The organism is Streptococcus troglodytae (genome assembly GCF_002355215.1).
GTDB classification, from domain to species: Bacteria; Bacillota; Bacilli; order Lactobacillales; family Streptococcaceae; genus Streptococcus; species Streptococcus troglodytae.
Genome location: NZ_AP014612.1, coordinates 403,699 through 634,384, shown reverse-complemented (window position 1 = coordinate 634,384; position 230,686 = coordinate 403,699). Strand labels below are relative to the sequence as shown.

General features: G+C 37.4%; 183 protein-coding genes, 44 pseudogenes, 1 CRISPR repeat array and 2 riboswitches (2 of these 230 running past the window's edge). Of the genes and pseudogenes, 34 read left to right on the top strand and 193 right to left on the bottom strand.

Features of this window, described 5'->3' with window-relative positions; all coding sequences use genetic code 11:
• The 29 genes and pseudogenes from lacD to vicR form a co-directional block, all read right to left on the bottom strand.
• Positions 1-771, bottom strand: partial view of a tagatose-bisphosphate aldolase gene (gene lacD, locus SRT_RS03275; protein WP_128833022.1) — the 5' portion only. The gene continues 207 nt to the left of window position 1, outside the view; 771 of the gene's 978 nt are visible here — the first part of the coding sequence; the start codon lies at positions 769-771; the stop codon falls past the left edge of the window.
• Positions 772-775: 4 nt separating this feature from the next.
• Positions 776-1,708 carry a tagatose-6-phosphate kinase gene (lacC, locus tag SRT_RS03270; protein ID WP_128833021.1) on the bottom strand — a complete coding sequence of 311 codons (933 nt, stop codon included), beginning with the start codon at positions 1,706-1,708 and terminating at the stop codon, positions 776-778.
• A gap of 14 nt (positions 1,709-1,722) precedes the next feature.
• On the bottom strand, positions 1,723-2,238 hold the full coding sequence (gene lacB, locus SRT_RS03265; RefSeq protein ID WP_002262464.1) for a galactose-6-phosphate isomerase subunit LacB: 516 nt from the start codon (positions 2,236-2,238) through the stop codon (positions 1,723-1,725).
• A 25-nt stretch (positions 2,239-2,263) separates the two neighbouring features.
• On the bottom strand, positions 2,264-2,692 hold the full coding sequence (gene lacA / locus SRT_RS03260; protein ID WP_128833020.1) for a galactose-6-phosphate isomerase subunit LacA: 429 nt from the start codon (positions 2,690-2,692) through the stop codon (positions 2,264-2,266).
• Positions 2,693-2,995: 303 nt separating this feature from the next.
• Positions 2,996-3,751 (bottom strand): transcriptional regulator LacR, encoded by a 756-nt coding sequence (lacR, locus tag SRT_RS03255; RefSeq protein WP_128833019.1) that lies wholly within the window; start codon positions 3,749-3,751, stop codon positions 2,996-2,998.
• A gap of 210 nt (positions 3,752-3,961) precedes the next feature.
• The gene (gene addA, locus SRT_RS03250; protein WP_128833018.1) at positions 3,962-7,600 is read right to left on the bottom strand and encodes a helicase-exonuclease AddAB subunit AddA; all 3,639 of its coding nucleotides are present in this window, start codon (positions 7,598-7,600) and stop codon (positions 3,962-3,964) included.
• Positions 7,590-10,832 carry an ATP-dependent nuclease subunit B gene (rexB, locus tag SRT_RS03245; RefSeq protein ID WP_128833017.1) on the bottom strand — a complete coding sequence of 1,081 codons (3,243 nt, stop codon included), beginning with the start codon at positions 10,830-10,832 and terminating at the stop codon, positions 7,590-7,592. Before rexB ends, addA begins: the two co-directional genes overlap by 11 nt.
• Before the next feature lie 297 nt (positions 10,833-11,129).
• A CRISPR array of direct repeats spans positions 11,130-12,317; the repeat unit is 28 nt; unit sequence GGATCACCCCCGCTCGTGCGGGAAAAAT.
• Between the two features lie 23 nt (positions 12,318-12,340).
• Positions 12,341-13,242: pseudogene (gene cas2e / locus SRT_RS03240) on the bottom strand (type I-E CRISPR-associated endoribonuclease Cas2e).
• A gap of 1 nt (position 13,243) precedes the next feature.
• On the bottom strand, positions 13,244-14,185 hold the full coding sequence (gene cas1e, locus SRT_RS03235; RefSeq protein WP_128833016.1) for a type I-E CRISPR-associated endonuclease Cas1e: 942 nt from the start codon (positions 14,183-14,185) through the stop codon (positions 13,244-13,246).
• Positions 14,163-14,825 (bottom strand): type I-E CRISPR-associated protein Cas6/Cse3/CasE, encoded by a 663-nt coding sequence (gene cas6e / locus SRT_RS03230; RefSeq protein WP_128833015.1) that lies wholly within the window; start codon positions 14,823-14,825, stop codon positions 14,163-14,165. Before cas6e ends, cas1e begins: the two co-directional genes overlap by 23 nt.
• A 5-nt stretch (positions 14,826-14,830) precedes the next feature.
• Positions 14,831-15,541, bottom strand: a complete 711-nt coding sequence (gene cas5e, locus SRT_RS03225) for a type I-E CRISPR-associated protein Cas5/CasD (protein ID WP_128833014.1) — start codon at positions 15,539-15,541, stop codon at positions 14,831-14,833.
• A gap of 5 nt (positions 15,542-15,546) precedes the next feature.
• Complete coding sequence (gene cas7e / locus SRT_RS03220) at positions 15,547-16,770, bottom strand: type I-E CRISPR-associated protein Cas7/Cse4/CasC (protein ID WP_128833013.1); 1,224 nt, start codon at positions 16,768-16,770, stop codon at positions 15,547-15,549.
• Positions 16,760-17,356: a type I-E CRISPR-associated protein Cse2/CasB gene (gene casB / locus SRT_RS03215; RefSeq protein WP_128833012.1), complete on the bottom strand. Its 597-nt coding sequence runs from the start codon at positions 17,354-17,356 to the stop codon at positions 16,760-16,762. Before casB ends, cas7e begins: the two co-directional genes overlap by 11 nt.
• Positions 17,340-19,021, bottom strand: a pseudogene (locus tag SRT_RS03210) (type I-E CRISPR-associated protein Cse1/CasA). The gene casB and the pseudogene SRT_RS03210 overlap by 17 nt, the downstream one beginning before the upstream one ends.
• Positions 19,008-21,803, bottom strand: coding sequence for a CRISPR-associated helicase Cas3' (cas3, locus tag SRT_RS03205; RefSeq protein WP_128833011.1), 2,796 nt, complete (start codon positions 21,801-21,803; stop codon positions 19,008-19,010). The pseudogene SRT_RS03210 and the gene cas3 overlap by 14 nt, the downstream one beginning before the upstream one ends.
• Before the next feature lie 189 nt (positions 21,804-21,992).
• On the bottom strand, positions 21,993-22,487 hold the full coding sequence (locus tag SRT_RS10585; RefSeq protein ID WP_223213972.1) for a helix-turn-helix transcriptional regulator: 495 nt from the start codon (positions 22,485-22,487) through the stop codon (positions 21,993-21,995).
• A gap of 166 nt (positions 22,488-22,653) precedes the next feature.
• Positions 22,654-22,974: a hypothetical protein gene (locus SRT_RS10580; protein WP_223213971.1), complete on the bottom strand. Its 321-nt coding sequence runs from the start codon at positions 22,972-22,974 to the stop codon at positions 22,654-22,656.
• Positions 22,975-23,633: 659 nt separating this feature from the next.
• Positions 23,634-23,879, bottom strand: coding sequence for a SemiSWEET family transporter (locus SRT_RS03195; RefSeq protein ID WP_128834019.1), 246 nt, complete (start codon positions 23,877-23,879; stop codon positions 23,634-23,636).
• Between the two features lie 146 nt (positions 23,880-24,025).
• Positions 24,026-24,868 carry an alpha/beta hydrolase gene (locus SRT_RS03190; protein ID WP_128833010.1) on the bottom strand — a complete coding sequence of 281 codons (843 nt, stop codon included), beginning with the start codon at positions 24,866-24,868 and terminating at the stop codon, positions 24,026-24,028.
• Positions 24,861-26,131, bottom strand: a pseudogene (locus SRT_RS03185) (PTS sugar transporter subunit IIC). The gene SRT_RS03190 and the pseudogene SRT_RS03185 overlap by 8 nt, the downstream one beginning before the upstream one ends.
• 425 nt (positions 26,132-26,556) lie before the next feature.
• On the bottom strand, positions 26,557-26,889 hold the full coding sequence (locus SRT_RS03180) for a hypothetical protein (RefSeq protein WP_128833009.1): 333 nt from the start codon (positions 26,887-26,889) through the stop codon (positions 26,557-26,559).
• 161 nt (positions 26,890-27,050) lie between these two features.
• A pseudogene (gene pheT / locus SRT_RS03175) lies at positions 27,051-29,455 on the bottom strand (phenylalanine--tRNA ligase subunit beta).
• Positions 29,456-29,468: 13 nt separating this feature from the next.
• On the bottom strand, positions 29,469-29,990 hold the full coding sequence (locus tag SRT_RS03170; RefSeq protein ID WP_128833008.1) for a GNAT family N-acetyltransferase: 522 nt from the start codon (positions 29,988-29,990) through the stop codon (positions 29,469-29,471).
• A gap of 72 nt (positions 29,991-30,062) precedes the next feature.
• Entirely contained in the window at positions 30,063-31,106 is a 1,044-nt protein-coding gene (gene pheS, locus SRT_RS03165) for a phenylalanine--tRNA ligase subunit alpha (protein ID WP_128833007.1), read from the bottom strand.
• 374 nt (positions 31,107-31,480) lie between these two features.
• Entirely contained in the window at positions 31,481-35,017 is a 3,537-nt protein-coding gene (gene smc / locus SRT_RS03160) for a chromosome segregation protein SMC (RefSeq protein ID WP_128833006.1), read from the bottom strand.
• A complete protein-coding gene (gene rnc / locus SRT_RS03155) occupies positions 35,017-35,745 on the bottom strand; it encodes a ribonuclease III (protein WP_373276260.1) in 729 nt (242 codons plus the stop codon). The genes smc and rnc overlap by 1 nt, the downstream gene beginning before the upstream one ends.
• 72 nt (positions 35,746-35,817) lie before the next feature.
• A pseudogene (gene walJ / locus SRT_RS03150) lies at positions 35,818-36,619 on the bottom strand (exodeoxyribonuclease WalJ).
• Positions 36,616-37,968 carry a cell wall metabolism sensor histidine kinase VicK gene (vicK, locus tag SRT_RS03145; RefSeq protein ID WP_128833005.1) on the bottom strand — a complete coding sequence of 451 codons (1,353 nt, stop codon included), beginning with the start codon at positions 37,966-37,968 and terminating at the stop codon, positions 36,616-36,618. The pseudogene walJ and the gene vicK overlap by 4 nt, the downstream one beginning before the upstream one ends.
• A complete protein-coding gene (gene vicR / locus SRT_RS03140) occupies positions 37,961-38,668 on the bottom strand; it encodes a cell wall metabolism response regulator VicR (RefSeq protein ID WP_002262930.1) in 708 nt (235 codons plus the stop codon). The genes vicK and vicR overlap by 8 nt, the downstream gene beginning before the upstream one ends.
• Before the next feature lie 350 nt (positions 38,669-39,018).
• On the opposite strand from vicR, the gene SRT_RS03135 reads away from it, so the two are divergent.
• From SRT_RS03135 to SRT_RS03120, 4 genes and pseudogenes are all read left to right on the top strand, one after another.
• Entirely contained in the window at positions 39,019-39,801 is a 783-nt protein-coding gene (locus SRT_RS03135) for an amino acid ABC transporter ATP-binding protein (RefSeq protein ID WP_128833004.1), read from the top strand.
• Positions 39,798-40,609 (top strand): annotated as a pseudogene (locus SRT_RS03130) (transporter substrate-binding domain-containing protein). The gene SRT_RS03135 and the pseudogene SRT_RS03130 overlap by 4 nt, the downstream one beginning before the upstream one ends.
• A gap of 17 nt (positions 40,610-40,626) precedes the next feature.
• Positions 40,627-41,330: pseudogene (locus SRT_RS03125) on the top strand (amino acid ABC transporter permease).
• Between the two features lie 14 nt (positions 41,331-41,344).
• Entirely contained in the window at positions 41,345-41,995 is a 651-nt protein-coding gene (locus SRT_RS03120; protein ID WP_128833003.1) for an amino acid ABC transporter permease, read from the top strand.
• 63 nt (positions 41,996-42,058) lie between these two features.
• Here SRT_RS03120 and SRT_RS03115 read toward each other — a convergent pair whose 3' ends face one another.
• The 21 genes and pseudogenes from SRT_RS03115 to SRT_RS03015 all read right to left on the bottom strand — a co-directional run bounded on the left by SRT_RS03115 (position 42,059) and on the right by SRT_RS03015 (position 65,834).
• On the bottom strand, positions 42,059-42,940 hold the full coding sequence (locus tag SRT_RS03115; protein ID WP_128833002.1) for a DNA/RNA non-specific endonuclease: 882 nt from the start codon (positions 42,938-42,940) through the stop codon (positions 42,059-42,061).
• Positions 42,941-42,981: 41 nt separating this feature from the next.
• Entirely contained in the window at positions 42,982-43,170 is a 189-nt protein-coding gene (locus SRT_RS03110; RefSeq protein ID WP_128833001.1) for a DNA-directed RNA polymerase subunit beta, read from the bottom strand.
• A gap of 1 nt (position 43,171) precedes the next feature.
• Positions 43,172-44,443 carry a UDP-N-acetylglucosamine 1-carboxyvinyltransferase gene (gene murA, locus SRT_RS03105; RefSeq protein WP_128833000.1) on the bottom strand — a complete coding sequence of 424 codons (1,272 nt, stop codon included), beginning with the start codon at positions 44,441-44,443 and terminating at the stop codon, positions 43,172-43,174.
• 65 nt (positions 44,444-44,508) lie between these two features.
• A complete protein-coding gene (locus tag SRT_RS03100; protein WP_373276253.1) occupies positions 44,509-44,694 on the bottom strand; it encodes a DUF1146 family protein in 186 nt (61 codons plus the stop codon).
• A 310-nt stretch (positions 44,695-45,004) separates the two neighbouring features.
• The gene (locus tag SRT_RS03095; protein WP_002262939.1) at positions 45,005-45,421 is read right to left on the bottom strand and encodes a F0F1 ATP synthase subunit epsilon; all 417 of its coding nucleotides are present in this window, start codon (positions 45,419-45,421) and stop codon (positions 45,005-45,007) included.
• 13 nt (positions 45,422-45,434) lie between these two features.
• Complete coding sequence (gene atpD, locus SRT_RS03090) at positions 45,435-46,841, bottom strand: F0F1 ATP synthase subunit beta (RefSeq protein WP_128832999.1); 1,407 nt, start codon at positions 46,839-46,841, stop codon at positions 45,435-45,437.
• A 25-nt stretch (positions 46,842-46,866) separates the two neighbouring features.
• Positions 46,867-47,745, bottom strand: coding sequence for a F0F1 ATP synthase subunit gamma (locus tag SRT_RS03085; protein WP_128832998.1), 879 nt, complete (start codon positions 47,743-47,745; stop codon positions 46,867-46,869).
• Between the two features lie 18 nt (positions 47,746-47,763).
• Positions 47,764-49,269 carry a F0F1 ATP synthase subunit alpha gene (atpA, locus tag SRT_RS03080; protein ID WP_128832997.1) on the bottom strand — a complete coding sequence of 502 codons (1,506 nt, stop codon included), beginning with the start codon at positions 49,267-49,269 and terminating at the stop codon, positions 47,764-47,766.
• A gap of 15 nt (positions 49,270-49,284) precedes the next feature.
• On the bottom strand, positions 49,285-49,821 hold the full coding sequence (locus tag SRT_RS03075) for a F0F1 ATP synthase subunit delta (RefSeq protein WP_128832996.1): 537 nt from the start codon (positions 49,819-49,821) through the stop codon (positions 49,285-49,287).
• Positions 49,821-50,318: a F0F1 ATP synthase subunit B gene (atpF, locus tag SRT_RS03070; protein WP_128832995.1), complete on the bottom strand. Its 498-nt coding sequence runs from the start codon at positions 50,316-50,318 to the stop codon at positions 49,821-49,823. The genes SRT_RS03075 and atpF overlap by 1 nt, the downstream gene beginning before the upstream one ends.
• Positions 50,319-50,335: 17 nt before the next feature.
• Positions 50,336-51,055: a F0F1 ATP synthase subunit A gene (gene atpB, locus SRT_RS03065; RefSeq protein WP_128832994.1), complete on the bottom strand. Its 720-nt coding sequence runs from the start codon at positions 51,053-51,055 to the stop codon at positions 50,336-50,338.
• A 29-nt stretch (positions 51,056-51,084) separates the two neighbouring features.
• Positions 51,085-51,288, bottom strand: a complete 204-nt coding sequence (locus SRT_RS03060) for a F0F1 ATP synthase subunit C (RefSeq protein ID WP_002262946.1) — start codon at positions 51,286-51,288, stop codon at positions 51,085-51,087.
• Positions 51,289-51,526: 238 nt separating this feature from the next.
• Positions 51,527-53,923 (bottom strand): glycogen/starch/alpha-glucan phosphorylase, encoded by a 2,397-nt coding sequence (locus tag SRT_RS03055; RefSeq protein ID WP_128832993.1) that lies wholly within the window; start codon positions 53,921-53,923, stop codon positions 51,527-51,529.
• Between the two features lie 28 nt (positions 53,924-53,951).
• Positions 53,952-55,382, bottom strand: a complete 1,431-nt coding sequence (gene glgA, locus SRT_RS03050; protein WP_128832992.1) for a glycogen synthase GlgA — start codon at positions 55,380-55,382, stop codon at positions 53,952-53,954.
• Entirely contained in the window at positions 55,379-56,512 is a 1,134-nt protein-coding gene (gene glgD, locus SRT_RS03045; protein ID WP_128832991.1) for a glucose-1-phosphate adenylyltransferase subunit GlgD, read from the bottom strand. The genes glgA and glgD overlap by 4 nt, the downstream gene beginning before the upstream one ends.
• Entirely contained in the window at positions 56,502-57,641 is a 1,140-nt protein-coding gene (locus SRT_RS03040) for a glucose-1-phosphate adenylyltransferase (RefSeq protein ID WP_128832990.1), read from the bottom strand. The genes glgD and SRT_RS03040 overlap by 11 nt, the downstream gene beginning before the upstream one ends.
• 25 nt (positions 57,642-57,666) lie before the next feature.
• A complete protein-coding gene (glgB, locus tag SRT_RS03035) occupies positions 57,667-59,553 on the bottom strand; it encodes a 1,4-alpha-glucan branching protein GlgB (protein WP_128832989.1) in 1,887 nt (628 codons plus the stop codon).
• Positions 59,554-59,774: 221 nt separating this feature from the next.
• Positions 59,775-62,084 (bottom strand): annotated as a pseudogene (gene pulA / locus SRT_RS03030) (type I pullulanase); the annotation flags it as partial.
• A 14-nt stretch (positions 62,085-62,098) separates the two neighbouring features.
• Entirely contained in the window at positions 62,099-63,142 is a 1,044-nt protein-coding gene (locus tag SRT_RS03025; RefSeq protein ID WP_128832987.1) for a diacylglycerol kinase, read from the bottom strand.
• A 12-nt stretch (positions 63,143-63,154) separates the two neighbouring features.
• Positions 63,155-65,113 (bottom strand): NAD-dependent DNA ligase LigA, encoded by a 1,959-nt coding sequence (gene ligA / locus SRT_RS03020; protein ID WP_128832986.1) that lies wholly within the window; start codon positions 65,111-65,113, stop codon positions 63,155-63,157.
• A 208-nt stretch (positions 65,114-65,321) separates the two neighbouring features.
• Positions 65,322-65,834: a QueT transporter family protein gene (locus SRT_RS03015; RefSeq protein ID WP_128832985.1), complete on the bottom strand. Its 513-nt coding sequence runs from the start codon at positions 65,832-65,834 to the stop codon at positions 65,322-65,324.
• Positions 65,832-65,928, bottom strand: a riboswitch (PreQ1 riboswitch). It overlaps the preceding gene by 3 nt.
• Before the next feature lie 28 nt (positions 65,929-65,956).
• Here SRT_RS03015 and SRT_RS03010 point away from each other — a divergent pair.
• A pseudogene (locus SRT_RS03010) lies at positions 65,957-66,414 on the top strand (GtrA family protein).
• Positions 66,415-66,556: 142 nt separating this feature from the next.
• Here SRT_RS03010 and SRT_RS03005 read toward each other — a convergent pair.
• The 11 genes and pseudogenes from SRT_RS03005 to SRT_RS02955 all read right to left on the bottom strand — a co-directional run bounded on the left by SRT_RS03005 (position 66,557) and on the right by SRT_RS02955 (position 76,417).
• Positions 66,557-67,153 carry a response regulator transcription factor gene (locus tag SRT_RS03005; RefSeq protein WP_128832984.1) on the bottom strand — a complete coding sequence of 199 codons (597 nt, stop codon included), beginning with the start codon at positions 67,151-67,153 and terminating at the stop codon, positions 66,557-66,559.
• Complete coding sequence (locus tag SRT_RS03000) at positions 67,150-68,256, bottom strand: sensor histidine kinase (RefSeq protein ID WP_161940018.1); 1,107 nt, start codon at positions 68,254-68,256, stop codon at positions 67,150-67,152. The genes SRT_RS03005 and SRT_RS03000 overlap by 4 nt, the downstream gene beginning before the upstream one ends.
• Entirely contained in the window at positions 68,249-68,986 is a 738-nt protein-coding gene (locus SRT_RS02995; RefSeq protein ID WP_128832983.1) for an ABC transporter permease, read from the bottom strand. Before SRT_RS02995 ends, SRT_RS03000 begins: the two co-directional genes overlap by 8 nt.
• Positions 68,983-69,864 carry an ABC transporter ATP-binding protein gene (locus SRT_RS02990; protein ID WP_128832982.1) on the bottom strand — a complete coding sequence of 294 codons (882 nt, stop codon included), beginning with the start codon at positions 69,862-69,864 and terminating at the stop codon, positions 68,983-68,985. Before SRT_RS02990 ends, SRT_RS02995 begins: the two co-directional genes overlap by 4 nt.
• A gap of 50 nt (positions 69,865-69,914) precedes the next feature.
• A complete protein-coding gene (locus SRT_RS02985) occupies positions 69,915-70,121 on the bottom strand; it encodes a hypothetical protein (RefSeq protein ID WP_128832981.1) in 207 nt (68 codons plus the stop codon).
• A 146-nt stretch (positions 70,122-70,267) separates the two neighbouring features.
• Positions 70,268-71,197, bottom strand: coding sequence for a YihY/virulence factor BrkB family protein (locus SRT_RS02980; protein ID WP_128832980.1), 930 nt, complete (start codon positions 71,195-71,197; stop codon positions 70,268-70,270).
• 11 nt (positions 71,198-71,208) lie between these two features.
• Positions 71,209-72,069, bottom strand: a complete 861-nt coding sequence (locus SRT_RS02975; RefSeq protein WP_128832979.1) for a methionyl aminopeptidase — start codon at positions 72,067-72,069, stop codon at positions 71,209-71,211.
• Positions 72,070-72,086: 17 nt separating this feature from the next.
• Positions 72,087-73,370 carry a CBS-HotDog domain-containing transcription factor SpxR gene (spxR, locus tag SRT_RS02970; protein WP_128832978.1) on the bottom strand — a complete coding sequence of 428 codons (1,284 nt, stop codon included), beginning with the start codon at positions 73,368-73,370 and terminating at the stop codon, positions 72,087-72,089.
• Positions 73,363-73,919: pseudogene (locus SRT_RS02965) on the bottom strand (GNAT family N-acetyltransferase). Before SRT_RS02965 ends, spxR begins: the two are co-directional and overlap by 8 nt.
• A gap of 233 nt (positions 73,920-74,152) precedes the next feature.
• Positions 74,153-75,910: a 1-deoxy-D-xylulose-5-phosphate synthase gene (locus tag SRT_RS02960; RefSeq protein WP_128832977.1), complete on the bottom strand. Its 1,758-nt coding sequence runs from the start codon at positions 75,908-75,910 to the stop codon at positions 74,153-74,155.
• Between the two features lie 33 nt (positions 75,911-75,943).
• Positions 75,944-76,417, bottom strand: a complete 474-nt coding sequence (locus tag SRT_RS02955) for a flavodoxin (protein ID WP_128832976.1) — start codon at positions 76,415-76,417, stop codon at positions 75,944-75,946.
• 205 nt (positions 76,418-76,622) lie between these two features.
• Between SRT_RS02955 and SRT_RS02950 the strand changes: the two genes are divergently transcribed.
• Positions 76,623-77,036 carry an EamA family transporter gene (locus tag SRT_RS02950; RefSeq protein ID WP_128832975.1) on the top strand — a complete coding sequence of 138 codons (414 nt, stop codon included), beginning with the start codon at positions 76,623-76,625 and terminating at the stop codon, positions 77,034-77,036.
• 88 nt (positions 77,037-77,124) lie between these two features.
• Here SRT_RS02950 and SRT_RS02945 read toward each other — a convergent pair whose 3' ends face one another.
• The 6 genes from SRT_RS02945 to SRT_RS02920 form a co-directional block, all read right to left on the bottom strand.
• Positions 77,125-77,784: a potassium channel family protein gene (locus tag SRT_RS02945; protein ID WP_128832974.1), complete on the bottom strand. Its 660-nt coding sequence runs from the start codon at positions 77,782-77,784 to the stop codon at positions 77,125-77,127.
• Positions 77,785-77,797: 13 nt separating this feature from the next.
• The gene (locus SRT_RS02940; RefSeq protein ID WP_128832973.1) at positions 77,798-78,451 is read right to left on the bottom strand and encodes a potassium channel family protein; all 654 of its coding nucleotides are present in this window, start codon (positions 78,449-78,451) and stop codon (positions 77,798-77,800) included.
• Positions 78,452-78,487: 36 nt separating this feature from the next.
• Positions 78,488-81,280: a cation-translocating P-type ATPase gene (locus tag SRT_RS02935; RefSeq protein WP_128832972.1), complete on the bottom strand. Its 2,793-nt coding sequence runs from the start codon at positions 81,278-81,280 to the stop codon at positions 78,488-78,490.
• Positions 81,281-81,558: 278 nt separating this feature from the next.
• Positions 81,559-83,835: a glycogen/starch/alpha-glucan family phosphorylase gene (gene glgP, locus SRT_RS02930; RefSeq protein WP_128832971.1), complete on the bottom strand. Its 2,277-nt coding sequence runs from the start codon at positions 83,833-83,835 to the stop codon at positions 81,559-81,561.
• Entirely contained in the window at positions 83,807-85,336 is a 1,530-nt protein-coding gene (gene malQ / locus SRT_RS02925; RefSeq protein WP_230401486.1) for a 4-alpha-glucanotransferase, read from the bottom strand. Before malQ ends, glgP begins: the two co-directional genes overlap by 29 nt.
• A 107-nt stretch (positions 85,337-85,443) precedes the next feature.
• Positions 85,444-86,469, bottom strand: a complete 1,026-nt coding sequence (locus SRT_RS02920) for a LacI family DNA-binding transcriptional regulator (RefSeq protein WP_128832969.1) — start codon at positions 86,467-86,469, stop codon at positions 85,444-85,446.
• Positions 86,470-87,257: 788 nt separating this feature from the next.
• Between SRT_RS02920 and SRT_RS02910 the strand changes: the two genes are divergently transcribed.
• From SRT_RS02910 to SRT_RS02895, 4 genes are all read left to right on the top strand, one after another.
• A complete protein-coding gene (locus SRT_RS02910) occupies positions 87,258-88,505 on the top strand; it encodes an extracellular solute-binding protein (RefSeq protein WP_128832968.1) in 1,248 nt (415 codons plus the stop codon).
• A 76-nt stretch (positions 88,506-88,581) separates the two neighbouring features.
• Complete coding sequence (locus tag SRT_RS02905) at positions 88,582-89,943, top strand: carbohydrate ABC transporter permease (protein WP_128832967.1); 1,362 nt, start codon at positions 88,582-88,584, stop codon at positions 89,941-89,943.
• Between the two features lie 22 nt (positions 89,944-89,965).
• Positions 89,966-90,778: a sugar ABC transporter permease gene (locus tag SRT_RS02900; protein ID WP_373276259.1), complete on the top strand. Its 813-nt coding sequence runs from the start codon at positions 89,966-89,968 to the stop codon at positions 90,776-90,778.
• A 23-nt stretch (positions 90,779-90,801) separates the two neighbouring features.
• Complete coding sequence (locus SRT_RS02895) at positions 90,802-91,935, top strand: ABC transporter ATP-binding protein (protein WP_128832965.1); 1,134 nt, start codon at positions 90,802-90,804, stop codon at positions 91,933-91,935.
• A 129-nt stretch (positions 91,936-92,064) separates the two neighbouring features.
• On the opposite strand, the gene murA (SRT_RS02890) is transcribed toward SRT_RS02895, so the two are convergent.
• The 8 genes from murA (SRT_RS02890) to SRT_RS02860 all read right to left on the bottom strand — a co-directional run bounded on the left by murA (SRT_RS02890) (position 92,065) and on the right by SRT_RS02860 (position 99,233).
• Positions 92,065-93,324 (bottom strand): UDP-N-acetylglucosamine 1-carboxyvinyltransferase, encoded by a 1,260-nt coding sequence (gene murA / locus SRT_RS02890; RefSeq protein WP_128832964.1) that lies wholly within the window; start codon positions 93,322-93,324, stop codon positions 92,065-92,067.
• 143 nt (positions 93,325-93,467) lie between these two features.
• Positions 93,468-94,661 carry a methionine adenosyltransferase gene (metK, locus tag SRT_RS02885; protein WP_128832963.1) on the bottom strand — a complete coding sequence of 398 codons (1,194 nt, stop codon included), beginning with the start codon at positions 94,659-94,661 and terminating at the stop codon, positions 93,468-93,470.
• A 687-nt stretch (positions 94,662-95,348) separates the two neighbouring features.
• The gene (locus SRT_RS02880) at positions 95,349-96,329 is read right to left on the bottom strand and encodes a PIN-like domain-containing protein (protein ID WP_373276258.1); all 981 of its coding nucleotides are present in this window, start codon (positions 96,327-96,329) and stop codon (positions 95,349-95,351) included.
• Positions 96,330-96,358: 29 nt separating this feature from the next.
• A complete protein-coding gene (locus tag SRT_RS02875; protein WP_128832961.1) occupies positions 96,359-96,676 on the bottom strand; it encodes a PIN domain-containing protein in 318 nt (105 codons plus the stop codon).
• A 139-nt stretch (positions 96,677-96,815) separates the two neighbouring features.
• Positions 96,816-97,922 carry an AAA family ATPase gene (locus SRT_RS02870; protein ID WP_128832960.1) on the bottom strand — a complete coding sequence of 369 codons (1,107 nt, stop codon included), beginning with the start codon at positions 97,920-97,922 and terminating at the stop codon, positions 96,816-96,818.
• Positions 97,915-98,535: a DUF6414 family protein gene (locus tag SRT_RS02865; protein WP_230401491.1), complete on the bottom strand. Its 621-nt coding sequence runs from the start codon at positions 98,533-98,535 to the stop codon at positions 97,915-97,917. The genes SRT_RS02870 and SRT_RS02865 overlap by 8 nt, the downstream gene beginning before the upstream one ends.
• A 1-nt stretch (position 98,536) precedes the next feature.
• Positions 98,537-98,686 carry a hypothetical protein gene (locus tag SRT_RS10575; RefSeq protein WP_223213970.1) on the bottom strand — a complete coding sequence of 50 codons (150 nt, stop codon included), beginning with the start codon at positions 98,684-98,686 and terminating at the stop codon, positions 98,537-98,539.
• Positions 98,687-98,936: 250 nt separating this feature from the next.
• Complete coding sequence (locus tag SRT_RS02860; protein WP_223213969.1) at positions 98,937-99,233, bottom strand: hypothetical protein; 297 nt, start codon at positions 99,231-99,233, stop codon at positions 98,937-98,939.
• Between the two features lie 287 nt (positions 99,234-99,520).
• On the opposite strand from SRT_RS02860, the gene birA reads away from it, so the two are divergent.
• Complete coding sequence (gene birA / locus SRT_RS02855) at positions 99,521-100,456, top strand: bifunctional biotin--[acetyl-CoA-carboxylase] ligase/biotin operon repressor BirA (protein WP_128832959.1); 936 nt, start codon at positions 99,521-99,523, stop codon at positions 100,454-100,456.
• Here the strand turns inward: birA and SRT_RS02850 are convergent.
• The 11 genes and pseudogenes from SRT_RS02850 to ccpA all read right to left on the bottom strand — a co-directional run bounded on the left by SRT_RS02850 (position 100,437) and on the right by ccpA (position 113,813).
• Positions 100,437-100,631, bottom strand: coding sequence for a DUF3272 family protein (locus SRT_RS02850; protein WP_128832958.1), 195 nt, complete (start codon positions 100,629-100,631; stop codon positions 100,437-100,439). The genes birA and SRT_RS02850 overlap by 20 nt on opposite strands.
• A gap of 149 nt (positions 100,632-100,780) precedes the next feature.
• Complete coding sequence (gene dnaX, locus SRT_RS02845) at positions 100,781-102,454, bottom strand: DNA polymerase III subunit gamma/tau (protein WP_128832957.1); 1,674 nt, start codon at positions 102,452-102,454, stop codon at positions 100,781-100,783.
• Positions 102,454-102,951, bottom strand: coding sequence for a free L-methionine (R)-S-oxide reductase MsrC (gene msrC, locus SRT_RS02840; protein WP_128834016.1), 498 nt, complete (start codon positions 102,949-102,951; stop codon positions 102,454-102,456). Before msrC ends, dnaX begins: the two co-directional genes overlap by 1 nt.
• A 327-nt stretch (positions 102,952-103,278) precedes the next feature.
• A pseudogene (locus tag SRT_RS02835) lies at positions 103,279-105,047 on the bottom strand (oleate hydratase).
• 119 nt (positions 105,048-105,166) lie between these two features.
• Entirely contained in the window at positions 105,167-105,691 is a 525-nt protein-coding gene (locus SRT_RS02830; RefSeq protein ID WP_002274246.1) for a TetR/AcrR family transcriptional regulator, read from the bottom strand.
• A 302-nt stretch (positions 105,692-105,993) separates the two neighbouring features.
• Positions 105,994-107,943 (bottom strand): threonine--tRNA ligase, encoded by a 1,950-nt coding sequence (gene thrS / locus SRT_RS02825; protein ID WP_128832956.1) that lies wholly within the window; start codon positions 107,941-107,943, stop codon positions 105,994-105,996.
• 544 nt (positions 107,944-108,487) lie between these two features.
• A pseudogene (locus SRT_RS10400) lies at positions 108,488-108,680 on the bottom strand (hypothetical protein).
• Positions 108,681-108,758: 78 nt separating this feature from the next.
• A pseudogene (locus tag SRT_RS02815) lies at positions 108,759-110,092 on the bottom strand (glycosyltransferase family 4 protein).
• Position 110,093: 1 nt separating this feature from the next.
• Positions 110,094-111,092, bottom strand: coding sequence for an LTA glycolipid anchor biosynthesis glycosyltransferase, IagA/BgsA family (locus tag SRT_RS02810; protein ID WP_128832955.1), 999 nt, complete (start codon positions 111,090-111,092; stop codon positions 110,094-110,096).
• A gap of 110 nt (positions 111,093-111,202) precedes the next feature.
• Complete coding sequence (locus SRT_RS02805) at positions 111,203-112,663, bottom strand: alpha-amylase (RefSeq protein WP_128832954.1); 1,461 nt, start codon at positions 112,661-112,663, stop codon at positions 111,203-111,205.
• A 148-nt stretch (positions 112,664-112,811) separates the two neighbouring features.
• Positions 112,812-113,813 (bottom strand): catabolite control protein A, encoded by a 1,002-nt coding sequence (ccpA, locus tag SRT_RS02800; protein WP_128832953.1) that lies wholly within the window; start codon positions 113,811-113,813, stop codon positions 112,812-112,814.
• A 162-nt stretch (positions 113,814-113,975) separates the two neighbouring features.
• On the opposite strand from ccpA, the gene SRT_RS02795 reads away from it, so the two are divergent.
• Positions 113,976-115,055: a M24 family metallopeptidase gene (locus tag SRT_RS02795; protein WP_128832952.1), complete on the top strand. Its 1,080-nt coding sequence runs from the start codon at positions 113,976-113,978 to the stop codon at positions 115,053-115,055.
• A 90-nt stretch (positions 115,056-115,145) separates the two neighbouring features.
• Here the strand turns inward: SRT_RS02795 and SRT_RS02790 are convergent, their stop codons facing one another.
• Together SRT_RS02790 and SRT_RS02785 are read right to left on the bottom strand one after the other, a co-directional pair.
• Positions 115,146-115,727, bottom strand: a complete 582-nt coding sequence (locus SRT_RS02790) for a CDP-archaeol synthase (protein WP_161940017.1) — start codon at positions 115,725-115,727, stop codon at positions 115,146-115,148.
• A gap of 735 nt (positions 115,728-116,462) precedes the next feature.
• Complete coding sequence (locus tag SRT_RS02785; RefSeq protein WP_128834014.1) at positions 116,463-117,356, bottom strand: ROK family protein; 894 nt, start codon at positions 117,354-117,356, stop codon at positions 116,463-116,465.
• 63 nt (positions 117,357-117,419) lie between these two features.
• On the opposite strand from SRT_RS02785, the pseudogene SRT_RS02780 reads away from it, so the two are divergent.
• Both SRT_RS02780 and gloA read left to right on the top strand, forming a co-directional pair.
• Positions 117,420-118,083 (top strand): annotated as a pseudogene (locus tag SRT_RS02780) (NAD(P)H-dependent oxidoreductase).
• A gap of 34 nt (positions 118,084-118,117) precedes the next feature.
• Positions 118,118-118,510, top strand: coding sequence for a lactoylglutathione lyase (gene gloA / locus SRT_RS02775; protein ID WP_128832951.1), 393 nt, complete (start codon positions 118,118-118,120; stop codon positions 118,508-118,510).
• A gap of 322 nt (positions 118,511-118,832) precedes the next feature.
• Here the strand turns inward: gloA and SRT_RS02770 are convergent.
• Positions 118,833-119,344 (bottom strand): annotated as a pseudogene (locus SRT_RS02770) (PadR family transcriptional regulator).
• A 122-nt stretch (positions 119,345-119,466) separates the two neighbouring features.
• Between SRT_RS02770 and SRT_RS02765 the strand changes: the two are divergent.
• Positions 119,467-121,151: pseudogene (locus SRT_RS02765) on the top strand (MFS transporter).
• 30 nt (positions 121,152-121,181) lie between these two features.
• Here SRT_RS02765 and smpB read toward each other — a convergent pair.
• From smpB to rplK, 20 genes and pseudogenes are all read right to left on the bottom strand, one after another.
• Complete coding sequence (smpB, locus tag SRT_RS02760; RefSeq protein WP_128832950.1) at positions 121,182-121,649, bottom strand: SsrA-binding protein SmpB; 468 nt, start codon at positions 121,647-121,649, stop codon at positions 121,182-121,184.
• Positions 121,612-123,948, bottom strand: a complete 2,337-nt coding sequence (gene rnr / locus SRT_RS02755; RefSeq protein ID WP_128832949.1) for a ribonuclease R — start codon at positions 123,946-123,948, stop codon at positions 121,612-121,614. Before rnr ends, smpB begins: the two co-directional genes overlap by 38 nt.
• 346 nt (positions 123,949-124,294) lie before the next feature.
• Positions 124,295-124,531, bottom strand: a complete 237-nt coding sequence (gene secG, locus SRT_RS02750; protein ID WP_002264960.1) for a preprotein translocase subunit SecG — start codon at positions 124,529-124,531, stop codon at positions 124,295-124,297.
• Positions 124,532-124,579: 48 nt separating this feature from the next.
• A pseudogene (gene rpmG, locus SRT_RS02745) lies at positions 124,580-124,725 on the bottom strand (50S ribosomal protein L33).
• Positions 124,725-125,923 (bottom strand): annotated as a pseudogene (locus SRT_RS02740) (multidrug efflux MFS transporter). The pseudogenes rpmG and SRT_RS02740 overlap by 1 nt, the downstream one beginning before the upstream one ends.
• A gap of 198 nt (positions 125,924-126,121) precedes the next feature.
• Positions 126,122-126,718: a dephospho-CoA kinase gene (coaE, locus tag SRT_RS02735; RefSeq protein WP_128834013.1), complete on the bottom strand. Its 597-nt coding sequence runs from the start codon at positions 126,716-126,718 to the stop codon at positions 126,122-126,124.
• The gene (mutM, locus tag SRT_RS02730) at positions 126,718-127,536 is read right to left on the bottom strand and encodes a DNA-formamidopyrimidine glycosylase (RefSeq protein ID WP_128832948.1); all 819 of its coding nucleotides are present in this window, start codon (positions 127,534-127,536) and stop codon (positions 126,718-126,720) included. The genes coaE and mutM overlap by 1 nt, the downstream gene beginning before the upstream one ends.
• 50 nt (positions 127,537-127,586) lie before the next feature.
• A complete protein-coding gene (locus SRT_RS02725) occupies positions 127,587-128,111 on the bottom strand; it encodes a mycothiol transferase (RefSeq protein ID WP_128832947.1) in 525 nt (174 codons plus the stop codon).
• A gap of 205 nt (positions 128,112-128,316) precedes the next feature.
• Positions 128,317-129,096 carry an alpha/beta hydrolase gene (locus SRT_RS02715; protein ID WP_128832946.1) on the bottom strand — a complete coding sequence of 260 codons (780 nt, stop codon included), beginning with the start codon at positions 129,094-129,096 and terminating at the stop codon, positions 128,317-128,319.
• 114 nt (positions 129,097-129,210) lie between these two features.
• The gene (era, locus tag SRT_RS02710) at positions 129,211-130,110 is read right to left on the bottom strand and encodes a GTPase Era (RefSeq protein ID WP_128832945.1); all 900 of its coding nucleotides are present in this window, start codon (positions 130,108-130,110) and stop codon (positions 129,211-129,213) included.
• Between the two features lie 21 nt (positions 130,111-130,131).
• On the bottom strand, positions 130,132-130,539 hold the full coding sequence (dagK, locus tag SRT_RS02705) for a diacylglycerol kinase (RefSeq protein ID WP_161940016.1): 408 nt from the start codon (positions 130,537-130,539) through the stop codon (positions 130,132-130,134).
• Positions 130,520-131,016 (bottom strand): annotated as a pseudogene (gene ybeY / locus SRT_RS02700) (rRNA maturation RNase YbeY). The gene dagK and the pseudogene ybeY overlap by 20 nt, the downstream one beginning before the upstream one ends.
• Positions 131,017-131,421: 405 nt before the next feature.
• Positions 131,422-132,387 (bottom strand): PhoH family protein, encoded by a 966-nt coding sequence (locus SRT_RS02695; RefSeq protein WP_128832943.1) that lies wholly within the window; start codon positions 132,385-132,387, stop codon positions 131,422-131,424.
• A gap of 66 nt (positions 132,388-132,453) precedes the next feature.
• Positions 132,454-132,669 (bottom strand): YozE family protein, encoded by a 216-nt coding sequence (locus SRT_RS02690; protein WP_128832942.1) that lies wholly within the window; start codon positions 132,667-132,669, stop codon positions 132,454-132,456.
• Positions 132,666-133,175, bottom strand: a complete 510-nt coding sequence (msrA, locus tag SRT_RS02685; protein ID WP_128832941.1) for a peptide-methionine (S)-S-oxide reductase MsrA — start codon at positions 133,173-133,175, stop codon at positions 132,666-132,668. Before msrA ends, SRT_RS02690 begins: the two co-directional genes overlap by 4 nt.
• Positions 133,176-133,243: 68 nt before the next feature.
• Positions 133,244-134,103, bottom strand: a pseudogene (locus tag SRT_RS02680) (CvfB family protein).
• 240 nt (positions 134,104-134,343) lie between these two features.
• On the bottom strand, positions 134,344-134,901 hold the full coding sequence (frr, locus tag SRT_RS02675) for a ribosome recycling factor (RefSeq protein WP_002262766.1): 558 nt from the start codon (positions 134,899-134,901) through the stop codon (positions 134,344-134,346).
• A gap of 363 nt (positions 134,902-135,264) precedes the next feature.
• Positions 135,265-136,002, bottom strand: a complete 738-nt coding sequence (gene pyrH, locus SRT_RS02670) for a UMP kinase (RefSeq protein WP_128832940.1) — start codon at positions 136,000-136,002, stop codon at positions 135,265-135,267.
• A 169-nt stretch (positions 136,003-136,171) separates the two neighbouring features.
• On the bottom strand, positions 136,172-136,861 hold the full coding sequence (rplA, locus tag SRT_RS02665) for a 50S ribosomal protein L1 (protein WP_128834012.1): 690 nt from the start codon (positions 136,859-136,861) through the stop codon (positions 136,172-136,174).
• Between the two features lie 92 nt (positions 136,862-136,953).
• Positions 136,954-137,379: a 50S ribosomal protein L11 gene (gene rplK / locus SRT_RS02660; RefSeq protein ID WP_002263607.1), complete on the bottom strand. Its 426-nt coding sequence runs from the start codon at positions 137,377-137,379 to the stop codon at positions 136,954-136,956.
• 187 nt (positions 137,380-137,566) lie between these two features.
• Between rplK and SRT_RS02655 the strand changes: the two genes are divergently transcribed.
• The gene (locus SRT_RS02655; protein WP_128832939.1) at positions 137,567-137,920 is read left to right on the top strand and encodes a DUF3397 family protein; all 354 of its coding nucleotides are present in this window, start codon (positions 137,567-137,569) and stop codon (positions 137,918-137,920) included.
• An 87-nt stretch (positions 137,921-138,007) separates the two neighbouring features.
• Here the strand turns inward: SRT_RS02655 and SRT_RS02650 are convergent, their stop codons facing one another.
• On the bottom strand, positions 138,008-140,371 hold the full coding sequence (locus SRT_RS02650; protein ID WP_161940015.1) for a DNA translocase FtsK: 2,364 nt from the start codon (positions 140,369-140,371) through the stop codon (positions 138,008-138,010).
• Between the two features lie 96 nt (positions 140,372-140,467).
• Between SRT_RS02650 and SRT_RS02645 the strand changes: the two are divergent.
• Positions 140,468-141,237, top strand: a pseudogene (locus SRT_RS02645) (peptidylprolyl isomerase); the annotation flags it as partial.
• Positions 141,238-141,504: 267 nt separating this feature from the next.
• On the opposite strand, the pseudogene SRT_RS02640 reads toward SRT_RS02645, so the two are convergent.
• The 7 genes and pseudogenes from SRT_RS02640 to SRT_RS02610 form a co-directional block, all read right to left on the bottom strand.
• Positions 141,505-142,196, bottom strand: a pseudogene (locus SRT_RS02640) (5'-methylthioadenosine/adenosylhomocysteine nucleosidase).
• A gap of 10 nt (positions 142,197-142,206) precedes the next feature.
• Entirely contained in the window at positions 142,207-142,530 is a 324-nt protein-coding gene (macP, locus tag SRT_RS02635) for a cell wall synthase accessory phosphoprotein MacP (protein ID WP_128832938.1), read from the bottom strand.
• Positions 142,531-142,541: 11 nt separating this feature from the next.
• Positions 142,542-143,092: pseudogene (locus SRT_RS02630) on the bottom strand (NUDIX hydrolase).
• Between the two features lie 9 nt (positions 143,093-143,101).
• Positions 143,102-144,481 carry a bifunctional UDP-N-acetylglucosamine diphosphorylase/glucosamine-1-phosphate N-acetyltransferase GlmU gene (gene glmU / locus SRT_RS02625; protein WP_128832937.1) on the bottom strand — a complete coding sequence of 460 codons (1,380 nt, stop codon included), beginning with the start codon at positions 144,479-144,481 and terminating at the stop codon, positions 143,102-143,104.
• Positions 144,482-144,519: 38 nt separating this feature from the next.
• Positions 144,520-144,699, bottom strand: a pseudogene (locus SRT_RS02620) (ASCH domain-containing protein); the annotation flags it as partial.
• A gap of 1 nt (position 144,700) precedes the next feature.
• Positions 144,701-146,709: pseudogene (metG, locus tag SRT_RS02615) on the bottom strand (methionine--tRNA ligase).
• 499 nt (positions 146,710-147,208) lie between these two features.
• A pseudogene (locus tag SRT_RS02610) lies at positions 147,209-148,009 on the bottom strand (hypothetical protein).
• A gap of 142 nt (positions 148,010-148,151) precedes the next feature.
• Here SRT_RS02610 and tehB point away from each other — a divergent pair.
• Positions 148,152-149,032: pseudogene (gene tehB / locus SRT_RS02605) on the top strand (SAM-dependent methyltransferase TehB).
• Between the two features lie 95 nt (positions 149,033-149,127).
• Here the strand turns inward: tehB and SRT_RS02600 are convergent.
• The 3 genes from SRT_RS02600 to SRT_RS02590 all read right to left on the bottom strand — a co-directional run bounded on the left by SRT_RS02600 (position 149,128) and on the right by SRT_RS02590 (position 150,424).
• Positions 149,128-149,793 (bottom strand): SdpI family protein, encoded by a 666-nt coding sequence (locus SRT_RS02600; RefSeq protein WP_128834010.1) that lies wholly within the window; start codon positions 149,791-149,793, stop codon positions 149,128-149,130.
• Positions 149,783-150,061: an autorepressor SdpR family transcription factor gene (locus tag SRT_RS02595; protein ID WP_002262697.1), complete on the bottom strand. Its 279-nt coding sequence runs from the start codon at positions 150,059-150,061 to the stop codon at positions 149,783-149,785. The genes SRT_RS02600 and SRT_RS02595 overlap by 11 nt, the downstream gene beginning before the upstream one ends.
• Positions 150,062-150,190: 129 nt before the next feature.
• On the bottom strand, positions 150,191-150,424 hold the full coding sequence (locus SRT_RS02590) for a hypothetical protein (RefSeq protein ID WP_128832936.1): 234 nt from the start codon (positions 150,422-150,424) through the stop codon (positions 150,191-150,193).
• A gap of 232 nt (positions 150,425-150,656) precedes the next feature.
• Here SRT_RS02590 and SRT_RS02585 point away from each other — a divergent pair, with 232 nt between their 5' ends.
• A complete protein-coding gene (locus SRT_RS02585; protein ID WP_128832935.1) occupies positions 150,657-151,484 on the top strand; it encodes an exodeoxyribonuclease III in 828 nt (275 codons plus the stop codon).
• A gap of 60 nt (positions 151,485-151,544) precedes the next feature.
• On the opposite strand, the gene nth is transcribed toward SRT_RS02585, so the two are convergent.
• The 26 genes and pseudogenes from nth to SRT_RS02455 all read right to left on the bottom strand — a co-directional run bounded on the left by nth (position 151,545) and on the right by SRT_RS02455 (position 174,327).
• A complete protein-coding gene (nth, locus tag SRT_RS02580) occupies positions 151,545-152,168 on the bottom strand; it encodes an endonuclease III (RefSeq protein WP_128832934.1) in 624 nt (207 codons plus the stop codon).
• Positions 152,169-152,232: 64 nt separating this feature from the next.
• Complete coding sequence (locus tag SRT_RS02575) at positions 152,233-152,586, bottom strand: arsenate reductase family protein (RefSeq protein ID WP_128832933.1); 354 nt, start codon at positions 152,584-152,586, stop codon at positions 152,233-152,235.
• Positions 152,587-152,623: 37 nt separating this feature from the next.
• Positions 152,624-153,118: a methylated-DNA--[protein]-cysteine S-methyltransferase gene (locus SRT_RS02570; RefSeq protein WP_128834009.1), complete on the bottom strand. Its 495-nt coding sequence runs from the start codon at positions 153,116-153,118 to the stop codon at positions 152,624-152,626.
• Between the two features lie 40 nt (positions 153,119-153,158).
• Positions 153,159-154,385 (bottom strand): 3-phosphoglycerate dehydrogenase family protein, encoded by a 1,227-nt coding sequence (locus tag SRT_RS02565; RefSeq protein ID WP_128832932.1) that lies wholly within the window; start codon positions 154,383-154,385, stop codon positions 153,159-153,161.
• Between the two features lie 95 nt (positions 154,386-154,480).
• Positions 154,481-155,033 (bottom strand): annotated as a pseudogene (locus tag SRT_RS02560) (GNAT family N-acetyltransferase).
• Between the two features lie 172 nt (positions 155,034-155,205).
• Positions 155,206-156,297: a 3-phosphoserine/phosphohydroxythreonine transaminase gene (serC, locus tag SRT_RS02555; protein ID WP_128832931.1), complete on the bottom strand. Its 1,092-nt coding sequence runs from the start codon at positions 156,295-156,297 to the stop codon at positions 155,206-155,208.
• 217 nt (positions 156,298-156,514) lie between these two features.
• Positions 156,515-156,856: a P-II family nitrogen regulator gene (locus SRT_RS02550; RefSeq protein ID WP_128832930.1), complete on the bottom strand. Its 342-nt coding sequence runs from the start codon at positions 156,854-156,856 to the stop codon at positions 156,515-156,517.
• A gap of 15 nt (positions 156,857-156,871) precedes the next feature.
• Positions 156,872-158,107 (bottom strand): ammonium transporter, encoded by a 1,236-nt coding sequence (locus SRT_RS02545; protein WP_128832929.1) that lies wholly within the window; start codon positions 158,105-158,107, stop codon positions 156,872-156,874.
• A gap of 577 nt (positions 158,108-158,684) precedes the next feature.
• Complete coding sequence (rsmI, locus tag SRT_RS02540; protein ID WP_128832928.1) at positions 158,685-159,551, bottom strand: 16S rRNA (cytidine(1402)-2'-O)-methyltransferase; 867 nt, start codon at positions 159,549-159,551, stop codon at positions 158,685-158,687.
• A gap of 5 nt (positions 159,552-159,556) precedes the next feature.
• Positions 159,557-159,889, bottom strand: coding sequence for a DNA replication initiation control protein YabA (gene yabA / locus SRT_RS02535; RefSeq protein ID WP_002288723.1), 333 nt, complete (start codon positions 159,887-159,889; stop codon positions 159,557-159,559).
• Positions 159,882-160,688 carry a PSP1 domain-containing protein gene (locus SRT_RS02530; RefSeq protein ID WP_128832927.1) on the bottom strand — a complete coding sequence of 269 codons (807 nt, stop codon included), beginning with the start codon at positions 160,686-160,688 and terminating at the stop codon, positions 159,882-159,884. Before SRT_RS02530 ends, yabA begins: the two co-directional genes overlap by 8 nt.
• Positions 160,685-161,559, bottom strand: a pseudogene (locus SRT_RS02525) (DNA polymerase III subunit delta'). The gene SRT_RS02530 and the pseudogene SRT_RS02525 overlap by 4 nt, the downstream one beginning before the upstream one ends.
• A 12-nt stretch (positions 161,560-161,571) precedes the next feature.
• Positions 161,572-162,209: pseudogene (gene tmk / locus SRT_RS02520) on the bottom strand (dTMP kinase).
• Positions 162,210-162,285: 76 nt separating this feature from the next.
• Positions 162,286-162,945: a CBS domain-containing protein gene (locus SRT_RS02515; protein ID WP_002265961.1), complete on the bottom strand. Its 660-nt coding sequence runs from the start codon at positions 162,943-162,945 to the stop codon at positions 162,286-162,288.
• Positions 162,946-163,058: 113 nt separating this feature from the next.
• Positions 163,059-163,769, bottom strand: a complete 711-nt coding sequence (locus SRT_RS02510) for an ABC transporter ATP-binding protein (protein ID WP_128832926.1) — start codon at positions 163,767-163,769, stop codon at positions 163,059-163,061.
• Positions 163,769-164,533 carry an ABC transporter ATP-binding protein gene (locus tag SRT_RS02505; RefSeq protein ID WP_128832925.1) on the bottom strand — a complete coding sequence of 255 codons (765 nt, stop codon included), beginning with the start codon at positions 164,531-164,533 and terminating at the stop codon, positions 163,769-163,771. Before SRT_RS02505 ends, SRT_RS02510 begins: the two co-directional genes overlap by 1 nt.
• On the bottom strand, positions 164,533-165,489 hold the full coding sequence (locus SRT_RS02500; protein ID WP_128832924.1) for a branched-chain amino acid ABC transporter permease: 957 nt from the start codon (positions 165,487-165,489) through the stop codon (positions 164,533-164,535). Before SRT_RS02500 ends, SRT_RS02505 begins: the two co-directional genes overlap by 1 nt.
• A 3-nt stretch (positions 165,490-165,492) precedes the next feature.
• The gene (locus tag SRT_RS02495) at positions 165,493-166,362 is read right to left on the bottom strand and encodes a branched-chain amino acid ABC transporter permease (RefSeq protein ID WP_002262676.1); all 870 of its coding nucleotides are present in this window, start codon (positions 166,360-166,362) and stop codon (positions 165,493-165,495) included.
• 83 nt (positions 166,363-166,445) lie between these two features.
• Complete coding sequence (locus SRT_RS02490) at positions 166,446-167,606, bottom strand: ABC transporter substrate-binding protein (RefSeq protein WP_128832923.1); 1,161 nt, start codon at positions 167,604-167,606, stop codon at positions 166,446-166,448.
• A 112-nt stretch (positions 167,607-167,718) separates the two neighbouring features.
• Positions 167,719-167,940, bottom strand: a complete 222-nt coding sequence (locus SRT_RS02485) for a DUF2129 domain-containing protein (protein WP_128832922.1) — start codon at positions 167,938-167,940, stop codon at positions 167,719-167,721.
• Between the two features lie 32 nt (positions 167,941-167,972).
• A pseudogene (locus tag SRT_RS02480) lies at positions 167,973-168,411 on the bottom strand (YlbF/YmcA family competence regulator).
• Positions 168,412-168,526: 115 nt separating this feature from the next.
• Positions 168,527-169,141 (bottom strand): ATP-dependent Clp protease proteolytic subunit ClpP, encoded by a 615-nt coding sequence (gene clpP, locus SRT_RS02475; protein ID WP_255262943.1) that lies wholly within the window; start codon positions 169,139-169,141, stop codon positions 168,527-168,529.
• Between the two features lie 210 nt (positions 169,142-169,351).
• Positions 169,352-169,980: pseudogene (gene upp, locus SRT_RS02470) on the bottom strand (uracil phosphoribosyltransferase).
• A gap of 211 nt (positions 169,981-170,191) precedes the next feature.
• A complete protein-coding gene (locus tag SRT_RS02465) occupies positions 170,192-171,355 on the bottom strand; it encodes a MalY/PatB family protein (RefSeq protein WP_128832921.1) in 1,164 nt (387 codons plus the stop codon).
• A 17-nt stretch (positions 171,356-171,372) separates the two neighbouring features.
• The gene (locus SRT_RS02460) at positions 171,373-172,467 is read right to left on the bottom strand and encodes a cystathionine gamma-synthase (RefSeq protein WP_128832920.1); all 1,095 of its coding nucleotides are present in this window, start codon (positions 172,465-172,467) and stop codon (positions 171,373-171,375) included.
• Between the two features lie 225 nt (positions 172,468-172,692).
• Positions 172,693-174,327: a putative polysaccharide biosynthesis protein gene (locus SRT_RS02455; protein ID WP_161940014.1), complete on the bottom strand. Its 1,635-nt coding sequence runs from the start codon at positions 174,325-174,327 to the stop codon at positions 172,693-172,695.
• A gap of 88 nt (positions 174,328-174,415) precedes the next feature.
• Here SRT_RS02455 and SRT_RS02450 point away from each other — a divergent pair, with 88 nt between their 5' ends.
• The 6 genes and pseudogenes from SRT_RS02450 to SRT_RS02425 all read left to right on the top strand — a co-directional run bounded on the left by SRT_RS02450 (position 174,416) and on the right by SRT_RS02425 (position 181,037).
• Entirely contained in the window at positions 174,416-175,864 is a 1,449-nt protein-coding gene (locus tag SRT_RS02450; protein ID WP_128832919.1) for a UDP-N-acetylmuramoyl-L-alanyl-D-glutamate--L-lysine ligase, read from the top strand.
• Positions 175,865-176,097: 233 nt separating this feature from the next.
• On the top strand, positions 176,098-177,123 hold the full coding sequence (locus SRT_RS02445) for an acyl-CoA thioester hydrolase/BAAT C-terminal domain-containing protein (protein WP_128832918.1): 1,026 nt from the start codon (positions 176,098-176,100) through the stop codon (positions 177,121-177,123).
• A gap of 154 nt (positions 177,124-177,277) precedes the next feature.
• Positions 177,278-178,060 (top strand): ABC transporter ATP-binding protein, encoded by a 783-nt coding sequence (locus SRT_RS02440; RefSeq protein ID WP_128832917.1) that lies wholly within the window; start codon positions 177,278-177,280, stop codon positions 178,058-178,060.
• A 16-nt stretch (positions 178,061-178,076) separates the two neighbouring features.
• Positions 178,077-179,014 (top strand): annotated as a pseudogene (locus tag SRT_RS02435) (ABC transporter substrate-binding protein).
• Positions 179,015-179,023: 9 nt separating this feature from the next.
• Positions 179,024-180,036: pseudogene (locus SRT_RS02430) on the top strand (FecCD family ABC transporter permease).
• A complete protein-coding gene (locus SRT_RS02425) occupies positions 180,033-181,037 on the top strand; it encodes a FecCD family ABC transporter permease (RefSeq protein ID WP_128832915.1) in 1,005 nt (334 codons plus the stop codon). Before SRT_RS02430 ends, SRT_RS02425 begins: the two are co-directional and overlap by 4 nt.
• A gap of 315 nt (positions 181,038-181,352) precedes the next feature.
• Here the strand turns inward: SRT_RS02425 and SRT_RS02420 are convergent, their stop codons facing one another.
• From SRT_RS02420 to SRT_RS02365, 12 genes and pseudogenes are all read right to left on the bottom strand, one after another.
• Positions 181,353-181,862: a YbhB/YbcL family Raf kinase inhibitor-like protein gene (locus SRT_RS02420; protein WP_128832914.1), complete on the bottom strand. Its 510-nt coding sequence runs from the start codon at positions 181,860-181,862 to the stop codon at positions 181,353-181,355.
• A gap of 25 nt (positions 181,863-181,887) precedes the next feature.
• A complete protein-coding gene (locus SRT_RS02415; protein ID WP_161940013.1) occupies positions 181,888-182,505 on the bottom strand; it encodes an SAP domain-containing protein in 618 nt (205 codons plus the stop codon).
• Between the two features lie 3 nt (positions 182,506-182,508).
• Positions 182,509-182,883, bottom strand: coding sequence for a VOC family protein (locus SRT_RS02410; RefSeq protein ID WP_128832912.1), 375 nt, complete (start codon positions 182,881-182,883; stop codon positions 182,509-182,511).
• Positions 182,884-182,943: 60 nt separating this feature from the next.
• On the bottom strand, positions 182,944-183,519 hold the full coding sequence (locus SRT_RS02405; protein WP_128832911.1) for a type 1 glutamine amidotransferase family protein: 576 nt from the start codon (positions 183,517-183,519) through the stop codon (positions 182,944-182,946).
• A gap of 30 nt (positions 183,520-183,549) precedes the next feature.
• Positions 183,550-184,506 carry a helix-turn-helix transcriptional regulator gene (locus SRT_RS02400; protein ID WP_128832910.1) on the bottom strand — a complete coding sequence of 319 codons (957 nt, stop codon included), beginning with the start codon at positions 184,504-184,506 and terminating at the stop codon, positions 183,550-183,552.
• 38 nt (positions 184,507-184,544) lie between these two features.
• Positions 184,545-185,195 carry a DUF1803 domain-containing protein gene (locus tag SRT_RS02395; RefSeq protein ID WP_128832909.1) on the bottom strand — a complete coding sequence of 217 codons (651 nt, stop codon included), beginning with the start codon at positions 185,193-185,195 and terminating at the stop codon, positions 184,545-184,547.
• A 205-nt stretch (positions 185,196-185,400) separates the two neighbouring features.
• Positions 185,401-186,332, bottom strand: a pseudogene (locus SRT_RS02390) (manganese-dependent inorganic pyrophosphatase).
• 61 nt (positions 186,333-186,393) lie between these two features.
• A pseudogene (gene dltD, locus SRT_RS02385) lies at positions 186,394-187,657 on the bottom strand (D-alanyl-lipoteichoic acid biosynthesis protein DltD).
• Positions 187,650-187,889: a D-alanine--poly(phosphoribitol) ligase subunit DltC gene (gene dltC, locus SRT_RS02380; RefSeq protein ID WP_128832908.1), complete on the bottom strand. Its 240-nt coding sequence runs from the start codon at positions 187,887-187,889 to the stop codon at positions 187,650-187,652. The pseudogene dltD and the gene dltC overlap by 8 nt, the downstream one beginning before the upstream one ends.
• A 14-nt stretch (positions 187,890-187,903) precedes the next feature.
• Positions 187,904-189,155, bottom strand: a pseudogene (gene dltB / locus SRT_RS02375) (D-alanyl-lipoteichoic acid biosynthesis protein DltB); the annotation flags it as partial.
• Between the two features lie 4 nt (positions 189,156-189,159).
• On the bottom strand, positions 189,160-190,686 hold the full coding sequence (gene dltA, locus SRT_RS02370) for a D-alanine--poly(phosphoribitol) ligase subunit DltA (protein WP_128832907.1): 1,527 nt from the start codon (positions 190,684-190,686) through the stop codon (positions 189,160-189,162).
• Between the two features lie 32 nt (positions 190,687-190,718).
• Positions 190,719-190,849, bottom strand: a pseudogene (locus SRT_RS02365) (teichoic acid D-Ala incorporation-associated protein DltX).
• A gap of 115 nt (positions 190,850-190,964) precedes the next feature.
• Between SRT_RS02365 and SRT_RS10320 the strand changes: the two are divergent.
• Entirely contained in the window at positions 190,965-191,144 is a 180-nt protein-coding gene (locus SRT_RS10320) for a hypothetical protein (RefSeq protein WP_161940012.1), read from the top strand.
• A gap of 499 nt (positions 191,145-191,643) precedes the next feature.
• Here the strand turns inward: SRT_RS10320 and pflA are convergent, their stop codons facing one another.
• The 3 genes and pseudogenes from pflA to SRT_RS02350 form a co-directional block, all read right to left on the bottom strand.
• The gene (pflA, locus tag SRT_RS02360; RefSeq protein ID WP_128832906.1) at positions 191,644-192,435 is read right to left on the bottom strand and encodes a pyruvate formate-lyase-activating protein; all 792 of its coding nucleotides are present in this window, start codon (positions 192,433-192,435) and stop codon (positions 191,644-191,646) included.
• Between the two features lie 72 nt (positions 192,436-192,507).
• Positions 192,508-193,845 carry a hemolysin family protein gene (locus tag SRT_RS02355; RefSeq protein ID WP_128832905.1) on the bottom strand — a complete coding sequence of 446 codons (1,338 nt, stop codon included), beginning with the start codon at positions 193,843-193,845 and terminating at the stop codon, positions 192,508-192,510.
• Positions 193,818-194,974, bottom strand: a pseudogene (locus SRT_RS02350) (AI-2E family transporter). Before SRT_RS02350 ends, SRT_RS02355 begins: the two are co-directional and overlap by 28 nt.
• A gap of 76 nt (positions 194,975-195,050) precedes the next feature.
• Here SRT_RS02350 and SRT_RS02345 point away from each other — a divergent pair.
• The gene (locus SRT_RS02345; RefSeq protein WP_128832903.1) at positions 195,051-195,833 is read left to right on the top strand and encodes an ABC transporter ATP-binding protein; all 783 of its coding nucleotides are present in this window, start codon (positions 195,051-195,053) and stop codon (positions 195,831-195,833) included.
• Positions 195,834-195,919: 86 nt separating this feature from the next.
• Here the strand turns inward: SRT_RS02345 and SRT_RS02340 are convergent, their stop codons facing one another.
• The 8 genes and pseudogenes from SRT_RS02340 to SRT_RS02305 all read right to left on the bottom strand — a co-directional run bounded on the left by SRT_RS02340 (position 195,920) and on the right by SRT_RS02305 (position 202,215).
• Positions 195,920-197,986, bottom strand: a complete 2,067-nt coding sequence (locus SRT_RS02340; protein WP_128832902.1) for a cation:proton antiporter — start codon at positions 197,984-197,986, stop codon at positions 195,920-195,922.
• Positions 197,987-198,113: 127 nt separating this feature from the next.
• Positions 198,114-198,236 carry a hypothetical protein gene (locus SRT_RS11150; protein WP_256376017.1) on the bottom strand — a complete coding sequence of 41 codons (123 nt, stop codon included), beginning with the start codon at positions 198,234-198,236 and terminating at the stop codon, positions 198,114-198,116.
• Complete coding sequence (gene mnmM, locus SRT_RS02330) at positions 198,233-198,781, bottom strand: tRNA 5-(aminomethyl)-2-thiouridylate-methyltransferase MnmM (RefSeq protein WP_128832901.1); 549 nt, start codon at positions 198,779-198,781, stop codon at positions 198,233-198,235. Before mnmM ends, SRT_RS11150 begins: the two co-directional genes overlap by 4 nt.
• Positions 198,778-199,710, bottom strand: a complete 933-nt coding sequence (mnmL, locus tag SRT_RS02325; protein ID WP_128832900.1) for a tRNA modification radical SAM protein MnmL/YtqA — start codon at positions 199,708-199,710, stop codon at positions 198,778-198,780. Before mnmL ends, mnmM begins: the two co-directional genes overlap by 4 nt.
• 104 nt (positions 199,711-199,814) lie before the next feature.
• A pseudogene (gene cidB, locus SRT_RS02320) lies at positions 199,815-200,509 on the bottom strand (antiholin-like protein).
• Positions 200,506-200,868, bottom strand: a complete 363-nt coding sequence (gene cidA / locus SRT_RS02315; protein WP_002262573.1) for a holin-like protein CidA — start codon at positions 200,866-200,868, stop codon at positions 200,506-200,508. Before cidA ends, cidB begins: the two are co-directional and overlap by 4 nt.
• A 152-nt stretch (positions 200,869-201,020) precedes the next feature.
• Positions 201,021-201,671 carry a phosphatase PAP2 family protein gene (locus SRT_RS02310; protein WP_128832899.1) on the bottom strand — a complete coding sequence of 217 codons (651 nt, stop codon included), beginning with the start codon at positions 201,669-201,671 and terminating at the stop codon, positions 201,021-201,023.
• Positions 201,661-202,215, bottom strand: coding sequence for an ECF transporter S component (locus SRT_RS02305; RefSeq protein ID WP_128832898.1), 555 nt, complete (start codon positions 202,213-202,215; stop codon positions 201,661-201,663). Before SRT_RS02305 ends, SRT_RS02310 begins: the two co-directional genes overlap by 11 nt.
• Positions 202,216-202,397: 182 nt before the next feature.
• Positions 202,398-202,611: riboswitch (FMN riboswitch) on the bottom strand.
• 130 nt (positions 202,612-202,741) lie between these two features.
• Between SRT_RS02305 and SRT_RS02300 the strand changes: the two are divergent.
• From SRT_RS02300 to SRT_RS02290, 3 genes and pseudogenes are all read left to right on the top strand, one after another.
• Positions 202,742-203,067, top strand: a pseudogene (locus SRT_RS02300) (PadR family transcriptional regulator).
• Positions 203,054-203,650, top strand: coding sequence for a DUF1700 domain-containing protein (locus tag SRT_RS02295; protein WP_128832897.1), 597 nt, complete (start codon positions 203,054-203,056; stop codon positions 203,648-203,650). The pseudogene SRT_RS02300 and the gene SRT_RS02295 overlap by 14 nt, the downstream one beginning before the upstream one ends.
• Positions 203,647-204,473: pseudogene (locus SRT_RS02290) on the top strand (DUF4097 family beta strand repeat-containing protein). The gene SRT_RS02295 and the pseudogene SRT_RS02290 overlap by 4 nt, the downstream one beginning before the upstream one ends.
• A 181-nt stretch (positions 204,474-204,654) precedes the next feature.
• Here the strand turns inward: SRT_RS02290 and SRT_RS02285 are convergent.
• Positions 204,655-205,203, bottom strand: coding sequence for a tRNA (cytidine(34)-2'-O)-methyltransferase (locus SRT_RS02285; protein WP_128832896.1), 549 nt, complete (start codon positions 205,201-205,203; stop codon positions 204,655-204,657).
• 467 nt (positions 205,204-205,670) lie between these two features.
• Here SRT_RS02285 and trkA point away from each other — a divergent pair, with 467 nt between their 5' ends.
• Positions 205,671-207,026, top strand: coding sequence for a Trk system potassium transporter TrkA (gene trkA, locus SRT_RS02280; RefSeq protein ID WP_128832895.1), 1,356 nt, complete (start codon positions 205,671-205,673; stop codon positions 207,024-207,026).
• Between the two features lie 6 nt (positions 207,027-207,032).
• Positions 207,033-208,472 (top strand): TrkH family potassium uptake protein, encoded by a 1,440-nt coding sequence (locus SRT_RS02275; RefSeq protein WP_128832894.1) that lies wholly within the window; start codon positions 207,033-207,035, stop codon positions 208,470-208,472.
• 47 nt (positions 208,473-208,519) lie between these two features.
• Here SRT_RS02275 and yidD read toward each other — a convergent pair whose 3' ends face one another.
• The 14 genes and pseudogenes from yidD to SRT_RS02205 all read right to left on the bottom strand — a co-directional run bounded on the left by yidD (position 208,520) and on the right by SRT_RS02205 (position 218,361).
• Entirely contained in the window at positions 208,520-208,792 is a 273-nt protein-coding gene (yidD, locus tag SRT_RS02270; protein WP_128832893.1) for a membrane protein insertion efficiency factor YidD, read from the bottom strand.
• 5 nt (positions 208,793-208,797) lie between these two features.
• Positions 208,798-209,514 (bottom strand): pseudouridine synthase, encoded by a 717-nt coding sequence (locus tag SRT_RS02265; RefSeq protein ID WP_128832892.1) that lies wholly within the window; start codon positions 209,512-209,514, stop codon positions 208,798-208,800.
• Entirely contained in the window at positions 209,504-210,100 is a 597-nt protein-coding gene (gene scpB, locus SRT_RS02260; protein ID WP_128832891.1) for an SMC-Scp complex subunit ScpB, read from the bottom strand. Before scpB ends, SRT_RS02265 begins: the two co-directional genes overlap by 11 nt.
• A complete protein-coding gene (locus tag SRT_RS02255) occupies positions 210,097-210,804 on the bottom strand; it encodes a segregation/condensation protein A (RefSeq protein ID WP_128832890.1) in 708 nt (235 codons plus the stop codon). Before SRT_RS02255 ends, scpB begins: the two co-directional genes overlap by 4 nt.
• On the bottom strand, positions 210,804-211,541 hold the full coding sequence (gene xerD / locus SRT_RS02250; RefSeq protein ID WP_128832889.1) for a site-specific tyrosine recombinase XerD: 738 nt from the start codon (positions 211,539-211,541) through the stop codon (positions 210,804-210,806). The genes SRT_RS02255 and xerD overlap by 1 nt, the downstream gene beginning before the upstream one ends.
• Positions 211,538-211,999 (bottom strand): cyclic-di-AMP-binding protein CbpB, encoded by a 462-nt coding sequence (cbpB, locus tag SRT_RS02245; RefSeq protein WP_128832888.1) that lies wholly within the window; start codon positions 211,997-211,999, stop codon positions 211,538-211,540. The genes xerD and cbpB overlap by 4 nt, the downstream gene beginning before the upstream one ends.
• Complete coding sequence (locus tag SRT_RS02240; protein ID WP_128832887.1) at positions 211,996-212,514, bottom strand: metallophosphoesterase; 519 nt, start codon at positions 212,512-212,514, stop codon at positions 211,996-211,998. Before SRT_RS02240 ends, cbpB begins: the two co-directional genes overlap by 4 nt.
• Positions 212,496-213,473 (bottom strand): nucleoside-triphosphate diphosphatase, encoded by a 978-nt coding sequence (locus tag SRT_RS02235; protein WP_128832886.1) that lies wholly within the window; start codon positions 213,471-213,473, stop codon positions 212,496-212,498. Before SRT_RS02235 ends, SRT_RS02240 begins: the two co-directional genes overlap by 19 nt.
• Positions 213,470-214,264, bottom strand: coding sequence for a glutamate racemase (racE, locus tag SRT_RS02230; protein WP_128832885.1), 795 nt, complete (start codon positions 214,262-214,264; stop codon positions 213,470-213,472). Before racE ends, SRT_RS02235 begins: the two co-directional genes overlap by 4 nt.
• 52 nt (positions 214,265-214,316) lie before the next feature.
• Positions 214,317-214,565 carry a YneF family protein gene (locus SRT_RS02225; RefSeq protein WP_002262555.1) on the bottom strand — a complete coding sequence of 83 codons (249 nt, stop codon included), beginning with the start codon at positions 214,563-214,565 and terminating at the stop codon, positions 214,317-214,319.
• Positions 214,566-214,936: 371 nt separating this feature from the next.
• Positions 214,937-216,186 (bottom strand): annotated as a pseudogene (locus tag SRT_RS02220) (diaminopimelate decarboxylase).
• Positions 216,187-216,376: 190 nt separating this feature from the next.
• Complete coding sequence (locus tag SRT_RS02215; RefSeq protein WP_128832884.1) at positions 216,377-217,066, bottom strand: Bax inhibitor-1/YccA family protein; 690 nt, start codon at positions 217,064-217,066, stop codon at positions 216,377-216,379.
• Between the two features lie 19 nt (positions 217,067-217,085).
• On the bottom strand, positions 217,086-217,589 hold the full coding sequence (locus tag SRT_RS02210; RefSeq protein ID WP_128832883.1) for an HD domain-containing protein: 504 nt from the start codon (positions 217,587-217,589) through the stop codon (positions 217,086-217,088).
• A gap of 34 nt (positions 217,590-217,623) precedes the next feature.
• Positions 217,624-218,361: a TrmH family RNA methyltransferase gene (locus tag SRT_RS02205; RefSeq protein ID WP_128832882.1), complete on the bottom strand. Its 738-nt coding sequence runs from the start codon at positions 218,359-218,361 to the stop codon at positions 217,624-217,626.
• Between the two features lie 30 nt (positions 218,362-218,391).
• On the opposite strand from SRT_RS02205, the gene SRT_RS02200 reads away from it, so the two are divergent.
• Together SRT_RS02200 and yidC2 are read left to right on the top strand one after the other, a co-directional pair.
• Complete coding sequence (locus SRT_RS02200; protein WP_128832881.1) at positions 218,392-218,670, top strand: acylphosphatase; 279 nt, start codon at positions 218,392-218,394, stop codon at positions 218,668-218,670.
• Positions 218,671-218,761: 91 nt separating this feature from the next.
• Complete coding sequence (gene yidC2, locus SRT_RS02195) at positions 218,762-219,694, top strand: membrane protein insertase YidC2 (protein ID WP_128832880.1); 933 nt, start codon at positions 218,762-218,764, stop codon at positions 219,692-219,694.
• Between the two features lie 392 nt (positions 219,695-220,086).
• On the opposite strand, the gene greA is transcribed toward yidC2, so the two are convergent.
• From greA to accC, 9 genes and pseudogenes are all read right to left on the bottom strand, one after another.
• A complete protein-coding gene (gene greA, locus SRT_RS02190; RefSeq protein WP_128832879.1) occupies positions 220,087-220,569 on the bottom strand; it encodes a transcription elongation factor GreA in 483 nt (160 codons plus the stop codon).
• A gap of 146 nt (positions 220,570-220,715) precedes the next feature.
• A pseudogene (gene mltG, locus SRT_RS11225) lies at positions 220,716-222,633 on the bottom strand (endolytic transglycosylase MltG).
• Positions 222,634-222,728: 95 nt separating this feature from the next.
• Positions 222,729-223,220, bottom strand: a complete 492-nt coding sequence (locus tag SRT_RS02180; RefSeq protein WP_128832878.1) for a GNAT family N-acetyltransferase — start codon at positions 223,218-223,220, stop codon at positions 222,729-222,731.
• A gap of 52 nt (positions 223,221-223,272) precedes the next feature.
• Entirely contained in the window at positions 223,273-224,604 is a 1,332-nt protein-coding gene (gene murC, locus SRT_RS02175; protein WP_161940011.1) for a UDP-N-acetylmuramate--L-alanine ligase, read from the bottom strand.
• 16 nt (positions 224,605-224,620) lie between these two features.
• Positions 224,621-225,211 carry a divisome accessory protein ZapJ gene (zapJ, locus tag SRT_RS02170; RefSeq protein ID WP_128832876.1) on the bottom strand — a complete coding sequence of 197 codons (591 nt, stop codon included), beginning with the start codon at positions 225,209-225,211 and terminating at the stop codon, positions 224,621-224,623.
• A 61-nt stretch (positions 225,212-225,272) separates the two neighbouring features.
• Positions 225,273-228,365, bottom strand: coding sequence for a pilus expression-regulating Snf2 family helicase (locus tag SRT_RS02165; protein WP_128832875.1), 3,093 nt, complete (start codon positions 228,363-228,365; stop codon positions 225,273-225,275).
• A 114-nt stretch (positions 228,366-228,479) separates the two neighbouring features.
• Positions 228,480-229,250 carry an acetyl-CoA carboxylase carboxyl transferase subunit alpha gene (locus SRT_RS02160; RefSeq protein ID WP_128832874.1) on the bottom strand — a complete coding sequence of 257 codons (771 nt, stop codon included), beginning with the start codon at positions 229,248-229,250 and terminating at the stop codon, positions 228,480-228,482.
• A complete protein-coding gene (gene accD, locus SRT_RS02155; protein WP_128832873.1) occupies positions 229,247-230,113 on the bottom strand; it encodes an acetyl-CoA carboxylase, carboxyltransferase subunit beta in 867 nt (288 codons plus the stop codon). Before accD ends, SRT_RS02160 begins: the two co-directional genes overlap by 4 nt.
• An 8-nt stretch (positions 230,114-230,121) precedes the next feature.
• Positions 230,122-230,686 carry the end of an acetyl-CoA carboxylase biotin carboxylase subunit gene (gene accC, locus SRT_RS02150; protein WP_128832872.1) on the bottom strand. It continues 806 nt past the right edge of the window, so only the last 565 of its 1,371 coding nucleotides appear in the window; the start codon falls outside the window, past its right edge; the stop codon is at positions 230,122-230,124.

Genomic DNA, 230,686 nt, shown 5'->3' with positions numbered 1-230,686 from the left:
GAATAATTTAGCCGAAACACCTGCACTCAAATAAATGTAGGGAAGCGGCGTTGCTTGATCTTGTTGTTTAAAGAAGTTTGCTGCTTGATCTTGAGTGTGAACAATTGGGCCGTCACCAAAACCTTCGACATACTTCATATTAACAGGAACCTCAACCTTCAGAACATCAATGCTAAAACGCTCATCTGAGAAGACTTTCATAGCACCAAGCACTTTATGAGGTTTTACTTTAGCATACTCAACGCTTGCAGCATCAGCAATAGTTTCATCATAAGCTAGAATTTCAAGGAAAAAGGGAATATCTTCTGTCTTACATTCAGAGCCAATACGTTCGATATAAGCTTGTTTTTGCTGATTAACTTCTTCATCACCATCAACATCATAGTAGAGCAAAAATTTAACTGCATCTGCACCTTGTTTTTTCAAACGTTTGGCTGACCATTCAGCCAGACAATCTGGCAAGCGCTTAGTGCTTGTTGTATCATAACCAGTCTTTTCATAAGCAAGGAGCAAACCCGCATTTTTATCTAAATGTTTTGCTGCTGGAAGACCGTATTCTGGATCAAGCAGCATGGATGATGCATAAGGTGTTAATTCTTCTGCTACTAAGACCTTCAGTTCTTCCATTTGAGCAACTGTTGGTTCTTGCGTTTGATACTGCGCCATTAAGCGCTTTAAAGCACCGCGCTGGTCAAAGGCTAAAGCTGAAATAATCCCGTTTTCATCACTAAGTTTTTCCATATAACTGCGCTTTTCTTGTGTTAATGTCATCTTTTCAAACCTCCGCTACCTCAATTTGTTGGTATAAATTAGCATAATTTTCTAAGTTAACGTGTCCAGTTAATTTTTCCTGAGCATTGAGCATACCAAGTGTATTTGCTTTTTTAAGCAGTTTCTCATCACTTGCTCCTGCAGCAAAAGCAGATGCAATCCCAGCTACTGTTGAATCCCCTGAACCAACTGGATTAAGGACTGCTATTTTAGGAATAGTGACCTTGTAGAATGTTTGACCATGCTTGGCAAAAGCACCTTGAGAACCAAGTGAGACAATAATCCAATCAATTCCTGAAAAGATAGAGCTAGCCAAAGCATGCTTTAAAACAGCAACATCATTTGTGATCTCCCGATTCAGAATTTGAGATAATTCTTCTGTATTGGGCTTGATAATTGTTGGTTTAGAAGTAGCATTTAACACTTCCAACAAAGCTTGACCTGAACAATCCAAAACAACGGGAACCTGATGCTGCTTGCAAATCGCAATCATTTGAGAATAATAGTCTGCAGGAACCCCTTTTGGAAGACTTCCTGAAATTGTGACAACTTCTAATTTTGGAAGTAATTTTTCAAAAAATTCAAGAAACCCTTTAGATTCTTTAGCGGAAACACGAGGTCCTTGTTCTAATATTTCTGTTTGATAGCCACCATGTAAAATAGCAATACAATTTCTTGTCTCTGCAGAAATCTTATAAAAAGAATGCTTTATGGCAGACTTATCAAGTTTCGCTTCTAAAAATTCACCAAGTTTCCCACCAATAAGGCCGCTAGCAAGGACATCGTCTCCTAACTGAGACAGAACACGTGTCACATTCAGTCCTTTTCCTCCGGGTGTTTTATGCGTTTCAATGACACGATTGACAGTATCAACCTTTAAGTCATCCAGCTGGTAAGCAATATCAATGGAAGGATTCATCGTAACTGTTAGCATCATAATGATAGCTCTCCTTAATCGTGATAGTCACCGCGATTCCACTTTTCTAGAAATTCATCAAAGAAATGCGGATCGGCTTGTTTATCATTATGTGCTTCTAAATGTTTGATCTTAGCAATTAATTTCTTATTTTCTTCTGTCGGTTTATACTGGGCTTTAATAAAAGCATCTACAATATCAAATAATAGCAGCTTACCTATAATAGCGCCGCCAAAGCTCACGACATTTGCATTAAGTTCTTCTTTTGAATACAGTGCAGAAGTCATATCTCTTACTAATGCCGTTCTAACACCCGGTACTTTATTGGCAGCATTACTTATACCTACGCCAGTACCGCACATACATACACCTAAGTCCGCTTCACCACTGCTAACTGCTTCGCCCACTTTTTTACCAAATATGGGATAGTGCGTACGTGTAAAGTCATAGGTCCCTACATCTAGAACTTCATAACCTTCTTCTTTTAGATGTTTAGATAGTTCCATTTTCACATCAGTAACAATATGGTCACAACCAATAGCAATTTTCATTTCTATTTCCTCACTCTATTTGTCTTTAGCACATTTTATTTAGCATATCTACACGGATTTGATGACGGCCGCCGTCATATTTAGCCTCTACAAAGTCCTTAACAATATTTTTAGCCAGTTCATCTCCAACAATTTCAGCACCAAGAGTAATGATACGCGCATTATTATGACCGCGTGTCATATAGGCTGAACGTTCATCAGACACTTCTGCTGCAATCATACCTTTGACTTTAGTAGCTACCATAAAGCTGCCCGCACCATAGGCATCAATTGCAATCCCCAAATTTTTATCATTTTTTTGCACTTCATGGACAACTGCTAAAGTTGAATCCACAAAATCCAAATCTTTCCTTTCAGCAACATCTAAAACTTCATGATTGTTGTCTTTTAAAAATGTTTTAATAACATCTTTAAGTCTTTTACCAGCTGCATCTGAACCAATAATAATTGCCATAGTCATTCTCCTTGAAATGATTTTTTAGTCAGAAAAGCGTTTTCGTTTTCTTTAGTTATAATATACTATAATTTGTTTAAAAAATCAACATATTTTTGTTTATTTTTTAAACATTTTTCCTATTATTTAAAAATATCTCCTTTCATTGTTGAGAAATCATGGCTTTTGTTTGAAGTTTGAGTGTTTTTACGCAAAAAAATAAGAGCCCGAGTCAGACCGCTATGATTGCTAAACAATCTTGAGGGTCTTCTCTCGCTCTCTTTGCTTATTTTACTTTCTGATCACTTTTTGTTATCTAACCTATTAGTTAATAATCTCAGTGTATTTGCTCAGTTTTTGAAGCTTATCGTCATCTTGACAATCTGTAATCAGAGCTGTTAATTGTGATAGCTGATAAAATGAGGTGAAATCTTCTTTTCCAATCTTTGAAGAGTCGATCAGCAAATATTTTTCAATTGCCCTTCCTAAAGCCATTTTCTGAGTATAGGCTTCTTGGAAACTTGATGTCATCACTTCATTTCCCTTGACACCATTGCCGCTGAAAAACATTTTTGAGAAATGCATTTTTTCTAAAACGATATTTGTTATTTCTCCAATAAAAGACTGAGTGATACTTCTCATTTCGCCGCCCAGTAAATGAACTCTAAACGTCTCTGATTGTTTTTGCGATAAGATCTGAAAAACAGGCAGACAATTGGTGATAACTTGCAAAGTCGTCTTATTGATCTCTTCAGCCAGCAGTTCTACAGTTGTTCCCGGTCCTAAAAAGATTGTATCTCCTTCTTCTATTAACTCAGCAGCCTTTTGTGCAATATAGTGCTTTTCTTCTATTTGCCGAGAATGTTTTTCTTCATGGGACATTTCTTTATATTGAAAGAAATTATTGCCTCTAGCCCCACCGTGAATACGTGTTAATACTCCCAAGCTTTCCAATTCAGTTAAATCGCGGCGGACAGTCATATCTGATACCTTTAATCGTTCCACAATTTCAGTAACCCGAATGGTTCCTCGCTTATTAATGAGTTTTGTGATTTCTTCTAATCGTTTTTCCTTCTTCATAAATACCTCTTTTCCTTCTTCTCTTTTATTATATAATATTTTTAACTTTTTTCGATATTCAAACATAAAACAAACATTACGTTTAAATAACAGTTATTTTCATCAATAAAAAAGAGTAGCTTAGTATACTGACCCCAAAAAGTTAGACAGAAAAAATCTAACTTTTGGAGTGCAGTTCATAGACTACTCTTTTTTGGAATGTGTTTGCTATTAAATTTCCACAACTTCTAATTTTTCACCACCTAATAGAATTAAATAGCTATCTACTTGTTGAATATTATAGGATTGACTCAAAGCTTGGGCATAAAGTGTCATCTGACCTCGGTAACGCTCTTTAATAGCTTGACTATTGGTGAATTTATCTGTTTTATAATCAAAGAGGACAATCCGATTATCAAATAGAATGTAACCGTCAATAATTCCTCGTACGACATAGTCTTCTCCGCTTTCAGGATCCTCTTGCAGCATAGCAAAGGGTGCTTCGCGATAGACCTTGTCAACATTTGCTTGAATGAGTTTTCCCAGTTGGCTGGTCTGGAAAAAATGCAAAATCTTATCAACCTGAATAGCTTTTTTGACACTTTCTTCTGCAGATAGTTCTGTCAGAGCAGTTAAAATATCTTCAAGACTAATCCGTTCACTCAAATGAAGCCGCTGCATCAGTTCATGAACACTTGAACCAAGAGCTGTTGGATCTTGCTTCGCCTTTTTTGAAAATTGAGGCAGCTCAAACTTTGGTTTAGTCTGATAGGAAGTTTGCATCACCTCTACACCTTCAGTTTCCATAATAGGTTCATAAAATTTTTTGATCTGACTTGGCGTACGAACAGTTGGCAAATGAATAGCAGCCTTATAGTGCTGATTTAATTTTTCAACTGCTTCTAACATATCTAAAGCACGCGCAATATCCTCTGATTGCCGATTATCCTTGAGATTATCCGCATCATAAGCCTGCTCTGATTCCAAACTTCCCATTTTATCTTCTGTTAAGTCTTCATCCGTTATAAAACTTGTTTTAAAATGAAGTTCATCGGCAGCATAAGCAGTTTCAATCGCCAAAAGCCAATCCTGAAAAGTTAAGTAGTGTTCACGATCAGCTACTGGCAAATGATTGTTTTCGGATTTGCCATCGTACTTGTCCCCTAATTTTTCCTGACTGCCTTTTCCGACCAAGTAAAGTTTCTTTTCGGCCCGTGTCATGGCGACATAAAGCAATCGCATTTGTTCAGACAGAGTTGCCAGACGAAGCTCACGTTTATTCAGTTGATAAGGAAGAGTATCCATGCTGACTTTAACTGTCGGTAATAATTTTTCCCCTAATTCTTCTTTCATATCAGCAACATACTTGATACCAACACCGTTTTGCCGCGATAAGATTAAGGGTGATGTCATATCTTGAATGCTAAATTTTTTATCACTATTAAGAATAAAGACATATTTAAATTCCAATCCTTTACTCTTATGAATCGTCATCAGCGTCACTGCATTTTTAGGTAAAGCGACTTCAACATCAGCCAAGTCATTTTGGTTTTCTAAAATTCTATCAATCATGCGAATGAAGCGCGACAAGCCCTTAAAACCTGTTTTCTCAAAGTTATCGGCACGCAGAGCTAGAGCATAAAGATTGGCTTGGCGCTGTTTCGCTTTTGGTAAACTTCCCACATAATCATAGTAAAACTTATCATTATAAATTTTCCAAATCAAATCATAGAGCGAATTTAAGAGACTAAACTCACGCCAACTAAGGAAAGTTTCAAAGAAAGCATCCAATTTAGCAGACAATGCTTCTGTGACCAATTGAACTTGCTGGCCTTGACCCTTTCTGGCATTCTCCATCTTTTCATAAAGATTTTGTTTGTGTCGATCTGGTAGATTTTGCAGAGCTAGACGAGCCAAGTCATCTTCGTCAAAAGCAAACATAGGTGAGCGCAAAAGAGCTACTAGGGCATAATCATTGAGAGGGTTATCAATAGAACGAAGGGTGTCCAACATGACCATGACCTCCACTGATTTCAGATAGTTTTGTTCACCACCATCAGTAACCAAAGGAATGCCATAAGCATCAAAGGTCTGCAAGATACCATCATTGCGTGTCCGCGATGAGACGAGCAAAGTAATGTCTTCAAACTGAACCTCTTCTTCATTATGAAGACGAATAATCTCCTTAGTAACCAATTTAACCTCACCTAGACTGATTTGATTACTATCATCTTTTGCAGCAAGGTCTTGATTTTGCTGTTCCTTTGTATCATAAATAAGGACTTGCGTTTCATTTTGCGGATAAGGAATTTTTTGAGCTGGATTGCCAGCCACAAGCTGATGGGTATCATCGTAGAGAATCTCGCCCACCGTTTCATCCATAAGGTGCGTAAAAACACTATTGGTAGCATCTAAAACTTCTGACTGACTACGAAAGTTCTCTTTTAGAAGAATAAGCTTCCCATGCTCTGGATGTTCTTGAAAATCCTTAAATTTTTGATTAAAAATCTGTGGATCTGCCTGACGGAACCGATAAATAGACTGCTTAATATCCCCTACCATGAAGCGATTGCGGCCATTAGATAAAAGCTCCAACATACGTTCTTGGGTATGATTATTATCCTGATACTCATCCACCATGACTTCGTGATACTTATCTATATAAAGCTGACGAATAGCATCATTTTCTTCTAAAATCTGGATAGCAAAATGTGCAATATCTGAAAACTCAAAGGCATTTTCCTGCATCTTTGCTTGCAGGTATTGTTTTGAAAAATCAAGAGCAAAAGATTGCAGCACTTGCAACAAAGGCAGACTTTGACCCTGATACTTGAAAATTGTTTCCAAGTGTTTTAGGTCTTTTAAGCGACTGTGCAGACTGCGAAAGACAGGATATTTAACACCTGCTACCGTCACATCATTACCAGATGGAAGGAGTGCTGCAATGTCATTTGCTAATTTTCCCAGACCATCTCGCCCATAAAGACTGTCAAAATGCAGGGCCCAGTCCTGCAGCTGCTCAATCGTTTTAAGGTGCTTCTGATAAGCTGCCGTTGGCGTTCCCTTAGCAGTTGTTTGCTTGTAATCTTCTAAATCTGTCACATCACGAAGAGCGAGAGCAGTTTCCTGCAAAGTCTTCAAAAAATCTTTCACTTCTTGCTCAGGAATAGCTGAAAAATCTTTATAAGTCTTGGCCCCTTTTAAGAAATTTTCCAAAAGCCATCTTTGAGGATTATCGGTTGCCTGACTAAAATCGTAAATCTTGTAAATGATTTGTCTAAAATTGCTCGAATCTTTTCGATTTCCGGCAAAATTCCTAACAAGCTTAGTGAAAAGCTCTGCTTGATCGCCAGTTCTGTAATCGGTAAAAAGATCGTCAAAGACATCATTTTTAAGAAGATCCTGCTCGCTTTTATCTTGTAAAATTCGAAAATTCGGTGAAATTCCCAAGGTATAGCCGTACTGTGTCACTAATTTTTGGGTAAAGGCATCCATGGTTCCAATAGCTGCAGTCTGCAATCCCAAGAGTTGTTCGCTGAGAAATTGTTTGAGGGCAGTGTCATTTGTCAAACGCAATTGCTCGGTGATTTTCTTTTCTAAACGCTCCTTAAGCTCACCAGCAGCCTTAACGGTAAAGGTGGAAATAAAAAGCTGATCAATCGTTACACCACGCAGAATTTTATCCATAATCCGCTCAATCATCACAAAGGTTTTTCCTGAACCAGCAGAGGCAGAAACCAAAATATTGGTTCCTGAAGTGTAAATAGCCTCAATTTGCTCAGGTGTTCGTTTTTGTTTCTTATCAGACTGTGCTTCTTGAATTTGTAAGGAAGCTATTTCTTGATCTGTTAAAAATGGTTTAAAGGTCATTGCCTTCCTCCTCTTTCCGCGACTGCATTAATGTTAAGAAGCCCTGACGTTTTTCCTTGCGTGGCAACTGATAAAGTTTACGAGCATAAGACATGTGGCGATCTGCTTCAAAATGTGTAATAGCCTTCAGCTGCTCTCCCTGAACGGATTTACCATCTTGACTGTAAGGATTGATGAGAAAGTGCCCTTTTCTGATTTGCTTTGCGGCACTGCGATAGAGTCTTTTATTATGATTAAGTAGCAGATCAATTTCTCCCTGACTATAGACGGCATCATGCAAATGGTATTTCCCATTAGCCAGATGTGCTTTTTCATCTTCTAAAAAGAGTCCCCTATAACTTAAATCCTTATGAACCGTTTCCGGAATTTTTTCGATGGATTTCATATTGGCTAAATCAGTTTTAGGTTCCTGCATATGCAGATACATGGCTCCAAAAATCTTATCTGTCTTATTCAAATCTTTACGAGATCGAAGGGCTTCTATATAAGTCACTAGCTGCGGACTGAGTCCATTGTAAAATGTTTGCAGATCAAAGGTATTTTTACTTGATTTATAATCAACAATTCCTAAACTGCCATCTGACAAGCGATCAATGCGATCAATAACCCCTCTGATTTTAACAGCCTGATCCAGCATTAACTCAAAAGCTTCTTCTTCACTTTCTGCCTGAACAGGATTATCCCCTTTTAAAATAGCAGCTGTGCTACGAGCAATATCTTCTAAAATACCCAAAGCATAGCGGCTTTCCTCATCTTCATTATAAACCAAGCGAAAGCTATTCTCATGGTTGGTTGTATCAATGGCACGATTTAATTTACTGTCAAAATCATCAGCAGACTGATCTTGCATGACCAATTCAAACACACGGTGTAAATAAGTCCCATGATTTCTAGCGTCAGGATGAATTGTTTCAAGTTCTTGCAAACCCAGAACATATCGCAGGAAATAGAGATACTGATTATTGTAAAAAGTTGTCAGAGCAGATGATGATAGATTTAAAGGTTGATCTGTTGGAAAACGTGCTGCCATAACCTCTGCAGCAACCTGCTTGGTCTGCATCTTGTCATTCACTTCAGGAATCGTAAGCCCTTCTTTTGTCAATTTTTGGCGTAAATAGCGAACCGCAACTGACCAAAAGGTCTGCTCTTCTTTAGATAATTCTCGATCAATAGCAGAGCGATTCAGCTCGACCACGCGCGACAAAAGCGCCTTGTAATTGCCAATATCTTCTGGATCTGCAGCCAAACGATTGCGGCCCTTTTCGACAACTGGCACTCCCATCTCTTGCAATTCAAGCAAATAGGAGGAGGTATTATCCTCTGCCTCGTTTAAAATCTGCGGCAGGGTTAAGACTAATTCCTGAGTGGCCGCATTGAAGAGTGACAGGGCGGTGAAGTGATTTTTCTTGAGATTTTCTTTAGTGACAATATCAAAACGACGATTATCCGGGGTTGCTTCATTGATTCTTGCACGTTCCTCATCCGAAATAAGACTCTTATTTTGGGCAATTTTAGGAAAATGAGACTGGGTCATTCCTAAGGCAAAAACAAATTTATTGCTATGAGGCTCCACCAAATCATAAGACTTAACCGTCACAACATCAACACTGGCAGGAACCGTTCGATAATCAGCCGCCAGCATGCCGCTGCGTAAGAGTGACAGAAAATCAGCCAACTTCATTTTTTCCTGTCCAAAAATCGCATGAAATTGCTCTAAAATAGCTGTAAACGTTTTCCAAACCTGCTCGTGCTTTTCCTGCTCAATGTCACTGACACCTTGGATTAATTTTGAAAAATTATGCGCTAAAGAAATAGCTTCTAAAAAGTTGGTCAATTTTTGTAGGATACTGTCTCCCTTTTGAGCCTGTATTTTAACCAGTTCTTGTAAAGGTGACATGACTTCTGTTCGCAGTTTATTTAAGGCTTTTAGATCAAATTGCCCATGATTATCTAGAGTAAAGTCCTTGAAAAATTTCGCCTGCCCCTTAATATCAGCATAAATGACATACTGCTCCAATTTATCTAACTGATTTTGCCTAATTTTGCCATATAGGCCTGATTTGAGCAGATTCATGACATCCTCAGCACGAAAATTATAACGTTTAACCCGCTCCAAGGAATCCACAAAATGAACCAGCGGATGCGAACTCATGGACTCCGCCTTACCAAAATAATAGGGAATTTCATACTTATCAAAAATCTTGCCAATCTGCAGTTTGTAGGCATCCACATCTCCAAGAAGAACTAAAATATCCTTATAACGATGCCCCTCATAGAGTTTCCGGCGAATACTCTTGGCAACATGCTCTACTTCTTCTTTTTGATTAATGACATCCCAAATAGTTACATGTTCCTTGTCCTCATCCGTCAAGACCAGCTGACTGTCCGAAAAATCATGACGACTTTCAAATAGCTGAGAAAGTTTGGTAAAGGCAGGCAAAGCTTCTTGCCTTGATGTGACATATTCAGGTTTGGCTTGAAATTTACCAGCCAAACCACGAATGAAATCAAGGCTAGCCTGATAGACATTCCCATTTGAAAAAGTTGAACGATAAGCTTTTTGACTAATATAAGTCCCAATGATAATGTCAACACCTTTTTCATGTAACAGTCCTATCAGATTTTCTTCTTCAGCAGAAAAACGGGTGAAGCCATCAATAACAATTGTCAAATCCTGTAAAGCCATATCTAGATGACCGGATTTGATCTGTTGTGCAAAGAAGGCAATCTTACTTTGATTATCAAAATGGCCAGCACTTAAAATGGTTTCGACCTCAGTAAAAATCTTAAGCAAATCTTCCTGCTTTTCAGCCGAATTTAGCTGATTTAATTCTAAGACAGTCAGATTAGAAGCCTTGAGTTCTTTATACAAATCTACTAATTGATTGATAAAATGAGCATCTTGCTTAAGACGCCCAAAAACACGCAAATCTTGGTCTGAAAAGCTGGATAAAGCACGATAAAAAACCATGGCAAGTCCATTATCATCAATGGTTTCGCCCTGGTAAATATCATTTAAAACAAAATAGCGTGCCATTTGCGCAAAACGCGTAATGGTAATAGCAAAGGAAGCACGCTCAGGCAGGGTCTCCAAAACAGCTCGCTCCTTCTCAAAAGACAAGGAATTGGGAGCAATATAAAAGACCCGCTTGCCAGCCTTAGCAGCCATTTGTGCTTCCTCGGCCAAAATCTCTGTCATGTTGTATGGAATGTCGGTATATAAAAGTTTCATTATTACCTCTATCAGATTGAAATAATTGGTAAGCCTGTCGCTTCTTTATATTATCACAAAATTGATCAAAAAATATTCGTCTCATTATAATGATTTTAGAGTTTACGACTAAACATTTTCCAATTCTTTATAATTCTTAATCTCTATTATCTAATATTTTACTTTTATTGTCATCCACTTAATATATATTTTTTGATTTTCTTCTATCCAAAAGAATCAATTTCAATCGGTCTAACATCACAAGTCTGTATGTGCAGGTAAAACATGATTTCTGTATCTGATTCGTTGTTGTCACTGGGAACACCCCCGCTCGTGCGGGAAAAATTCCCCAAAACTATTTTCATACTTTACCACTTCGGGATCACCCCCGCTCGTGCGGGAAAAATTCCCCAAAACTATTTTCATACTTTACCACTTCGGGATCACCCCCGCTCGTGCGGGAAAAATTTGAGTCAGAAACTGGCATGTCTAGAGCAACTAGGATCACCCCCGCTCGTGCGGGAAAAATAACCAGTCCCTGACCAAAAGATTGATGACCTAAGGATCACCCCCGCTCGTGCGGGAAAAATTCTGATTGCTTATGTTTAAGTGCTTCAATCTTAGGATCACCCCCGCTCGTGCGGGAAAAATTCTTCAGGCACACCTGCTTCCTCAGCAAGAGCAGGATCACCCCCGCTCGTGCGGGAAAAATTTTTGCAATTTTAGCCTTTCTCACTCGCTCTTGGGATCACCCCCGCTCGTGCGGGAAAAATTAATTGGATAACTTTTCTTGAAATCTAATACTGGGATCACCCCCGCTCGTGCGGGAAAAATTACTTTAATGATAAATATTTTGAGAAAAATTCAGGATCACCCCCGCTCGTGCGGGAAAAATAGACTACCAAGAGTTTACAGACTATCAAATCAGGGATCACCCCCGCTCGTGCGGGAAAAATCCATGAGCTACATTTTGAAAATGATATTCCCAGGGATCACCCCCGCTCGTGCGGGAAAAATTAATATTCTTCTGTATCTTCCGCTTGAATAATAGGATCACCCCCGCTCGTGCGGGAAAAATCAAATCAGTGTATTTAAGCTGTTTGAAAAGTTTGGATCACCCCCGCTCGTGCGGGAAAAATCAGCTTTTACAGTTGCTTCCAAGTCAAAGTATCGGATCACCCCCGCTCGTGCGGGAAAAATGTAAGTGCTACCGAGTTCAAAAAGGATATTACAGGATCACCCCCGCTCGTGCGGGAAAAATACTAGTTTTATAACTTTTTGGAACATCAAGTAAGGATCACCCCCGCTCGTGCGGGAAAAATTTGTATAACGTATTGCATACCTATCTCCTTTTAGGATCACCCCCGCTCGTGCGGGAAAAATAAGCCCAGATTATGGTGCCGCAAGAGTATGTGGGGATCACCCCCGCTCGTGCGGGAAAAATTTTCACATAGAGGTGTTAGTAATGAAAATGGTGTGGATCACCCCCGCTCGTGCGGGAAAAATACTAAAAGATCTCAATAAAACCGCTACTTCTGATTGATCCTTTTCAAAAATTTATTCATTTTAGTTGACAAGTCATAAATCAGTTTAGAATCTTGAAGAGCTCTGTGAGGCACCTCATCCTCTATTTCATATGCTTTTAACACCGTCTGCAATTTATAATTATCTAAAAATAATTTTTCTTTTTAGCATATTGCATTAAATCATAGACTCTATTTTTCAATAAAGGCTGATCTAATTCTTTCAACTTTTTATTGATAAATTTTATATCAAAATCTATCCCATATCCGACAAGATCGTGATTTCCGATAAATTTCAAAAATTCATGAAGTATAACTTGAATGTCTTTACCATCACGATCCAAAAGTTCCTGACTAATTCCTGTTAATTTCGATATCTGTTTTGGTAGAATTTTATCATATTTCACGAGATAATTAAACTCTTCCAGTTGAGAAGGGCCGATCTTAACAGCACCAATTTCTATGATGCTATTTTCATTTTCATCTAGCCCGTCTGTTTCAATATCTATGACCACATAAGGTGCTGAAGAGAAATTGCTATTTTTAGAAATACCTGAATACTTCCGTATTTTTCTAAACTTAGCAGCATGACTAAAACCTAAATTCATTTCTTCTTTGATGTTATTGTTGGAATTAGGCAGTTGCACTAAAGGGATTCCTTCAAAATCAATGACCTTCCTTTGGGCATTCATCGTGTCAAAACAATACCCAATCTCATTTCGATAGGAAAAGCTCAGCGTTGCCTCACCATTGCCTACGCTATCTTTTACCCTGCTCCATAATTGCTCTCTGACCTTTGTATTAAAATTACCTACATAGACACCTGTGGCAATCTCTTGCATCCATTTTGTCAAATCGCCTCTTAGAGATAGCGGTGCATTTTTTACAGTTATGACAGTAAGTGGCATTTTAGGAGTTCTCCTTATAGCTTACACCATGTTTTACGAGTTTTTCTTTATCATCCCAGAGAGCAAGTATATCTATCAGCAGTTCATCTTCGGCTTCTACATCCAGTAAATATTGTATATCCTTAACGATTCTAGCCATTAGTTTCCCATCCACAAAAGAATCTCTGATTTTCAATCGTGTAATCCTGCCAATATCATCCCCTATTTCATGATTGGCAGCTACTTCAAAAGCAAGGGGAATGGTAAACTCCGCTTTATATAAATCTGCAACATCATAAACAAAGGACAAATCATGACCTGTATGAACAAAACCAAGGCCTGGAGAGGCACCTAATGCTACTACTATACTGTGTACTAGACCATATAAGGCAACATTGGCAGCGGATAAAGACTGATTGACAGCTGTCCCATCTTCAAAATTATCAGGACTATATTCGCGCTTTGTCCAAGGAACTTTATACTTTTTCGATTGTAGTCGGTATACTTTTCTAATTCTAGCTCCTTCTCGGCCTCGCAGCTGCTGCATTGTCAGGGATGATACAACCTCATTAGGAAATCTCATTTGATACATCTTGCGGGCCACCTTTAACCGTGAACGTGAATTAGAAACTAGCCGCGCCTGCTTCTCTAAAAATTTAGTCGAATGCGCCAAGGCTCGGCCGTGAGCATATTGACGGACACCTCTCTCTCCTACCCAGACTATACTAGTCCCAGTATCACCAATTAGCTCTACTGCACGGTGGCTAATATCTGTACCTGGTCCCAGTAAAAGCACCCCAAGCATTGCCGCTGGTATTCTGACTGTACCATGACTATCCGTAACAGTAACAGCACTGTCACCCCTGTTAATTTTGACATGTTCAACATAAATAAAGCTGACTCTGTCACTTATTTTAGGAAGTTCCCTTAAAGAGGTTTTCTTAGCTCCGCTTTTCTCTTTCATTTTCAATCCCCCTAGGTATAACAGTCAGCAATCCGAAACCATAAGCTTTCTTTTTCCCGATTCCCTCTGTTAATACTTCTCGAAATCTAGCAGCATCGCTTATGGTTAAAGTACCTTCGTAGACCGCTTTAACCAATCGAATTGGCTTCATACCAGATTTTCTCAATATTTCATATCCCTTTTCAACTACAAAAAAGTCATCTTCTTTTAACAAGAAGCCATTTTTTTCAGACCTGTCCATTAAATATTTCATCTGTTCCTGAATAGAAACAAGAGGTTTTAGAAAGCCTCGCTTCGCTCCCTTATTAGGCATTGAAATGACTGGATTCAAAGTAACTCGAAATTTCATTAGACTTCCCTGTTTTAAAGAATTCAAAAAGCCGTCGTAAGATTTTGTCTGAGCACTCCCCTTCACTCCATATTTCTCAAGCAAGGGTAAGTCAGGTTTTTCTGAACTGATAATAATCAGATAGTTTTTCCCTCCCAAAGTATCCACGCGCCAAAGTTTTCTGGTGCGAATATTTTGCTCAACTTCTTCTGAAAAACTCTGCTCTACCCAGCCATGAAATGCTCCCACATGTGTCAGATCTTTGATTTTTCTCCTATTATTTCTATCAATTTCCACTCTCGAAATGTACATGGGCCTCAGTCTCCTATACTATTGAAAATGTCATGCTCGGTGCGGTTTTTTTGAAATGGATTTAGAACATCTACCGAAAGCCGCGCTTCATATCTAAAACCAAATTTTCGTCCCTTTTGTGAAAATGAGAGAACTTTATCCTGCCTTAATTGGTAAGATTCTTTTTCAGTTAAATAACTATCCGTATAAATTTCTAACGAAATCCGATCATCTGATGATCGCCTTTTCATATACCAAGCAGCAGCCTGCCAATTTAGTTGTCTCAAACTATCAAGAGCAGAGTCATTTGTTACTTGAATGATAAAATCTACAGGCAGAGGACAAGCCCTCCTCCCCATAAAAGGCTGAAAATACGGAGACCGCAGACCATCTTCAATCATTTGCATAAAGGCATGATCTTGATGTGAAATTGCCACAACAAAAACAGCATCCTCCAAATAGTAACGATTGGTTGTGTATGGACCTTTTCTTTTATCGCTTTTTGCGATATGCCAATCTCTTAATAAATTTCCCTGTTGATCAAGCCGGACAGCAAAATCCAATTCATTTAGTTTCTTGATTTTTTCGTCCTCGTTCCTTCTATATCCAAGACTGGCCGCAATCACCCCAATCACTGCACTTTTGGATGGATAAAAGTCTGTATGTCTCGTTTCAAAGTGGGAGCTGGTCCCCCATGATTGCAGGGGACCAGCAAATTTCAACAAAATCGTTTTCATTTTATTCACCTATTTTGAATTAAATCAGACAGTTCTTGTGAAAAATCTTCAACCAATTCTGTAATGGAATTCTTTTCAGTACCAATCTTAGTCAGTTCTTCTACTTCTTCCAAGCTCACATAGAAAGTTAGGATTGGTTTCTTCACCATTTTTTCAACTTTGACAAACTCTTTTGAAAGCTTCTCAATAGACTTTTTCACATAGCCGTTAGTTGTTTTTACAGGCTCCTCAAAGGCACTGACAAGATTAACAGGGCGGTCATTTCGCACGGTCACCACGAGAGCTTGCGGCAATGTCTGGTTAGCAAACGCATTCGCTTTCCCAGTTGGCAATGATTTTGCAAATGCTTCAACAAAAAGTTTTAAGGCATTGACAGCACTTTCCTCATCATCCAATTGTGACACCAATTCATGAATTGCGATATTCGCATAACGGTAAAGCGTGGATGAATTAAACTCAACAGTTCCAAGCATACCTGCTCCTGCATTATCCTCAGGAGCCAAATCATCAATGGCCGTAAAGAAATCAAATTCAGTCTGTATAGCATGTGTTGAAATCGCATGAGCAACTTGTGAAGAGGCATCTTCATTTAATGATGGATCTGAAGCTAGCATTCTGCCAAAGAAAGCGATATCTATTGAAAGAAGCTCATTAAGAATTTCTTTTATTTTTTTCACTTGAATCTTATATGCAGCATCAATTTCCTTATATTCTTTGCTCTTCTTATACTCTTTATCCTCTTTTACTTTACCAGATAAAGCATCAAATTTATTACAAATTTCAACAAATTCTGAATTTAATGCTAATTCTGCTAATTTAATAGATTGAAATTTCGAGATAAAAAATAGCGCAGACAATTTATATTCATCATCAATAACAAAGATTTTCTCATCTTTTCCACTTTTCTTCTTCTTCACGACCCGCTCTAACATTTCTTTAACAAGTTTTTTGGCTGCATCAATTTTAATTGATTGATCAATGAGCTGAATTTGTTTAGCGATGTATTCTACAATCTTCACGGTTCTTGCACTTGTATTTCCTAATTTAAGAGAGTCCACTAAATATTCCCGCATTGCTCTCTTCCAAGCTTGAGAGCTAACGCGAGCTCGTCTAACCCCACCGTATTGAGCTGTTTTGGGGCTACCTGTATCATCACGGTTAATATTTGATGGTGGTAGAGTTTGGATAACGTGAATATCTAAAAATAGTTTTTCTTGATTAGTTGTCATTTTTTGCTTCCTCCTCAGATGAATGTTTGTAGTATTGCCGTGCCCAGTTCAGGCGTACTGTTTCCTGATAATCTCTCAAGAACCAATACAAATCTGTCGCAAGACGAGCAAAGTCTATTTTTGTTTCAGGCGCCTTTGATTTTAACAAAGTAATCAACTGCCTAAGATGATGAACAAGTTCTTCAAACGTTGTAGCAGTAATCATGGTATTAAACCTTCGATCCACTGCAGCTGTATCAACTCCTGTGCGAATACTCTTCAATGAATAACCAATATTTTGAAACTTCTTAGCCTTATCATCAAAAACATTGTGTGACATTCCTTGCTGATATAAAGCATATAGCTGTATGGCCGTTAGAATAGCTATTTCTTCGTAGCTAGGATCTTCATACTGACTTAAAAAATTTTCAGGTACATTCTCAAATAGAATTGGCCAAGCTTCTTTTGCTTCGCTAATTGGCTTTCCCACAGAATATCTCAATCTTGCCAACATAGCCTTGCCAGCTGGAGTACTCTGTTGCTTGCTCAACCTTATCAGTATTCGCTTTGTCACAGAATACATCTTTACATTAGATTCTCCTGACATTGTTTCCTCTCTCCTTCAAATTTTTACTCAATCTATGGTTAAAGTGTTCATAAGCAGTGGCTATATTTTTTACAGTCCCATTGTCCTTATCGACAATGCCAATATAATCCCTAGGACCACCGTCTTGTAAAAGTATTTCTGCTTCTTGATGAACAAGTTTTTTTAGAACGTCTCGCCATTCAAAAACTTTCTCATCCTTTTCATCTTCATAATGAATGCTGGAAAGCCACTGTCTGAAAGGATGATCTATTTTGAAGTATAATTCTTCAAGTTTTTGTTTGGTAAATGTATCTAATTCAATATTGCGAATTTTACGAATATCGTCCAAGTATTCCCTATAAATCATCGAAATCACTGTTTTAGTTTCCTCAACAATATCATTAATTCTGATGACCCAACCATTTTTTTGGATATCCGTCAATACAAATTCGTTAATGGAAAGAGTATCAAAAACTTCAATTATTGGAGTATTGTTAGCTGTTTTATCAGGCACCATCCCTACCGAACATATATTGATGCTAGCATTCTCAATATTATCTTTTATTGTTCTTTGCCAATCTATTATACCAGGTATGTGATTTAATTTCTCCATACCACCCATTGTTATTAAACCGAATGACCTCCATAAAGATTGATTAGCATAATGAGATTGTGGTTGAAAGGAATTCTCTTCATACTTCCATAATGTCATTGGTTCCAAAAATAGATCGTTTGGAGAAATAGCAGGAATTTTAGCTACTCTGCACTCAAATTCAGGTTGAACAACATGTGGATCAATATAAACTTCTTTACTCCACGATGTATATAGAGAAGCTAAATTATCAATTCTTTTTCCGCTGACATAGTTGTCAATAATAACTGCACTATCAAATTCCCAACAAGGTTTTTGAATATGCAAATGGTTGTCATACTCAAAATAAAATAAAGTCAGATTCATCAATAAAGTTTCATAGAGATTTTTCCTTTTAAAAATAAACCGCCCAAATTGTAAAGCCAACCTTTTGAATACTCCCTTTTTCCTATCTTTTTCATACGGCCTCCAGTTTCACTGTAGCCATGATAGGTCAGTAACCATCTTACAATTTCTGAATTAGAGAGACGTTCCTTATTGTTATCATAATTATGCTTTGGTGAAAACAAAGCTATCTTATTTGAACTTTCCGACACTAAACGATTAATATTTTTTCCAAAAATTTTCCCAGCATCCTCATTCAAATCCATAACCATTTCAATATCTTCTTTTCTCACTTGAAAAAACGGATATTCTTCATCAAAAAGGTAAAATCTGTCTCGCCATTTTTCCAAATATTCTTCAATAATATCTGGAAATTGCCCACTTTGCCAAAGAGTCAGCCAGGTTTCGTAAAGGTCATCTTCATACTCCTCAAGATCATCTTCGTCGATTTCTTCTATCTGTCTATATTTTTCATCAATTTCAAGATATTCATAAACATTGCCATTTGCATCAAATCTTGAAAATACTGTATATAAGACAGCTAAAAGCACTCTTAAAACGGCAAAATCTTGAGTTTTTGTATCTCCAGCTAAATCCTTGTAATGATGGGCATTTTGAAAGAAATCAAGCAAGGACACTTCCTTAGTTGAACCTTTTTCATCAAAAACGACTGAAATCCAAGGTTCATCCAATAAATTAAATCTGCTCATGATTTTCGATTTCCTCCATTCTTACACCATATTTCTCATCATATACAAGTTTAGTTCCTCCGATGAGAAATTCATTATTTTCGTCAAATATAATTCCCAAAGCTCCCTTAAGCCAGGAGGAATCTTGCCAATTATTTAAGTTCATCCTATTGTACATTTCCAACTCCTTAATCGTGTTATCAATATTATAGGATTTAGTTAGGACCATAGGCAGTCTCAAAGTGTTTTGAGCAACTTTTTTAGCGATATTAAAATCGGTAATGGATTCAGAAAGGTCTTCTCCTTCACCAAACAAAGCATACCCATCGCCAACCTTTTTCAATGCAAGGACTTCAACCGTGTCTTCAATATCGCGCACCTGAGCATAAGCCCTTTCATCACTGTCATCAGGATGATTATTTTCTAGCCAGCCTATGAGATTTTCCTTGCGGCTTCTCGTTTCACTTAAAACTGGATCTGCAATTCTATAGTCTCTAGCTTTAATTTCTTTATTCCCGATTTTAGTCTCATGTTCACTTTTCGCATTATGATATTTTTCATCCAAAAGTTTCGTTGGATAATCAATCTCTAATTTCTCATTATAAACTTTTTGAACTAAAATGGAGATATCTTCTGGCAGATTAATCGAATCCGGCAAATAATATTGGGTTCTTGCCAATAAATAATCGCCATAGACAAAGGAAGAGCCTTCCTCAAATTCCAAATCATCATTAGTGCCTAAGACATAAAATTTGGGAAAAATATGCTTCTGTGGACGTTCTGTATCATCATGACGATGCAGTCTCCCCATACGCTGAATCAAGAGATCCATAGGAGCCAAATCGCTGACCATGACATCAAAGTCAATATCCAACGACTGCTCAATTACTTGCGTTCCAATAATGATTTTACGATAAGGCCTGTCAGCATCTTTTCCAATCATCTGCAAAAGTTCTTGTTCCTTCCGAACCCTTTCTGTTGCTATAAATCCTGAATGAAGGATTTCAACCATGTCTTCACCCAGACTATCCGCAAATACTTTTGCTATTTTTTGAGCTCGATTGACTGTATTGACAATAATACCTGCCACACCCCCATCAGACACCAGCTCTTTTACGGTGTCTAATAGATCCTCTTCCTCTAGCCGGGAGAGAAGTATTTTTTTATTTTCACCCTTTTTAAACTCTGTTACCTGACAAATGTCTAAACCATTATTATAGGTTATCAATGGATAAGCTTCTGTATTTAACTGTTTGGATAGCTGTTCCTTTTCTTTCTCATTAAAACGTTTCCCCATTCCCAACATATAATTTTTTAACAGTTTTTCCCTTCTCTCAGCCGGTAAGGTAGCTGAAAGGATGATAACAGGAACGCCATAGGCACCCATCCATCTCAGGGCCTCTAGTAAATACTGATTCATATAAGCATCATAGGCATGCACTTCATCAATCACCACAACCTTCTTACTGAATCCTAAATGCCTCAAGGCCAAATGTTTTTGTTTGAGGGCAAGCATTAGAAATTGATCCACAGTTCCCACAACAAAATCATCCAGCACTGCAGTCTTCCTTCCAGAAAACCATTCATTAACAATCACACTGCCATTTTCAAAATCATCAATATTGATGCTGCTTCCTTTAGGCAGCTCAGAAAAATCAGCGTTCAAGGCCGCTTTCCCATGGACTAGCTGAATGGAAATATTGTCATCCAAATCCTCTTTTATACTTTCCAGCCAGCTTTCTATTCTCGGAAAAATGCCATTAGAAGTCGCCTGAGTTGGCAGTCCGAAAAAGATACCATTTCGACCTGTTTTTTCAGCCAGTTGCTCTGCTGCTACCAGCGCTGCCTCCGTTTTTCCTATCCCCATTGGAGCTTCTAAAATAAAGATACCTGGCTGTTCTGCATCAGCAATCGTTTTTGACAGTACAGCTTGAACATCCCTAGGTTCAAAATCGAAACGTGCTTGATAAAGGCCTTCAAAATTCCAGGTATTTCTTGATACCCACAAACTGCTGCGTTTCCATTTTTCAAAGCCCGACAGCCGGTCGGCTTTATTTTCCACCTCATGCTCATCTATGGAAATCAAAGGGAAGTAGTTTTCATTGCTGGCAATCCAGTCAGCCATAATGAGCAGGCCAGATAAAATCACTTGGGCAGACTGTTTAATTGTCGGAAGCTCGTCCACAGATTTAAATCCGCTAACTGCTAGTGCCCAATTTAAAATCTCTTTTTGTGCTTGCTTCCATTTTTGATAAATGGCACTTCCAGATTTTCCTGACTGATAATAATTTGACTCCTGTGACCGCTGATCTTTATATGTATCCTTATTATCAACGGGCTTACCATGATGCCCTCCGACGATTGTGGCAATATCTTCTTTGACATCATGGTGATGAAGAATGTATTGTCCAGCTAGGGCATGAGGTGATTTCTCAGGATTAGCAAATACCATCGAAGAAATCCCTTCAAAACCAGCCCGTTCCAATTTTTCCAACAATTCCAGATCCAAATCCTTAGAATTTGCATACCCTTTCTTACTTTGGAAAACTGGAGTAGCCTTACCAATATCATGGACGGCAGCCAAAAACTGGGCTAATTGTTTGGCTGTTTTCTCATCTTTCTTACCCGTCTTTAAGGAGGAGATAATTAGAGCCTTTTGCCCTTCTCCCAGCCAATGTTCCCACAGTAGACTAGCTACATTTTTTGTATCCTCCAAATGCTGCATGAGCGGAAGCCAAAGAAATTGTCCTTTTTCTTCCCGCTTTTTCGCCCAAAAATTATATCTTAGTACTTTCTTATCCATAAACAACTTTCCTTTCACAAACATTAACTCGGATTCTTACTCTGTGATTACAATATAGAATAAAATATGAAATATAACAATATATTTGGAAAAATTTACACTTTATTGACTAACTTACCAATTTTTATAGTCCTATATTGTAAAATTCTTACATTTTAATCTAAAAGGGCTAAGAACTTAAAACAGTTCTTAGCCCTCATTATCGCCTGTATTAAGTTCTGTCATACTTACAAATTCTACTTGACTTCCATAACGTCTTAAAAAAAGCTGAATACCTTCTACACCTGAGGTTCTTATTTCATAGATAGCTTCTTCCTCATCAACAACTTGTAAAGTAGGTAAAGCATCTTTTAGATATTCCGTAATAGTCTTATCTACTATTTTTAGCCGAATCAAATAAGGTTCCCCAGAGAACATCATAATAACCTGATCGCGAATAAGAGAAGGAGATGGATACTTATGAAAAAATGCCTGTGCTTTAACAATTTCTTTCCCATCAGCATTGCTTATTGACTCAATGCGATCTAATCGGTAAGTACGACTAACCCATTCCTCATTTTCAAATTTATAAGACGTGATATAAAAATAATACTCATGAAAAAGAATAGCAAAAGGCAGAATTAAAGCACTTTTAGTTCCTCCTTTACCAGAATACTCGATTTTTATAGGAATTTTCGTCTTCAAAGTATCCTCAACAGCTTGAGAAAGTTTGCCTAGATTACTTAAATAATTTTGATCATGATTTTCATCATTAAAATAATTTAGTTGCTTATAAAATGATAATTCATTTTCAGTTTGTTTGTCTAAGATTGTACGATAGTCTTCATTTACTGTACGATTAATAAGTTTCTTAATAATATTTTTGTTTTTTCTTACTTAATGCCCTACTTTCTAAAAGAATTTTAGACAATGTATAAGCCTCTATATCACTTAAATTTCCACCAGTTTCTGATGTATAATCCAAATAATAATATGATTCTTTTTTGTTTATTTTGATATCAAAGTCTAAATTTAGATGTCTGGCAGCATCTTTTAATTTTCGAATATCTTTATTAAAACTAGCATCGGATACACCAAACTTATCTAGATAGACTTGCTTATTAATTGTATTTCCTTTATATAATTCTGTATAGAGATAAAGAAATCGTTCTACTTGATTAAACTCGTCCATTACTTAACCTACTTACTTTTTTATTTTCTTCTTATTATACCAAATTGAAGAATAAACCTATCTTCTAACTTCATTTCGCCGACGAACTAGTAAGATCTTTAGAAAGTAAGACAGACTCCCATGATTGCTGCGCAATTATTCACAAAATAGTGTAAATATATAAGATTACGTATAAAAAGAGCGGTAAATTGTAATGAAAGAGCGATTTCAATTTTGTCGTCTTGCTTTCCCTAAAGTAGATTAGATAAGCTCCAGCAGATCATCGAACTTTAAAGGATTGAGCCTAAAAAACAAGACGCGAAAATTCCAATTTATCACTGCGTTAAACTAAAACCACTACACAATAAAAAGTTGGAACACTTTTATCCAAAACTCGTAGAAAATCCAGCGTCAGTGGATTTTCTGGAAACCTTGCGATACACGTTCGAACAGTCAATAACACTGAAAAAAAGCTAGCGAGGTGGCTAGACAGACCTTCGCTAACGCCTTCCCTTGCTTAGCCCTCATTAACTTTGACCCCTTTCCTCGTCTATTTAATTGTGATTAAGTAGGTATCATCTCAGGAGAAGGTTGATAAATGACAGAAAAAAAGATCCGTTCCACAGAAATCTCTATTTCACAGACTCAATTCACAAGCTTTATGAAATGCTTTTATAAAGCTAAACTAATGCTGTAATCGCTGCAATCAAGCCAAAAACAATACCTGGCATATTAGCAGCAGCTAAAGGAAGGTCTCGCTTTTCTTTACAAAGACCATAAATTACCCACAGTGTGCAGTTAAGTGCAGCTACTGACGGTTGGATAAAATCCCCCTTATTTCCTGCTAAGTTATTCATAATCTGAGGGATATAAGAAACATACATCATCACAGACATAAAAGTCGCCACCCAACCTAATATCAACATATTTTTTTCTTTTTGCAAATTTTTTTATGACCTCATTTCTTCAGACTTGTTTTCTATTTTAGACGCCTTTTTTGAAAATATCAAGCTATTTTCAAAAAATTATGACACCAGCAGCTAACGGTTATTGACGAAAACCTAACCTAGCCCTAACCCCTTCTTCTGTTTTGATTTTGCCTATTAAGGACATGCTCATTAACTAAAGCCACCACCTCATCATTTGTCGGCAAATCGGAATGTTGGGCATCCTCGCCTGTTACTGTCGTTTCTGTATAATGCCGAGCTTGATTTTGATAAATATATTTTCCAGCGGACACACTTGCATCTGGAACAAGTTCATCTGAATCATAAGTCAGCGTTCCTGCTACAGAATACATGGCAAGACTTTTTGGAATCTTGCTGCGATTGGCAATAAAATCAGCCAGCATCTCCGTTTTATTTTTGCTGCTGGTTTCTGTGAAATTATAGGGTGTTCCAATAGTCATCAACCGTTTTAAATCAACGTCATAGTTATTTAGATATTTTTCAATAAAGGCAGTATAAACAAGTCCCCCGTTAGAATGGCCTAAACCTTTAAAATTATTAAAGTTATACTTTCTTTGCAGCTCTTCAAATGCTGCATTAACCATTTTTGCCTGCTTTTTGATATTGCTGTAGCCATCGTGATTATTTTCAAATCCAATCACAATCACAGGTTCATTATCATTGGTATTAATGGTGCCATTATAAGTAATTCTCCCATCATTCCAAACCTTCACCTTTAAAAGGCTGTGCTTCACGCCGCGCTTACTTTGGTTTAGCTTGCGGACTAAACCATCAAAACGGTTTTCTGTCGCAGAACTGCCCGGTATCATGATAACAGGGGACAGGCGCGAATTGTAAAAACGATCAATCCGTTTGATATTGCTTTTTGTCCAGCTATAAGACGGTATCGCTAAACCAATGACAAACAAAAGAACTACTGTTAAAGTTATTTTCACACGTTTAGTCATTCTTACCTCCTTTTTCATCTTCTTCAATGAGTTCTTTATGAATGCGATCGTTAAATTTCACAAAAGGCAAATAAATCATAACATCAACAGCAAAAATCACTAGACCTGCAGCCAGTGCTCTTAAACTGCCTCCTGTTCCGATAAAAGCATAAAGAACACTTGGCGTACCGCTTGGAACGGGATAAACAGCCGGCGGTATGACTTTAAAATACAGCATGATGGCTGCTAGTAAAACATTAACCAAAGGTACTAAGAGAAAGGGAATGAGAAAGAGAAAGTTAAAAAACACTGGAATTCCCACCATAAAAGCAACACCATGATTAAACAGGCTTGGAAAGATACTCAGTAAACCGACACTGCGGTTCCTTTGACTCTTAGAAACCCATAAAATCGTAACAAGAAGCGCTAAACTCCCTCCAATACCCGAAAAGACACCATAAGCATCATAGAGATTGGTCTCAGTGAAGATGTGAGGAACAGTTACAGTTGAATGATACTTCAAGGCATGGTTAAGATTATCCAGGGCAAAAGGATCATTAACAAAAGGAATATCATTAAAAGGGTTGCTGTTGCCTATCCAAGCAGATAAGCTGCGCATAAGAGTATTAGCAAAGACCGTTAGAAGATTGCTTTTGCTTACGATCAAATTGGAAAAGAAGTTGCCAATAGCTGTAAAAACATTAAACAAAGTCCCTACATAAAAAATAAAATTAAGAATAAGGGCTAAGCCCATGGAAATAGCTATCGGCTTTAAACTTTTAGGGTGATAAATATAATGCTCATCAACAATGTAGTCATCACTAGCAACTGAAAATCGGAAAATCTGTCCCACCAAGTAGCCAATAAAAATGGCAATGGCCAAATTGATAGTCACTGGCAGATTGATACGAGTCAGAAGCCCATCATTCAAAGAGGCGGCAAACAGCTCACGTGAATTAATTATCAGGCTGAATATAAAAGCTGTAATGCCAGCAGTCCCAGTGCTTCTTTTATAATAACCAGCAGTGTATTTAGCACTAAAATACGTTGCCAAAGGTCCCGCCATACCACCGATAATAGCTGTAAAGTTAGTCAAAACAAGACCAATTGTCTTAAAAAAGGAAACCAATGATTGACCGAAAAGAGGTTGTTGATATAGCCATCTTTTGAAAAGATAGACTGTGAGACAATCAAAGTACAAGTGGCTAAGAGAAAAAAGGGAAACAGGGAAACGAGCGTTCGCTGTGAAATTTGAATAAAGCTCTTTTTTCGCCACCAAATCATTTTATTAATAAGATATTTATCCACTATGATAGTTCCTTTACAAATAAAAATAATAATAAGCATCAAATACAAGTTTCATTCAAAGACCTTCCTGAACAGGACAGACGCATAAAGAAAATCATCTATTAAAAAAGTTATGAAAATGCCAAAACGACTTCTTTTATGTGTTTTTAAAAGGCATTTAGATAACTTCTATCTGTTATTTTTCTGTTTTAAGTCCCAAATTAGTCTATGAAACGTTTGCTGTCTGTCAATAAAAACCTTCATTTTCGCTATTGCAGACTATCATCATGTATGTCTGAAATATTTTGAAAAAGTTGCTTCATGCATTTGTCGTGATTTCCTGAACGCTTTGATAACTAAATAACTTAGGTGTTGCAGCTATTGGTTCATCGCTCTAAACAGGAAAACGACTGCCTTACTTATCAAATGGATAAGCTTTCATTCCATTTTTCCAATCGTTTTTTCAGAAGCGGTATAGCTGATTTAAGCCAAAAATCATCGCTAAGCCATCCTGATGACATGCCGCCGGATTTACTCATAAAGTCGTTAACAAGAGCCATCTCACCCATTCTAAGTTCTTTTCCAGTTAAGTCTTGATAGATAGTTCTTATATCCTCCTCTAATTTTCTTTCTGAATATGGCATAGCTACCTTTTGAAAATGCTTTTCTAAATAGTCCCAAAAAACAGGATCCCCTCGTAAACCAAACCTGTCTACCGGGCCATTTTTAAAAATTTCAGATACAAAATACACCATGATCCTTTTCCTTTAGAGAGATTTGTGAAAAGACGCATAAGCCAATTTACATAAGATGTCTGCCTAATCATACAAATGATTAGGCAGCTCTAATGATTCCAGATGCCAAGCAAGATAATGTTTTGTTCAATCGAATCGGTCATGACCTTAAAAAAGCTATCTCATCTCACTTCTGCACCGACTTTTTCGGTTAGGGCTTTGGTGATTTTTTCCATATATCTGGCAACTTCTTCGTCTGTGAGATTGTCATTTGGATTTTGGAAAGTCAGGCTGTAGGCCATTGATTTCTTGCCTGCTCCTAGTTTTTCACCGGCATAAACATCAAAGAGTTTTACTTTGGTCAGGCGTTTCACACCGCTGGCTGCAATAGCATCTAAAACATCTTGATGGCTCACTTCTTCTGAGAGAAGCAGGGCAATATCGCGCGAAACAGCTGGGAATTTAGTGATATCTTCAAAGACTAAATCCGATTTAAGAGCTGCTTCCAGTGCATTAAGATTCACTTCTGCTATATAAGTTTCTGGAATATCGTACTGTTTAGCCGTTTGCGGATGAACTTGACCAAGATAACCGATAACTTGACCATCACGTTCAATCAAGGCTGTACGGCCGGGATGCATATTAGCCATTTCTTTGGTCGCAACAAATTGAACAGTGACGCCAAGTTTAGCAAGAATGGCTTCCAGAATACCTTTAGCATAGAAGAAATCAACTGGGGTTGCTGCTGTTTGAAAGTCCTTTTCAGCTACTAAACCTGTCAGAGCAAAGGCAAAAGTATCGATTTCCTTGGGCAAATCTTTTTTAGGATCCGCTGTCTGCTCAAAGACTTTACCAATTTCGTACAAGGCTAGATTGTTACTCTTACGTGCCACATTATAGGCAATGGTATCCAGCATTCCAGAGACAACATTTTGACGCAGTGCCGAACGCTCAACTGTCATTGACCACATCAGTTCTGTCACCTTGCTAGGATTTGGTGTAAAAGCAACTGCCTTTTCAGGCGTGGTCAAAGCATAAGAAATAATTTCTGAAAGGCCACTACCTTCGGCCAGACTTCTTATCTTACGACGCAATTTTTGTGACTTGGTCAATTCACCAACTGTTCCTGCTGCTTCAGGCAGTGTTGTCGGTAATTTATCATAACCATAAATACGAGCGATTTCTTCGACCAAATCCGCCTGAATGCTAATATCCCAACGGCGACGCGGTACAGAAACTGTGAATTTTTCGTCATTGCCAGAAAGACCAAAACCAAGGCGAGCAAAGACATTTTCAATATCTGAGAAAACTAAGTCTGTACCCAAGCGAACATTGACATAATCCAGACTAGTAGATACCCGAACATCATCTGTCGGAACTGCTCCTGCACTGACCTGACCCGCAAGAACTGTGCCATCTGCTAATTCTGTCAGCATTGCTGCAGCAAAATCAAGTGCCTTAGCAACATCAGCATAATTAACACCCTTTTCAAAACGTGAAGAACTTTCAGAACGCAGATTAAGACGACTGCTTGTTTTACGAATTGACTTTCCATCAAAGACGGCTGCTTCAAGGACAACATTTTTAGAAGAGACATCAATTTCAGTTGTCGCACCACCCATAACACCTGCAAGTGCCACTGGTTTATCTGCCACAGTAATGACAAGATCTTCTTCAGTCAAATCACGCTCTTCACCATCAAGTGTCACTAATGTTTCACCAGTTTTTGCCTGACGTACGAGAATGTCCTTGCCTTCAAACTTATCTAAATCAAAGGCATGCATAGGTTGTCCAAAATAAAGAAGAACATAATTGGTCACATCAACCACATTATTAATCGGACGAATGCCAGCATTCATAAGCAGATTTTGCAGCCACTGTGGACTTGGTTTAATGGTTACATTTTCAACCACACGCGCTTTATAAGTCAGTACATTATCAGAAGCAATAGCTACTTTGATAAGATCAGCTGCTTTCTGATCACTTTCAGCCAAGAATTTTTCTTCAAAATGAACAGATTTATCATAAATCGCTGCCACTTCATAAGCGACACCGCGCATGGATAAAGCATCTGCACGGTTAGGAGTGATAGACAGCTCAATGATGTCATCATCTAAGTCCAAATAAGGGAAGACACTTTCACCCGGCACAGCATCTTCAGGCAAAATTTGAATGCCATCTGAATACTCCTTAGGAATAATGCTGTCTGGCAAACCAAGCTCCTGCAGAGAGCAAATCATACCCAGAGATTCCATACCGCGGATTTTCCCTTTTTAATCTTATAATTATCTGCAATACGAGCTCCCGGAAGAGCAACAATCACTTTAATACCAGCTGTAATATTTGGTGCTCCGCAAACGATTTGACGAGTTTCTTCCTCGCCAGTATCCACCTGACAAAGATGAAGATGCGTTTCAGGAACATCTTCACAAGAAAGGACATGACCGACGACTAATTTTGATAATCCTTTTGCTGGAACGTCTACCCCTTCAACTTCAATACCTGTTGTTGACATTTTTTCAGCCAATTCGTGACTAGGTACATCAATATCAACTAATTCCTTCAACCATTTATAACTTACTAACATGTATTTCCTTTCTCTACCTTAAAGACTTTTTAAGTAACCAATCCGTATCCACTTTGTTACCAACAGCAAAAGTGTGTTCTGCAAATTTTTTAAAGCCGTATTTCGCATATAAGGACTGTGCTTTAAAGTTCTTTTCCCAAACTCCCAGCCAAACCCATGATAAGCCTGATATTTGCGCACGTTCTAAAGCAAATTCAAAAAGCTGTTTTCCCAAGCCTTGACCTTGATAGGCTTTTAAAATATAAACTCGCTGAATTTCAAATGCATCTTCTAGTACCTGCTCGGTTTGAGAGCTGCCCCAGTTAACTTTCAAAAATCCCGCTGCTTTACCGGACATCAAAATAAAATAGGTTTCTGATTCTTTATCAGCTAATTCTGATTTTAAAGCGGACAAAGTATAAGCTTCGTCAAAAAAATCTTGCAGTTGCTTTGCTGTATTATCAAAAGCAAAAGTTTCACGAAAAGTCTGAATAGCAATTTTCTGAAGCAAAGAAAGCTCATCTTGATTGACTTTTCTAATTTCAACCTGTGACATTTTCACTCCTTTAACTTGTGGATGGCTGAGCCAGAACAATTAGCTTGCAAAAAGCTCTACAACCTTATAGATTTAATTGAATTGTTCTGTAAAACGGCTGTCACCTTGGTAGAAACCACGAATATCGTTGATTCCATAGCGCAGCATAGCCATACGTTCTTGGCCTAAACCAAAGGCAAAACCAGAATATTCTTCAGAATCAACGCCAGACATTTCAAGAACACTTGGATGAACCATACCGGCACCAAGAATTTCAATCCAACCTGTTTTCTTACAAACATTACAGCCTTTGCCGCCGCATTTGAAGCACGAAACATCGACTTCAACAGAAGGCTCCGTAAATGGGAAATAAGAAGGACGCAGACGAATCTTACGGTCTTCACCAAACATTTTCTTGCTAATAATTTCCAGTGTTCCTTTGAGATCACCCATAGAAATGTTTTTACCAACGACCAAGCCTTCAATTTGATGGAATTGATGGGAATGCGTCGCATCATCTGTATCGCGGCGAAAAACGCGCCCGGGTGAAATCATCTTAAGCGGTCCTTTAGAAAAATCATGTTTATCTAGAGTACGTGCCTGCACAGGACTGGTATGTGTCCGAAGCAAAATGTCTTCAGAAATATAAAACGTATCCTGCATATCACGTGCTGGGTGATCTTTGGGCAAATTCATGCGTTCGAAATTGTAATAGTCTTGTTCAACTTCATAGCCATCAACAACTTGAAAGCCCATTCCTAAGAATATATCTTCAATTTCTTCACTTATCTGACTGAGAACATGACGATTGCCGAGATGTATTTGGCGGCCCGGAAGAGTAACATCTAATGTTTCTGATTCTAATTGTGCTTGAATTTTGGCAGCTTCAACAATTTTAGCCTGTTCTTCAAAGGCCTTTGTTAAGACATCACGGACTTCATTGACTTGTTTCCCAACAACAGGACGCAACTCATTTGGTAAGTCCTTTAGACCTTTTAAAAGTTCTGTCAAGGAACCTTTCTTCCCTAAGACCTTAACACGCAAATCTTGTAATTCTTTGCTGTGATTGCCGCTCATTTCCTTTAATGTTGCTTGAGTTGATTTTCTCAGCTCTTCTAATTGTGCTTGTAAATCCATGCGATTTCCTTTCCTATTTTAAGGGTCTTTTTAAAAACAAAAAACGTATCAGCGCTCCATTCCTTAAGCGGAGCGTTGACACGCGGTACCATCCGTTTTTATCTAGTATGACTAGACCTTAATTATTTAAGCCTTTCTTTCTGAGTGAATTCACTAAACTTTCATTCAGCGGGTTTCCAGTCACGCCCCGCATTCCCTGTCAAACTTCCATAAAGCTACTAATCTCATAGACTTTTATTCAATTGCTACCATTTTAACAGATTTCACAAAATTTCTCAATAGGCTGAATAAAAGATTCTATGACGGCCTAACAAAGTCAGCAGAGTCTAAGATTCTCGAAGCTGTAGCCTATCAGGCATTTCCTAGACAGTCTTCTAAGATATGTTTTCGACTTCTTTTAGCTTAACAGAGACAATCTTAGAGACACCTGATTCCTGCATGGTAACCCCATATATACTATCTGCAGCAGACATAGTGCCTTTGCGGTGCGTGACCACAATAAATTGGCTGGACTTATCAAAACGATTCAGATAATCACCAAAACGCTTGACATTGGCCTCATCAAGAGCAGCCTCAACCTCATCCAAAATAACAAAAGGAATGGTTTTAACACGAATGATGGCAAATAGCAATGCTAAAGCAGACAGTGCCTTTTCACCACCAGACATAAGATTGAGAGATTGAATCTTCTTGCCGGGCGGCTGCACTGAAATGTCAATACCGGTCGTCAAAAGGTCTCCTTCTGTCAAAAGCAAGTCAGCACTTCCTCCGCCAAACATCTGCGTAAAGGTCGTCTTAAAACTGTCACGAATAGCTTCAAAAGTTGTCTTAAAGCGTGCCTTGACCTCATCATCCATATCATGAATGGTATTCAGGAGCAATTCCTTAGCGTGAACAAGGTCATTTTTTTGGCTATTTAAAAAATGCAAACGCTCAGACACTTCGTCGTACTGACTGATTGCGTCAAGATTAACCGGTCCCAATCCCTTAATTTGCTTTTCTAATTGGCTTAAATGGGCTTGAGCAGCTTCTAGATTTTCAATTGGTCCCGCCTCTTGTTTAGCATCATCTAAGCTTAATTGATAATCTTCAGCCAAGTTATTTGCAAAACGACGCAATTGATTGGATAACTGATCCCTTTTTGCTTCTAATTGCGTTTGCTGACGAATGAATTCTTCATTCTTTTGATTAGTTTTTAGGAGATTGATCTCAATCTCTTCTAACTGTGCTTCACAGTCTTCCAGTTCAAAACGGCAACGAACAAGCTCTTGGTCACTGTCTGATTTTTTAGTCTGAGCATTTACTAATTGCTGTTTGAGCGATGGTAAACGTTTTTCAGCCAAGTCCTCTTCTTGGCTATTCAAAAGTTGCATCATACCAGCCTCATTTTGTTCCAATTCAGCTAATTCTTCTGTCAAACGTTTTAAATTCGTTCTTTCAAATTTCTGTGTATTAGCCAAATCGCGCTCAGAAAGTCGCAAAACAGATAGTTCTTGGTTTAAAGTAGCTGTTTTTTGCTGGATACTGTCCTTATCTTCCTTAATTTGAACAATCTCTTGATTAAGTTTTTCCTTGTCATCGGCAATTTTGTACAGATTTTTTTCTAAAAGTACTTTTTCTTTTTCTAAGTCTTGATTAAGATCCGCCTGTTCTGTTTGCTTTAACTGGTTATAAAGCAAGGCTAGCTCTTGTAAATGAGACTCTGATTGTTGATACTCCATCTCAGCCTTTTGTTCAGCCAATCGGGCTTGATTTCCCTTTTCCCTTAATTCTAAAAGGTCTGCTTTTTTCGCTTCCAAGTTCTGCTTGGTCTTTTCAACCGTTCTTTCCTGCTCAACTTGTTTTTCTTCTAAAAGCGCTAACTCTTGTGTCAAATGATCCAGTTCTGGCTTGATAAAAGTTGTATTATTTTGACGACTAGTACCTCCTGAAAAGGATCCTCCGGGACGGATCTCTGTTCCATCTAATGTTACAAGACGCACTTGATAATGTAACTGGCGAGCCGCCTGATTGGCATGATCAACCGTATCAAAAATCGCTGTGACACCCAGTAAATTGCCAAAAATTGTTTGTAAACGAGGCTCAAAACTTACCAAATCACGTGCTAAACCGAGAAAGCCCTGACTGGAAGTTAATAGGCTTTGATTTGACTCAGATAAACGACGGGGTTTAATGGTTGTTAAAGGAAGAAAAGTTGCTCGGCCTTGACGGTTCTTCTTTAAAAAGTCGATAGATCGCTTAGCTGCCGCTTCATCTTCAACAATAATATTTTGACTGCTGGCGCCTAAGGCAATCTCAAGTGCAGTTTGATATTTTTTATCAAAAGTTAAATGTTCACTAACCGCGCCAACAATACCTTTAATCTTATCAGCCTGCTGAAGAACAGACCTAACACCTGCATAGAAATTACTATGGCTTTTTAAGATGGACTTCAGACTGCTTTGGCGTGCTTTCTTGTCTTTGACATCATCCAACAATTGAAACATAGTATCTTGCTGCTCAGCATAAGCAGCTTCTAAATTCTGAACAAGCTGTGCTGTTTTTTGATAGTCCTTTAGCAATTCTTGAACCTTGGTTTTAGCAGTTTCAAAGTTTGCAGATCCCCTTTGTTCTCGCTCTTTTGCTTTTTCTAAGTCTGCTTGTACTTGTTTGATTTCTGCTGTTTTGCTTTCGGATTCTTGTTTTCGACTATCCATTTCTGCTTTTAAAACAGCCAATTGGTTAGAAGTATCAGCCTCTTTTTGCATGAGTCTAACAAAATCTTCTCGTAAACTTTCAATAATATGATCAGGATCTGTTGAAAAACGTGACAATTCTGTTTCGACATTTTTAATCTCTTGATTTTTTTGTTTGAGATCCTCTTCTAATTGTTCTAAGATAACTTCTTTTTGAGCTAATTCTGTTTTAAGAGAATCCTTTTGCTCTGTCAATTGTTCTAGATTTTCTTGAGTAGATTGCTTCTTTTCTGCTTTTTGGCTGTTCTCTAAGTGAATGCGTTCAATCTGACGCTCGTAATCACTAATAAGTCGTGTCATTTCAAGAAGGTCAGCCTGCTTTTGATCCATTTGGCGAGAAAGCTGATGCCGTTTTTCTTTTAGAGTCTGATTCTTAGTTTCTAATAAATCACGCTCTTGATAATAGGCTGCTAAATTTTGTTTAACTTTTTCAAGCCCAGCTTGATTTTTCTCTAGGGCTTCCTTATGATGGAGAATTTGGTAGACCAGCAAGTCTAACTGTTTCTCCTTGCGTTCTGTTTCCAAAACCAGAAATTCTTTGGCTGTTTTTGCCTGACGTTCTAAAGGCTTTATCTGTGTCTCCAGTTCATAGATAATATCATCCAGCCGATCCAAATTATCCTGAGTCTGTGTTAGCTTAGACTGCGTCTCTTTTTTACGTGTCTTGTATTTTAAGACGCCAGCTGCTTCTTCAAAAATTGAACGACGCTCCTTTGGTTTACTATTAAAAATCTCTTCCACACGTCCTTGAGAAATAATGGAAAAGGAATCACGCCCCAAACCAGTATCCATAAATAAATCGTGAATATCACGCAGACGTACTTTTTTACCATCAATAAGATAATCGCTGTCACCATTACGATAAATATGGCGTTCAACGCGAATCTCTTCTTGAGCGTCTTTGATAAAGGCATCACTATTATCTAAAATAACCGTCACTTGAGCGTAATTGAGTGGTTTTCGGTTTTCAGTTCCTGCAAAAATCACATCTGGCATCTTGCCGCCACGCAGGCTCTTAGCGCTTGACTCACCCAAAGCCCAGCGTAAGCTCTCCGTAATATTACTCTTTCCTGAACCATTTGGTCCGACAACGGCTGTCACACCTCTGTCAAACTCAACCTTAGTCTTATCAGCAAAAGATTTAAATCCCTGCATTTCAATTTCTTTTAAAAACATTAAGAACCTCGTTGAAGTTTTTCAAGTGCATTTTTAGCAGCCTCTTGCTCTGCTGATTTTTTTGATTTGCCTGTCCCGCTACTAAGTTTTTCATGGTTCATAGAAACAGCAACTTCAAAGTATTTTGCATGGGCGGGTCCTGATTCTTTTAAGACCTCGTAATCGATCAAAACATCCCCGTCAACTTGCAATAATTCTTGGAGCGCCGTTTTATAATCGGTCACACGTTCATAATTATCATTTTCAACCTTAGGAATCACAACTTGATTGAGAAAGGCCTCAACAGCTTTAAGACCTGCATCCAATAAAAGAGCACCTAAAAAAGCTTCAAATAAATCTCCCAAAATAGTGTCTCTTTGACGGCCGCCAGATTTTTCTTCACCCTTACCTAATTTAATATAGCGGTCAAATTGACAGTTTCTAGAAAAACCCGCCAAACTTTCTTCACGAACAATCATCGAACGCATTTTTGATAAATCACCTTCGGCTTTTTTAGGGTATTTGTCAAAAAGATAACGTGAAATCGTTAACTGCAGAACGGCGTCTCCTAAAAATTCCAAGCGCTCGTTATGTGAAATGTTTAGGAGGCGATGCTCATTAGCATAACTAGTATGAGTAAAGGCAGTTTCCAATAACTCCTTGTCAGAAAAGACGATATTAAAGTCTCCTGCTAGTTTTTTTCTAATGTTTTCATATAAATCCTTTCTTTTGTCCTTAGACCTTTCTATTATAGCAAAAATCACCCAGAACAACCATTTCCGAGTAATCTTTGTTTTTCATTCTTCCTTCTAAGCTGTCCACTAGATTTTTGCTAATGGTAAAGCAGTATCTGGCGAGGTATCATAAATTTTAAAATCATGGTCTACAGCCAAATCTGCCTGCATGAGAGCATTCTTCATCGTCATATGGGCTAATTCTTTGACATTGTTTTCTTTACTGAGATGTCCCAAATAAATCTTTTTGTTTTATTCCCCAAAGTTCGAACCATTGTTTCTGCACCATCATCATTTGATAGGTGTCCTTTATCGGATAAAATACGCTGTTTTAAACTCCAAGGGTAGATACCTGAGCGTAAAATTTCAATATCATGATTGGACTCAATCAGATAACCATCAGCATTTTCAATCAGATCTGCCATACGATCACTGACATAACCTGTATCTGTCAATATGACAAAACTCTTGCCGTCTTTCATCAGGCGGTAAAACTGTGGCTGAGCAGCATCATGGCTAACACCAAAGCTTTCAATATCAATATCCCCAAAAGTTATGGTTTTCCCCAGATCAAAGATATGTTTTTGGCTGACATCAATTTTGCCAATCATGCCATCCATAGCTTGCCATGTTGCTGCATTCGCATAGACATCCAAGCCATATTTCCGAGCTAGTACACCTACACCGTGAATATGATCTTTATGCTCATGTGTTACTAAAATCGCATCAACATCGTCTACTTTTCGGTCTATCTCTGCCATTAATTGACTAATTTTCTTGCCTGAGAGACCTGCATCAACTAAAATTTCTTTTGAGGAGTTTCCAAATAAAAACTATTGCCACTTGAACCAGATGCCAGAATGCTGTATCTAAAACCTGTTTCTGTCATGATTCGTCTTCATCTTCTTCCCATTCATCAATTGCATCATTATCGTTTTCATAAGGTAAAACGATGGTAAAGGTCGACCCTTCGCCTTCCTCACTATTGGCCCAAATAAAGCCTTTATGCTGTTTGACAATTTCTTTGGCGATTGCTAATCCTAAACCAGTCCCACCTTGAGCACGGCTTCTCGCCTTATCAACACGATAAAAACGGTCAAAAATAAGAGGGAGATCCTTCTTAGGAATGCCCAAGCCTTGGTCGGATATGGAAAGGATGAGTTGTGTATCTGTTGTCTGCATCGTTACAGTCACCTTACCGCCATCAGGTGAATATTTGATTGCATTATTTAAAATATTATCAATTACTTGAGTCATTTTATCTGTATCAATTTCAATCCAAACTGATTTATCAGGATAATCTCTAATAATTTCGTAAACCTTATTAGTTGATTGCTGACTTTGAATTTGATCAAAGCGATCCAGAATATAATTCATAAAAGCTGTAAAATTCGTCAATTCAACATCTAAATGACTGGTCTGGTTATCAATACGTGATAAGCTAAGCAGATCCGTAATCATACGCATCATGCGATTAGTCTCATCAAGTGATACCTTGATAAAACTAGGAGCCACTGATTCTGTCAGGGCACCATCGTCCAAAGCTTCTAAATAGGACTTTACAGAGGTTAATGGTGTCCTAAGTTCATGACTGACATTAGAAACAAAGAGACGGCGTTCACGTTCTTCTTTTTCCTGTTCAGTCGCGTCATGCAAAACAGCAATTAATCCTGAAATAAAACCACTTTCACGGCGGTTTAAGGCAAAACGAATGCGCAAAGTGATAAATTCATCATATTCATCACGCCGCGTCAGAACAATTTCTGGCGTTTTTGTAATCAAATCATTGTAAGTATAACTATCATCATCCAAAATATCCAGAATATTGCACTCCAATGCCTGCTCACGCGTTACATTCAATTGCCTTTGCGCCATATCATTAATGACGGTAATCTTTCCGCGGCGATCTGTTGCCAAAACACCATCTGTCATATACGATAAAATGCTAGTCAGACGATTTTTCTCCTGCGCCAAATTTTCATGCGTTAAACGGAAAACTTCTGATAAGTCATTAACATTATTCACTAGTTCTGACAAGTCAGAGTTATCCTTAACCTTTAATTTATCAGTATAATGGCCAGTAATCAAAGAACGTACTTTAGCATTTAACTGCTTAACTTGATTATTATTTTTATACTCTCTGTAATTGAGAAAAATAAAATAAAAAAAGAGTAAAATGATTAAAACCGCTAGTAAAATTCGTAAAAATAAGGGACTTGATTCAAACACATTAGTCATATGATTTCATATAGTAACCAACACCGCGTCGCGTCAAAATGTACTCTGGACGACTAGGTGTATCTTCAATTTTTTCACGCAGACGACGAACAGTAACATCAACAGTACGGACATCTCCAAAATAATCATAGCCCCAAACCGTTTCAAGTAAATGTTCACGCGTCATCACCTGACCTGTGTGTGTCGCTAAATGATGCAACAGCTCAAACTCACGGTGAGTTAATTCTACCTCTGTTCCACGTTTTTTAGCAACAAAAGCATCTGGTAAAATTTGCAAGTCCCCAATAATAATTTCAGGTATACCTGAAGCATTTTCCTCAGCCACTGCAGATTCAATATTTTCAGTACGGCGAAGATGCGCTTTTACACGCGCCAGCAATTCGCGATTAGAAAAAGGTTTGGTCACATAGTCATCAGCACCAATTTCAAGACCAATAACTTTATCAAACTCACTGTCTTTAGCCGATAACATAATAATTGGAACGTGGCTGTTTTTTCTGACTTCCTTAGCCACTTCAAGACCGTCTAGTTCTGGTAACATTAAGTCTAATATAATCAAATCAGGATTTTCTTCTTCATATTTACTTAATGCTTCACGCCCATCAAAGGCTGTAATCGTGTCATAACCTTCCTTAGCCAAGTTAAACTTGATGATATCAGAAATTGGTTTTTCATCGTCAACGATTAGAATTTTCTTCATTATGAATACCTCGCTTATGGTCTTAAAATAAAAGTTTATGAAATAAGTAAGAAAGATTAAAAATCGTGCTGTTTATTCATTTTTCCTGATTTTTATATCAAATCTACTTAGAGTAAACTTTATGTTAGAACCATTTTTATTTACTTAAAACTTTACTGCTTAAAGTAACCCTTTACGATTATATCAAAATCAATGGCAAATGAAAACCAACAAGTTTATTTCAAACTATTATAAAAAGTTATCTTACTGAATTTTCTGATAATATTTGACATCCTAAAAAAGGTATGATAGTATAGCAATATAATGTTAGAAAAGCTAACAATAAATTTATGTCAAATAAGGAGAAGACTATGGCACTCATTACCTTTAAAAATGTGGAAAAATACTATGGGGACTACCATGCACTTCGTAATATAAATCTAGAAATTGAAAAAGGACAAGTTGTTGTTTTGCTTGGGCCTTCAGGATCCGGGAAATCCACACTTATTCGTACAATGAATGCTCTGGAATCCATTGACTCTGGCCAACTCATTGTTAACGGTCATGAAGTTACCAACGCTTCAACTAAGGACCTCGTCACACTTCGCAAAGAAGTTGGTATGGTTTTCCAACATTTTAATCTCTATCCTCACAAAACAGTGCTAGAAAACGTGACATTAGCCCCAATTAAAGTTTTAGGAATGGATAAGAAAAAGGCTGATGCTATTGCTGAAAAATATCTCACTTATGTTAACATGTGGGATCGCAAAGATTCCTATCCGGGTATGCTGTCTGGCGGACAAAAACAGCGTATCGCTATTGCACGCGGACTGGCTATGAATCCTAAGTTACTGCTTTTTGATGAACCAACTTCTGCACTGGATCCTGAAACCATCGGGGATGTTTTAGCCGTTATGAAAAACTTAGCTTTAGAAGGCATGAACATGGTCGTCGTCACTCATGAAATGGGTTTTGCACGTGAAGTTGCTGATCGTATCATTTTTATGGCTGATGGGGAAATCCTAGAAGATACAACTGATGTTGATGGTTTCTTTAAACATCCAAAAGATCCACGAGCTCAACAGTTCTTAAGTAAAATTATCAATCATACCAGTGAAAAAGTGAATATCAACCAAAAAGGAGAAAGCGAATGAACATCAAAAAATTTCTCATCAGTTTGGCTGCTCTGATAATGATTGCAACAAGCCTTTCAGGGTTATCCAAGGTAAACGCTGATAATGTAACCTCTCCACAAGTTAAAAAATTAAAAAGGCTGGAGTGCTTAAGGTCGGTGTCAAGCAGGATGTTCCCAATTTTGGTTATTACAATGCTGAGACAGGTAAATACGAGGGAATGGAAATTGATATTGCTCGTAAAATCGCTAAATCTATTGGGGTAAAACTAGAGCTTGTTCCTGTTACGACTCAAACTCGTGAGCCTCTTATGGATAATGGCCAAGTTGACCTAGTTATTGCTACCTATACCATTACTCCAGAGCGTCAAGCTTCTTACAGTATTTCTAAACCTTATTATTATGACCAAATTGGTTTTTTGGTTCGTCAATCAAGCAAGATTTCAAAAATTTCTGATCTAGACGGACTTACTATTGGTGTTTCTCAAGGGGCTACAACCAAGGTTAACCTTGAAGCTTATGCTAAAAAACATCACTTAAAATTTAACTATGTTCAATTAGGAAGTTTTCCTGAACTTGCTATTTCTCTCTATTCTAAACGCATTGACGCTTTTTCTGTTGATAAGTCCATCCTCACTGGTTATGTCAGCAAGCAATCTAAATTGCTAAAAGCTGGCTTTAATACGCAAGAATATGGTATTGCCACTAAAAAATCAAATACTGGCTTAACAAAATATATTAATTATTTATTAAAAAAATGGACTGCTGATAAAAGTCTTGAAAGCATTTATAATAAACATCATCTTGAATCAGCCAAACCAGATAAATAATGAGTAAAGGAAATATTATGCTACTATTTACTGCTACTTCCGGCCCTTTTGCTCTGAGCCGCTGGTCTGCATTTTTTGCCAACTTCGATCAATTTTTAAAGGGTTTCCTTTATACACTTGAAATGTCCTTCTTCGCTTTACTGCTTTCTTTAATTCTTGGTGTCATTTTTGGCGCCATGAGTTCCTCTAAAACTAAGCTTCTTAAAGGGATAGCCCGTGTTTACGTTGAGATTTTTCAAAACACACCATTATTGGTACAATTCGTCTTTGTTTATTATGGGTTAGCCATTATAACAAACGGTGCTGTTATGATTTCAGCTTTCTTTACTGCAGTACTTTGTGTTGGTATTTATCACGGTGCTTACATTGCAGAAGTTATTCGCTCTGGTATTGAAGCTGTGCCTAAAGGACAAACCGAAGCAGCTCTTTCTCAAGGATTTACCTATCAGGAGACCATGAGTCTAATTATCTTGCCGCAGGCCATCAGAACTATCTTGCCACCAATGACTAACCAAGTGGTTAACTTGATAAAAACACATCAACAGTTGCTATTATTTCAGGCGCGGATATCATGTTTACAGCCAAGGCTTGGGCCTACGAAACAACAAATTACATCCCTGCTTTTGCTGGTGCCGCTTTCCTTTATTTCATCATGTGTTTCCCTCTTGCGACTTGGGCTCGACGTAAAGAAGAAGCCAACAAAAAAGCTTATCATTTATAAAGGGAGGCTGACTAATGAAAGAATTATTAACACCTACAAATCTCAATTTTTTACTTCAGGGTTTGTGGCTAACACTTTATATCTCCTTTATTTCCATTGTACTATCTACCATTTTGGGAACGATTCTAGCTGTTATGCGCAATGGTAAAAATAAACCACTAAGATGGATTGCTAGTATTTATATTGAGTTCGTCAGAAATGTTCCTAATCTTTTATGGATTTTCATCGTTTTTCTTGTCTTTCAAATGAAATCCACTCCTGCTGGAATTACTGCCTTCACCGTTTTTACCTCTGCAGCTCTAGCGGAAATTATCCGAGGCGGATTAAATGCTATTGATAATGGACAAACTGAGGCAGGACTTGCTCAAGGATTAACCAATTCTCAGATTTTTATTTATATTATTTTCCCTCAGGCTATCAGAAAAATGCTGCCAGCTATCATTTCCCAATTTGTAACTGTTATTAAAGATACTTCTTTTCTTTATTCTGTTATTGCCCTTCAAGAATTATTCGGAAAAAGTCAAATTTTGATGGGAAAATATTTTGAAGCTGATCAAGTCTTTGCTCTTTATGGGATTGTTGCAGTAACTTATTTTATCATTAACTTTATCATTTCAAGTTTTTCTCGCCGTCTTGCTAAAAAGTGGGAACAAGCAACTGACTAAAAATCAGTCTGGAATTTTGATATCCAGACTGATTTTTACTTTGTTTTTAAAAATGCAGCAGCATTAATTTGCCTTAACTTGTCCTGTCGCATAATCAAAGGTCAAACCGCTCTGAACATTAGGAATAAAGACATTGAACTCTAGACTACCATCTGATGATTTGGCTTCTAGATGACTGCCACTGGCTAAAATATTATTGTTGCTATCATAAATAAGAGTCACACGGTAACGGACACGCTTATGACGATCCAAAGCTTTTCTAATCAGTGTTTCATAATAATTTTGTCCCCTTGAGTTTGAACTATTGGCTTCATTAGCCCAAGCTGCTTGTGTTGCTACATTTTGAGGATTACTCGTTGAAGCATCAAATCGTTTCAAACCACCAACCAAAGCATAAGCCAATAAGTGTCCACGATCAACTGCGTGATCATAGTCACCCGGCAAATCATAAAGCTGATGCCAGCCTGCTGGCTGCCAATTTGTCCTGCCATTTCCTGTCTCTTGGCGGTTTCGGTACTGACAAGTCATTTTACTCAGCAAAGCATTCGCCACTGTTGGTACCATCTGACCTTGTACTACCTTAGTTTGATTATTGGCATAGGGCTGACTAGCGATATCAGCATTGAGATCAGTCTTATTATGATTAATAATGAAAGAACCTGCGCCACTCCATTCAATTCGTCGTCCCAAGGCATTTTTTACTGTATCTGTCATAACAGTATTGGCTAATTCTTGACTGGGAGTCGCTTGATGGCTCTTTGATCCATTTGAAGATATGACCTTATTTTTGCCTATCAATAATTGGGCAGCTTGTTTTATAGGGTTACTATCAGCAATATGATTACTGGTTGCAATATAAGTACAAACAAATATGCTCAAAGCAGCCAGAAGAGATAAGTATAATTTTTGCGGTTTTCGCTGAGACTTGTTCGTTTTTCTAGTCATAGAAACTCCTCTAAAAATACCATTAAAAAAGTAGGCTAATCCTACTTTCCAGTGAATTTATCAATGATTGACTGCCATTTATCCCAGGATAAGATAGATAAAGGGTTTCTACCCTCACCAATAAAACTATAACCAATCATTAGACCGATTGCCAGAAAAACGAGACATAAGAGAGCAATGAGAACAACAAAAGCTAATTGATTTCGAACATATTTCCAACCACTATTCATCCTATTCTCCATTAACACGACTAATCGTTGCACCAAGCTTAGCCAGCTTTTCGTGAAATTGATAATAACCGCGATCCAAATGATTTAACTTGCCGACAGTTGTTTTACCATCAGCCACCATACCTGTTAAGATAAGAGCAGCACTAGCTCGCAAATCAGTTGACATAACTTGAGCACCTTGCAGTTGTTCACCACCATGAATCATGGCTGTATCACGTAAAATTTCTGAAGTGAGCCCCATTCGTCGCATTTCCTCTAAATGTTGAAAACGATTCTCAAAAACTGTCTCGATCATTGTTGATTCCCCCTTAACGACTGCCATTAGCGCTGTAAACTGCGCCTGCATATCCGTTGGAAAACCGGGGTGGGGCATGGTTTTAACCGTTACAGGTCTGAGTTTGGTCACATCAGATATCACTCGAATACCTCTTTCTTCTTCAGTGACTTGGACACCCATTTCTCTTAATTTAGAAATGAGAGGACGATTGTGTTCCCACACAGCATTCTTAACTAAAACATTTCCATTGGTCATAGCCGCTGCAACCATGAAGGTTCCTGCTTCAATACGATCTTGCACAACACTGTGATCAGTACCGTGCATCTCATCAACACCTACAATAGTTAAAGTCTCAGTCCCTGCACCAATGACTCTGGCACCCATCTTATTTAGAAGATTAGCTAAGTCAACGATTTCAGGTTCACGTGCTGCATTTTCGATAATCGTTGTTCCATCAGCTAAAGTAGCAGCCATCATAAGATTCTGAGTTGCACCAACACTTGGAAAATCCATGTAAATGTTAGCACCCTTTAAGCGATCGGCAGTGGCCGTAATATCACCACCTGTCTGTTGAATCTTAGCTCCCATAGCTTCTAAGCCTTTTAAATGCAAATCAATGGGGCGGCTGCCAATTGTACAGCCTCCAGGCATAGAAACCTTAGCATGACCATTTCGTGCTAAAATAGGTCCCAAAACAACGATAGATGCTCGCATTTGACTGACATATTCATAAGGAGCCACATCTAAAATATCACCTGTTGCGTCTATCAATAGTTGATTCTTTTCTTCATCGAAATCAACGGCAACATTTAAGCCGCGTACAACATTGTTCATGGTAAAAACATCAGACAAATTAGGTACATTCTTTAGAAGCGTTTGCCCCTTTGTCGGTAAAATGGCCGCTGCCAATAGCGGAAGGACGGCATTTTTCGCCCCTTCAATAATGACTTCCCCTTTAAGTTGTGTTTTTCCGCCTTCAATAATTATTCTATCCACGAATTTCTCCAATCATTATAATTTATTCTTGCATTATACCATAATAAAGACACTATTCGAATAAATTAAATCGCAAAAAAGATATCTTGACTTAACGAAATGACAGACCAGATAAAAGTACTGACCATATAACCAATGACAATGCTAATAAACAGCAAAAACAATTTGAGACGTCCTATATTTTCAGAAGCTTGTTTAACAATTTTTCCCCAATCAAATAAATTAATCAGAAGGTTGTAAAAAAATAGCAATAAATATAAAATGACTCATCAACATGATACTATTTCGTAAAATTTCCATAACTCTATTATACCAAAAAAGAGAGCGGATAAAAATCAGTAAAGCGTCATGAAATGGCGATGTCAATTTTGTTGTTTAGCTTTCCGCAAAGTGATAGGTATTGTATTGATGATCTGGTATTCATGGGATTAGATAAGCTTTGATGGTTCCGTAAGCCTAAAAATTAAGATGCGAAAATTCCATCAACTACTATGTTAAATAAAAACCTCTGCACAACAAAAAAAGCTGGAGCACTTTTTGTTCCAGCCTCTTTTTTGTTTCTTATTTAGATCCTACATTTATACGGTTAAGCGCACGCCGCAAAGCAACCTGAGCACGTTGAACTTCATCAATACGATGTTGCTCTTTAGCTTCTTCAATTGCTTTTTCAGCACGTTTTTTAGCACGTTCTGCCCGAGAAAGATCAATATCACGTTCACGCTCAGCTGAATCCGCAACAATGGTCACAAGATTGTCTTTAATTTCAATAATGCCACCATTAACTGCAACCCAATCAACATGACTGTCATCATCAATACGTTTAATTTTCATCTCGTGAACCTCAAGGGGGGCAATTAAATTTTCGTGATTTGCCAAAACTCCCAATTCACCATTTGGCGTTTTAACCAAAATGAACTTGGCATGATGATCATATTTTAAACCATCTGGCGTTACAATTTGTACAGTCATTTCTGCCATTTGATCACCTCATTCAAACACCCATCTTCTTGGCTTTTTCCACAACATCCTCAATAGCTCCAACACTTCGGAAAGCATCTTCTGGAAGATCGTCATATTTTCCTTCGAGAATTTCCTTAAATCCACGAACAGTTTCAGCAACAGGAACATAAGAACCCGGCTGTCCTGTAAATTGTTCTGCAACATTGAAGTTTTGTGAAAGGAAGAACTGAATCCGACGCGCACGGCCAACCAGAGTCTTTTCTTCATCGGATAACTCATCCATACCAAGAATAGCAATAATATCTTGTAACTCACGATAGCGCTGCAGAACATGCTGCACTTCTGTAGCAACATCATAGTGCTCTTGACCAACAATTTCAGGTGAGAGAGCACGTGAACTTGAGGCTAAAGGATCCACGGCTGGATAAATCCCCATTTGCGTCAGACGGCGTTCAAGGTTGGTGGTTGAATCTAAGTGAGCAAAGGCTGTAGCTGGCGCAGGGTCAGTGTAGTCATCGGCTGGCACATAGATAGCTTGAATGGATGTAACAGAACCTTTCTTAGTTGATGTAATCCGCTCTTGTAATTGCCCCATTTCAGTTGCTAAAGTTGGCTGGTAACCAACAGCTGACGGCATACGGCCAAGAAGGGCTGACACTTCAGAACCTGCTTGTGTGAAGCGGAAAATATTATCAATGAAAAGAAGCACATCCTGACCTTCTACATCACGGAAATATTCAGCAATGGTGAGACCAGTAAGAGCAACACGCATCCGTGCTCCAGGCGGTTCATTCATCTGACCAAAGACCATAGCTGTTTTTTCAATAACACCAGATTCCTTCATTTCCCAATAAAGGTCATTTCCTTCACGTGTCCGTTCACCAACACCAGTAAATACCGAAATCCCGCCATGCTCTTGAGCAATATTATGAATTAACTCCTGAATCAAAACGGTCTTTCCGACACCAGCACCACCGAAAAGGCCGACTTTACCACCTTTAAGATAAGGGGCAAGAAGGTCAATAACTTTAATTCCTGTTTCTAAAATCTCAGTTGAAGTTGATAGATCATCAAATGATGGTGCCTTTTTATGAATTGGCTGACGTTCAACATCTTCTGCAAAAGGTTTATCAAGGTCAATCGTATCTCCAAGAACATTAAAGACACGACCTAGTGTTTCTTTTCCAACCGGAACACTGATAGCACGACCCGTATCAAAGACTTCAAGCCCACGCGTTAAACCATCAGTTGACTCCATAGCAATGGTACGAACTAGTCCATCACCAAGTTCAAGGGCAACTTCAAGAACAATTCTTTGAGACTTGTCACCATCTTTATAAACGACCAATGCATTATTAATCTCAGGAAGTTTATCATCTGTCGCAAATGCAACATCAACAACAGGACCAACTACCTGAGCAATTTTGCCTGTGCTCATTTTTTTCTCCTTTTAAAGTATTAGATTAGTCTAGGGCATTGGCACCCGCAACAATCTCTGTAATTTCTTGTGTAATCGCAGCTTGACGCACACGATTATATAGTTTTGTTAAATCTTCAATGACCTTGTCTGCATTATCTGTTGCAGTCTGCATAGCTGTCATACCTGCAGCATGCTCTGCTGTTTTAGCATCAATAATTGCTCCATAAATCAAACTTTCTGCATATTGAGGTAAGAGTTGTTCCAAAATAGCTTCTCGACTAGGTTCTAATTCGAAGTTAGCGATATTGTCTTCACTAGCTTCATCTGCATCCAAATCAGAGATAGGAAGCATTTTTTCAACACGAACCTGACTGGTTAAACTATTAATATGATGACTGTAACAGACATAAAGTTCATCAAAAAGCTCATTTTTGTACATTTCAACAGACTTGGAAATGATACGGTTAACTTCTTCAAAACTGGGATTATCTTCCAACCCACGTAATTCAAAAGCTACTGGAATATGACGAGCTCTGAAAAAGTCCGATCCCATTCCACCAATAGAAATGATGGTATAATCATCACCCTTTGGATGATAATCCTTAATGGTATCCATAACAGCTTTTAGGATGGTTGAATTGTAGGCACCAACCAAACCTTTATCAGAAGTAATGACAATATAAGCCGTCTTCTTAATTGGACGTGAAATAAGCATCGGATTGCTGGAACCCTTCCTCAAATCAGAATGTAAAAGATCCGTTGTAATTTGACGAATTTTTGAAGCATAGATTTGAAAATCTTTAGCAGCTTGTTCAGATTTTACCAATTTAGCAGAAGACACCATTTTCATGGCACTGGTAATTTTCCCCGTCTTTTGTGTTGAAGTAATTCTTGCCTTGATTTCACTAAGAGAGCCTGTCATACTAGATCCCTCCCATTATTAACTAAATTGTGACTGATCTTTGAAAGTCTGAATGGCTTTATCCAGCACCGCTTCTTCTGGAAGATCCTTCGTTGTGCGAATCGTTTCAAAGATACCAGCGTCGTGTGAGTCAATGTAATCAAACATATCATCTTGGAAAGTCAAAATATCATCAACAGGAACACTGTCTAAAAAGCCATGTGTCAAAGCATAAAGAATCAAGACTTGTTTTTCAACTGCCAAAGGTTTGTGAAGTCCTTGTTTAAGAACTTCTACTGTGCGGCGTCCGCGATTAAGCTTAGCCTGTGTTGCTGAATCAAGATCAGAACCAAACTGTGTAAAGGCTTCAAGTTCACGATAAGAAGCCAAGTCAAGACGAAGGGTTCCTGCAACTTTTTTCATGGCCTTAATTTGGGCAGAACCACCAACACGTGATACAGAAGATCCGGCATCAATAGCTGGACGGATTCCTGAGTTAAACAAATTTTCTTGAAGGAAAATTTGACCATCAGTGATGGAAATAACGTTGGTTGCAATATAAGCTGAGATATCACCTGCTTGCGTTTCAATAAATGGCAAGGCTGTAATAGAGCCGCCACCCAGCTCGTCAGAAAGCTTAGCAGAACGTTCCAAAAGACGGCTATGAAGATAGAAGACATCCCCAGGATAAGCTTCACGTCCCGGCGGACGGCGCAAAAGCAGAGAAAGTTCACGATAAGCTACTGCTTGTTTTGATAAGTCATCATAAACAATCAAAGCATGTTTACCGTTGTACATAAATTCTTCTGCCATTGCAACACCTGCATAAGGAGCAATATAAAGCAAAGGTGAAGGTTGCGAAGCCGAAGCTGTCACTACAATAGTATAATCAAGAGCGCCATATTTACGAAGAACCTCTACTTGACTGCGAACAGTGGATTCCTTTTGACCTATAGCAACATAGATACAAATCATATCCTGTCCTTTTTGGTTAATAATAGCATCAACGGCAATTGAAGTCTTACCAGTTTGACGGTCTCCGATAACCAATTCACGCTGTCCGCGGCCAATTGGTACCAAAGCATCAATAGCCTTGATTCCTGTTTGCAAAGGTTCAGAAACAGATTGACGCTGCATGACACCAGGAGCTGCTGCTTCAACAGGACGTGTCGCAGTCGTTTCAATTTCACCCAAACCATCAACAGGCTGACCAAGCGGATTAACGACTCGACCAATAAGAGCCTGGCCGACTGGTACTTCCATAATTTTACCAGTACGTTTAACCGTGTCACCTTCACGAATACTATTAAAATCACCAAGAATAATAATACCGATATCACTAGACTCAAGGTTTTGCGCCATTCCAAAAGTTCCATTGTCAAACTCAAGCAATTCACCGCTCATAGCATTATCAAGTCCGCAAGCACGAGCAATACCATCACCGATATAAGTAACAACACCAGTCTCTGTGACATCAAAATTTGGCTGGAAGTTTTCAATTTGCTTTTTAATTAAAGCGCTAATTTCTTGTGCGTTAATTGCCAAAAATCACACCACTTTCTATTTCAAATTCATTTTTAATTCTTGTAATTGGCTACGAATACTAGTGTCAATTACCTTATTATTTGCTTTAATAATAAAACCACCAATGATTTTATCATCAATTTTTTCAATAAGATTTCGTTTGGTTAGGGCAAATTTCTTTTCAACAAGTGCTGTCAACCGTTCTTTTTGATCATCTGAAAGAGCGATAGCTGTTGTCACCTCAATATCAAAGATATGTGTTTTAAGACTAAGCTCTTTCAAAACCTCTTTCATTATAAGATAAAGAAATTGCTGACGTTCATTTTGTAAGATAATCTCAAGAAACCGTTTCATATAGTCCGAACTAGACTCTTGAAACAGTTTTACGACTTTAGCTTTAGCAGACAGATCAATCGCCTTGCTTGCTAAAAAATCTTGTACTTGCTGATCATCAAGAACACTCAAAATTGCTCTAACTTCATCATAGATAATAGGGACTGAATCTCTTTCAAGAGCGACTTCAACAAGACTCTTGGCATAGATCTCAGTCACAGCCTGTGTTTTTTTATCCATTAGGCATCTCCTAATTTGTCTAAGTAACTATCAATTAAGTCACCCTGAGCTGTCTTATCAAGATTTTTTGCCATAATTTTTTCGGCTAAAAGAACACTAAGATCTGCCACATCTGCCTTAACGCTTGATAGGGCTTCTGCCTTGCTTGTAGCAATATCTTGATTGGCCTTATCTTTTAGACGACCGGCTTCCTCATGAGCCTCTGTTACAATCTTAGACTCTTGAGCTTTACCAGTTTCCTTAGCGTTATCAATAATTTGGGCAGCCTCATCCTTAGCTTGGTTAAGCTCAACTTGACGTTTATTCTCTAAAACCTGAGCATTTTGACGTGAATTTTCAGCATCATCAATATCCTTTGCAATTTTTTCTTCTCGTGCTTTGAAAATAGCTGCCAGCTGAGACCAAGCAAATTTCTTAACCAGAAGTAATAAAAGGATAAAAGAGCCTGTCACGATAAGCAAATTGCCTAGACTTGTTCCATTAATAAGTGTTGACATAAATCACTGCTCCTTTCTTAATTGTCTTTAGTATCAATATTGACCTTTTTGCCAATATAAGTTGTCGTTAAAAGAACAAAGACATAAGCTTGTATTCCTGAGATAAAAATAGAAAATCCAATCCAAGCCATATTAAGCAGAAAGGCTATTGGTGTCGCATACGGGCTAAAATCAGCAAACTGTACCAAAAGCGTCATAACAACTTCACCAGCATAGATATTACCATATAAACGAAGAGACAGTGAAATAATATTCGTTAGTTCTTCTAAGAGATTCATAGGCAACATGGCTGCTGTCGGTTCTAAATAATCCTTTAAGTATGTTTTCAAGCCATGCTTACGAATCCCTTCAAAATGACAGATTACCGCCACCATTAAAGAAAGACCAAAATCAACTGCAAAATTTGCTGTTGGAGAAGTCCATAAATTATAATCTTTGACTTGAATCTTTGTTAATAAACCAATATTATTAGCAACAAAAACAAAAAGAAAGAGACAAAAAGCAAATAGGCTGTAATTCTTAGTATAAGAACCTAAATTAGGCTTGATAATTCCAAGGACAAAATCATAGATCCATTCTAAAACATTTTGTCTGCCTGTAGGCTTTATTTTTAGATGGCGGCTTGTCCAAAAGACAAATAAGAATGCAATAAGAACAACTAAGAGAGACATCATCAAGATGGTTAAGTCAAACTCAATACCTAAGAATTTAACCGTTGGATTTATTGTTTTTTCCAACTTTCATTCCCCCTTCTCTTATTATGAAATCAGCCAACAAAGAATGTTGAAGCAAGAAGCACGAAAAAGGTACCTTCAATAAAGGCAACACCCATAATCATGAGCGTTTGTAACTTACCATACATTTCAGGCTGACGAGCTGCAGATTTTGCAATATTAGCAACTAAAATTCCTTCACCAAGGCTAACGCCTAAAACAGCAATCCCAAGTGCTAAAATCTTTAAATTCAACATAATGAATTCTCCTTCAAAATTTTTTACTTGTTTAGTTTAGTCCTATTTTGCAGGTTTGTCAATGAAAACAAGAAATTTGGTTGCGCTTTCTTAGACTTTTCTTAACCTATTCTTTTAAATTATCAATAGCTTTTCTCAGTACTAGAGAAGACGCTTTTAAATTTGATTGCCTATCTTATAAATATTAGATCAAAAAAGAGGCTTAGACGCTTTTGTCTAAGTCTCCTATTGGGAAGGCTTATTTTTCTAACTGCCAAATTTCTTTAGCATATTGCACAATCGTGTCATCTGAAGTAAATTTATCAGAGTTAGCAATATTACGCAAACTCATTTGCGACCAAGTTTCCTTATCCCGATAGAGTTTATCAATCTTTTCCTGAGCTTGTACATAAGCTGTGAAATCTTCAAGCAAGAAATATTCATCGTTATGAGTAATCAGAGCTTCATAAATTTCAGTTCCTTCACTTGGACAGTTAGGAATCGTTCCATTGATAAAGGTATCAACAACACGTTTAATAACTGAATTAGACTCATAAACGCCGCGTGAGTAATAATCGTGGTTTTCATAGTGATGATAGACATCATCCTTGGTCATACCAAAGATAACAACATTATCATCACCAACTTCATCTTTGATCTCAATATTGGCACCGTCAAGTGTTGCTAAAGTAATAGCACCTGTCATCATGAATTTCATGTTAGACGTTCCTGAAGCTTCTTTAGAAGCTAGAGAGATTTGCTCAGAAACATTGGCTGCTGGTATGATGAGTTCTGCTAGACTGACATTGTAGTTTTCAAGAAAGATAACTTTCAGTTTTCCTTGAAGACTTTCATCGTTATTAATAAGATTGGCTAATTCATTAATAATTTTAATCACAGATTTGGCAAAATGATATCCCGGTGCTGCTTTGGCTCCAAAGATAAAGACACGCGGAACCATATCAAGATCTGGATTATCCTTTAGATCCCAATACAATTTCACAATATGAAGAACATTTAGCAGCTGGCGCTTATAGGCATGCAGACGCTTAACTTGTACATCAAAGATAGCATCTGTTGAGACCTCCACGCCTGTTGATTCTTTTATATAAGCAGCTAATTTTGCCTTAGCATCTTGTTTAACCTGATAAAAATGATTAAGTACAGCAGAATCATTGACAAAATCATTCAGCTTTCTTAATTCATGAATATCCTTACGCCAGCCATTACCAATCGTTTGATCAAGCGCTGCAGATAATTCTGGTGCTGCAATCTGTGTCCAACGACGCTGTACGATACCATTAGTCTTATTATTGAATTTTCCAGGATAAAGGGTATAAAAATCATGCAAGGTATCTTCTTTAAGCAGTTCTGTATGAAGTTTCGCAACACCATTAACAGAGTGACCGCCAATGATAGCCAAATTTGCCATATGAATTTGATTATCTTTAACAATGCGAGTATTTTCAATAATTTGAGGATCAATGCCTTTTTGGGCTAAACCAGCAACAAAACGGTTATCAATTTCCAGAATAATTTGATAAACACGAGGCAAGACATTCTTGAAAAGTCCAGCATCCCACTTTTCAAGAGCTTCTGAAAGAATGGTGTGGTTAGTATAACTCATCGTTTGCACAGTCGTTTCCCATGCTTGATCCCACTCAAGATCGTATTCATCAACCAACAACCGTATGAACTCAGCTGGTGCTACTGCTGGATGGGTATCATTGATATGAACAGAAATCTTTTCGTGAATTCTTTCTAGCGGCAAACCTTGTTTAAGGTAAGATTTAATAATGGTTTGTAAACCAGCACTTGTCATAAAGTATTCTTGAATCAAACGCAGCTCTTTACCTTCATAATTAGAATCATCCGGATAGAGAATAGCCGTAATATTTTTAACACGGCGACGCAATTCCAGAGTTGGGTAATTCAATTCATATTCTTCAGGAATCTCAACATCCCAAAGACGCAAATTATTAATGTTATCATTACCAAAACCAATTTGCGGAACATCATAAGGAATAGCACGCAGGATTTGTGCGCCATCATAAACCGGAACAATGCGTCCTCTTTCATTAGCCTGCAAATAAACATTGCCAAAAAGCTTTACTTCAACAGCATCATGATCTTTACGTGTTTCCCAGACATTGCCTACAGAGCCAAACCAAGAATCTGGTAATTCTACCTGATAGCCATCAACGATACGTTGCTTAAAGAGACCATATTTATAACGAAGACCATTACCAAAACCAGGATAACCTGTTGTCGCTAATGAATCCATAAAGGCTGCTGCCAGACGACCGAGACCGCCATTACCAAGTGCCATATCATGTTCAGCATTTTTAACGTCCTCAAAATTAACACCAAGTTCAGCAAACCCTTCCTTAACCGTCTCTAAGATCCCTAGATTAAGTAAATTAGTTTCCAGCATACGTCCGGGAAGAAACTCAATTGAAAAATAATAAGCTACCTTTTGCTGATTCTCAGAAATCTTGCGATTTCTTTCTAACCAAAGCGGTGTATAATATTTACGAACAACCTTAGCCAAAGAAGCAAAAAGTTCCGTTGGCGTTGCTTCAGGTACCTTGATTAATTGTTCTTCATGCAGAGTATCTTTAAAGTCACGAATGAATTTTTCTTTTGTTAGTTGCATTTTTTTCCTTTCATGAGAGAGAACTAGCCTAAGCTAGTTCTTTATATAGACGTTCATAAGCTTGACTGGCTGTATCCCAAGAGAAGTCAGTTGTCATCGCATTTTTTTGAAGAATTTTCCAGTCTTCTTTTCTATTATAATAGACATCTAGCGCAGCTTCAAGCGTTTTGGTCAGCCAATAACCTGAGAAGTCTTGGAAACCAAAACCTGTTCCTGTCTTTTCAAATTCATTGTAAGGAATAACAGTATCCCGAAGTCCGCCTACTTCATGTACAAGCGGTAAGGTACCATAACGCATGGCCATCATTTGTGACAAGCCACAAGGCTCAAAGGCACTCGGCATCAGGAAGATATCGCTGGCAGCATAAATTTGCTGAGCTAATTCTAAATCAAAAGTGATATTGGCTGACATTTTGTCTGGATAAGCATGGCCAAACCAAGAAAAAGCATTTTCAAAATCAGCATAGCCTGTCCCTAATAAAACAATCTGCAAATCCAGTTGCATCATGGCATTAAGTTGATCAACAACTAACTGAAAACCTTTCTGATCTGTTAGACGGGAGACAATACCAACCAAAGGAACGTCCTCACGTACTGGTAAACCGACACGATCCTGCAAAACTGCCTTATTTTTTGCTTTACCTGACAGATCATCTTTTGAAAAATGGACTGGCAGATACGAGTCTGTTTCCGGATCAAACAAGTCCGTGTCAATACCATTGACAACACCGCTCAGCTTACCTGATTCCATGCGCATAATTTGATCCAATCCCTTACCAAATTCAGGTGTCATAATTTCCTGAGCATATGACGGTGAAACAGTCGTAACACGATCTGCATAGAGTACCGCTGCTTTCATCCAATTGAGACAGTCATTCCACCGCAGCGTTCCATCTCGATAACGCTCATCACCAACACCAAAAAGCTCTCCTAACATGGATGGATCAAATTGTCCCTGAAATTCAATATTATGAATAGTAAATACTGTCTTAATATCATGATAAGCATTAATCCAATGATATTTTTCCTTCAGCAAGTAAGGAATCATGGCAGTGTGATAATCATGAACATGAAGAATATCTGGAATAAATTGAATTTTTTCCATAGCTTCTAAAGCAGCTAATTGGAAATAGGCAAACCGTTCACCATCATCAAATTCTCCATAGACTTGGCCGCGATAAAAATAATGTGTATTATCAATAAAGTAAAAATCAACGCCATCTCTGAAGATATGTTTGATACCAACATATTCACGACGCCAGCCGACATTGGTGAAAAAATAGAAAAGGTCTTCTATTTGATCCCCAAATTTAGCATCAATAACATCATAATAAGGAAGGATAACACTGACTTCATTACCATTTTTGACAAGGGATTTGGGCAGGGCACCAATGACATCACCCAAACCACCTATTTTTGCAAAGGGAGATCCTTCCGCTGCTACAAATAAGATTTTCATTGAATAATATCCTCAACAATTTCACTTGCTTTTGCGACTACAACAGGTTTATCTCCTGTACCGCGAATGGTTACTCCGGGAGCAATTTTAACAGTTTTATCAAGAATAGCATTCTCTACTACTGCACCATCTCCAATGCTTACTTTAGGGAAAACAACACTGTTAACAACATGGGAATTATCGGCAATATAGCAATTACGTGAAATAATAGAATGATCCACGGTTCCCTTGACTATACTACCTGAAGCAAACTGGGCATTTTTAACAGTTGACTCAGCAGCAAAGTAAGTTGCTTCTTCATTTTTCACCTTTGTATAAACCTTTTGGTTAGAATAAAGCAAAGAATAGAATTTTTGAGATTCCAGCATGTCCATATTAGCATTGTAGTAAGATTGGACAGAAGAAATGTTAGCAAGATAGCCAGTGTATTCAAAGGCGAGAGCTTTTTCTTCAACTGTTAAATCACGTAATAAGAAACGAAGATTAATTGGTTCTTCTTTTTGATTTTCTCTTTCCAGTTTTTCAATCAGCCATGGCGTATTCACAATATAAATACCAGCAGACATTTTTTCTGATTCATTTCCAGATTGGCTATCCCGGCGTCCCGTAACAGTATCTGATTCATCAATTTCTAAAATGTCATTAGCTGCAGAAATAGCATTGATTGGCAATTTCTTATAAACAACTGTCATATTGCGTTGATTCGCATTGTGCAGATGAATCACTTGCTGCAAATCAATATTACACAGGATATCACAAGACATATAAATGGTTTGATCAGAACCTGAACGTTTTAAATAAGTCAGGATTTGATCATAATAATCTTTATCGGCATAAACACTGTCTTCTGGTGTATTATAAAAACCTAGGAAATAATGACTCAAAAGAGTATTGAGCCCCCATTCACGGCCGCTTCTGATATGGTCAAAAACAGACCGAATATTTTGTCCGCGAAAAATACCATAAACACTTCGAATACCAGCATTTGCTAAATTTGACAGTTGAAAGTCAATCAAACGGTATTTCCCATCAAAAGGCAGATTTGCCAAGGGACGTGTGTCTGTCAGCCCTTCCATTTCCGGAAAACCAATGGCACTCCCTAGAATTGCAGAATATTTATCAATCTTCATTTGGAACCCCCACTACTTCATTGTAACCAATAACTTGGACTTCTTCAGTACCATCAATCTCAACACCTTCACCAATCTTAGCACCTTCACCAACAATGGCACGTGTGATTTTAGCACCTTCACCAATAACGGCACCACTCATAATAAAGGAATCTTTGATTTGGGCGCCTTCTTTGACCTGAACATTGGTTGACAAAATGGAATGTTCAACCTTACCAGAAACAAAGCAGCCATCTACAACCAAAGAGTCTTTTACATGAGCTTCTTCGGTGATAAAGTTTGGTGGTGCGATTAAATTTCTTGAATAGATTTTCCAAGAGCGATCACGGCTGTGAAGGTCATTGTCTTCACCAATATATTCCATATTAGCTTCCCAGAGTGATTCAATGGTTCCAACGTCTTTCCAGTAGCCATTGAAATTATAAGTATAAACACGTTCACCCGACTCAAGATAGGCAGGAATGACATTTTTACCAAAGTCAGACATGTCAATATTGTTCTTTTCAGCATCAACAAGCATGGTTCTCAAGCGATCCCAATTAAAGATATAAATTCCCATTGAAGCCTTAGTTGATTTTGGCTGCTCTGGTTTTTCTTCAAACTCAACAATACGATCATTAGAATCCGTATTCATAATACCAAAACGACTGGCTTCTTTGAGAGGAACATCAATAACTGCGACTGTTAGGCTGGCCATATTATCCTTGTGGGTTTGAAGCATATCATCATAATCCATCTTATAAATATGATCACCCGACAAAATAAGAACGTACTCCGGATTAATACTATCGATATAATCAATATTTTGATAGATAGCATGGCTGGTACCTTGGAACCAACGATTTCCTTCCGTTGCAGAATAAGGCTGAAGAATTGTTGCCCCAGAATTAATACCATCCAAACCCCAGCTTGAACCATTTCCTATATGACTGTTAAGTGCCAGTGGTTGGTACTGTGTAATAATACCAACATTATTAATGCCTGAATTGGCACGATTTGAAAGTGCAAAATCAATAATACGATAACGTCCGCCAAACTGGACAGCAGGTTTTGCAATGCTTTGCGTCAATTTTCCAAGTCGTGTCCCTTGTCCTCCAGCAAGAATAAGAGCTAACATTTCATTCTTCATATGCATTTCCTTCCCAAATAAGTTTTCACTTTCTCAAACGACGTTTTATTTTCCAAATACTAGCACCTAAGGCTGGCAAAGTGAAGCTGAGTGTATTTTCATATTCCTTCCACAATTTTTTTTGTGTTTTGACTGTCATATTGTGCTCTTTCCAAACCCCGCCAAATTCCTCAAGTTCAGTATTCCATACTTCTTCATATATGCCCTCAACTGGCACGCCTATTGTAAAACCTTTGCGTTCCACAGGAACCATATTGAAGACACAAACTAATAGATCTCCCTTCTCATTTTTTCTGATAAAAGACAAGACACTTTCATCAACATTATCAGCATCAATAATTTCTAAACCATCGTAACTGGTATCCAATTGCCAGAGTACCTTATGATCTTTATAGAATTGATTGAGCTTGCTGGTAAAATCTTGCATCTTAAGATTGAGACCATCTTCCTCTTCAAGATTAGTCCACTCAAGAGCATGGTCATATTTCCATTCCAAGAATTGGCCAAATTCACTCCCCATAAAGAGCAGTTTTTTACCAGGATGGCAGATTTGATAAGTATATAAATTTCTCAGACCAGCAAATTGATTATAACGATCGCCCCACATTTTATGCATCAGACTCTTTTTCCCATGCACAACTTCATCATGTGAAAATGGTAAGATAAAATTCTCGGAAAAGAGATACATAAAACTAAACGTCACAAGGTTAAAATCATATTTACGATAAATTGGATCTTCTTCATAGAATTTTAGGATATCATTCATCCAACCCATATTCCATTTATAGTCAAATCCCAGACCGCCTTCTTCACGCCTGCCTGTAATCTTGGTTGTAGCTGTTGACTCTTCTGCAATCATCATTACATCTGGATGGGCTAATTTGAGTACTGTATTTAAGCGCTGCAAAAAATAATAACCTTCTAGATTGCGATTGTCACCTTCGATGTTAGGCTGCCAAGGTCCTTCATCATAATCTAAATAGAGCATATTGCTGACAGCATCAACACGAATACCATCAATATGATAGAAATCTATCCAAAATTTAGCACTAGAAATCAAGAAAGACTGCACTTGATTTTTACCCAAGTCGAAATTAAGAGCTCCCCAACGATAATTATGGGCACGGTCATGATCCTGATACTCAAAGGTCGGTGTCCCATCAAAATAAGCCAGAGCATCATCATTTTGTGTAAAATGACCAGGCACCCAGTCAACAATGACACCAATGTTATTAAGATGGCAGGCTTCCACAAAATCCTGAAATTGTTCTGGAGTACCATAGGTGTGCTCAAAGGCAAAGAAGCCCATCAATTGGTAACCCCAGCTCATTCCCAAAGGATGAGCCATCAAAGGCATGAATTCGACATGCGTATAATTCATCTTTACTAAGTAAGGAACCAATTCATCCTTTAATTGTTCAAAGCTATAGGGACTTCCATCTTCATTTTGCTTCCAAGAACCTGCATGAACTTCATAAATATTGACTGGTCTTTTAAAGAACCCCCAGCGTTTTCGGCGGCCCAACCAAAGACCATCTTTCCATTTCCTTTCAGGAATGGTTCTGATGAGAGAGCCCGTTCCCGGACGCTCCTCCAAATAAATAGCAAATGGATCCATCTTTTCAACAATTTGCCCGCCTTGTCGCTTCACAAGGTATTTATATATATGGCCTTCTTTAGGTAAATCCGTAAAGACTTCCCAAACACCTGCCTCATTTTTATCCATTTGTAAGGGATTATCAAACCAGCCAGTAAAGTCACCAATAAGATGAAGATCCTCAGCATTTGGCGCCCAAACCCTGAAAATATAACCCTTTACGCCATTTTTTTCAGTTTCATGAAATCCAAAGTAGTGTTGTGCATGAAAGTTCTCCCCAGTTCCAAATGTTCTGAGTGCTTCTCTTTCATCCATTATATCACCTCCTCTTTTGTATCGCTTATCAAATCTTTCTAACAGAAACGCTCAATTAGCAGTTCGTTTTCCTTGATTGCTGCATTCATTCAGTTTGTCTTATACTAATTAGAAGTATTCTCAGACTTTTGGCTGTGCTGTACTCACTGGATTATTCCACCATTTAAAGAAAACGAATTACTATTAAAAAGCAAAAATAACCCAAGTTTTCTTGGATTATTTTTTAATTCAAAGACCGTAGCTGTCAAATTTTCAAGTTGTCCACTCAATTTATGAAAGCGTTTTATATTTGTTAATATTATATCATACTTTTCATCTTGTGTCATATCAATTTTAGTGTTTTTTTCACTGACATTGAAAATTAATTTGAAAATTTTATCGTAGCTACTTATGCTGACAATCACTAAGCCAGATCCATATTCTGCTGACTCAACATAAACATGCTTGCGGATGTCCTCATAGGTCTGATAAGAAAAAGCCTCTTCTTGTGTTTTTAAACGAATTAATTCTTTAACAAAATTAACGGTTGACTTATAAAGTGTTACATTATTCCAGTCAATTTGATTGACCTCATCGGGGGCATTATAACTATTCATCGCGCGTTCTTTATCGGCATGGGTTAATTCACCATCTGGACCTGTTGGAAACAGCTTAGTCCGTAAAAATTCCTGTCCTAATTCAATGAACGCCATTCCCTGCATCAAAATCCCCAGACTATTTGCCAACTCAACGCGTTTAATATGAGTGGTTTTATCATCTTCAGGATGTAGTTCCATAAGAAGATCATTAAGGTTATAGTTGTCGTGTGCCTCTACATAGTTAAGTACCTGATTCGGTGCCAAATAAGAACTTAATTCGTCACTGCCTAACATGCCCTTAGCAATTTTATTCTCAGTAGCTTCTCCCGATACAAAACCGCGTTTGAAATCGCCGTAAACTTCAGCACCTTTAATAGCATTTCTCACATCGTCATTGAAAAAACCAATACGCGGCATTTGGTAAGCATTATCTTTTTTAGCCTTATCTTCTGGCATGAGACCTATTCCCATATCCCAACCTTCACCATAAAGCAAGATATTAGGATCGATAGCATCAACAGCCTGACGAATAGCATTCATGGTATCAACATCATGAAGACCCATCAGATCAAACCGAAAACCATCAATATTATAGGCTTGAATCCAATAAAGAATGGAATCAATCATGTATTTCCTAAACATTTCTTTTTCACTGGCAGTCTCATTTCCACAGCCCGAACCATTTTGCAAGGAACCATCATGATTCATACGATAATAATAATCAGGCACTGCCAGCTGAAAAGCAGAATCTGTAGAGGAATAGGTATGATTGTAAACCACATCCATAATAACACCAATACCTGCATCGTGATAAGCCTGAATAAGCTGTTTTAATTCTAAAATGCGAGTGGTCGGTGCATGAGGATTGCTAGCAAAGCTAGCTTCTGGAACATTGTAGTTTTCAGGATCATAACCCCAATTATAGGCATAAGAGCCATCTTCATTGAAGGTCTGGTGATGATCAAAAACAGGCTGCAGCTGCACGTAATTAATACCTAAGTTCTTGAGATAATCAAAACTTGTTTGATCGCCATATAAATTTTTGGTCCCTGTTTCAAAAGCACCTAAGAATTTGCCGCGATTTTCATGCCTGACACCTGAAGTTTCCGATTTAGAAAAGTCACGGATATGCATCTCTGCTATCACCGCTTGATTAGGATTGCTAAGACGCCAACTAGCCTCTTGCCTGTGTTTGACTTCAAAACCTTCTGGTATTAAATCAGCATCAGCAATAACAACTGAACGTTTCCCGTCAGCCGTCACAGCAATAGAATAGGGATCTCTCGTATCTCGAAAAATACGTCTGCGATAATAAACACGGTAGCGATAAGCATGATAATTCAAGTCTCCTTCGACTGTACGCTCCCAGACACCATGCGTATTTTTAGTATGATCATCAGGCCTTCTGTTTTCCCCGCGCTTCATTTTTAAAACCTTGAGAACACTTGACTTTTCGCCAGTTGAACTGTAAATAATTAATTCAACCCGCCTAGCAGTTGGTGCCCAAAGCCGAAATTCAGTTTTATCTTCTTGGTAAGAAAAACCAAGCCAGCCTTGAAAGCCCCATTCATAGTCAAAGCGTTTACTATTGACAGCCATATCAAAAGCATGCGGCTGACGCCGATTATAAGCATGGCTTGCAACTGCTGCTTGCCATGAATAATAAAGCGTATCATCCCCTTGAACAATCCAAACCTCGCTTTTAGACAGACCAGGATTGCAATTAATACTAAAATCAGGCGTTCTAACGGACCAGTCAGCATTTTTGACAATCAGATAGACTTGACTTTGAAAAGTATCAGACTCATAAACGAGATTTCCAACAATTCCAAAATTATCAAAACGTGAGAAAGAGGCATCTTTTCCCATCTGTCCGCTCTGCCATTGCCATAAACTAAACTCAAAATAATTTTCTGTATTACTATGGTAATGTACGACTACGGTATTTTTCATGTCTTTTTACCTAACTAATCTTGCTCTTCCATCTTATCCATCCCATCCAGACTTTCTGCTTCTCTTGCAAATTTCTGGGCAATTGCTTCTAGCACCAGTTCTTCTGTATCAAGAGTAATCGCATCATCTGAAATTTCATCTGTATTCGCAAAGAATTCAATATGATTTTTTAAATTGCGCAATTCAATCGGTGCATCACCGCCGTACTCTCCATCAAGATTAATCATCATCCGCTTAGAAGGATTCCCTTGAGGAATAATTTTAAGGTAACTGGTTTTAATATACTCAATCTTTTTGTGATTAATATGCCGCCCACCTGTCAAAACAAGACGAATAAGACCCGTTAATTCAAAAAGATTAGCCGTTTTAACTAAGATGAGCGTAAACTTACCATCATCCAACTTAGCATCTGGAGCAATCGTTTCAAAGCCTCCAACAGAATTGGTTAAAGCCACAAAAATCATGGAAGCTTCGCCTTCAAAAACACCATGATCATAAAAGACCTTGACAGGGACATTTCGAACACGTGGCAGGAGCTCAGCCCCCTTGACTAAGTAGGCGAGATAACCAAACATCGTCTTTAGTTGGCTAGGCACACTATAGGTCAATTCTGTCAAACTGCCTGCTGCGGCAATATTAATGAAATATTTGTCATTATAAGCCTTGCCAATATCCATATGAATGGTCTGATTCTTACCAATTAATTTGGTTGCCTCAATAGGATTGCCACGTGGGATCTTAAGAGCGCGGGCAAAATCATTAGTCGTCCCTGTTGGAATAATAGCGACCTTGGGACGTTTCCGTAAAGGTGCGATGCCATTGACAACTTCATTGATGGTGCCGTCACCCCCAGCAGCAATAACCAGATCAAATCCTGCCTGACTGGCACGTGCTGCCTCATTTTTGGCAGAGTCTGCTCTGGGAGTTGTCTGAAAGGCACTCGTTTCGTAACCAAAACCCTCTAAGATATCTAAAACCTCTGCTACATTTTTCTTCATGATTTCTTGACCCGAAGTTGGATTGTAAATTAAACGTGCACGTTTTTGTTTTCTTACCATTTCTCTCTCCTATCACAAACTTTCTAGCCAAGCTTCATCTTTAATTTCAATTCCTAAAGTTTTTGCTTTTTCTAATTTAGAACCTGCATCACTCCCTGCTATGACCAAACTGGTTTTTTTAGAAACACTTCCAGCTACATTGGCACCAAGATTCTGCAGTTTTTCCTTTGCTTGATTACGTGTCAAATTTGTTAATTTACCAGTCAGAACAACTGTTATTCCAGATAAAATGGCATCACTTGCTGTTTTTTTGCCAAGATAAGTCAAGTTCAAACCTGCTGTTTTTAACTCTATCAAAAGTTTCTGTGCACCTGCTGTTGCAAAATAAGTTTTTAAGGACTCTGCAATAACAACTCCCAAACCATCAATAGCAGCAATATCGTCAAAATCAGCAGCAGCTAACTGCTCAAGACTCTCAAAGCGTTCCATAAGAAGTCTGCTCGCCTTACTGCCGACATGACGAATACCCAATCCAAATAAAAGTTTTTCGGCTGAACTAGCTTTGGAAGCCTGAATAGCCTTATAAAGCTTAGTTGCTGATTTTTCCTTGATCCCTTCGAGCTGCATAAGGTTCTCAGGAGTTAACTGATAGATATCAGCTACATCGCAAATGAGTTCTGCTGTAAATAATTTTTCAACAATAGCTGGACCTAATCCTATAATATTCATAGCATCACGACTAGCAAAATGAATCAATTTTTCCTTTAATTGGGCTGGACAGCGTGGATTAACACAGCGAAGAGCCACCTCATCCTCAAAATGGATCAGTTCACTCTGACAGGACGGACAGACTGTTGGAATTGGCAGCGGCATCTGCTGGTCACGCTTGCTTTCAACGACATGTAAAACTGCCGGAATAATATCTCCAGCCTTATAGACAACAACTGTATCACCAATTCGGATATCCTTTTCAGCAATGTAGTCAACATTGTGCAAGGTTGCCCGGCTGACCGTCGTTCCTGCCAACTGAACAGGTGTTAAATTAGCTGTTGGTGTCACAACCCCTGTTCGACCAACTGTCCAGTCAACCGACAAAATTTCTGCTGATTTTTCCTCTGCTGGAAATTTATAAGCAATGGCCCATCTGGGTGCCTTAACTGTAAAACCGAGCGCCTCTTGTAGAGCCAAACTGTTCACTTTGATAACAACGCCATCGATATCATAGGCAAGTTCAGTTCTTTCCTTAGCAACCTCTTCAATAAACTGCCAAATAGCATCCATCGATGAGGAAATAATATGACGAGGATTGACTGTAAAACCGAGCTTGGCAAAACTTTCTAGTACTGCTTCCTGACTGCTGGCAGCTGTCGGACCTGCCTCTTGATAGATAAAAGTCGCCAATTTTCGTTTAGCCACAACCTTAGTATCCAATTGACGCAAGGTGCCTGCCGCTGCATTTCGCGGATTCGCAAATTCAGCCTCACCATTTTCCCTACGCTCAGCATTGATAGTTTTAAAGGAAACTTTAGGCAAATAGCATTCCCCACGTACTGTCAAATCAATATTTTCAGGTAAATGCAGTGGAATATCTCGCACACGCTTAAGGTTCTCTGTAATATTTTCACCAACCGTTCCGTCTCCTCTGGTAGCCCCAACTTGTAAACGGCCATCAACATAGGTTAGAGAAATGGAAAGACCATCAATTTTCAATTCTGCTAAATAATCAGCCTGCGGAAATTCCGCTTTAATACGCCTATCAAAAGCTTCCAATTCTTCACGAGAAAAAGCATCTTGTAAAGAAAATAAAGGATACTCATGTCTATATTTTTCAAAACCATCTAAAACAAGGTCACCCACACGATGCGTCGGACTATTAGGAAGAATGTCCTCTGGAAATTCTTTTTCAAGTTCTACAAGTTCACGATAGAGTTTATCGTACTCAGCATCTGAAACACTGGGATTGTCTTTTGTATAATATTCTCTGGCATATTGATTAAGAAGCTGAACCAGCTCATTCATACGTTCTTTCATATCTCTTATTTTACCATATTTTCACTAGCTTTAACTAATTTTTAATCATAAAAGAAGAGGGAAAGCTTTATTTTAAAGAATTAAAGGCAGTGTAAAGTAATAAAAGCAACTTTCACGTTTATTAGAATGGTTATTAAGAGCTGATTTTTTCAAATCGGTTACAGTCAAAATTTTTATTTTCTTATAAAAAATAATCTTCCGAAGAAGACTATGTTGTAAAATCTATATATTGGGCCAATTTATCAATCACAAGAGCCCCAAAAAGAGAGGAAATCAATTCTCCTACTGCTACAGTTAACCAAGTCAGTAAAAATGGCGTTTGGAGAACAAGAGAAGTTTCCGCTGCTATCGTCACCATAAATATAGCGTAAAACACAGAAAAGTAAAAGAAAGCCTTGTTAAAGAAGCCATTAAAAATGTATTCCTTTTTATACTTAGAAAAAAGAATCAAGCCTAATGTTACAAAAACTAAGGTAGAGCCGCCACCGACAAAGACATCAAGAAGACCAATAGTCCCAAAGGTATTGGCAATCATACAACCTAGAGTAACAGCGATGATGTATTTAGGATTATAGAAAGCTAAAAAGTTAAGCATTTCTGAAAGCCGAAATTGTATACCACCATAAGAGATGGCATTTAACGGCGGAGTCGCAGTCAAGGCAACATATAAAGCCGCCACAATGGCGATATGGGCTAAATCACGAACAGTTAATTGTTTCATTATTTCTCCTTTAACGGTTCTACCGTTTGTAATATGCTTGGTGAAAGGGAAATAAGCACCAAGGGTTGTTAGACAACTTATCCAGTATAGCATATTTTCACTTTTTTTGATATAGTAATCTTATGAAAAAATTAATGCACTATGAAACCCTTAAAAAGATTGTGACCCATGAAGCTTCCAAATATATCTTTTTCGGCGTTCTGACTACCTTTGTCTATTTTCTAACACGGACACCACTTTTCTTCTTTACTAAAGAAGCCACTTTTTCAGCAGTCATTGCTAATATTATTGCTATTATTTTTGCCTTTTTTACCAATGATCATTTTGTTTTAATCAAAAACGTCAAGGCTGGCTGAAACGTTTTGTTCAATTTTTCATTGCCCGTCTGTCAACCTTAGCACTTGATTTGCTGCTGGCTTTTTTACTTGTTGACCAATTTCCGGATATCATCGGACGTTTTGTCGGAAACAATCATGATATGATCAATTTTATTGAAACTATTATTTCACAGTTTTTAATTATGGCAACCAATTATATTATCAGTAAATTCTTCATTTTTAAAAATAAAAAGGAGAGCTGATCAGGGCTCCCTGAACTGCACCCCAAAAGTTAGACAAAAAATTTAAGTAAAGGATTTCGTTCTGTACTGTACAGGACTAAGTCCTTTTATTAAAAGATTCAGTTCTGTAAAGCAGGTACTGAATCTTTTCTTTTCTCTGCAGTTAGAACCAGCCATTCTCACGCGCAATACGGACTGCATCTGTTCGATTGCTGGCGTTGAGCTTGTTAAAAATAGCCGTCATATAGTTGCGGATAGTTCCATTGGACAAAAAGAGCTGCTCTGCTATTGTTTGATTGGAGGCCCCTTTAGCAACCAATTGTAAAACTTCTTGTTCCCGTTCACTAAGCGGATTGCTATCAAAGGTTACCTCTTCAACTAACTCTGGTGAGTACTCCCGCTGACCTGAAAGAACAGTATAAATGGTTGTCATCAATTCACTGGCAGAGCGATCCTTAAGTACATAAGCATCAACATGGGCTGCTAAAGCGCGTTTGAAATAACCAGAACGTTTGAACGTTGTCACAATAATGACCTTAATATCTTGGTGCTGACGAATCCACTCTAACACATCCAAACCTGTTTTGATTGGCATTTCAATATCCAAAATAGCAACATCAACTGTTTGCTTACCAAGCAGCTCAATTGCCTCTTGACCATCAGCTGCCTGATAAATCTCTTCAACATCATCTTCCATAAGCAGTAATTGGTAGAGTGCATCTCGCAGCATGGATTGATCTTCAGCAACTAGTAATTTCATTGACGTCCTCCTTCATTTAGGTAAATAGTGACGACTGTCGGATTATTGGGAGAGGTAACTTCAACATCTCCATTGACCAGACTAAGCCGTTCACGAATAGAGTGCAATTCCTGACCTGTCAGCTCAGCAAATCCAACACCATTATCTTCAACAATTACTTCAATCCCCTCCCCACGTTTGATGGTAATCTGACAGCCATCGGCCTGACTGTGCTTGATAACATTATTGGCTAGCTCCCGCAAAACCATGGTCATAGTAGACTGGGTAACAGGGGATAAGCTGTCCAAGTCCAACCGATTGTCAACAGACAGGCTGATATCAGATAAACCAAAGAGACGCTCCATTTCAGTCAGCTCCTCCGCCACTGTTCGATATTTGAGATGATTGACAAGTTCGCGCACCTCATGCATGGAATCATGACTGATTTGATTGAGCTCTTCTAGTTGTTTTTGCACGGCCTCGTACTGACCCTTTTTCATCTGCTTAAGCGCCAGCTCCGTTTTGAGACTCATCATAGCAAAGGTATGCCCCAGCGTGTCATGTAAATCGCGCCCAATCCGATTGCGCTCATTTTCAGCAGATAGGATATTGATGGTGCGATTTTGCTCAACAATCTCTGCTTCTATTTTTTCTTGCAAACGTAGATGATTTTGGAAATAGTACATGCCAAATACAAAAATTGGAAGTGCGATGGACATCATAAGGGCAGCGCTACCGTCCTTATGAACAATCCCATAAATAATGCCATTAATCCCCAGAAAGAAAGTGACCAGAGAAAAGGATAAAAAACGGTAAGACCAATAGCTGTCTCCAAACCGCCAAACCAATAAATTGACATGGTAAAAAAGAAACCACATCATAGCCCCTTCATAAGCTAGAGTCATAAAAGCAATGTAAGCCAGTGTATAGAACCATAAGACCGCAATTATCCTATGATAGCTGGCCTTCAGCCGCACTAAAAGCAGATAAGCAGCTGTAAACCCAGCGGTTAAAATTAAAGTCCACATAGGATAGTAGTTTGCCACAGTACCCAAAATCGGAAAAACGAGAAAGACCAGCCCTATATAATAAGGCAAGTCATTCTTTTGACGTTGTCTAAACACTTTCAACCTCTTGTTTTTGTTTAATGAATAGGGCAATCCCTGCTACTATTATGGCATAAGCCAGTGTAATAAACAAGGAATTCCATGTCAGCTGACCTTTTTGGGCAAAATTAACCGCTAATTGGTTAACGTGATAAATGGGAGAAACTTTAGAGATAGACTGTACCCAGTCTGGAAACATAGTAATAGGCATCCAAGAGCCTCCTAGAATGGCTAAGCCCAAAAAAGCAATATTCCCTACAATAGACATCATTTGTTCAGATTTAATCCGTTCAATCAAAAGCCCGAAAGCTAGAAAGACTAAGCTAGCCATCAATAACAGTAAACTTGTTCCTATCCAGCGAATCGGTGTCATTTCCACATGTCTAACAAAAGCACCAATCATAAAAGTCACAATAATAGAAACAAGGAAATTAAGCAAAACTCGAAAAATCTTTGACAGATAATATTTATAAATGGAGATCCTAGAATGTACGAGATAGCTTAACCAATGATTAGTTTGGTCTTCCTTAAGCATATAAGGGAAAGAAAAGAGCCCAAAACTTGACATAGAAAAGGCGGTCATGGTAATCATAAATGATCTGATAAAATCTGTCTGCCCTTGCGTTGTGTCATACATCTTCATTCCGGAATAAATAAGAAAGAAGCCAACCGGCATCCCAACTGCCATGATGAACACGGGCCAAGTCCTCCAGGTCTTAATCCACTCAACTTTTAATAATGCTTTCATGCTTCTTCTCCTTTTGTCGAATCAAACAGCGTATTTAATAGAGTCTTATTTTGAATCTCAATCTCTGAAATACTGCAACCTTGTTTCTGCAATATAGACCATATTTGCTCCAAGTCCTTGGTCATAAAGGTTACAGTATCTCGTTTTTCTTCTATGTCGTAGACCTTATCAAGACTATGAACCAATTGAGCATAAGCAATAGATAAGGTTACTTGCTTTTCTCTATCCTCACTGCGCATGGCAAATGGGGTTGTATCTCGAATTAGTTGTCCTTGGTGCAAGACCAAAATGCGATCCGCTGTATGCTCCACTTCTTCAATATAATGAGACGAATAGAGAATGGTCGTTCCATTTTCTTTCAAATCATGAATAATCTCCCAGAAACGTTGCCGTGTGGAAGTGTCCATACCTGCCGTTGGCTCGTCTAAAAAGAGAACCTCAGGTTTTCCAATCAGACAAAGGATAAAAGCCAAGAGACGACGCTGACCGCCAGATAATTTCCCAGCCAGTTGCTCATACTGCTGATCTGAAAACTGCAATAATTGCCTAATTTCTTCTCCAGTCAATGAATCATCTGCAATTTCCCTAAAGAATGCAATCAATTCCTTGACTTTTAAGGCAGAAGGGATTGTATTTTCCTGCAGAAGAACTGCTACCTGAGATTTGGGCTTATTTTTTTGTCCTTTAAAAAACACTTGACCTGAACTAGTCCTTTTGTCTCCTAACATACAGGACATAAGGGTTGTCTTCCCTGCACCATTTGGTCCAATCAGCGCTATACAATCGCCCTCATTAACCTCAAAAGAAATACCCTCCAAAACTTTTTTCGCCTTAAATTGTTTGGATAAATTTGAAACGCTTATAACAGTGTTAGTCATACTCTTCTCCTCCATATGAGCAGTAATTTCAATGATCTCATGATATCCCCCTAGTTCGTCAGTTCTTTAATAAACGATTTCGCTATCCCAATTAAAACAGAAGCTGAAATCAGCAAGCCAATCATCAGTCCCAAGTGTGAAAAGATAACCTCAAAGTGTAAGGTTTCAAAAATAGTTGTAAATAAGCTCAGTCCAGCAAAAATAGCTCCGATAGCAGCGTAGATAAAAAATGAAATTTTATTTTTATGAGATGTCACTCCTTTTCTTTATGTCTTTATTCTACTGGAAAAAGGTTGCACTTTTCAGCCCAGAATGTCATGACATCATATGACTTTTGTCATGTTTTAGACAAAAGAAAAAGACAAACCTCAACAAGAAGGTTATCTTCGGTTTAAAATAGATTTTACTCGTCTTTTCTTTCATCTTTTTTAAGCGTGTGATGTCTGGATTGAATAATCGTAATAATATTCCCTCTTCGAGGTTTGAATGCCTTGACATATTTTTTTTGATAACTGGCATTTAAAACGGCCCCTAAAATCAGAATTCTAGCAAAAACAATAAACCACAACATCAGAGCAAATAGGGTAACCGAACCAAAAACACGTAAATTTTCCATGCTAGCTGTAGCATAGTTGATATAGGTACCAAATAAACTTGTCATGGTAAAGAAGAGAAAACTGGTAAAAATGGTCCCGGGTAAAATATAGCGAATTTTTTTTATTTTAACATTGGGCAAAATATAATACAAAACCCCCAAGGCAACAAAAAAGATAGCTGCTGTCACGGGCTGAGTCAAATTCATGAGAATATCATATAAATCTTGATTAAGAAAAGAATTATGATAAAGAAAGGTTAATACGGTTTTACCGAAGGTGGACAACATAATAGCAAGAGCCAAAAAGAAAATAACCAGCAAACTGGAAAAAATACCCACAATATGCCCTAAAATCAAATCACGATGATTCTGGATACCATAAGATTTATTCATGGATTTCTGTAGAAAGGTCAAACTTTTTGACATGGTCCATAACCCTGTTACAATGGCTAACCACAAGAGACTGGTAGAAGGCTTATTAAAAATCCCTCTTACAATACCAGAAGTGCTTTCATAAAGTTGTTCTGGCAGATTATTTTTCATGAAAGACAAAAGTTCCGAAGTGTCAATATGAAGATAAGGAAACAAATTAGCCAGTAAAATCAAGAAAGGAAAGATGGTCAAAATCAAATAGTAAGCCACCGCTATACTGGACAGGTCCATTTCAGAACTTTTATAATATTCTAAGAAATTCTGGACAAACTGGCTTGCCTGTAATTTTTCGATAATCTTTTTCACTGTCGCTCCTATTAATAAGTCCCTTCTTGACCCTGACTCGTTAGAATACGGGGACCGTCTTTTGTAATGACAAATTGATGCTCATACTGACAGGATAATCCGCCATCAAGTGTTTTATGAGCCCAGCCTGTCTTCCTATCAGTATCAATTTCCCAAGTGCCTGTATTAATCATGGGTTCAATAGTTAAAACCATCCCCTCTTTCAAACGCAGACCGCGCCCTGCTCTGCCATAATGCGGTACATTGGGTTCTTCATGCATAGTTGGGCCAACACCATGACCAACTAAATCACGGACGACACCATAACCGTTGGCCTCAGCATATTCTTGAATAGCCGCTCCAATGTCACCAATACGATTGCCAACTACTGCCTTTTCAATTCCGCGATAGAGACACTCTTTGGTCACTGCCATTAGATTCTTTACTTCTTGAGAAACATCGCCAACGGCATAGGCCCAGCAGGAATCAGCCACACCACCACGAAAACTATCTGTATATTTTTTGACTTGAACCACATTGTCAAAATTCAATTTTGAGACATCTAGGTCTTCTTTAGCAATGGGACCGCCAAGTACCATATCAACCTTAAGAAGATCGCCATCTTTTAAAATATAATGACGTGGAAAGGCATGTGCAACTTCATCATTGAGTCCGCAGCAAGTTGCGTAGGGGTAATCCATAAGCTGCCCATCAACACCAATTTGTAAGGGAAGATAGTTTTCTTCCTTACAGCGTCTGCGGACATATTCTTCAATTTCCCACATATCAAGTCCGGGTTTAATCAAATCACGTAAACCGATATGAATGCTAGCCAGAAAATCACCTGCTTCATCCATCGCTTCAATTTCACGTTTTGATTTTAACGTAATCATTTTTAACTCCTTAACTTTTAATTCAATTTCGCTGTCACAACGGCCTTTGTAATCACTTGACTGCCATGGTAAATTTCAAAGTCAAGAGTGGCGCTCCGCCGATTTTCTGTAATAATTTTAGGCTGGATTTTCAAAAGGTCATCAATTTGAACAGCTTGTAAAAAGTATAACATCATTTGCTCAATAATGATATTCTTTTTGTGTTTCTGTGTCAAAACACGCATGGTAATGTCTTTTAAAAATTCTGTTAAAACGCCGTGAGCTAAATTCCCTGCGGAGTCAATCATAGCAGGCTCAACAACAAATTGAAAACCGGTTCTTTCTTCCTGTAAATTGGCTGTGATTTGTTCACTATAGGTATGAGAACTGGTTCTTTGGAAGTTTTGCAGATTTTCCATCACCTGCCGGCGCGTAATAACCCCCAAAAGGCTATAATCTTCCTTGACAACTGGCAACATGTCAAAACCTTCAAAAATCATTTTCTGACTAATGTTAGCTAAACTAAGATTGGGCTTAGCAACTACAGGATTTCTCGTCATTAATTGATTGAGAACCATATTAGGATCCTTACCTGCCACATCACGCATACTGACAACGCCCACAACCATGTCATGGCTATTGATAATAGGATAGCGGACATGGTTGGTCTTTTTGATTAAACTGTTATAATCCCTAACAGTATCCGTATCATGCAAGAAACCGTGATAAACTTTTTCCTGATAAACTTCATCTACGGTCTTAATATCTGTCTTAATACGAACATTGGACAGGGCTTGATTGATGATGGTTGCAACTGTAAAAGTGTCATAGTTGGTGACCATCACTGGAATACCCAATAGATTAGAAGTATCAAGGACTTTTTCAGAAACTGAGAAACCTCCCGTCACCAAAATAGCATTTTTATTTTCCAAGGCCAGAAGTTGAATATCTTCACGATCGCCAACAATTAAAAGACCATCATTTGTCAGATAACGATGAACATTATCAATGGTCATGGCGCCAATAGAAAACTTGCTGAATTCATGACCCAGACCTGCTTCACCCGAAACGACTTCAGACTCACTGATATTAGCAATTTCCTTATAAGTTAATTTACTGAGACGTACTCTTACCTTTTTCTCTACACGAATAGTACCACTGCGTGGTCTTGTTTCAACAATACCGCGATTCTCAGCTTCTTTAATCGCACGATAGGCCGTTCCATCACTAACCTTTAAATGATTAGAAATACTTCTAACACTGACGCGTTTCCCAACTGTTAGATTTTCTAAATATTCCAGAATATCTTGATGTTTACTCATAGCTTTTATCACCTACTTTTAAATCATATTTCAAATAGTCACGCATTTTATGGGTATATTTATCGCTTCCCTTAAATTGCCTAATCAATCTAAATCCCACCTTTTCTGCCACTCTGGCACTAGCTCTGTTTTCTTTATGGACAATAATTTCTAAGTCTTTCAGACCGAGTTCTTGAAATGCTAGGAAGGCAAGATTTTCAAGTGCTTCGGTTGCCAATCCCTGTTTCCAATAATGACGATGCAAAAAGTAACCTATTTCAGCCCTCTTAGCTGTTATATCTAGTTTGTCAAATCTAATAGCACCAATCATTTTGTGATTTTGCTTATGCTCAAGAGCCCAGAGACCCCCAAGGGATTTTTCATAAAATAATGAACCAACAAAAAGTCACTTTCTGCCAAATTTGCCTGACAAGGAAAAATAAATGCTAAATTCTGCGCATCACCTGCTATTTCATAAAAATCTTTATGATCCTTAAAAGCAAAAGGGCGCATCAAAAGACGTTGCGTTTCAAATTCCGAAAAGCGTCCTAACTGTGTCCATATATCCATATTGTTATAATACAGTTTTTTAGGCTAATAGTCAAAGGAAATGAGAAAAATAGAGCATGAAAAAGAGAATAAGAAGGCTAACATTTTTTACAAAACTCCTCTTCTTATTCTCTTTCACTTAATTGATAACTCAACCTTTTGCTTAGAAACTTACTATAAATTCTGCTGCTAAGCTCCTTACTCAGTTAAACGATACTAAGCTTCATTTAATTAGTAGACTATCAAGAAACTTATCATAAATCTTTAAGAATATTTTTAACAAGGTTATTGACACTGATTCCATTGTCAACAAGAATTTGCTTGCGATCATAACGATCATGATAGGCTTTTTCAATACCATAATTTTGTACTTTGAGCGGACTGTCACCCAAATAACCGGCAATCATTTGACCATAGCCACCTTCAAGAACACCATCTTCCAAGGTCACAACGAGTTGGTGATCTGCTGCCAAACTGTCCAGTAATTCCTTATCCAAACCTGTGATAAATTTTGGATTGACAATAGTTGCTTTAATATTATGCTTAGCTGCTAATTCTTTAGCAACATCTTCAGCAAGACCATAAAAATTGCCTAAACCAAAGAGAGCAACTTGACTTCCCTTTTGAATCACTTGATTTTTATTGAGAATGGAATAATCCGTCTTATCAGCAATACCCGTTTCTTTGAGAGGACCAACTGGGATACGGATAGCAACAGGATGTTCTTCTTGCTCAATAGCCCAATCTAACATAGCCAAATGTTCTTCCTTATTGGTTGGAGCTAAATAAACAAAGTTTGGAATATGAGCTAAAAATGGGATATCAAAGAAGCCAAGGTGGCTCTCATCATTCATGCTGCTAACGGAAGCCCCGTAAACAAGGATGGTTCCTGCTTGATTATTCAAAGCCATATCATGGGAGAGCTGATCATAAGTGCGTTGCATAAAGGTTGAGAAAACTGCCCAAATAGGTTTGGCGCCATTTTTAGCCAGACCAGTTGTCATGGTTGCGGCTTCCTGCTCAGCAATTCCGACATCAACAAACTGATCACCAACTTTCTTACGCTCTTCTTGATTAAATAAAAGCATAGGTGTCCCAGCATTAATAGCAACAACAGTTGGATCTTGCTTCATCTTATCCATAATAAGATCTGCTGTCACACTATTGTATGACGCTCCGCCATTGCCATCTGAAAGATACTCCCCTGTTTCAAGATTAAAGGGACCGCCAGCATGGAAAGCTTCACGATTTTCTTCAGCAGGCTTGTAGCCCTTTCCTTTGACAGTATGAATATGAAGCAAAACGGGATGATCAGCATCTTTAACCTCTTGGAAAAGCTGGATCAAACGATTTAAGTCATTGCCTTCATCAAGATAATGATAGTCATAACCAAGAGCTTTAAAGAGATTATCTGCTGCCTGACCTTTACTTTCACGTAGATTGCGCAGAGCTGTGTAAATACCTCCTCTTGGATTGGCAGCGATAGATTGGTCATTGTCATTAACGATAATAAGTGTATTGCTGCCTGTCGTAGCAATCTGATTGAGACCTTCATATGCCTGACCGCCTGATAAGGAACCATCGCCAATGATGGCAATGACATTGTAGCTTTCTTTCTTCAAATCACGCGCTTTGGCAACCCCTGAAGCTAAGGCTAAGGAGGTAGACGTATGGCCTACAGTAAATAAATCATGCTCACTTTCCTTAGGATTCGTATAGCCAGACACATCATCATAATGAGCTGGATCAAGAAAGGCCTGCACACGGCCTGTCAGCATTTTATGGACATAGGACTGATGCGACACATCAAAAATAAACTTATCAATTGGTGAATTGAAAACATAATGGAGTGCTACCGTCATTTCAACAATGCCAAAATTAGGGCCATTGTGACCACCATGACGACTAGTCTTTTCCAGCAAGGCTTGGCGAGCCTCATCAACAACCTGCTGTAAGCCCTCTTTAGTTAATGATTTTAAGTCTTTAGGGGAATGAATAGTCTCTAATACCATATTTACTCCTTTTTCCATTTATTGTTTTCATTTTTACAGTAATTTCGTATCTTTGAGCCATTGATCAACGCTGGCCGATCTGGAAAGCATACGGCCTTTGAGCAAGTTCGAGCTGCCAATAAGGCGATTCATTTCAGTTTGTGTTTGTGAGTAGGCTGAACCGCCTGATGTCGCAAAAGTTGCTACCGTCTTATCTGCCAAATCCAAATGGTCAATAACCGTATAGATAATCCGCGGCGGAATTCCCCACCAAGTGGGACTGCCAATGATTATCTTATCATAAGCTTTCACATCTGGCAGCTGGCCTTTGTATGCAGGACGGCTGGCTGCATCATTTTGTTCCAAATTAGCCCGGCTATCGGGCAGAGTCCAGTCTAAATCTTTTGTACTGTAGGAATCAGCTTCTTCAATACGATACAAATCTGCCTGCAGTTTTTTAGCTATTTTCTCAGCTATTCTTTTAGTTGTTCCCGTTTGTGAAAAATAAAGAACCAGTGTATTTGCCATAAGCTCCCCTCCTTTTTATATACTTTTAGTATAAACCTTAAAGTTCACTCTAAGTCAAGTAAGAACAGAGATTAAATCTTCCTTAGCCTATCTTTTTATTTGCTATAGAAAGATTTATAATAGACTTATCGTAAACTTTTAATCGTTGACTTTCCTAGATGATATAGGAAGGTTCCTTTTATAGATTCAGTAAGGAGGCTTGCTTATGTGGGCATTATTTGCATTTCTTTCCGCCTTGTTTGCAGCATTAACCTCAATTCTTGCTAAAATTGGGATTGAGGGCGTTAATTCAAACTTGGCAACCGCCATTCGGACTCTTGTAGTTGTCTTCTTGGCTTGGGGCATGGTCTTTTTAACAAAAGGTCAGACGGGTTTAGCTAACATTAGCAAGAAAAGCTGGACTTTTCTAATTCTTTCTGGTTTAGCAACAGGCGCCTCATGGCTGTGCTATTATCGTGCTCTACAACTTGGTAAAGCATCAGAGGTTGTTCCTATTGACAAACTCAGCGTTGTCATGACACTTATTCTTGCTTTTCTTTTTCTGCATGAAGACTTTAGCATAAAAGCTTTGATTGGCTGTATACTGATTGGCGGCGGAACTTTGATGATGATTCGTTAAGTTATACTATTGAAAATTCCATTCAATATCAACTTGAATGGAATTTTTCGTCTTTGTTTCTTTATAATAACATTTATAAAGAGCAAAATTAACGGAACAGCTGCGCTAGCTTTTCCTGATTTTGACTGTTCGTATAAGCTAGAATGTAATCCCCTTCTAATAATACAGTCTCTCCTTTAGGGATAATATTTTGTCCTTGACGATGAATAGATATTAAAACGGCATCATTTGGAAAATTAATTTCTTTAATCGTTTTACCATGAACAGAAGCGCCTTTTGATAGAACGAATTCAACAATCGCATTCTCATCGTCATTTAACTTAAGCAGTGTTGCTGTACTTTCAATATTAACTTCATTGATAATCACACTAGCTAGTAAGCTGGCCTGACTAACACGACTGTCCACCCCCATATCTGCATTAAAAAGCCATTCATTTTTAGGATTATTGACACGGGCAACAACTCGATCTACTGCATAGTTAAATTTAGCAACGGTTGACCCTACAAGATTGATTTCATCTTTTCCCGTCAAATAAGCAACGGCATTCGCCGTTTCAACAGAACACTTTTCAAGTAAAATAGGGCTTGTCCCATCTCCATGCAAGACCTCAGCTTGAGAAAATATTTGAAGGACTTGTTCAAAACGTTTTTGGTCTCGCTCAATAATGGTTACTTGATGATGCGAATCCAGTAGTTGCCTTGCTACATGAGTGCCAACTTTACCACAACCAATAATAATAATTTTCATAGCTTCTTCCTCCTCAAAAAACAAAGCGTTCTTTCAGCTGATTAACAGCATCTGAAAATGCTGCTAAATAGATGACATCCTGAGAATGAAGCACTGTTTCTTTATTGGGAATAAACGTTTCATTGTTTCGGCTCAAAGCTACAAGCCGCACTTCATGAATAGGAAGCACCTCTTCTATTTTTTTCTTGTCCAACAAAGGCGGAACATTAAAACGCACAATCTCTACAGTAGGATGCCCATTGCCTAGACTCAAAACGGAATCAAAATGCTTAAAAGTCAATAGATCCTTGGTTCGTTCAATTCCCCATTGTGTTGTTGCAATGACTTGAATTCCCAATGCATTATATAAATCAACCTTACTAGAATCATACAATCTAGCAATAACTCTAGGGACTTTATAGATTTTTTTAGCAATGCGAGCTACCAGAGCATTGGTATCATCACTTCCAGTACAAGCTATCAAACTATCTGCCTGTTCAACGCCTGTTTTTAACAGAAGCTCTCTATCGAACTCAACCCCTACCAAAGACTGACCCGTAAAACGGTCATCTAGTGCTGCTAAGCGTTCCTTATTAGCCGTTACAACTGTGACATCATTTCCTTCTTGGCTCAGCTGATTGGCTAAACCAGAACCTAATCGACCACATCCAACAATAATAATTTTCATAGCTATCCTCCTTTTGATAACAATGAGACAAATGAATTAGTGCTTTCTTCTCATATAAGCTTTACGAGCTTCTTCAATAAGCAGGACTGGAATAGGACAGAGAATCAAATAGAGCCAATGCCAAATACCAATGGCTGCCGTGTTAAAGAGACCATGTAAAAATGGTAGGTAAGCTAAGAGACAGAATAAGAAAATTTCAAACAACATACCAAAATTAATGACTTTATTTGAAAAGAGTTTCACTTTAAAGATGGAAGCCCTCTCAGTACGCGTGTTCATCACCATTCCCAATTGGCAAAAGATAATAGCACCAAGGGTCATTGTTGTTGCCTGCTGATAAAGTTGACCTGATGACGCCAAATGCCCGCTTAAGCCGCCGCCAATAGCATAAGCAAAGAAGAAAGCTCCCATAGCAAGAGCTGCTTCCAAAAAGCCATACCAAATAAAGGCCTTTATCAACAATCCTTTGTTGAGCAGACGATCTGTTGGACGTCGAGGGGGACGTTCCATGAGCCCATCTTCAGCTTCTTCGACGCCTAAACCAAGTGCAGGAATCATGTCCGTTCCTAGGTCAATTGCTAAAATCTGCATAACGGTTAAAGGTAAGGGAATCCCTCCTTTTGAAAAAAGAAAGGCTGCAGAAGGAACGGCCTCCGAGGTATTACTATTAAAGATATAAGTCAGGAATTTCCGAATGTTGGTATAGACAGCACGTCCCTCTTCAACAGCACGTACAATAGAAGCAAAATTATCATCTGTCAAAATCATATCCGCAGATTCTTTGGCAACATCTGTGCCCGTAATCCCCATTGCCACTCCAATATCAGCTTTTTTCAAGGCTGGGGCATCATTAACACCGTCACCTGTTACTGCAACAACGTGTCCTAAGGCTTGCAGATTAGTAACAACACGATATTTTTGTTCGGGCGCTACACGGGCAAAGACCACTTCATCTGATAAAGCCTGTTTCAAGTCGTCATCTGACATAGCCTTCAATTCTAGACCAGTAACCACACGAGGATTTTCTCCTTGGACAATACCAATCCGCTTAGCAATGCTGACAGCTGTTAAACCATAATCTCCTGTAACCATTACAATACGAATGCTTGCCTTGCGGCATAAATCAACAGCTGCTGCCACTTCTTCACGCGGAGGATCTGCCATAACCACCAAACCTTGGAAAACCATATCCTCTTCAATGACTTCTGGACTATAGTCAGACAAAGCTTTAGGAAGGTCAGCTACTTCTTCTAGATTACGATAGGCAACTGCTAAAACGCGCAAGCCTTGACGCGCATAGTCATCATTAGCAGCCAAAATAGCCTCTCGATCTGCCTGAGTCAAATCTCTCAATTGACCATTCTCATAAACCTTGTTACAAAGCTCAGTGGTCTCTTTTGGAGCCCCCTTGGTAATAGAAATGAAGGATGTCTCATTTATAGGACGTTTAAGTCGATGCACAGTCGTCATTCGTTTGCGGCTAGAATCAAACGGCAATTCTCTCACTCTTTGCGCCCAAGCTTCATTTTCTGTCAAATCAATCCCTGCCTTTTCAGCTACAACATTTAAACAGGCTTCTGTTGGATCTCCTAGAACCGTATAGCGAGGATTATCATCATTAGGTGCTAAGACACGCGCATTGGAACAAAGTGCCGCAGCCCTCAGTAAAAACTCTAAACCATCTTCATCGGTAACCTTTACTTTCTGATTATTTTTTTCCAAATGGCCATCACAAGCATATCCTTGGCCTGTCACTTCATATTCATGTTCCAGAGTCCAAATGTGATTGACTGTCATTTCATTTTGGGTCAAGGTTCCCGTCTTATCAGAACAAATGACTGAGGTCGCACCCAAGGTTTCTACTGAAGATAATTTCTTAACTAAAGCATGCTCCTTAGCCATTCTCTGAACGGCCATAGCAAGGGACAAAGTAACTGTTGGCAAAAGTCCTTCTGGGATAAAAGCAACAATCATTCCCAGAGAAAAGATAAAGGCTTGAGCTAAGGGTTGTTTAACAAAGAAAACAGAAGCCAGCAAGAAAAAGATACCAATAGTTACCGCAATCAAAGAAATTTGCTTGGTTAATAGATCCAATTCCTTTTGCAATGGACTTTTTTCATCTTCCATCGATTGGGTCAAATCAGCAATTTTACCAAATTCAGTTGCCATTGCGATTTTCGTTACCACAACTTTGGCGCTGCCATTTGATACACTAGTTCCGGCAAAAACCATATTTTTAAATGCCAAACTTTCCGTGTCTGAATCAAGAACAGGATAATTATTTTTCCGAACAGGATTGGACTCACCCGTCAAAGCAGACTGATTGACCTGCAAATCAGTAGAAAAGATAATACGACCATCTGCCGAAATGGCATCTCCTTCCTCAATCAGCATGACATCTCCGGGAACCAGTTCTTCTGCTAAAATCTTACTCTCCTTGCCATCACGGATGACTCTGGCATATGAAGGGAGCATTTTTTTCAAGGCTTCAGTAGCCTGACTGGCCCGATACTCTTGGAAAAATGAAAAAAGACCATTAATAACATTAACAAGCCAAATGGCAATCCCCAATTCAATTGTCCCGCTAAAGAAGGCAACTGCACCGCCTGCCCAGAGCAAGAGTGCCATCATACTGGTAAAATTTTTAATAAATTTTAGCCAAACAGGCTCCCCTTTAACTTCATTCAACCGATTGAGACCATATAACTCTTGCCGCCTTTGAACTTGAGAAACATCAAGCCCATTTGAACTGGTTTGTGCAGCTTCGTAAACATCATCAGATACAAGTTTTTCTATTCCCTGCATCGTTTCTTGTTCTGTGCTACTCATAACATATACCTCATTTGACCTCGCATATAAGATCAAGTCTTTCTTGCCTATATTATAAGCTTTTTTATAAAAGTTGTAACACAAAAAGCTAAAAATTTTTCATCCTTTTCATAAAATGGATAACAATGGTTTTATTCTAATTCTTATAAATCTACAGTCTCTCTATAAAAAAACAATTGAATCCTTATTTCAGATTTTTAACTGAAATAGATTCAATCGCTTTTCCTTTTAGATTTAACTGAGATGAGGCTAATATTTAGCTTTTTGTAAATTTCTTTTTACAAACTGTGCCAAATATCCTTATCGTACTGTTGAATTGTTCTGTCTGATGAGAAGAAACCAGCTTTAGCGATGTTTTGAATAACCTTTTTATTCCATACATCTTGATCCTCATAATCAGCTAACATTTCTTCTTTCTTAGCAATGTATTCTTTCAAGTCAATTAGTGTCATGAACCAATCTTTATTGATAAGCTCATGGTAAAGACGTTCTAAACGTTCTTTTTTACCTAAAGCAAGGATATCCTCACTAACGATGAAATCAACGGCTTCTTTAATGACTGCATTATTGGCATAATAATCTTTAGAAACATAAGTTCCCTTGTCATATAAATCAATAATGGTATCTGAATCCTTACCAAAAATGTAGATATTATCTGAACCGACAAGTTCAGCAATTTCCACGTTAGCACCGTCCATCGTACCCAATGTCAAAGCACCATTAAGCATGAATTTCATGTTACCAGTACCAGAAGCTTCTTTTGAAGCCAAAGAAATTTGTTCTGAAATATCAGTAGCAGGGATTAATTTTTCAGCCACCGTAACATTGTAATTTTCAACGAGAAAGACATTGAGATAAGGACTAACAGCCGGATCATTATTGATAAGCTCTGATAAGCAAAGAATCAAATGAATAATGTCTTGGGCAATGGTATAGGCCGGTGCTGCTTTACCACCAAAGATGACAGTAATTTTACGTTTTGGAAGATTGCCCTTTTTGATTTCAAGATACTTATGAATAACATAAAGAGCATTCATTTGCTGACGTTTATATTCATGGAAACGCTTGATTTGCGTATCAATGATAGAATTTTCATCAAGGTCGATTCCTTTATTTTCCTTGAGATAGCGTTTGAGAGCCAATTTGTTGTTAAACTTGATTTTTGCCAGCTGCTCATGAACAGTCTTGTCATCCGCAAAAGCCAATAATTTTTCAAGCTCAGTCGCATCTTCAAGATAACCTTCACCAATTAATTCTTTAATATAGGCTGCCAAGTCTTGATTGGCAAATTCTAACCACCGACGGAAGGTGATTCCATTGGTCTTGTTGTTGAATTTTTCTGGATAGATATCATAAAAAGGTTTCAATTCACTGTTTTTCAAAATATCAGTATGGAGAGCAGCAACTCCATTAACACTGGTTGAAAAATGAATATCCATGTGAGCCATGTGAACCCGATCATCCCTATCAATGATTTGAACAGCATCATCCTTATACTGACTGCGAACGATACGGTCTAGATGTTCAATAATGGTTACCAAATGCGGGACAACTTCATTTAAATATTCCAAAGGCCATTTTTCAAGAGCTTCTGCTAAAATCGTATGGTTGGTATAACCAATCATATTTTTCACAATATCTACAGCTTCATAGAAATCTAAACCATGTTTTTCATTCAAAAGACGGATAAGCTCTGGAATAACCATTGATGGATGGGTATCGTTGATTTGCACATAGGCATAATCAGCTAAATCATGCAGATTTGAACCGCGCTCAAGCGCTTCGTCAATCAAGAGCTGAGCTGCATTTGAAACCATGAAATATTGTTGGTAAATACGCAGCAATTCCCCATTTTTATCAGAATCATCAGGATAAAGGAAAAGAGTCAGATTCTTCTTAATTTCAGTCTTATCAAAAGTAATACCATCCTTAATCAAGCCATAATCAAGTCCATCAATATCAAAGAGATTTAGATAATTCTTGCTATCCTTGTGATAGCCCAAAATATCAATACGGTCTAATTTTGACTTAAGCGTAAAATCGCGGAAAGGCACATCATATGAAATGGTCGTTGGCACTAACCAAGAATTATCTTCAATCCAATAATTGGGTTCAGCTTCCTGCTGATTATCACGAAAGACTTGCTTAAAAAGCCCGCAGTGGTAGTTAAGTCCAACACCTTCGCCATTAATCCCCAGCGTTGCCATTGAGTCAATGAAACAAGAAGCCAAACGGCCCAAACCACCATTACCAAGCGATGGTTCTAATTCTACATCTTCCACTTGACTGATGGATTTACCAGCAGCAGCTAATTCATCCTTAACAATCTTATAAAGACCTAAGTTAATCAAATTATTTGATAATAACTTCCCGATTAAGAACTCAGCAGAGATATAATAAACCTTACGTTTAGACGTATTTTTAGGCATATCTTTGGCAGCCTCTTTAACAAAGTGCAAAAGCTGAACATAAATAGCTTCATTGCTTAATTGTGCTAGATTTTGACCTGTTTTTTCTTGGACATACTTACTGAATTGTTTTGCTTTTTGTGTCATTTTCTTCATTTCCTCTTTGATATAGTTTTGTTAATTTACTTAAAAAGTCTATTTTATCTTGTGTTAAATCTTTTGCTCTCATCCGCCATTGCCAGTTACCTCCGATTGTTGATGGGGTATTCATCCTAGAGCTGGCTGGCTTATTGAGCAAATCCTGCATGGTTAAAATAGCTGTATTGCTGACAGTTGAAAAGAGCAGTCTAAGCATAGCCTGATTGACCGGTTCAATCGGCTTACGATTGGTATAAGCATCCACAAATTCTTCTTGTTCAATACTGAGACTGTCATACCAACCATTAACAACATCATTATCATGCGTCCCAATATAAGCAACACTATTTTGAACATAGTGGTGAGGGATATCAATACTGCGGCCGCTTAAATCATAGAAACCAAACTCTAAAATCTTCATGCCGGGAAAACCAGTTTCCTTTAGAAGCTGTCTGGCTCTATCATCTACATACCCCAAATCCTCTGCAATAATTGGCAAATCTCCCAAAGCATTTTGAACAGCCCTAAAGAGAGCGATACCAGGTCCTGGATGCCAGCTGCCATTTTTTGCAGTTTTGGAATTGCCTTTAATTTCCCAATAATCTGAGAAACCTTTAAAGTGGTCTATCCGTAAGATATCATAAATCTTAAAACTTTCTTGAATACGATAAATCCACCAAGCAAAGCCTGTTTCTCGATGCTTTTTCCAATCATAAATAGGATTTCCCCACAACTGACCCTCATCACTAAATTCATCGGGCGGACAGCCGGCAACCGACAAAGGCTGCAAGTCATCATCCATCTTAAAGAGTTCAGGCATAGTCCAGACTTCAACACTGTCTTTAGCTACATAGATAGGCATATCACCAATAATTTTGATCTTATTTTTATTAGCGTAAGCTTTCAGCGCCAGCCATTGTTCGAAGAAGAAATACTGTGTAACCTTATGGTAGCTAATTTCATCGGCCAACAAATGACGATAACGTACCAAACGCTCCTCATCACGGCGAATAGCCTTTTTATCGCCCCACTCTTGCAAAGACTTATTGCCAAAGTGCTCCTTGATGGCCATAAATTCAGCATAGTCATCAAGCCAGGTTTCATTTTTTTCTTCAAACAGAGCCAATTTTTTCAGATTAGCCTTGTCTGCCAGAAAATTGATAACAGCCTTTTCCAAAATTGGCCGACGTATTTTAAACAATAGAGCATAATCAACAATTTCTTCGTCTTCTCCAAAAGAAACAGAATTATAGTCATCCTCGTCCAATAAGCCAGCTTCTTGTAATTTCTTAAAATCAATAAAATTCACATTACCAGCAACGGCAGAAAAAGATTGGTAAGGAGAATCACCATAACTCGTTGTCGTTAAGGGTAAGAGCTGCCAATATGTTTGACCTGTTTTTTTTAGGAAATCAACAAAATCATAAGCTTCCTGCCCAAAAGTACCAATTCCAAATTTTCCCGGTAGAGAACTGATATGCATCAGGATACCACTTGCGCGTTTTTCCATATAGTCTCCTCGCTTTTTTATTATCATTCTTAGAAAAAGTATAACGCAATCGTTTGCATAAGTCAAGAATTTTTTCAAAAAATAAAAAAAGCTTAGAAATTAAACCTCTAATCTCTAGCTTTTTTAAGATTACGGACACTCTCACGTTTTTTCAAAGTAAAAGGAACGATCACTTTCTGATCTTTTGACTGACGCTTTTGCACTTTTTCCACCAAACAATGCAGACTCGCTCTTCCTAAACGATTAACATTAATATCAAATGTTGTTAAATAAGGATGCAAAATAGTGGCATAACTGGAATTATTAAAAGAAACAATAGACATATCTTCTGGTACAGCTATACCATAATAAGACAAAAATTGAATAATCCGAAGAGAAACAACATCTCCAATGATAAGGAGAGCCGTTATCTTTTCTTTCTGAACAGTTTTAACAAAGGCCTCTAGCGTGCTAGCTTGTTTAGAATCAAAAAGAGCACTGTCATATGATTTTAATCCTAATACTTGCATTCCCTTTTGATAGCCGATAAAACGCTCAATATAAACATCACTTTCTTGATCATTTGTGACAAACAAGATTTGCTTATGTCCTTTTTGATTGAGATAAGTCACAGCAGTCTCAGCCATTAATTGGTTATCATTATCAATATAGGTTGTTTCATCTTTATAATCAACTGGAGCACCGATAATGACAAAAGGAATTTTATTTTTGATCAGGTATTGACGTACAGGATCCTTTCTTTCTGAGTAAAGCACGATAAAACCGTCCACTCGTCTTTGCCGATACATCAGTTGTACCTGATCCTTCAGATCCATCAAAGTATCACTGGTCGCAATTGAAACCGTGAATTTATTACGGCTTGCTTCATTATTAATAGCTGCCAATATTTCCATGAAAAAGGGTTCGCTTAAACGATCTGGACTTGTTAAAGGCGGGAAAACAACACCGACACAATAAGTCAAGCCACTAGCCAGCATTTGAGCAGCTAAATTAGGTACATAACCTAAATCTGTCATGGCCTGTTGAACCCGATCTTTCGTTTTTTGCGAAATGGAGGAACTGTTTTTTAAAACCCGACTGACAGTAGAAGGATTCACACCTGCCTCTTTTGCAACATCCTTAATAGTAACCATATACTTTTCCTTTATTTTAATGAATCTATTTTACAACAGTTCTGCTCTGCTTGCAAGATGGTTAACCTTTTATATTTTTGAAGAATCAAATATTAACCAGATTGAAGAAAAAGTTTTTTTGAGACTTTCCTTAGGGGATACGGACGGTATCAATAAGGAAACTTTCGTTTCCTTATGTCTCAACCTGAAATAGCTTTATGACTATTTCAGCCTTTGAGATTCCATACCTAAACCAAGATACAAAGGGCGTTAAGCGGATAAAGGCAAAATAGGGCGTACGACGCGGAATCATTAAGATTCTAGGAGAGCTCTTCTTTTTGCCACAATCCGCAGCCCATGTTCAGTTAAACCAAGATACAAAGGGCGTTAAGCGGACAAGAGCAAAATAGGAAACTAACCGACGACGCATGCGTCTAGGGTATGTTTATCTTTTTGCAGCCGTCCGTAGCCCGGTGTTCAGTTAGAATTTGATCCCAAGGTCTCAAATCTTCCGAATATCAAAAGCATCACTGTTTCTGCTACTTTTATCACAGCGGAAAGTCTCGTTTGGTGATCGCTTTGCTTACCAATAAAAAGAAATAATCACGAAATCTGCAGAGCTTAAAAATTTTTACGTTGAAAAATAGTACGTTTGTCTACATTTTAAATATTAACTTCACCCAGTTTTCCTCTCTATAAAATAATTTAATATCTTGATGAAATTTTAAAAAAAGCTTGACAATTTTTGCAAACGATTGCATAATATTGTTGTAACAAAAATTACAAAGACATTTCAGGAGGAAATCGCTATGAAAACATGGCAAAAAATCGTCGTTAGCGGTGCAGGCCGTGTGCTTGCAAGCAGCATTCTTGTTGCCTGTGGATCAAAGGATTCAAAATCAAGTGCATCTGATCCCAAAACCATTAAGCTTTGGGTCCCAACAGGAGCTAAGAAATCTTACCAAGGCATTGTTCACAAATTTGAAAAAGATTCTAACTATAAAGTAAAGATGATTGAATCTGAAGATCCAAAAGCTCAGGAAAAGATTAAAAAAGATCCTAGTACTGCTGCAGATGTTTTCTCGCTGCCGCATGATCAGCTGGGTCAGTTAGTTGACTCTGGTGTTATCCAAGAGATTCCTGAAAAATATTCAAAAGAAATCAGTAAAAATGAAACACAGCAGGCTGCAACAGGAGCCATGTACAAAGGTAAGACTTATGCTTTTCCTTTTGGAATCGAGTCTCAAGTGCTTTACTATAATAAATCAAAACTCTCAGCTGATGATATCACATCATATGAGACTATTACCAGCAAGGCAACTTTCGGTGCAAAATTCAAACAAGTTAACGCCTATGCGACTGCACCGCTTTTCTATTCAGTAGGTGATACACTCTTTGGTAAAAATGGCGAAGATCCCAAAGGAACTAACTGGGGAAATGATGCTGGTGTATCAGTTCTGAAATGGATTGCCAGTCAAAAAGATAACGCTGGCTTTGTCAATCTTGATGATAACAATGTCATGTCTAAATTTGGTGATGGTTCTGTAGCTTCTTTTGAATCAGGTCCTTGGGATTATGAAGCCGCACAAAAGGCAGTTGGCAAAAACAACCTCGGTGTTGCGGTTTATCCAAAAATGACTATTAATGGTCAAGAAGTTCAACAGAAAGCTTTCTTAGGTGTTAAACTCTATGCTGTTAATCAGGCTCCTTCTAAAGGAAATACCAAACGTATTGCTGCTAGTTATAAATTAGCTTCTTACTTAACAAGTGCTGAAAGCCAAGAAAATCAATTTAAGACAAAAGGACGCAACATCATCCCATCTAATAAGACCGTCCAAAGCTCTGATACAGTCAAAAATCATGAACTCGCACAGGCTGTTATCCAAATGGGATCTTCTTCAGATTATACTGTTGTTATGCCTAAACTCAACCAAATGTCAACATTCTGGACGGAAAGCGCAGCTATTCTTAGTGATACTTACAATGGTAAAATTAAAGAAAGTGATTACCTTGCTAAATTAAAACAATTTGATAAAGATTTAGCAGCTGCTAAATAAAACATCATAAGTGAGGGGATTAAATCTTCTCACTTATTCTTTTAACTGAATTAATAACAAAGTAAAGGAGATAAATATGATTCAATCATCTTCTCATGATCAGGTATCTGTACTTGAATCCTTTAAAAAGGGCGGAATAGATATCAAATTATCGTTTGTCATCATGGGATTTGCCAATTTGATGAATAAGCAATTCATAAAGGGCTTCCTCTTTCTATTAAGTGAGATAGCTTTTCTAATTGCTTTTGTCACACAGATTATTCCAGCTTTTTCAGGCTTACTCACTCTCGGTACGAAAACACAAGGGATGCAAGAAAAAATTGTGGATGGCGTTAAATTACAGGTGGCAGTTGAAGGCGATAATTCGATGCTGATGCTCATTTTTGGATTGGCCTCACTAATCTTTTGTTTGGTTTTTGCCTACATTTATTGGTGTAATCTTAAAAGTGCCAGAAATCTCTATATGTTAAAAAAAGAGGGACGTCACATTCCATCTTTCAAAGAAGATTTTATGACTTTGGCAAATGGCCGATTCCATATGACATTGATGTTTATTCCGTTGATTGGTGTCCTTCTTTTTACTATTTTGCCACTCGTTTATATGATTTGTCTGGCCTTTACCAATTATGATCACAATCATCTTCCGCCTAAATCCCTTTTTGATTGGGTAGGATTGGCTAACTTTGGTAATGTTTTAAATGGCCGCATGGCTGGAACCTTCTTCCCTGTTCTTTCTTGGACACTTATCTGGGCTGTTTTCGCAACCGTAACGAATTTTCTCTTTGGCGTCATTCTAGCTCTTATCATCAATGCCAAAGGATTAAAATTGAAAAAAATGTGGCGGACTATTTTTGTTATTACTATCGCTGTGCCACAGTTCATTTCACTTTTGCTGATGAGAAATTTCCTTAATGATCAAGGTCCGCTCAATGCTTTCCTAGAAAAAATGGGACTGATTTCCCATTCTCTGCCATTTCTATCAGATCCTACTTGGGCAAAATTTTCAATTATCTTCGTTAATATGTGGGTTGGTATTCCTTTTACCATGTTAGTCGCAACAGGAATTATCATGAATCTTCCAAGTGAGCAAATTGAGGCTGCAGAAATTGACGGCGCCAGTAAGTTCCAAATTTTTAAGTCCATCACTTTCCCGCAGATTCTTTTAATTATGATGCCATCTTTAATCCAGCAATTTATTGGAAATATCAATAATTTCAATGTCATCTACCTTTTAACCGGCGGCGGACCAACTAATTCACAATTCTATCAAGCAGGCAGCACAGACTTATTGGTCACTTGGCTTTATAAACTAACAATGAATGCTGCAGACTATAATTTAGCTTCTGTTATTGGTATCTTTATCTTTGCCATTTCAGCTATCTTCAGTCTTTTAGCTTATACGCATACAGCATCATACAAGGAAGGAGCTGTTAAATAATGAAAAGAAAAAACAACTTCAGATCGGCTCTATCTATGCTTTACTGATTCTCTTATCCTTCATTTGGCTATTTCCGATCATTTGGGTTATCCTGACGAGTTTTCGCGGTGAAGGCACAGCTTATGTTCCTTATATTATTCCAAAAACGTGGACTTTAGATAATTATATCAAATTATTTACCAATTCTTCTTTCCCGTTTGGGCGCTGGTTTTTAAATACCTTGATCGTTTCAACAGCCACTTGTATTCTGTCAACTTCTATCACAGTGGCAATGGCTTATTCGCTTAGCCGTATTAAATTTAAACACCGTAATGGCTTTTTAAAATTAGCTCTTGTTCTGAATATGTTTCCGGGATTTATGAGTATGATTGCAGTTTACTATATTCTAAAAGCACTCAATCTCACCCAAACATTAACTTCTCTTGTTTTGGTCTATTCTTCAGGAGCTGCCTTAACTTTCTATATCGCTAAAGGCTTTTTTGATACGATTCCTTATTCATTGGATGAATCAGCTATGATTGATGGGGCCACACGTAAAGATATTTTCTTAAAAATCACTCTGCCGCTGTCTAAGCCCATCATCGTTTATACGGCCCTGTTAGCATTTATCGGCCCTTGGATTGACTTTATTTTTGCTCAGGTTATTCTTGGAGATGCCACCAGCAAATATACCGTAGCGATTGGACTCTTCTCTATGCTTCAAGCTGATACCATTAATAATTGGTTCATGGCCTTTGCAGCAGGTTCTGTACTGATCGCCATTCCAATTACCATACTTTTCATTTTCATGCAAAAGTATTACGTCGAAGGCATTACTGGCGGATCTGTTAAATAAAAAGAAAGTAAGGAAACGATATTATGACAACTTTAAAACTTGATAACATCTACAAAAGATATCCCAATGCAAAGCATTATTCCGTTGAAGACTTTAATCTTGACATTCATGATAAAGAATTCATTGTCTTTGTCGGTCCTTCAGGATGCGGAAAGTCAACCACTCTTCGCATGATTGCTGGTCTGGAAGATATTACAGAAGGCAACCTTTATATTGATGACAAAATTATGAATGATGCCTCTCCTAAAGATCGCGATATTGCTATGGTTTTTCAAAATTATGCTCTTTATCCTCATATGAGCGTTTATGAAAACATGGCTTTTGGCCTAAAACTTCGTAAATACAAAAAAGACGATATTAATAAACGCGTATACGAAGCTGCCGAAATTCTTGGACTAACAGAATTTCTTGAAAGAAAGCCTGCGGATCTCTCTGGCGGACAGCGGCAGCGGGTTGCTATGGGACGTGCTATTGTCCGAGATGCTAAGGTCTTCTTAATGGACGAACCTTTGTCAAATTTAGATGCCAAACTTCGAGTTGCCATGCGAGCCGAAATCGCTAAAATTCACCGCCGTATTGGGGCAACGACTATCTATGTTACCCATGACCAAACAGAAGCCATGACCTTAGCAGATCGTATTGTTATCATGAGTGCTACTCCAAACCCAGATAAAACCGGCTCTATCGGTCGTATCGAGCAGATTGGAACACCACAGGAACTCTACAATGAACCTGCTAATAAATTTGTTGCTGGCTTCATCGGAAGTCCCGCTATGAACTTCTTTGAAGTGACCGTTGAAAAAGAGCGTTTGGTTAACCAAGATGGTCTAAGCTTTGCGCTTCCTCAAGGACAGGAAAAAATTCTTGAGGAGAAAGGTTATCTTGGCAAAAAAGTCACTTTAGGTATTCGACCAGAAGACATCTCAAGTGATCAAATTGTCCACGAGACTTTTCCAAATGCTAGTGTTACAGCTGACATACTAGTATCAGAACTTTTAGGCAGCGAAAGCATGCTATATGTCAAATTTGGCAGTACTGAATTTACAGCTCGCGTCAATGCCCGTGACTCTCACAGTCCCGGAGAAAAAGTACAATTAACCTTTAATATTGCTAAGGGACACTTCTTTGATTTAGAGACTGAAAAACGAATCAATTAATCAAACAATTATATCTGTCTATTCCAAATGCTGTCTCGTTTTGAGACGGACTAAAAAACAGCCTATCAAGCTGAATATTTTTAATCAGTTTGATAGGCTGTTTTATCGTTTTAATCGACTCCGTTGATCTTATTCTTCAACAATTTCGATATCCGCACCTAGACGATTCAATTTTTGAATAATATCAGAATAACCGCGCAAGATAAATTCAATATTCGTAATAACCGTTTGACCTTTTGCCATCAATCCTGCCGTGACAAGTGCTGCTCCCGCACGTAAATCGGTTGCTTTAACAGGAGCTCCGCTTAATTCATTGGGTCCTTCATAGATAATTTGGCCGCCTAAGACAGAAATCTTAGCTCCCATACGTGCCAATTCAGCCACATGATTAACCCGTTTTTCATAGATAGTATCACGAATCTTTCCGCGACCTACAGCTGTTAATAATAGAGGTGTTATGGGCTGCTGCAGATCAGTCGCAAAACCGGGATAAGGCGAAGTCTTAATGGAAACCGCCTTTAATTGATCCTGCTTTTCAACAAAAACACTGTCTTCTTCAATAGTCATACGCACGCCCATTTCCTCCAGCTTTGAAATGAAACTCTCCAAATGTTCATAAAGCACATTGGTAACCTTGATTCCTTCACCAACAGCAGCTGCCAAAGCAATGTAAGAACCTGCTTCGATGCGGTCAGGAATAACTTGATGACGCGTTCCATGAAGTTTTTCAACACCTTCTATGATAATCATATCTGTTCCTGCCCCGCGGATATGGGCTCCCATATTATTTAAAAGCGTTGCAATATCAATAATTTCCGGCTCACGCGCAGCATTCTCAATAACAGTGCGGCCTTGTGCCTTACTAGCAGCTATCATCGTATTAATCGTTGCTCCAACACTGACAGTATCCATATAAATATGAGCTCCCTTAAGCGGCTTGCCTTCGGTTGAAAGACGCATAGCCTCTCCCTCATAGGAAACCGTTGCTCCCATTGCCTTAAAGGCCTTGAGATGCAAATCAATCGGGCGAGGACCCAAATCGCAGCCGCCTGGCAAACCAACGACCGCCTGACCAAAACGCCCCAGCAAACTACTGTAAAAATAATATGAAGCTCTTAAACTATTAATCTTGCCATAAGGCATGGGAATATCTTTTACACCGCGCGGATCAATTTTAAGACTGTCACCATCACGCTCAACACTTGCTCCCATTAAAGTCATAATGTCAATTAAACTATCAACATCACTGATAGCCGGCACACCATCAAGTGTGACCATATCATCTGCTAAAATAATAGCTGGAATCAGAGCAACAACACTGTTTTTAGCTCCTGAGACCGCAACCTCCCCTTTTAAGGGCTTACCACCATTAATGACAATTTTTCTCATGCAAACAAAACTTTCTTAACTTTTCTTAAACGATAGAATCTTAACCAAGTTATTTTATCATATATTACACAACATTTCAAACTAACTGAATTATTATAAAATAATGAAATTTATAAACACAAAAAAAGCGGAAAATCCGCCTTTTATGCTTGGACAGCCTTTTTCAAGTCCTCAGTTTTATCTAATTTTTCCCAAGGTAAGTCAATATCCGTACGTCCAACATGGCCGTAAGCCGCTGTTTGACGATAGATAGGACGTTTCAGATCAAGCATCTTAATAATACCGGCCGGACGCAAATCAAAAATCTGACGCACTGCTTGTTCCAGTTTACTTTCTGCAACAAGCGCTGTTCCAAAGGTATCCACACGAACAGAAACAGGCTGAGCAACCCCAATGGCATAGGCCAGCTGCACTTCTGCTTTCTTAGCCAAACCTGCAGCTACAATGTTTTTAGCAATATAACGCGCCGCATAAGAAGCTGAACGGTCAACCTTAGTCGCATCCTTACCAGAAAAAGCACCGCCGCCATGACGAGCATAGCCACCATAAGTATCAACAATAATCTTACGCCCTGTTAAGCCAGAATCTCCCTGAGGACCGCCGATAACAAAACGGCCTGTCGGATTGATGAGATACTTGGTCTTAGCATCAAGATATTCAGCTGGAATAACAGCTTTAATGACTTTTTCAATCACATCCCGATGAATTTGCTCATTCGTTGCTTCGGGATCATGCTGTGTTGAAATAACAACCGTATCCACACGAACGGGCTTGTCATTTTCATCATACTCAACCGTTACCTGACTCTTAGCATCAGGGCGAAGATAGGCAATTTCTCCCGACTTTCTCAGCTCTGCCAATTTTCTAACCAAACGATGAGCTAAAGAAATTGGCAAAGGCATGAGTTCAGGCGTCTCATCAACGGCAAAGCCAAACATGAGGCCTTGGTCTCCTGCACCGATCACATCCAGATCATCTTGCTCATGATGGCCACGAACCTCAAGAGCTTCATTAACACCTTGAGCGATATCAGGCGATTGCTCTACCAATGACGGATGCACTCCAACTGTTTCTGCCGAAAAACCATAAGCAGTATCTGTATAGCCAATCTCAGCAATGGTATTACGAACGATACGGTTAATATCTACATAGGCCGTCGTAGAGATTTCCCCAAAAACATGAACTGAACCTGTATAAACAGCTGTTTCAGCAGCTACATGGGCTTTGGGATCCTGTGCTAAAACAGCATCTAAAATAGCATCTGAAATCTGATCGGCAATCTTATCAGGATGGCCTTCTGATACCGATTCAGATGTGAAAAGTTTACGTTCTGACATAAAATGTCCCCCCTTAAAAATAGATGTTTCTCTAAAAAAGAGAAATTTGCGACCTACTAACCTGTCAAACACAAATTTCGCGTGTTAAGTTAGTAAGGCGCTGAGGCAGACCGCCAATAGCGGCTACCGTCAAATGACTAGCAACTTTAGATGCAGTCATTTGAAGCGAGTTACAAAGAACCGGCTGAAAGTTGAAAACTTTCCGAGCAATCCACAGTTAAGAAAATGCCCCTTGTGTTGAGCAAATGTTTTTAGTCTAGGAAACCATGTTGCAGCTAGCACTTAAGGTTATCACAACAAGTTACCAAAGAATAAAAGTATTTCAAACACAAAAGCCGCCTTTTCGGGACTCATTAATATTACCATTGTACCACGTTTTTACTAAATAGAGTCATTAAATTTGTCTTTTATAAGTGGTTTAACTTAATTTTTCAGAGCTAATATAGCTTATATCTTGCTATTTTATAGCTTAATTACCATCAACTATAAATCACTATATTTTTTCCAACCAGCTGGTTATAACTATTTTTAATAGAAGTTTTAGCAGCGAATTTAACCACAAAAAAATCCCAGTCCGAATGGACTGAGATTCTTAGGAGATTTATGAAAAGAAAAGTTTTAGGATTCCTATTGCTAGGATGACTATAGTATAAGATAGGATTCTTAAAAGAAACTTAAGAAGGGAAATTATTGACGATAATAATACATTTCCGCTGGATAATCCCCTTCATTTTGAGTTAGAATAAGTCTAGCTTTACTTATATCAGATTGATCACCATATGGATTCTTAAACCCTATTTTAAATAGAACTAGTGCAGCACCAGTATAACCATTACCAATACCAATACATGGAACTTTGTTTGTACTATTTAAATTTTTGATCTTAACCAGTTTCATATCATCATTTACTTGACCATCAAACTTTATATCTAAAATATCACCACGACTATTTTTCCAAATCCCAACTAATGATTCATAGTTTCCATTATTAATCGCTTCAATATCTAGATCCTTTTGCTTTGTTAGTTCCTGATCAAGAGCTTGAACGGTTTTTCTAGCAACGTTTGCAAGTTCTCTATTATTTGATACTTTTTCTATGAATTCTGCAGAAGATAACATTGAAATTGGTAGACCTGTTTCAAAATAAAATTCTTGTTTTAGTTCAGAACGCATACTTTGTTTATTACTGCGCCAATCTTCTTTTTTATCATCTGATACTATAACCACATTAGTAAACTTATCATTAATAGAGATTTTGTTTTTACAGTATTCAATAATATCTTTCCAAATCGCATAGTCTCCAAATTTATTTTGAAAAATTTCACCATCAATTACGATATTTTTAAATTTTTCATCATCTTGAAAACCAGGTGGAATATTATTTTTAAATCTTTTTTCACCTTCTATTCCGATATTTTTAATCTTTTGGGCAGAATATTTTTCTCCTAAACATTTTTCAAATAAAACTTCGCTATAATATTTAATATTCATTTCAGATTTCTTAATATAATCTCTTGAAATTAAGGGTTCTATTATTTCTTTATTAAGTTGCTTAATATATTTACTAACAACATTATTAATAGAAGTTATGTTATTTTCGACTTCTCTTTGGATTTCTGGTAATTTATTCGAAATAGTTTCCTCAATTTCCTTTTTCAACTGTTCAATATTTGACCTATCACCTTTAAATATATTTTTTATAATTTTATTTTTAAATCATTAGTAAAATCATCAACATTTAGTTCATAAGCCTTCCCATCTAACTTTTTTATGCCTTGTAATGAATTTGATACTTTTTCAATAACATAATCAATATTACGATGAAATTCAAGTAATATTATATAAGGAATAAATATTTGTTCAGTACTAATATTATCTTTTATTAAATTTATAATTTCATCACCTTTTGACCATAATCTAAAAGGTAACAACAAAAAATTTGTGTCAAATATAAACAAAGTTTGTGAACGATTTTCTTTTTGATATTCATATCTAAGTAATTCTAATTTATTCATATTATTTTCCTATATTTTAAATTCTCTAAAATTTTCTGTTTCGACTGTTTTATTTTTACATAAAAGGAAAACTATTAATTATTGAACCTTGCCAAATCTATTCTTTAAATAAAAGAATATAAACATTGTACACTAATATTCAATTATTCATTTCGTTATCTATAATACACAAAGAAAAAGTATTTTCTATTGTATGATGAATTTGTCTTACATTATCACACTTTAAATAAGCTTCTTCAAGTCTAATTTTTATATCTTCAGGTAAATCATAATTGAATTCCTGAGAAAGTCTAGAATACTCTTTTGCACCAATTTGTTTTTTAGCTTCTTTGTTTAAGTCACTGAACTTAATTATTTTATCAAAACGATTGTAAATAGCGCTCCCTAAATTCTCTTCAATGTCCTTTAAATCAGTATAGTTAGAAGTACAAATAATGATTGATTTGTTTAATTTCAAAGAATAGTTTCTATCTTCATAAATACCTTCATCAAATAATTGGTAAAAAGCACTATGAAAGATAGGATTCGCTTTATCAAACTCATCAAGTAATAAAACATTAGACTCTCGATCTAATAAATCTTTAGCAAAACTAGTTTCTTGATAAGTACCTCCAAAAAGATACGTTGCAAATTGAGTATTTTGATACATAGAAAACTGCTTTCTAAAAATAGGTTCCTTAAGTATTTGTGAAATATATTTAGCTGTCTCTGTTTTACCCACTTCTGATTTTCCATAAAATAACAGAACAATTGGTTTCTGACGATTCTTCAAAGTAAGTGGGAATAAAGCCTGTAATAAATGGGATTTGACTGATTCCTGACCAATTATAACATCATTATATTTGGAATTAATATCTTTTAAATGTCTTAATTCTAATTTTTTGTATTCTTGATACTGAATTTTAGGTTTTGAGAACAATCTAATAATTTGATCATACATTTGTTGCGGAGGATTTTGTACATATAAATTTTGAACTTCAAATTTAGATAAAAAATTTATAAAATTAGTAATTACATGTTCATTTACTCCTGCATATTCTGACGAACCAATAACAAAGTTCTTTACGTTTATTTTCTCTTTTGGTTCTTCTTTCGGATATCTTCTTTCATTATTAGGGACTATAAGTTTTAAGTTTTTAGAATCATTGTCAAATTGATAAGCTAAATCACTTAAACTCCTATACTCGCTAGGAATTAAGTCGTTAAATTTACTTTTTGATCCATAAAATATATTTACTTTATTCATTGCTCATTACTCCCGCTAAAACAACATCATAAACATCTAAAAAATCATCATTATTGAGTATTTTTTTCTGACCTGTAACAATTTTTTGAATATCAATTTTAATCTCTGGTTCTTGAATATCAAATTCTTTTTCTAATGATAACTGTCCTAAAGTGGTTTGCCCAACTTTTACTGCATAATAACATAAGTCCATTTTAGTCAAATCAGCAAGTGTATAATTATTCTTAAAAGCATTTATATTAAATCTAAGAACTGACTTATTCGCGGATTCTTCATAAGCTAGCATTTGATAATATCCTCGCTCCCCTAAAATAGCATTATTGAGACCTTCTAAATTAATAGGGATTTCCTCTTTAGGAACAATGTTCAAATATGAACTATACATTCTATATATGGTCACAGAATCTTTTGGAGCATAAACAGAGCAGTTCTCAAACTTTTTAATATTCTTATCTTTATCAGCGTTTAAAATATAATCAGTTAAAATTGTATTAGTTACTGTACTATTAACAAGACTTGAAGTCCCAATATCAACACCAGTACTTACCTTACCTGATACTGCAGCTTTAAGATAAGAAAATAAGTTAAATCCTGCCTTAGCTTGAGCCTCAATTTCACCAATAATTTTTGCTAATTTTCTTTATTTGTTCCAAAGTCCAATCAATTTGTCCTCCACCTTTGATAACATTATAATCACTTGCAGAGGGTTCATCAAAATAAACTATCTTAATCATTTCCTTTTTACTATTCTTTTTCTTAGTCATTTATACCTCCATGTTAATAAAGTTAAGTTTAAATAGACGGCTTTTGTAATAGAGCCTTTATTGATTTTTTTGAGTATATCTTATCAATTTGTTGGTTCCATTGTAAATATCACGATAAGAAAAACTAAATTTACAGCTTGTTTAGGCTAGCATAATAAGATTTATCACTATCTTTTATTTTTATCAATCCAATTACTAAGAATTTTCTTTATAAACCTTTTTAGTAGTGTTAAATCATATTTAGATTCTCTTACAAATAAGAAACCTTCTCTGATACTTTTTTACGTTTAGCTTTATTTCCTTTTTCTGCTAATAAAAGTTTTTCCACAAAACTTTTAATTTGGTAATTATCTTTATTAGTATAATATTCTTTCAAAAGACTTTCATTGTCCTTGATTTCCGCAATAATTGCTTTGTGATTTGTTTTCCCATCCAGAACACCAATGATTGTATCAAAGATATTTGCTATGTTGGCAATTTTTTCTTTATTAAGTTTTACTTCATTAATGGTTTCATTAATTTCATATACGGAAATATGCTTATCCATAAATCCCTCGTAACTCTTTTTCTTTAAATATATTTTTACTAAATATTTATTCACACTTATTATTATACCACTATTTAAAAAGTTACAGAAATATTACGGTTCAGCTATTTTTACATCTTCGCTCAAGGCATTCTTCTTTTAATTTTCACCTCCTTCTTCTTCCATCGTCCTTGATACTTTCTCCACTAAAACTTCTCATTTGTCTTCTGGTGTTTCTCTTTCCATTTTTTCTTGCTTTTTTATGCTACAATAGCAATAAGAAATTCATTTGTGGTTGAGGTTGGGTTATGAAAACGTATGAGAAAATTTATCAGGTGCTTTCGCAGGCGGATAATTTTGTGACAGGTGAGGTTCTGGGAAAAGATTTGGGTATTTCTCGGACGGCTGTTTGGAAGGCGATTCAGACTTTAGAAAGTAAGGGGCTGGTCATTGAATCGGTTAAGAATCGTGGGTATCGCTTGCTTTCGGGGGATCTTTTTTTGCCGGATGAGATTGAGCAAATGACTGGTATCAAGGTCTTTTTCAATGAGAAGAGTTCTTCGACACAGCTGGATGCTAAGGCAGGTATTGAAAAAGGGGACCCTGCTCCTGCTCTTTATCTTGCGCCTAGTCAGACAGCTGCTAAGGGGCGTTTTAGTCGGCAGTTTTTTACTCCTGAAACTGGAGGCATTTATATGTCTATGCATCTGCACCCTGAATTGCCTTTTAAGCAATTACCTTCCTATACACTTATGGCTGCTACCAGTGTGGTTAAGGCCATTTCTCGCTTGACTGAGATTGAAACAGACATCAAGTGGGTCAATGATATTTATTTGCATGGTAAAAAGGTGGCTGGTATTTTGACCGAGGCTGTTTCTTCTATTGAGACAGGCTTGATTACCGATGTTATCATTGGTATGGGCATTAATTTTCATGTGACTGATTTTCCTGAGGAATTGCAGAGCAAGGCAGCCAGTGTTTTTTCTGAAAAGCCTACGATCACGCGCAACCAGCTTATCTCTGAAATCTGGAACATTTTCTTTAATATTCCCAAGGCTGATCTGATAAGGGTCTATAAAGAAAAATCACTCGTCTTAGACAGACAAGTGACTTTCATTGAAAATAACAGGGTTTATAAAGGGATTGCGACAGATATTACAGATACGGGACAGCTCATCGTACAATTAGAAAATGGGCAGAAAAAAATCCTTAACAGCGGTGAAGTCAGTCTTTCTTCTTGGTAGCTGATAAGATGGCCTTGGTAAACTTGCTGATAACATAAGTCTTGCGCAGACTGCGAAGGAGCAGAAGCCCCCAAAAACCAGCCCAAAAGAATTGACCTTCAAAAATCGCATTATTAAAAAAGATGGTTTCAGTCACAGTCGTTATCAGCATGATAATGAAGTCTTGTTTTAACATATTATTATTGTACCAAAAAGAAAATTCATGTCAGAATTTTCTTTCATGTTTGTTAAAAAGGAAATTGAAATTTGCAGAGTTAAAAAATTTTACGTTGAAAATTAGGTTTGTCCTCATTCTAAAAGAAAATTCCTCTCGGAATTTCTTTTTTAGTCTTCTTCAAGAACAATTTTATCCGCTAAGAAATCAAAACCTTCTGGGATAAACGCTTTTGTTGCTTCTGTTTTTTCTTCCTGAGAATCATCTTTGTCTGCCTTTAGGCTATGAGCAAATTCGCTGCGGATAGCATCAAACTCAGCTCTTGGCACAGCCATAATTTTTGGGGAAAAGCCAGAAGCCTGGCTCATGATATTGCCAAACATAGCATTGAGATCTGAGCGTTTCATAGCCTGTTCGGCATTAAAGGCAGCATCAAAGGCCAGAATAGCATTTTCACTATTAGCCAGAACAGGTTCGGATCCCATTAAAAGGGCTCGATCTTGAGGTGAAATACTGTCTAAAATTTCATTCCAAGAACTTTTGAGGGCTTCTAAATACTCACGCGATTTTTGACTATCTGCCACAGTTTCTCGCATAATGGTCATGACCTTGTCCTTATCCACTTTATAGCGAAAAGAAGTCTTTTGAACCTTGGTCACTTTGAAAGGCTTGCCTTTTTCCAGAGATTGCAAGCTTTTTTTGAGTTCTTTAATCTCTGATTTGAGCGTTTCAATTTCTTGAGCAATATTATCCGGTAAATCTTGAACTGAATGCAGTTTCTGGTCATTTTTGGATAGACGAATGGTCATCATTTCCGCATAAATCTTGGGATGTGTTCCGTTTTTGATTTCTGGTAGACTTTTGGTCACAATGTCAATCATTTGAAAAATAGTGTCTTGTGACAAGGCGAGATTTCTGTCAAATGCTTCTCCTTGATGTGTGTTTTCTCCACCCGCTTGGACAACCAGAAGGTCACGCAGATAATTTAAAAGATCTGTCGCAAAACGGCTCATGCTCTTTCCATTGTCAAAAATAGTATCCAAATCACTGAGTGCCTGCTGAGTTTCATGTACCAAAAGGTCAGCCACATACTGATCCAGTGCTCTTAAGCTGATACTGCCAGTGATTTCTTCAGCTATTTCTAGCGAAACATCATTATCATTCGTTAAGCTAAGAGCCTGATCCAAAATAGACAGGGCATCACGCATGCCCCCTTCAGCACGTCTGGCAATCAAACTCAATGCTTCTTCATCAAAGCTGAGGCCTTCTTTTTTAAGAATGTCTGCCAAATGCTCTTTGATGGCCTTGGTTTTGATAGCCTTAAATTCAAAACGCTGGACGCGTGAAAGGATAGTAGCTGGAATCTTATGTAATTCAGTTGTTGCCAAAATAAAGACAACATTTTCTGTCGGTTCTTCCAAAGTTTTCAAAAGGGCATTGAAAGCCCCTGTTGAGAGCATGTGTACTTCGTCAATGATATAAACCTTATAAGTGGCACGGCTAGGAGCATAGGTTGACTTATCACGAATTTCACGGATCTCATCAACACCATTGTTAGAAGCAGCATCAATTTCAATCACATCTTCCAGACTTCCGTTGGTAATGTCATGGCAAATATCACAGTTATTGCAAGGTTCTCCATCTGTTTGATGAGGACAGTTCATGGCTTTGGCGAAAATCTTAGCAGCACTGGTTTTTCCTGTTCCTCTTGGTCCAGAAAAAAGATAGGCATGACTAATCTTCTCTGAAGCGACAGCCTGTTTCAAAGTTTTTGCCGCAACTTCCTGCCCTACCATTTCATCAAAAGTCTGACTTCGATATTTTCGATAAAGCGCTTGGTACATCAGTTTTTCACTCCAAACATGTCAAAATGCCAATTTGTTTTTTCCAGAAGAATTGTCACAAATTGTTCTAAATAGCCTTGATCTATAACATCATAATCACCAACTAAGTGTGAATCTAAATCCAGCACACCAATAAGCTGACCGTCTTTTACCATAGGAATAACAATTTCACTCATAGCGGCTGAATCGCAGGAAATATAATTATCATGCTTGGTGACATCTCCTACGATAAGTGTTTGTTTTTTGGCAGCAGCCTGACCACAGACACCCTTTCCAAGAGCAATACGCACACAAGAGACACCGCCTTGGAAAGGACCTAAGACAAGTTTTTCACCGTCAAAAAGATAAAATCCTGTAAAGATAGCATTAGGAAGGGTCTTATTCAGCATGGCTGTAGCATTGGCTAAATTGGCCAAAGCATTTGTTTCATTGGCAAACATCGATTGTGCCTGAGCCAGTAAAATTTGATAAGCCGAAATTTTTTCTTGATTTTTCATAAGACTATTATAACAAAAAACAGCTTTAGGAGCGACTATTAAAAAGTCTTTAATGACTTCCTTATTGTTTTTAACATCATTGCTTGATAACTTTGATAAAAGATTGAACGTTGCCATTATGACCACTTGTTCATTAATCATTCCTAGATACAATCTTAGTCAAAAAAACGTTATCTTACAAACAAATTCAATTTTGAAAAGCTCTAGCTAGAAAGCCTTCATTAGACTTATCTTCTAATGAGAGCTGCTGCTTGTTTTCTTACCTTTATAAGCGATTGCGCAGCAATCATAGTTACCAGCCTTTAGAATCTTCAGATAGAAAATTTTCTAAATCAGATGATAATCTTTCAATAATTCTTCTATGTATGTTCCTTTAGCCTTTTTGAGAGCTTCTTTAAGGGCTGCTTTTTCCACCCAAGGAAAATCAATATCCATTAAAGATTTTTGACCATTGAGATAGTAGAGCGCATTAAGTAGCATGCGAATATCAAAAGTTGAAGCAAACACTTCAGGGACACCTCGATCAACTTCAAGCAAAGTGTAAACAGCCTCCATAGCAGTTCTGACAGAATATTCTGTTGTAAAAACCGTATCTCGCGGTGTTTCAGCATAATTTCCTATAAAAGCTAAATTCTTACTATGTTTTGGCACAACAAGTGGGCGATCGTTAGTTGTTCGCGGCATGAAATACGTTGTTATATAAGGCATATGACAAGGGATCGTCGAGGCCGAACAGGCTAGTTCATGAATAGTATTTTCAGGAACTCCTATATGATAAAGCCATTCTTCACACATTTCAATCCCTGTACATTCATCAGGCCGTTTAGCAACATAGTCTCCTTTGCGATCAGTATAGAGAGCATAGAGCCAGATAACAAGCTCATTTTTCTTTTGCTCTTTAAAATGTGGTTGTCGGCTGATAGAATAGCCAAGCAGCCAACTAGAATCTTTAATACTGGTAGGTCCGCTGGTTACAATAGATCCACTATAAGGATCCTTTTGGTTAATCTGTTCAATGTATTTAGCAATGCGTTGATCTGTAAAAGTTATTGTAGCAGACATGGTCCAATTAGCATCAGGGATATTTTCACAGAATTTTTCGGGACATCCAAAGTCACTATCTTGTGCAGCTAAGTTCTTCCACAGCTGCCAGCTAGCACCAAGGTCGTGCGTTAATGGAGCCGGATGGTTATTATCACCGTAAGTACTGCTTTCTGTAATGGAGCCATTGGTGACAAAAACAAGATCATCTCTACTTAAAGCAATACTTTTTCTTGACCATCAACAGTCATTTCAATTTTAGTAGCAAGCTTATCACTGCCAGAGCGATTGACTAAAATATTAGTGACAACAGTCTGATAGCTAAAATTGACATTATGGTCTTTGAGAAAAGCTACTAGCGGTAAGATCAATGATTCATATTGATTGTATTGTGTGAATTTTAAGGATGAGAGATTTTTCAAAGTCCCAACATGCTGAATGAACCGCATGAGGTAACGGCGCATTTCCATAGCACTGGCCCATGGTTCAAAAGCAAACATGGTACTCCAATAAAGCCAGAAGTTAGAGTTGAAGAAATCTTCACTAAAGACTTGATCAATCTGAACGTCCTGCAGATGACTTTCCGGTGTTAGAACAAGATCAAAAATTTCCTTAACTGCTTTTTGAGATAAGGTCAACTGACCGTCATCTGGTATTGCCTTTCCACGCTCATATATGGCACGTGTTTTAGCAAAACTTGGATCCTTTTTATTAAGCCAGTAGAATTCATCTAAAATAGAGTGTTTGGGATTTTCCAGAGAAGGGATAGAACGAAATAAATCCCATAGGACTTCAAAGTGAGGCTCCATTTCCCGACCGCCGCGAATGATGTAACCTAAACGTTCATTACGAATACCATCCATACTGCCACCAGGAAGAGATAATTCTTCAAGAATATGAATGCGTTCTCCAGCCATTTGTCCGTCACGAATAAGAAAAACTGCTGTAGAAAGAGCCGCTAAGCCGCTTCCAACAATATAAGCTGATTTCCCATCAACATTTTCAGGTTTTTGTGGATGAGCAAAGGCTTCATAGTTACCATTTGAATAATACATACTTGTTAACTCCTCATCTATTTATTTTATAATCTTATTTAACACTTTTTGCAGATCCAAAAAAATAGACAATAAAAAAGGGCTGCCTAAAAATATGACAGAACTTTTTAATTGTCTAACTATAAACTTTCCAGTAAATGATAAATACGCTGAGTTAAATCTTCTGGCTTTTCCCGCAGTCCTGAATCGATCCAATCTAAGATAAAACCAACCAGACCGTATTTATAAAAATGTGCTCGCAAATCAATATCGGCTTCACTAAGCTGTGTTTGAACTTCATTTTCTTCAATAACTGGTCTAATAAGGCTGTAGGCTCTATCATATAAAAAATGTTCCAAATAATTGCGATTAATGGAATGATAAGTGTTACGGACAAAGGCTTCGTTATCTTGAATATACTGAAATATTGCTAATAGACCCTCCTGCCAAGAAACAGTCGTTCGTTTATCACCAATCATTTTTTCGCCATCTGTGATATAGATCCATTCCAATAAATCATATAAATCTTTAAAGTGATAATAGAAAGTTTGTCGGTTAACATTTAAAAATCGAACGAGCTCGGTTACGGTCACCTTATCAAAAGATTTTTTTGCCATGATTTCTTTCAAAGCTCTAGCAAAAGCTTGTTCTGTCAAATTGTTCATAAGACCTCCAGTTCTTCATTTATTGTATCATAATCACTTGAAACCTGATTGTTATTTTATTGCAGACAAGCGGATTATTCTGGTTTCACCAAAAAGCACCAAAATATCAAATTCCTAGACAAAAAAGACTGAAAGCCCAATAGAACTTCAGTCTCTCTTATTTAGCATCAGCTGATTTTAACTTCCTGACTTCTTTGCAACTCCCTAATCCATATGTGCAGAACACCGAGGTTCTCCCTCTATGGAACTTAGCTAAAGAACTTATTAGAAATTCAGGAAATTCCGTCACAACTTCAGCCATCTTATTTAGCGTCGTCTGGGCGCGATTTACGCTTGATATCAGCTAAAATGTTCTCTCTAAACTCTGCGATACTTTCCGTATGCGTTTGTTTGCTGCCATAACGGCGGACATTGACGGTACCGCTTTCCACTTCCTTATCGCCAACGATGAGCTGATAAGGTACTTTCTTAGTTTGACTTTGCCGAATCTTATACTGCATTTTCTCATTGCGGTCATCTACATCCACACGGATGCCATGATCACGCAGTTCTTTAGCAACTTTCCAGGCATAGTCAATGTGAGCTTCGTTTGAGATTGGAATGACAGTTACTTGATGCGGAGCTAACCAAGTTGGAAAGGCGCCTTTATAAGTTTCAATGAGATAAGCCACAAACCGTTCAAAGGTTGAAATACCGCCGCGGTGAATCATAACAGGACGATGTTCTTCACCATCCGGTCCGATATAATGCAAGTCAAAACGCTCTGGTAAAAGGAAATCCAGCTGAATTGTTGACAAGGTTTCATCATTGCCGAGAGCAGTCTTGACTTGGATATCCAATTTTGGTCCGTAAAAAGCTGCTTCACCTTCTGCTTCATAATAATCCAATCCGAAATCATCCATGGCTGCTTTCAGCATGGTTTGGGCATTCTCCCACATTTCATCATTGTCAAAATATTTTTCCTTATCATTAGGATCACGATAAGACAAGCGGAAACTAAAGTCTGTAATATTGAAATCTTTGTAAATGCTGGTAATCAAGTTTAAAGCTTTTAAAAACTCACTTTGAATTTGATCCGGAGTCACAAAAATATGAGCATCATTCAGAGTCATCTCACGCACACGCTGAAGTCCCGATAAAGCTCCTGATTTTTCATAACGATGCATCATGCCAAGCTCAGCAATACGAATAGGCAGCTCACGATAAGAATGCACATGGTTTTTATAGACTTCAATATGGTGCGGACAATTCATAGGGCGCAGAACCAGCTGTTCACCATCACCCATATCCATAGGCGGAAACATATCATCGCGGTAATGATCCCAATGTCCTGAGGTCTTATAGAAATCAACACTAGCCATGATGGGGGTATAAACATGCTGATAACCATCAGCCACTTCCTTATCTACAATATAACGCTCTAAAATGCGGCGAATAGTCGCTCCATTTGGCAGCCAGAATGGCAGCCCTTGCCCAACTTCTGGCTTTATCATGAAAAGATCTAATTCTTTACCTAATGTACGATGATCGCGTTCTTTGGCTTCTTCAAGGCGTTTGAGGTAAGTTTTGAGATCTTTTTTATCAAACCAAGCGGTACCGTAGATACGCTGCATCATAGCATTATTACTGTCACCGCGCCAGTAAGCACCAGCCACGTTAAGCAGATGAAAGACTTGGATACGGCCGGTTGACGGCACGTGCGGTCCGCGGCAGAGGTCAACGTATTCGCCTTGACGGTAAATTGTTAAACCACCAGCATCTTCTGAATGTTCTTCGATCAATTCGAGTTTGTAAGGGTCATTTTTGAAAATTTCGCGTGCCTCAGCCTTAGTGACTTCTTCACGGATTGATGGAAAGTTTTCTTTGACGATTTTCTTCATTTCCTCTTCAATGCGAGGAAGATCTTCGTTGGAAATTTGCCCTGCTTCATTGTCTGTATCGTAGTAGAAACCATCTTGAATAGCTGGACCGACACCCAAGTGAATATCTGGGAAAAGGCGGCGTGCAGCTTGGGCAAAGAGGTGAGCTGCCGAGTGGCGTAAAATAGCAAGCGCATCCTCGTGATCAGGTGTCACGATTTCAATACTGCCATCTTCGGTAATGGCACGAGTAGTATCAATCAGTTTGCCGTTGAATTTACCAGCCAAAGCTTTCTTTGCTAGAGACTTGCTGATAGACTCAGCAATTTCAAAAGTTGTTGTACCAGCTTCAAATTCGCGCACAGCACCATCTGGGAAAGTGATTTTAATCATAATTAAGATATAAAGGGCGTTAAGCGGACAATAGCAAAATAGAAAACTATCCGACGACGCTTGCGTCTAGGGGATACTTATCTTTTTGCAGCCGTCCGTAGCCCGTATTTAGTTTCATAAATACGAACTAACCCTCAGTTCCTTTCTATAACTATTTTTTGCTTTTTATGTTTTTTGAGGTGTTAAAACTGTTTGTATTTGTTGAACTTTCAGTCACAAATGTTTAATTACTTTTTCTCAGAAAGAAAAGTTCTCGCTCTTTTTTGAACAGCCACATCTAATCGCTGAGAAAGTGTTGTCAGCCACTAGATATTTTCAGTTAATTTTTGTTCTAACTGTTAGAGTGTCTTATCATCCTAACGGCCTTGTTTAGTCATGACTGGTCAATTGAGATTGCCGATATCATTGGACAGTGCCAGCAAGTCTTCTTGAACAGACAATTTTCCTCCCATGATGTTTGAGTCCTATGAATTGCAGCACTTCTCATAATCCATTCATCAGGTATCATTCCTTTCTTTTTCAGATAAAATGTTCGACAGGGGACTCAAAAATAAATACAAAACAAAAACACGACATCCTTAAAAGGACGTCGCAACGTGGTTCCACCTTCATTCGTGTACAACAAAGATAAGTTTGCTGACACCTTGGATTGGCTATATCGTAGCCACCGTTTTATGTTTGCATAAAAAGTTAAGGAGTAGTATTAAATGATAGGCCTGCACTTTCTCAGCTGCCAAGTGCTCTCTTCAAGACCGAACACACCTAACTTGTCTCCAAAAATTATTATAGCAGGATTTGGAAATTTTTCAAGTCTGTTAGTCAAGGAAATCTCTAATCGCATTAACCATACGCACAGGTGCTTTAATCACTTTAACAGAAGTTTTCGCGGTCTTTTTAGAGCAGTTGCAGGCAGTTTTATGGTTGATTTGACAATTCTAATTGAAGTATCTGTTCGATTTCCTTCGACCGCCAAGGACCATTTTTCCTTTTTCTTAGCCTTTTTGGAAATAATCATATCCAGATAGAATGCAAAAACTGATTTGCCAAAGGCTTCTGCTGAAATTTCATATAGTTTTTTCTGCCAGACCTTTTCCTGTTTGGCTGGAGTTGAAACGATAGCATTTAAAACAGCATCGGCTAAATCTGACTCTGTTTGGTAAAGTGTTCCAAACATCTTATCTGTGATAAGATCAACCAAATAAGGATTGGACTGAGCGATAATCGGCTTACCACTGGCTAAGCTTTCTGCATAGGTCAACCCTTGCGTCTCACTGGTTGACGCACTGATAAAGAAGTCAGCTGCCTTGTAATAAAGAGCTGTTTCATTATGGCTCACCATTCCTGTAAAAATGACATTGTCCATGATGGCTAAATCTTGAGCCTGTTCTTTCAACTCTTCAAGATAGGGGCCATCTCCGACAATAAACAACTTCACTTTAGGATTGTTGGATAAGATTTTTGGCATATTAGCAAGCAGAGCTTGAATATTTTTTTCATATGAAACTCTTGACAGACTCAATAAAACAGTTTCATCATTAGCAATAGCCCATTTTTCTCTAAGCTCGGCAATATCTTCTTGACTAATGTCTGGTCGCTCGTATTCTCTCAAATCAATGCCTGTTGGAATAATTCGCTTGGGAATCTTGACAGAATATCCATCTAATAAATTTAAAGCAATACGGCTGGGACAAATAACCCCATCTAAATCATTGAGAAAACCACGAACGATATATTTTACCATACTTGGACGAATAAGCTTGCCATTAGCAATATAGCGAACGTAATCTTCATACTGGGTATGGTAAGTATGAATAACAGGAATCCGTAAGGCCTTGCCAACCATTTTGCCCAATATTCCCAGACTAAATTCTGTCTGCGTATGAATGATATCTAATTTATAAGTTTTAGCAATTTTATAAGATGCAAAGAGTCCCCGATAAACAATTCGACGATCGGTAAAAGAAATAAAAGGAACACTGGGTAAGCGAATAATAGTTGGATCTTCATAACGTTTAACATGCTTATCAGTCGTTGTAAAGATATAAACCTCGTGTCCTTGTTTTTCTAATTCTTCTTTTAGAGTTTTAATACTCGTTGCAACACCTGAAATCTGTGGTAAATAGGTGTCTGTAAAAAGACCTACACGCATCCTACCCCTCCATAACTTTTTGGTAGACTTGAGCCAAATCATGAGCTACCTTATCAATATTACGACTTTGGGCCACTAAATAACCTGCCTCTGTCTTTTGACTGTGACCATCAAGAACCTTTTGAATAGCTTCTTCAAATCCCTCAATCGTTGTTGCAAACTCAACTGCTTCATCTGTTATCCAGCCTTTATAAACAGGAATGTCTCTTAAAATAACATGCTGATGACTAGCTAAGGCTTCTAAAACAACAATGCCTTCAGTTTCTTCAAGACTTGGAAAGAAGAAAGCATCAGCACCGCTCATTGCTCCTTCGAAAACATCGCCTTTTATATAACCTGCAAAAGTAACATTATCAGGATGTTTCTTAGCAACAATAGCTCTGACATCATGGGGAATAACCCATTTATTCGTTTCGCCAAACCAAATAAAACGCACATGAGGCATTCTTTGGGCGACTTTGATAAAATCTTCAATTCCCTTGCGTTTAAAGTAAAGACCCGCACATACAACAACCTGCTCGTCACCAGTTAACTGGAAATGCTGACGAAAAGCAGCTTCCTTAGCCTGATCAGGAATGTAGCGCACTAAGTCAATGCCATTTGAGACAGCATAGATAGGGTTGGTAATCCCATATCCTGCAATGAGCTGTTTTGAATAAGGTGTTGGTGTAATAATAGCATCAGCTTCTTTATAAAAGCGGCAAAGGTATTTTTTAAAAAATGGAGCAATCCAATTAGAACCAACAAAAGAATCCCTAAAATCTTCTTCGGTTGAATGTCCGTGCATAATAACTTTTTTTCCAGCTTTTTTAGCACGTTTCATTAAGCGCCAGCTCTTTAGACCATAAGTATTAATATGAACCAAATCGTACTCATCTTCAGGATTGGTTGTGTAATCAATCCCTGCCAAGGTCAAGGCGCGTTCTTGATGTTTGATGGCACGACCAATACCTGATTTTCTCAAGTAATGCTCCGCCTCCAAATACAATAAAACTTTCATGCTTTTAATTATATCACTAAATCATCTGAGATGCCACCTAGTACTGTCAAGAGCAGAATAGGCTCAAACAATACCATAAATAATCTTAAAGCTCTTTAGCAAGATTCCTATCAATGAGCATCTTTATTAACCCAAGCTGACAAGGAAGTTGCTTGAACTGGGAAATCACCCCAGCCTTGATCATCTAAAATCACTTCTTCTGTACAATTATTAAGATAATCAACAAAAACCTTATTCCGATTAAATTCTCCCATATTCATTCGTTTGCAATTGGCTTCCCCATTAGACATGATAACAGCCACACCATTAGGGTGCTCTTCATCTCCCAGACAAGTCCAGCCAATACAATTGGCATGGTCAAAATAATCTTCTTGCGATCCATAAACATGGTATTGCCTGATATAAAGCAGTTTATCTAAAATAGTCTGGAAAGATTCCTGAGCAAATTCACCCGAAATACCATAATAATCACCGTAAAAGACGCAAGGAATCCCTTCTTGGCGCAGCAAAATCAAACCATAAGCTAAAGGTTTAAACCACTCTGCAATCGTTGACTCCAAAGCCTGACCTCTTTGTGAGTCATGATTATCAACAAAAGTAACAGCAAAATCAGGATGGCTTTTCATCAGACTATCGTCTAAAATCGTTGACAAATCAAAATCAGAACCTTTTTGACCAGCCTCAAAGAAATTCATATGTAGCATAACATCAATCAAGTCAAATTGCAGGTCAACACTATGGAGATAATCGGTAATATCAAAATGACTGTCTTTCCAGTATTCACCAAAAACATAAAGGTCTGCTTTAAGATGCTCGCGAATATAACGAATAAACTGTGCCATAAAGGTTTTATCAATATGTTTGATAGCATCTAAACGAAAACCACCGACACCGCTTGTTTCCAAAAACCAAGCAACCCAGTCTCGCAAGTGCTCCTGTACTTCAGGATGTTTAAAATCAATATCATCATACATCAGGTAATCATAATTACCATTTTCTTGATCAATATTTTCCTGACTGGCCCAACCCTTGTTATCACCTAGGATCATATAGATACCATTTTCATTATGAAGAGCATCATAATCAACGCCAGTGAAATGGTACCAATGCCATTTGAAATCGCTGTAATTATTCTGCCGGCCCGGAAAGTTAAACTGGGTCCATCCTTCAATTTCGTAAGGTTCAGAAATCTTTTCTTGACGGTTACTGGGATTGACCTTAACCACTTGAAATCTTTCTTTGGCATCACCATTGGCCTTGTGATTAAGGACAATATCGGAAATAGGCATGATTTCCTGCTCCTTCAAAGCATTCACAGCATTGAGATAATCTTCCCTGCTGCCATATTTGGTCCTGACAGTTCCATTTTGATTAAATTCACCCAGATCATAAAGATCATAAACGCCATAGCCAACATCATTGGAACCCGTTCCTTTAAAAGCCGGCGGCATCCAGACTTTGCTAATCCCAATATTCTTAAGATGACTGGCATCCTCAGCTAAATGCTGCCAATGCTTACCATCGTTTGGCAAATACCATTCAAAATACTGCATCATTGTTTCATTTGTCATGATTGCTCCCTTTTATGAAAAGAGTCCAGAATATAAACTTCTAGACTCCTTGACTGTGCTGTAAAACAGACTATATCTGATAATTTATAACATGACCATCTCACTTAGATTAGCCCAACAGTAAAATGGTTTTAAAGAAACTTCTGACCTATTCAGTTGTTCCTCTTTCTCTAATACCGTGATTAAGAACAATTTCTTTTTCTTCCAATTCTTCCTTGTTCATAATCTTTGTTAACATACGCATAGCGACTGCTCCTAAATCATAAATCGGCTGGCTGATAGATGTCATATTAGGACGAGTATAAAGCGCAATAGTAGAATCATTACTCGTGATAATTTCAAAGTCCTCTGGGACTTTCTTACCAGCAGCAAACAAACCATTTAACAGCCCAGCAGCCAACTCATCCTCAGCAACATAAGCAGCTGTTGCGCCTGAATTAATGACACGTTGCGCTAACTGATAGCCTTCTTGATACTTATATTGAGCTTCAAAAACAAGTCCTTCTTTGAAAGGCAATCCCTGCTTTTTCAGGCCTTCTTTATAGCCAGCCAGACGTACCTTGCCATTGATATCATCAATAAGAGGGCCCGATACAAAAGCAATCTTATCATGATGCTTGGCCAATAGGGCTACGGCATCTTGTGCCGCCTTACTATGATCAATATTAACACTAGGTAGTTGATGCTCCAGATCTACAGTACCTGCTAAAACAACCGGTGTCCGTGCTCGTGAAAATTCAGCGCGAACTTTTTCAGTTAAATGATGCCCCATAAAAATGATACCATCAACCTGTTTAGCAAATAAAGTATTGATAACATTGATTTCCTTATCGTCATCTTCATCACTTGAAGCCAGTACAATATTATATTTATACATGGTTGCAATGTCATCAATTCCCTTAGCTAAAATGGAAAAATAAGCATTAGCAATATTAGGGATAACGACACCTACCGTAGTCGTTTTCTTACTTGCTAAACCACGCGCCACAGCATTTGGCCGATAATCAAGACGGTCAATGACTTCTAGGACTTTTTTGCGGGTATTCTCTTTGACATTTTTATTTCCATTCACAACACGGCTGACAGTTGCCATGGACACTCCCGCTTCACGGGCAACATCATAAATAGTGATTGTGTCATCTGTGTTCATCTTGTATCATCCTTTCTATTTTGAAAATTACGCTTCCATTGGTATTCTAACACTATTTGAAAACACTTTCAAGTAAAAGAGTGCAAGTTTTATGAAAAACTTAGAATGAGCTTGATTTTTTTGATTTTTTTTGGAAAAATAGAAAGGAAAGAAGGTTTTAATATGTCAAAATTAGCACAGATTGTTCAAAAACTCAAAAAGCAAGGTATTGAAGCTGCTGTCCTTTCAGATCCTGTCTCCATTAATTATTTAACAGGTTTTTATAGTGATCCGCATGAACGGCTTATGTTCCTCTTCCTCTTTGCAGATCAGGAACCTCTGCTTTTTTTACCTGAACTTGATGCGTTAAGAGCAAAAAGTGTATTAAACATTTCGGTGACTGGCTATCTTGATTTTGAAAATCCTTGGGAAAAAATTAAGACCTTATTGCCTAAAACGAATTATTCTAAAATTGCCTTGGAATTTGACAACTTAAATGTAACAAAATTTAAGGGACTTGAAACAATATTTTCAGGTCAATTCAGCAACTTAACTCCTTTGATTAATCATATGCGCCTGATTAAATCAGCTGACGAAATTCAAAAATTATTAATCGCTGGAGAACTTGCGGACAAGGCTGTTCAAATTGGCTTTGATAGTATATCCCTTGATGCTACCGAAACAGACATTATCGCTCAGATTGAATTTGAGATGAAAAGACTGGGCGTTGACAAAATGAGTTTTGAAACAATGGTATTAACAGGCAGTAATGCTGCCAATCCTCACGGCATTCCAGCAAGTCACAAAATCGAAAACAACCATTTGCTGCTTTTTGATTTAGGTGTTGAAAGTACAGGCTATGTCAGTGATATGACACGAACTGTTGCTGTTGGCCAACCTGACCAGTTCAAAAAGGATATTTACAATATTTGCTTAGAAGCCCAATTAACAGCACTTGACTTCATCAAACCGGGAGTGAGCGCTGCTCAAGTGGATGCCGCAGCTCGTTCTGTTATCGAAAAGGCTGGCTATGGTGACTATTTCAACCATCGTCTCGGGCATGGTATTGGTATGGGACTGCATGAATTCCCGTCTATCATGGCAGGAAACGATATGATTCTAGAAGAAGGCATGTGCTTTTCTGTTGAGCCCGGCATTTACATTCCTGAAAAAGTTGGTGTTCGTATTGAAGATTGCGGCCATGTCACCAAAAATGGTTTTGAAGTCTTTACCCAAACGCCAAAAGAACTACTTTATTTCTAAGTTATACTCAAAGAACATGATAAAAAGCATATCTTCTTAGCACTTTATTTGGTACTAAGAAGATATGCTTTTATTATGAACTGAGTGCCATTATTTTCTTTTCATTTCAATAAATAAAATCAGACTGTTAATCGCAAAAAGAGTTATAGCAGCCAAAAGAACGTAGCCAACATAATAAGAAAAAGTCATGGGACTAAAGATTGCGATAATAGCAATACTGCCTAAGAAAGGAACGACCTGATCTGCCAGCAGAAAGGCCCACCTAGCATTTCCACTCGCTAATTGTCCTGACGAAACGTTAAAGCGTCGTTTAATGAAACTATTGGGTAATTCACATAAAACATAAGCACTTCCCATTAGAAATCCTATAAACAGATTGAAAAAAATATCATTGTGATAGCTTTCCACTAATGAAAAACTGAGCAAATGCGGAATGATTCCTAAGATGAATCCCCAAATGACCTGACAAAAAGTCGTCAAGGTAATCATGCCCCAAAAACCCTTCCAAGTTTTATTGGCTCCCAAAATACGCTTCCCATCAGACATTGTAAAACCACCATCAATAGGCTGATAAGTCCAAGCTAAAATATCAGATTTGCAGAAAAAACGATTGGCAACCCCAGCCAAAAAAACAGGCATGACAGTCACATACATCATCACAATAGTCTTCAAAAGGCTTCTCCTCTTTTAATATAAACTTATTATAGCACATTCTTTTAGAAGTAGTATATGATGAAGTGCTGATAAAATAAGAGAAAACAGTGTAAGGACTTCCCATGTCTTTAATGCTCAGGTGAAGTACTACCGTATCCACCAATAAACTTTGTGACGCTGCGAATGTTTTTTACACGTTTATGCACATACAGTCAGAACCAGAAAAAGAAGCTAACAAATCTTTTCTTCTTTTTCTAGTTTCATTTTAACAAACGATTTCAAAATTAAAATAGAAAAACTTTCCTTGAGGAATAAGGAATGTTTAACTTAAAGGCAAAATAAAAAGTAGGACACAGAATCGTTAAGATTTGAGCCTAAGGTCTCAAATTTTATGAGAGAGTGGGATAAAAATCGGTAAATTGTGATAAAATCGCAATTTCGATTTTGTCGTCCCACCTCCGCACAGTTGATTAGGGATTGACATGAACTGATGTTCATGGGATTAGATAGCTTAAACAGTTTGGTAGCTATCACTTGCGTAGCAAGAGATAAGGACCGCCAATCAATCACTGCGTCAATCTGGCAAATCTAGGGTAAAACAAAAGAGGCAGGACTTTTGTTCCGGGCACTTTTATCACAGCGGAAAGTCTCGGTTAGAGTTCGTTTCGCTCGCCAATAAAAGAAATAAAAATGAAAGTTTGCAGCGCTTGAAAAAATTTTCCGCTGAAAAATAGATTTTTCTGCCATCCTAATTTAAATAGATTTTATCAGCAAATAAGCTGCTCCTAAAAGATTGGCATCATTGAGAAATTGACAGGCTAAAATCTGAGGGCGCTCAACAATAAGTTTAATAGGCTCTACTTGCGCATGCAAAAGGTCAAACTGTCTGTTAATTTCTTCAATCAGCACAGGTTGTGCGCTGATACCACCGCCGATAACACAACATTCCACATCAAGAATAGTTTGTAAATTAAGTATAAGATGGGCCACATGACGACAATACTCTTCAAAAAGAGCATAGATACGAACATCCTTTTGTTCAATATAATGAAAAACAGTTCTGCCATCCTGTTTATCGGCAAGCTTTAAAACTTCTGCTATTTTTTTGATTAAGCCAACAGCCGACACCTGAATGCCTTTCATATCCTCTGTTTGATACTCCCTTTTTTCCGGCAGTAAAAAGGTCAATTCCCCAGCCTGAAAATGCGAACCTTGATAAAGCTGACCATTGATGATGACACCGCCGCCTAAACCTGTTCCTAAAATCAACGCCAAACCATTTTGAATGCCCTTAAGTTTACCCCTTACTAATTCTGCCAGAACAGCAGCTTTACCATCATTAATAACAGCAACAGGCCTCTGATATGTTTCTTCCAAAATACTTTTGGCATGAAAGTCATGTAAAAATCTTAGAACTCCGCCGTAATAAATAATCCCTTTTTCAGTGTCAACCGTTCCCGGAGAACTGATAGCAATCCCTTCTATTTTCTCCAAATACGGCTCCACGATACTGTCTATCAAGGTTAAGCAGCTTTTAAGGTCTTGCGGTGACATCTGAGTGGGTAAAGAGGTAATGCTTGCTAAATCATTGCTAATCAAAGCAGACTTAACTTGCGTTCCGCCAAAATCTATAGCTAAAATTGTCATCATATTCCTCTTTTTCAATAAATTGTGTTATGATAAGTGTATCAAAATAAGGAGCATTTTACCATGACTAAAGAAGATATAAAAAACAAATCCGTCAAGCTTTTGATCATCGTGTGGCTGTACGTGTCTATAATGATCAAAAAATTCCCAAAGAAGACATGGATTTTATTCTTGACTGTGCTTGGCTCAGTCCTTCTTCTGTCGGGCTTGAACCTTGGCGTTTTATCGTTTTAGAAAATGAAACGATAAAAAGCAGCTGAAAGAAATTGCTTGGGGAGCTCAATATCAACTGGAAACTGCCAGTCATTTTGTACTCGCCATTGCCAGAAGAGATGTTCGCTACGATTCTGAAAATATCCGCCAGAGTTTAATCCGTCGGGGTTTAAAGGACAAAGAAACCTTGGAAGCCCGCCTCAAGCTCTATCAAGCTTTCCAAGAAAACGATTTGGCCTTAACCAATGAACGCGCCCTTTTTGATTGGGCAGCCAAGCAAACTTACATTGCCATGGGCAATATGATGACTGCTGCCAGTATGATTGGCATTGATTCCTGTCCCATTGAAGGTTTTCACTATGCCAAAGCCAATCAGATTTTAGCTCAGGCAGGGCTCATTAATCCTGAAAAGGAAGGCATCGCCAATATGATTTCTTTTGGTTATCGTTTGCACGATCCCAAACACCCACGCAGCCGTAAACCGCGCCAAGAAGTTATCTCTTGGTCAGATTAAAGCTCCGCTATTGACAAAAAGAAGGGAAATTCCAATGAAATTTTTACATACCTGTATCCGTGTTAAGGACTTGGACGCTTCGCTCAAATTCTACCAAGAGGCACTAGACTTCAAAGAAGCTCGCCGTAACGACTTTCCTGAATACAAATTTACTCTGGTTTATCTGCAACTAGAAGACGACCCCGACTATGAGTTAGAATTAACCTATAATTACGATCACGAAGCTTATGACCTCGGCAATGGTTATGGTCATATCGCTGTCGGTGTTGATGACCTTGAAGCGGCTCATCAAGCGCATCAAAAAGCCGGCTACACTGTGACAGACCTTTCAGGTCTGCCCGGTAAGCCAAAGATGTACTACTTCATCACAGACCCCGATGGCTATAAGATCGAAGTTATCCGTCTCAAACAATTTCAGGAAAAATAAAGTATATAAAGATAAAAGGTCGAAACGAAAGTGTTCCGACCTTTTTAATGTGTCGTGGTTTTTATTTCCCACAGTGTTCAAGTGGCATTTTCACATCTGAATTTCTAGGCTCAAACCTTTAACAGTTTCCCAAATTGTTGGAGCTTATTTAATCCCATAAACGTCAGTTCATCTCAATACCTAATCAACTATACCAATTCTTGTTCTATTTTTTAAAGACAACTGTTTAACATAATGATTAAACAAAATAAACTAGCTCACCAATAGTTATTTATTATTAATGATTATAATATTGTGCCTTTAAAAAGCAAACTTCCCGCTCTCATTTTGCCAATTCTTCTTCTAAGACTTTTTTAGTAGACTTATATTGAGCTAAACCATATTTAATAGTAATTTCCTGAGTTGGAGTTAATTCTCCTTTCTTTTTCCAAATTTCAAGATTCTCACTTAAACGTTTAATTTTTCTTCCTTTCTCTCAATTTCTTCTCTTATCAATTGTTCTAAATCATCATCGTTTAAAGAATTTCCAAAAAATAATCTCATGAGAAAATCAGACTTGAAAATTTCATCATTTACATCTGACTGTAAATAAGAAGCCAATTCCTTCTTGCCGGATTCTGTGATCGCATAGATATTCTTATTTGGCCTACCATTTTGAATGACAACTTCTTTTGTGATTTTCCCATCTTTTTCAAGCTTTCTCAAAGTAGGATAGATCATACCATAGGTGCCATCATAAAAATAAGATAACTGATTTTGCAGTATATCATTGATTTCATAACCCGAACGTTCTTTCTTGCTCAATATCCCTAAAATAATATCTTTACCTTGCATATTACCACCTCAATCTATTATATTATCAATCATAATATAAATATTATTATTATTCAATCATTGACAATTATATTAATTTAGTTTATATTATCATTGTTAATACGAAAAGAAAGGTGTTTTTAATGAAACGTTTATTTGCTATTATTGCTATGTGTATCGGCATCTTCCTATGTATGCTGGATACGACCGTCATGAATATTGCCCTGCCGGCTATCCAGGACAGTCTAAAAGTGAACCTTAATGATCTTCAATGGTCTTTAAATGTCTATACGATTATTTTTGCTTCCTTAACGATTCCTTTAAGTAAGTTGGCTGAAAAGTTTGGAAAACACAAATTTTATCTTCTAGGATTGCTTACTTTTATGGGAGGATCTTTGATTTCTGCAATGAGTTCTAATCTTGACTTTCTCATTTTTGGTCGCGGGATTCAAAGTATCGGAGCAGCTATTGTCTTCCCTTTATCTATGACAATTGGAATCAATACCGTCAGCCTTAATGCGCGTAAAAGCGTCATCGCAGCTTTAGGCGTTACTCAAGGTCTTGCTGCTGCTTTAGGTCCAACCATAGGAGGAGTCTTAACACAGTTCTTTGGCTGGCGTTGGATTTTCCTGATTAATCTGCCTTTAATGATAATTTCTTTTGTAATTTGCCTTGTATGTCTCAATTTACAGGAAAGAAAAGAAAAAGCCAAGATTGATTATCTTGGTGCTCTTATCAGTATGGCAACGCTTTTTTCATTGACACTGGGCCTTGTTCAGGGACGAGATTGGGGCTGGACTAGCTTCAGCATCCTCACCTTGCTCATCAGCTCAGCCCTCTTACTTATTATCTTCATTCTCTGGGAAAAAAGCTGTCAAGCTCCTATGGTTCCCTTAGATCTCTTTAAAAACAAAGAATTTACGGGTTCTGCTATCGCAATTATTCTCAGCAATGTCTTTTTAGTAGCTGTAACAGTTGTATTGCCAACCTACTTTACCCGTGTACAAAGTAAAACGGAATTGGAAGCTGCTTTATTAGTCACTCCAATTACAGCCATGATTTTTATTTTCTCTCCGCTTGCTGCTTTCATTATTGATAAATTGGGCCCCCGTCTGGTCATTGCCAGCGGTTTCACCTTAATGGCAGCTGCCTATATTCTGTTTACAAAAATTGATATGGCTGACAACACCCAAACAACTCTAACCTGTTTAATTCTCGGGACTGGTTACGGTATTATCGCTGGTCCTATTACCGTGTTAGCTGCCTCAGATTTCACCGGGAATCTGTTAACGGCGTCCCAAAGTGTCGCTGGAGTTCTCAGGCAGGTAGGTATTGTCTTGGCTGTTGCCGTCTATGTCACAGGTCTTTATACAAACCTTGGCACTGCTAAAAAAGAAGCGATTAACTATATCAAAACTGAAGTCAAAACCATTGATGTTACCAAAGACAAACAGAAAATTATTCAAAAAACAGCTATTAATTCACTAGGAAAAAGTACACGTCGTAGGACAGTTTCTAATCACTTCTCCAAGACTGATCGTAAAGAAATCATTAATCAAGCTTATCAAAGAACTCTTCAGAAATACCCAAGTAATCTGCCTCAAGAGCAAAAACAGGAGATTTACAAAAAGTAAAAGCCAGTGTGGAGAAAAAACTAGCAACGATTAATAAACAGATTAACAAAGCGATCAGGCATATTAAAGATTATTCTAGGAAAAGATACACCAAAGCCTTCACCAAACTTTACAGTTACTCAATTATATTCATTATTTTAGCTATTTTTTCAAGCCTACTATTTCCCAGAAAAAATACAATTATACCAATGTAAATAGAGCTGGATATTTTTACCCAGCTCTATTTATTTCCTATTAAACTGCTTCATTTGCCGTTTGATGTCTCGCTCCTGCTCGCGGCGTTTGATGGATTCGCGCTTGTCATAATCGTGCTTCCCTTTAGCAAGGCCAAGCAAAACTTTGGCAAAGCCATCTTTGAGATAAACTTTCAGGGGCACTAAGGTCATGCCTGTCCCTTTGAGTTCATTGTCCAATTTTGCAATTTCTCTCTTTTTAAGAAGGAGCTTACGGGTACGATCAGGATCCTGATTCCAGATATTACCCTGTTCATAAGGTGTAATATGGACATTATTTAGCCAAACCTCACCATTTTTAACTTGAGCGAAACCATCTTTGAGAGTAATTCTTGCCGCACGAACACTCTTAATCTCAGTTCCTGTCAGCACGATGCCTGCTTCATAAGTTTCTAGAATCTCATAGTCATGTCTGGCTTTTTTATTTTGAGCGACGACGTTTCCTTGAGCCTTTACCATGCTTGCCTCCTTTCTTTACTGCCTCCTTATAAAAAGGCTTCTTTTTCTTCTTTTGTGAAAGAGTTGATTGTTTGCTACGCTTATCAGCCTTCGTTTTGCTGTCGCCACCGCGACGTGAAGGACGCGGCTTATTCTTTTTGGAATGAGAGAATTTTTCAATGACATCAAAATCACTTGGAAGATAGGCAAAATCAATATCACCTGTTTCCTTATCTGCTTTAAGCACTTTTACTTTGATGGATTGACCAACTCGGAAAACCTTACCAGATTTCTCACCGTGCAAACTTAAAGTGCGTTCATTAAACTGATAAAATTCTGGTAGGGTCGTCATATGAATGAGACCTTCAATGGTATTAGACAGTTCTACAAAAAGACCGAATTTGACAACACTGGAGACGACACCAGTGAATTCTTGCCCTACATATTCTTCCATATATTCTGCTTTTTTCATGGCCTCAACAACACGCTCAGCATCAATGGCACGACGTTCCAAACTGCTGGTTTGACTGGCAATTTCAGGGATAATTTGTGCAAAATGCTCCACTTTCTCAGAATTCGCTTTATCGTATTCACGCACCAAGCGATGCACCAAAAGGTCTGGATAACGGCGAATTGGACTGGTAAAATGCGTATAGTATTGCGCTGCCAAACCATAATGGCCATGATTATGCTCAGCATAACGCGCCTGCTGCATAGAACGCAGTAACATCATGGAAAGAACATCACTGCCCGGTCGCCCCTCGATTTTTTTCATAAAATCTTGCAGAGCTGTCTGGCTGATTTTACTGGCTGTTCCCTGAATACTGACACCAAAAATGCTCGCATAGTCCATAAATTTCTGTAACTTTTCAGCCTTAGGTTCTTCATGGATTCGGTAGATAAAAGGAAGATTTTTCTTAGCAAAATGCTCAGCCACACATTCATTGGCTGCCAGCATGAAAGACTCAATCATTCGCTCAGCTAAACCACGCTGACGCAGCACAATGTCCATAGGAAAGCCTTTATCATTAACCAAAATTTTGGCTTCTGAGGTATCAAAATTAAGGGCTCCGCGTCTCTCACGCATCTTTTCTAAAATCTTATGCAAGGTCACCATATAGTGAATAGATGGCACAATCTTGTCGTATCGCTCTGTCAGTTCTTTGTCCCCTGCAATAATAGCATTGACATCACTGTAAGTCATACGAAAACTAGTATTGATAACAGTTTGAGTAATCTGATAATGGAGCACATGACCGTCCTTATCTATTTCCATAATAGCAGACTGCGTCAGACGGTCAAGATTAGGATTGAGGGAACAAATGCCATTAGACAAACGTTCAGGTAGCATAGGAACCACACGGTCAGTCACATAAACACTGGTTCCTCTAGCTAAGGCTTCACCATCCAAAGCTGAGCCTTCCTTGACATAATAAGAAACATCGGCAATATGAACACCGAGCTCAAAATTGCCATTATCTAATAATTTGACATGAACCGCATCATCCAAATCTTTAGCATCCGCCCCATCAATGGTAAAAGTAACCTCTTTGCGTAAATCTACTCGACCGATCAAATCTTTCTCACTAGGAGCATCCGGAACAGACTGGGCTTCTTTTAAAACAGCGTCAGGAAATTCAGACACGATGTCCATGGATTCCAAAACTTCCAAAACATCTATTCCGACATCGTCCTGATGACCAATCACATCCTCAACACTAGCCACAAAATAATCATAACGCCGCGTTGGATACTTTTCAATTGCTACCTTAATAATCTCAGTCCCATCTAAAACAATGGGTTCTTTTTTGATATAAATCTTTTGTGTAATTTTTTGATTTTTACTCTTAATATAGCCAATATAGGGAGGCTTTTCATCATCCAAAACAAAACGGCCGACAACTGTTTTTAAACTGTGCTCAACAATCTTAACAACACGCGCCTCTGCTGCCGTTCCTTTAAGGCGATCAGCAATTTTTTTAATCGCTACCTCTACCGTATCACCATCAACTGCATGACCAACATCATTACGGCCGATAAAAAGATCTTCTTCTGCTTCGTCGATACTGACAAATCCAAAACCCGCCTTATTAGCACGAAAAATGCCTGTGACAGTAACTTGGTCTTTCTTTTCTTTCGTCTTTCTAAGTGAGATTGTGCCATCTTGCTCAAAGCGCAATTTACCTTTACTTTCGAGCTTGGAAATCTCTTTGATAAGAGAAGGAAATTTTTGAGCACCAGCCATATTTAAACTGCTGGCTAAATCATCAACACTTGATTTCCCCTTCTCTTCTAAATAAGTAATAATTTTTTCTTTCATTTCAATTCTTTCTTTAGTATTTTAAAAAAGAGAGGAAGAAAACCTGAAAATATCATTAAGGTTCCCATCACTCTCTTATTTTAGGTGGTAACCTTGGTATACTCCCACCTTCTGCAAATTTATTCGCTTTAATGTTCAGTGGACTAAAAAACAAGCATAATTGGAACAGCCTACTTCAAATTACTCAAACATCTGTATCCAGTCTTTTTCTATTATAGTTTTTCAATTGCCTTTTAGTACTAGTCAGTATTTAAAATATGGCAAAGCGAGCTAAGAAGGTCATAAAAGATAAGCTAAATGACTCTAACAAAAACTTAGGAGTTGAGACTACTTTCCCAACCCCTTTTTATTTACTTGATAAAACAACAATTGCCAAGGCAATCGCAAGCCAAAAGAAGACTAAAATAGCTGTAAAACGCTGCATAAAAGCTTCAAAACCTCGAGCCTTTGTACGCTCAAATAAAGCTTCTGATCCACTGTTATCAAAAACATTGCTGCTAGGATTCTTTTGAGGCTGCATAAAAATAGCAATTACCAAGATAAAGGATAACACTAGCAATGCTGTTACTAAAAAGTTGTACATGTCCTTACTTCCTCCACTATAATCTTAGTCATTTTAACATATTTCAGCTTAGGATTCAATATGCAAGGTCACCTTTCTTTCCTTAGGACAATATTTAGGAACCTGAATTTTTTCTGGATGATTTTTCTTATTTTTACTCGTCAAATAATTTTACTGCCACAATGTGAACATTGCAGATTAATCTTGATACGCACTAAATTTCCCTAACTTTCAAATAGTTTCTAAAATTAACAAGACTCCATATAAAATTGAAAAGAACAATAGCTCCTGTAGCATAAAAGACCCAGCGATAACCCCAGCCTGCTGCTACAGTTGATCCTACAAAAGGGCCCAATACCTGACCAAAGTTGGTAAACATCTGATTGTAGCTAAAGATTCTGGAGATACCTTCCTTAGGTGTTAGTTTTGTTAATAGAGCATTAACACTTGGCATGAGGGCTCCAGTACCAAAACCAAAAGAAAGCGCCAAATGCCTAATTGCAGAGGTGTTTTTGACTGTGCAAGAATCAAATAAATAATACCACAATAAAAAAGACCTGCTAATAACATACGGTGATTGCCAATTTTATCACCTAATTTCCCAAATCTTGAACTGGAAATAATGCTGGAAAAGCCCATAGCAGACACAATTAAGCCCGCAATTAACATCAGATTGTCCCTTTGCCCTAAATATCTAATATAAAGTGCCAAAATAGGGGCAACAGACTGAGCTGAAATTTGAATAATCATACTGGTAACAAAAAGCCCCAATAGTATTTGCCGATCTTTAATTTGAGCAAAAAGTTCTTTAGTAGATAAGATATCTTTCTTAGGTACAGGTCGGAAATCTTCCTGAATAAAAAAGGTTGTCAGCAGCATTACCAATAAAAGCAAAGTGCCAACCAAGAGAAAGACATTGCGAATGCCTAAAAATTCAGCAAGCATGCCGCCCATAAGAGGACCAATTAGACTGCCGGCAATAACACCAGTAGCTAAAGTTCCAAGAGCAGAACCTGATTCATTTTTAGGAGCCTGAGAAGCAATAAGTGTATTGGCATTTGGCACATAACCCGCAAACATCCCATTAAGCAAACGTAAAAAAAGCAGCCCATAGACATCCGTCACAAAAGCTAGACCGCCCATGGTAAAAGTCATGACAAGACTAGCTCGAATCATCATGGGCTTGCGTCCATAACGGTCTGCCAAACGTCCCCAAACAGGTGCAAAAAGAGCAGAAGCCAAGGCTGAAATTGATACTGCAAGGCCTGCATAGAGTTTGACCAAATCACCTTTTACGCCTAATTCCTCAACAAATAAAGCCATAAAAGGCATGACAAGTGAAAAGCTTGCTCCAGTAAAAAAGCTACCGAACCAAGCTATCAAAAGGTTTTTCTTCCAATTAACTGTTGTTATAATACGATCATCTTCCTTCTAAAATACCACATGTCATTATAACATAATTTATGAAACCTGATGTTTTAATCCTCTGTTTAACGAAACAAAATAAAAAATGGCATAAGTAACTTTTAAATTGTTTTCAATACCATAACCTGCTTCTTCATGCAGGCGGACGCGTCATTCCAGTTATGACAATTGTCATCAAAGTAAATGTCATTCATTTTGCAATCTCCTCAGTTGACTATCCACTTGCATTTTCATATCCTCAACTGTTTTATTATTATCAATCACTTGATTGGCATAAGCCTTTTTGGCCTGCAAGGACATTTGACTGGCAAGGCGCTGCTGCGCTTCTTCTTGCGAATAGCCATTTCGCTGCTTCAGTCGTTTTATTTGTATCTCTGGGCTTACCGCTATTAACCATATCTCATCAAACCAGTCCATATAATCCTGCTCAATCAAAAGCGGAATATCCATAAAGAAAATTTCTTCTGTCTTAGCCAGCTGGTTCCGTCTATTCTCCAATTCTTGTCGAATAATGGTATTTTGTAGCTGAGAAGATTTGGCTAAATTGTCTGAACTGGAAAAAATGAGTTGAGACAATTTTGGACGGTTGAGCTCACCAGTTTCATTGAGGACAGCTGTGCCCAACCAGTTGACCAAGGCCTGATAAAGCTTACCACCCTTGGTCTGTAAATCATGCACGACTTGGTCAGCATCAATAACCTGATAACCCTTTTGCCTGAGATAAGCTGTAATCGTTGACTTGCCAGAAGCAATACCGCCTGTAATTCCAATAATCTTTGTCATCATTTTTGGCAGGATGGGCAAAAATGCGTCCCTCTCCCTCCTACTTTAATTTTCTCAATAGGCGTGGCACAGCGCCCACAAGGCTGATCTGTCTTTCCATAAACTTGTAAGAAATCCTGCATACTGCCATCTTCGCCAAGAGCATTGCGATAAGTGCGAATGGTCGAACCGCCATTTTTAATGGCCAGCTGCATGATACGAATAATTTGCTGACGCAATAGCACGGCTTCTTCCTCAGTTAAACCGGAAGCAGGACGTTCTGGATGAATCTGACTTGCCCACAAGACCTCATCCACATAGATATTGCCAAGTCCAGCCACCAAATGCTGATCCAAAAGTAATGTTTTGATGGCCTTGTGCGATTTGGCCAGTCCTTCTTCAAAAGGCTTGAGCTTAAAGTCTTCGGCCTTGGGTTCAGGACCAATTTTTTTCTGAATAAAATAAGCCTCGACCTGACTCTTAGGCAATAATTCAAAGGTACCAAATTTGCGGACATCCTGATAGACCATGGTTGACCCATCATCCAGACCTAAGAAAAGATGAAAATGCTTATTGTCAGGCACCTCATTTTCAAAAAGCAAATACTTGCCTTCCATGCGCAGATGAGAAATAATGGTCTGCTTATTGAGATTTAAAAGGAGATATTTACCACGGCGATCAATACTTTCAAAAATTTGTCCTAAAATGTCCAGCTGAAAATCTTCTACACCCGTTTTGACCATTTTGGGCACACGAACCTCTACCGATACAATTTTTTTGCCAACAATCAAATGCTCCAAGCCGCGCCTGACCGTTTCAACCTCTGGTAATTCTGGCATGATTGCTCCTTTTTCTAAACGTTCTTACCGCTCTGCTATTTTTCAAAAATCTAATCCTTCAAACCAAGCAAACGACGAGCATAAATAGCTTGTCCTGAGTGCATAGCAGCATCATCAATGATGGAAACCAAGCGTACACCACGCGTCACAGCTGGTGTCCAAGAATCATCTACAATATCATCTAGACACTCTGGATCAAGTGATTTCAAATAAAGAATGGCAAAATCAGTCGCATCATTGAGATAGTCTAAAACATCATCTAAGTGATCGACCTTAATTCTTCGGGCTTGCTCTAAGCTGTGATCCCAACCATCTTCTGATTCTGCTACTTCAAAAGGAAAATACTCCTTAAAACCTTGACTGTCCCAGATGGACTCCTGACCTGCCAAAGCTGAAATCTGCAAATCCAATTCGCGCGCTGTATGCCATGCTAGCCAAGTCAGTGATTTTATCTGCGGTGCAGTATCAGCAACTGGGAAACAATTAGCTTGCTCTACTGTCACTCCTTTAAACATACGCCAAAAACGTTCTCTAGCCCGGTTGAGACTATCAATTAACATATCTAAATAATCCATTTTAAGACCTCCTTATAGCATTTCGTTATTCATTTATATTTGGTACCAGTACACTCAAAATAAGATTCGAAATGGCGTGACCTAGTTTTGCACTTTTACTCTAATGACCCAATGCAAAGCTGTCATCAAAATACTCATCTAACAAAGGTCAAGATAACCTTGTCGTAACCAACTTTTGAGCGGATGTAGGAAATGTAGTCCATAATTAGAATCCTTTCAATTTATCTGGAAATGTACTGTCTTGAAAAAAGTAGCACAATAGCTGAATATGCGTTTTCACATCACTAAAGAGCCAAGCATGACCCTTATTAGGATAATAAGCACAGCCACTCTGGGCATTCTGCTGAGCTAATAATTGGTGCGACTGATGGATGGTCTCAGATTCCTTACTTCCTGAAACAAAGAAAATCGGGTTGTCAAATCTTAGGTCAACCCTTAACAAATTAGCTTGAGACATGGCACGGCAAAAAGACTGACGTGAAGCTCTTTGCAAGTCTGCAACAAATAATTGACTTTCTTCCTTTGGTGTGCCGTTTTCCTGCATCATCTTAGTCATAAGATTTGCAGTGAATTTGGTATTTTTTATTAAGGAAATAAGATGCACCATAGCAATAACTTTGCGATAGCCTTTTATTGGTTGATGGCTGATGCCATCAACAATCGCCCTATCAAATAGATCAGCTTGTTTTTCTAATAGTTTCAAAATAAGACCGGCTCCCAGTGAAAGCCCGACTAGATGAGGCTTCCCGTGCGCCTTTCTTTTGATAATATCAGCAATCATTTCCGTAACATCATCAAAATTTGTCCACTCTATCTCATGACTCTTGCCATGTCCCGGAAGGTCTATTGCGATACAGTGAAAATCATTTTTAAGCGCAGACATATGATGTCGCCACATCTTACTGCTGGAACCTGAGGCGTGCAAAAAGATGATACTTTTAGCATTTTGCTGACCTGCTTCTTCAATAACTAATTGACTTACCATTTTATCACACTTTCTTCCAAGCCATATGTGCGGTATTGTGTGTTAAATTTTCATAGTGTTCTATTTCTTGCCTGTTGAAATTAGCAGGTTATTAAAGCCTCTTGTTTTTAGGCTCTAGTATTCCTTCTTATTATAGCCAAAGTCAGCCAAGTCTAGCTTCTTGTCGCGCCAATTTTTCTTAACCTTGACCCAAGTTTCGAGGTAGACTTTGTCACCCAGCATGAGTTCAATGTCACGGCGGGCCAATTGGCCTATCTTTTTAAGCATGGCACCCTTTTTACCGATGATAATACCCTTTTGACTGTCACGCTCAACCATAATGGTCGCACGAATGTGTATCTTATCCGTTTCCTCATCGCGTTGCATAGACTCAATCACAACAGCTACCGAATGAGGAACTTCTTCACGCGTCAGCAACAAAACTTTTTCCCGAATCATTTCAGATACTAAAAAACGCTCTGGATGGTCGGTAATCATATCATCTGGAAAATATTGATACCCTTCTTCCAAATGTTCTACCAACAAATCTACTAAGTGACTGACATTATTGCCTTGTAAGGCAGAAATAGGAACAATTTCCTGAAAATCCATTTGATTCCTAAAGTCATCAATTTGCTCTAGTAATTGATCCGGATGGACCTTATCAATTTTATTGATAACCAGAATAACTGGTACTTTTGCGGCCTTAAGACGTTCTATAATCATATTATCGCCCTTACCGCGTTTTTCATCAGCAGGAACCATGAAGAGCACTGTGTCCACTTCACGAAGAGTGCTGTAGGCTGACTCAACCATAAAATCTCCCAAAGCTGTCTTGGGTTTGTGAATTCCCGGCGTATCAATAAAAACAATTTGCTCTTTATCTGTGGTATAAATACCCATAATTTTGTTACGAGTAGTTTGCGCCTTATCGCTCATGATGGCAATTTTTTGCCCCATGACATGATTTAAAAAGGTCGATTTCCCAACATTGGGACGGCCCAAAATAGCTACAAAACCTGATTTAAATGACATGATGTCTCCTCTATCTATTTCTTAATGAAAAAGCAGAAACCAAATTTTTGGTACAAAAATAATCAACCCTGTCAAAGCAGCGTATCCTGAAATGACCAGAACAGCTCCTGCAGCCATATCTTTCGCATTTTTAGCCAGCATGGAAAAGTGATAGTCACTGGCCAAATCAACCACATTTTCAATAGCCGAATTAACAATTTCAAAGGTAATAACCAAAAAAATACTCAATAAAAGAAAAAGCCACTCAATGACTGATACCTTAAAAACCAAACCAGCAATAACAGCCAGAAGAGCTGATACAGCATGTTTTTTCATATTACGCTCTTCTTTGAAAGCCGTCAAAACTCCTGTCAAGGCAAATTCAAGGCTGGAAGTTAAAGTTCTATTTTTCCATTTTTTTTGGCTTTGTTTATTGTCTCTTAAGTCCATAGGCATCTAATATCTCTTCCTGTAAGCTAAACATCTCTTTTTCTTCTTGGGGGGTATAGTGGTCATAGCCATTGATATGTAAAAAGCCATGTACGGCTAAAAAGCCCATCTCACGCTCAAACGAGTGACCATATTCTTGCGCCTGCTCACGAGCTTTATCAACAGAAATAAACAATTCACCAATATAAGCATCAAATTCAGTTAACATCTCCGCTAAATCTGGATCGTCTGCTAAATCTTCCTCATCAAAAGAAAGGGAGCTTTCTGGTTTGTATTCTAGACTGATGACATCAGTAGGACGATCAGCAGCACGATACTTGAGATTCAGTTCATGGCTGCGCTCATTAGTCACAAAAGTAACCGCCATTTCTTTGTCTTCTTTTCCTGTTTTTTGTGCTGCGAATGCCAAAATATCCAAAGTTTGTTTTTTATTTCCTCAGAAACCTGATTCGTCTCATCAATCATTTCAATATGCATGGTCATCTTCTTTCAACTATTAGTAACTCAATTATACCATAAAAGCAGTTACTTTCTAAAGAAAAGAGAGGTTACAATCACACTTCTCATATCAGCGATATTATAAAAAGACAAGGAAATGTTCCCTGTCTTTAACATCATTCGAAGTCACTCTACTTTTCTTTCTCAGTTTTGACGTTGATAGTTAGTCGGACATAGCGATTACTGGAACTATCAGAAAATCTTTATCCTCCAGCTCCTCCACTAAAATCATCTCTTTAGCTCCCTCATAAGGAAGGGAAATAGCAAGACTGCTTATTTCGTCCACTACTTCTGATACAAAGTTAATGAGAAAACAACTATCATAGATACCACTGACAATCTTGTCCCGATAGCAAAGAATATATTCGATGTACAGTTTGATTTCTAATGAGCATCAGTTGAATCCTCATAAGCATTGATGATTTCAGCAACCACTGGATGTCGGACAACGTCTTTAGCAGAAAGATAGACGAAATCGATCTGTTTAATATCCTTTAGTTTTTCTGAAGCATCAACCAAGCCTGATTTGACATTTTTAGGCAAATCAATCTGACTAATATCACCATTGACAATCATCTTGGAATTAAAGCCAAGACGAGTCAAAAACATCTTCATCTGCATAATGGTGGTATTCTGCGCTTCATCCAGAATGACAAAAGCATCGTCCAAAGTTCGACCGCGCATATACGCCAAAGGTGCAATTTCAATAGTCTCGCGCTCCATGAGACGACTGGTTTGCTCTTTTCCAAGAATTTGATAGAGAGCATCATAGACAGGGCGCAGATAGGGATCAACTTTTTCCTTGAGATCTCCTGGTAAGAAACCAAGACTTTCACCCGCTTCCACTGCAGGACGTGTTAGAATAATGCGTTTAACTTGTCCACGTTTAAGAGCAGTGATAGCTAGTGTAACTGCTAAAAAGGTTTTCCCCGTTCCTGCAGGACCAATACCAAAAACGATATCATGGCTTTTGACGCTATCAACATAGACCTTTTGTCCCAGAGTTTTAATGCGAATAGGTTTCCCATAAGAATCCTTGATAATTTCTTCTTCGTAAAGTGCCACAAATTTATCAATGTTGCCATTTTGCACCATCGAAAGTGCTGTCACAACATCAGAAGTATTGACAATCATTCCCCGTCCGACCAGAACTAACAGCGCTTTGATAGTCAGACGAGCTAATTCAATGGCTTCCTCAGTCTCACCTAAAATTTGGACACGCTCTGTCCTGGCATGAATGACAACGCCAAGATTCTCTTCAATTAATTTTAAATGCCGCTCATTAGAACCAAATAAATTGACCATATCATCTGGATGAACCAAGGTCACTTCAACAGAATACTCTTGCAAATTTTACTCCTTTTTCACCTTTGTATGCTTTTCATTATACCAAAAAATCACGCTAAACGCGTGACTTTAATGTGCCAAATAATCTTCCCAAATCCTATCAAATTCGCTAAGATTAAAAGAAAAACTAGCTTCATCTTCCAAATAGCGACTGACCCTTTCAAAACTATCAGTGTGTTTCGGAAAAGTTGTATCTTCAAAGACCAAATCCGCCAAAATAGCTACAGGTTCATGACTTTTAGGATTACGCTGCGCCATCAGCCAAGTATAAAATGATTTTCTCATGACCAGTTCTCCTTTAAAAAGTGATGGCGAATAGCAGAGCTTCTCGCATAGTGTTTAGGATTTTTCCGATAGAAAGCCTGATGGTCATTTTCTGCTTCGTAAAATGGCTGCGCTGCTTCAATCGTAGTCACGATCGGTCTGTTAAAACGACCTGAAGCCTGCAAATTAGCCTTGGACTGCTCCGCTATTTTCCGCTGTTGCTCATCAAAATAAAAGATAACAGGACGATAGTTATCCCCACGATCTTCAAATTGTCCAAAAGCATCGGTTGGATCGGTCTGCCGCCAATAGATTTCGACAAGGTCTGCATAAGAAATCTTGCTTTCATCAAAGATAATTTCGACAGCTTCCGTATGTCCAGTCATTTTTGAGCAGACTTGCTCATAAGTCGGATTAACCACATATCCTCCTGTATAGCCTGATCGGACAGACAAAATACCATCTTGTTCTTCAAAAGGCTGTACCATACACCAAAAACAGCCTCCCGCAAAAATCGCACGTTCCATAAGATACCTCACATTAGAAATAATAGTTTTATTGTACCAAAAAATCCCAGAAAATCTGAGATTTTATCTTAGTTATCAATCAATTCTGTTCCGTTAATATCTTGTTTCACTTTCCTAGCTTTCATTAAGCCTCCCAAGGCTTTTTAAATTGACCTTTAGAAATTCCAAAAGTTGCTTTGATATCAGCAGGGGTTGACTTATCATTGAGTGTCATAAACCCACCATTGTTTTCTAAATAGGTCAAAATCATCTGTGCATCATTTTCCAGCATTTCAAAGGAACGCGGTTTTAAGGATAAATTAAGTGTCCGATCTACCTTACGAAAACCAATAACACGCGCATCAACAACTTGTCCCAAACGTGGTTCGGTATAGCGTTCACTTGGATGAATAAAGCCAAGCATATTATTTTCCGGCAAGTAAACAAAGGTTCCTGTCAACTTAAGACGGTAAACAATAGCAGGCCAAGTCTGGTTTTGCATATTATCATAGGCTGGTCCAGCTAATTTTTGGAAAACCTCTGATCCAGCTGGAATCGCCCAAATTCGGTCTTTTTTATCAATTTCTAGATAAACATAAAGTTTGTCCCCTTTTTTAGGCCACAATTCTTTTAATTCTGGTAAAACATCCAAAGAAACAACAAACTGCTTATCTGGCAAGCCAACATCAAGAAAAACACCCAGATCCCGTCGTACCCCAGCTACTGTACCCCAACCATATGTGGTACGTGTTGTCTCTATATTAACAGTTGTCAAGCGTGCTTTTTGATGCATGTCTGTATAGACAAAACCCTTGACCATCTCACCAATCTTGTGCTGACCTTCTGTCTTATCAAGAGCAAAAGTTAGACCATCTTTCTGGATAAAATAAAAGTTATCATTTTCATCTGTCACCATCCCAGTGATGACTGTTGCAAGCAATGGATTCATAATAAGATTCAAGTTTTAAAAAATGAAAAAGAGATGATTTGCATGTCTGCAAAAGGAGATATGACTTTCTTGTTTCAAATCATTTTTCAATTTTTAACCCCTGTTTAATTCCTTTCCTTTATATTTACAAAAGGGAGTGAATCCGCCACCCCCTTCTGCCTTTTATTTTAATGAGACGACAAGATCTATCTATAAAGATCTTATCATAATGCGACCGGTAAAAACTTCTAAACTTAAATCTTAAACTTCAAGAAGTTCCTTTTCTTTATTTGCCGTCATGCTATCAATATGCTTAACAGCTTCATCTGTAACTTTTTGAATATCTTTTTCAAGAGATTTCAATTCATCTTCTGTGATTTCTTTAATCTTTTCCTGCTTTTTAGCTTCATCCATGGCATCACGACGAATGTTACGAATAGCAACCTTCGCATTTTCACCAACTTTTTTAACTTCCTTAGCCAACTCTTTACGTGTTTCTTCAGTCAAGGCTGGAATAACCAAACGAATAACAGAACCGTCATTAGCCGGATTAATCCCAATATCAGAAGCATTAATAGCATGTTCAATATCTTTTAATGATGATTTATCAAATGGTGAAACCAAAAGAACGCGTGCTTCTGGAACAGTGATTGAAGCTAGTTGATTGAGAGGAGTTGGTACGCCATAATATTCTACTTCAATCCGATCTAAAAGGCTTGCATTGGCACGGCCAGCACGAATGCTGCCGAATTCACGCGCGAGGGACTGATGTGATTGTTCAAATCTTTCTTTTGCTTTTTCTACAATAGCATTTGCCATTTTTAATATTCTCCTTATATTAAGATACTAAGAAGCGTTTCGCCTAGCGAAAATCTCTGACTGAAAAATAGGCGACAGACGCCGTGTCCTTGGACACAAGGACGTCGGTCTTTTTTCCGAAGAGATTAGCTTCGTGTTCAATTTTTAAGATACTAAGGCGGAAGCGACACAAAGCAAAATAGGAGGTTTGACGAAGAGTCTCAGGACTCTAGGAGAAACTATCTTTTTGCACAGTGTCGTAGCCGTGTTCAATTTTTAAGATACTAAGGCGGAAGCGACACAAAGCAAAATAGGAGGTTCAACGAAGAGTCTCAGGACTCTAGGAGAAACTATTTTTTTGCACAGTGTCGTAGCCGTGTTCAATTATTCTGAATCAGAAATTCTGCTGGTTACAGTTGTCCCAATTTGTTCGCCTAAGATAACACGTCTAATGTTTCCGCTCTCATTCAAATTGAAAACAACCAAGTCAATATCATTATCCATCGACAGTGAGCTAGCGGTTGAATCCATAATTTTAAGTCCGCGTTTGAGAACTTCCATATGAGTTAGTTCGTTAAATTTAATTGCATCAACATTCTTACGAGGATCATCATTATAGACACCATCAACGCCATTTTTAGCCATAAGGATAGCATCTGCTTCAATTTCTGCGGCCCGAAGAGCAGATGTCGTATCAGTTGAGAAGTAAGGAGAACCGACACCCGCAGCAAAGATAACAATGCGGCCCTTTTGCAAATGACGCAACGCTCGACCACGAATATAAGGCTCTGCAACTTGTTGCATAGCAATTGCTGTCTGAACACGCGTGTCCACCCCCGCATGCTGGAGAGCATCTGCCATAACAAGAGCATTCATAACTGTCCCCAGCATCCCAGTATAATCAGCCTGAACACGATCCATACCTGCCTTAGAAGCAGGCTCACCTCTCCAAAGATTTCCACCACCGATAACAAGAGCAATTTCAATGCCTGAGTCATGAACTTCCTTGATCTCCTGAGCAATAGCTTGAACAGTTGGAATGTCAATACCAACTCCTTTTTCGCCAGCTAAAGCCTCTCCAGAGAGCTTAATCAATACACGACTATATTTAGGTTTTACCATTATCTCTACTCCTTACTTTATCCCTAATATTTTACCATACTTCCATTAAAATTTATAGTCTCTTTTCTTTTTAAAAAAATGTATTAGTTCCTAACAACTCAAGCTAAAAATAATTTTTCTATACCTAAAATAAAAGAACAGCTAAATGCCGTTCTTTTTCACTATTTAATTAGAATGAATTTGCATCAACCTTTATACCAGGACCTTGAGTAGTTGTCAGTGCAAGGTTTGTTATATAAGTACCTTTTGCAGTAGCAGGTTTTGCTTTAGCAATAACGTCATTGAAAGCTTTGAAATTTTCAACCAACTTATCTGCATCAAATGATACTTTGCCAATGATAGCTTGAACGTTACCTGCTTTATCAGCACGGTAAGTAATCTTACCACCTTTAGATTCTTCGACTGCCTTGGCAACATCCATAGTTACTGTTCCCGTTTTAGGATTTGGCATGAGGTTACGCGGACCAAGAACACGTCCAAGGCGACCAACGATTGCCATCATATCAGGTGTCGCAATAACAACATCAAAATCCAGCCAACCGCCGTTAATTTTTTGAACAAGATCATCTTCACCAACGAAGTCTGCACCAGCTTCTTTAGCTTCTTCAGCTTTAGCACCGCGGGCAAAAACAAGAACACGTTGTGTTTTACCAGTACCATTTGGCAATACCATGGCACCACGGATTTGTTGGTCAGCTTTTTTAACATCAATGTTAAGGTTGTAAGCAACTTCTACAGTTGCATCAAATTTTGCGAAATTAGTTTCTTTTGCAAGCGCTACAGCTTCTTCTACACTGTAAGCTTTTGTACTGTCGATTTTTTCAAGAGCAGCACGTAATTGTTTGCTTTTTTTAGCCATTTTATCTTCTCCTTGTAATGTGGTCATATCGATTTTCATCTCCCACGTCACTCGTCACATATGATCAAGTATTGCGGGTAAATAGGACACTCTTAGTCAGTAACAGTGAATCCCATAGAACGAGCAGTACCTTCGATCATACGCATTGCAGACTCAAGGTTTGCAGCGTTCAAATCTGGCATTTTTGTTTCAGCGATTTCTTGTACTTGTGCACGAGTTACTGAAGCAACTTTAGTTTTGTTTGGTTCACCAGAACCCTTGTCAACACCTGCAGCTTTTTTCAAAAGAACAGCAGCTGGCGGTGTTTTTGTGACGAAATCAAATGATTTATCTTCATAAACTGAGATAACAACTGGGATAATCATACCAGCTTGATCAGCTGTACGAGCATTGAATTCTTTTGTGAATCCCATGATATTAATTCCTGCTTGACCAAGTGCTGGTCCAACTGGTGGCGCTGGTGTTGCTTTACCAGCAGGAATTTGAAGTTTTACGATGTTTTCGACTTTTTTAGCCATTATAAAATCCTCCTGTTGTGGTTCTTTCGGTAATTAACAGATTTTTACCTCCCACAAATATACCATTACAGTATACCTATTTATTATACATTATTCTTTATAAAAAACAAGAATTTTCCTTGATTTATTCTATTTTTATTTTTGTTTAGGCGTTTACATTCTTATAAAATCGTTATAAAATAAGATTATGACTATGTATAAATTAATGGCAATAGCCTTCATTTTTTTAACGTTAATCTTTTCTTACATTATCGTTTCAACTTTCCATTTGCGACGCTTTGGTATTAATTTAGCAGACATTGCTCTGCCGCTTTTTGCAGTAGAAATTGTCTTAGTGTCAGCAAAATTTTATACTCACAGCTTTCTGCCGCATTATTTACTGGCCATGTCCATTCTTTCTCTGACCTTGGCTATCCGTCAGCTCAGAAAAAGAAAGTCCTTTTCTTTCAGACGGTTCTTTAAATTCTTTTGGCGGTCAGGCTTCATTTTGACTTTCTTCTTTTATTTGGCGACTGTCATTGCTGCCTTTCTTGCCGGCTGATTATCACTTCATAATTAAAAAGCAGATAAGTTCTAAAAGGCTTATCTGTTTTTCTTTTATTCTATAAGTTGATCGTTCTTGTTTTGCTTAATTGCTTTGCAAAACTTTTCGAGGCTTTGTTCCCTCAGCAGGTCCAATAACACCTGCTTCTTCTAATTCTTCCATTAAACGCGTTGCACGGTTAAAACCAACTGAAAGTCGACGTTGCAACATAGAAGCACTGGCTTTTTGTGTTTCCAGAACCAAGGCTTTGGCATCTTCAAAGAGAGGATCTCCTTCAGAATTACCAGCATTACCATTAGAGTTATCATCTTCAGAAACTTCACCAGGATCAAAACTTTCATCATAATCAGCTTCTGCTTGTTCCTTGATAAAGGACACAATACGTTCAACGTCATCATCTGAAATAAAGGAACCTTGCAAACGAACAGGATGGTTTTCATCAATTGGTTTGAAGAGCATATCCCCTCGTCCTAGAAGCTTTTCAGCTCCATTTTCATCAAGGATGGTGCGACTGTCTATTCCAGAAGAAACCGCAAAGGCGATTCGACTTGGTACATTGGCTTTGATCAAACCAGAAATAACATCAACAGATGGTCTCTGTGTTGCGAGAATCATGTGGATTCCTGCCGCACGAGCCTTTTGTCCTAAACGGATAATGGCATCTTCAACTTCCTTGCTAGCTACCATCATCAAATCAGCCAATTCATCAACAATGACAACCAAAAGCGGCAAAGGTATATTCTTGGTTTCTGAATGGCGATTGAATTCTTCTACCTTAGCATTGTAACCGGCAATGTTTCTAACACCAAAATGGCTAAAGAGTTCATAGCGATTTTCCATCTCATCAACAACTTTTTGCAAAGCTTTGCTGGCCTTGCGTGGATTAGTCACAACAGGAATTAGCAGGTGGGGAATATCATTATAAACAGACAGTTCAACCATCTTGGGATCAATCATCATGAATTTGACCTGATCTGGTCGTGCTTTCATCAGAATGCTGGCAATAATACCATTAACCGCCACAGACTTTCCTGAACCCGTCGACCCCGCCACCAAGATATGAGGCATCTTAGCTAGGTCAAAAGAACGAACCGAACCATTAACAGCTTTACCTAAAGGAACTTCAAGCAATTTATCAGGCGATGTTTTAGCCTGTTCCCAAAGTTCACGGAAAGTCACCGTAGCTACTTCAGAATTTGGAACTTCAATGCCCACAAGAGATTTCCCAGGAATAGGTGCTTCAATACGAACATCCTGAGCAGCCAAAGCTAACGCTAAATCATCCGCTAGATTAGAAATACGATTGACCCGCACACCGACTGCTGGTTTAACCTCATATTTGGTAACAGATGGTCCGATTTCAGCTCGTTCAACATTGGCCTTAATGCCAAAGCTAGTAAAAGTTTCTTCTAAGATCTTGATATTATCACGGACTAATCTCTTCTCTTTACTTTGATTTTTGGGTTTATCCTTAGCAAACAGATCAATACCCGGCAATTTATAATGAAGAGTTGTCTTAGGTGTAAAATCAACCTCCAAGGATTCATCTGATATATCCCTTTCTTCTGGTAACTGACTGGTTTGTTCAACAGCTGGAACTTCTGCTTCTAATGCTTCTTCCTCAGGATCCGGTTGATAACCAATAATTTCTGGTTCTTTATGGACTTGTCCATCAAAATCATCTAAATCAATGGTCTGTGCCTGATCTAAAACCTCGCCTGTTTCTAAATCAATGGCTGCATTGAGGCCATGATCAAACGTTGCCGATTTCTGTGCTTCTTGGGCAGCCTGCTGTGCCAAAAGGCGCGCCTCTTCTTTTTGCGCAAAGCGTCTTTCCCGATTTTCCTGCCGTTTAACCTGCCATTTAGCGTAACTGTCCTTGAAGAAATTCATGACATCATAAACATCCCAAGGACTCATTAGAAAAAGACCTAAAAGAATAAAAAGTCCACCGATTAAAAAAGAACCAATATTGGAAAAGAGAAAAGCAACCGGCATATAGAGGAGAGCTCCTAAAAAACCACCGCCAGCAAAATTAGCAACACGAAATTTACTGAGATCACTAAAAACAATCACTAAAGTGCCTTTGATGACACCTTGTTCTTTCATCGTTGCTAAGGAGAAAAGATAGGCTTGCCATTCTAAAAGCATCCCAAGCATAGTGATGACAAAACCACCGACCAAGCCATCATGTTTCTTCAACCATTTGGTAGCAAAAAGATAAATCAGAGTAGCAAAAATGAAGGGGTAAGCCAAACTTCCCACCATCAAACGAATGATATTATAAACGGTAATGCCTACTCGTCCTAGTTTAAAAATTGCAAAAAAGAGGACAAAAGCCATAAACAAAGCAAATAACATGCGCTTTATGGCTTTTTGTTTCTCTAATTCCGCTTTTGTTGGACGGCGTGTTTTCCGTCCTTTTCTTTTATTCTTTGTTTTAGCCATATTATCATTATACCATTTTTATATTATTTGAGAAAAGCAGATACTGTCATCATTTTATGGTAAAATAAATTTATCTTTTATAATCAAGGAGTAATTATGAAAAGAATTGTAAGTTTGGTTTTAGTGTCTTTTGTCTTGCTGGCAGGTTGTGAAAGTATGGATCGTGCTATTAAAGGAGATAAATACGTTAATCATCGTATTGCTAAACAAAAAGCCAAAAATAAGATAAAACAATTAAACAAGGCAGGCTTTCCTCAATTGTCTAGGAAAGTTGCTAAAAATGAAGCTGAGGTTACCATTGCTACTTCAAAAGGAGATATCACTGTTAAACTTTTCCCTAAATATGCACCTTTAGCAGTTGAAAATTTCTTAACCCATGCTAAAAATGGCTACTATAATAATTTGACTTTCCATCGTATTATCTCAGATTTTGTGATTCAAGGCGGCGATCCTAAAGGTGATGGCAGTGGTGGTGAATCCATTTGGATGGGCAAAGACAAGTCTAAAGATTCTGGCAAGGGATTTGCTAATGAAACGTCAAAATACCTTTATCATCTCAGAGGTGCCTTATCTATGGCTAATGCTGGCCCCAATACTAATGCCAGCCAATTTTTCATTGTTCAAAACAAAGATAATCAATCCAAGCAATTAGCAACTACGCGCTATCCGCAAAAAATCATTAATGCCTATAAAAGGGCGGGACACCAAAACTTGATGGCAATTATACAGTCTTTGGACAAGTGATAAAAGGCATGAAAATTGTTGATCAGATTGCTGCCACCAAAACTGACCAAAAAGGTAAACCACAAGAAAGAATTATCATCAAAAACATTAACATTATCAAAGGTTACAACTTGAACAAGAAAATTAGAAACAAAACGAAATTGGTTTCAATTATTGCCAATTTCGTTTTTATAACAATTACACTCAATAAAATGAAAAATAGACCAAGCAACGTGGCACAGTTAATGAGCGCTAAGTACTTCATTAATTAGTATCTGTTATCGAAAGTGTCTGTCTAACGTCATTACTAGTTCGTCAGCGAAATATATCAACCTTACGCCTTTACATCACAATCACCTACAAAACAGTAGTCGGGTATAGCAAGCTATTGTTTTGATTTTGGAAAAGCATTAATCTAAAACCTCTAAAAATGCTAAGAGCAGCTGAGCCGATTTTTTACCAGCCTCAACAACAAATTCTTCAAAAGTAATATTGGCATCATGAGCTGCTGTATCACTGATTGCTCGAATAACGACAAAAGGGCGCTTGGCTGCATAAGCTGCTTGGGCAATCGCTGCGCCTTCCATTTCAACTGCCTGCACTTCTGGAAAATGTTCCTTAACAAAATTCGTTTTTCTTTACCAGCCATAAAGGAATCACTGGTTGTAATGAGACCGATTTTACTACGAACATGGTGCTTAGCCAATACCTTTTCAAAAGCAGTCACAAAGGTTTGATCTGATTTAAAATAAAGAGGCTGCCCCGACATACGTCCAAATTCATAACCAAAGGCAGTTAAATCTACATCATGATAAGCGAGTCTATTTGCCACTACAACATCGCCAATAGCCAGATCTGGTGCTAAAGCCCCTGCTGAACCTGTATTAATCAGAGCATCAACTTTAAAATGATTCACTAAAACAGCCACACTCATAGCAGACATGACTTTGCCAACACCGCTTTGCACCAGAACGACCTGATGTTTACCTAGTTTACCGCTATAGTAAGGTCGTTCTAAACAGATTTCTTCTCTTTTATGATTTAATTCCGCTAAGAGGAGTTTCAATTCTTCCTCCATAGCTGCAATAATTCCAATTTTCATTTTTCTTCCTTTATAGTTTAAAGACAGCATAAGCTAAAAAGGCTAGAAGAAGAACGACTCCTATTAAAATCCAATTTAATTTAGACTGAAATTTACCACGTTTCGCATTTTCAATGCGGCGACTTTTGATAATAGGTTCTTCATCATAGTCTTCATAATCATAATCATCATAGCTTTCATTCAAATCACGCGTTTTATCATAACTTGATTGAGGTATCTGATTATCTGTTGAAATGACAATGGTTTCTTCTGAGTCAAAATGACCTTTATCATAGAACTTCTCACCACGATTGGCACGGGCAATCATTTCATCTGTTAATAGTGGCTTTCCCATAACGTTTCCCCTTATTTATCTTTAAAATGCAATGCAAAATATTGAAGAGCAATTAACGTTTTTGCATCCTCAATGTCTCCTGATTTTACTAATTCCATACATTCATCATAGGTTAATTCAAAAATTCAATGACCTCGTCATCATCTTGTGGACGAGGATTGTCAACCTTCTCTAAATTAGTAGCCAAATAAAGCTTAATTTTTTCATTGCAAAAACCAATGGCTGTATAAAATTCGTAAATCAACTTGAGGTCGCCTGTATAAGCAGTTTCTTCTTCTAATTCACGCAGAGCTGCTGTTTTTTCTGTTCCATCCTCACCAATTTCCAATTTGCCTGCTGGAATTTCATAAGATATTTTTTCTATTGCCTTGCGATATTGCTTGACGATTACCAATTTATTATCAGGTGTTACAGCTAATACTGCTACAGCTCCACGATGAAAAATCAATTCACGTTTGGCAGTCCCCAACTGATTAGGTAACTGAACATTATCAACAGCAACTTTAAAAATTTGTCCATCAAAAATCAGTTGGCGCTTAATGGTCTTTTCTTCAAAATCCATGACAGCCTCCTATTTATTAGTGGGATAATGCGGTTTTTTCTTGGCATAGCCTTCTTTATTGACTTGGCGGCCACGACCGATAGCAATACTATCAACTGGGACATCTTTATGAATCGTTGAACCTGCTGCTGTCAAGGCATTATCACCAATAGTTAAAGGAGCAATGATGGTAGAATTGCTGCCAACAAAAGCATGGTTTCCTATAATTGTCTTATATTTATTTTGTCCATCATAATTGACTGTAATGGTACCAGCACCAAAATTAACATCATGGCCAACCTCAGCATTGCCAATATAGGTCAAATGCCCTGCTTTGGTCTCTTTACCAAGTGTCGAGGCCTTAACTTCCACAAAGTTCCCCACATGAACTGCTTCTTCTAAGACTGAATTTGGTCGTAAATGTGCATAAGGTCCAACTGTAACATTTTTTTCAATTCGAGAAGCCTCAATCATTGAATGGGTAATTACAGTATTTTCACCAATAACTGAATCAACAATATAAGTACCATTAGTCAAAACAGCTCCTGTTTCAATTTTAGTTTGACCTTTAAGCGTCACATTAGCTTCAATGACCACATCTGGTGCAATGATAACTTCACTGTCAATATAGGTACTGGCTGGGTTTATTAAAGTCACACCGTTGACCATATGCGCATGATTAATGCGATGACGCATAACTTTTTCTGCTGTTGCTAAAGCAACACGATCATTAACCCCAAGACTCTCGTCAAAATCAGCTAGTTTATAAGCTCCAACCTTTTCATCTGCCTCTTTAAAAATACTGATAACATCTGTCAAATAATATTCACCCTGAGCATTATTGGTATTGATTTCTTTTAAGGCTTCAAAAAGGCGCTTATTGTCAAAAACATACGTTCCTGTATTGATTTCTTTGACTTGTTGTTCATAATCAGAAGCATCCTTTTGTTCAACGATCTTGGTTACTTCCGCATTTTGATTGCGAATAATACGACCATAGCCGAAAGGATCATCTGCTTCAGCAGTTAAGATTGTCGCTACATTTTTATGACTTTTATGATAATGCAGCAAGTTTTTCAGACTTTCTCCTCTAATCAAAGGCGTGTCACCAGCAATGACAAGCGTTTGTCCTTCAAGCTCAGCCAAAGCTGACTCAGCCATCATAACAGCATGCCCCGTTCCCAATTGCTCCGATTGAAGGACAAATTCTGATTGGCCTTCTAGAACCTTTTGAACAAGTTCTGCTTTATGACCGACAACGGTCACTGTTTTTGCTGGATTCATGGTATCGACAGCACGTTTAACATGTTCCAACATAGTAAGTCCTGCCACTTGGTGCAAAACTTTTGGTAAATCCGATTTCATTCGAGTACCCTTACCAGCAGCAAGGATAATAGCATAGTTAGTCATAAAAATTCCTTCATAAAAAATAATGGACAACAAAATGTTCAATCCATTATAGCATTTTTCGATTTATTTGTTAAATGAGGATAGACACAGCGAAACTCTTCAAGCACAATCAGACTATCTTCTTTGAATGTTAAAGCAGCGTCTTTAAACCATTGGGTAAAAATTTCTCGATGACTATCCTGCCACCAAGTCAAGGAGCGATCGCCCTTTCCTTTCTTATTACCCAATCCGACTACCATTCGGTACTGAAGAATCTACCGTCAATACGGTAAGTTTCCCGTCAGCATGTTCAGCTGAAAGAATCATACCTTGACTGACCAAGCCCATCATCTTACGTGGTTTAAGGTTGGCAACAATTTGAAGCTTCTTACCAACTAAGTCTTGCTCGCTTGGATAAAATTTCGCGATTCCTGAGAGGATTTGGCGGTCTTCACCATCACCTGCGTCCAAGCGGAACTTGAGAAGCTTGTCAGACCCTTTAACTTTGGACACTTCCTTGACCTCAGCCACACGGATTTCCACCTTATCAAAGTCGTCAAATTTAATAGCTTTCTTCTCGTTTTTGAGCTCGACTGCTGTTGGATCCCATTCCTTTTCTTCCTCTTGGGCCATAGCAGAGCTGTTACCCATTTGTTCTTTGATGTAAGCAATTTCTTCATCCATATCAAGGCGCGGGAAGATTGGTGTGCCTTTGGCAATCACTTTGATACCTGTGGGAAGTCCTGCAAATTCAAGGCTTTCTAAATCAAATTGGCCAGCCAAACCGAGTTGTTCCATGATAGCATTTGATGTGGTCATCATAAATGGCTGAATGAGGTGTGCCACCACACGCAGACTTGCTGCTAAATGTGCCATGACTGCTGCCAATTGATCGCGTTTAGTATCGTCCTTGGCCAATATCCAAGGAGTTGTTTCATCGATATACTTGTTCGTACGAGAAATGATAGTCCAAACCGCTTCAAGAGCGCGTGGATAGTCCACAGCATTCATGTGCTTGTGGTATTGTGCCAAATTATCAGCAACTACTGCTGCTAAATCAGCGTCAAAGTCAGTCACATTTTCTACATAAGCAGGGATCTCACCACCAAAATACTTGTTAATCATGGCAACGGTACGGTTGAGGAGGTTGCCGAGGTCATTGGCAAGTTCATAGTTGATGCGACCAACATAATCTTCTGGCGTAAAAGTGCCATCAGAACCGACTGGAAGACTACGCATGAGATAATAGCGAAGCGGATCCAATCCATAACGTTCAACCAGCATTTCTGGGTAAACGACATTTCCTTTAGACTTGGACATTTTGCCATCTTTCATGACAAACCAGCCATGGGCAATCAGGCGCTCTGGCATCTTCAAGTCCAGCATCATAAGCATAATAGGCCAGTAAATTGAGTGGAAACGTAAAATGTCTTTGCCAACCATGTGGAAGACTGTCCCATTCCAGAATTTATCAAAGTTGGCATGGTCATCTTGACCATAACCAAGTGCTGTTGCATAGTTAAGGAGAGCGTCAATCCAAACATAAACGACGTGTTTAGGATTTGAAGGTACTTTAACGCCCCATGTAAATGAGGTACGCGAAACTGCTAAATCTTCTAAACCGGGCTCAATGAAATTTTTGATAATCTCGTTCATTCGGCCATCTGGCTGGATAAAATCAGGATGAGCATGGAAAAAATCTACTAGACGATCAGCGTAGTTACTGAGACGAAGGAAATAAGATTCTTCTGAGACCCATTCCACTTCGTGACCTGATGGTGCAATCCCACCGATAACTTTACCGTCTTCATCACGGAAGACTTCTTCTAATTGGCTTTCGGTGAAAAATTCCTCGTCAGAAACAGAATACCAACCTGAGTATTCACCCAAGTAAATATCCCCCTGCGCTAGTAATTTTTCAAAAACATCAGCCACAACTTTTTCATGGTAATTATCTGTCGTGCGGATAAATTTATCATAAGAGATGTCAAGAAGTTTCCAAAGTTCCTTAACACCAACCGCCATACTGTCCACATACTCCTGCGGTGTGATGCCAGCTTCTTCAGACTTTTGCTGAATCTTTTGACCGTGCTCATCAAGTCCAGTCAAATAAAAACGTCATGATTCATCATACGCTTATAGCGAGCCAAGACATCACAAGCAATGGTTGTATAGGCAGATCCAATATGGAGTTTTCCAGATGGATAATAAATCGGTGTTGTAATGTAAAATGGTTGTTTTTCAGTCATACTAAATTACCAAGAACGTGGAAAAAGCGGTCAGAATGAAGAAATACTAGAGAGTTTTGTCTCCTAGACAAGCTGCTCCAAGCTTTATTTCATTGAAGTTTCAATAAACGATACATTACCTGAAACTTCTTGCTTTCCGTTCGGTTTTAATTCCTTTCTCCTTTGAGGCAAATGAGACCCCTAAATTGATAACACTTCATTATAGCATATTTCACAAGCTTTGAAAAAGAACTTACCATTTTCCGTCCTTTTATGGTAAAGGATTACCGAGCTTTAAAATCTAACTAATCTTTGTGACTACAATCATTGATTCTATATCTCTCTAAGTTATTTGTTTATTGTAAATACGGTAAATAAGCTAGTCATAAAAAGACCAGGACATCTGTACAGGCCTCAAAAAGCTGGTTATCCAACCTTTTGAACTGTTTGACCATTGATCCCTAGTCTTTATCAATTAAAGTTTAAAACGGCAATATCATTAAAAATTGTTTTTTGTTCTTTAATAAGACATTGCATTTAATTTATCTAACCGTGCACGTTCAGCTTTTTCTGCTTTACGATAATTGTGATATAACTTCGTCACTGCTTTTCCTGTTCGTTTAGTATAAACATCTTTTTCTGTTAATCTACCTTTTTATTGTAAGTTTTAATGATTAGTTGATTGCCCTTTCTTTGATAAGTTACTTTTCCTTTTTAATTTCTTTATAGGTCTTTTTATAATTATCTTGAAGCTCTTTTAAATCTTGGTCAGAGGTGTACTGTGTTTTGAAAAAGTTATTGATATATTTCTTGATGTCTTTCATATATTCAGCTTGCGTAATACTCAGATCAAATTTTCTTTGCCAAATATTTGTCTTATACATTGATCGGATATGACTATAGCTGCTAGTTGATGTAAAGTCTTCAGAATTTTTGGCAACATAGTAACTATAAGTTTTTACCGAATTCTTTTTAATATCTAAGAATGTCTCATCTTCAAAATTATTTTGCTCATTTTCTCTAGTTGCATTAACCCAACGATGTTTCTTAGAACTGTAATAGGAAGAGTCCGTATTTTCCCAAACACCGTCTGCATTCCCAGAAACATAGTAATAAACAGTACCTCCTCCTGCAATCAACAATAAAGCAGCAAGAACACTTACCACACTAATGATAACAATGGTAGAGGTCTTTATTTTCTCTTTGCTGCTGGAACTGTTTGGCTGAATTCTCCTCTTTGGAAAGCTTCCTGAAGCTCTTCTTGACTTGGCTCACGGCCATTTACAGAACGAAATTGATTTAACCACTCGTTTTGATTCATGTTAATCTCCTCAATACTTTTTATTACATAATCTATTCTACCATAATTTAAGGAGTTTTTTGGCTTTAATTTAAAAACGTTAGACTAGGCATAGTTCAAAAACTTGTGCTATAATAAAATTCAAATGAAAAACAGAAGAACTATGATGCCTAACAGAAATACAAATATGCTGCTGGCTTATAAACGTCTTCCTAATTGGACTGCCAATAGCATCCCAAAAACACTTTTAAACCCACGCAACACTAAAGTCGGAACGTGGGAACAGTTAACTATCCTTTCTGGAAAACTTGATGTTTATTTTTTGATAAAGATGAGCATGTTTTAGAAAAGCTGACGTTTGATAAGGATTCCCAAACGCCCTTTATCCAACCTCAAGTTTGCTATAAAATTGAAGCTGCTTCTAATGATTTGGAATGTTACCTTACCCTTTACTGTCAAAAGGGAGATTATTTTAACAAAAAATATGGGATGACAAAGACACATTCAGAAGTCCTTTTCTCGGCACCTTATTTAAAAGAAAACAGTAAAATACTAGACCTTGGATCCGGTCAAGGACGTAATTCTCTCTATTTGACCATGTTAGGACATGATGTCACTTCTGTTGATACCAATGAACAAAGTCTTATTCATCTGAAAAATATAGCCAATGAAGAAAATCTACCAAGCAAAATTAACTGGTACGACATCAATACAGCAAATTTGCAAGAGACCTATGATTTTATTCTATCAACAGTAGTTTTTATGTTCTTAAATAGACCAGTTGTATCAGATATTATCAAAGATATGCAAAAACATACTGCTATTGGCGGTTATAATCTTATCGTTTGTGCTATGGATACCAAATCCTATCCTTGTCCCATTCCCTTTCCTTTTACTTTTAAGAAGGGGGAACTTAAAGATTATTATAAAGAATGGCATCTGATTAAATATAATGAAGATTTGGGGCAGCTTCATAAAACCGATACCAATGGCAATCGCCTACAAATGCAATTTGCTACCTTGTTGGCCAAAAAGGTGAAATAACAAAAAAGCTAGAACAAAAGTGAACTGCTCTTTGCCCAGTAGACAGAAAAAGTATGTTCAAAGTGTTCTGCTTTTTATTGTGCAGTGGTTTCAGTTTAACACAGTGATTGTAAAATCAATTTCCTATACTTTTTCTTTTGATTTAGGATAAATGAATAAAGAATGGGCAGTACAATCATAACTGCTAAAACTATGACAAACACCTGCAAAATGGCGATTTGAACAAAGGCATTGATGAAAATAAGGACACCCCCGCCAACCCAAAGTTTACCAGCCAATCGATGAGTTTTGTTCCAATTTTCATCATTATCCAAAGTCCATGGCAGACGAATGCCTATGGTGTAATTGCGACGGGTTTTTGGCATATAATTACCAATAGTAATCAACAGGAGTCCTATAAGAAGATTAGCTATCAGAGCATGATTAATCATGTAGCCAAAAGCCTGTCCATAAATCGAAATCATCACAAAACAAGATACCATAGGAATAATCCAATAAATCAGACGACGCATTTTAGAGCTAACATTATTGGCTTTTGGATCCTTGCTGGTCATAAAGAGACAAAACCAATGAAGCAACAAGAGAAAAAACGGAAGTCCAAAAACAGCAAACAAACGACTACTAAAGCCATTAGCTTGACCTGATAGATCAAAATGCGTCGCTATCGTTTTTGGCAGCTGTGACCAAAAGAAACAACCTAACAAGACAGGCAGCAGAATAATCAAACTTGTCAACACTAATAATTTTTTATCAATCTTCATCATGCGTATTTCCTTTCAAATCAGCCAACCAGACCATCATATCTTCCAAAACCGAGGTATTGAGTTCATAGTAAATAAAGTTCTTCTCTCGTGTTTCTCGTACCAAATCTGCCTTTTTCAAGACACTAAGATGGTGCGAAATAGTAGCTCCCGCTAGTTCAAAATGACTAGAAATTTCACCAGCTGATAATTGCCCCAACTTTAGTAAATCTAGAATATCGCGTCGAATTGGATTTGACAAAGCCTTAAATGTTTCAGCAAACCCCATAATAACTCCTTAAATATTTAGAAATATTTCTAAATAGATTATAGCACTTTTGCTATAAACCGCAACAACTATTTAGACTTTTTTCTAAATAGTTTTCAAAAAAGAAAACCTAATATTCTCACTCACTTTCTACCAAAAGTAAGATGCTATCAAGACAATAAGGATAATAAGCATAGTAAGTGTAAAAAGCAAACTTATCCAAAAGCCAAGCGTATTCCTTAGATTTAAGCTAACTCCCACACCAATTTTTTTAGGTATCCACAAAGGTTCATCTACCGACTGCTTGCCCCAAAGACGAAGAATTCTGATGAGGTACCAAATAAAGAAAACTAATATAATGATAGGTAATAGAAGTCTCACCATTTTTATCTCCTTTTGTTAGTATATTATACACCCTAACTGTCTTTTTACAAACCCCAAACTCGCTTGTTCAGCCATTTTTGATAAAATAAAAGCATGACAAATAAAAGACAAGACTAGAAAGGGAGAAAGCCGTCCTACAGTCTGAGTATTTAGATGGATCAGTTGGTGTGCAGACCCATAATCTTGCTTTTCCAATGCCGCTCACTTACTGGATGGACTTAATATCTTAATAATGAAACTTATCTCATGGAATATCGATTCCCTCAACGCTGCCTTGACCAGTGATTCTGCGCGTGCTTTACTTTCACGTGCTGTTCTGGACACACTTATGGAACAAGATGCTGATATCTTGGCTATTCAGGAGACAAAGCTATCTGCCAAAGGTCCCACGAAAAAACATTTGCGTATTCTCAAGGATTATTTCCCCGACTATGATGTTGTTTGGCGTTCTTCAGTGGAGCCTGCGCGTAAAGGTTATGCTGGAACCATGTTTCTCTACAAATCAAGCTTGCAACCTACCATCACCTATCCAGAAATCGGCGCTCCTGCAACCATGGATGACGAAGGGCGTATCATCACCTTAGAATTTGATGATTTCTTTGTTACTCAGGTTTATACACCAAATGCTGGTGATGGCCTTAAACGCCTTGATGATCGTCAAATTTGGGATGAAAAGTATGCCGTTTATCTGGCTCAATTAGATAAGCAAAAACCTGTTCTGGCAACAGGCGACTATAATGTTGCCCACAAGGAAATTGATCTCGCTCATCCTTCTTCCAATCGCCGTTCACCAGGCTTTACAGATGAAGAACGGGCTGGTTTTACTCATTTATTGGAACAAGGCTTTACTGACACTTTCCGCTATATTCATGGGGATGTGCCTAATGTTTACAGCTGGTGGGCTCAACGCAGCAAGACCAGCAAGATTAACAATTCAGGCTGGAGAATTGACTATTGGCTAACCAGCAATCGACTAAGCGATAAAATTCTCAAATCTGAAATGATTGATTCAGGAACTCGTCAAGACCATACCCCTATTCTGCTGAATATTGATTTATAAACAAAAAACTCTGCAAGAGAAATAGCCTCATTGCAGAGTTTTTTATTAGGACTAAATAGCTCAATCGAATTCATACAATTGCGGATACTTTTGACATTCAGGATTTTTGGGATGGCAAACTTCCCGTCCAAAGTAAATCAAAGCTTGGTGAGCTGGCAGCCATTCTTCGGACGGAAGAACCTCTGTCACACGCTTTTCTACTTCTAAAGGGGTTGCCGATGATTTCACAATATTATGATGCTTGCAAATACGACTGACATGAGTATCTACCGCAAAGGCAGGGATGCCAAAACCGATACTCATGACAACATTAGCTGTCTTGCGACCAACACCAGACAGAGTTTCTAACTCTTTTCTCGTATGAGGCACCTGACCATTATAATGCTTGACTAACTGTTGGGAACATTCTTTTAAAAATTTCGCCTTATTCCGATAGAGTCCAATCTGAGAAATATAGGATTCAAGATCTTTTAAGTCAGCCTTGGCCATTTCCCTTGGTCCGGGATAAGCTGCAAATAAAGCAGGGGTCACTTTATTAACTGCTGCATCTGTTGTCTGAGCTGATAAAATAACAGCAATTAACAACTCAAAATGATTTTTAAAATTTAGGCTAGGAACAGCATCTGGATAAAGCGCAATAATTTCTTCTAATACTTTACGAGCACGTTTTTTTGATAAAACCATAATTGTCAAATTCTCCTTGAACTTATTATAGCATGAAAAAGAAAGGAAAGAAAAAATCCCAACTTTAAAAGTCAAGATCTTTATAGGCTGTTCGATAACCTACTTGCACTATTTTACCCTCTTTTACTAAAAGCGGGCGTTTGATGAGCATGCCATCGCTGGCTAATAGGTTAGCTGCTTCATCAAGACTCAATTGATGAAGTTTATCTTTCAATCCCAGAGCACGATAAGATTGTCCTGAAGTGTTGAAAAACTTCTTAAACTCCAAACTGCTGTTCTCTAGCCAATTTTTTATCAGACTAGCTGCAGGAGGATTCTTTTTAATATCAATAGCATCATAATCCCAAGCCAAATCGTCTAATTCCGCTTTGGCACGGCGACAAGTACTGCATTTAGGATATTCGTAAAATGTCAGCATATCATTCTCCTTTCAAATTTATCTTAGCAAAGATAGATTACTTGTCAACTTTAAAGCCTTCATGCTCTAATAACCAAATCTTTTTATCAATACCGCCAGCATAACCTGTCATTTGATTGGCAGCACCAAGGACACGGTGACAAGGAACAATGATACTTAACGGATTGCGACTAACTGCTCCACCAATAGCTCGGGCAGAAAGGCAGTTTATTTTTTGGGCAATATCTCCATAAGCTCTAACCTGTCCCCAAGGGATTTCAGACAAGGCCTGCCAGACGCGCTTTTGAAAAGCAGTCCCCTGTGGATTCAAAGGAAACTTTACCATATTAGGATTTTCCCCAGCAAAATAAGCATCTAGCCACTGTTTGGCTTGATCTAAGATAGTATTTGTTTGTTCTATGACTGTTTCTCCTTCCAATCCTCGTTCAAAATATTTTTGATTAAGGAACCAAGCGCCAATTAGACCCTGATTATTTGCAACAAGAGATAAATCTCCCAAAGGAGAATGATAAATCTGCTTGTAAAGGACCATCATTTTTCCTCCTTTTCAGCTATAAAAAGGGCGCAAACAGTCAATGATTAAAACTGCTCTCCACCCTCATCTTAGTATATATCATCTTATTTTTGCCCTTGATTAAGCGTACACGAACAATATTGTCGCTCGCTTCAAAATTAGCAACTAGGTCATCAATTTTTGCCTTATCTGTTTCATCAAGATCCAAAATAGTATAGGCATAATCTCCTTTTGAACGGTTCAAAATATTGGCGATATTGATATCTAAATTAGAAACTGCAGTTGACAAACGGGCTACAATATTAGGAACATTTTTATTAATTAAGGTAATTCGATAAGGTGCGGTTAAAGCTTGGTGCATATTTGGAAAATTGACAGAGTTAGTAATTTCTCCTGTCTCTATAAAACGACGAATCGTCTTACCAGCCATAATAGCACAATTAAGTTCAGCTTCCTCAGTTGACCCTCCCACGTGTGGAAAGACAGTGATTCCCTTCTTATTTAATAATGCTTCAGTACCAAAGTCTGTGATATAGCGTTTAACAGTACCTGTTTCAAGTGCTTCAAACAACGCTTCATTATCAACCAATTCACCACGGGCAAAATTGATAATAGTTGTCCCTTTATTCATAAGAGCAAAACTATCAGCATTAAAAGTATTTTTAGTTTCATCATTTAAAGGAACATGGATGGTAATATAATCACTATTCTCAAAAATATCTTTTAAATCATTGACACGCTTAACATGACTGGAAATATTCCAAGCAGTTTCAATGGAAACATAAGGATCATAACCAAGAACATTCATTCCTAAACGACGGGCATCATTAGCAATACGAGCACCAATAGCACCTAGACCAATAATTCCTAAGGTTTTTCCAGCAATTTCACTGCCTGCAAATTGTTTTTTCCCAGCTTCAACTTGTTTAGGGACATCATCACCTGTTAAAGTATTAACCCAGCCATTCGCTGAAATATAATCACGCGCTGAAAAGAGAAGAGAAGCAATCACTGCTTCCTTGACAGCATTGGCATTAGCACCAGGAGTGTTGAAAACAACAATACCTGCTTCTGTCGCTTCAGCAATCGGAATATTATTTGTTCCAGCACCTGCGCGTGCAACAGCTTTCAGATTTTTAGGAAAATCAACCCCATGTAAATTCTGACTGCGAATAATATAAGCATCTGGATTTTCCGATAAATCTCCATCTATTTGAAACTTATTGCCAAGTTCTTTCAAACCGATTTGATTAATATTATTAAAGGTTTTAACACTATAGACCATTTTTCATTCACCAATGGGATCTAAGCTGTCTCAGGTCCCTCTTTCTAACCTATTAATTAGCTCTACGTACTAGCAGATCATCATGAATTTAAGAACTAAAATCCATGATGATCTGCTTCATCAATTTCTTGATAGAGAGCTTTTTCATTATGCTGTTTAATTTTTGATAAGCTAAACGCTCACCTCTATTAAAACTTTACCACAATAGACAAAGCCTAATTTTTCAACGATATGCCGCATAACTTTGTTCTTTTCATGCGTATCAATACGGAAATCTGGACCAGCCTGACCTTCAATTAGACCCTGCAAGAAAGTCTGAGCAATCCCTTGACCCGCAAAATCTCGCAAGACAGCTAGACGATGGATGGTGATATAACGATAGTTATTGTGCTGCCATTTGCCATCATAAATCTTGGCATAGGCAGGCTCTTGACTATCAAGGACCGCAGCATAAGCTACAATCTGTCCATCAACAACCGCCACATAAGCCTGCCCCTGCAAAATGTCATCAAAGACATCATCTTCGTTGGGGTAACCATTTTCACCTTGCCACTGGCTAGATCCTGATTCTGCTAAAAATTGCTTGGCAGAATTGAGGACTGCCATCACTGCTTCAACTTCATTAGGAAAAGCTTGTCTAATTTCCATTATATTGCCTTCCTCTATTTGTTTTTATCATGATATCAAAGTTGCTTCAAAAAGGTAAATCTCATTGAAAACCAAAATAATCGTTCGTTAGTTTTGATTGAACACACTCAATGGCATCTTAACTCCCTCACCTGTTTTTGATTTTCTTCGAGTATCAAATATATGGAAAGCACTATTTGTTTTCTGATTCAAATTTCTTCATGAAGGCAATCAAATCTAAAACACCTTGACGTGGAAAGGCATTGTAAAGACTGGCACGCATACCGCCGACACTGCGGTGACCTTTGATATTCTTGAAGCCAAGCGCATCAGCTTCCTTGACAAATTTAGCATCCAAATCCTTAGATGGTGTCACAAATGGGATATTGGCTACTGAGCGATCTTTAGGATTCTTGACGGGACTGGTATAAAAATCTGACTGTTCAATGAAATCATAAAGAAAGCCTGATTTTTCACGATTGATTTTTTCCATTTCATCAACGCCACCAAGTTCTCTAAGCCATTCAAAGACAAGTTTAGCAATATAAATACCATAGGTTGGTGGTGTATTATAAAGCGAACCGGCTTCAGCCTGAATACGATAATCTAACATGCTAGAAAGAACAGGCTCGTCATTGAGTAAATCTTCACGAACAATAACAATCGTAACCCCAGCAGGTCCAATATTCTTTTGTGCTCCCGCATAAATAAGACCAAAATCTTCTACATTGTAACGGACAGCCAAAATATTAGAAGACATATCGGCTACGATTGGTACACCATGCGTTTCAGGAAGATCATAGATAGAAGTCCCTTCAATCGTATTATTGGTTGTAATATGCACATAAGCAGCATCTTTATCAATTTTTGCAGAATCAATTTCTGGAATATGATCATAAGTCGTTTTTTCTGATGAAGCCAACAGAATCGGCTCAAAAGGAATCGTTTGGGACAATTTGATGGCTTCTGCATAAGCCTTTTTCCCCCAAGATCCTGCAACCACATAGTAAGCTTTACGTCCTTGTGCAAGGTTTAGAGGTAGCATGGAGAATTGTGTCGAAGCTCCGCCTTGCAAGAACATGACCTTGTAATTATCAGGAATGGCCATCAAGTCACGAAGTAATTTTTCGGCATCTTTAATGATGTCATCAAAATCTTTGGAACGATGAGATAATTCCATAACACTCATGCCAGAATGATTGTAATCTAGAAATTCAGTCTGAGCTTTTTCAAGAACTGGTTTTGGCAAGACTGCAGGACCTGCAGAAAAATTATAAATTGTCATCTGATACCTCCTTAAAGTAAGTAAATTATATCACAAATTTTCAGAATTTTGTAAACTAATTTCATTTAAAGACAGGTTTTTAAAATTCATACCTCAAAAATTTGTTTTTCAAAAAAGCACATCCTAAAACGAAAAGCTTAACTTATCTTTAGGATGTACTTATCAAAAAGCTTAAATCTTTCTTTGAGCAGCAATATTAATAGCAAAGACAGGTAACTTAAATGGCATCACCATCACGTTCTCCTGTACGAATTCTAATAATTTTATCAATTGGACTAACAAAGATCTTGCCATCACCAACTTCTCCTGTCCTCACTGCTTGACTAATGATCGTAATCATTTCTTCGACTGCTGTATCATGAGCAACAATTTCAACTTTCACTTTAGCTAAGAGTGTCGGAGTGATTTTTTGACCACGAACATATTCCGCATAACCTCGTTGATTCCCAAATCCTAGAACTTGGCTAATAGTCATTCCTTTGCTAAAACCTGACTGGACCAAGGCTGCTTTTAAATCTTCTAATTTATCAGAGCGAATAATAGCTTCTATTTTTTTCATGATACTTCCTTTCTCCTAAGAATCAAGTCCCATAAAGGTTGGATAAGCAGTTTCTCCATGCTCTTCATCGTCAAGTCCAGTAGCTTCTGCTCTATCACTGACACGAATTGGCATGAAAAAGGCAATAACTTTTATAATTAAAAAACTAATCAGAGCTGACCAAATAACCGTAAAAAGAATAGCTGCCAGAGTAACTAAAAATAACCTCGCATTACCATAAATAAGACCAATATTGGATTTATCTAAAGCCAGATGAGGCGTTGTAAAAAGTCCTGTTACAATCCCTCCAAAAATACCACCTATACCATGACAGCCAAAAGCATCTAGGGCATCATCATAACCAAATTTACTTTTCAACACAGCGATGGCAAAATAGCATAAAGGACTAACCATAAGTCCTATCAACAAAGAGCTCCATAAGGACACAAAGCCTGCTCCTGGTGTAATAGCAACTAAACCTGCTACTAAACCAGTTGAACCGCCTACTAAGGAAGGCTTTCCATTTAAATACTTTTCAAGCAACAACCATGAAAACATAGCAGCGGCAGCTGAAACATGAGTTGTCAACAAAGCATGAACAGCTAAACCATTAGCAGCTAACGCGGAACCTGCATTAAACCCAAACCAACCAAACCATAGTAGACCTGCTCCCAAAAGAACAAAAGGAATATTATGTGGACGATATTCTAAACGGTCATAATCGCGACGTTTGCCGACTACCAAAGCTAATACCAGTCCTGAAACTCCCGATGTAATATGGACAACATCACCACCGGCAAAGTCAAGCGTCCCCCATTTCGCTAATAGGCCATCGTCCCAAACCATGTGTGCAAAGGGATAATAAACTAAAAGCAACCAAAAGATAATAAAAATAACTAGAGGAGTAAAACGCATTCTTCCTGCAACAGCACCTGTCAAAATAGCTACCGTAATGATAGAAAACATCATTTGAAAACCAGAAAATAAGGTATCTGGTATCGTTAACCCTCTACTACTTGCTCCCTCCTTCACACCATTCAAAAAGACATGTGAGAAGTTACCAAATACTTTTCCAACACCACTAAAAGATAAGGAATAACCTACAACTACCCACAAAATCGAGGCCAAAGCAAGCGGCACAACTGCCATCATCATCGTATTGATGACATTCTTGCGACGCCCCAAGCCTCCATAGAAAAAGGCTAAACCCGGTGTCATTAAAAAAACAAGCGCAGAACAAATCATAATAAATGCTATCGATCCTGAATCCATATCTATCAGCACCTCCTTTTATGTTATATAATATAACATATTTTTCAGGAAATCAAAAGATTTTTCGGCGAAATTTTCTAAAAATTCAGAGAATATAACATCTTATGTCATTTTAAAACATTATAGTATTAAGGAACTAAAGCTTCTTTCAACTATTCCCAATGAGTATTTATCTTTTTTCATCCTATGTTATGTTTTTTAACATTTCTATCTAATCATGACTCTTATCAATCGATAGTTTATTAATTTTGCAACTCACAGAGCGAGACGTACTACTACTCAAAGAAAAAGAGAGTGGGACAAAAATCGGTAAATCATGATAAAACCGCGATTTCTATCCCACCTCCGCACGGTTGATTAGGCATTGACATGAACTGGTGTTCATAGGATTGGATACTCTCCAACAGTTCCCTAAACTGTTGGAGCTATCACTTGCGTGGTCCTTAAACAGTCCAGTGGACTGTTTAAAGGGGCGCCTGAAAATGAGATTGCGCCCCAGATAAGATCTGCCAATCAACTACTGCATTAATCTGGTAAGCCTAGAGCAATGTAAAGAGACAGAACTTTTGTCCCAGCCTCACTGTAATTCATGATAGAGTTGATATAGTTCTTGACGATTGAAATCATTCTCTCTAGCTACTTTTTTGATAGCTTGATTAGGTTTCATCCCTTCTTTAACTAAACCTTCAACCAAATGTTTTAGTTCAGCTTCACTGGCCTGCTGCTCCTTTTCTTGCTGATCATAGCCAGATACCAGTAAGAGACATTCTCCCTTAAGAGGATTTTCTGCAATATAAGATAAGATTTCTGAAATCTTTCCTCTTTGATATTCTTCATAAATTTTGGTTAGTTCCCTAGTCAGTACTAGCTGTCTATCACCATAGACAGCCAGCATATTTTCTAAAGTTTCCTGAACCCGATAAGGCGATTCATAAAAAATTTGAGTTTCTGGGTAATGCTTTTTCTCCTCGAAAAAAGACTTTTGTTGACCAGATCTGCGTGGTAAAAAACCATAAAAAATATGAGGCTGAGGAGCTAAACCGCTAGCAATAAGAGCAGTAATGCCAGCCGAAGCTCCCGGAAGTGCTATAACTGCTATATCTTCTTGAATAGCTGCCTGCACCAAATCATATCCAGGATCAGAAATACTTGGCAAACCCGCATCAGATACTTGAGCCAAAGAGTTTCCAGATTTCAAGAGCTTCAAAAGATCAGGAATTTTTTCAAAGGCATTATGTTCATGAAAACTAAGTTGACGGGCTGAAATATCAAAGTGTTTCAGCAATAGTCCTGTGTTGCGAGTGTCTTCTGCAGCAATATAATCAACCTTTTTTAAAATAGCAATACTTCTAACAGTCATATCTTGAAGATTCCCAATAGGAGTTGGAACGAGATAAAGCTTCCCATAAGCTGTTTGTCCTTTAAAACTTTTTTGTACTTGCATAAAACCTACTCTCGATACAACAATTCCATACAGAAAGCACAATCCTCATTATTTTCTCGTCTTTGTCCATAAAAGAAAGTGCAAATATGGAAACCATCTTCATAAATGTTTTCAAGGTTTTCTTTTCTAGAACTAATTGCCTTACTGCTAGGATCACTTTCTTCCATCTGACTAAAATGGCTAAGACGGTCTCTCAGCTTATCATTTTCCAAACGTAAAGCCGCATTTTGCTCCACTAAATTCTGCACTTGTTTCTTTAAGGCTTCTGCTTCAGCCAAAGTTTCCATCAAATTTTGTGAAAAACCATCAAAAACATCAAATAAGTCTTTTTTATCCATTGACCTTGACCTCCTCTAATGCATAGGTCAAAAGACCAGGAGTTTCTTCAAAACGAACCTTAACAGTTTCAGAAATAACATCAATACCAGCAATAATACCTTGGCCATTTTGAGTATCGACCTTAGTGCCTAAATCAGGAAATTTTTCTTTGGATTCACGATAAAAATCATCTTCAAAACTTAAACAGCACATAAGACGGCCACAGACTCCTGTTGTTTTCCCAGAATTCAGAGATAAGTTTTGATTCTTTGCCATTTTGATAGAAACCGGCGGAAACTCGCCAAGAAAACTTGAGCAACAAAGAGCACGGCCGCACGGACCCAGACCGCCATAAATTTTACTTTCTTCACGACTGTTGATTTGGCGTAATTCAATCCTTGCTTTAAAAAAATTGGCCAAATCTTTTAAGAGCTGACGAAAATCAACACGATGCTCTGCAACAAAGGTAATCAAGACTTGTCGACGTTCCAAAGGAAAAACAATATCAATCAATTTCATTTCTAATTGATTTTTTTGGATAAGTGCATTAACCTTAGCAAAACTTTCTTCCGCTAAAATTAAATTGTTCTGATAAGTCTCAATATCTGCTTGTTCTGCCTTCCTCAACACTTTATCTATTTGCTCTATGTCTGGAACCTTGTTGGCTGACATAGCAAAATTTGCCTGAACGACTTGTGCTAAACGGCTTCCCTTACGATTCTGAACGACAAGAAAATCATCCTTTTGATAGGTTTGATCAGGCAGTACATAACTAATGCTATCCGTTTCTTCGTATTTGATACCAATTACTTCTATCATGTTATCACCATATATTCCAGTGCATTTTGAAGACTTACATTACTAAACCACATTTTTTTGGCTTGATAAATAGCTTCTAAATAACTTAAAGTTTCCCTTTTATCATAATTTTTGATAAAAAGAAAGTTAACAATTGAAAAACCCATTCCTGTTCGGATTTTTCGCTAGCTAGCTGAACCAACCGTGACACTTCTAAATAAGCAAGATCTTTACTGTCAAATAAGATAGCGATAAAACGTTCACAGGCTTTTAACAAGTCCAGCAATTTATTATTTTGTGCAAATTCTTTTGCTTGTGTCGGATCTTTAGATAGATCCGCTAGTATTTCTGCTTGGCTTTTGAGCAGTCCTTCCTGTTCTAACTGTTGGCTTAAATAATCCTTATTCTTGGGAAAATAGAAAATTTGAGTGCGACTTTTGATCGTAGGCAATATTCTACTCTCATCTTGAGTCAGTAAAATCATATAAGAATCACTTTGTGGTTCTTCAATAAACTTTAGCAGGCTATTAGCAGCATTAGTATGCATTTTATCAGCATCACGAATAATAAAAACCTGTGACCGTCCTTCAAATCCTGAACTGGAAAATTCACGCAGCAAATCACGGATCGTTGCTGTTTTAATCATTTGCCCTTCAGGTTCAATGACTTTAACATCCGAAAAATCATTTTCAGCAATTAACCGGCAGGGGCGGCACTGCCCACAAGGAAGAGCATCAACAGGACTGTCACAAAAACGGCTCTGAGCAAGCAAGACAGCCATTTCAAAACTAGCAAAATCCCCGGAAAACAAATAAGCATGACTCAGCTTGCCAGATTGTAAAATTCGCTGAAATTCTTGAAAAATTTTAGGCTGTAGCTTTTCTAATCCCATATTAATTATTTCTTACTTTTCTAAACATCTTTGTTTGATTATAAATAATGCATCAGTAATAACTTCTTCCAAAGGACGAGCCGCATCAATGGTAACAATCCGATCAGGATTTTCCTGAGCCAATTTCAAATAACCTGAACGTACACGGCGATGCATATCTAATTGTTCTAAATCAAGTCGATTGACTTCACGCTCTTTATTCTTTTCAATTCGAGAAAGTCCAATCTGCGAATCAACGTCAAAATAAAGCGTTAGATCTGGCTGCAAACCATCTGTTGCAAAGTCATTCAGCCACGTAACTGCATCAGCATCAAGTCCTCTTCCATAGCCTTGATAAGCAACAGAACTGTCAATAAAACGATCTACAAGAACAAGATTGCCTTTTTCAACTCAGGTAAAATCCTCTCAACCAAATGCTGACGACGAGCCGCAATATAAAGAAGTAATTCTGTTTTATCGTCCATATTAGTATGATTAACATCAAGAATAAGATTCCGAATACTTTCTGCAATAGCAACACCACCGGGTTCGCGTGTTGTGATAACCTCTTTTGCAACAAGTTTTTTTAATTGAGGTAAAATAGCCTCTAAAACTGTCGTCTTTCCAGCTCCATCTGGTCCTTCAAATGAAATAAAAATTCCCTTTGTCATTAGATTTCCTTTAATTGTGATTATTTCTATTTTACCAAAAATATGAAAAAAAGGCACTGCCAAATGGCAGAACCAATTAAAAATCAGTCTTTCTTTCAGTCTGTTCAATAGACTCAATTGTAAAGCCCTGATTAAGCAGTTTTTGTTTTAGAGATTCACTGGTAAATCTACCATCAATCTGAATCTCAATGATAACCTTATCTTCCCGACGTCCAGCAACAACAATCCGCTTAATATTGAGCTTTTCATCAGAAATATCTTTTACAACCTGTTCTAAAATACCAACTTTATCGTCAGCTAAAAGTCTTATCCGGATCCCCTCTTTACCATAACCAGAAACTTCCAAAAAAGCACGAAAAACATCTTTATCAGTGATGATACCTGACATCTGATTGCCATCAACAACAGGCAAGACACCAATTTTATGCTTCATCATAATATAAATCGCATCTTCTAAACGAGCATCTTTTGAAACCGTAATAACATCTTTAATCATAACATCACGGGCTTTGGTCTTATTTAAAAGATAGTTCATTTCATAAATAGAAAGACTCGTTGCCTTAGATGGATTAGCATCAGCGATAGTTCCCTCAGTCAGCAAACCAACTAAAACATCATTTTCAATAACCGGAAGACGGCGCAAATTTTTCTCACGCATGATATCTGTCGCCTTGGCTACAGTTGTATCTGGAGAAATATAAACAACTCTCCTTGTCATAAAATCCTTTACTGGCATAATAAAACCTCACTCTTTTCTTTCATTATAGCATATTCAAGTCATTAGCACTTTAATTGATAAAAAGTAGCAGAAAACGAATGTGCCAATTCTTATTCTGCCACTCTTTCTTTTTATCCACCTAAATAAGCTTTTTGAACTTCATCAGAAGCCAATAATTCTTTGCCTGTACCTGAAAGAACAATCTTTCCAGTTTCCAAAACATAGCCACGATCTGCAATTGACAGGGCCTTCTTAGCATTTTGTTCAATCAAAAGCACTGTTGTCCCTTGCTTTTGAATATCTTGAATGATGTCAAAAATTTCTTGGATAAAAATTGGTGCCAATCCCATAGATGGCTCATCAAGCAAAAGCAGCTTAGGCTGACTCATGAGAGCACGCCCCATGGCAAGCATTTGCTGCTCACCGCCAGAAAGAGTTGCTGCATCTTGATTTTTACGCTCTTCCAAGCGCGGGAAACGTTCAAACACTCTTTTCAAGCGTACTAGATTTTCCTCACGGTTACTGCTCAAAAAAGCTCCCATCTCTAAATTTTCTAAGACTGTTAAACCAGGGAAAACATGTCGCCCTTCTGGGACTTGAGACAGACCAGAAGCTACAATTTTTCGAGTTGCAGCCTTTTGAATGTCATTTCCTAAAAAATTAATTTCCCCTGAACTTGGACGCACCAAACCCGAAATAGTTCGTAAAATAGAGGTCTTGCCAGCACCATTGGCACCAATAAGAGAAACAACTTCCCCTTCATTGACGTCAAAAGACACATCCTTGACTGCTTGGATAACACCATAATGAACAGATAAATTCTCAACTTTTAACATCGCCATTAGGCTTCACCTCCTAGATAAGCTTCAATTACGCGTTTGTTATGTTTAATTTCTTCTGGTGTTCCCTGAGCAATGAGACGTCCGTATTCCAGAACATAAATACGTTCAGTAACATCCATAACAAGACTCATGTCGTGTTCAATTAACATGATAGTAATATTAAACTCTTCTTTGATTTGACGAATTAATTCGGTTAATTCAGCCGTTTCTTGAGGGTTCATCCCTGCAGCTGGCTCATCTAAAAAGAGGATCTTGGGCTTAGTAGCCAGTGCACGCACAATTTCCAAGCGCCGCTGCTGGCCATAAGGAAGATTTTTAGCCAAAGTATCAGCCTTGTCATCCAAGTTGAATATTTTTAGAAGCTCAACAGCTTTTTCCTGTAATTCTGTTTCATTTGAATAAAAGCTTGGTAAGCGCAGAAAACTCGAAAAGAGATGAGGATTGCGCGTATTTCCCATACCGACTAAAACATTTTCGATAACGGTCATATCCTTAAAGAGACGAATATTTTGGAAAGTACGAGATAGGCCTAAAGAAGCAATCTTATAAGGTGCCTTCCCATTTAAAAGAGTACCGTCAAGTTCTACACTTCCCTCACTTGGTTCATAGACACCTGTCAATAAATTAAAAAGTGTAGTCTTACCCGCCCCATTAGGACCAATCAGGCCGACTAATTCTCCCTCATTGAGATTCAGAGTAACATCACCAACAGCTGTCAGACCGCCGAAATTTTTTGTTAAATTTTTTACATCAAGAAGTGCCATTATTTGTTGCCCTCCTTAGCTTTTTTAGCGAACAGTTTTGAAAAACTGAATTCCCATGTTCCTAAAAGACCACCTGGTCTAAAGACCATAACCAAAATTAAAGCTAATGAATAGATAATCATACGGATATCTGATACATTTTGCAAGAACATATTGAGGATACCCAAAACAACAGCAGCTACAATAGTTCCCGTTACTGAGCCAAGTCCGCCAAGAACAGCCACAATAAGAAAATCAATTGATTTCATAATGGTAAAATCTTTAGGAGCGACTGTACCAATATAACCGACATAAAGGGAACCTGCAATACTGGAAATTACTGCAGCAATCATAAAAGTGAGTACCTTAATTTTTGTCGTATTCACACCCATAGCTTCTGCTGCAATTTCGTCTTCACGAACCGCAAGTACTTCTCTTCCCATAGGACTCCTCAGATAATTTAACACAAAAATGGTGATCAAAACAACGAAAACAAAGACGACTGGCCAAGTGGTGTATTTGAGAATTCCCATAATTCCCCTAGAACCATTAGTCAAATCACCACCATTTTCAATCAGTTTACGGATAATTTCAGCTACACCAAGAGTTGCAATAGCTAAGTAATCCCCCTTCAAACGAAGTGTTGGAATCCCAACAACCAAGGCGACCGTTGCAGTCACTATCATACCGACAATAATGGACAAATAAAAACCTGCATAGGTAGGATTTTGAGTTGTTAAAATAGCAGTTGCATAAGCACCAATGGCCATAAAGCCAGCTTGTCCAAGAGAGAGCTGTCCAGAAAAGCCAAGAACTAAGTTGGTTCCGAGTGCCATAATAATACTAATCCCAATTCCCATAAGAATTTGAGTATAGTAAACATCTATGATACCAGCACTAATAAGTCCAAAAAGAAGGAAAAAGATGACAAGGACTAGGGCAAGCCAAGTTATATTTGCTTTTAGATTTTTTTTCATTGCTTACACCTTCTCTTTCACATTTTTTCCTAAAATACCAGCTGGTCTTACTAAAAGGATAATGATAAGCACTGCATAGACAACTGCATCCTTGTAACTTGCAAGACCGATAGAAACAGAAAACGTCTCTAAAAGACCAATCATAAAACCTCCGACAGCTGCACCTGGAATAATACCGATACCGCCTAAAACAGCAGCGACAAAGGCTTTAATACCGGGAACCATTCCCATCAGTGGATCAACAGAATTATAATAAAGTCCGATCAAGACACCGCCAGCACCAGCAAGTGCAGAACCTAAAGCAAAGGTAAAACTGATAGTACTATTAACATTGATTCCCATCAACTGCGCAGCATCACTGTCAACTGAAACGGCACGCATGGCTTTACCCATTTTAGTTTTTTGAACAATAAACTGCAAAGCCAACATCAAGAAAATAGAGACTCCCAAAATGATGAGTTGTACATTGGTTACACTAACAGGACCTAAATTGTATTTCACTGTGGCAAGAGTTTGGGGAAAAGCATGTTTATTGGCACCAACTAAACGAACCATACTGTATTCGAGAAAAAAAGAAACGCCAATGGCAGTAATCAAGGCAGCGATACGTGTCGAATTCCGCAAAGGACGATAAGCCAGAAATTCAATCACGACCCCCAAGATAGCTGTTAGAACCATCGTCAGCACAAGAGCCACAAAGAAATTCATATGATATTTTGTAATAAGAAAATAACCAATAAAGGCTCCCATCATATAAATATCTCCATGGGCAAAGTTAATTAACTTAATAATTCCATAAACCATGGTATAACCAAGGGCTAACAGCGCATAGACACTCCCTAAGATAAGACCATTAATAAGTTGTTGGAGCATATTATTTTACCAAACTTTCTATAAATAAATAATATCTGGGGAAACGTTCCCCAGATGTTCATTGTTTCAGACCTATTCTGTCTTTATTTTGCTTCAACAGCAGTAGCTGTGTCTTCTTTGCCATCTTTAAGACCAACCATAACAGCAGATTTAACAGGATTATGTTTCTTATCAATTGTCATTTTACCTGTCACACCTTTAAAGTTTTTCAATTTAGCTAGGCTTGTTGCAATATCCTTAGATGTTTTGGCATCTTTTGCAGCATCAGCAATCATATAAACGGAATCATAAGCAAGAGCTGCAAACATATTTGGTTCTTCACCATATTTAGCCTTATAATCTTTCAGGAATTTTTCAGCCTTATTTGTTAAAGCAACTTTTGTTGAGTAACCAGACACATAATGGACATTATTGGTATTGGCTGCACCAGCACCTTCAACATATTTTTCATCATTAAAACCATCAGGTCCTAAGATAGGTTGGGTAAGCCCCATATCACGTGCTTGCTTTGTAATCAAACCAGTTTCAGTATAATAACCTGGTATCACAATAGCATCAAAGTTCTTATTTTTAAACTTGGTCAGAGCTGCTTGGAAATCTTGATCTTTAGCTTGAAAGGTATCTTCAACAGTAATCTTTCCTTTATATGCTTTTTTGAATGCATCAGCAATACCTTGGGCATAATCGCTTGACTTATCATAGTAAAGCGCTACTTTTTTAGCTTTCAAATTATCTGTTGCATATTTTGCAATGATCTTACCTTGGAAGCTATCTTGAAAAGTTGTACGGAAGATGTAATCTTGAACTTTGCCTTTTGAATAGGTCAAATTATCTTGTGTTCCAGAAGGCGTTACGAGTGGTACTGCAGCATCGTTGGCATTGGGAGCAGCAGCCGCTGTAGCACCGGATGTTGCTGGTCCCAAGATAGCATTTACTTTACTTTGGGTAGCAAGATTAGTTGAGATTGTTGATGCTTCACCGTTATCAGATTTATTATCTTTTGAGATAACTTTAATCTTTTTACCGTCAATGCCGCCTGCCTTATTAATCTCTTCAACAGCAAGGTTAGCACCATTCTTTTCAGCCTGTCCATAAGCGGCTACATCTCCTGATAATTCAAGATTGTAACCAATTTTTACGGTATCTCCGATTTTATTACCAGCTGCATCTGATGAACCACCAGGTGCTGAGCCGCAAGCTGCAAGAACAGCTGCACTAACAAAAGAAAGAGCTGCTAGAGCTATTTTTTCTTCATATGTTTTCTCCTTAAATTTATCTTAAATATTAGTCATCAATAAGAATACTGAATTATCTGAATATTGTCAAGCATATTTCCTTATTTTTATAGATGCCTTTCTAGCGCATTAAACTGCCTACGAAATTTTGATCAATCGTATCAATATAAGACGGAAGAACCTTTTTGACAAACTTAAGAGCACCAATCTCTTCAATGATTTTATCAGTTTCATCTTGAGCAATATAAAGTACTGAATAACGCATTCGCCGAGAATGGTAAACGACGTTGCCATACTTATTAAGCTTTCTGGCATCACGATTATAATAAAGATAAACAATCAGGCCTAATCTTTTTTCTTTTCAAACATTTTCTCTTATTTTTCCTTAATATTATTGCCATATCCTTTTTTGTGAGGTGGTTTATGCGGTGCTAGCGGCAAACCCGTATCTACGAAAACATCCGGTGAAACAGACTCTGCTATCTTTTGAGAAATTTTGGCCAGAACCTCCTGTAAATCCACTTCAGCTCTGCGAAGTGCAATAACTTTTTCGTTCAAATCAAGCTGACGTTTTTTTCAAACATCTTTCGCCTCAATTGCCTTATTTCCGGACGGTATTTAATAAAAGTTTTTTGATCATTGTAATCTTCATTAAAATGTTGAAAATTACTAATTTCTTTTTGCAAATTTTTATCAGCTAGAAATGCTTTTTGAGCCGCTTTGTACGTCCTGACCACTTCCAAATTTAAAAAGTAACCACAAGATCATCAAGAGCATCTTCAATTGCAAATAATTGACTGTTAATTTTTAACATATTTCTATTATAACAAAAAATGATTTCCCGTTTTGTTTGTTATCTTTTTTCAGAAAAATCATAATTTCCCTACTCAACTCAAAAAGCCGAGTCATTATAACTCAGCTTCTCCTACTTATTTTAATTCATTATTTTCCATGATTTCATCGATGAAACCATACTTTAATGTTTCCTTAGCATCCATCCAATAATCACGTTCAGCATCCTTATGAATTTGTTTTACTGTTTTTCCAGAATTATCTGATAGAATCTTTTCTAATTTTTTGCGTGTTTTAAGCAATTGTTCGGCAGCAATAGCCATATCAGACTGCTGTGTGCCACCGCCTGTACCGCCCATTGGCTGATGGATAAGATATTCTGCATTTGGTAACATAAAACGTTTTCCTTTAGCACCGCTAGACGCGATGATTGTTCCCATGGAAGCAGCAATACCCATGACAATTGTCTGAACATCAGACTTAATAAAGTTCATGGTATCAACAATAGCAAGGCCTGCTGAAACAGAACCACCCGGTGAATTAATATAAAGATAAATATCTTTGGTATTATCTTGTGCATCAAGAAACAGTAACTGAGCAATAATGGAATTTGCCATATTGTCTTCAACAGGACCAGTCAACATAATAATACGATCTTTTAATAGACGTGAATAAATATCATAAGAGCGTTCACCACGGCTCGTTTGTTCAATAACTACAGGAATCATACTGTATTTCTCCTTTAATTCAATCTTGGGGTTATTATATCCTATTGGTCAAAAAAGGTCAAATATTTACACTGGTTTTTGACAACTTTTTTAAAGTGAGGAACTATCAAGTAGCTCTTAACTCCTGAACTGTTCTTGCGGCAATTCCCTCTTAAAATCCCGAAAAGCAAAATTTATCAGACTTGACCTCGTTCTCTCATTTCTAGGCTCGGGAAATAACAGTCCACCGGACTGTTATTTTGTACCAAACAAGCGATCGCCGGCATCTCCAAGACCTGGAACAATATAGCCTTTTTCATTTAGTCTTTCATCAAGAGCCGCTGTATAAATATCAATATCGGGATGTGCTTCCTGTAATTTCTTAAGGCCTTCAGGAGCCGAAACAAGACAAACAAATTTGATATTGGCTGCCCCTCTTTTTTTAGGGAATCAATAGCTAAAACAGCCGAACCTCCAGTTGCTAACATGGGATCAACCACAAAAATCTGACGTTGATCAATATCTTCGGGTAATTTAACCAGATATTCTACCGGCTCCAATGTTTCTTCATCACGATACATACCAATATGACCAACTTTAGCTGCTGGTACCAAACTCAAGAGTCCGTCAACCATACCAATACCAGCACGCAAAATTGGAACAATGGCCAATTTCTTTCCTGTCAACTGTTTTTGTACAGTCTTAGTAATCGGCGTTTCAATCTCCACTTCTTCTAGCGGCAATTCACGGGAGACTTCATACCCCATAAGCATGGCAATTTCATTGACTAATTCACGAAAATGCTTTGTTGAAGTATCTTTACGACGTAAAATAGAGAGCTTGTGCTGAATAAGCGGATGCGAAATGATTTGAAATTTCCCCATAATGTATCCTTTTTCTATTTTGTATTTTCTGTGACCATTATAGCATAAAAAAGCCGATAAATTCTAATCAAATCTTAAAAATGTACAAATAAGCAAAGAGCACAAAAAATCAAGTTATTAAAAAGATACTTTTAATAAAAATAGCTGTATATAAAAACATTCCAAAAATCGGACAGGATTTGCCAATTTCTAGAATATTTTAAAATATTTCTTATTTTCCAAAGACACTGATAATGCGATTTAGTGCTTCTTGAACTGTATTTTTAGGTGTCGCAACATTAAGGCGGGCACAGTACTTGCCTTCCTTACCGAAGTGCGCACCATCATTGAGGACAACTTTTGCTTCATTTTGCAGTTTTTCACTCAGTTGAGGCTGAGTAATAACATAAGCAGAAAAATCCAGCCAAACCAAATAAGTACCTTCAGGTTTCATCACTTTGATTTTCGTTTTTGCTTCCAATTCCTTTATGACCAGTTTAATATTTCCTTCAATAACTGTTTTGAGCTCTTCCAACCAAGGTTTTCCATATCGGAAGGCAGCTTGAGTTGCTATCATCCCAACGGTTGGCACTTCATGCTGATTGTTAGCCAACTGCTGATGCTGAAATTTCCGACGCAAACTCTCATTTTGAATAATAGCAAAGCTGTTTTTAGTTCCTGCAATATTAAATGTTTTCGTTGCTGAACTTAGAATAATCGTAAAATCCTTGTATGAAGCATCCAAAGTGTTGAGGGAATGATGTTTATTTCCAAAAAGAGCTAAATCCTGATGAATTTCATCAGAAACTAAAATCACACCATATTTCTTACAAAGCTCAGCTATTTTGATCAAATTATCCTTATCCCAAACACGTCCACCAGGATTATGAGGACTACAAAGAAGATAAATTTTGACATTATTGTCAATAATATCTTTCTCTAGCTGCTCAAAATCAATCTCGAAACGTCCATTGATAATTTGCAGAGAATTTTCTACCAACCGACGGTCATTTAGTCTGATTGTACGTGCAAAAGGATAATAGACGGGTGAGTTAATTAAAACAGCATCTCCTTTTTCACTAAAAGCCTGTAGGGCTATTGAAATAGCTGGAACAACGCCATCAATGAAAAGAATGTCTTCTTTTATAACAGCATAGTCATGCTCCTTTTTTTCCCAGTCAATAACCGCTTGATAGAGGTCATCGTTAAAATAGTTATAACCAAAAATATGTTCTCGTCCATAATTAATAATAGCTTCTTTAATTTCTGGTACAGGCAAAAAGTCCATATCAGCCACCCACATCTGAAGAAGCTCTGGATTATTTTCAGAAGTTTTCCACTTATAGGTAAATTGATTAAGACGGTCAGGTCTTGTTGTAAAATCATATTGTCCCATCTCTTTTATTATCTCCTTTAAGCTTCTAAAGTAGCCTTTAAATCATCGATCAAGTCTTTCGCATCTTCAATTCCAATGGACAAACGCAGTAAATCATCTGTCAAACCATAAGAATGACGCACTTCCTCTGGTATATCTAAGTGTGTCTGTGTCGCTGGATAAGTAATTAAACTTTCAACGCCGCCTAAACTTTCTGCAAAGGTAAACAGTTGTAAATGATTGAGGATTTGCGGAATTTTCTTTTCATCCACAACTTTAAAAGAAATCATTCCGCCTTTTCCTGTATAAAATACCTCTTTAACAGCAGGTGATTCTTCTAAATAAGCAACAACTGTCTTAGCATTTTGTGTTGCTTTTTCCATACGCAATTTAAGTGTTTTCAGACCGCGCATCAGCAAATAAGTATCTAAAGGCGAGAGTGTTGGACCTGTTGTATTTTGGTCATAAAAAAGCTTATCGTAAATTTCTTGATCGCTGGTCATTAAAACACCAGCAAGAACATCATTATGACCTGATAAATATTTGGTTGCTGAATGCAAAACCACATCAGCACCTAAAACGAGCGGATTTTGATAAATAGGACTGTAAAAAGTGTTATCAACAATGACCTTGGCACCATGCTTATGAGCTGCCTGAGCAACTTTACTAATGTCAAATTCAATCATGAGCGGATTGGTTGGTGTTTCAATAAAAACATAATCGGTCTCATCTGAAATGGCAGCAATCATATCAGTTTCTGTATTGGTGTAAACAAAAGAAAATCTTCCTGCTTTTTCCTGTTCGTTAAACCAACGAAAAGAACCACCATATAAATCACGCGCCGCAACTACCTTACTCCCAATAGGAAAACCATTAAAAAGCAAAACAAGCGCCGCCATACCCGATGATGTTACTAAAGCATATTTAGCCTTTTCAATTTTAGCCAGTGTTTCTTCAAGAACAGTGCGGGTAGGATTTTTTGTCCGTGTGTAATCAAAGCCTGTTGACCTACCAAATTGAGGATGCTGATAAGTCGTTGACAAATGAATAGGAGCCGTCAAAGCTCCTGTTGTCTTGTCCGTATTAATTCCTGCATGTGCCAGAATAGTATCTAATTTATAGTCTTCAGTCATCGCTTTTACCTTTCAAGTCTAATGCAATTATTTTACCACTTATTCCCAAAAATGACGGACTTTTACCCTATTCTATTTCTTGATAGTTAGCTATAAAAGAAACTATAAGCAAACTTATCATCTTAGCTTTTTTATTACCATGCTGGAAGCTTTACGGCACTACTAGTATAGTTAGTGATTTGCGAAAGCCAAAAAATCCCAATGAAAAACCATTGGGACAGCACGTTAATTCATATGGAGCTTCCGACGAAGGCCAGCCGCCTTAGTACCCAACATCTTATCAAGAAGATGAGTAGCTAAAGCTAAGGTACCATAAACAACTATACCAATAAAACCAATCACTATAATATAAATAAGACTGGCGATTCGACTATTATCTGATAGAATTAGCCCTAACAGCCAAGTTGCCAAAGCGACAACAATAGTCATAATTGCTGTCAAAATCAATACTAAAAGACTTGTCCTTCTAATGGCAGTGCGATTAAAGCCTGTAATTTTTTGAATTTGAAGGTACATCAGAATAATTGGAATGAATAGGGCAAACGTTGTTGCTAATATTGGACCGTAGGCCCGCAAAAAATAAATGAGAGGAACTTGTAAAACAAATTTAGCAATAACACCATAAATAAAGTAACGAATAGCCTTACGATTTTCAAATAAAGCCTGCAGCATCGGAGCTAAAACCGTATAGATAGCTAAAACAATTGTCTGCAGTAAAGAAACGATGAACAGACCCAACGCTTGTCCCTGAGGCAGACCGTAAAAAATAGTATAGAGCGGCTTAGCTAAAATAACAGCTCCCATAATGGCAGGAATGATAAAAATCATCAGCATTTGTAAATTATTAACAACCAGGCGTGCCGCAGCTTTTTTATCTTTTTTAACAAAATTCTCTGTTAATAAAGGAATACCAACACCTGCAATCGCTGTCGCAACAGCAATCAGAATCATCGTAACTTTGCCTGGATTTGTCGAAAAATAGGCAAACATAACTTTTAATTCTCTATCACTATAATGTGTAAAAAGAGCCATACTATTGCCAAAAGTAAATTGATCAATCAGTTTAAAGACCTGAATAGCCGAACCTGTAACGATAAAAGGAATAGCTTCTTTAACTGTTTCAATAAGGAGATCCTTGGTATCAATATCAATCTTTTCAGGCTTTTTGCCAAATAGGGCATCTAATAAATCGTTTTGCCATAGGAAATAAATAAGAACGGCAATCCCTGCAAACATTCCGACAAAGGCAGCAAAAGTAGACTGTGTTACTGCATCAACATAGTCTCCTGAGCTCATCTTCATGATAAAAAAAGCAGTCAAAAGCATCCAAATAACCCGAACAACTTGTTCAGCTATTTGACTCATAGCATAAGGTTTGAGATTATTAAACCCTTGAAAAAAGCCTCTTAAAACGCTCATGGATGGAAAAACAAGAACTGCCAAAGTTAAACTTCTAAGGACAGGTACCAGGTCTTGACCGCCACGGCTCATACTGGCAAAAACAGGCGATCCTATATACATAATAACAGCAAAGATAGCACCTAGACCAAGCATAAAATGCAAAATCTTCCGCACAAGATAGGTACTTTTTTTAGGATCTCCCAGTGTGTTATACTTTGAAACCTGTTTGGCAACAGCAACAGGAATACCAACAGTTGAAATCAGTAAAAAAAGGGCATAGATTTCATAACCCATTCCAAAAAGAGCATTAGCTTCTGCTGCATATTTTCCCATCCATGCATACCAAGGAATAATATAAACAGCTCCGAGGAGACGGCTAATGAAATTACCAGCAGTCAGCCAGGCAGTTCCTCGAACCATTTGCTCTTGCTGTGTCATCTTTGTTTCTTTATCAGACATTTAAATTCTTTCTAGCATTTTGATAAATTTATTATAAACTTTTGATTGATACTTGTAAAACACTAACTTAAAGTCTAAAATAAAAGGTATGATTACAATTGAAAAAACGTTAGAAATCTTAAAAGAAGATGATAATTTACGTGAAATTGTCGCAAACAACCACTACTCCCTTAATTGGAAAGAAAAGATAAACTTTCAAAAAATCAGCTATGACAGCCGTGATGTTGATGACAAGTCTCTCTTTTTTGTTAAAGGAGCAACTTTCAAAAAAGAATTTCTAGAAAAAGCTATCGAAAGCGGATTAACCTTTTATGTAGCAGAAAAAGATTATCAAGTGGGTATTCCGCTTATTCTTGTTAATAATATCAAAAATGCTATGTGTTTGATTGCTAAGGAATTTTATGACAACCCTCAAGATAAGTTGAAAACTTTGGCTTTTACAGGAACTAAAGGCAAAACAACAGCTGCTTATTTTGCTTATCATATCTTAAAGCAAAGTTACCGTCCAGCCATGCTTTCTACCATGAACACAACCCTAGATGGGAAAACCTTCTTCAAATCAAAATTAACAACCCCTGAGAGTTTAGATCTTTTTAAAATGATGGCACAGGCAGCTGCTAATGGCATGACTCATCTTATTATGGAAGTCTCCAGCCAAGCTTATTTAGTTGGCCGTGTTTACGGACTGACTTTTGATGTTGGTGTTTTTCTCAATATCAGTCCTGATCATATTGGACCGATTGAACATCCTACTTTTGAAGATTATTTTTACCATAAGCGCCTTTTACTGAAGCATAGTCGTTATGCTATCGTCAATAGTCAGATGGATCATTTTGCACTTGTTCGAGAACAGGTTGCCGACCAGCCGCATGATTTTTATGGGAAATATTCTGATAATCAAATTATAAACAGCAAGGCTTTTTCATTTGATCTGACGGGCAAATTAGCAGGCCATTATGACATTCAGCTGACAGGATCGTTCAATCAAGAAAATGCAGTTGCTGCTGCCTTGGCCTGCTTACAGTTAGGAGCTAACCAGACCGATATTCAAAACGGTATCGCTCAAACAACGGTGCCGGGGCGTATGGAAGTCCTCACTCAAAAAAATGGTGCCAAGGTCTTTGTCGATTATGCCCATAATGGAGATAGTTTAGAAAAGCTATTGTCAGTAGTTGAAGAACACCAAAAAGGAACATTAATTCTTATTCTTGGTGCTCCTGGAAATAAAGGCCAAAGTCGCCGCGCTGATTTTGGCCATGTCATCAATGTTCATCCAGAGCTGCAAGTTATTTTAACTGCAGATGATCCTAACAATGAAGATCCACAGCTTATCTCTCAAGAAATTGCCAGCCATATTAAGCGTCCTGTGGATATTCTTGTTGATCGTAAGCAAGCTATTCAAAAAGCCATGTCATTGACGCAGTCTGAAAATGATGCTGTCATTGTAGCTGGTAAAGGAGCTGACGCTTTTCAAATTGTTAAAGGACAGCGCACAGCATATGCTGGTGATATTGAAGTGGCTAGAAAATATCTTTAGCTAAAAATTAAAAAAGTGGATCAGACTATTTAAAGTTTTCGCTATATTGTTCGCCAACAGTCGTTAAGGTTAGGTATAGCATACTAATCCTTATTCATTTACTTTTACACCAAGTTAGATAGTTTTACTTTAAAATAAGCTTGTTATGATTTTTATCGCTTTACTCATAACAAATAACTAATTAACAATTTTACATTAAAAGCAGAGAATAGTTTAGAAAGAAGGATACAAGTATGATCATAGCAGTCTGTTTAGGAATTCTTTTGGTTATCATTTTAGGAGTTCTTTTCATTTTTATCATGAGAGCTGTTCACAATTTTAAGTACAGCTCACAAGGAATCGCTAACACTCCTGACTATTATGCCAATCCTAGTAAACTTTCTCTTTACAAAACTGATATTGCTGGTCTTACTATTGAACACGTAACAGGAGATTATCTCAATGGATTCAGGATAATTCCAGATAACATTACGTATAAAGGTATTATTGTAACTTTTGGGGGCTCCGATGGTACGCCTGCTTATGAACAAGCTGTTCAATTAGCTCAAGAAGGTTATCAGGTTTTAGCCCTATTCTTCTTTGGTATGCCTAATCAACATCCAACACTTGCTGAAGTGCCAGTAGAATATTATCAAGAAATTGAAAGCTATATTTCACAACACTTTAGTCAACCCGATATGATTACTGTAATTGGAACATCTAAAGGTGCAGAATATGCCCTACTACTTGCCAGTCTCTATGATTCCATTGATAATGTTGTTCTCTATGCTCCTTCTAGCCACATTTATGCTGGCTTGGATTTTAGAAACTACTCCTCTTCTTGGTCACAAAATAATAAAGCACTGCCTTACTTGGATGTCCGTTCAGAGAATTCTCTAAAACTCTTCTATAATTTTTTGATAAAAACACCTATTTCTTATTATCATACCTACAAACAGGCTTTAGATAAGGATAAAAACAGCGAGGAAAAACGCATTAAGGTTGAAAAAACAAAAGCAAATCTGCTCATTTTTGCTGGAGCAAAGGATGCTATGTGGCCAAGCGCTGAATCTGCAAAGCTCATAGCTAAGCATCATCCTAAACAAACACAAGTCATTATTTACAAAGAAGCCGGCCATTTGTTTGCCGGTGACGGAATCATCGGCAGTCATGGCATTTATCTGTCTGTTGGCGGAAATCAAACGGCTAATGAAGCTGCCAAAAAAGACAGTGACCAAAGACTCAAAGAACAATTAAATCTTTGGCATAACTATGGTTAATTTTCTCTTAATAATAATTATTTTAAGCAATAATTTGAATGATTCTAAATAAATGTCAAGCAATTCAAAAAATTCTAACATTTTACTGAAAAAGGCTTTTTTAGGCCTTTTTTCTATGCTATAATAATCATACTTTTTAGAAAGGAGGTTAAACATGTCAGATATTCGTGCTGAATCCGTTCAAGTTGCTTATGACAAGGATATTATTATTAACGATCTAACTCTCCAAATTCCTGACCAAAAGATTACAACTATCATTGGTGCAAATGGCTGTGGTAAATCAACCTTATTGAAAGCTTTAACACGCATTCAAGCGATCAAAAAAGGACAAATTTTGTTGGATGGTCAGGCTATTAGCCAATTGCCAACTAAAGAAGTTGCTAAAAAGTTAGCTCTTTTACCCCAAGTTTTAGAAGCGACTGAAGGTATTTCAGTTTATGAATTGATTTCATATGGACGATTTCCCCATCAAAAGTATTTAGGAAATCTTTCTAAAGAAGATAGGAATAAAATCCATTGGGCAATGGAAGTGACTAAGGTGGTTGATTTTGCCAATTTGGATGTTGATAATCTTTCAGGTGGTCAACGCCAGCGTGTTTGGATTGCAATGGCCTTGGCTCAAGATACAGATACCATTTTTCTAGACGAACCAACAACTTATCTTGATATGAATCATCAATTAGAAATTTTAGAATTGTTGCAAAGACTCAATCAAGAAACACAAAAGACTATTATCATGGTGCTTCACGACCTTAATCTATCTGCTCGTTTCTCTGATCATCTCATTGCTATGAAAAACGGGCAAATTAAATATCAGGGTAATGTTCAAACGATTATGACACCTTCCATTTTAAAAGATATTTTTCAGATAGATGCTCAAATTACTAAAGATCCTATCCATAAATGCCCCGTTCTACTGACTTATCAGTTAATATAGATTTTAGGAGATAACTATGACCCTCAAAAAAATTTTAGCAGTCTTTATCACATTTGTTGCTGCTTTTATTCTAGTTGCCTGCGGCAATTCATCATCTAAATCATCAGACTCAAAAAAGGATGCTATTTCTAGCATGCCAAAAATTTCTGGCGTGACCTACTACGGCAAGGTACCACAATCACCCAAGCGTGTGGTTAGCATTACTTCAACTTATACCGGCTACCTTTTAAAATTAAAACAAAACCTTGTTGGCGTATCTTCTTATGACAAGAAAAATCCTGTTTTGAAAGACAAGGTAAAAAATGCCAAACAAGTGACTTCAACAGACCTTGAAGCTATCACAGCTTTGAAACCTGATCTCATTGTTGTCGGCTCAACAGAAGAAAAAATTGATCAATTAAAGAAAATTGCTCCTGTCATTTCAATTGAATACGGTAAACGCAACTATCTCGATATTTTCTCTGATTTTGGAAAAATTTTTAAGAAAGAAAAGAAACCAAACAGTGGCTTAGTTCTTGGAAGTCCAAAACAGTTAAAGTTAAGAAAAAATTAACTAAAGCAGTCGGCAAAGATGCAACTTTTACCGTTATGGGACTTTTTGAGAAAGAAATTTACTTATTTGGTAATAACTGGGGACGCGGTGGTGAAGTTATTTATCAAGCGCTCAGATTTAAAGCACCCGAAAACGTAACTAAAGAAGTCTTTCCAAAAGGCTATCTATCCACTTCACAAGAAGTTGTAGGAAATTATATTGGAGACTATGTTGTGGTTGCGGCCGAAGATAAAAAAACAGGCTCTTCGCTTTATGAAAGTGATACTTGGAAAAATATTCCTGCTGTTAAAAAAGGACATGTCATTAAAGTGAATGCCAATGCTTTTTACTTTAATGACCCTCTGACTCTTGAATACGAATTGAATACCCTTGAAAAAGGGATTCTAAAAGCAGCCAAATAGGAGTAAGTAATGAAAAAACTTGCTCAAGAAATTAAGCCAAAACACTTTTGGCTTGTTTTTTCATCATAACTTTGCTTTTTATCACTGGCCTTTATCTTAGCTTAAAACTTGGTGCTATTAACTACACGAACAAGGCCTTGATTAAAGTTTTAAGTCATCCTTTGACATCTTCTAAGGTCCAGGATGTCGTTATTGATATTAGAATACCACGCATTACAGCAGCTCTTTTAGTTGGTGCTGCCATGGCAGTTGCTGGCAGCATGATGCAGGGGATCACTAGGAATCCTATTGCTGATCCCGGGCTATTAGGAATCAATGCTGGTGCTGGTTTGGCTTTGATCATTGGCTATGCTTTCTTTAGACATTTGCACTACAGTTTTATTCTTTTACTATGCCTTTTAGGAGCAACTCTGGCGGCTCTTTTAGTCTTTTCTCTGTCCTACTCACCTAGAAAGGGCTATAATCAATTGCGGCTTATTTTAGCTGGCGCCATGATTGCAACACTTTTTAATGCTTTTGGACAGGCTATTACCATTTACTTCAATTTATCTACTTCCGTTATTGGTTGGCAGGCTGGTGGTTTAGTTGCCATTAACTGGAATATGATTAAAATCATTGCTCCTTTTATCCTGATCGGTTTGATCTTAGCCCAACTTTTTGCCCACCAATTAACCATCTTGAGTCTCAACGAAACCGTCGCTAAATCCCTTGGACAAAGGACTTTTATGATGACTGCCTTTCTTTTAGGATTAGTCTTAATTCTATCCGCTTCTGCTGTTGCCCTAGTTGGGTCTTTGGCTTTTATTGGTTTAATTATTCCGCATTTTATCAGGATGTTTATCGGTAGAAATTACCGTTATATTCTTCCTCTAACAGCCTTTTTAGGAGCAACATTTATGCTCTGGGTTGATTTGGTTTGTCGGACACTTAATCCGGGCTATGAGGCACCACTCAGCACTGTCATCAGCATCATTGGCCTACCATGTTTCTTGTGGCTGATTAGAAGGGGGCGACAATTATGAAAAATTCCGTAAAAGCAAGGCACGTTTTTCTATTGTTAATCCTTTTACTATCCCTCTTTAGTCTTATCTCACTTTCGATTGGTCAAGTTAGCTTTTCTGTCTTTGATATTTTAGACATTTTTCTAGGCCGTTCCTCTGATGCTATGATGATGATTATCACCAATATTCGTCTGCCACGAATTTTAGTTTGTTTGTTAGCAGGAGGCTCCCTTGCTCTAAGCGGCATGTTGTTGCAAACCCTGACTCATAATCCCTTGGCCGATTCAGGAATTTTAGGGATTAATACTGGTGCTGGCATGGTCATTACCTTGACCATTTCTTATCTTAATATTGAAAGTCACTTGGTCATTAGTTTTTTACCAGTGATTGCTATGCTAGGCGGCTGCCTTACTATTTTACTTGTCTTTCTCATTGCACGTCAGAAAAATAATAATATCAGCCCAACACGCTTGATTATTACGGGAGTCGGCGTTTCTACCATGTTGTCAGGAACTATGGTTTCAATTGTTGGCAGTGTTAATCGTTATAAAGTTGATTATATTGTTCATTGGCTGAGTGGTCAAATCAGTGGAGATAATTGGACAACACTGATGATTCTTTCACCATTATTATTTACCCTCTGGATCTGGACTTACAGTCGGAGTCAAACTTTAAATATTATGAATTTAAATGATCATACAGCCTTGGCTTTGGGTTTACGCTTACAAAAGGAGCGGCTGATAACCTTGACGCTTGCAACTAGTTTAGCTGCCCTCAGTGTTATCCTCGTTGGAAACATCACCTTTATCGGTTTAGTTGCTGGACATATTGCCAGAAAATTATTAGGTAGTAATCACTTTATCAGCTTACCCTCTGCGATGTTGATTGGTATGTTGATCTTACTCTCAGCCGATACTATTGGGCGAGTCTTTCTCATCGGTACGGGAATTCCAACAGGGCTTATTGTCTCTATTTTAGGGGCTCCTTATTTCCTTTATTTGATGACAAGGATAGAAAAATAAAAAGGACTGGTTATTTATGTTAATAACCATGTCCTATAATGAAACTAAGTTTGTTTTTTAACCAAGATTGTTATAGTCTTTTAGGTTGCTTTTAGTAGAAGACAACTCAGCAAATTTTATGAACTGCTTAGCAGTTCATAAAATAACAGCAGCTACTATATGGAACTACCTAGCTGCTTTACTAGCTTTGTCGGATAAAATCGCCTCCTTGCGTCGCAGAGCTGCAGGCAGTACTGGATACTGGAGTACGACAAAGCGAACTAACGAAGTAATTAAAAATAAACTAAAAGACTGCACAAGTCTTGCAAACACTGCTTACGTCATAAGAGGTCTGGAATTTTGATTCCAGATCTTTTTATTGCCAAAAGAAGCCGATAGCTGTCCTTTTTGCAGAATATGCCCCTCCATTGCTTTTAAAAGCTTGCTTTTTCTTGTCCAGCGATGTAAATTCAAGGAACAATCTAGACTGTAAATGGTAAAGCGATACTTATGATTTTGACCCAGCGGTGGTTTTGGACCAGCATAACGATGCCAACCATAAGCTATGCCCTGTCTAGCTTCTTGAGGATCTGCTACTTCAAATCCATGAGAAATATTAGCCTTGATATGACTAGAGGCAGGAAGATTCCAAATCAACCAATGCGTGAATTCCCTTTTGAGAGGGTGTGTCAAATCTTCTAAAGTAATAGCAAGTGTTTTTGCATGAGGAGAAAGATTCTTGATAAAAAATTCAGGTGATCTATCTTCTCCCTTGCCCGTATGTTCGAGTGGAAATTCACCACCTTCAGGAATTGTTGAGCAAATAAAGTCTAATCTTTCTATCATGACAAACACCTCCTCTCTACTTTCTTTATTCATTATCTAACAAATTTGAATACTTATCCCATAATTGCGATGAGTAAACCTTGGCTTGATCAGATTTTTTGACAACTTGCCAAAGAATGGAAGCGGCTTTCATTTTATTTTTAATCCCTTTAGTCTTTTTATCTGCACAAAAATCCTTGTAAAATTGATTCCATTGGCAAGAACGATTATCATATCTTGCGTAATCAGATTTTCCAGTATAAACATCCAAAAGATCTTGGACGGTAAAACTAAGATCATTTTCTGCCTTGACTTTCCGCCATGCTGCTGCCATATCCGCAGTGAATTTAAAAGGTTCAACGCCAGTCTGTTGGGCAAAATAAGTCCTAAACGTTTGATTAAAGGCAAAGCCACACAGCAGCAAAGAACTGGATAAGCTGAGCTCTTGTGTCGCTTTTGGTTTAAAAGGCTTAGTCTTCCTTTCAACTTCTTTCATTGGTTCTCCTGCAAAATAAGCCTTTATCCTATCGTTTAATTCCTGCTTTGTTCCCCAATGTGCACAGTCCAGTTGCTGACAAATATGCAACAATTCTTTCTGATACCAATAATACTTGCAAAACTCTTCATAGGTTTTAATCTGGAAAAAATCAGGACGCTTAACCACAATCTACTCCTTTTTATGACAAACAGCTTCAATGTTATTGCCATCTGGGTCAATCAAGAAAGCCGCGTAATAATTGAGATGGTAATTTTCTCTGATGCCTGGAGCACCATTATCAAGAGCCCCTGCCTTCAAACCAGCTTGATAAAAAGCTCTCACTTCTTCTCGTGTTTGGGCATTGAAAGCAAAATGCATTGGCGGGAACTTTTCTCCTGATCCAAGCCAAAAATCTCCTGCAGGATCTGCACTGCGGACTTCTGCAAAACTAGCACCGAAAGAATTGTCAATCCTTAGTTCATAGCCTAAAGGTGCTAAGGTTGCCTGATAAAAGGCTTTGCTCTTTTCTAAATCTTGTACGGTAATGCCGAAATGATCAATCATAGTAATGACTCCTCCCCTTTATTATACATTTTTTCAAAATAAGATGATATTAAAAGCTGTTTAATGATAAAAACCCACTTTATTAAAATGGTACCATTCCTCTATTTCCTGAGGATTTTTAATATTTAGTAACAAGAGAATTTCTCTAGCAAATTCTAAGGCTGCTGTCCCATTTGCTGTCACAATACCACCATCACTGACTGCCTGTTCTTCTACATAAAAGTCTTCTCCGCGATAATGAGGAGCCTGCTTTTTCATAAATTCAAGGCTATTGCCAGTGTGCTTAACATGGTCTAAATAGCCATTTTCAGCTAAAAAATTGGTAGCGGCACAAATAGCAGCAACTGATATTTGGTGGCGAATCGCATAATCTACTACAGGTAAGATTTCAGTATTTCTCCCTGCCAACCAACTGTCCCCACCAAGGATAATTAGCAGTTTAAATTCCTTAGGATAGTTGGAAATATCATAGTCAGGAAGCACGCAAAAACCACCCATGGATTTTTTAGGCTGCTTGTCTAAACTAATGGTTTTAATCTGAAAGGGACTGTCCTGCCTATTTAATTCCGAGCAAACATAAGCTGGTTCCCAGTCTGCATAACCATCAAATACATAAACAAGAATTTCATTTTTCATTATCCTACCTACTTTCTCTTTTATCACCTATTAGTATAACCTAAAAAAGATGACAACCTTATGACACCTTTTATAGAATGATTTAATTTTGTCCAATTTTTTCTCAACTAACTGCTGCAATTCAATTGGTGCAAGAACGCTGACCTTTGTTAGTAATTGAAAGACTAAATCACAAGCCATAGCTAAATTTGACGTATAAAAAGTAATCATGCCTTCTTTTTCAGAAGCAGCCAGTATAGAAGCATCCATCACTTTGGTTATAGCAAAGGCATCCTCAGGATGATAAGTTAAAACAACCTTGTCATAACCTTCAACAGGTTCTAAAGAAAAATCAGAATAAGCAATGCTCTTTAATGTTAAAGCTGGATAAGGACGTCCTGTAAATTTTTCTTCTAGCAAGATTAAAGATACCATACGCCGCAGTTTAAAAAGACGAAAAGCCTGTCGTTTATGACAAAAGGCATGCAGATACCAGGCTGAATCTTTAAAAACTAATTGATAGGGCTCAATTTTACGCCTCCTTCTGCCAGAACTTGAAATATAATCCAATAAAACACAAATTCTTTCTTCAATAGCCTTTTGCAGTATTTCAATTTTCTTTTGAATAAGGCTGTCAGCATACCAAGAAGAAAAATTGATATCATAATCTGCTAAAGGATTACTCTTCCCTTCAGGCAGAAGTTTTGCTATCAAGGCAATCAATTCTGGCTGCTGCTTAATGCTTTGCAAGCCCTTTAAAGCAGAGTAAAGATTTTTAGTATCTGCTTTTGATAAGATACGCTTGTCTATTTGATAGTTTTTCATCAGCGAAAGTCCACCGCTGCGACCAGCATAAGAAACAATGGGAATTCCTGCTTGATTAAGGCTTTCTAAATCTCGATAAATAGTCCGTTTGGACACCTCAAATTTTTCTGCTAGTTCTTTAGCTGTTATCCTATTTCTATCTGAAAGTAGGGATAAAATAGCCAACCATCTTTCTAATTTCATTTTCCTCTATTGCTCTTAAAAATGATAAAAGAGAGACTTTATGATGCGAAAATCAATTTTTCCTTATCAAAAGTCATCTTCAAACGATAACTCTGCTCGTCTATTTGTTCCAAATAGCCTAAAAGTACTAAGGCTTGCACAAAAATATCAGGGCGTTTCTGTTTGACCATAGCCTTACGACCAAATTTCAAGAGAAAAGTGGTCATGTACTTGAGGGCATACTCCTGATTGACATCGCCCAACAAATGGTAGAGCGGCTCTTGTTCTCTTGAGAGAGACAGATTCCCGCTGAGTTTAAAAAAGTAGTTGAACAGAGTTAAGGAATCCCTGCTAATATCTGTTTTCTCAATGATGAGTGCCGCATTTGTCTGGTTAGACAAATAAGTCTCAAAAGTTAAGGCTAACAGATCTTGATAAATAGATGACTGGTCATCTACAAAAATCTGACTATCCAGTGTCAAACCATCAAGGGTCTCTAACAGTTTAAAAGCATTATCATAACGCTTATTTTTGCGTAAAATGTAACCCGCTTGGACATAATCTTCGATAGAGCGCTCTAAATTCTTAATATCAGCAAAATCCTTCTTAATCTGCCGCAAAGTGACATCATCATGTATCTGCAAATAGTTGATAAGTTTTATGAAAAATGGCTGACGCGTTAATTTGCTACCATTATAAATTTTAATCATGAAAATATTATAGCAAAAATTCGGTCTTCTAGACTAAATTTCCATAAAAGTAGGGCTAATTAAGGTAGGAAAACAACAAATAGTCTCTTCACATTTTTTATAAGAAATAAAGATTAGAATAATAGTGCATTGATTCATCTATAATGTACTCCAAAAAAGTTTACAAAGAAAAAAGACAGCTCTCACCGTCTTTCATTTAAATTTTTTACCCATTAAAACTTTCTGTCAATTGCGGTACAACTTGTTTCTTACGAGAAACGGCACCTACTAAGAAAGCATGGTTATTTTCAAGTTTAAAGTTAAAGGCTGCTTCTACTTTATCTGTGTTATTGCCTAAGGCCAAAATTTCTGAGTTTGAATTTAAAATATCAGTAATCATCAAGACAAAATCAGAGTATCCATTAGCTGCTTGTGAGGCTTTAATAGCTTCTTCAATTTCAGTTTGACGTTCCAAAACTTCATCGATATCAACCGTATTGACTTGAGCTACACGTACTTGATTGCCATTGAGTTCAAATGTTTTCGCATCAATATCAACGAGTTCCGCAGCCGTTTTACTTGCTAAATTAGTACCAGCCTTAAGCATAGCCAAACCATATTCTTGCAAGTCAACACCAGCAATTTTAGCTAAATCTTCTGCCACAGCTGGATCAGAGGCATGAGTTGTTGGGGATTTCAAAAGAAGTGTATCTGAAATCAAACCTGACAGCATCAATCCTGCAATTTTCTTAGGAATAGCAACACCATTTTCTTTGTAAAGTCGATAAACGATTGATGAAGCAGAACCAACTGGTTCTAGACGCATATAAAGAGGATTTGCTGTTTCAAAATTAGCGACACGATGGTGATCCACAACTTCAACAACTTCAACGTCGCGGATATCTGCGATAGATTGCTGAAATTCATTATGATCTGTTAAGATGACTTGTTTGGCACCTTCTGCTTGAGCTGATTTAACAACAGGCGGTGCTTGAACACCAAAATAGTCAAGTACAAAAGCTGTCTCCTCATTTGGCTTTCCTAAAGCTACTGCTTGAGCATCTACGCCAAGTTGACGTTTCAAATATGCATAAGCCATTGATGAACCGATTGCATCTGAATCGGGATTTTGATGGCCAAAACTAAAATTTTAGACATAACAATTACCTCTTTTCTTCCTCTCATTTTATCAAATTTGATTTCATTAGGCAAAGGGACCTTACTTAAACTGAAAAGGATTACCAGTATAAGCGGCCCACTTTTTACTTAAAAAGCGATTATTGATCTTATAAGCTGGTTTGGGCTGTTTCTTAGATAAGAAAGGATTGACCTCTTTATCAAAAGCCAGCCAACCATTCCAACCAAGATGAATGGTATCCTGCATAAAATAAGGCTGATCACCATTTTTTGATAAATCAGCAATGTTATCAAAACCTTGACTTTGTAACTGATATTTTATTTTTTCCACCGTCTTTTGATACATATCTTGGCTTAGACCTGTATATTTAACCCATTTGATATTAACCGGCGGAATAACAAATATGACTTTAGTCTTTGACTTTGCTAATTGTGTTAACGCCAACTGGAGATCATTGTATTCTGGAGACTGCAAATAAGACAGTTGCTTTTGAAAGCCTTTGAGTCTTTTCAATTGTCCTTTAATGCGTTTTTTGTAAAAACGATCATTAATTTCAAAACGATTTGTCTTTGTTAACCTTTGACCATTTCGGCTAGCAATTCGACTTAAAGTTTCATAAGAAAAGTGCTTAGGCAATTTTTTGACATGCGGCAATACGCGACGTTCATAATTATTACTAAAAGTCAGACTTCCAAATAAAGCGTCCTCTTTTTTCAAGAAGCTCTTAATAAGGCGCAGGCTTGCCCTATCAAAGCTATTTAAGGTCTTGCCAGCCGCAATTTTTTTTATCATACCTTGCAAATTCGAACTCGGTTTAATGTCTAATAAACGTTGAGCTGCATGACGGTCTGCTGCACTTCCTGTTTGATTTAAGAGAAAGTCAGCTAACTGTTCAGAGCTAAAATACTGCTGAAAAGCGATAGGACTTGTTCCCTTTGGAGTGAACCACTGAGGAGAAATAACATAGACAGCCTTTTTATTTTTAATCTGATTACCAACTTGCTGCATGCCAAAATAATGTGACAAAGAGGTTGACCCTTTTTGTCCCAGTAAATAGGGACGATAAGAACGATTATAACGCTCTGCTAAAACAGATGGATGCATACTATCAATACGTTGCCACTCACTAGAACCAAAAAAAAGGACAAAGAGGTGCCTTTTGTCTGACAATGCACGTATTTTTTTATTAGTACTTTTAAAACTACTAGGTGATAAAGCTACAGCATCGTTTTTTCTTCAGTATAATCATGACTTAAATGTTTAGCTGGATAGAACATAATTAAAGAAAAACCAAAACTAGGGCACAAAAAACTGGTCCCAAAATCAACCATAACCGCTTAAGCATTTCGTAACTCCGTTATACCCTCAATAATTTTATTGGCTGTATTCCAATCATCACGACCAAATTCAGAAACAGGAACAGTGATATCAAAACGATTTTCCAATTCAACAATTAATTCAACGGTTCCCATGCTATCTAAAACACCTGCATCAAATAGATCTTCATCCATCATATCTGATACATCTTCCATAAAAAGCTCATCAATAATTTCTAAAACCTCTGATTTTATATCCATTGTAAATACTCCTTTTATTTCTTCGGTAATTGATCTGCAAACCACAAGTCATTTAAAAATCCTGAAAAAATCAAAAATGATAACATGACAACATTGAAGGTAATAACAATACCTAATGCTCTTGTCCAGCCATTTTCTGGCAACAGTGATAAATGCTTTGCTTTTCTCTCTTTGTTCAGTCTTTTCTTTTTGCGAAGCCAAGCGTCGTTGAGTACTAAACCAACACCATGAAATAGACCATAGGTAATATAGTACCAAGTTACGCCATGCCAAAATCCCATAATCAGCATATTCACAATATAAGCAACACTTGATGTAACATTGCGATTTTTGAAGACCTTATTTTTTACTAAAACTTTGACAAGACGCATAAAAACAAAGTCCCTAAACCAAAAAGACAAACTCATATGCCAGCGATTCCAAAATTCCTTCAAATCTTGCGACTTAAACGGTTGGTTAAAGTTAGTTGGACTCTTGATTCCCATAAAGTTAGAGATAGCTATAGCAAACATTGAATAACCAGCAAAGTCAAAAAATAAGTCTAGGCCATAAACATACATGACTCCTAAAGTCGGCCAATTGAACCAACCGCCCTTTTGAAGAGCCATTTCTTTCAAACCCGGTAAAATCATTGTTCCCAATATTTGCGCTAAAATAAACTTATAGAAAAAACCAAGCATGATATAGTGAACAGATTGCTCCAACATATCTAACAATTCATCTCTATCAGGAATCTTCTTGTAATCATCATTAAATCTTCTGAAACGATCAATAGGACCACTTGAAAAAGTAGGCATAAACAGCATAAAACGGATAAATTCCCAAAATGTAAATGACGTGAGAACACCGTCTCGCATTTCCATAATCATACCTACTGAACGAAAGGTCAGATAGGATATACCCAAAAAACCAAATAATGATTGCTGATTTGTCCAAATCGCAGGAGTAACCTTTACCAAAGATAAGGGTAAGATAGACATAAAGACATGAAGATAAAAAATCCACTTATTATCTCGTGATTTTCTATAAAATTTATAACTATAGACACAGAAAATTTGCCAAACGATATAGAAAAGCAAGGCAAAGATTTGATGTGACTTTTCACCTGTCAACATTAAAACAATAAAATTAAACTGACAAGAGCTTCATAAAGCGGAAAGCGTTTCTTAAAAAAGAGGCCTGTAAAAATTGGTAAGACAGCCAAAATAATATAGAAAAATATTGAGGATTTCCGTAAGCTTCTAAGTGAGGAAGATTCTTGAAAAATCAATCATTTTTTGTTTACCTCACTCATCAGACCTTTAATATCAATTTTACCATTAGGTGTTAAAGGTAAATCTTTACAGTACAAAAACTTAGAAGGCATCATGTAGGCCATCATAACATCTTGCAAATCAGCCTTAATAGCCTTGGTAATGTCAAGCGCTCTCTCAAATTGCTCTTCTATACCATCTTTTAAGACAACATAAGCCACAAGATTTTGTACTTTATGTTCTTTATTATAACGCGGAACAGCCACAGCAGATGCGATATATTGCGATTTGTTAAGATTTTGAGAGACTTCTTCCAACTCAATACGATAGCCATTGAATTTAATCTGAAAATCCATACGACCGCCATAGAGCAAGAGACCTTCATCTGTCATACTTCCTAAATCACCAGTATGATAAGCTGGCAAACCTTCAAATTCAAAGAAAGCTGCTGCTGTTCGTTCAGGATTATTGAGATACCCCTTAGAGACTGCCGGACCGGAAACAATAATCTCTCCTTGCTGACCATTTGCCAGTTTATGACCTGACTCATCAATAATAAAAGTTGGCGAATCTGGTTTTGTATAGCCAATCGGCAGACGCCTGCATGTCTCAAGCATTTCATCAGTGACAGCTAAAGCTGATAAAGCAACAGTTGCTTCTGTTGGTCCATAAGCGTTGACAATTCTTGCTTGCGGAAAACGTTGACGCAATTTTTTAGCCGTCTTAACCGTCAACTCTTCTCCGTCAAAATAGAAATGAGTTAAATGAGGCAATTGCTGTGCATTAAAGTCATCTGACAGCATAGCCATATCAACAAAGGAAGGTGTTGATGTCCACACACCAATGGGTAATTGGTTAATAGTTGTAAATAATTGTTTGAAATCTGCGGTTATTTCTTTAGGAAGAGCAAAAAGGGTTCCGCCTAAAGCCAATGTTGGTGCCCAATACATCACTGACAAATCAAAAGAGTAAGGCGGCTGTGCCAGCATTTGCGGCCTATGAGGTATTGCAAAAGCTTCTGCACTAATCATCCAATTAGTAAAACTAAGCAGATTGTTATGTGAAATCTGTACTCCTTTAGGTTTACCAGTTGTCCCTGAGGTAAAGATAATGTAGTAAGTATCATCTCCCTTAACCGCATGATCAATTTGATAAGATACCTTTTGCTTAAAAATCTCTTCTAATTGACCATACTGAATTACTGGGATTTGAAGATTGTCAATTGGGAAATCACTAATAGCAATAATTAAACTTGGTTCTGCTACCTCTAAAATAGCTTCAATACGCTCCAGTGCTGAATGATGATCGATCGGAATATAGGCATGCCCTGATTTGGTCAGTCCAACAAAACTAGCCAACATAGCATATTCCTGTCCGCCAAAGACAATTACTGGCGATTTTTCCGGTAAGCCTAACCGATCAAGATAGGCAGCAAACGAATCAGAATCCGCTTTTAGTCCTCCATAGGTATGGATTTCTCCTAAAACATTATAAACCGGAAATTCTGCCTGTTCTTGAGCAAATTCTTCAATTGTTGCAATCATATCTTTTATTTTTTATTAGCCATTGTTACTTCCTAAAATTCGTTGTAGATAAATTCACCCTGACCTTGACCAAGGTAACTAAAAAATAGAGTAAAATTAAAAATATAACGGAATAAAATAAAGTTTGTAATAAAAATTTATAGAGCGTCCTTCGTTTTTTCATCTTAATTTATCAAACAGCCTCCTTATTCAGATTGCCATACTTTATTTAAATATATCTTAAAATAATTCAATAACAAAATCCATTATATCAAAAATATGCTATAAAGATAGGAAAATTGTTATTTTTTGATAAAAAATTGTTAATGGCAGTTCGCTTGGCTTCAATAATTATCTCTCAATACACTGTCTATGCTTTTTCTAATCACAATTTAAAAGAAAAACTTGAAGCAGCTCTTTCTAAAAAGCAAGTTTCAAGCATTTTATTAGATTTGTTTGGAAATCTATTTCATCTATGATTGGTTTTTTATCAACCTTAGAATTAGAAAGTCGACACACGCAAGCCATTGACTTTGTTGTTTCATTGCTAAAATTGGAGCTTATAAGCTCCAATTTTGCCAGTATTGTTATCAAAAGTATCGATACTGTGACACAGCGGCAACTAGCAGGTAGCCCATCGCTTTTATTTTGTAGACGATGTGTCTAAGGCGATAAAGTTACCCTAAATGAACACGTACTTTGCGCTGTAGTGAGTAAGAACTACTTATAGTTCAGTTCTGTCACGAGGGATTGAAGAAGCTTAAGCTCGCTAAAATAGAATGGAGACCCTTTAATTCCTAATTCCTAAAATAACCCACTGAACTATTTACCTCGTCCTCATTACTTAAGGAAAGCCATAAAAAGAATTATTCGTTTCCAAACAAGCTTATTATTTAATTGGATAAGCTGACTGACTTATTAACATCATCAAACTTGAAAAAGCAGAACACCATAATAAACTTTCACTTCTTCTATTCTTTAATGATTAATCCTCTTTTTATACTCTTCATAGGTTTCCGTATGCATTAACTTTTTAGCATTGCGCACACGATCTGGAGTTGGCGGTTTAACACCTTCCAAAGGATAAGGAATCCCTAATTCATGCCATTTGAATTCACCCATTGTATGATAAGGAAGAATTTCAAACCGTTGAACATTCTTCAGTGTTTTGACATACTCACCCAACTTGATCAAATCTTCATCCCGATCAGTCAGACCAGGGACTAAGACATGGCGGATCCAAACAGGCTTTCCAATATCAGATAAATAACGCGCACAGGCTAAAATAGTTTTATTGCTATGACCAGTGACAATTTTATGTTGGTCAGGATTAATCTCCTTAATATCTAACAATACTAAATCAGTGACAGCCATTAATTTTTCATATTTTTCAAGATATTTTGGTGTGTTTCTAAACGTCAGAGCACAGGTGTCCAAGGTCGTATGAATTCCCTTTTCTTTTGCTAAAGAAAAGAGGGCAATTAAAAAATCCATCTGGAGCGTTGCTTCACCACCAGAAACAGTAATGCCTCCTGTATCTCCCCAAAAGTCTTTAAAGCGTAAAGCTTCTTTAAAGACATCACCTGCAGTTCTTTCTGTTGCTCTTTCATTCTTCATTGCCCAAGTATCGGGATTGTGGCAATATTGACAACGCATTTGGCAACCTTGCATAAAAACAACAAAGCGTATACCAGGTCCATCTACAGATCCAAAAGACTCTGTAGAATTAACAAGTCCTATTACTTTTTCGTAGTCAACTTTTTCTGTCATGATTTTTCTTTCCTGTAAACGTTTTTCTGTCTTTATTATAACACTTTAAAAGTAAAAAGACTAACATTATGTTTAGTCTTTTTCATCTTCTTTTTCTTCAGCCTCTGAAACGAGAATCTTCAATTTTGTAATCCGACCATCCTTAACCTTGTCATTAATCAGCTCAAGATGCTTGCCATTACTTTCTACTTCAAAGTGTTCTTTTTCATCTTGACTTGGAATTGTTCCGACACCGGTAAGATAAAAGCCTGCAATTGTATCAACGTCATCACTCTCAAGGTCAGTTTCAAAGTACTCATTAAAATCATTAAGTGTCATTGTTCCCAAAACAATGTAGGTATTATTTGCAATTTCACGGACAGAAATAGCTGTTTTGTCTGTCTCGTCATCAATTTCACCAACAATTTCTTCTAATAAATCTTCTAAGGTGACAAGACCTGCCACACCACCATATTCATCAAGCAGAATGGCCATCTGATTTTGGGTGTTTTTTAAGGCAGTCAAAAGGTCATTTACGACAATAGTTTCTGGTACAAAAAGCGGCTCTTGCAAAATGCGGCGAAGATTAATGTGATTAAAACCTTCCTTAAAACCAGCATTCAATAAATTTTTAGTATGAATGATTCCAATAATCTTATCTTTATCATCATCGTAAACAGGAATTCGCGAAAATCTTTCATTGAGAATGGCTTGGATAATATCACTAGAATCATCATTAATATCCACCATAAAGGCATCTGTACGAGGAACCATCACTTCACGTGCCATTAATTCATCTAGTGAAAAGACACCTTGCAGCATTTCAATTTCATCAGCATCTAGGGTTTCTTCACTGTTTGTCAACATGTATTCAATTTCATCACGGGTCATTTTCTCATCGGCATCATCAAAGGTCATAGGAGTGAGGCGACTTAATAGATTTGTTGAAGCTGAAAGCAGCCAAACAAAAGGGCTAACCACTTTTCCGAGAAAAATAATAACAGGTGCTGATAGCACAGCTAAATTTTCCTTGAGATTCATAGCAATACGTTTAGGATACAACTCTCCCAAAACAATAGAAATATAGGTCAAAAAAGCTAAGGAAATAAGACTGCCCGCCGTTCTGGCAGTAGCTGAATTGCCAAACCAAACAGCAATTTCACGACCTAAAGAGTCTGCTAAACTCGCTCCAGACAAAAGGGTAATGAGAGTAATACCAACCTGAATGGTTGATAGAAAATTATTAGGATTTTCCAAAACTTTTAGCAGACGGATATACTTTTTTTCGCCCTCTTCAGCCTTTTGTTCAACGCGTGCACGATTAAGAGATACAAGAGCCATTTCAGTAGCTGAGAAAAAAGCATTGCAAAGCGTTAAAATCAGTAATAATAAAAATTGTAAGATCAAGGACTGGCTACCGGGGTCTTCCATTTAGTTATTTCTCCTAAAATTAATATAGTTAGTCTATTATAACACAATTTTATTTTCTTGTGGTAATCATAAACACCTACAAGAAATTTAATAATTTCTTTAACGATAGCATAAGCTGGCACAGCGACTAACATACCAACCAAGCCAGCAATATTACCGCCTAAAACCAAGAGAACCATTATCGTTAAAGGATGAATTTTCATGGTACTCCCTACAACACGTGGGTAGACAATATTCCCATCAATTTGCTGCAAGGTCATAATATAAATAATAGCAATAATCATCTTCTTAGGATCACTGACCACATAAGCTAAAACAACTGGTGTCAAGCCTAAGTAAGGCCCAACATAAGGAATAACATTAGTAATCCCAGCAACTAATGCAAATAAGAAAGCATACTGGACACCCATAATCTGATAGCCAATTAAAGCAAAATCAAAGATGAAAGCAGCATCAATAGCTACACCACTAATATAACGAGAAATGGTTTTGTTCATTTGATTCAGTAATTGACTAATATTATGCCTATCATTTTTTAGTATCGTACGATCTAACATAGGCATTAAACCATCTTTATCCTTGAGGAGATAAAAAAGAATAACAGGTGTAAGAACCAGAATCATCACCGTATTTGTAATCATATAAACAATACTTGAGACACTGACTGTCACGCTATCCAAAACATTTGTCAAAATATCAACATAAGATAAATTGAACTGTTTTAAAAGAGCAGGGATATCAATATTTTTAAAGGCAGGATTGCTTTTCCATTCATTGAATAAGTCCTGCAAGCCCACATAAATATTTTGGCTGGCTGAAATAAGATCCGTTAACTGATTAATCAAATTGGGAATAAGACTGGTAATAGAAAAAACCAATAGAGAAATTAAAACAGCAAAAATAATGACAATTCCCCAAATACGCTTGATTTTAAAACGATTTTCTAAAAAAGTAACAATAGGGTTAGTAATATAATAAAGAAAACCTCCCAATAAAAAAGGAAGAAAGAACGTTTTAACAACACTGAAAAAAGGATTAAAGATACTTCCCATTTGCCGCCAAATAAAGAGAATCAAAGTGACCAGTAAAATTTCTACTGTCCAAAAAACAATTTACTACTCTTAAACATGATCCCTCCTTTTGCGCTTATTTTAACATATTTTTATGTTATAATAAATAACAAGTAAGCAACAAAGAGGTAAAAAATGGCACTCATTTCCATGAAAAATGTGACCGTAAAGAAACAAGGCAAAACCTTGCTCAACAATCTTAATTGGAAAGTCAATAAAGGAGAAAATTGGGTTATTCTAGGTCTTAACGGTTCTGGAAAAACTACTCTTTTAAAACTTATTATGGCGGAGTATTGGTCAACACAAGGACAGGTTGAAGTTCTCAATACTAGGTTTGGTCAGGGGGATATTCCCAATATGCGGACTAAAATCGGTGTCGTGGGCTCTTTTATTGCTGAGCGACTCCCTGCTAATATGTTGGCTGAAAAGATCGTGCTAACTGGTAAATACAAATCAAGCATGCTCTACAAGGAATACGGCGAAACAGAACTTAATGAAGCACGCCAAATGCTTACTGTCATCGGCGAAAAACACCTGCTTGGTCATATCTATGGCAGCCTCTCACAAGGTGAAAAACAACTCCTCCTTATTGCACGCAGCCTTATGGAAAAGCCTGAAATCATCATTTTAGATGAAGCAACCAGCGGACTAGATCTTTTTGCCCGTGAAAAATTGCTAACACAAGTTGAAAAGATTTCCGAGTTACCACATGCTCCAACTATCCTTTATGTCACCCACCATGCTGAAGAAATTACTGATAAAATGAGCCACATTCTCCTGCTTCGTAGAGGTGAAATCGTGGCTCAAGGTCCTAAAAAAGATATTATTACACCTCAAGTTCTTGAAAATTTCTATGAAAGTCCTGTCAACATTATTTCAATTGATGATAAACGCTTTTTTATTAAACCACAGGCCTAAATAAAAAATCTTGGCTAATTGATTGAACTGCACCCAAAAGTTAACTTTTGGGTGCAGTTCAGATTGTCTCAGCCTCTTTTGATTTACTAACGACCACGCGCTAAGTTTATCATATCATAGGTTAGAGTATTGCTGGTTTCTTTAAGAGAGTAATCCTCAAGAATATTAACTTCATTGCGCAGACGTTTAGCATAGCGACTTGAAATCAATTCATTTTGTTCGTATTCAGCTATGATCTTTCGTTCAAGATAATACCCCCTTAGCATTTCATCAACATTATCAGGTGTCAGATGAGTAATGACCCGTTCAACAAAAGCACCTGACTGAATAATTTCAGCTTCCTGCAGACGGTTGCGTTTCAGATATGCAAGTAATTCTGAATGGTAGACACCTTCTAGATTGCTTAATGCCTCTAAAATTTGCTCCGTATTAGTCAAATAAACTTCTACAATATGATCGCGGTTTGCCTCTGTCAAACGCAGTTTTTCACGGTAGTCTTTGACCTTACGAAAACTATCTCTAAAGGTCAAGATGAAATGAAAAGCACGACGAAGTCCTCGAATAGAAACCACAAAGGCATAAGACAAACTCGAAACAAGGCTTCTGTTAATTCGGCGTTCCAAACCTTTAAGATAGCGCTGATAGATGCGGTATTCCTTATTAGAAATCTGATTTTGCCTGTAAGCATACTCTAAACCTTCGCTTTCAATTTCCATCATCATAAGGCGAATGTTAGCCAGCTCTTCTTTGATGGCATTAGACTCTTGTTCTAAGATCAAGTTTTCCAAACGTTGGTTGTAGTTATCAATTGTAGCATAAATGGCTCCGGGTTGCTCTGTTTGTATCAAATCTTTTCCCAATTCACTGACAACATCGTTCAAAATGGCAATTTGCATATAAGGATTGGTTGAAGCAGCCGGACTGCCAGCTAATTTAGGCAAAACAAGAATCCCTATCAAAAAGCTGAGTAAGGTCACACCTGCGACGGTAAAAAGCAAAAGACTGTGTTCCAACTCAGTCATATTGGCAATGGGAAGCAGCAGGATTGTTGCAATAGAGACTGTTCCTTTAACTCCAGAAAAGGTAAGCAGCAAACTGCTTTTCAGAACACGAGCAAAAGGACGATCAGTGCGCCATGCTCGCAGAGCAAAGACTGTCCCAATCATAACAAAACGGATAGAAAACATGGCCGCAGTCAAGAGAACCACAACAAGGAGCATCCAAAGATTACTGTAAGCCGTACTCTGCAAAACGGGTTTAGCCAGAGTTGGAATCTCTGTTCCCAAAAGCAAAAAGACCATGCCATTAAGTACAAAAGCAATAGTGCGCCAAATAGTATAGGAGACACTGTCCAAACGGGCATCAAAGACCGTAATTTTCTTGAAACGGCTGGCCTGTGAAACCCCTGCAACAACAACTGCAATAATACCAGAAGCATGAATCTCTTCTGCTATAAAATAAGAAACAAAGGGCAGAACCAACTCTAAAAGCAGGGCTCCAGTCACATCGGCCGCATCGACATTATCCAAGATAGACAGAAAGAGACGGTTAAAAAGTGCCGCAATAAGACCAATAAAAAAACCGCCGACTACAGACACCAGCAGATCTAGGCTGGCAGCTGCCAACGAAAAAGCACCTGTAGTCAAGGCTGTTACTGTAACTTGAAAGGCAACTAAACCCGATGCATCATTAAGCAGTCCTTCTCCTTGAAGGATATAGCTAATCCATTTAGGAAAGCTGAAGCGCTTTGAAATAGCTGAATATGCCACTAAGTCCGTTGGCCCTAGCGCAGCACCAATGGCTAAACAGGCCGATAAAGGAACAACAACTGGTAAAACAGAGTGCGCTAAGAAACCCATGACTATGGTGCTGACAAAAATTACTGGAAAAATCAAGAAAAGAATAAGTTTCCAGTTTCGTAAGATGCTGGTAATATCACTCTCCTCTCCTTCACGAAAAAGCAAGGGAGCAATGACAAAGGCTAGGAAGATTTCCGTATTCAATTCAAAGGCTATTCCCTTAAACCAGATACTGATAGCCAAGCCAAAAAGAATCTGGATAAGAGGTAGGGGCAAACGCGGAAAAATGCGATTCAGCACATTGGACAAAATGAGACTAAAAAGTAAAACAATAAACAGGGTTGATAGATGCATGACGCCTCCTAACTTTTTTGATTGCGGCAGCTAGAATAAAGCATTCTTTGTTTGCTTATTTTCTTATCAATAGCTGTGCAGTCTTCCCTTTCAAGAAGTCTGTGGCAGCGCTCCACCTCCAAATTGGCTAATTTTTTTTGATCTTAGCCGTTTTGCGTGATTCTACTTTTTCATCAAGATGGTTTGAATCTTGTCTGTCAATATATTTGGCTTGCATTCTAGCCAATTTTTCTTCTATATCTAAAATCATTTCAGTTTCTCCAACATCACCAAAAATGGTGGGGTATTTATTTGATTTAAAGGTTGATAAAGCATGACTGTAAAATGCTGTTGATCTAGCTCTTTAACAAAGTTCAGAACCGCATCTTTTTCCCTATCGCCACCCTCATGACCATAATATACCATAATTGCCAAACGACCGCCAATTTCTAATCTCTCTAAAATCTTTTTCATAGCTGCCAGGGTTGTAGCAGGCTGAGTAATGACTGACTTGTCTGCCGAAGGCAGATAACCTAAATTAAAAATAGCTGCACGGATAGGTTCAGTCACATATTTATTAATAGTTTGATGTCCATCTAAAATAAGTTGGACATTTTTAATATTTAATTGTTCCAGTTTTTCTCTCGTCTTGATTAAGGCCTGTTCCTGTACATCAAAAGCGTAGACTTTCTTAGCAAGATGAGACAAAAAAACAGTATCATTTCCGTTGCCCATAGTCGCATCAATGGCTGTACTGTTTTTATCCAAAACTTGGGACAAAAAATCATGGGAGAGTTCAATGGGACGTTTGATCATATATTCACCTCCAGCTTACAACCTTGATAAGCATTACGCCTTTCCATTTCCCTATCAATGCTATTTAAAACTTCCCACTTGTTAAGGCTCCACATCGGTCCAATCAACATATCACGCGGTGCATCACCTGTCAGACGATGAATGACAATGTTTCTAGGGATAATTTCTAATTGGTCACAGATAATGTTGACATATTCTTCCATACTCAGCAGATGTAAGCGTCCCTCATGATAATCACGTTGCATACGCGTATTGGTCATGAGATGCAGAAGATGGAGTTTAATGCCATCAATGTCATTATCTGTCACACAACGGCGAACATTTTCCAGCATCATCTCATGGCTTTCACCCGGTAAACCATTGATGAGATGGGAAACAATTTCAACCTTTGGCGCCAAATCTCTTACGCGTTTAACAGTTTCTACATAAAGTTGATAAGAATGAGCACGATTAATTAACTTGGACGTTTTTTCATAGGTTGTCTGTAAGCCTAACTCCAAGGTCACATGCAAACGTTGGGATAGCTCCGCTAGGTAAAGGATAGTCTCATCAGGCAAACAGTCCGGTCTTGTTCCAATATTGATACCAATAACACCTGGTTCATTGACAGCCTGCTCATAGCGCTCCCGAATGACCTCAACCTTGTCATGGGTATTGGTAAAATTTTGAAAATAAACAAGGTATTTCCTGACATCCGGCCATTTGCGATGCATGAAATCAATTTCCTTGTAAAATTGGTCCCGAATAGGAGCTTCTGGCGCCACAATAGCATCACCAGAACCTGAAACTGTACAAAAAGTACAGCCACCATGAGCCACAGTTCCATCACGGTTTGGGCAGTCAAAGCCAGCATCAATGGGAACCTTAAAAGTCTTTTCGCCAAAAATACGACGGTAATAGTCATTTAATGTATTATAACGTTTATTCATAAGAGTTATTTTAACATAAATCTCTCTAAAAAAGATGAGACAAAAGTGTTCCCAACCTTTTTATTGTATAGTGATTCCAGTTTAACACACTGGTTGATTAAAAGTCATTTTAAAATAATGGCTGCCACAATGGGCGATACAAAAACATACATCAAACCCGTAATGCCAATAGCTAGACCAGCCATAGCTCCTGAGATTCTGCCGTACTTAAGAGCTGTTCCAGTACCAACAGCATGTCCAGTCCCACCAAGAGCTAAACCAATGGCCACAGGATCTTCAATTTTCAATAATTTTAAAAGAGTTGGCCCTAAAACACTGGTTAAAATACCAGTTGCCACAACAACAACCAGTGTTACAGTGGTAATCCCCTGCATCTTATCAACAATTCCAACTGCCATTGCGGTTGTAACAGATTTGGGAAACAAGGAAATGGCTAAAAAGAAATCCATGCCAAAAACTTTTGCCACAAAGGCAGTAAAACTCGTATTGACAACTGCTGCTAAAAAACTACCTAAAATAATACTTCTGGCATGGTGCCTCATTAAATGGAAAGTCTGATACAAAGGGATTCCCAAAGCAACTGTCGAAGGAACAATAAGGGTATTTAAATACGCTCCTCCCTTATAGTAGTCTTGATAAGAAATATGCGTCACTTTTAAAAAATAATAACAATAATTGTCGCCAATAAAAGCGGGGTGGTCAGTGGATGCGGAAAACGTCTAAAAATCAAAATACCTATCAAATAAGCAAATATGGACAGCCAAAGACCAAAAAGAGGATTCGAAAAAATAAAGTTCATTCTGGGAAGTCTCCTTCATAATGTCTCTTGATAAATTGAACAACTAAAGCAATCACTGCAATATTGAGAATGACAGCAAATAATAAAATCAGACAAATTGGTAGCAAATAAGGGGCAATTACATTAAACTTATCCATAATCCCCACTGCTGCTGGCAAAAACAAAATAGTCATATTAGCTAGTAAAAATTGACCAACCGCATTGATATGACGCAAACGAATCCAATTGAACTGTAAAGCTAAAAAGAGACAAAAAAGTCCAATAATGCTTCCTGGAACAGGTAAATGTAAGCTATTGGAAGCAAATTCCCCCACTAAAGAAAAGAGGAGAATAATCATCAACTGCACATAATATTTCAAAAAAACACATCCTTTTCATCTTTTAGTTTACTACTTTTCAGAAAGTTTTCAATACCTTTTCTTTTTTAAAACAAAAAGGAAATCAGATAGATTTCCAAATGATATTAACAGTAAAGTTGTCGTTCAGATTATTGAATTTGTATGACTCCTTCTTACTTCTGCTTGCCTGAAAAGCGCCATTTAAAACGCCACTCATGATAATAAGGATAAATCATTTGACTTAAACCTAAGGCCAACAGCCAGCCTCCTAAAATATCTGTCGGATGGTGGACACCGATATAAATTCTAGAAATGCCTACCAAAAGAGCTGTCACAATAAGAAGTATTTGTAAGAGCAGTCTTAAAAAACTGCTTTTCATACGTTGCTGAATAATCACAACTATGGCTGCCGTTATCAACAAGATTGAGGCGGTATGCCAGCTGGGAAAAGAGGGACCCGTTGTCTGAATCAGCCACTTAATCTTAGGACGCGGTCTTTGATATAGGTATTTTAAAGCTGTTGACAGCAAACCTACAGCTATGAAATTCACCAAAATGAAGCCAGCTTCAGCTTTCCAATTTTTTATATAAAATGAAAAAGACAAAAAAAGGCAAAAGAGGAATAAGAATAATTCATTTCCCAAATTGGTAATAGTAGTAAAAAAACGAGTTGCTACTGATGGAAAATCCCCTCGCATAGCTGTCTGAATATTGGTATCAATACCGGCCAAATTCTCAGGGTAAAATTTGACCAAGTATCCTAGAAACACTAAAAGTAAAAAAGCAAAAGAAGATCTTAAAAGATAAATTTGTTTAATTTTCATTACTTATATAATTCTTTAAAATAGGTTGAGTTGCTACATAAACCACAGCAAAACTAACCGCAAAGATCACCCCTTCAAGTAAGTTAAAAGGGATTACCATGCTCATTAAATACTTCCCAATACCGATGAATTTTGAAATATCAAAATTAGCAAACTTAGTATAAAGGGGAATGGCATAAACATAGTTGAGAAAGACCATGGTCACTGTCATTGCTAATGTACCAACAATACTAGCCAAGATATATTTCACCTTACTATCTCTATCTTTCCAAATAAGCGCAAAAGAAAGAATAAAAGTTCCAAAAGCCACCATATTCATTGGCAAACCAACCATACTACCAGGTCCGCCATTATCCAACAAAAGTTTAAGTAGACTTCTCAAAAAAAGAATGGCATAGGCACTTTTTAAATCAAGTAGGACTAAGCCCAACAAAATAGGAAGAATACTAAAGTCAAGTTTCAAAAAATCCACGCCTGGGATAATTGGAAAGTTAGGGATCATAAGCACAAAAGAGAGCGCTGATAGAATTGCAATGATAGTCATTGTCTGTGTTTTTTCATAAAAAAATTCCTCCAATTTTTACAAATCGAAAGAAGGCCCAAAGAGTGTAACGTATAATCTTTAGTTTGCGTTTAGTACTAATCAGAAAACTGCAGACAGCAAACACTGAAGTACTAACGAAATCATAAAAGATAAACCAAATGATTAGATGACAATACGAAACTCTTAGTCTTCTCCCATCCAGACTTTACTGTCGGTTGTGGAATTTCACCACATCAGCTTGCGCTCGCGGACTTCAAAGGGACTCTTTTCTCTGATACATTGTTAGCTCATCTTGATACACTCCAATATCATCTTCGACTTGCTGTCTAGTCTCGTTGAAAAATTATCGCCTTTGTCACCGCCGGTCGGGAATCTCACCCTGCCCTGAAGACACTTATAGCATATCAAAAAATAAAGTTAATAACAAGTTTTCTTACTTAAAAAAGTTTCATTTATATCACTTGACAAAATTTACATATAAGTATATATTTTATATATAAAATATTTATATATAGGAGGTAACTGAATGTATTACCCTGTTTCAGCCCTGCTAATAGAATACTTAATTTTGGCTATCGTCAGTAAACATGACTCCTACGGTTACGATATCAGTCAAACTATTAAACTCATTGCCAGTATCAAAGAATCCACCTTATATCCTATCTTAAAAAACTTGAAAAAGCAGGATATTTAAGTACTTACACTCAAGAACATCAAGGACGACGACGAAAATATTATCATCTAACTGATTCGGGAGAAAAACATCTCGTTTATCTGACTAAGGAATGGTCAGTTTATAAAATGACCATTGATGGTATTGTGGAAGGGAGAATTCGCCATGACAAGAACTGAATACCTCAATCAGTTAAAACATTATTTAAAGAGATTGCCACGTGCTGATTATGAAGAAACAATGGATTACTTTAGGGAATATTTTGAGGAAGCCGGTCCAGAAAATGAAGCTCAGGTTATACAAGATTTGGGTAATCCTAAGGAAGCGGCCTATGAAATTTTAAGTCAGCTATTAGATAAAAAAGTTGAAGAAGAATATGAACCTTCAACTAAATCTAAACACATTGTTTGGATAACGATTTTAGCTATTCTAGCTGCACCAATAGCATTGCCTTTGACTATTGCTGCCTTGGCACTTGCCTTAGCTATTATTATTTTAGCTTTATCCGGTATTGTTGTCACAGTTAGTATTGGGTTTAGCGCTTTTATTTCAGCCTTTGTGCTTATTTGGGAAGCTATTTTTAAACTTTCTGGTTCATTTTCAACCTTTAGTCTTGGTTTGGGCGCTGGCCTGCTTTCACTTGGATTATCTTTAATCTTTGCCGTTTTTACTCTTCTATTAGCACAATGGTTTAAATCTGCTTTTATTAAATGGAGTCAATGGATTGTTAAACGAGGTTATAAAGGGGGGAACAGAGTATGAGAAAATCACTGAAAATGACGATAGGTATCGGACTAATCTTAAGTTGCTTTGGTCTTATTCTTATTGGCATTGGACTATCATCAGGCGGAATTGATAAATTGCAAGTTAAGGATGATCAAGCACTCAAGAAAGAAGTCCAAATTGATAATATTCAATCGCTTGATTTGGATTTATCCGTAAGAAATATCAAAATTGAATCTTCTCAGGATCAACACTTTAAACTGACTTACTACAAAAAATCAGATGAAGAAATTTCTCACAAAGCACAGCATCAAAAGCTAAACCTAAAGCAAAAAGAAAATTTAGAATTCACTTTTTTGTGCTAAGTGACTTTTTCAATTGGTTCCATCAAGATGATACTAATACTGTCACTCTAGCTATTCCTAAGAATGTCCAGCTAAAAGATGTTTCTATAAAAAACAATGTTGGTGATATTACAATCAAAAATCAACAAGCCAGCAAAATTACTGTTCAGCAGAACACGGGAAATCTAAACATCTATAGTAGCCAAATTGCTAAGGGAAAAGTCTCTTCAGATATTGGCAACATCGCTATTCAAAACAGCTCCTTATCAGATATAGATGTTGTTGACCATACAGGCGATATTTCTGCTGAAAACCTTACTGTTTTAAATCTGGTTAGAATGACTAATAATACGGGTAACACTAATGTCTCGCTTTCACCTCAAAGTACACAAGCAACCATTGTCTCCGCAAAAACTGATGTTGGCCATACGGATATTAGTCATCAACTACTCCAAGGCTATTCTGGCAAAAATCGTTTAGCTGTTAAAGGAAACACGGGAAATATCCAAATTAAGTAAAGAGAATTGATATAGATAGTTATTAACTGTTTTCTCGTTTAGAAACTAACACATATTGGTATATAGAAAAAACGTTTGAGACATTCTTTAAAAAGAATATCTCAAACGTTTTTTCTGATAATCAGCTTTTGAACACCATAAACGATGTTGTCTTTTTTGCAATACTTTTGACGCATATCTATTACTTTAATTTATCCACAGCATAAGTATGACTAAGTTCTAATCCCATAAAATCTTGTTGACGTAAAGCCTCGTAAACAATCATACAAACCGTATTTGACAGATTTAGACTTCTGACATGCTGATCATTCATGGGAATGCGTAAAGCTTTCTCAGAATGCTGACGCATAAATTCTTCTGGGAGTCCTTTATCTTCGCGTCCAAACAGAAAATAATGATGCTCACTGTCATCATAATTGTTATCAGAATACGTTTTATCTGCAAATTTAGTAATTAGATGAAGTTTACCTGAACAAATGTTCATAAAATCATTAAGACTGTCATAAAAATGCACATCTAATTTATCCCAATAATCAAGACCTGCCCGCTTCATCTTTTTATCATCAATGGGAAATCCCATTGGACGAATAATATGAAGAGAGGTGTTAGTAGCCGCACAGGTACGAGCAATATTCCCTGTATTTGCAGGAATTTGTGGTTGAAATAAAACTACATGGTTTCTACCCAAAGTTAACTGTTTATTTTCTCTTTCAAGTTGCTCAATATTCATTTTAATCCCCAGTTTTTTTACTTTACAAAAAAGAACCACGGAACCCGGAGTCCAGCTCAGCAGGTAACGTGGTGTGCGGTGCTTTCATTATCTTAAATCATAACAGGTTTGATTTAAAACAATGATTAGCTTAATATTTAGTATATCACTTTTGTAAAAGATGTCAAGATAATGTAAGCAATATTTTAAGGATTTTTTCAGAAAAAAGTTTTCGAGCTTAGCCGTATTCTAGAATCCAAAGAAATATAATAACTGTTATGATTTCTTTGGAATTATATGCTTTACCACCACATTTCAGCTTTTTAAAGCTTCTTCTTATGGAAAAGGTAAATGAAGTGGTTTAAAACTGATACTAAAACATCAAGGAGCAATACTAACTGATTACTAAAATAAATAATTTTCACTAAAAACTAATGCAATTTCCCTTAAAAAGAGGTATGATAGTTATTATAATTCGGAGGTAAATCATGAAAATTATTGTCGTTGGTGGCGGCAAGGTCGGTAAGGCTCTCTGTCGCTCACTGGTGGAAGAAGAACATGATGTTATTTTGATTGAAGAAAATGAATCCGTCCTCAATCATGTCACTAAACGTCTTGATATCATGGGAATAGTCGGTAATGGTGCTAACTTTAGAATTTTAGAACAGGCTGATGTGCAACATTGTGATATTTTTATTGCCATTACTGATAAAGATGAAGTAAACATGGTAGCTGCTGTTCTTGCTAAAAGAATGGGGGCTAAAGAAACCATTGTCCGTGTTCGTAATCCCGAATATTCTAACACCTACTTTAAAGACAAGAACTTTCTTGGTTTTTCTTTAGTAGTCAATCCTGAACTTTTGACAGCACGTTATATCGCCAATATGGTTGATTTCCCTAATGCACGATCGGTTGAACATTTTGCCAATGGTCGTGTTATGTTAATGGAATTTAAAATTGTTGACGGTAGCAACCTCTGCCAAATATCCTTGAATCAATTCCGCAAAAGATTTAATAATATTGTTATTTGCGCTATTGAGCGTGGAAATGAACTCATTATTCCTGATGGTGATGCTGTCATTCAGTCAGGGGATAAAATTTTCGTAACAGGCAAGCGTATGGAAATGATTCATTTCCATAATTTTGTTAAAAATAAAGTTATCAAACATCTAATGATTATTGGTGCAGGAAGAATCTCCTACTATTTGCTTAATATTCTCAAGACTACCAATCGTCATCTTCAAGTCAAAGTAATTGAACTTAATCCTAAAAAGGCTGAACTATTTAGTCAAGAATTTCCCCATATCCATGTCGTTCAAGGAGATGGAACTGCTAAAGATATCCTCTTGGAAGAGAGCGCTGCAAACTACGATGCTATTGCGACCTTAACTGGTGTTGATGAAGAAAATATTATTGCTTCCATGTTTTTAGAAACATTAGGTGTGCAAAAAAACATTACTAAAGTCAATCGTACTAGTATTTTAGAAATTATTAACCCTGAACAGTTTTCAAGCATTATCACTCCTAAGAGCATTGCGGTTGATTCTATGATGCATTTTATTCGCGGTCGTGTTAATGCTCAAGATTCTAATCTAGATGCTATGCACCATGTAGCAAATGGTCGTATTGAAACTTTGCAATTTGAGATTCGCCAAACCAACAAAATGGCTGGTAAAACATTATCTGAACTTCATTTTAAGAACAATGTTTTAATTGCAGCCATCATTCGCAATGGTAAAACAATTTTCCCTACTGGTGATGATATTCTTGAAGTAGGCGACAAGATTGTTGTCATTACACTTCTTACAAACATCACTCATATTTATGATTTACTAAAGAGGTAAGCTAGTATGAATAAAAGTATGGTACGCTTTCTCTTATCAAAATTATTGTTAATTGAAGCTGCACTTCTTCTTGTACCCTTGATTGTTGCTTTCATTTATCAAGAAAGTTTTACAATCATCTTTAGCATTTTGACCACTATGGCTATTTTAATCTTGCTTGGCAGTATTGGCATCATATTTAAGCCTAAAAATTATCACATCTATACCAAAGAAGGCTTACTTATTGTAGCCCTTTGCTGGGTACTTTGGTCTTTTTTTGGAGCACTTCCTTTTATCTTTACTGGTCAAATACCTAATATTATTGATGCTTTTTTTGAAGTTAGTTCAGGCTTTACAACAACGGGTGCCACCATTTTACCAGATGTTTCTGTTTTATCACATTCACTGCTTTTTTGGCGGAGTTTTACCCACTTAATCGGTGGAATGGGAGTACTTGTTTTTGCTCTTGCCATTATGGAAAACAGTAAAAACAGCCACTTAGAAGTTATGCGCGCAGAAGTACCTGGTCCTGTTTTTGGTAAGGTGGTCTCAAAGCTCAAAAACACTGCTCAGATCCTCTATATTATTTACCTCATTATGTTTGCTGTTTTCGCTATCATACTGTGGAGTGTTGGTATGCCTCTATATGATAGCCTTGTAACAGCAATGGGTACGGCTGGTACTGGTGGATTTACAGTTTTTAATGATGGGATTGCCCATTATCACAGTTCACTCATTACAAATCTGGTTTCTATCGGGATGTTGCTCTTTGGGGTTAATTTTAATCTCTACTATCTTCTCTTGATTCGTAAATTTAAAACCTTCTTTGGTGATGAAGAACTGCGTACTTATATTGGTATTGCTCTGCTAGCAACACTACTCATTTGGTTAAACGTCGGTGGACAGTTTGCAACAGCAAAAGAGGGGTTGGAAATTTCTTTCTTTCAAGTCTCCACTACCATGACTACAACTGGTTTTGGTATTACTAATCTCACAACTTGGCCGCTCTTTTCTCAGTTTATCTTGCTTTTACTGATGTTTCTCGGTGGTTCTGCTGGATCAACAGCAGGTGGATTCAAGGTTATGCGGGTATTGATTTTATCAAAAATCGCTAAAAATCAAGTTCTTTCCAGTCTTTACCCTAACCGTGTGATGTCACTGCATATCAATCAACAATCGCTAGATAAAAGAACACAACACAGTGTGTTGAAATATTTAGCTATCTATCTTCTTATTTTTATTAGTCTGGTTTTGATTTTAACACTTGATAATAACAACCTTATGATTGTAACCAGTGCTGCTGCCAGCGCTTTTAACAATATTGGACCTATACTTGGTACTGATAAAACCTTTGCTATCTTTAGCCCATTTTCAAAATTAGTTCTATCATTTGCTATGATTGCGGGACGTTTAGAAATTTATCCCATGTTATTGCTATTTATTCCAAAAACTTGGTCTAAAACCTAAGTTCTTTTTAACAATTGACATAAAAAAGACCTCCAAAAGTTAATTTCTTAATAACTTTGGAGGCATTTATGATTTAGGCGGCTTTTCTTTTTATTTCTTCGCAAGGTAAAATGATTTGGTACAGGATCTTCACCTCCCTCAACAAAAGGATGACAGCGTAAAATACGGGCAATCCCCATTAAGAAACCTTTTAAACCATGTTTTTCAATTGCCTCTATCATGTAGGCTGAACAAGTTGGCCGATAACGACAGGAAGCTGGGAAGAGAGGTGAAATAAATTTTTGATAAAATCTAATCGGAGCTATCAATACTTTTTTCATTAGTTTTAATTAACAGCAGCATTGTAAAGCTGGCTGATTTCTTTTTTATTAAGGCGCCTAGCCTCTCCCGAATTGAGACCCGATAAATCAAGTGTTCCAAAACGAGTACGCGATAATTTATCAACCATTAAACCAACTGCTTCAAACATCTTTTTAACTTGATGGTTGCGTCCTTCATGAATGATCAATTCCACAACAGATCTATTTTTTTCTCTATCCGTCTTGATAATGCGATAGCGAGCAGGCTGTGTTTTTTTCCCATCAATAACGATCCCTTTTGTCAAAGGCCGCAGATTATCTTTGTTGGCAAGTCCTTTAACACGCGCCACGTAGACCTTATCAATTTCATGCCGTGGGTGAAGCACCATATCTGTAAAATCACCATCATTGGTTAAAATGAGAAGCCCAGATGTATCCCAATCCAAACGGCCAACAGGATAGATACGCTCCTTAACCTCAGGTAATAAATCAATAACCGTTTGACGGCCCTTATCATCTCGAACACTAGAAATCACTCCGCGTGGTTTATTGAGAAGATAGTAAACTTTTTCTTCATTGTAGATAGGCTGTCCTTTAATTTCAACGCGGTCACCTGTTTTGACTGTAGTAGCCAGTTCAGTTACTGCCTGACCATTAAGAGTGACAAACCCTTGTTTGATTAATTCTTCTGCTTTTCGACGACTAGCTACTCCTGCGTGTGCAATGTATTTATTAATTCTCATTTTCTTCCTTTACATCTTCTTTTATCTGCTCTGTCTTTCCTTTATTGTCAAAAAGTATAAATTCTTCATCTTTTAATTCAATACTGGAAGCATCTGGCAATTCTTCCAAACTATTAATACCCATATAATCAAGAAAATAGTCTGAAGTAGCATATAAATTCGGTCGGCCAATCACTTCTTTTTTACCAGCTTCTTGTATTAAAGCAAAAGCTTGCAATTTTGAAATAGCACTACTAGAATTGACTCCACGAATCTCATCAATTTCAATTCTTGTAATAGGTTGTTTATAAGCAATGATAGAGAGAACTTCTAAACTGGCTCTGGATAGGCTCTGATTAATCGGTGATTTCGAATATTGCCGTAAGAGGTCAGCATACTCTTTTTTAGTGACTAATTTATAAGTTTTAGAAGACTCCAATAAAGACAAGGCAGAATTATCATCACTTTCATATTTCTGAGCCATCTTTTCCAATTGCTGAAGCAATGCTGTTACAGGCATATCTAATAAAGTTGCCAACTGGCGCAGACTTAACCCATCTTCACCAGCTACAAATAGCAAGGCTTCTATCTTTGACAGCGGTGTCATGCACTTTCCTTCCTTAAAATGATATCATCAAAATTGTGTTCCTGTTTAACATAAACACGATGAACTTTAATTAACTCTAGAGCTGCTAAAAAGATAGTAATCATCTCATTAAGCGAACCAGCCCTTTTAAAAAGCCAAGACAAATTGGTTTCTTTTTGACGAATTACCTGTTCTTCAACTACAGTCATCATATCTTCAATCCGATAGTCATCACTTTCAATTGTTGTATGGCTGTTTTTGATTTCTTCCTGTTTTTCAGCCATTACCTTTGAAAAAGCCAAAAAGACATCAAGGACAGTTTTATCCTGTTTAAGTGTTACATCGTCATAAATGAGTTCTAGTTTAGGTTTTGAAAAATGCTGTGCTCTTTCATTATGTTTAAGGGCCAGTTCCTCTCCTAAAAGTTTGTAAGTCCGATATTCCTCAATTTGATGCAAGAGTTGCAGTTCTGGATCTTCTTCTGCTTCAATAGTTTCAACAACTTTAGGAAGCAATTTACGGCTTTTAATCAGCATTAACTGACTAGCCATAACCATGTATTCTCCAGCTACTTCAAGCTTCATGGCTTGCAGCGTTGCAATATAGGCTAGATATTGCTCAATAATATCTACAATTGGAACGTCATAAATATCTACTTCATACTTAGAGACCAAATGCAAAAGTAAATCTAACGGTCCCTCAAAATCTTTTAATTTAATATCCATTAGTTTTTAAAATATTTTTCCAATGTTACTGGGCTTTTAAGACCTAGCTTTCTGGTTAAATCCAAAATAGCAGTCCCTTTATTTTTTTCTTTTATAATATATTGTTCGCGTAATTTTTGAGCTGTCATTTGGGACAAATCAACAGAAGCCAAATAATAATTCAGTTTTTGAAAAAGCCATTGACGTGAGTAGGCCTCCCCTTTATTATCAAATAAATAAACAGCCTTGTGTTCTTCCTCAAGATAAGGTAGTAACAGTTGGGGAATTTCTAAGACTCTCATAACTTTCTCATTGACTACCGTTAAGACTTGAAATTCCAATGCAATATTTTCCCATTTTAATTGAATAATCTCACTTGGTGATAAGCCTAATTCTACGATTAAAAGAGCAATCAACTGCCCCTTAAGATCCCTTGTTTTCTGATAGAGAACGGATAAATCCACTTCCTGATAAGTAGGCGCTAAAAGCGGTAGTTTTTCTTTATTTTTAATCTTATAAAAACGATCCAATACTGCATTTTCATAAAGGAAAAACAGGAATTGATTAACTGCTGAAATCTTACGTTTTTTAGCAGAAACCTTTAAGTCAGCCAAAGATTGCTCATACAATTTAAGCTTATTGGGAGTCACTTCCTCTCCAATAATTTCGGCAAATTGTTGCAGATCATAAAGATAAGATTTTTGCGAATTCAGTGTTAAGGATTTACTAGCAAGAAATTTAGAAATAAGTGTTATCATTTTTTAGTTAATGTATAGTCATTTGTAAATTCATGAAGCAAATTATTTAGGGCTTTTAAAACTGTCTTTCGTGTAATAATACCTAAAAAAGTGCCATCTGCTTCAATAACAGGAAGAAAATTAGCATCAACTAATTTATGCATGACTTCTGTTAAATCGGCATTAGGACTTACAGTAGCATAACTGCCGTTAGTCATATAAGAAATGTCTAGCTGAGCCATTCTTTCATCATCTAAGTTATTTTCTTTCTGATACTTGATAATATCAGACATACTAATAGTGCCTACATATTTTTTATCCTTAGTCAGAACAGGGACACGTGAAAAACCATTATTAGCTAACAGCAGCATGACATGATCAGTCTTATGAGTATCAATAAAAATGGCTAATTCCTCAGCCGGAGTGAGGGCATCCTTCAAAAGCGGTTTTAGAAAATTTTTAAATTCTTGTGCAATCATCTTTTTATTTCCTGTGAAAGTGCTGGATAGAGCTTGTGTTCTCGCGTCAAATAGTCAACAAAAATAGTCTCAGCATTGACACGTACTTTAGCATAAAGACATTCATTAATCTCACCACGCGGCTGGGAAACGCTTCCTGGATTGATAAAAATTGTTTTCCCATTCTTCCAAACAGCTGGTCTATGAAGATGTCCATAAGTACAGATATCAGCATCTTCCTCTTGAGCCCACAAATCCAGACGTTCAAAGCCAAAATTAATATTAAATAGGTGACCATGTGTCTGTGCTACTAGCAATTCAGGAAAATTTGTTACCAAACAATCGGGATAATCGCCAAAATCGCAATTTCCGCAAACAACATGAATCCCTTCCCAAATAGGATCATTAACAGATAACTCTGAATCTCCATTATGAAAAATAGCATCCACTTTACCTAAGTAACGATTTTTAATTTCTTGAACAATTTGTTGATCACCATGAGAGTCGCTCATGATAATTAGTGTGCGTTCTGCCATGCTGGAAATACCTCCATAAGCTTCTTAACAGCTTGTCCTCTGTGAGAAATAATATTTTTTTCGTGATTTGAAAGTTCTGCTGCGGTCTTCCCTGTTTCTCCCACTAAAAACAAAGGATCATAGCCAAAACCATTATTCCCTTTAGGAGCAAAAGCAATGTATCCAGACCAGTCTGCTTCAACTACAAGACTTTCCTTATCTGGAGCAGCTACAACCAAAGTTGTATGAAACTGAGCGGAACGATCCTTAATATCAAAAACCATAGCGAGTTCATGTAGTAATTTAGCATTATTGCTTTGATCTGTTGCATCAGGTCCCGAAAAACGAGCTGACCAGATTCCCGGTAAACCGCCTAAAACATCTACCTTCAACCCTGAATCATCTGCCAAAACCATCTGTCCTGTCAAATGAGAAATGGTTTCTGCTTTCAAACGAGCATTCTCTTCAAAGGTTAGACCGGTTTCTTCTACCTCAGGCAAATCAGGATATTGATTGAGATTTTCAACTTTTATCCCTAATTGGGCGAACATCTGACTGAATTCTTTAGTCTTACCTTCGTTGCGAGTGGCAATTAACATAGTATCTCCTAATTCAAAAACCTTTTCTTCCTTTTCAAAAAAATCGGTTATAGTTACGCCTTCTTTTGGCAAACAAACTAAAAGCAACTGTTGCCCCTGTGTCACTAAAATAGTCCCTTTATGACTGCTGACTTTAAAATTATCTTGCTGCTCTTCATTAAGCATTTTTAAAATAAAACGTACAAGAGCTATACTAGAGTTGATTTTAACAACTGTCAGTATAAATGAATTCCCTTCATCAAGTAAACCTCTAAGACTTTGTTCAATAGAACCGTAAGTTTTTTCTGCCTCTTCCTCATAGTAAGTTGAGGAGCCCACTTTAGACCATTGGCTAATAAACCAGTTATGGTCATCTTTATATTCATAAATTTTTTCTTTCATAATGTCACATGCTCCACTTCAATAGCTAAAGGTAACCAGTCGCTAGCTATTTCTTTAAAACTGGCTACACTAGCTGTTGTATAGAAACGATGATGCAGTTCTTTTGAAGTTCTGCTTCGATTAAGATCAAAGTAATTCAGGAGAACAGAAATATCACGTACACATTCTGCACCACTATCAATTAATTCAACATCTGGTCCCATTACATTTTGAATAATGGGGCGTAAAAGTGGATAATGGGTACAGCCTAAAACAAGGGTATCAATTTTCCCCACCAGAGGAGATAGGCTTTCATAAACAATCTTTTTCGCTACACTTGAATTCATTTTATTTGATTCAACAATAGGAACAAATTTAGGGCAAGCTAGACTTCTTACTTTCATTTGTGGTGAGAGATCTCGTATTTTTTGCTCATAAATATTAGATTGGATAGTCATTGGTGTCCCAATAATGCCAATTTGTCCAGAAAGAGTTGCTTTAATAGCAGCGCTAGAACCTGGCAAAATAACACCTAAAACAGGAATATCAAGTTTTTCTTTGACTTCTTCCCAAACTACAGCTGTTGCTGTATTACAGGCAAAAACAATCATTTTGACCTTTTTAGTAAGGAGAAAGTTGACCAATTCCCAAGTATATGTTTTTATCTGTTTGGCTGGACGCGGTCCATAAGGTGCACGCGCTGAATCCCCAATATAGATAACCTCTTCATGTGGAAGCTGACGCATCAATTCACGTACGACCGTTAAACCGCCCACTCCGGAGTCTAAAAAACCAATAGGTCTATTATCCATGCTTATCTTCTTTCTAAAATAAGACTAGGAAAACCCAGTCTCATCTAAAAGATTATTTCTTCTTTTTAGCCTTTGCTTTAGCTGCTTTTTGTTGTTTATTCATCTGACGAACAACTTGTTGCACTTTAGCTTCACTTGGTTTTTGACCCATCTGACTCATCATATTACGAATAACATCTTCGTTAAGCGGTGGGTTTTCTTCTAAATATTTTTCCATCTGCTTGCGAGCAATAAAAGTACCTCCCACAAGCCCTGCAAGCAAGGCAATAATAACTAATAGAATCCAAAGAAAAGTATTCATTTTTATTCTCCTAAATTTTTTACATCAATATTATATCAGATTTGAAACCCTTTCACAAATAAAATAGTATAAAAGAGCTTTAGGCAGAAAAGCCACCGAACAAGATTCTCATTATTGACAAAACCTAGCAGTTGATATCGAAACCCATTTTTAAAATCAAAACAATAAAAATAGCTTTCTTGTTTTTTCCGCCCTTTTAATCTTTATAGCTATTTACAATTAGCCAAAGCATTAAATCGTTTTTATTTATAATTTTAAAAATGAAAAAATCAGTTGATTGGGTAAGTATCGATTGATAGCTGACGGCTTTTTACATTCCTAATCAATTGTTGATGACTGTTAAGAAAAATAATTTCCCTTTTTACTCTGTTTTATCTATCAAAATTAAAACCATAAAGTGTTGCGAAATAGTCTTCTGGAGTTTCTGCCCGACGAATCATTTGAGCTTGACCGTCTTCTCGAAGTAAAATTTCCGCAGAGCGCAAACGACCATTATAATTATAACCCATCGAAAAGCCATGAGCACCTGTATCATGAATAACAAGTGTATCACCCACACGCGCTTCTGATAGCTCACGCTGTTTGGCAAACTTATCATTATTCTCACACAAACTGCCTACAACATCAACAATCTCAACTTCTCCATTTGGATTACTGATATTGGTAATGTGATGATAAGCATCATACATGGCAGGTCGCAAAAGATTAACAGCACTGGCATCCACACCAACATAATGACGGTAGGTATCTTTTAAATGAAGCACTTTGGTAATCAGATGCCCATGTGAAGCCAACATATAGCGTCCAAGTTCTGTATAAATTTTAACTTGCTCAAGTCCATTGGGAACTAAAATATCATCAAATTTTTGATGAACCCCTTCTCCAATAACAGCAATATTATTTTGTTCATCAGCTGCTGAGTAATCAATACCAATACCGCCTGACAAATTGATAAAATCAAGACTGATACCCAATTTATTTTTATTTCAACAGCTAATTCAAACAGTTGAGCTGCTAAAGTTGGGTAATAATCATTAGTAACAGTATTAGATGCCAAAAAAGCATGTAGGCCAAAAGATCTAACACCTTTTTCTTTCAAATCTTTATAGCCTTGGAAAAGTTGTTCCTTAGTCATTCCAAATTTAGATTCTTCAGGATGATCCATGATATCTGTCCCAAGCGAAAAGACACCGCCGGGATTAAAACGCAGAGAAACCGTTTCAGGGAGTCCTGCTGCTTCTTCTAAGAAAGCAATATGTTCATAGGCATCCAAATTAATCGTTGCATCAATACTGCGCGCAAAAACAAATTCTGAAGCCTGAGTATCATTTGATGTAAAACTAATAGCAGAGCTGTCAAAGCCAAGTTTATCCGCCATCTTCAACTCAACATCCGTTGCACAGTCTACCCCACAGCCTTCTTCTTGCAATATCTTTAAAATAGTTGGATTAGGTGTTGCTTTAACCGCAAAAAATTCCTTGAAACCAGAATTCCAAGCAAAGGCTTTATTGACAGCACGAGCAGTTTTTCGAATACCCTTTTCATCATAAAGGTGAAAGGGTGTTGGAAACTGAGCTGTAATCTTATCTAGTTGTTCTTTTGATACAAATGGTGTTTTCATAGGATCTCCAAAATTTATAGTATTGGTTTATTATACCATAAAAAGAGTGAGACTAGGCCACCGCTCCAGAAAATCCTTATGTCAAAAGATATTATTCCTTTTATCACCCTTTCTTTTTAATTGACAATAAAAAGAAAACAATCAGAAACCTAACCCTTAATGATTTAGGTTCTCATCGCTTCCCACATCTTTAATCATTTCTTCCAAAGATACGAAGTAAACTAAGGAACAGATTGATAAAGTCTAAGTAAAGATTGAGAGCCATTGATACTGCCCAACCATCACCGACATTTCCGCCATTATAATCATATACACGCTTAATTAATTGATTGTCATAAGCAATTAAGCCTGAAAAGATTAGCACTGAGATAATACTAATGACATAACTCATTGTTCCGCTGCCAATAAACATATTAATAAGGCTGGCAATAATGATACCAATTAAAGCAGCAAGCAAGGCTTTACCCATTCCAGATAAATCTTTTTTAATGGTCACTCCAATAAGTGCCATAACAAAGAAAACAGCTGCTGATGAAACAAAGGCTTGTAAAACCGTTGTTTGGGTATAAAGAGCAATAATAAAGCTCAAAGTAAAACCATTTAAAGCTGAATAAACCAAAAACAATGGTAAAGCTGTAGGACTATTCTTACGCGCTGCATTACTTGCTATTAAAACAAGTGCCAGTTCTGCAAAGATAGCAACATAGTAAACCCAAGATGCATTAGCCATAATAGCTATCATGTTATTGCGAAAAACATAGAGCATGAGATAAGAAACGACTGCTGACAAGCCAATTCCCATGCCAACTAAACCATAAATCTTAGCAAAAAAACTGCTAAGTCTGCTGTCACTTTGTGTATAAATTGTGTTATTATCCATTTTATTCTCCTAAAATTTTCTAATGATTATGACTGCCTAAGAACTTACGACGAAAGACACGGCGTTTTTGCCATTTCATTCTTAAAGGGGTCATTGCCTCTTTTACAGCCCAATATTTATCAACCATGGTTACGATATAGCCTTCTTTGTAACGTGGCGGAGCTATGGTTGCTCCCCACATATGTTTTAAAATAATATCTTCTTCTTTTTTATTAAGCTTTGTTACCTTACGGGCATTTTTTACAGCAATTCTTGGATGAACCCAGGCATGACCTTTATTGAACTTAGTATCTCGCCAATCATAATAAAATAGGTCATGTAATAAACCGCCACGAGCCGTACTCTTAGCATCCCAGCCCAATCTTTTAGCAATCTTATAACTAGTATAGCTTACATTAATGGAATGCTCTGAGCGCGTGGAATGGTGGTGCTGTACAATACCTTCCAATTTTTGAAACCGCGGATGGTCGATTAAATGTCCTACAAGGCTCATGAATTCTTCATCTTGTTCATACTTCTTCATGATCATCACCTCGCTATTATTATACCATATCAACTTAAATTAAGCTAAAAATAAATATAGCTGCAGCCGCTGCTACATTTAAGCTTTCTGCTCTTCCGGGCATAGTGATATGAGTTAAAATATCTGCTTGTTCAGCCATTTCTGAAGAAATGCCTTGTCCTTCATTTCCCATAATAAGCGCAAAATTTTCGACCTTCTTTAAAGACTTATAGTCATAGGAATGATCAGATAGTGTGGTCGCAATGGTAGTAACGCCTGCATTTTTTAAATCATTCACTAAAGATAAAAGATCAACTCTATAGATAGGAAGGTGGAAATGGCTACCCTGCATTGAACGAAGAGTCTTGGAATTATAAATATCTGCTGTCTTTTCTGACACAAAAACAGCATCAAAAGCTGCTGCATCTGCTGTTCGAATGATGGTTCCTACATTTCCTGGATCTTGAACATCTTCCAAAAGCAGATATTTTCCAAAGAACTGCTGAGGAAGTACTTGCTTAGGAAAAGCTATTTCAGCAACAATACCCTGAGGTGTCTTTGAAGCAGATAAGTCTTTTAAAATATCCTCTGATACTAAAACAATATTGGGAAACTCAGATACTCTAGAAGCATAACGCTCTAAGACAAAAATGTTGATAATATCAGCATTGTTGGCTTGTGCTTCTGCAAATAAATGCCAGCCCTCAATCAAATAGGAATGCTGACGGTATTTTTTTGCAATAATTTTTAGTTTTTTAATCAAGGAATTGGCTTTTGAGGTTATAATAGTCATAAAGATATTATAACAAAAAAGGAGAAAGAAATGAAAAAAGTCAGATTACTAGTCTCTGGTCGTGTTCAAGGTGTTGGTTTTCGTTATTCCACCTATAATCTCGCTTTGGAAATAGGTGATATTTGTGGACGTGTTTGGAACAATGACGATGGTACAGTAGAAATTCTAGCTCAATCAGATAATGCTGAAAAACTAGCTAAGTTTATTCAAGAAATTCGCAAAGGTCCATCTCCTTTTTCTAAAGTCACTTATGTTGATGTCAATATAGCAAACTTTTCTGATTACCATGATTTCAGAATGGCCAATTAATTTATCCAAAAATCATCCTCAAGAACTATTGAGTATTTTATTAAAAAACAGTAAAATAAATAGGTATTATTAAAATCAAAGGAAGATTATCGTGAAAAAAATTTACAAGCGTCTTTTATTTTCGAGCTTAGCTCTGTCTATGCTTTTTTTCCTATCTGGTTGCGTGCAGATGAAAAATGGGAAACCAACTGGTGAAGGTTGGGTTTACAAATTTTTTGCTGCCCCAATGGGAAGTGTTATCCAATATTTAGCTAATGACCTTGGTCTGGGATTTGGCTTTGCTATTATCATTGTCACAGTTATTGTCCGTCTTCTTATCTTGCCATTAGGTCTTAGTCAAGTCCGAAAGATGACTTACCAATCTGAGAAAATGGCTTACCTAAAACCAGTCTTTGATCCTATTCAAGAACGCATGAAGAATGCCAAGACTCAGGAAGAAAAAATGGCTGCTCAAACAGAATTAATGCAGGCGCAGCGTCATTACGGTATGAGCATGTTTGGTAGTTTAGGATGTCTACCACTGCTGATTCAAATGCCTTTCTTCTCTGCACTTTATATTTCCACCCGTTACACCAAAGGAATCGCCAGTGCTAGTTTCTTAGGTATTAAACTTGGCAGTCCAAATATGATTATCACTGTTATTATTGGAATTCTTTATCTTGTTCAGTCTTGGGTTTCAACGCTAAGTGTTCCAGAAGCACAAAGACAGCAAACAAGAAATATGATGTTTATGATGCCAATTATGATGGTCATGATTTCCATAGGCGCTCCTGCTGGAGGTGCTCTTTACTGGCTAGTCAGTGGTATTTTTGGCCTCATTCAACAATTGATCACAAACCATATCATTAAACCAAGATTGCGAAAGCAAATTGATGAAGAATTTAAGAAAAACCCTCCAAAGCCTTTCAAATCAAATACTCGTAAGGATATTACTCCACAAGCCAATAATAATAAAAACCTTACAACCTCTAAAAAGCAAAAATCCAACCGCAATGCAGGTAAACAACGTCACCATAAGCAATAAGACAAACTTATACTCATAGACTGGGAAAGATAAGGTAACAAAGTTAATGGTTGCTAATCGTCTCATTGACTACTAACAAAGCTGTTATTAACGGAGCCACCTAGTCCTTTATAGCTTCTTATCAACTGTTTGAATGGCACTTCATAATATCTTAAGAAGAACCACTGACGCTATCTTCTATAGCGCTTGGTTAAAGAGAGCATACGAGTGCTTCAACAAAACGTATTGATTTGTTAAAGAGTATTAAAAAGCCTATTCCTAATCATTTAATTCTAGGAATAGGCTTTTTTAGAATGGGGAGAAACTAGGTGAAGTCAGAAACATTCTGTCCTTTCCTGTATCTCTTTAATAATCGAAATGTTAGAAACTATGAATCTAATAAGTTCTTCTTATTATTTTGTCTTTTTCACTTTAACAATTTCGACTTGATAACTTCCCGCCGGTGATTCAATCACTACTTTATCACCTGTTTTCTTACCGATAAGTGCTTGAGCAATTGGGCTCTCATTAGAAATTTTTCCAGCAAAAACATCAGCTCCGGCGGCACCAACAATAGAATAAGTATCTTCATCGCTTGTTCCTACTTCACGAACAATAACTGTTTTACCAATAGCGACCTCATTTTTAGCAACAGCATCGCTGTCAACAATTTCAGCATAACGAATTTTAGTTTCAATACTTGAAATTTGTCCTTCAACAAAAGCTTGTTCATCTTTTGCCGCTTCATATTCACTATTTTCTGATAAATCACCATAAGAACGTGCTATTTTAATACGTTCAATCACTTCTGGACGACGAACTAATTTTAACTCTTCAAGTTCTTGTTCTAATTGTTCTTTTTCTGCAAGGGTCATTGGATAAGTTTTTTCTGACATAATTTTTTCTCTTTTCTAAGTTATTTAGACATGAAGAGGCTGGGACAAAGTCCCAGCTTCTTTAGTTACAAGTAAGCTTTACAAGGTGTAATCATTGTATAATTCTATAATTACACTGACAGTTATTATAAGCTTGTCTCATTCACTTACGAATCACTGCTTGATGCTACCTTTTTGTTAACATACTTCTCAACATTGGCAGAGTGTTCCTCATAAGTTTTAGCATAATGAACTTCACCTGTTGTAACATCTGCTACAAAATAAAGATCATCTGTTGACTCTGGTTCTACTGTTGCTTTGATGGCTGATAAACTAGGATTATCTACTGCCCCAGGCATAAGCCCTTTATTGGTATAAACATTGTAAGGGGAATCAATTTTAGTATTAATGGTTGCATCTTCTTTCAAACTGGTTTTCTCACCAAGTTTTCCCATAGCATAAAGGATAGCAATATTAGACTGCAATGGCATATCCTGATTTATACGATTGTAGAAAATACCAGCAATTTTCTTTCGATCATCATCTGTTGCGCCTTCTTTTCAACAAGAGATGCAAGTGTTAAAATATCATTAACTGTCTTTCCTTGAGATTCAATCTTATCATAATAACTTTGCATATTAGTATCCATAGCAGCTAACATACTATCAATTAAATCCTCAACACTGGTCTTTTTTTCATAGCTGTAAGTAGCTGGGAAAAGATATCCTTCAAGCTGATAAGTCACCTTAGAAGCATCAGGTAAGCTTCCCAAAAGTCTTGGGTACTTTTTGACCATTTTCTCAATAAATGCTTTATCTTTAACCGTTTTTAAAAACTCTTTAGCCGTGAAAGGGGTTTTATCCGTCTTTTTTTGGTATTAGCATTATTAGTAATAGCTTTAGAAATTTGCTTAATGGTATAGCCTTCTGGAATGACCACCTTTCCTAAAACTGGAGCTTGAGGTGTTGTTGTACCTCCATTTTTCAAAGTTTTAGCAATATCATCTAAAGACATGCTCTTTTGTAGATTATAATAGCCACTTTGTAAATTACTATAATTACGGAATTTGGTGTAAAAATTAAAAACAGTGGCATTCTTGATTACACCAGCTTTTTCAAGTATTTTACCAATCATTCGATTACCAGAACCACTGGGAATCTCTACTTGAATATACTTAGTTGAATGAGCATCCAATGGCCTTATAGCACTCGAAACATAATAATAACCAAAAAGTCCTGTTCCTAACAATAAAATTAAAATAAAAGTTATCAAGACAGTTGAAATCTTTTTGGCGAGTCTGTTTGTTTTTTATAATGCTGCTGTCTTTTTTGCTTCAAATTAGCTGTCACATCCTTTTCCTTGGAACTAGCTTTTGTCTGAGATTTTGTTTTATCAGATTTTGAAGATAGTTTTTTCTCTTGTTTTAAAGGCTCTTCCATTTTTTTGCCACTATGTTTCATTTCCGATTTTGAGTTAGTCTTTTCAGCCAAACTGGATAAAGGCAATTCTTTTGTTTCTTCATCATTATTATTTGTCAATTTTTCAGTCAAATCAGGTAATTGCCAATTTTCTGCCTCGCCGTCATCAACCCAATTGTCCGTTTTTTTACTTTAACTTCCAAAACATCAGAAACTTTATTTTCTGATGTTTTTTATTAGGAAGTGTCAAACTTTCCTTAGATTGAAGAGTTTCAGTTTCTTGAGTAGCAGAACCAGTTTTTAAAGAAGAAGATCGTTTCCCTGTAATTTGCTGAGAATTTTCCTTCTCATTAATTTGATCAGAAGAATTCAATTGTCCAGGCGCAAAAATTTCATCTAAATTAGCTAGAACATTATCAACATCCTTATCTGTAATATTTCCTTCAGGAATTGGCATAACAGTTCGTGTTTCTTCTTTATCCTGTTTTTGCACTGCTGAATCAGAATACTTTTGGCGATCCTTAGCAGCATTTTCCTTCTTCACTTGACTAATATCACGATTTTTGCGTGATTGCTTAGCCTTTTTCATATCTGCTAAAATTTTTTCTTTAAAACTTTTTGTCTGTTGAGCTTCTTTCTTCTCTCTATCATTAAAGATATCAGTCAAAGCCGGCCTCCTAATGTTTATCAAAAGTTATTATAACCTAAAAACGCTTTAAAGGCAATTCTATCAATTTTACATTACAGCCGTGTAACATACAACTAAATCTTAGGATTTTCCCAAATCATATTATACCAAGTGGTTCCTCCGTGAGTTGATTCTGACAATCCTTCATTACTAAAACCATTCATCTCATAGTAAGAAATCAAGTAATCATGGCAGGTTAAATGAATTCCCAGCCGGTTTTGAGCCACAGTTAAATCTTTAAGAGCAGCTAGTAAAGTTGTACCAACACCTTGTTTTTGAAATGCTTCATCAACCGAAAGACTTGTAACAGCAATATAGCCCGACTTCTCTTGATTGGGTTTAACCTTATGGAATAAATCATCAGTCAAGTAACGACTGTTGATAACAGGTCCTTCAACATAGCCAGCTATCTGACCATCTTGTTCAGCAACCAAAAAAGTATCTGCTATGACTTCAATACGCTCCTTTAAAGCCTGAGGTGTTGCTGCTTCTTCAGCTGAAAAATTATCATTTTCGATTCGGATGATATCTTCTAAATCTTCCATTGTCACTTGTCGAATAAGCATCTTTTTCTCCTCCTTTAGAAAAAAAGTCTTTACTAAAAAGTAAAGAGATCTTTTATCGTGTATTCTTAGTTAAATTAGATAAGAGTTCTTCAAATGAACGTTCATAAAGTTGAATATCACCAGCCCCCATAAAGACATAGACAGCATTATGATGATCTAAAAGAGGAGAGACATTGTCAACAGTGATAACTTTAGCAGGTTTAACAATTTTACCTGCTAAATCTTCTACTTTCACATCTCCATGATCAACTTCACGTGCAGAGCCGTAAATTTGTGCTAAATAAACGCTATCAGCTTCATTTAAAGCTTGTGCAAATTCATCCAAAAGGGCAATTGTCCTAGTAAAAGTATGCGGTTGGAAAATGGCGACAATTTCTTTAGAGGGATACTTCTGACGAGCAGCATCAAGCGTTGCAATGATTTCCGTTGGATGATGGGCAAAGTCGTCAATGATGGTAACATCATTAATTAATTTTTCAGAAAAGCGCCGCTTAACACCTGAGAAAGTTTTTAAATGCTGACGAACCAAATCCATCTCAACACCAGCAATATACAAATTAGCAATAACAGCCGTCGCATTTAAAACATTGTGACGACCAAAGGCTGGTACATGAAAGCTTCCCAGTTCATTTTGTCCATGTCTTACTTTGAAATCAGAACCATTCGTTGAGCGCATGATATCATAAGCAACAAAATCATCACTACCTTTGAAACCATAATAATAAATTGGGGCTGAAGACGTCAGTTTGCGTAAATAAGGATCTTCACCGTAAACAAAAAGACCTTTTTTAACTTGTTTCGCATAATCATTAAAAGCAGCAAAAACATCATCAACACCAGTGAAATAATCAGGATGATCAAAATCAATATTAGTAATGATAGAGTATTCGGGATGATAGGGCATAAAATGCCGCTCATACTCGTCTGATTCAAAAACAAAATATTGACTGTTAGCTAAACCACGTCCCGTGCCATCACCGATAAGATAACTGGTATCTGTTATATTTTTCAAGACATGAGCTAAAAGTCCAGTTGTGGAGGTCTTACCATGAGCTCCGGCAACGCCAAGACTGGTAAATTGATTCATAAATTCACCTAAAAATTCATGGTAACGTTTAAAATGGTAACCATTTTCGAGAGCATAGGCTACTTCAATATTATTATCTTTTCTAAAAGCATTTCCAGCAATAATTTCCATATTATCAGTGATATTGGACTCTGCAAAGGGCAGAATGGGAATTCCTGCTTTTTCCAATCCGTGTTGGGTAAAATAATACTTATCCACATCACTTCCTTGTACCTTATACCCCATTTGATGAAGCAGCAGCGCCAAGGCACTCATTCCTGATCCTTTGATTCCAATAAAGTGAATGGTTTTAGACATGTTTTTCTCTTCTCCTCTAGTTAACATCTTCAAAGCGTTCCAAATTTAGTTCTTGGGCCACATGACGCTCTTGATGTTCTTGCTTTTCTTTTTGATTATAAATTTGACTCGTTTTCAAGAAATCATAGTTATTTTTTTTGTTCTCTTTCCTAGAAGGATTTTTTGGCTCTGAATAATTTTTGGGAAGCTCAGCCAAGATATAAGTATCTTGATGGAGATGATCGGAAAAACGTCCCAACTCATTTTTAGGAGCCTTAGTTACTTTTTCAGATTTTTTAGTACTTGTTCTAGAAACCGATTTAGGGTAATCATTTGTAATTAAGGATTGTCTTTTCTTTTTTAGATCCCACCTGGCTTCTTCACGCGCTAATTCGGCATAAGTTTTTCCTGCCTTTTGTGTCACAAGGCGGTCTGAAGCTACTTTCTGAGGATTAGGATTATCAGGTATAAACTGATAATCTTGAGTTACGTCGTTATAAACCTTATCTTCGTAAGGACCGTGGATATTTGTGATCAAGTCTTCGTTTTCATATAGACGCATTGTTTTAGGAACTGCAACCACAACGTCATTATCATCAACTAAAGGAAACTTTCTTTCACGACTCATTAACTCACATCCTTTCTGAAACATTCCTATTATAAACTAAAAATAACTTTTTTAAAAGGTATCATGAAGAAATTCCTAAAATTTCTTTTATTTCTTCAATACTCATACTGGCACGACTCTCATTTCCATCTAACACAGTTGTCACTAAATTCTTCTTGCTTTCTTGGAGTTCTAAAATTTTCTCTTCTATTGTTCCTCGAGTAATCATACGGTAAACCTCAACATTCTCTTTTTGACCAATACGATGAGCGCGACTAATAGCCTGCATCTCGATGGCTGGATTCCACCATAGATCAATCAAAACGACCGTATCTGCTCCTGTTAGGTTAAGACCGACACCACCAGCTTTCAAGGAAATTAAAAAGGTGTCCTTACTGCCATTATTAAAAGCATGCGTCATTTCTTGACGCTCATTAGCAGGAGTTGAACCCGTCATCTTATAACTCGTTAAACCTAAGGCCTCTATTTCTGTTTCTGCTAGATCAAGCATATCACGAAACTGAGAGAAGATAAGTGCTCGGTGCCCATTTTCTTTGATCTGTAGTAGAAGCTCACGTAAACTGGCCAATTTCCCACTGTCATCATCATAATTCATAAAAAGTTTTGGCGTATCGCAAATTTGACGTAGACGTGTGATACCTGAAAGAATTTCAATTTTTTGCCGATTAATTTCAGAATCAGAAGAATGACGAATGCTGTCTTGCATCTGCCGCAATTGTGCCAAGTAAATCGCCTTTTGACTATCTATCAATTCATTATGATAATTAATTTCAATCAAATCTGGCAATTCAGGTAGGACATCCTCTTTGCGGCGGCGCATGATAAAAGGACTGATATAGCGAGCCACACTTTGCGGATCCATCTTAAGAAATTCTTTTTTAGTAGGTAAAAGTCCAGGCAAAACAATTTGAAAAATGGACCAAATCTCTAAAAGTTTATTTTCAATAGGTGTACCTGATAAAGCAAAACAATTTTTGACATCAAAAGCACGCAAACTTTGTGCTATTTTGGTCTGAGTATTTTTCATAACTTGAGCTTCATCTAAGATTAAATAGTCAAAGTTCAGTTGATTATAGAGATTAAAATCTTGCCTGAACGATGCATAACTGGTAATTGTAATTTGATGATTTTCTGCAATAATCTCATCTCTTACTGCCTTTAAACCATATGAGACAGCAACATCTAACTGGGGGGTGAACTTTTGACATTCATCTTGCCAATTATAAATCAAACTCGAAGGTGATAAAATCAAGACTTTAGAATCTTTATCTAAGCGGCTTGTTAAAAAAGAAAGGGTCTGCAAAGTTTTTCCCAAGCCCATATCATCAGCTAAAATACCACCAAAACCGTACTTATCAAGCATAGACATCCATTTGATACCTCTGAGCTGATAATCACGTAAATTGGCATTAACTTCAAATTCTGGTAAAGAAAAATCTTCTGGGTGCCGTAGATCTTTGACTAATTGACTGAAGTCCTCTGAAAAGTAAACATTATCCATATTCTGAAGGGTTTCAGAGACCTGATAAGCTGCAAATTTATTAATCTGCAAATGTCCATGATGAGGTTTTTGGGTACGCAGGTTTTGCAGCGCTTGGCTAACCTTTTGGGTTTCTTCATCAAAGATAATTAATTTTCCTGATTGGCTAACAAAATAGGAATGGTTTTCAAAAAGTGCTGTTAAAGCATTATCAATATCATTTTCAAAAATTGTTGAAAAATCAAAAGAAATATCCAACAATCCCTGATTGGTCTTAATATCAATTTGAGGTTTTTCAAGATAACGTAACGCTTCAATAGAAGGTGAAAGCAATACCTTACCAAACCGTTCAAAATGACTTAAGGTCTTTGTAAAAAAGTTATAAAGCTCTTCATCTAGTAAAGGGGGATGATAAGACCTAAAGCCTTGTGAAAAGCCATACTGTTTCAAAAGATTAGTAATCTTTTTTTCTTTTTTAAAGTTGCTAGTAAAAGGAAGAGCCTCTCTTTCCTTGGTATTGGACACTTTTATCTGTCCATAATCAAAAGTCAATTCCAACAGAATTTCTCGATTAGCTAATAGACTGAACGTAAACACCACATCAAAATCACGAATATCAAAACTTGCTGGTGCTTCAACTTCACCAAGAGTCTTAAAGTCTAAAAGGCTTGCTGCCAATTTGGCCTGATCTTCAAAATCAAAATAAATATGTTTCGCCAAGTCTTTTTCTAAAGGCAGACTTCTAATTGCAGTTACCAATTTTCTTTGCTTATTGTTCAGATGATAAAAGGTATTATGATAGAGCAAATAGTGATTATCAAAGAAAAAAGTTGCTGTTTTTTCTTTGATAATCAACTCAATTGACTGACGATGAACAACTATCTTAAAATGATAAAATTGATTGGAACTATCCAACTCTGCAAAATTAATAGTATGATAATCCTGATGCTCTCCTTCAAAAGAGAAATCATAGAGTTGGTTTAAAAGTGTCACTCCTTCTTCCAAAAAACCGCTCGTAAAAGTTAAATTACGGGCATGATTAGGCATAATAAAATCTGTGTCTACTTGATTTGAATCTGGCAGAATGCGCCATAAAAACTCAATTAACTCCTGACTGGCAGTATCAAATTGCAGCAAGGAAAGCGGTTCATAGTAATTTTTTCCTATCTGATAATAAGATTCCTTCTTCACCAATAATAAAAAAGCTTTTATATCACGAATAACATAAGAACGTTCATCGGGTAAACGATTGATTTTCAAAGTCCACCAAAAATCAGAAGAAAAAGGACTTTGACTGCCTTGAGCAGATAAACGATATTTAACATCATCATCTTCATTCATGTTTAAACCATCAAGGAAAAGGCTGCCAAAGGAAGTTTTCTCTTTTCTTTCTTCAAATTTTTGTTCATCAGCCAACAAATTATCAGCCAAATTTTTACCTTTGGGGTGATTTTTCAAATAATGTTCAACTGCAGCTAAATGAGAACAATAACCTCTTTTTTGAAACATGCTACAAGGACAAGAAACTAAATCATCTTCAAGAGAAAATTGGATCTTATAATCAGCAACCTGTACTAATAGTGAATTATCTTTTTCTTCTAGAATAGAGACTAAATCTTTTTCATAAAAGTGGATGCCCTCATTGCGGACACGCCCCGGAATCAATTTGCTCATCTTTCTTCCACCCTTATTTTTATCTCTTAATTATAACATATCTAAAAAGACTTTTCTTGGGTGAAAAACCTTTTAAAAAAATAGAAAAATCCCACCTAAAGATGAGATTAATTTTTAATACTTTCTAAAACGTTGGTAACGTTTTTCAAGTAAATTGGTCAAAGGCAATTGATCCAGATCCTTTAATTCTTCAATTAAATTGGTCTTGATCATTTGAATAATCTCACTTGAAAAATAGCCATGTTCAGGAATTACCTTGTCAACAACCTCCATTTTGAACAATTCACCAGCTGTAATTTTCATTAGTTCAGCGGCTTCAATTGAGCGGCTGCCGTCTTTCCAAAGAATAGAAGCAAAACCTTCCGGACTAAGTACCGCATACATCGTATGCTCAAGCATCCAAACCTTATCAGCAACCGCTAAAGCTAGCGCTCCACCTGAGCCTCCTTCACCAATGATAATAGCAATAATCGGAACTTTAAGGTCACTCATTTCTAGCAAATTTCTAGCAATCGCTTCACCTTGACCGCGTTCTTCAGCTCCAATACCTGGATAAGCTCCTGCTGTGTTGATAAAAGTGACAACCGGTCTTTTAAATTTTTCCGCTTGTTTCATCAGACGCAAAGCTTTCCGATAACCTTCTGGATTGGGCTGGCCAAAATTGCGATTAAGATTATCCTGCAAATTCTTTCCTTTTTGAACGCCAATGACGGTTACTGCTTGACCATTCAAAAGGCCAATGCCTCCAACAATAGCAGCATCATCTGCAAAATGACGATCTCCATGTAGTTCCATAAAGTCATCAAAAATTTGCTCTGCATAATCCAAAGTTGTCAAGCGCGATTGACTGCGAGCTTCTTTGAGTATTCTTGATACGTCACTCATTTGCTACCTCCATGAAATGCGAGCAGCTTAGCAATTGTTTTCTTTAATTCTGTTCTTTTAACAATGGCATCAACAAAACCATGTTCCAAAAGAAATTCTGCCTTTTGAAAGCCTTCAGGCAAGGTTTCACGAACAGTCGTTTCAATGACACGGCGTCCAGCGAAACCAATCAAGGTCTGAGGTTCTGCTAAAATAATATCCCCCTCCATAGCAAAACTAGCCGTAACACCGCCCGTTGTAGGGTCGGTTAATACTGTTAGATAAAAGAGACCAACATTGGAATGCCGCTTTACAGCAGCAGAAATTTTAGCCATCTGCATCAGACTCATAATACCTTCTTGCATACGAGCGCCTCCTGATGCTGTAAAAATAACAACGGGTAGCTGCTCTTTTTTGTCATATTCAAAAAGGCGTGTTATTTTTTCACCAACAACAGTCCCCATTGAAGCCATAATAAAATTAGAATCCATAATAGCCAGTGCTGCCCTTTGTCCTGTAAACTCAGCAGTTCCTGTCACAACAGCCTCATCAAGACCTGTTTTAGCTTGTGCTGCTGCTAACTTTTCCTTATAATCAGGAAAATTGAGTGGATCCTTACTCTCAATACCTGTGAACATCTCTTGGAAAGAGTCTTCATCAACTATAATGGCAAGTCGTTCCTTGGCTGAAATCCGAAAATTATAGGAACATTTAGGACAAATTTTTTCTGGTCCTAAATCCTTTTGATAAATCATATGCTTACAAGCAGGACATTTAGCAAATAATTCATCCGGAACTTCAGGAGTCTCCCGCTCCTTTGTCTTTTTCATCGAGTATTGGGGATTTATGCGAATATACTTGTTTTTTCTTTCAAATAAAGCCATATCAGCACCTATTCTTTATCATTTGCATAAGCGGGTAAAAAAGTTTCCATCAAAAAAGAAGTATCATAATCACCAGCAATAACATTTGGATTAGAAATTAAATCCAACTGAAATTCTGCATTCGTAACCACGCCATTTACTTCAAATTCATACAAAGCACGCTGCATTTTCATCAAAGCATCAAAGCGATTTTCCCCATGAACAATGATTTTGGCAATCATACTGTCATAATAAGGTGGAATGGTATAGTTATTGTACATAGCACTATCGACACGCAAACCAACGCCACCACTTGGTAAAAACAGATCTTCAACTTTACCCGGGCTAGGTGCGAAATTAAATTTAGGATTTTCCGCATTAATCCGACATTCAATAGCATGACCTGAAATAACAATATCTTTTTGTTGATAGGTCAATTCTTGACCAGCAGCAATTTTAATCTGTTCTTTAACGATATCAACACCAGTCACAAATTCTGTCACAGGATGCTCTACTTGAACACGTGTATTCATTTCCATGAAATAAAATTGTCCTGAAGCCTCATCTAATAGGAATTCAATTGTTCCGGCATTT

What these genes read in the sequence shown, in the direction of transcription:
- lacC (WP_128833021.1), bottom strand. Translation starts at nt 1,708, where the DNA reads ATGATGCTAACAGTTACGATGAATCCTTCCATTGATATTGCTTACCAG.
- lacB (WP_002262464.1), bottom strand. Translation starts at nt 2,238, where the DNA reads ATGAAAATTGCTATTGGTTGTGACCATATTGTTACTGATGTGAAAATG.
- lacA (WP_128833020.1), bottom strand. Translation starts at nt 2,692, where the DNA reads ATGGCAATTATTATTGGTTCAGATGCAGCTGGTAAAAGACTTAAAGAT.
- lacR (WP_128833019.1), bottom strand. Translation starts at nt 3,751, where the DNA reads ATGAAGAAGGAAAAACGATTAGAAGAAATCACAAAACTCATTAATAAG.
- addA (WP_128833018.1), bottom strand. Translation starts at nt 7,600, where the DNA reads ATGACCTTTAAACCATTTTTAACAGATCAAGAAATAGCTTCCTTACAA.
- rexB (WP_128833017.1), bottom strand. Translation starts at nt 10,832, where the DNA reads ATGAAACTTTTATATACCGACATTCCATACAACATGACAGAGATTTTG.
- cas1e (WP_128833016.1), bottom strand. Translation starts at nt 14,185, where the DNA reads ATGAAAGAGAAAAGCGGAGCTAAGAAAACCTCTTTAAGGGAACTTCCT.
- cas6e (WP_128833015.1), bottom strand. Translation starts at nt 14,825, where the DNA reads ATGTACATTTCGAGAGTGGAAATTGATAGAAATAATAGGAGAAAAATC.
- cas5e (WP_128833014.1), bottom strand. Translation starts at nt 15,541, where the DNA reads ATGAAAACGATTTTGTTGAAATTTGCTGGTCCCCTGCAATCATGGGGG.
- cas7e (WP_128833013.1), bottom strand. Translation starts at nt 16,770, where the DNA reads ATGACAACTAATCAAGAAAAACTATTTTTAGATATTCACGTTATCCAA.
- casB (WP_128833012.1), bottom strand. Translation starts at nt 17,356, where the DNA reads ATGTCAGGAGAATCTAATGTAAAGATGTATTCTGTGACAAAGCGAATA.
- cas3 (WP_128833011.1), bottom strand. Translation starts at nt 21,803, where the DNA reads ATGGATAAGAAAGTACTAAGATATAATTTTTGGGCGAAAAAGCGGGAA.
- SRT_RS10580 (WP_223213971.1), bottom strand. Translation starts at nt 22,974, where the DNA reads ATGGACGAGTTTAATCAAGTAGAACGATTTCTTTATCTCTATACAGAA.
- SRT_RS03195 (WP_128834019.1), bottom strand. Translation starts at nt 23,879, where the DNA reads ATGTTGATATTAGGTTGGGTGGCGACTTTTATGTCTGTGATGATGTAT.
- SRT_RS03190 (WP_128833010.1), bottom strand. Translation starts at nt 24,868, where the DNA reads ATGACTAAACGTGTGAAAATAACTTTAACAGTAGTTCTTTTGTTTGTC.
- SRT_RS03180 (WP_128833009.1), bottom strand. Translation starts at nt 26,889, where the DNA reads ATGGTGTATTTTGTATCTGAAATTTTTAAAAATGGCCCGGTAGACAGG.
- SRT_RS03170 (WP_128833008.1), bottom strand. Translation starts at nt 29,990, where the DNA reads ATGTCACAGGTTGAAATTAGAAAAGTCAATCAAGATGAGCTTTCTTTG.
- pheS (WP_128833007.1), bottom strand. Translation starts at nt 31,106, where the DNA reads ATGGATTTACAAGCACAATTAGAAGAGCTGAGAAAATCAACTCAAGCA.
- smc (WP_128833006.1), bottom strand. Translation starts at nt 35,017, where the DNA reads ATGTTTTTAAAAGAAATTGAAATGCAGGGATTTAAATCTTTTGCTGAT.
- vicK (WP_128833005.1), bottom strand. Translation starts at nt 37,968, where the DNA reads ATGACTAATGTGTTTGAATCAAGTCCCTTATTTTTACGAATTTTACTA.
- vicR (WP_002262930.1), bottom strand. Translation starts at nt 38,668, where the DNA reads ATGAAGAAAATTCTAATCGTTGACGATGAAAAACCAATTTCTGATATC.
- SRT_RS03135 (WP_128833004.1), top strand. Translation starts at nt 39,019, where the DNA reads ATGGCACTCATTACCTTTAAAAATGTGGAAAAATACTATGGGGACTAC.
- SRT_RS03120 (WP_128833003.1), top strand. Translation starts at nt 41,345, where the DNA reads ATGAAAGAATTATTAACACCTACAAATCTCAATTTTTTACTTCAGGGT.
- SRT_RS03115 (WP_128833002.1), bottom strand. Translation starts at nt 42,940, where the DNA reads ATGACTAGAAAAACGAACAAGTCTCAGCGAAAACCGCAAAAATTATAC.
- SRT_RS03110 (WP_128833001.1), bottom strand. Translation starts at nt 43,170, where the DNA reads ATGAATAGTGGTTGGAAATATGTTCGAAATCAATTAGCTTTTGTTGTT.
- SRT_RS03095 (WP_002262939.1), bottom strand. Translation starts at nt 45,421, where the DNA reads ATGGCAGAAATGACTGTACAAATTGTAACGCCAGATGGTTTAAAATAT.
- atpD (WP_128832999.1), bottom strand. Translation starts at nt 46,841, where the DNA reads ATGAGCACAGGCAAAATTGCTCAGGTAGTTGGTCCTGTTGTTGATGTT.
- SRT_RS03085 (WP_128832998.1), bottom strand. Translation starts at nt 47,745, where the DNA reads ATGACAGGCTCTCTTAGTGAAATCAAGGCAAGAATTACTTCAACACAA.
- SRT_RS03075 (WP_128832996.1), bottom strand. Translation starts at nt 49,821, where the DNA reads ATGGATAAAAAAACACAGGCTGTGACTGAGATCTATGCCAAGAGTCTT.
- atpF (WP_128832995.1), bottom strand. Translation starts at nt 50,318, where the DNA reads ATGTCAACACTTATTAATGGAACAAGTCTAGGCAATTTGCTTATCGTG.
- SRT_RS03060 (WP_002262946.1), bottom strand. Translation starts at nt 51,288, where the DNA reads ATGTTGAATTTAAAGATTTTAGCACTTGGGATTGCTGTTTTAGGCGTT.
- SRT_RS03055 (WP_128832993.1), bottom strand. Translation starts at nt 53,923, where the DNA reads ATGCAACTAACAAAAGAAAAATTCATTCGTGACTTTAAAGATACTCTG.
- glgA (WP_128832992.1), bottom strand. Translation starts at nt 55,382, where the DNA reads ATGAAAATCTTATTTGTAGCAGCGGAAGGATCTCCCTTTGCAAAAATA.
- glgD (WP_128832991.1), bottom strand. Translation starts at nt 56,512, where the DNA reads ATGAAGATTGATAAATATTCTGCAATTCTAGGGAGTGCCATTGGTTTT.
- SRT_RS03040 (WP_128832990.1), bottom strand. Translation starts at nt 57,641, where the DNA reads ATGAAGAATGAAATGTTAGCTCTTATTCTTGCTGGAGGACAAGGGACA.
- glgB (WP_128832989.1), bottom strand. Translation starts at nt 59,553, where the DNA reads ATGGATGAAAGAGAAGCACTCAGAACATTTGGAACTGGGGAGAACTTT.
- SRT_RS03025 (WP_128832987.1), bottom strand. Translation starts at nt 63,142, where the DNA reads ATGGTAAGAAAACAAAAACGTGCACGTTTAATTTACAATCCAACTTCG.
- ligA (WP_128832986.1), bottom strand. Translation starts at nt 65,113, where the DNA reads ATGAAAGAACGTATGAATGAGCTGGTTCAGCTTCTTAATCAATATGCC.
- SRT_RS03015 (WP_128832985.1), bottom strand. Translation starts at nt 65,834, where the DNA reads ATGAAACAATTAACTGTTCGTGATTTAGCCCATATCGCCATTGTGGCG.
- SRT_RS03005 (WP_128832984.1), bottom strand. Translation starts at nt 67,153, where the DNA reads ATGAAATTACTAGTTGCTGAAGATCAATCCATGCTGCGAGATGCACTC.
- SRT_RS02995 (WP_128832983.1), bottom strand. Translation starts at nt 68,986, where the DNA reads ATGAAAGCATTATTAAAAGTTGAGTGGATTAAGACCTGGAGGACTTGG.
- SRT_RS02990 (WP_128832982.1), bottom strand. Translation starts at nt 69,864, where the DNA reads ATGACTAACACTGTTATAAGCGTTTCAAATTTATCCAAACAATTTAAG.
- SRT_RS02975 (WP_128832979.1), bottom strand. Translation starts at nt 72,069, where the DNA reads ATGATTACGTTAAAATCAAAACGTGAAATTGAAGCGATGGATGAAGCA.
- spxR (WP_128832978.1), bottom strand. Translation starts at nt 73,370, where the DNA reads ATGAGTAAACATCAAGATATTCTGGAATATTTAGAAAATCTAACAGTT.
- SRT_RS02960 (WP_128832977.1), bottom strand. Translation starts at nt 75,910, where the DNA reads ATGGTATTAGAGACTATTCATTCCCCTAAAGACTTAAAATCATTAACT.
- SRT_RS02955 (WP_128832976.1), bottom strand. Translation starts at nt 76,417, where the DNA reads ATGGCAAATACACTGGTTCTTTATTTTTCACAAACGGGAACAACTAAA.
- SRT_RS02950 (WP_128832975.1), top strand. Translation starts at nt 76,623, where the DNA reads ATGTGGGCATTATTTGCATTTCTTTCCGCCTTGTTTGCAGCATTAACC.
- SRT_RS02945 (WP_128832974.1), bottom strand. Translation starts at nt 77,784, where the DNA reads ATGAAAATTATTATTATTGGTTGTGGTAAAGTTGGCACTCATGTAGCA.
- SRT_RS02940 (WP_128832973.1), bottom strand. Translation starts at nt 78,451, where the DNA reads ATGAAAATTATTATTGTTGGATGTGGTCGATTAGGTTCTGGTTTAGCC.
- SRT_RS02935 (WP_128832972.1), bottom strand. Translation starts at nt 81,280, where the DNA reads ATGAGTAGCACAGAACAAGAAACGATGCAGGGAATAGAAAAACTTGTA.
- glgP (WP_128832971.1), bottom strand. Translation starts at nt 83,835, where the DNA reads ATGACACAAAAAGCAAAACAATTCAGTAAGTATGTCCAAGAAAAAACA.
- malQ (WP_230401486.1), bottom strand. Translation starts at nt 85,336, where the DNA reads ATGGAAAAACGCGCAAGTGGTATCCTGATGCATATCAGTTCTCTACCG.
- SRT_RS02920 (WP_128832969.1), bottom strand. Translation starts at nt 86,469, where the DNA reads ATGGTTACTATTAAGGATGTTGCAAAAGAGGCAGGTGTGAATCCTTCT.
- SRT_RS02910 (WP_128832968.1), top strand. Translation starts at nt 87,258, where the DNA reads ATGAAAACATGGCAAAAAATCGTCGTTAGCGGTGCAGGCCGTGTGCTT.
- SRT_RS02905 (WP_128832967.1), top strand. Translation starts at nt 88,582, where the DNA reads ATGATTCAATCATCTTCTCATGATCAGGTATCTGTACTTGAATCCTTT.
- SRT_RS02895 (WP_128832965.1), top strand. Translation starts at nt 90,802, where the DNA reads ATGACAACTTTAAAACTTGATAACATCTACAAAAGATATCCCAATGCA.
- murA (WP_128832964.1), bottom strand. Translation starts at nt 93,324, where the DNA reads ATGAGAAAAATTGTCATTAATGGTGGTAAGCCCTTAAAAGGGGAGGTT.
- metK (WP_128832963.1), bottom strand. Translation starts at nt 94,661, where the DNA reads ATGTCAGAACGTAAACTTTTCACATCTGAATCGGTATCAGAAGGCCAT.
- SRT_RS02875 (WP_128832961.1), bottom strand. Translation starts at nt 96,676, where the DNA reads ATGAATAAATTAGAATTACTTAGATATGAATATCAAAAAGAAAATCGT.
- SRT_RS02870 (WP_128832960.1), bottom strand. Translation starts at nt 97,922, where the DNA reads ATGAATAAAGTAAATATATTTTATGGATCAAAAAGTAAATTTAACGAC.
- SRT_RS10575 (WP_223213970.1), bottom strand. Translation starts at nt 98,686, where the DNA reads ATGACTAAGAAAAAGAATAGTAAAAAGGAAATGATTAAGATAGTTTAT.
- SRT_RS02860 (WP_223213969.1), bottom strand. Translation starts at nt 99,233, where the DNA reads ATGGATAAGCATATTTCCGTATATGAAATTAATGAAACCATTAATGAA.
- birA (WP_128832959.1), top strand. Translation starts at nt 99,521, where the DNA reads ATGAAAACGTATGAGAAAATTTATCAGGTGCTTTCGCAGGCGGATAAT.
- SRT_RS02850 (WP_128832958.1), bottom strand. Translation starts at nt 100,631, where the DNA reads ATGTTAAAACAAGACTTCATTATCATGCTGATAACGACTGTGACTGAA.
- dnaX (WP_128832957.1), bottom strand. Translation starts at nt 102,454, where the DNA reads ATGTACCAAGCGCTTTATCGAAAATATCGAAGTCAGACTTTTGATGAA.
- msrC (WP_128834016.1), bottom strand. Translation starts at nt 102,951, where the DNA reads ATGAAAAATCAAGAAAAAATTTCGGCTTATCAAATTTTACTGGCTCAG.
- SRT_RS02830 (WP_002274246.1), bottom strand. Translation starts at nt 105,691, where the DNA reads ATGAACAATTTGACAGAACAAGCTTTTGCTAGAGCTTTGAAAGAAATC.
- thrS (WP_128832956.1), bottom strand. Translation starts at nt 107,943, where the DNA reads ATGATTAAAATCACTTTCCCAGATGGTGCTGTGCGCGAATTTGAAGCT.
- SRT_RS02810 (WP_128832955.1), bottom strand. Translation starts at nt 111,092, where the DNA reads ATGAAAGTTTTATTGTATTTGGAGGCGGAGCATTACTTGAGAAAATCA.
- SRT_RS02805 (WP_128832954.1), bottom strand. Translation starts at nt 112,663, where the DNA reads ATGACAAATGAAACAATGATGCAGTATTTTGAATGGTATTTGCCAAAC.
- ccpA (WP_128832953.1), bottom strand. Translation starts at nt 113,813, where the DNA reads ATGAACACAGATGACACAATCACTATTTATGATGTTGCCCGTGAAGCG.
- SRT_RS02795 (WP_128832952.1), top strand. Translation starts at nt 113,976, where the DNA reads ATGTCAAAATTAGCACAGATTGTTCAAAAACTCAAAAAGCAAGGTATT.
- SRT_RS02785 (WP_128834014.1), bottom strand. Translation starts at nt 117,356, where the DNA reads ATGACAATTTTAGCTATAGATTTTGGCGGAACGCAAGTTAAGTCTGCT.
- gloA (WP_128832951.1), top strand. Translation starts at nt 118,118, where the DNA reads ATGAAATTTTTACATACCTGTATCCGTGTTAAGGACTTGGACGCTTCG.
- smpB (WP_128832950.1), bottom strand. Translation starts at nt 121,649, where the DNA reads ATGGTAAAGGCTCAAGGAAACGTCGTCGCTCAAAATAAAAAAGCCAGA.
- rnr (WP_128832949.1), bottom strand. Translation starts at nt 123,948, where the DNA reads ATGAAAGAAAAAATTATTACTTATTTAGAAGAGAAGGGGAAATCAAGT.
- secG (WP_002264960.1), bottom strand. Translation starts at nt 124,531, where the DNA reads ATGTACAACTTTTTAGTAACAGCATTGCTAGTGTTATCCTTTATCTTG.
- coaE (WP_128834013.1), bottom strand. Translation starts at nt 126,718, where the DNA reads ATGACAAAGATTATTGGAATTACAGGCGGTATTGCTTCTGGCAAGTCA.
- mutM (WP_128832948.1), bottom strand. Translation starts at nt 127,536, where the DNA reads ATGCCAGAATTACCAGAGGTTGAAACGGTCAGGCGCGGCTTGGAGCAT.
- SRT_RS02725 (WP_128832947.1), bottom strand. Translation starts at nt 128,111, where the DNA reads ATGGATTATTTAGATATGTTAATTGATAGTCTCAACCGGGCTAGAGAA.
- SRT_RS02715 (WP_128832946.1), bottom strand. Translation starts at nt 129,096, where the DNA reads ATGGTAAGTCAATTAGTTATTGAAGAAGCAGGTCAGCAAAATGCTAAA.
- era (WP_128832945.1), bottom strand. Translation starts at nt 130,110, where the DNA reads ATGTCATTTAAATCAGGTTTTGTAGCTATTTTGGGCCGTCCCAATGTT.
- dagK (WP_161940016.1), bottom strand. Translation starts at nt 130,539, where the DNA reads ATGGACTTAAGAGACAATAAACAAAGCCAAAAAAAATGGAAAAATAGA.
- SRT_RS02690 (WP_128832942.1), bottom strand. Translation starts at nt 132,669, where the DNA reads ATGAGAAAATCATTTTATACTTGGCTGATGGCGCAGCGTAATCCTAAA.
- msrA (WP_128832941.1), bottom strand. Translation starts at nt 133,175, where the DNA reads ATGGAACGTGCGATTTTTGCGGGAGGCTGTTTTTGGTGTATGGTACAG.
- frr (WP_002262766.1), bottom strand. Translation starts at nt 134,901, where the DNA reads ATGGCAAATGCTATTGTAGAAAAAGCAAAAGAAAGATTTGAACAATCA.
- pyrH (WP_128832940.1), bottom strand. Translation starts at nt 136,002, where the DNA reads ATGGTAAAACCTAAATATAGTCGTGTATTGATTAAGCTCTCTGGAGAG.
- rplA (WP_128834012.1), bottom strand. Translation starts at nt 136,861, where the DNA reads ATGGCTAAAAAAAGCAAACAATTACGTGCTGCTCTTGAAAAAATCGAC.
- rplK (WP_002263607.1), bottom strand. Translation starts at nt 137,379, where the DNA reads ATGGCTAAAAAAGTCGAAAACATCGTAAAACTTCAAATTCCTGCTGGT.
- SRT_RS02655 (WP_128832939.1), top strand. Translation starts at nt 137,567, where the DNA reads ATGACTATGTATAAATTAATGGCAATAGCCTTCATTTTTTTAACGTTA.
- SRT_RS02650 (WP_161940015.1), bottom strand. Translation starts at nt 140,371, where the DNA reads ATGGCTAAAACAAAGAATAAAAGAAAAGGACGGAAAACACGCCGTCCA.
- macP (WP_128832938.1), bottom strand. Translation starts at nt 142,530, where the DNA reads ATGGGAAAGCCACTATTAACAGATGAAATGATTGCCCGTGCCAATCGT.
- glmU (WP_128832937.1), bottom strand. Translation starts at nt 144,481, where the DNA reads ATGACTAACTATGCTATTATCCTTGCTGCTGGTAAGGGTACTCGAATG.
- SRT_RS02600 (WP_128834010.1), bottom strand. Translation starts at nt 149,793, where the DNA reads ATGAAGATTGATAAAAAATTATTAGTGTTGACAAGTTTGATTATTCTG.
- SRT_RS02595 (WP_002262697.1), bottom strand. Translation starts at nt 150,061, where the DNA reads ATGGGGTTTGCTGAAACATTTAAGGCTTTGTCAAATCCAATTCGACGC.
- SRT_RS02590 (WP_128832936.1), bottom strand. Translation starts at nt 150,424, where the DNA reads ATGGTGAGACTTCTATTACCTATCATTATATTAGTTTTCTTTATTTGG.
- SRT_RS02585 (WP_128832935.1), top strand. Translation starts at nt 150,657, where the DNA reads ATGAAACTTATCTCATGGAATATCGATTCCCTCAACGCTGCCTTGACC.
- nth (WP_128832934.1), bottom strand. Translation starts at nt 152,168, where the DNA reads ATGGTTTTATCAAAAAAACGTGCTCGTAAAGTATTAGAAGAAATTATT.
- SRT_RS02575 (WP_128832933.1), bottom strand. Translation starts at nt 152,586, where the DNA reads ATGCTGACATTTTACGAATATCCTAAATGCAGTACTTGTCGCCGTGCC.
- SRT_RS02570 (WP_128834009.1), bottom strand. Translation starts at nt 153,118, where the DNA reads ATGGTCCTTTACAAGCAGATTTATCATTCTCCTTTGGGAGATTTATCT.
- SRT_RS02565 (WP_128832932.1), bottom strand. Translation starts at nt 154,385, where the DNA reads ATGGTCTATAGTGTTAAAACCTTTAATAATATTAATCAAATCGGTTTG.
- serC (WP_128832931.1), bottom strand. Translation starts at nt 156,297, where the DNA reads ATGACAATTTATAATTTTTCTGCAGGTCCTGCAGTCTTGCCAAAACCA.
- SRT_RS02550 (WP_128832930.1), bottom strand. Translation starts at nt 156,856, where the DNA reads ATGAAAAAAATAGAAGCTATTATTCGCTCTGATAAATTAGAAGATTTA.
- SRT_RS02545 (WP_128832929.1), bottom strand. Translation starts at nt 158,107, where the DNA reads ATGGATTCAGGATCGATAGCATTTATTATGATTTGTTCTGCGCTTGTT.
- rsmI (WP_128832928.1), bottom strand. Translation starts at nt 159,551, where the DNA reads ATGCAAGTACAAAAAAGTTTTAAAGGACAAACAGCTTATGGGAAGCTT.
- yabA (WP_002288723.1), bottom strand. Translation starts at nt 159,889, where the DNA reads ATGGATAAAAAAGACTTATTTGATGTTTTTGATGGTTTTTCACAAAAT.
- SRT_RS02530 (WP_128832927.1), bottom strand. Translation starts at nt 160,688, where the DNA reads ATGATAGAAGTAATTGGTATCAAATACGAAGAAACGGATAGCATTAGT.
- SRT_RS02515 (WP_002265961.1), bottom strand. Translation starts at nt 162,945, where the DNA reads ATGCCAGTAAAGGATTTTATGACAAGGAGAGTTGTTTATATTTCTCCA.
- SRT_RS02510 (WP_128832926.1), bottom strand. Translation starts at nt 163,769, where the DNA reads ATGGCGATGTTAAAAGTTGAGAATTTATCTGTTCATTATGGTGTTATC.
- SRT_RS02505 (WP_128832925.1), bottom strand. Translation starts at nt 164,533, where the DNA reads ATGGCACTTCTTGATGTAAAAAATTTAACAAAAAATTTCGGCGGTCTG.
- SRT_RS02500 (WP_128832924.1), bottom strand. Translation starts at nt 165,489, where the DNA reads ATGAAAAAAAATCTAAAAGCAAATATAACTTGGCTTGCCCTAGTCCTT.
- SRT_RS02495 (WP_002262676.1), bottom strand. Translation starts at nt 166,362, where the DNA reads ATGCTCCAACAACTTATTAATGGTCTTATCTTAGGGAGTGTCTATGCG.
- SRT_RS02465 (WP_128832921.1), bottom strand. Translation starts at nt 171,355, where the DNA reads ATGGGACAATATGATTTTACAACAAGACCTGACCGTCTTAATCAATTT.
- SRT_RS02460 (WP_128832920.1), bottom strand. Translation starts at nt 172,467, where the DNA reads ATGACTGAAGACTATAAATTAGATACTATTCTGGCACATGCAGGAATT.
- SRT_RS02455 (WP_161940014.1), bottom strand. Translation starts at nt 174,327, where the DNA reads ATGTCTGATAAAGAAACAAAGATGACACAGCAAGAGCAAATGGTTCGA.
- SRT_RS02450 (WP_128832919.1), top strand. Translation starts at nt 174,416, where the DNA reads ATGATTACAATTGAAAAAACGTTAGAAATCTTAAAAGAAGATGATAAT.
- SRT_RS02445 (WP_128832918.1), top strand. Translation starts at nt 176,098, where the DNA reads ATGATCATAGCAGTCTGTTTAGGAATTCTTTTGGTTATCATTTTAGGA.
- SRT_RS02440 (WP_128832917.1), top strand. Translation starts at nt 177,278, where the DNA reads ATGTCAGATATTCGTGCTGAATCCGTTCAAGTTGCTTATGACAAGGAT.
- SRT_RS02425 (WP_128832915.1), top strand. Translation starts at nt 180,033, where the DNA reads ATGAAAAATTCCGTAAAAGCAAGGCACGTTTTTCTATTGTTAATCCTT.
- SRT_RS02420 (WP_128832914.1), bottom strand. Translation starts at nt 181,862, where the DNA reads ATGATAGAAAGATTAGACTTTATTTGCTCAACAATTCCTGAAGGTGGT.
- SRT_RS02410 (WP_128832912.1), bottom strand. Translation starts at nt 182,883, where the DNA reads ATGATTGATCATTTCGGCATTACCGTACAAGATTTAGAAAAGAGCAAA.
- SRT_RS02405 (WP_128832911.1), bottom strand. Translation starts at nt 183,519, where the DNA reads ATGAAAAATGAAATTCTTGTTTATGTATTTGATGGTTATGCAGACTGG.
- SRT_RS02400 (WP_128832910.1), bottom strand. Translation starts at nt 184,506, where the DNA reads ATGAAATTAGAAAGATGGTTGGCTATTTTATCCCTACTTTCAGATAGA.
- SRT_RS02395 (WP_128832909.1), bottom strand. Translation starts at nt 185,195, where the DNA reads ATGATTAAAATTTATAATGGTAGCAAATTAACGCGTCAGCCATTTTTC.
- dltC (WP_128832908.1), bottom strand. Translation starts at nt 187,889, where the DNA reads ATGGATATAAAATCAGAGGTTTTAGAAATTATTGATGAGCTTTTTATG.
- dltA (WP_128832907.1), bottom strand. Translation starts at nt 190,686, where the DNA reads ATGATTGCAACAATTGAAGAATTTGCTCAAGAACAGGCAGAATTTCCG.
- pflA (WP_128832906.1), bottom strand. Translation starts at nt 192,435, where the DNA reads ATGACAGAAAAAGTTGACTACGAAAAAGTAATAGGACTTGTTAATTCT.
- SRT_RS02355 (WP_128832905.1), bottom strand. Translation starts at nt 193,845, where the DNA reads ATGGAAGACCCCGGTAGCCAGTCCTTGATCTTACAATTTTTATTATTA.
- SRT_RS02345 (WP_128832903.1), top strand. Translation starts at nt 195,051, where the DNA reads ATGGCACTCATTTCCATGAAAAATGTGACCGTAAAGAAACAAGGCAAA.
- SRT_RS02340 (WP_128832902.1), bottom strand. Translation starts at nt 197,986, where the DNA reads ATGCATCTATCAACCCTGTTTATTGTTTTACTTTTTAGTCTCATTTTG.
- SRT_RS11150 (WP_256376017.1), bottom strand. Translation starts at nt 198,236, where the DNA reads ATGATTTTAGATATAGAAGAAAAATTGGCTAGAATGCAAGCCAAATAT.
- mnmM (WP_128832901.1), bottom strand. Translation starts at nt 198,781, where the DNA reads ATGATCAAACGTCCCATTGAACTCTCCCATGATTTTTTGTCCCAAGTT.
- mnmL (WP_128832900.1), bottom strand. Translation starts at nt 199,710, where the DNA reads ATGAATAAACGTTATAATACATTAAATGACTATTACCGTCGTATTTTT.
- SRT_RS02310 (WP_128832899.1), bottom strand. Translation starts at nt 201,671, where the DNA reads ATGAAAATTAAACAAATTTATCTTTTAAGATCTTCTTTTGCTTTTTTA.
- SRT_RS02305 (WP_128832898.1), bottom strand. Translation starts at nt 202,215, where the DNA reads ATGACTATCATTGCAATTCTATCAGCGCTCTCTTTTGTGCTTATGATC.
- SRT_RS02295 (WP_128832897.1), top strand. Translation starts at nt 203,054, where the DNA reads ATGACAAGAACTGAATACCTCAATCAGTTAAAACATTATTTAAAGAGA.
- SRT_RS02285 (WP_128832896.1), bottom strand. Translation starts at nt 205,203, where the DNA reads ATGAATATTGAGCAACTTGAAAGAGAAAATAAACAGTTAACTTTGGGT.
- trkA (WP_128832895.1), top strand. Translation starts at nt 205,671, where the DNA reads ATGAAAATTATTGTCGTTGGTGGCGGCAAGGTCGGTAAGGCTCTCTGT.
- SRT_RS02275 (WP_128832894.1), top strand. Translation starts at nt 207,033, where the DNA reads ATGAATAAAAGTATGGTACGCTTTCTCTTATCAAAATTATTGTTAATT.
- yidD (WP_128832893.1), bottom strand. Translation starts at nt 208,792, where the DNA reads ATGAAAAAAGTATTGATAGCTCCGATTAGATTTTATCAAAAATTTATT.
- SRT_RS02265 (WP_128832892.1), bottom strand. Translation starts at nt 209,514, where the DNA reads ATGAGAATTAATAAATACATTGCACACGCAGGAGTAGCTAGTCGTCGA.
- scpB (WP_128832891.1), bottom strand. Translation starts at nt 210,100, where the DNA reads ATGACACCGCTGTCAAAGATAGAAGCCTTGCTATTTGTAGCTGGTGAA.
- SRT_RS02255 (WP_128832890.1), bottom strand. Translation starts at nt 210,804, where the DNA reads ATGGATATTAAATTAAAAGATTTTGAGGGACCGTTAGATTTACTTTTG.
- xerD (WP_128832889.1), bottom strand. Translation starts at nt 211,541, where the DNA reads ATGATAACACTTATTTCTAAATTTCTTGCTAGTAAATCCTTAACACTG.
- cbpB (WP_128832888.1), bottom strand. Translation starts at nt 211,999, where the DNA reads ATGATTGCACAAGAATTTAAAAATTTTCTAAAACCGCTTTTGAAGGAT.
- SRT_RS02240 (WP_128832887.1), bottom strand. Translation starts at nt 212,514, where the DNA reads ATGGCAGAACGCACACTAATTATCATGAGCGACTCTCATGGTGATCAA.
- SRT_RS02235 (WP_128832886.1), bottom strand. Translation starts at nt 213,473, where the DNA reads ATGAAAGAAAAAATTTATGAATATAAAGATGACCATAACTGGTTTATT.
- racE (WP_128832885.1), bottom strand. Translation starts at nt 214,264, where the DNA reads ATGGATAATAGACCTATTGGTTTTTTAGACTCCGGAGTGGGCGGTTTA.
- SRT_RS02225 (WP_002262555.1), bottom strand. Translation starts at nt 214,565, where the DNA reads ATGAATACTTTTCTTTGGATTCTATTAGTTATTATTGCCTTGCTTGCA.
- SRT_RS02215 (WP_128832884.1), bottom strand. Translation starts at nt 217,066, where the DNA reads ATGGATAATAACACAATTTATACACAAAGTGACAGCAGACTTAGCAGT.
- SRT_RS02210 (WP_128832883.1), bottom strand. Translation starts at nt 217,589, where the DNA reads ATGAAGAAGTATGAACAAGATGAAGAATTCATGAGCCTTGTAGGACAT.
- SRT_RS02205 (WP_128832882.1), bottom strand. Translation starts at nt 218,361, where the DNA reads ATGACTATTATAACCTCAAAAGCCAATTCCTTGATTAAAAAACTAAAA.
- SRT_RS02200 (WP_128832881.1), top strand. Translation starts at nt 218,392, where the DNA reads ATGAAAAAAGTCAGATTACTAGTCTCTGGTCGTGTTCAAGGTGTTGGT.
- greA (WP_128832879.1), bottom strand. Translation starts at nt 220,569, where the DNA reads ATGTCAGAAAAAACTTATCCAATGACCCTTGCAGAAAAAGAACAATTA.
- SRT_RS02180 (WP_128832878.1), bottom strand. Translation starts at nt 223,220, where the DNA reads ATGCTTATTCGACAAGTGACAATGGAAGATTTAGAAGATATCATCCGA.
- murC (WP_161940011.1), bottom strand. Translation starts at nt 224,604, where the DNA reads ATGTCTAAAACCATTCACTTTATTGGAATCAAAGGATCAGGAATGAGT.
- zapJ (WP_128832876.1), bottom strand. Translation starts at nt 225,211, where the DNA reads ATGAGTCGTGAAAGAAAGTTTCCTTTAGTTGATGATAATGACGTTGTG.
- SRT_RS02165 (WP_128832875.1), bottom strand. Translation starts at nt 228,365, where the DNA reads ATGAGCAAATTGATTCCGGGGCGTGTCCGCAATGAGGGCATCCACTTT.
- SRT_RS02160 (WP_128832874.1), bottom strand. Translation starts at nt 229,250, where the DNA reads ATGAGTGACGTATCAAGAATACTCAAAGAAGCTCGCAGTCAATCGCGC.
- accD (WP_128832873.1), bottom strand. Translation starts at nt 230,113, where the DNA reads ATGGCTTTATTTGAAAGAAAAAACAAGTATATTCGCATAAATCCCCAA.